The organism is Tabrizicola piscis (genome assembly GCF_003940805.1).
Classification (GTDB): domain Bacteria; phylum Pseudomonadota; class Alphaproteobacteria; order Rhodobacterales; family Rhodobacteraceae; genus Tabrizicola; species Tabrizicola piscis.
This window is the reverse complement of record NZ_CP034328.1, coordinates 1160001-1384179: the sequence shown is the minus strand read 5'-3', so window position 1 is coordinate 1384179 and position 224179 is coordinate 1160001. Positions and strand designations below refer to the sequence as shown.

Annotated in this window: 218 protein-coding genes, 4 tRNA genes, 1 pseudogene and 1 riboswitch (2 of these 224 only partly in view); of the genes and pseudogenes, 132 read left to right on the top strand and 91 right to left on the bottom strand. The window is 64.6% G+C overall.

The window, feature by feature from the left end; all coding sequences use genetic code 11:
• On the top strand, positions 1–693 hold the 3' portion of the coding sequence (gene yjfF / locus EI545_RS06610) for a galactofuranose ABC transporter, permease protein YjfF (RefSeq protein ID WP_125324733.1). 291 nt of this gene lie to the left of the window's left edge; the window shows 693 of its 984 coding nt (coding positions 292–984); the start codon falls outside the window, past its left edge; its stop codon occupies positions 691–693.
• A 22-nt stretch (positions 694–715) separates the two neighbouring features.
• The gene (locus EI545_RS06605) at positions 716–1438 is read left to right on the top strand and encodes a FadR/GntR family transcriptional regulator (protein WP_216842501.1); all 723 of its coding nucleotides are present in this window, start codon (positions 716–718) and stop codon (positions 1436–1438) included.
• Positions 1439–1482: 44 nt separating this feature from the next.
• Here EI545_RS06605 and EI545_RS06600 read toward each other — a convergent pair whose 3' ends face one another.
• The gene (locus EI545_RS06600; protein ID WP_125324731.1) at positions 1483–2436 is read right to left on the bottom strand and encodes a LysR family transcriptional regulator; all 954 of its coding nucleotides are present in this window, start codon (positions 2434–2436) and stop codon (positions 1483–1485) included.
• A gap of 146 nt (positions 2437–2582) precedes the next feature.
• On the opposite strand from EI545_RS06600, the gene chvE reads away from it, so the two are divergent.
• The 7 genes from chvE to EI545_RS06565 are packed head-to-tail and all read left to right on the top strand — an operon-like array spanning position 2583 to position 11648.
• Positions 2583–3659, top strand: coding sequence for a multiple monosaccharide ABC transporter substrate-binding protein (chvE, locus tag EI545_RS06595; RefSeq protein WP_125324730.1), 1077 nt, complete (start codon positions 2583–2585; stop codon positions 3657–3659).
• Between the two features lie 52 nt (positions 3660–3711).
• Entirely contained in the window at positions 3712–5241 is a 1530-nt protein-coding gene (gene mmsA / locus EI545_RS06590) for a multiple monosaccharide ABC transporter ATP-binding protein (RefSeq protein WP_125324729.1), read from the top strand.
• Positions 5238–6416: a multiple monosaccharide ABC transporter permease gene (gene mmsB, locus EI545_RS06585; RefSeq protein ID WP_125324728.1), complete on the top strand. Its 1179-nt coding sequence runs from the start codon at positions 5238–5240 to the stop codon at positions 6414–6416. Before mmsA ends, mmsB begins: the two co-directional genes overlap by 4 nt.
• 12 nt (positions 6417–6428) lie before the next feature.
• A complete protein-coding gene (araD1, locus tag EI545_RS06580) occupies positions 6429–7421 on the top strand; it encodes an AraD1 family protein (RefSeq protein WP_125324727.1) in 993 nt (330 codons plus the stop codon).
• A gap of 7 nt (positions 7422–7428) precedes the next feature.
• A complete protein-coding gene (araD, locus tag EI545_RS06575) occupies positions 7429–9171 on the top strand; it encodes an L-arabinonate dehydratase (protein ID WP_125324726.1) in 1743 nt (580 codons plus the stop codon).
• Entirely contained in the window at positions 9171–10088 is a 918-nt protein-coding gene (locus EI545_RS06570; protein ID WP_125324725.1) for a Gfo/Idh/MocA family protein, read from the top strand. Before araD ends, EI545_RS06570 begins: the two co-directional genes overlap by 1 nt.
• Positions 10089–10139: 51 nt before the next feature.
• Positions 10140–11648, top strand: coding sequence for an aldehyde dehydrogenase (NADP(+)) (locus EI545_RS06565; RefSeq protein ID WP_125324724.1), 1509 nt, complete (start codon positions 10140–10142; stop codon positions 11646–11648).
• A 106-nt stretch (positions 11649–11754) separates the two neighbouring features.
• On the opposite strand, the gene EI545_RS06560 is transcribed toward EI545_RS06565, so the two are convergent.
• On the bottom strand, positions 11755–12873 hold the full coding sequence (locus tag EI545_RS06560; RefSeq protein WP_125324723.1) for an aromatic ring-hydroxylating oxygenase subunit alpha: 1119 nt from the start codon (positions 12871–12873) through the stop codon (positions 11755–11757).
• A gap of 157 nt (positions 12874–13030) precedes the next feature.
• Here EI545_RS06560 and EI545_RS21765 point away from each other — a divergent pair, with 157 nt between their 5' ends.
• Complete coding sequence (locus EI545_RS21765) at positions 13031–13156, top strand: hypothetical protein (protein WP_281275751.1); 126 nt, start codon at positions 13031–13033, stop codon at positions 13154–13156.
• Positions 13157–13188: 32 nt separating this feature from the next.
• Here the strand turns inward: EI545_RS21765 and EI545_RS06555 are convergent, their stop codons facing one another.
• A complete protein-coding gene (locus EI545_RS06555) occupies positions 13189–13650 on the bottom strand; it encodes an Lrp/AsnC ligand binding domain-containing protein (RefSeq protein WP_125324722.1) in 462 nt (153 codons plus the stop codon).
• A 103-nt stretch (positions 13651–13753) separates the two neighbouring features.
• Here EI545_RS06555 and putA point away from each other — a divergent pair, with 103 nt between their 5' ends.
• Together putA and EI545_RS06545 are read left to right on the top strand one after the other, a co-directional pair.
• Positions 13754–17206, top strand: coding sequence for a bifunctional proline dehydrogenase/L-glutamate gamma-semialdehyde dehydrogenase PutA (gene putA, locus EI545_RS06550; protein ID WP_125324721.1), 3453 nt, complete (start codon positions 13754–13756; stop codon positions 17204–17206).
• Between the two features lie 32 nt (positions 17207–17238).
• A complete protein-coding gene (locus EI545_RS06545; RefSeq protein WP_125324720.1) occupies positions 17239–17985 on the top strand; it encodes a rhomboid family intramembrane serine protease in 747 nt (248 codons plus the stop codon).
• Between the two features lie 64 nt (positions 17986–18049).
• On the opposite strand, the gene EI545_RS06540 is transcribed toward EI545_RS06545, so the two are convergent.
• From EI545_RS06540 to EI545_RS06530, 3 genes are all read right to left on the bottom strand, one after another.
• Entirely contained in the window at positions 18050–18835 is a 786-nt protein-coding gene (locus EI545_RS06540; RefSeq protein WP_125327272.1) for an inositol monophosphatase family protein, read from the bottom strand.
• 86 nt (positions 18836–18921) lie between these two features.
• On the bottom strand, positions 18922–19353 hold the full coding sequence (locus EI545_RS06535; protein WP_125324719.1) for a L,D-transpeptidase: 432 nt from the start codon (positions 19351–19353) through the stop codon (positions 18922–18924).
• Positions 19354–19436: 83 nt separating this feature from the next.
• Positions 19437–20180 (bottom strand): DUF1194 domain-containing protein, encoded by a 744-nt coding sequence (locus EI545_RS06530; RefSeq protein WP_245990317.1) that lies wholly within the window; start codon positions 20178–20180, stop codon positions 19437–19439.
• A gap of 63 nt (positions 20181–20243) precedes the next feature.
• Between EI545_RS06530 and EI545_RS06525 the strand changes: the two genes are divergently transcribed.
• A complete protein-coding gene (locus tag EI545_RS06525) occupies positions 20244–22004 on the top strand; it encodes a monovalent cation:proton antiporter-2 (CPA2) family protein (protein WP_125324718.1) in 1761 nt (586 codons plus the stop codon).
• A gap of 135 nt (positions 22005–22139) precedes the next feature.
• Here EI545_RS06525 and EI545_RS06520 read toward each other — a convergent pair whose 3' ends face one another.
• Entirely contained in the window at positions 22140–23048 is a 909-nt protein-coding gene (locus EI545_RS06520) for a LysR family transcriptional regulator (RefSeq protein WP_125324717.1), read from the bottom strand.
• Between the two features lie 86 nt (positions 23049–23134).
• Between EI545_RS06520 and metF the strand changes: the two genes are divergently transcribed.
• From metF to EI545_RS06500, 4 genes are all read left to right on the top strand, one after another.
• Positions 23135–24010 (top strand): methylenetetrahydrofolate reductase [NAD(P)H], encoded by an 876-nt coding sequence (metF, locus tag EI545_RS06515; protein WP_125324716.1) that lies wholly within the window; start codon positions 23135–23137, stop codon positions 24008–24010.
• 144 nt (positions 24011–24154) lie between these two features.
• Entirely contained in the window at positions 24155–24595 is a 441-nt protein-coding gene (aroQ, locus tag EI545_RS06510) for a type II 3-dehydroquinate dehydratase (protein ID WP_125324715.1), read from the top strand.
• Positions 24592–25740 carry an AMP-binding protein gene (locus EI545_RS06505; protein WP_125324714.1) on the top strand — a complete coding sequence of 383 codons (1149 nt, stop codon included), beginning with the start codon at positions 24592–24594 and terminating at the stop codon, positions 25738–25740. The genes aroQ and EI545_RS06505 overlap by 4 nt, the downstream gene beginning before the upstream one ends.
• Positions 25728–26798: a thiolase family protein gene (locus EI545_RS06500; protein ID WP_125324713.1), complete on the top strand. Its 1071-nt coding sequence runs from the start codon at positions 25728–25730 to the stop codon at positions 26796–26798. The genes EI545_RS06505 and EI545_RS06500 overlap by 13 nt, the downstream gene beginning before the upstream one ends.
• Here the strand turns inward: EI545_RS06500 and EI545_RS06495 are convergent.
• From EI545_RS06495 to EI545_RS06475, 5 genes are all read right to left on the bottom strand, one after another.
• On the bottom strand, positions 26787–27329 hold the full coding sequence (locus tag EI545_RS06495; RefSeq protein ID WP_125324712.1) for a biotin transporter BioY: 543 nt from the start codon (positions 27327–27329) through the stop codon (positions 26787–26789). The genes EI545_RS06500 and EI545_RS06495 overlap by 12 nt on opposite strands.
• Positions 27330–27351: 22 nt before the next feature.
• The gene (locus tag EI545_RS06490; RefSeq protein ID WP_125324711.1) at positions 27352–27951 is read right to left on the bottom strand and encodes a CbiQ family ECF transporter T component; all 600 of its coding nucleotides are present in this window, start codon (positions 27949–27951) and stop codon (positions 27352–27354) included.
• Positions 27926–28657, bottom strand: a complete 732-nt coding sequence (locus EI545_RS06485) for an energy-coupling factor ABC transporter ATP-binding protein (RefSeq protein WP_125324710.1) — start codon at positions 28655–28657, stop codon at positions 27926–27928. Before EI545_RS06485 ends, EI545_RS06490 begins: the two co-directional genes overlap by 26 nt.
• A gap of 135 nt (positions 28658–28792) precedes the next feature.
• Positions 28793–29056, bottom strand: a complete 264-nt coding sequence (locus tag EI545_RS06480) for a YMGG-like glycine zipper-containing protein (RefSeq protein WP_125324709.1) — start codon at positions 29054–29056, stop codon at positions 28793–28795.
• Positions 29057–29333: 277 nt separating this feature from the next.
• Positions 29334–30611, bottom strand: a complete 1278-nt coding sequence (locus EI545_RS06475) for a 4-aminobutyrate--2-oxoglutarate transaminase (protein ID WP_125324708.1) — start codon at positions 30609–30611, stop codon at positions 29334–29336.
• Positions 30612–30870: 259 nt separating this feature from the next.
• Between EI545_RS06475 and dprA the strand changes: the two genes are divergently transcribed.
• A complete protein-coding gene (gene dprA / locus EI545_RS06470) occupies positions 30871–31983 on the top strand; it encodes a DNA-processing protein DprA (protein WP_125324707.1) in 1113 nt (370 codons plus the stop codon).
• 116 nt (positions 31984–32099) lie between these two features.
• Entirely contained in the window at positions 32100–34700 is a 2601-nt protein-coding gene (topA, locus tag EI545_RS06465; protein WP_125324706.1) for a type I DNA topoisomerase, read from the top strand.
• 194 nt (positions 34701–34894) lie between these two features.
• Here the strand turns inward: topA and choV are convergent, their stop codons facing one another.
• From choV to choX, 3 genes are read right to left on the bottom strand one after another with little or no spacing between them, the layout of a single operon-like run.
• Entirely contained in the window at positions 34895–35938 is a 1044-nt protein-coding gene (gene choV / locus EI545_RS06460) for a choline ABC transporter ATP-binding protein (RefSeq protein WP_125324705.1), read from the bottom strand.
• Complete coding sequence (gene choW, locus EI545_RS06455; protein WP_125324704.1) at positions 35935–36768, bottom strand: choline ABC transporter permease subunit; 834 nt, start codon at positions 36766–36768, stop codon at positions 35935–35937. Before choW ends, choV begins: the two co-directional genes overlap by 4 nt.
• Before the next feature lie 56 nt (positions 36769–36824).
• On the bottom strand, positions 36825–37754 hold the full coding sequence (gene choX, locus EI545_RS06450) for a choline ABC transporter substrate-binding protein (protein WP_125324703.1): 930 nt from the start codon (positions 37752–37754) through the stop codon (positions 36825–36827).
• A gap of 83 nt (positions 37755–37837) precedes the next feature.
• Between choX and betI the strand changes: the two genes are divergently transcribed.
• From betI to EI545_RS06435, 3 genes are all read left to right on the top strand, one after another.
• Positions 37838–38431, top strand: a complete 594-nt coding sequence (betI, locus tag EI545_RS06445) for a choline-binding transcriptional repressor BetI (RefSeq protein ID WP_125324702.1) — start codon at positions 37838–37840, stop codon at positions 38429–38431.
• Positions 38421–40070, top strand: coding sequence for a choline dehydrogenase (betA, locus tag EI545_RS06440; protein ID WP_125324701.1), 1650 nt, complete (start codon positions 38421–38423; stop codon positions 40068–40070). Before betI ends, betA begins: the two co-directional genes overlap by 11 nt.
• A 109-nt stretch (positions 40071–40179) precedes the next feature.
• A complete protein-coding gene (locus EI545_RS06435; protein WP_125324700.1) occupies positions 40180–40419 on the top strand; it encodes an HP1242/YdcH family protein in 240 nt (79 codons plus the stop codon).
• On the opposite strand, the gene EI545_RS06430 is transcribed toward EI545_RS06435, so the two are convergent.
• From EI545_RS06430 to EI545_RS06420, 3 genes are all read right to left on the bottom strand, one after another.
• A complete protein-coding gene (locus tag EI545_RS06430; RefSeq protein ID WP_125324699.1) occupies positions 40416–41810 on the bottom strand; it encodes a helix-turn-helix domain-containing protein in 1395 nt (464 codons plus the stop codon). The genes EI545_RS06435 and EI545_RS06430 overlap by 4 nt on opposite strands.
• A 60-nt stretch (positions 41811–41870) precedes the next feature.
• Positions 41871–43082 carry a multidrug effflux MFS transporter gene (locus EI545_RS06425; RefSeq protein WP_125324698.1) on the bottom strand — a complete coding sequence of 404 codons (1212 nt, stop codon included), beginning with the start codon at positions 43080–43082 and terminating at the stop codon, positions 41871–41873.
• A 74-nt stretch (positions 43083–43156) separates the two neighbouring features.
• Positions 43157–43510, bottom strand: coding sequence for a DMT family protein (locus tag EI545_RS06420; RefSeq protein WP_125324697.1), 354 nt, complete (start codon positions 43508–43510; stop codon positions 43157–43159).
• A 173-nt stretch (positions 43511–43683) separates the two neighbouring features.
• On the opposite strand from EI545_RS06420, the gene EI545_RS06415 reads away from it, so the two are divergent.
• From EI545_RS06415 to EI545_RS06395, 6 genes are all read left to right on the top strand, one after another.
• Positions 43684–45216 carry an acyl-CoA carboxylase subunit beta gene (locus tag EI545_RS06415; protein ID WP_125324696.1) on the top strand — a complete coding sequence of 511 codons (1533 nt, stop codon included), beginning with the start codon at positions 43684–43686 and terminating at the stop codon, positions 45214–45216.
• Positions 45217–45221: 5 nt separating this feature from the next.
• The gene (locus tag EI545_RS06410) at positions 45222–45635 is read left to right on the top strand and encodes a DUF6497 family protein (RefSeq protein WP_245990316.1); all 414 of its coding nucleotides are present in this window, start codon (positions 45222–45224) and stop codon (positions 45633–45635) included.
• 211 nt (positions 45636–45846) lie between these two features.
• Positions 45847–45978, top strand: coding sequence for a hypothetical protein (locus tag EI545_RS21760; RefSeq protein ID WP_281275750.1), 132 nt, complete (start codon positions 45847–45849; stop codon positions 45976–45978).
• Between the two features lie 186 nt (positions 45979–46164).
• Positions 46165–46560, top strand: a complete 396-nt coding sequence (locus EI545_RS06405) for a hypothetical protein (protein ID WP_125324695.1) — start codon at positions 46165–46167, stop codon at positions 46558–46560.
• A 313-nt stretch (positions 46561–46873) separates the two neighbouring features.
• Positions 46874–47092: a hypothetical protein gene (locus EI545_RS06400; RefSeq protein ID WP_125324694.1), complete on the top strand. Its 219-nt coding sequence runs from the start codon at positions 46874–46876 to the stop codon at positions 47090–47092.
• Positions 47093–47188: 96 nt separating this feature from the next.
• Complete coding sequence (locus tag EI545_RS06395) at positions 47189–49189, top strand: acetyl-CoA carboxylase biotin carboxylase subunit (protein WP_125324693.1); 2001 nt, start codon at positions 47189–47191, stop codon at positions 49187–49189.
• 2 nt (positions 49190–49191) lie between these two features.
• On the opposite strand, the gene EI545_RS06390 is transcribed toward EI545_RS06395, so the two are convergent.
• Positions 49192–49641, bottom strand: coding sequence for a DUF4174 domain-containing protein (locus tag EI545_RS06390; RefSeq protein ID WP_125324692.1), 450 nt, complete (start codon positions 49639–49641; stop codon positions 49192–49194).
• Between the two features lie 80 nt (positions 49642–49721).
• Here EI545_RS06390 and scpA point away from each other — a divergent pair, with 80 nt between their 5' ends.
• On the top strand, positions 49722–51851 hold the full coding sequence (gene scpA / locus EI545_RS06385; protein ID WP_125324691.1) for a methylmalonyl-CoA mutase: 2130 nt from the start codon (positions 49722–49724) through the stop codon (positions 51849–51851).
• Here the strand turns inward: scpA and EI545_RS06380 are convergent.
• The 10 genes from EI545_RS06380 to EI545_RS06335 all read right to left on the bottom strand — a co-directional run bounded on the left by EI545_RS06380 (position 51848) and on the right by EI545_RS06335 (position 62113).
• On the bottom strand, positions 51848–52696 hold the full coding sequence (locus EI545_RS06380) for a class I SAM-dependent methyltransferase (protein ID WP_164517235.1): 849 nt from the start codon (positions 52694–52696) through the stop codon (positions 51848–51850). The two genes, scpA and EI545_RS06380, sit on opposite strands and share 4 nt — an antisense overlap.
• A gap of 317 nt (positions 52697–53013) precedes the next feature.
• Positions 53014–53400, bottom strand: coding sequence for an AAA+ family ATPase (locus tag EI545_RS06375; RefSeq protein WP_245990315.1), 387 nt, complete (start codon positions 53398–53400; stop codon positions 53014–53016).
• Between the two features lie 31 nt (positions 53401–53431).
• Positions 53432–54487, bottom strand: coding sequence for an endonuclease/exonuclease/phosphatase family protein (locus EI545_RS06370; protein ID WP_125324688.1), 1056 nt, complete (start codon positions 54485–54487; stop codon positions 53432–53434).
• Positions 54484–55197, bottom strand: a complete 714-nt coding sequence (locus EI545_RS06365; protein WP_125324687.1) for a molecular chaperone DjiA — start codon at positions 55195–55197, stop codon at positions 54484–54486. Before EI545_RS06365 ends, EI545_RS06370 begins: the two co-directional genes overlap by 4 nt.
• Positions 55198–55231: 34 nt before the next feature.
• Positions 55232–55714 carry a GNAT family N-acetyltransferase gene (locus tag EI545_RS06360; protein WP_125327269.1) on the bottom strand — a complete coding sequence of 161 codons (483 nt, stop codon included), beginning with the start codon at positions 55712–55714 and terminating at the stop codon, positions 55232–55234.
• The gene (locus tag EI545_RS06355) at positions 55711–56325 is read right to left on the bottom strand and encodes a VOC family protein (RefSeq protein WP_125324686.1); all 615 of its coding nucleotides are present in this window, start codon (positions 56323–56325) and stop codon (positions 55711–55713) included. Before EI545_RS06355 ends, EI545_RS06360 begins: the two co-directional genes overlap by 4 nt.
• Positions 56325–57878: a Ppx/GppA family phosphatase gene (locus EI545_RS06350; RefSeq protein ID WP_125324685.1), complete on the bottom strand. Its 1554-nt coding sequence runs from the start codon at positions 57876–57878 to the stop codon at positions 56325–56327. The genes EI545_RS06355 and EI545_RS06350 overlap by 1 nt, the downstream gene beginning before the upstream one ends.
• Before the next feature lie 105 nt (positions 57879–57983).
• Positions 57984–60188 (bottom strand): RNA degradosome polyphosphate kinase, encoded by a 2205-nt coding sequence (locus EI545_RS06345; protein WP_125324684.1) that lies wholly within the window; start codon positions 60186–60188, stop codon positions 57984–57986.
• A 45-nt stretch (positions 60189–60233) separates the two neighbouring features.
• Complete coding sequence (locus EI545_RS06340; RefSeq protein ID WP_125324683.1) at positions 60234–60899, bottom strand: P-loop NTPase family protein; 666 nt, start codon at positions 60897–60899, stop codon at positions 60234–60236.
• Positions 60896–62113, bottom strand: a complete 1218-nt coding sequence (locus EI545_RS06335) for an AI-2E family transporter (protein ID WP_125324682.1) — start codon at positions 62111–62113, stop codon at positions 60896–60898. The genes EI545_RS06340 and EI545_RS06335 overlap by 4 nt, the downstream gene beginning before the upstream one ends.
• A gap of 226 nt (positions 62114–62339) precedes the next feature.
• On the opposite strand from EI545_RS06335, the gene EI545_RS06330 reads away from it, so the two are divergent.
• The 3 genes from EI545_RS06330 to EI545_RS06320 are packed head-to-tail and all read left to right on the top strand — an operon-like array spanning position 62340 to position 63818.
• Positions 62340–62615: a PepSY domain-containing protein gene (locus EI545_RS06330; RefSeq protein WP_216842500.1), complete on the top strand. Its 276-nt coding sequence runs from the start codon at positions 62340–62342 to the stop codon at positions 62613–62615.
• A gap of 1 nt (position 62616) precedes the next feature.
• Entirely contained in the window at positions 62617–63294 is a 678-nt protein-coding gene (locus EI545_RS06325) for a cytochrome b/b6 domain-containing protein (protein ID WP_125324680.1), read from the top strand.
• Positions 63291–63818, top strand: coding sequence for a helix-turn-helix transcriptional regulator (locus EI545_RS06320; RefSeq protein ID WP_125324679.1), 528 nt, complete (start codon positions 63291–63293; stop codon positions 63816–63818). The genes EI545_RS06325 and EI545_RS06320 overlap by 4 nt, the downstream gene beginning before the upstream one ends.
• A gap of 3 nt (positions 63819–63821) precedes the next feature.
• Here the strand turns inward: EI545_RS06320 and EI545_RS06315 are convergent, their stop codons facing one another.
• The 6 genes from EI545_RS06315 to EI545_RS21340 all read right to left on the bottom strand — a co-directional run bounded on the left by EI545_RS06315 (position 63822) and on the right by EI545_RS21340 (position 68242).
• Positions 63822–64232 (bottom strand): arsenate-mycothiol transferase ArsC, encoded by a 411-nt coding sequence (locus EI545_RS06315; protein WP_245990314.1) that lies wholly within the window; start codon positions 64230–64232, stop codon positions 63822–63824.
• 62 nt (positions 64233–64294) lie between these two features.
• Positions 64295–64771, bottom strand: a complete 477-nt coding sequence (locus EI545_RS06310) for a UPF0262 family protein (protein ID WP_125324677.1) — start codon at positions 64769–64771, stop codon at positions 64295–64297.
• A gap of 83 nt (positions 64772–64854) precedes the next feature.
• The gene (hisD, locus tag EI545_RS06305) at positions 64855–66156 is read right to left on the bottom strand and encodes a histidinol dehydrogenase (RefSeq protein WP_125324676.1); all 1302 of its coding nucleotides are present in this window, start codon (positions 66154–66156) and stop codon (positions 64855–64857) included.
• 165 nt (positions 66157–66321) lie between these two features.
• Positions 66322–66795 (bottom strand): DUF2948 family protein, encoded by a 474-nt coding sequence (locus EI545_RS06300; RefSeq protein ID WP_125324675.1) that lies wholly within the window; start codon positions 66793–66795, stop codon positions 66322–66324.
• Complete coding sequence (murA, locus tag EI545_RS06295) at positions 66792–68060, bottom strand: UDP-N-acetylglucosamine 1-carboxyvinyltransferase (protein ID WP_125324674.1); 1269 nt, start codon at positions 68058–68060, stop codon at positions 66792–66794. The genes EI545_RS06300 and murA overlap by 4 nt, the downstream gene beginning before the upstream one ends.
• A 5-nt stretch (positions 68061–68065) precedes the next feature.
• Complete coding sequence (locus EI545_RS21340) at positions 68066–68242, bottom strand: hypothetical protein (protein ID WP_164517234.1); 177 nt, start codon at positions 68240–68242, stop codon at positions 68066–68068.
• Between the two features lie 109 nt (positions 68243–68351).
• On the opposite strand from EI545_RS21340, the gene EI545_RS06290 reads away from it, so the two are divergent.
• Positions 68352–68426, top strand: a tRNA-Thr gene (locus tag EI545_RS06290).
• Between the two features lie 34 nt (positions 68427–68460).
• Here the strand turns inward: EI545_RS06290 and EI545_RS06285 are convergent.
• Entirely contained in the window at positions 68461–69660 is a 1200-nt protein-coding gene (locus tag EI545_RS06285; RefSeq protein WP_125324673.1) for a YcaO-like family protein, read from the bottom strand.
• A 20-nt stretch (positions 69661–69680) separates the two neighbouring features.
• Between EI545_RS06285 and EI545_RS06280 the strand changes: the two genes are divergently transcribed.
• The gene (locus EI545_RS06280; RefSeq protein ID WP_125324672.1) at positions 69681–72227 is read left to right on the top strand and encodes an adenylate/guanylate cyclase domain-containing protein; all 2547 of its coding nucleotides are present in this window, start codon (positions 69681–69683) and stop codon (positions 72225–72227) included.
• Here the strand turns inward: EI545_RS06280 and EI545_RS06275 are convergent, their stop codons facing one another.
• The 4 genes from EI545_RS06275 to EI545_RS06260 form a co-directional block, all read right to left on the bottom strand.
• A complete protein-coding gene (locus EI545_RS06275; protein WP_125324671.1) occupies positions 72228–72704 on the bottom strand; it encodes a hypothetical protein in 477 nt (158 codons plus the stop codon).
• A 12-nt stretch (positions 72705–72716) separates the two neighbouring features.
• Entirely contained in the window at positions 72717–74279 is a 1563-nt protein-coding gene (locus EI545_RS06270; protein WP_125324670.1) for a peroxidase family protein, read from the bottom strand.
• Positions 74280–74497: 218 nt separating this feature from the next.
• Positions 74498–75955 (bottom strand): pyridoxal phosphate-dependent decarboxylase family protein, encoded by a 1458-nt coding sequence (locus EI545_RS06265; RefSeq protein ID WP_245990313.1) that lies wholly within the window; start codon positions 75953–75955, stop codon positions 74498–74500.
• Positions 75956–76008: 53 nt separating this feature from the next.
• On the bottom strand, positions 76009–77088 hold the full coding sequence (locus tag EI545_RS06260; RefSeq protein ID WP_125324669.1) for a PLP-dependent cysteine synthase family protein: 1080 nt from the start codon (positions 77086–77088) through the stop codon (positions 76009–76011).
• A gap of 132 nt (positions 77089–77220) precedes the next feature.
• Here EI545_RS06260 and EI545_RS06255 point away from each other — a divergent pair, with 132 nt between their 5' ends.
• From EI545_RS06255 to EI545_RS06240, 4 genes and pseudogenes are all read left to right on the top strand, one after another.
• The gene (locus tag EI545_RS06255) at positions 77221–78765 is read left to right on the top strand and encodes a winged helix-turn-helix domain-containing protein (RefSeq protein ID WP_125324668.1); all 1545 of its coding nucleotides are present in this window, start codon (positions 77221–77223) and stop codon (positions 78763–78765) included.
• Between the two features lie 18 nt (positions 78766–78783).
• Positions 78784–78942: pseudogene (locus tag EI545_RS06250) on the top strand (ATP-binding cassette domain-containing protein); the annotation flags it as partial.
• An 87-nt stretch (positions 78943–79029) separates the two neighbouring features.
• Entirely contained in the window at positions 79030–79281 is a 252-nt protein-coding gene (locus EI545_RS06245) for a GlsB/YeaQ/YmgE family stress response membrane protein (protein WP_125324667.1), read from the top strand.
• 53 nt (positions 79282–79334) lie between these two features.
• Entirely contained in the window at positions 79335–79850 is a 516-nt protein-coding gene (locus EI545_RS06240; RefSeq protein WP_216842499.1) for a YidB family protein, read from the top strand.
• A 98-nt stretch (positions 79851–79948) separates the two neighbouring features.
• On the opposite strand, the gene EI545_RS06235 is transcribed toward EI545_RS06240, so the two are convergent.
• Positions 79949–80143, bottom strand: coding sequence for a hypothetical protein (locus EI545_RS06235; protein ID WP_125324665.1), 195 nt, complete (start codon positions 80141–80143; stop codon positions 79949–79951).
• 702 nt (positions 80144–80845) lie between these two features.
• Positions 80846–81700: a fatty acid desaturase family protein gene (locus EI545_RS06230; RefSeq protein ID WP_164517233.1), complete on the bottom strand. Its 855-nt coding sequence runs from the start codon at positions 81698–81700 to the stop codon at positions 80846–80848.
• Positions 81701–81960: 260 nt separating this feature from the next.
• On the opposite strand from EI545_RS06230, the gene EI545_RS06225 reads away from it, so the two are divergent.
• Positions 81961–82881 (top strand): LysR family transcriptional regulator ArgP, encoded by a 921-nt coding sequence (locus EI545_RS06225; RefSeq protein WP_125324663.1) that lies wholly within the window; start codon positions 81961–81963, stop codon positions 82879–82881.
• A 652-nt stretch (positions 82882–83533) separates the two neighbouring features.
• A tRNA-Gly gene (locus EI545_RS06220) sits at positions 83534–83607 on the top strand.
• 184 nt (positions 83608–83791) lie between these two features.
• Here the strand turns inward: EI545_RS06220 and EI545_RS06215 are convergent.
• The 4 genes from EI545_RS06215 to fabA all read right to left on the bottom strand — a co-directional run bounded on the left by EI545_RS06215 (position 83792) and on the right by fabA (position 86825).
• On the bottom strand, positions 83792–84580 hold the full coding sequence (locus EI545_RS06215) for an enoyl-ACP reductase FabI (RefSeq protein ID WP_125324662.1): 789 nt from the start codon (positions 84578–84580) through the stop codon (positions 83792–83794).
• Positions 84581–84591: 11 nt separating this feature from the next.
• Positions 84592–85821, bottom strand: coding sequence for a beta-ketoacyl-ACP synthase I (gene fabB, locus EI545_RS06210; protein WP_125324661.1), 1230 nt, complete (start codon positions 85819–85821; stop codon positions 84592–84594).
• A 67-nt stretch (positions 85822–85888) separates the two neighbouring features.
• Positions 85889–86299: a hypothetical protein gene (locus tag EI545_RS06205; protein WP_125324660.1), complete on the bottom strand. Its 411-nt coding sequence runs from the start codon at positions 86297–86299 to the stop codon at positions 85889–85891.
• A 16-nt stretch (positions 86300–86315) separates the two neighbouring features.
• On the bottom strand, positions 86316–86825 hold the full coding sequence (gene fabA / locus EI545_RS06200) for a bifunctional 3-hydroxydecanoyl-ACP dehydratase/trans-2-decenoyl-ACP isomerase (protein WP_125324659.1): 510 nt from the start codon (positions 86823–86825) through the stop codon (positions 86316–86318).
• Between the two features lie 143 nt (positions 86826–86968).
• Here fabA and EI545_RS06195 point away from each other — a divergent pair, with 143 nt between their 5' ends.
• A complete protein-coding gene (locus EI545_RS06195; protein ID WP_125324658.1) occupies positions 86969–88219 on the top strand; it encodes an MFS transporter in 1251 nt (416 codons plus the stop codon).
• 58 nt (positions 88220–88277) lie between these two features.
• A complete protein-coding gene (gene irrA / locus EI545_RS06190) occupies positions 88278–88706 on the top strand; it encodes an iron response transcriptional regulator IrrA (RefSeq protein ID WP_125327267.1) in 429 nt (142 codons plus the stop codon).
• Positions 88707–88765: 59 nt separating this feature from the next.
• Here the strand turns inward: irrA and EI545_RS06185 are convergent, their stop codons facing one another.
• Positions 88766–89308: a fasciclin domain-containing protein gene (locus tag EI545_RS06185; protein ID WP_125324657.1), complete on the bottom strand. Its 543-nt coding sequence runs from the start codon at positions 89306–89308 to the stop codon at positions 88766–88768.
• Between the two features lie 108 nt (positions 89309–89416).
• On the bottom strand, positions 89417–90286 hold the full coding sequence (locus EI545_RS06180; protein ID WP_125327266.1) for a hypothetical protein: 870 nt from the start codon (positions 90284–90286) through the stop codon (positions 89417–89419).
• Between the two features lie 135 nt (positions 90287–90421).
• Between EI545_RS06180 and miaB the strand changes: the two genes are divergently transcribed.
• The 11 genes from miaB (at position 90422) to aroA (ending at position 101437) form a co-directional block, all read left to right on the top strand.
• Positions 90422–91741, top strand: coding sequence for a tRNA (N6-isopentenyl adenosine(37)-C2)-methylthiotransferase MiaB (gene miaB / locus EI545_RS06175; RefSeq protein WP_125324656.1), 1320 nt, complete (start codon positions 90422–90424; stop codon positions 91739–91741).
• A 177-nt stretch (positions 91742–91918) separates the two neighbouring features.
• Positions 91919–92482, top strand: coding sequence for an OmpA family protein (locus EI545_RS06170; protein WP_125324655.1), 564 nt, complete (start codon positions 91919–91921; stop codon positions 92480–92482).
• 5 nt (positions 92483–92487) lie between these two features.
• Positions 92488–92910, top strand: coding sequence for a hypothetical protein (locus EI545_RS06165; RefSeq protein WP_125324654.1), 423 nt, complete (start codon positions 92488–92490; stop codon positions 92908–92910).
• Positions 92911–93160: 250 nt separating this feature from the next.
• Positions 93161–94177 carry a PhoH family protein gene (locus EI545_RS06160; protein WP_125324653.1) on the top strand — a complete coding sequence of 339 codons (1017 nt, stop codon included), beginning with the start codon at positions 93161–93163 and terminating at the stop codon, positions 94175–94177.
• Positions 94178–94508: 331 nt separating this feature from the next.
• Positions 94509–95012 carry an rRNA maturation RNase YbeY gene (gene ybeY / locus EI545_RS06155; protein WP_125324652.1) on the top strand — a complete coding sequence of 168 codons (504 nt, stop codon included), beginning with the start codon at positions 94509–94511 and terminating at the stop codon, positions 95010–95012.
• 41 nt (positions 95013–95053) lie between these two features.
• Entirely contained in the window at positions 95054–95968 is a 915-nt protein-coding gene (locus tag EI545_RS06150) for a transporter associated domain-containing protein (RefSeq protein ID WP_125324651.1), read from the top strand.
• Positions 95969–95971: 3 nt separating this feature from the next.
• Positions 95972–97477: an apolipoprotein N-acyltransferase gene (gene lnt, locus EI545_RS06145; RefSeq protein WP_245990312.1), complete on the top strand. Its 1506-nt coding sequence runs from the start codon at positions 95972–95974 to the stop codon at positions 97475–97477.
• Between the two features lie 35 nt (positions 97478–97512).
• A riboswitch (SAM-SAH riboswitch) is annotated at positions 97513–97561 on the top strand.
• 8 nt (positions 97562–97569) lie between these two features.
• Positions 97570–98748, top strand: coding sequence for a methionine adenosyltransferase (gene metK, locus EI545_RS06140; protein WP_125324650.1), 1179 nt, complete (start codon positions 97570–97572; stop codon positions 98746–98748).
• Positions 98748–99185 (top strand): DMT family transporter, encoded by a 438-nt coding sequence (locus EI545_RS06135; protein ID WP_125324649.1) that lies wholly within the window; start codon positions 98748–98750, stop codon positions 99183–99185. Before metK ends, EI545_RS06135 begins: the two co-directional genes overlap by 1 nt.
• A 33-nt stretch (positions 99186–99218) precedes the next feature.
• Positions 99219–99920: a tRNA (guanine(46)-N(7))-methyltransferase TrmB gene (trmB, locus tag EI545_RS06130; protein WP_125324648.1), complete on the top strand. Its 702-nt coding sequence runs from the start codon at positions 99219–99221 to the stop codon at positions 99918–99920.
• A 161-nt stretch (positions 99921–100081) separates the two neighbouring features.
• Positions 100082–101437 (top strand): 3-phosphoshikimate 1-carboxyvinyltransferase, encoded by a 1356-nt coding sequence (aroA, locus tag EI545_RS06125; protein WP_125324647.1) that lies wholly within the window; start codon positions 100082–100084, stop codon positions 101435–101437.
• 154 nt (positions 101438–101591) lie between these two features.
• On the opposite strand, the gene EI545_RS06120 is transcribed toward aroA, so the two are convergent.
• Complete coding sequence (locus EI545_RS06120) at positions 101592–102068, bottom strand: DUF6647 family protein (RefSeq protein ID WP_125324646.1); 477 nt, start codon at positions 102066–102068, stop codon at positions 101592–101594.
• A 203-nt stretch (positions 102069–102271) separates the two neighbouring features.
• On the opposite strand from EI545_RS06120, the gene EI545_RS06115 reads away from it, so the two are divergent.
• The 5 genes from EI545_RS06115 to EI545_RS06095 all read left to right on the top strand — a co-directional run bounded on the left by EI545_RS06115 (position 102272) and on the right by EI545_RS06095 (position 106428).
• On the top strand, positions 102272–102859 hold the full coding sequence (locus tag EI545_RS06115; protein ID WP_125324645.1) for a (d)CMP kinase: 588 nt from the start codon (positions 102272–102274) through the stop codon (positions 102857–102859).
• A gap of 305 nt (positions 102860–103164) precedes the next feature.
• Entirely contained in the window at positions 103165–104844 is a 1680-nt protein-coding gene (gene rpsA / locus EI545_RS06110) for a 30S ribosomal protein S1 (protein WP_125324644.1), read from the top strand.
• Positions 104845–105033: 189 nt separating this feature from the next.
• On the top strand, positions 105034–105315 hold the full coding sequence (gene ihfB, locus EI545_RS06105; RefSeq protein WP_125324643.1) for an integration host factor subunit beta: 282 nt from the start codon (positions 105034–105036) through the stop codon (positions 105313–105315).
• 82 nt (positions 105316–105397) lie between these two features.
• The gene (locus EI545_RS06100; RefSeq protein WP_125324642.1) at positions 105398–105760 is read left to right on the top strand and encodes a lipopolysaccharide assembly protein LapA domain-containing protein; all 363 of its coding nucleotides are present in this window, start codon (positions 105398–105400) and stop codon (positions 105758–105760) included.
• Entirely contained in the window at positions 105760–106428 is a 669-nt protein-coding gene (locus EI545_RS06095) for a phosphoribosylanthranilate isomerase (RefSeq protein WP_125324641.1), read from the top strand. The genes EI545_RS06100 and EI545_RS06095 overlap by 1 nt, the downstream gene beginning before the upstream one ends.
• 92 nt (positions 106429–106520) lie before the next feature.
• Here EI545_RS06095 and EI545_RS06090 read toward each other — a convergent pair whose 3' ends face one another.
• On the bottom strand, positions 106521–107294 hold the full coding sequence (locus EI545_RS06090; protein WP_125324640.1) for a DUF4394 domain-containing protein: 774 nt from the start codon (positions 107292–107294) through the stop codon (positions 106521–106523).
• A gap of 237 nt (positions 107295–107531) precedes the next feature.
• On the opposite strand from EI545_RS06090, the gene trpB reads away from it, so the two are divergent.
• The 4 genes from trpB to EI545_RS06070 all read left to right on the top strand — a co-directional run bounded on the left by trpB (position 107532) and on the right by EI545_RS06070 (position 110617).
• A complete protein-coding gene (trpB, locus tag EI545_RS06085) occupies positions 107532–108764 on the top strand; it encodes a tryptophan synthase subunit beta (RefSeq protein ID WP_125324639.1) in 1233 nt (410 codons plus the stop codon).
• A 252-nt stretch (positions 108765–109016) separates the two neighbouring features.
• Entirely contained in the window at positions 109017–109517 is a 501-nt protein-coding gene (locus EI545_RS06080) for a PepSY domain-containing protein (protein ID WP_125324638.1), read from the top strand.
• Between the two features lie 89 nt (positions 109518–109606).
• On the top strand, positions 109607–110068 hold the full coding sequence (locus EI545_RS21335; RefSeq protein WP_164517160.1) for a PepSY domain-containing protein: 462 nt from the start codon (positions 109607–109609) through the stop codon (positions 110066–110068).
• 24 nt (positions 110069–110092) lie between these two features.
• The gene (locus EI545_RS06070) at positions 110093–110617 is read left to right on the top strand and encodes a helix-turn-helix transcriptional regulator (protein ID WP_125324636.1); all 525 of its coding nucleotides are present in this window, start codon (positions 110093–110095) and stop codon (positions 110615–110617) included.
• Between the two features lie 6 nt (positions 110618–110623).
• Here the strand turns inward: EI545_RS06070 and EI545_RS06065 are convergent, their stop codons facing one another.
• A complete protein-coding gene (locus EI545_RS06065) occupies positions 110624–110989 on the bottom strand; it encodes a DUF2237 family protein (RefSeq protein ID WP_125324635.1) in 366 nt (121 codons plus the stop codon).
• 85 nt (positions 110990–111074) lie between these two features.
• Here EI545_RS06065 and EI545_RS06060 point away from each other — a divergent pair, with 85 nt between their 5' ends.
• From EI545_RS06060 to EI545_RS06040, 5 genes are all read left to right on the top strand, one after another.
• On the top strand, positions 111075–112697 hold the full coding sequence (locus tag EI545_RS06060; RefSeq protein WP_125324634.1) for an FAD-dependent oxidoreductase: 1623 nt from the start codon (positions 111075–111077) through the stop codon (positions 112695–112697).
• A 399-nt stretch (positions 112698–113096) separates the two neighbouring features.
• Positions 113097–116018: an isoleucine--tRNA ligase gene (ileS, locus tag EI545_RS06055; RefSeq protein ID WP_125324633.1), complete on the top strand. Its 2922-nt coding sequence runs from the start codon at positions 113097–113099 to the stop codon at positions 116016–116018.
• 6 nt (positions 116019–116024) lie between these two features.
• Positions 116025–116477: a methylated-DNA--[protein]-cysteine S-methyltransferase gene (locus EI545_RS06050; RefSeq protein WP_125324632.1), complete on the top strand. Its 453-nt coding sequence runs from the start codon at positions 116025–116027 to the stop codon at positions 116475–116477.
• Positions 116474–116701 (top strand): DUF3253 domain-containing protein, encoded by a 228-nt coding sequence (locus EI545_RS06045; protein ID WP_245990311.1) that lies wholly within the window; start codon positions 116474–116476, stop codon positions 116699–116701. The genes EI545_RS06050 and EI545_RS06045 overlap by 4 nt, the downstream gene beginning before the upstream one ends.
• 102 nt (positions 116702–116803) lie before the next feature.
• Positions 116804–117640 (top strand): DMT family transporter, encoded by an 837-nt coding sequence (locus EI545_RS06040; protein ID WP_125324631.1) that lies wholly within the window; start codon positions 116804–116806, stop codon positions 117638–117640.
• Positions 117641–117724: 84 nt separating this feature from the next.
• On the opposite strand, the gene EI545_RS06035 is transcribed toward EI545_RS06040, so the two are convergent.
• From EI545_RS06035 to fsa, 4 genes are all read right to left on the bottom strand, one after another.
• Positions 117725–118429 carry a CDP-alcohol phosphatidyltransferase family protein gene (locus EI545_RS06035; RefSeq protein WP_125324630.1) on the bottom strand — a complete coding sequence of 235 codons (705 nt, stop codon included), beginning with the start codon at positions 118427–118429 and terminating at the stop codon, positions 117725–117727.
• Between the two features lie 53 nt (positions 118430–118482).
• Entirely contained in the window at positions 118483–119439 is a 957-nt protein-coding gene (locus EI545_RS06030) for a tyrosine recombinase XerC (RefSeq protein ID WP_245990310.1), read from the bottom strand.
• An 8-nt stretch (positions 119440–119447) separates the two neighbouring features.
• Complete coding sequence (locus EI545_RS06025; protein ID WP_125324629.1) at positions 119448–120146, bottom strand: DUF484 family protein; 699 nt, start codon at positions 120144–120146, stop codon at positions 119448–119450.
• Between the two features lie 226 nt (positions 120147–120372).
• Complete coding sequence (fsa, locus tag EI545_RS06020; protein ID WP_125324628.1) at positions 120373–121026, bottom strand: fructose-6-phosphate aldolase; 654 nt, start codon at positions 121024–121026, stop codon at positions 120373–120375.
• Between the two features lie 132 nt (positions 121027–121158).
• On the opposite strand from fsa, the gene EI545_RS06015 reads away from it, so the two are divergent.
• The 5 genes from EI545_RS06015 to EI545_RS05995 all read left to right on the top strand — a co-directional run bounded on the left by EI545_RS06015 (position 121159) and on the right by EI545_RS05995 (position 126791).
• Positions 121159–123318: a primosomal protein N' gene (locus tag EI545_RS06015; RefSeq protein ID WP_125327262.1), complete on the top strand. Its 2160-nt coding sequence runs from the start codon at positions 121159–121161 to the stop codon at positions 123316–123318.
• Between the two features lie 86 nt (positions 123319–123404).
• A complete protein-coding gene (locus tag EI545_RS06010) occupies positions 123405–124637 on the top strand; it encodes an MFS transporter (RefSeq protein WP_125324627.1) in 1233 nt (410 codons plus the stop codon).
• A 93-nt stretch (positions 124638–124730) separates the two neighbouring features.
• Entirely contained in the window at positions 124731–125387 is a 657-nt protein-coding gene (gene msrA / locus EI545_RS06005; protein WP_125324626.1) for a peptide-methionine (S)-S-oxide reductase MsrA, read from the top strand.
• 56 nt (positions 125388–125443) lie between these two features.
• Positions 125444–126322 carry a 50S ribosomal protein L11 methyltransferase gene (locus EI545_RS06000; protein ID WP_125324625.1) on the top strand — a complete coding sequence of 293 codons (879 nt, stop codon included), beginning with the start codon at positions 125444–125446 and terminating at the stop codon, positions 126320–126322.
• Between the two features lie 121 nt (positions 126323–126443).
• The gene (locus tag EI545_RS05995) at positions 126444–126791 is read left to right on the top strand and encodes a hypothetical protein (protein ID WP_125324624.1); all 348 of its coding nucleotides are present in this window, start codon (positions 126444–126446) and stop codon (positions 126789–126791) included.
• Positions 126792–126863: 72 nt separating this feature from the next.
• Here the strand turns inward: EI545_RS05995 and EI545_RS05990 are convergent, their stop codons facing one another.
• Positions 126864–127067, bottom strand: coding sequence for a DUF1127 domain-containing protein (locus tag EI545_RS05990; RefSeq protein WP_125324623.1), 204 nt, complete (start codon positions 127065–127067; stop codon positions 126864–126866).
• Between the two features lie 320 nt (positions 127068–127387).
• On the opposite strand from EI545_RS05990, the gene ruvC reads away from it, so the two are divergent.
• The 18 genes from ruvC (at position 127388) to folD (ending at position 144577) form a co-directional block, all read left to right on the top strand.
• Positions 127388–127897: a crossover junction endodeoxyribonuclease RuvC gene (ruvC, locus tag EI545_RS05985; RefSeq protein WP_125324622.1), complete on the top strand. Its 510-nt coding sequence runs from the start codon at positions 127388–127390 to the stop codon at positions 127895–127897.
• Positions 127894–128565, top strand: coding sequence for a Holliday junction branch migration protein RuvA (gene ruvA, locus EI545_RS05980; protein WP_125324621.1), 672 nt, complete (start codon positions 127894–127896; stop codon positions 128563–128565). Before ruvC ends, ruvA begins: the two co-directional genes overlap by 4 nt.
• A gap of 3 nt (positions 128566–128568) precedes the next feature.
• Positions 128569–129597, top strand: coding sequence for a Holliday junction branch migration DNA helicase RuvB (gene ruvB, locus EI545_RS05975; protein ID WP_125324620.1), 1029 nt, complete (start codon positions 128569–128571; stop codon positions 129595–129597).
• A gap of 186 nt (positions 129598–129783) precedes the next feature.
• Positions 129784–130404, top strand: a complete 621-nt coding sequence (locus tag EI545_RS05970; RefSeq protein ID WP_125324619.1) for a hypothetical protein — start codon at positions 129784–129786, stop codon at positions 130402–130404.
• Positions 130405–130543: 139 nt separating this feature from the next.
• Positions 130544–130948: a tol-pal system-associated acyl-CoA thioesterase gene (gene ybgC, locus EI545_RS05965; protein ID WP_125324618.1), complete on the top strand. Its 405-nt coding sequence runs from the start codon at positions 130544–130546 to the stop codon at positions 130946–130948.
• A 221-nt stretch (positions 130949–131169) separates the two neighbouring features.
• Positions 131170–131865, top strand: coding sequence for a protein TolQ (gene tolQ / locus EI545_RS05960; protein ID WP_125324617.1), 696 nt, complete (start codon positions 131170–131172; stop codon positions 131863–131865).
• 3 nt (positions 131866–131868) lie between these two features.
• Complete coding sequence (tolR, locus tag EI545_RS05955; protein WP_125324616.1) at positions 131869–132360, top strand: protein TolR; 492 nt, start codon at positions 131869–131871, stop codon at positions 132358–132360.
• A 6-nt stretch (positions 132361–132366) separates the two neighbouring features.
• Positions 132367–133545: a cell envelope biogenesis protein TolA gene (locus tag EI545_RS21330; protein WP_164517232.1), complete on the top strand. Its 1179-nt coding sequence runs from the start codon at positions 132367–132369 to the stop codon at positions 133543–133545.
• Positions 133546–133657: 112 nt separating this feature from the next.
• A complete protein-coding gene (gene tolB, locus EI545_RS05940) occupies positions 133658–134989 on the top strand; it encodes a Tol-Pal system beta propeller repeat protein TolB (protein WP_125324614.1) in 1332 nt (443 codons plus the stop codon).
• 81 nt (positions 134990–135070) lie between these two features.
• Positions 135071–135598 (top strand): peptidoglycan-associated lipoprotein Pal, encoded by a 528-nt coding sequence (gene pal, locus EI545_RS05935; protein ID WP_125324613.1) that lies wholly within the window; start codon positions 135071–135073, stop codon positions 135596–135598.
• 4 nt (positions 135599–135602) lie between these two features.
• Positions 135603–136433 carry a tol-pal system protein YbgF gene (gene ybgF, locus EI545_RS05930; protein WP_125324612.1) on the top strand — a complete coding sequence of 277 codons (831 nt, stop codon included), beginning with the start codon at positions 135603–135605 and terminating at the stop codon, positions 136431–136433.
• Positions 136424–137623 (top strand): tRNA lysidine(34) synthetase TilS, encoded by a 1200-nt coding sequence (gene tilS / locus EI545_RS05925; RefSeq protein ID WP_164517231.1) that lies wholly within the window; start codon positions 136424–136426, stop codon positions 137621–137623. Before ybgF ends, tilS begins: the two co-directional genes overlap by 10 nt.
• 77 nt (positions 137624–137700) lie before the next feature.
• Complete coding sequence (gene ftsH, locus EI545_RS05920) at positions 137701–139626, top strand: ATP-dependent zinc metalloprotease FtsH (protein ID WP_125324610.1); 1926 nt, start codon at positions 137701–137703, stop codon at positions 139624–139626.
• A gap of 98 nt (positions 139627–139724) precedes the next feature.
• Positions 139725–140702, top strand: coding sequence for a magnesium transporter CorA family protein (locus tag EI545_RS05915; protein WP_125324609.1), 978 nt, complete (start codon positions 139725–139727; stop codon positions 140700–140702).
• A gap of 62 nt (positions 140703–140764) precedes the next feature.
• A complete protein-coding gene (locus tag EI545_RS05910) occupies positions 140765–141373 on the top strand; it encodes an MOSC domain-containing protein (protein ID WP_125324608.1) in 609 nt (202 codons plus the stop codon).
• A gap of 253 nt (positions 141374–141626) precedes the next feature.
• Positions 141627–143303, top strand: coding sequence for a formate--tetrahydrofolate ligase (locus tag EI545_RS05905; protein ID WP_125324607.1), 1677 nt, complete (start codon positions 141627–141629; stop codon positions 143301–143303).
• Positions 143304–143370: 67 nt separating this feature from the next.
• Positions 143371–143682, top strand: coding sequence for a chorismate mutase (locus EI545_RS05900; protein ID WP_125324606.1), 312 nt, complete (start codon positions 143371–143373; stop codon positions 143680–143682).
• A gap of 4 nt (positions 143683–143686) precedes the next feature.
• Positions 143687–144577, top strand: a complete 891-nt coding sequence (gene folD / locus EI545_RS05895; protein WP_125324605.1) for a bifunctional methylenetetrahydrofolate dehydrogenase/methenyltetrahydrofolate cyclohydrolase FolD — start codon at positions 143687–143689, stop codon at positions 144575–144577.
• 37 nt (positions 144578–144614) lie between these two features.
• Here the strand turns inward: folD and pdeM are convergent, their stop codons facing one another.
• A complete protein-coding gene (pdeM, locus tag EI545_RS05890) occupies positions 144615–145262 on the bottom strand; it encodes a ligase-associated DNA damage response endonuclease PdeM (protein WP_125324604.1) in 648 nt (215 codons plus the stop codon).
• An 83-nt stretch (positions 145263–145345) separates the two neighbouring features.
• Positions 145346–147739 carry a ligase-associated DNA damage response DEXH box helicase gene (locus tag EI545_RS05885; protein ID WP_125324603.1) on the bottom strand — a complete coding sequence of 798 codons (2394 nt, stop codon included), beginning with the start codon at positions 147737–147739 and terminating at the stop codon, positions 145346–145348.
• A 296-nt stretch (positions 147740–148035) separates the two neighbouring features.
• Between EI545_RS05885 and EI545_RS05880 the strand changes: the two genes are divergently transcribed.
• The 5 genes from EI545_RS05880 (at position 148036) to EI545_RS05860 (ending at position 152954) form a co-directional block, all read left to right on the top strand.
• A complete protein-coding gene (locus EI545_RS05880) occupies positions 148036–148848 on the top strand; it encodes a TIGR00282 family metallophosphoesterase (RefSeq protein WP_125324602.1) in 813 nt (270 codons plus the stop codon).
• A 98-nt stretch (positions 148849–148946) separates the two neighbouring features.
• The gene (locus tag EI545_RS05875) at positions 148947–149807 is read left to right on the top strand and encodes a DMT family transporter (protein ID WP_245990309.1); all 861 of its coding nucleotides are present in this window, start codon (positions 148947–148949) and stop codon (positions 149805–149807) included.
• Between the two features lie 13 nt (positions 149808–149820).
• The gene (locus tag EI545_RS05870; RefSeq protein WP_125324601.1) at positions 149821–151599 is read left to right on the top strand and encodes an SLC13 family permease; all 1779 of its coding nucleotides are present in this window, start codon (positions 149821–149823) and stop codon (positions 151597–151599) included.
• A 73-nt stretch (positions 151600–151672) separates the two neighbouring features.
• Complete coding sequence (locus EI545_RS05865) at positions 151673–152413, top strand: YebC/PmpR family DNA-binding transcriptional regulator (protein WP_125324600.1); 741 nt, start codon at positions 151673–151675, stop codon at positions 152411–152413.
• Between the two features lie 127 nt (positions 152414–152540).
• The gene (locus tag EI545_RS05860; RefSeq protein ID WP_125324599.1) at positions 152541–152954 is read left to right on the top strand and encodes a c-type cytochrome; all 414 of its coding nucleotides are present in this window, start codon (positions 152541–152543) and stop codon (positions 152952–152954) included.
• A gap of 13 nt (positions 152955–152967) precedes the next feature.
• Here the strand turns inward: EI545_RS05860 and EI545_RS05855 are convergent, their stop codons facing one another.
• Positions 152968–153855, bottom strand: coding sequence for a LysR family transcriptional regulator ArgP (locus EI545_RS05855; RefSeq protein ID WP_125324598.1), 888 nt, complete (start codon positions 153853–153855; stop codon positions 152968–152970).
• Between the two features lie 254 nt (positions 153856–154109).
• On the opposite strand from EI545_RS05855, the gene EI545_RS05850 reads away from it, so the two are divergent.
• The 6 genes from EI545_RS05850 (at position 154110) to galE (ending at position 164598) form a co-directional block, all read left to right on the top strand.
• Positions 154110–154712 carry a LysE/ArgO family amino acid transporter gene (locus EI545_RS05850; protein WP_125324597.1) on the top strand — a complete coding sequence of 201 codons (603 nt, stop codon included), beginning with the start codon at positions 154110–154112 and terminating at the stop codon, positions 154710–154712.
• A gap of 62 nt (positions 154713–154774) precedes the next feature.
• Entirely contained in the window at positions 154775–155668 is an 894-nt protein-coding gene (locus EI545_RS05845) for a DMT family transporter (RefSeq protein ID WP_245990308.1), read from the top strand.
• A gap of 99 nt (positions 155669–155767) precedes the next feature.
• The gene (locus EI545_RS05840; RefSeq protein WP_125324596.1) at positions 155768–157759 is read left to right on the top strand and encodes a DUF2793 domain-containing protein; all 1992 of its coding nucleotides are present in this window, start codon (positions 155768–155770) and stop codon (positions 157757–157759) included.
• Between the two features lie 102 nt (positions 157760–157861).
• Positions 157862–159166: a UDP-glucose dehydrogenase family protein gene (locus EI545_RS05835; RefSeq protein ID WP_125324595.1), complete on the top strand. Its 1305-nt coding sequence runs from the start codon at positions 157862–157864 to the stop codon at positions 159164–159166.
• A 130-nt stretch (positions 159167–159296) separates the two neighbouring features.
• The gene (locus EI545_RS05830) at positions 159297–163589 is read left to right on the top strand and encodes a calcium-binding protein (protein ID WP_125324594.1); all 4293 of its coding nucleotides are present in this window, start codon (positions 159297–159299) and stop codon (positions 163587–163589) included.
• 22 nt (positions 163590–163611) lie between these two features.
• Positions 163612–164598 (top strand): UDP-glucose 4-epimerase GalE, encoded by a 987-nt coding sequence (gene galE, locus EI545_RS05825; RefSeq protein WP_125324593.1) that lies wholly within the window; start codon positions 163612–163614, stop codon positions 164596–164598.
• Positions 164599–164691: 93 nt separating this feature from the next.
• Here the strand turns inward: galE and EI545_RS05820 are convergent, their stop codons facing one another.
• Complete coding sequence (locus EI545_RS05820) at positions 164692–165792, bottom strand: hypothetical protein (protein ID WP_125324592.1); 1101 nt, start codon at positions 165790–165792, stop codon at positions 164692–164694.
• Between the two features lie 131 nt (positions 165793–165923).
• Between EI545_RS05820 and EI545_RS05815 the strand changes: the two genes are divergently transcribed.
• Positions 165924–166661: an SDR family oxidoreductase gene (locus EI545_RS05815; protein ID WP_125324591.1), complete on the top strand. Its 738-nt coding sequence runs from the start codon at positions 165924–165926 to the stop codon at positions 166659–166661.
• Positions 166662–166699: 38 nt separating this feature from the next.
• Here the strand turns inward: EI545_RS05815 and EI545_RS05810 are convergent, their stop codons facing one another.
• Positions 166700–167665: a LysR family transcriptional regulator gene (locus tag EI545_RS05810; protein WP_164517230.1), complete on the bottom strand. Its 966-nt coding sequence runs from the start codon at positions 167663–167665 to the stop codon at positions 166700–166702.
• Between the two features lie 90 nt (positions 167666–167755).
• On the opposite strand from EI545_RS05810, the gene EI545_RS05805 reads away from it, so the two are divergent.
• The 3 genes from EI545_RS05805 (at position 167756) to proS (ending at position 170181) form a co-directional block, all read left to right on the top strand.
• Entirely contained in the window at positions 167756–168211 is a 456-nt protein-coding gene (locus tag EI545_RS05805; RefSeq protein WP_125324589.1) for a cupin domain-containing protein, read from the top strand.
• The gene (locus EI545_RS05800) at positions 168204–168578 is read left to right on the top strand and encodes a hypothetical protein (RefSeq protein WP_125324588.1); all 375 of its coding nucleotides are present in this window, start codon (positions 168204–168206) and stop codon (positions 168576–168578) included. Before EI545_RS05805 ends, EI545_RS05800 begins: the two co-directional genes overlap by 8 nt.
• Before the next feature lie 265 nt (positions 168579–168843).
• Positions 168844–170181 carry a proline--tRNA ligase gene (gene proS / locus EI545_RS05795; RefSeq protein ID WP_125324587.1) on the top strand — a complete coding sequence of 446 codons (1338 nt, stop codon included), beginning with the start codon at positions 168844–168846 and terminating at the stop codon, positions 170179–170181.
• On the opposite strand, the gene EI545_RS05790 is transcribed toward proS, so the two are convergent.
• A complete protein-coding gene (locus EI545_RS05790) occupies positions 170166–170885 on the bottom strand; it encodes a hypothetical protein (RefSeq protein ID WP_125324586.1) in 720 nt (239 codons plus the stop codon). The genes proS and EI545_RS05790 overlap by 16 nt on opposite strands.
• Positions 170886–171099: 214 nt before the next feature.
• Between EI545_RS05790 and EI545_RS05785 the strand changes: the two genes are divergently transcribed.
• Together EI545_RS05785 and trhA are read left to right on the top strand one after the other, a co-directional pair.
• Positions 171100–171369 (top strand): DksA/TraR family C4-type zinc finger protein, encoded by a 270-nt coding sequence (locus EI545_RS05785; RefSeq protein WP_125324585.1) that lies wholly within the window; start codon positions 171100–171102, stop codon positions 171367–171369.
• A gap of 103 nt (positions 171370–171472) precedes the next feature.
• Positions 171473–172165 (top strand): PAQR family membrane homeostasis protein TrhA, encoded by a 693-nt coding sequence (gene trhA / locus EI545_RS05780; RefSeq protein WP_216842498.1) that lies wholly within the window; start codon positions 171473–171475, stop codon positions 172163–172165.
• Positions 172166–172202: 37 nt separating this feature from the next.
• On the opposite strand, the gene EI545_RS05775 is transcribed toward trhA, so the two are convergent.
• Complete coding sequence (locus EI545_RS05775; protein WP_164517229.1) at positions 172203–173162, bottom strand: NAD(P)-dependent alcohol dehydrogenase; 960 nt, start codon at positions 173160–173162, stop codon at positions 172203–172205.
• A gap of 144 nt (positions 173163–173306) precedes the next feature.
• On the opposite strand from EI545_RS05775, the gene EI545_RS05770 reads away from it, so the two are divergent.
• From EI545_RS05770 to EI545_RS05755, 4 genes are all read left to right on the top strand, one after another.
• Entirely contained in the window at positions 173307–173957 is a 651-nt protein-coding gene (locus EI545_RS05770; protein WP_125324583.1) for a ThuA domain-containing protein, read from the top strand.
• A 129-nt stretch (positions 173958–174086) separates the two neighbouring features.
• On the top strand, positions 174087–175373 hold the full coding sequence (locus EI545_RS05765) for a lipoprotein-releasing ABC transporter permease subunit (protein WP_125324582.1): 1287 nt from the start codon (positions 174087–174089) through the stop codon (positions 175371–175373).
• Positions 175366–176046 (top strand): ABC transporter ATP-binding protein, encoded by a 681-nt coding sequence (locus EI545_RS05760; protein WP_125324581.1) that lies wholly within the window; start codon positions 175366–175368, stop codon positions 176044–176046. The genes EI545_RS05765 and EI545_RS05760 overlap by 8 nt, the downstream gene beginning before the upstream one ends.
• An 11-nt stretch (positions 176047–176057) precedes the next feature.
• Positions 176058–176450 (top strand): c-type cytochrome, encoded by a 393-nt coding sequence (locus EI545_RS05755; protein ID WP_425471635.1) that lies wholly within the window; start codon positions 176058–176060, stop codon positions 176448–176450.
• A gap of 7 nt (positions 176451–176457) precedes the next feature.
• On the opposite strand, the gene EI545_RS05750 is transcribed toward EI545_RS05755, so the two are convergent.
• On the bottom strand, positions 176458–176922 hold the full coding sequence (locus tag EI545_RS05750; protein WP_125324580.1) for a GNAT family N-acetyltransferase: 465 nt from the start codon (positions 176920–176922) through the stop codon (positions 176458–176460).
• 134 nt (positions 176923–177056) lie between these two features.
• On the opposite strand from EI545_RS05750, the gene EI545_RS05745 reads away from it, so the two are divergent.
• From EI545_RS05745 to EI545_RS05735, 3 genes are read left to right on the top strand one after another with little or no spacing between them, the layout of a single operon-like run.
• Positions 177057–178799: a DUF4153 domain-containing protein gene (locus EI545_RS05745; protein WP_125324579.1), complete on the top strand. Its 1743-nt coding sequence runs from the start codon at positions 177057–177059 to the stop codon at positions 178797–178799.
• A 54-nt stretch (positions 178800–178853) separates the two neighbouring features.
• Entirely contained in the window at positions 178854–179465 is a 612-nt protein-coding gene (locus tag EI545_RS05740; RefSeq protein WP_245990307.1) for a heme NO-binding domain-containing protein, read from the top strand.
• Complete coding sequence (locus EI545_RS05735) at positions 179462–180460, top strand: GGDEF domain-containing protein (RefSeq protein WP_125324578.1); 999 nt, start codon at positions 179462–179464, stop codon at positions 180458–180460. Before EI545_RS05740 ends, EI545_RS05735 begins: the two co-directional genes overlap by 4 nt.
• Before the next feature lie 42 nt (positions 180461–180502).
• On the opposite strand, the gene EI545_RS05730 is transcribed toward EI545_RS05735, so the two are convergent.
• The 15 genes from EI545_RS05730 to EI545_RS05660 form a co-directional block, all read right to left on the bottom strand.
• Positions 180503–181573, bottom strand: a complete 1071-nt coding sequence (locus EI545_RS05730; protein ID WP_125324577.1) for an ABC transporter ATP-binding protein — start codon at positions 181571–181573, stop codon at positions 180503–180505.
• On the bottom strand, positions 181570–182376 hold the full coding sequence (locus EI545_RS05725; protein WP_125324576.1) for an ABC transporter permease: 807 nt from the start codon (positions 182374–182376) through the stop codon (positions 181570–181572). The genes EI545_RS05730 and EI545_RS05725 overlap by 4 nt, the downstream gene beginning before the upstream one ends.
• On the bottom strand, positions 182366–183238 hold the full coding sequence (locus tag EI545_RS05720) for an ABC transporter permease (protein ID WP_125324575.1): 873 nt from the start codon (positions 183236–183238) through the stop codon (positions 182366–182368). Before EI545_RS05720 ends, EI545_RS05725 begins: the two co-directional genes overlap by 11 nt.
• 100 nt (positions 183239–183338) lie before the next feature.
• The gene (locus tag EI545_RS05715; RefSeq protein ID WP_125324574.1) at positions 183339–184553 is read right to left on the bottom strand and encodes an ABC transporter substrate-binding protein; all 1215 of its coding nucleotides are present in this window, start codon (positions 184551–184553) and stop codon (positions 183339–183341) included.
• A gap of 98 nt (positions 184554–184651) precedes the next feature.
• Positions 184652–184726, bottom strand: a tRNA-Glu gene (locus EI545_RS05710).
• 45 nt (positions 184727–184771) lie between these two features.
• Positions 184772–185572, bottom strand: coding sequence for a lytic murein transglycosylase (locus EI545_RS05705; protein WP_425471634.1), 801 nt, complete (start codon positions 185570–185572; stop codon positions 184772–184774).
• Between the two features lie 103 nt (positions 185573–185675).
• A tRNA-Glu gene (locus EI545_RS05700) sits at positions 185676–185750 on the bottom strand.
• 70 nt (positions 185751–185820) lie between these two features.
• Positions 185821–187560: a single-stranded-DNA-specific exonuclease RecJ gene (recJ, locus tag EI545_RS05695; protein ID WP_125324573.1), complete on the bottom strand. Its 1740-nt coding sequence runs from the start codon at positions 187558–187560 to the stop codon at positions 185821–185823.
• Between the two features lie 237 nt (positions 187561–187797).
• Positions 187798–189465 carry a CRTAC1 family protein gene (locus EI545_RS05690; RefSeq protein ID WP_125324572.1) on the bottom strand — a complete coding sequence of 556 codons (1668 nt, stop codon included), beginning with the start codon at positions 189463–189465 and terminating at the stop codon, positions 187798–187800.
• A 149-nt stretch (positions 189466–189614) separates the two neighbouring features.
• Positions 189615–190580: a class II fructose-bisphosphatase gene (gene glpX, locus EI545_RS05685; RefSeq protein WP_125327257.1), complete on the bottom strand. Its 966-nt coding sequence runs from the start codon at positions 190578–190580 to the stop codon at positions 189615–189617.
• A 114-nt stretch (positions 190581–190694) separates the two neighbouring features.
• Complete coding sequence (locus tag EI545_RS05680) at positions 190695–191996, bottom strand: homoserine dehydrogenase (RefSeq protein WP_125324571.1); 1302 nt, start codon at positions 191994–191996, stop codon at positions 190695–190697.
• Positions 191997–192072: 76 nt separating this feature from the next.
• Positions 192073–192276 carry a hypothetical protein gene (locus tag EI545_RS05675; RefSeq protein WP_125324570.1) on the bottom strand — a complete coding sequence of 68 codons (204 nt, stop codon included), beginning with the start codon at positions 192274–192276 and terminating at the stop codon, positions 192073–192075.
• Between the two features lie 14 nt (positions 192277–192290).
• Complete coding sequence (locus tag EI545_RS05670; protein ID WP_125324569.1) at positions 192291–192902, bottom strand: TadE/TadG family type IV pilus assembly protein; 612 nt, start codon at positions 192900–192902, stop codon at positions 192291–192293.
• Between the two features lie 8 nt (positions 192903–192910).
• On the bottom strand, positions 192911–193447 hold the full coding sequence (locus EI545_RS05665; RefSeq protein WP_164517228.1) for a TadE/TadG family type IV pilus assembly protein: 537 nt from the start codon (positions 193445–193447) through the stop codon (positions 192911–192913).
• Positions 193448–193452: 5 nt separating this feature from the next.
• Positions 193453–195336 carry a TadE/TadG family type IV pilus assembly protein gene (locus tag EI545_RS05660; RefSeq protein ID WP_164517227.1) on the bottom strand — a complete coding sequence of 628 codons (1884 nt, stop codon included), beginning with the start codon at positions 195334–195336 and terminating at the stop codon, positions 193453–193455.
• Positions 195337–195863: 527 nt separating this feature from the next.
• On the opposite strand from EI545_RS05660, the gene EI545_RS05655 reads away from it, so the two are divergent.
• From EI545_RS05655 to EI545_RS05630, 6 genes are all read left to right on the top strand, one after another.
• Positions 195864–197297, top strand: a complete 1434-nt coding sequence (locus tag EI545_RS05655) for a Glu/Leu/Phe/Val family dehydrogenase (RefSeq protein WP_125324566.1) — start codon at positions 195864–195866, stop codon at positions 197295–197297.
• Positions 197298–197436: 139 nt separating this feature from the next.
• Positions 197437–198687 (top strand): sarcosine oxidase subunit beta family protein, encoded by a 1251-nt coding sequence (locus EI545_RS05650; protein WP_125324565.1) that lies wholly within the window; start codon positions 197437–197439, stop codon positions 198685–198687.
• A 163-nt stretch (positions 198688–198850) separates the two neighbouring features.
• Entirely contained in the window at positions 198851–199114 is a 264-nt protein-coding gene (locus EI545_RS05645; RefSeq protein WP_125324564.1) for a sarcosine oxidase subunit delta, read from the top strand.
• Entirely contained in the window at positions 199111–202020 is a 2910-nt protein-coding gene (locus EI545_RS05640; RefSeq protein ID WP_125324563.1) for a sarcosine oxidase subunit alpha family protein, read from the top strand. The genes EI545_RS05645 and EI545_RS05640 overlap by 4 nt, the downstream gene beginning before the upstream one ends.
• Positions 202013–202561 (top strand): sarcosine oxidase subunit gamma, encoded by a 549-nt coding sequence (locus EI545_RS05635; RefSeq protein ID WP_125324562.1) that lies wholly within the window; start codon positions 202013–202015, stop codon positions 202559–202561. Before EI545_RS05640 ends, EI545_RS05635 begins: the two co-directional genes overlap by 8 nt.
• A 93-nt stretch (positions 202562–202654) precedes the next feature.
• On the top strand, positions 202655–203854 hold the full coding sequence (locus tag EI545_RS05630) for a DegT/DnrJ/EryC1/StrS family aminotransferase (protein ID WP_245990306.1): 1200 nt from the start codon (positions 202655–202657) through the stop codon (positions 203852–203854).
• Here the strand turns inward: EI545_RS05630 and EI545_RS05625 are convergent.
• The 4 genes from EI545_RS05625 to EI545_RS05610 all read right to left on the bottom strand — a co-directional run bounded on the left by EI545_RS05625 (position 203851) and on the right by EI545_RS05610 (position 207899).
• On the bottom strand, positions 203851–204801 hold the full coding sequence (locus EI545_RS05625; RefSeq protein ID WP_125324561.1) for a LysR family transcriptional regulator: 951 nt from the start codon (positions 204799–204801) through the stop codon (positions 203851–203853). The genes EI545_RS05630 and EI545_RS05625 overlap by 4 nt on opposite strands.
• 3 nt (positions 204802–204804) lie before the next feature.
• The gene (phaR, locus tag EI545_RS05620; protein ID WP_125324560.1) at positions 204805–205362 is read right to left on the bottom strand and encodes a polyhydroxyalkanoate synthesis repressor PhaR; all 558 of its coding nucleotides are present in this window, start codon (positions 205360–205362) and stop codon (positions 204805–204807) included.
• Between the two features lie 133 nt (positions 205363–205495).
• Positions 205496–205945, bottom strand: a complete 450-nt coding sequence (locus EI545_RS05615) for a Phasin (RefSeq protein WP_125324559.1) — start codon at positions 205943–205945, stop codon at positions 205496–205498.
• 145 nt (positions 205946–206090) lie between these two features.
• Positions 206091–207899 (bottom strand): PHA/PHB synthase family protein, encoded by a 1809-nt coding sequence (locus EI545_RS05610; RefSeq protein ID WP_125324558.1) that lies wholly within the window; start codon positions 207897–207899, stop codon positions 206091–206093.
• A 98-nt stretch (positions 207900–207997) separates the two neighbouring features.
• Between EI545_RS05610 and phaZ the strand changes: the two genes are divergently transcribed.
• Positions 207998–209269, top strand: a complete 1272-nt coding sequence (gene phaZ / locus EI545_RS05605; protein ID WP_125324557.1) for a polyhydroxyalkanoate depolymerase — start codon at positions 207998–208000, stop codon at positions 209267–209269.
• A 3-nt stretch (positions 209270–209272) separates the two neighbouring features.
• Here the strand turns inward: phaZ and EI545_RS05600 are convergent, their stop codons facing one another.
• Positions 209273–209992, bottom strand: coding sequence for an alpha/beta fold hydrolase (locus tag EI545_RS05600; RefSeq protein WP_125324556.1), 720 nt, complete (start codon positions 209990–209992; stop codon positions 209273–209275).
• A gap of 135 nt (positions 209993–210127) precedes the next feature.
• The gene (locus EI545_RS05595; RefSeq protein ID WP_125324555.1) at positions 210128–210925 is read right to left on the bottom strand and encodes an alpha/beta hydrolase; all 798 of its coding nucleotides are present in this window, start codon (positions 210923–210925) and stop codon (positions 210128–210130) included.
• A 163-nt stretch (positions 210926–211088) separates the two neighbouring features.
• On the opposite strand from EI545_RS05595, the gene thrS reads away from it, so the two are divergent.
• The 6 genes from thrS to EI545_RS05565 all read left to right on the top strand — a co-directional run bounded on the left by thrS (position 211089) and on the right by EI545_RS05565 (position 216036).
• Positions 211089–213035 (top strand): threonine--tRNA ligase, encoded by a 1947-nt coding sequence (thrS, locus tag EI545_RS05590; protein ID WP_125324554.1) that lies wholly within the window; start codon positions 211089–211091, stop codon positions 213033–213035.
• A gap of 185 nt (positions 213036–213220) precedes the next feature.
• On the top strand, positions 213221–213523 hold the full coding sequence (locus tag EI545_RS05585) for a BufA1 family periplasmic bufferin-type metallophore (protein WP_125324553.1): 303 nt from the start codon (positions 213221–213223) through the stop codon (positions 213521–213523).
• A 56-nt stretch (positions 213524–213579) separates the two neighbouring features.
• Positions 213580–214428: an MNIO family bufferin maturase gene (gene bufB, locus EI545_RS05580; RefSeq protein ID WP_125324552.1), complete on the top strand. Its 849-nt coding sequence runs from the start codon at positions 213580–213582 to the stop codon at positions 214426–214428.
• Complete coding sequence (locus EI545_RS05575; RefSeq protein WP_125324551.1) at positions 214425–215156, top strand: HvfC/BufC N-terminal domain-containing protein; 732 nt, start codon at positions 214425–214427, stop codon at positions 215154–215156. The genes bufB and EI545_RS05575 overlap by 4 nt, the downstream gene beginning before the upstream one ends.
• A complete protein-coding gene (locus EI545_RS05570) occupies positions 215153–215692 on the top strand; it encodes a DoxX family membrane protein (protein WP_125324550.1) in 540 nt (179 codons plus the stop codon). Before EI545_RS05575 ends, EI545_RS05570 begins: the two co-directional genes overlap by 4 nt.
• Positions 215693–215829: 137 nt before the next feature.
• On the top strand, positions 215830–216036 hold the full coding sequence (locus EI545_RS05565; RefSeq protein WP_125324549.1) for a cold-shock protein: 207 nt from the start codon (positions 215830–215832) through the stop codon (positions 216034–216036).
• On the opposite strand, the gene EI545_RS05560 is transcribed toward EI545_RS05565, so the two are convergent.
• The 4 genes from EI545_RS05560 to EI545_RS05545 form a co-directional block, all read right to left on the bottom strand.
• Entirely contained in the window at positions 216033–216359 is a 327-nt protein-coding gene (locus tag EI545_RS05560; protein WP_125324548.1) for an arsenate reductase family protein, read from the bottom strand. The genes EI545_RS05565 and EI545_RS05560 overlap by 4 nt on opposite strands.
• Positions 216360–216477: 118 nt before the next feature.
• The gene (locus tag EI545_RS05555) at positions 216478–216873 is read right to left on the bottom strand and encodes a DUF2177 family protein (RefSeq protein WP_125324547.1); all 396 of its coding nucleotides are present in this window, start codon (positions 216871–216873) and stop codon (positions 216478–216480) included.
• Between the two features lie 90 nt (positions 216874–216963).
• Positions 216964–217350, bottom strand: a complete 387-nt coding sequence (locus EI545_RS05550; protein ID WP_125324546.1) for a type II toxin-antitoxin system death-on-curing family toxin — start codon at positions 217348–217350, stop codon at positions 216964–216966.
• The gene (locus tag EI545_RS05545) at positions 217351–217599 is read right to left on the bottom strand and encodes a hypothetical protein (RefSeq protein WP_125324545.1); all 249 of its coding nucleotides are present in this window, start codon (positions 217597–217599) and stop codon (positions 217351–217353) included.
• A gap of 162 nt (positions 217600–217761) precedes the next feature.
• Between EI545_RS05545 and ctaA the strand changes: the two genes are divergently transcribed.
• The 3 genes from ctaA to EI545_RS05530 are packed head-to-tail and all read left to right on the top strand — an operon-like array spanning position 217762 to position 221587.
• Positions 217762–218931 carry a heme A synthase gene (gene ctaA / locus EI545_RS05540; protein ID WP_125324544.1) on the top strand — a complete coding sequence of 390 codons (1170 nt, stop codon included), beginning with the start codon at positions 217762–217764 and terminating at the stop codon, positions 218929–218931.
• Positions 218928–220397, top strand: coding sequence for a carboxypeptidase M32 (locus tag EI545_RS05535; protein ID WP_125324543.1), 1470 nt, complete (start codon positions 218928–218930; stop codon positions 220395–220397). The genes ctaA and EI545_RS05535 overlap by 4 nt, the downstream gene beginning before the upstream one ends.
• A gap of 44 nt (positions 220398–220441) precedes the next feature.
• The gene (locus EI545_RS05530) at positions 220442–221587 is read left to right on the top strand and encodes an MFS transporter (RefSeq protein ID WP_164517226.1); all 1146 of its coding nucleotides are present in this window, start codon (positions 220442–220444) and stop codon (positions 221585–221587) included.
• Here EI545_RS05530 and EI545_RS05525 read toward each other — a convergent pair whose 3' ends face one another.
• Both EI545_RS05525 and EI545_RS05520 read right to left on the bottom strand, forming a co-directional pair.
• On the bottom strand, positions 221588–222283 hold the full coding sequence (locus EI545_RS05525; protein ID WP_125324541.1) for a hypothetical protein: 696 nt from the start codon (positions 222281–222283) through the stop codon (positions 221588–221590).
• Positions 222284–222541: 258 nt separating this feature from the next.
• A complete protein-coding gene (locus EI545_RS05520) occupies positions 222542–222928 on the bottom strand; it encodes a bactofilin family protein (RefSeq protein ID WP_125324540.1) in 387 nt (128 codons plus the stop codon).
• A gap of 168 nt (positions 222929–223096) precedes the next feature.
• Between EI545_RS05520 and EI545_RS05515 the strand changes: the two genes are divergently transcribed.
• Together EI545_RS05515 and EI545_RS05510 are read left to right on the top strand one after the other, a co-directional pair.
• Entirely contained in the window at positions 223097–224062 is a 966-nt protein-coding gene (locus tag EI545_RS05515; protein ID WP_125324539.1) for an agmatinase, read from the top strand.
• A gap of 101 nt (positions 224063–224163) precedes the next feature.
• On the top strand, positions 224164–224179 hold the 5' portion of the coding sequence (locus EI545_RS05510) for an amidohydrolase (protein ID WP_245990305.1). Its footprint extends 1607 nt past the window's final position; only the first 16 of its 1623 coding nucleotides appear in the window; it begins with the start codon at positions 224164–224166; the stop codon falls past the right edge of the window.

Genomic DNA, 224179 nt, shown 5'->3' with positions numbered 1-224179 from the left:
TCGGCCGCCTTCGGCGCGGTCATGGGGGCGGCCATCCACTACCTGAAGGTGCCGTCCTTCATCGTCACCCTTGCCGGAATGTTCCTCGCCCGCGGTGGCGCGTCGGTCTTGTCACCTGACAGCATCGGGATCACGCATGAGGTCTACACCACCATCTCCAAAAGCTACATTCTGCTTCCCGGCGGTGGTCGTCTAACGATCATTGGCTTGGTGATGCTGGCGGTCTTTGCCGTCTGCATGGTTCTGGCGCATCGCACCCGGTTTGGGTCCTACGTCTACGCCCTTGGCGGCAATGAAACCTCGGCCGCGTTGATGGGTGTGCCTGTCGCCCGCACCACGATCCTGATCTATACGCTGTCCTCGACGCTGGCCGGGCTCGCCGGAATTGTATTCTCGCTCTACACATCGGCCGGGTATTCTCTGTCCGCCCTTGGGGTGGAACTTGACGCCATTGCCGCAGTGGTGATCGGTGGCACGCTTCTGACCGGCGGATACGGCTTTATCGCGGGCACCTTCATCGGCGTGATGCTGCAGGGTCTGGTGCAAACCTACATCGTGTTCGATGGCACCTTGTCCAGCTGGTGGACGAAGATTGTCATCGGCGCGCTATTGTTTATGTTCATCCTTCTGCAGCGACTGGTCTTTTCGGCCTCGGCGCGTGCGCCCGGCAGAAAGGCCCTTTGGAAGACGTGACATGAGCGAACCGGGGAGCTTGGTGCGTTTGCTCTCCGGGCGGCAAACTGCGCGGAATTACCACTCATATGTGATTACCGAAGTGGGCCTTGGCATCGCAGGGGGCCGTTTTGCCGTCGGCACCATCCTGCCAAACGACGCTGAGATGATGGACGCCTACGGCGTCTCGCGCACCGTTTTGCGTGAGGCGCTGAAGACGCTGGAGGCGAAGGGGCTGGTCGAAGCGCGCGCCAAGGTGGGCACCCGGGTGCTGCCGCGCAGTCGGTGGAATCTCTATGACCGTCAGGTGCTGGCCTGGATCCTTGAAGCCGGGCCGGACGCCGCCTTTCTGGCAAGCTTTGTCGAACTTCGCGAAACCATCGAGTTGCAGACAGCGGCGCTTGCGGCCGAACGGCGCAGCGCCGAACAGCTGCGGATGCTGGTCTACTGGCTGCACCAGCGCAACGCCACCAGTCGCATGGCCGAACCCTTCGCTTTGGCTGAGTTCGAATTTCACCGCACGCTTTGCGAGGCCACCCAGAACCCCTTCCTGCGCGCGGCCTCAGGGCTGGTCGAGTTCGGGGTCGTTCAGGCCACCGCACCGCGCATCGCCGCCGGGGTCGAAGATCTTGCCGCCCAGAAGGCACCACACTATCAGGCCATGGCCGATGGCGTCGGGTCTGGCGATGGCGCCCTGGTTGCCAAGTCGATGGCGATGGTCCTTGCGATTGACCGGGCTTGGATCTTGAACAGATCACAGGACTGACCCGGCACCGCAGGTTGACGGTCGCCTGACTTCCGACCTCAGGATCATCCCGCAAGGGGCAGGGTCAGGGCCTGAATTTCATGCGCGATCCGGGCTGCGGTCGGGGGCAGGACCGACCTCGCCCGGGTCACCAGCCCGAACGGCTCTACTTCGATCCCCAGATCGACAGCCAACTGGGTGTAGGGGCTGTCAATCGGCTGCGAAAAGCTGTTGGCCACGGCCAGCGCCAGCGGGGCAATGGCATTCGATTGCTGCAGCAAGGCGAAGGTCAGCAGGAACGACGCCGTGGACAGCCGCTGCGGCGGCGCTTCAACCCCATGCGCTTGCAGGCGTCGCAGCACCGTCCGCGTCAGCAGCGACTCGGGCGGAGGCATGATCCAGTCATAGTGCAGCAAGTCCGCAACGGTCGGGTTCGGGTGTTGCGCCAGCGGATGTCCGCGCCTTGTGACCAGCGATACTGGTTCCGGCGCGATCTGTGCGATGGTCAGCAAGTCTCGGCTGGGCCCTTCCGGCAGTCGGCCAATGGCAAAGTCGATCCGCCCGGACAAAAGGTTTTCGCACAGCACATCCGACGGGCCCACGATCACTTCGAAGGTCACTTGCGGGGCGGTCAGCCGGGCGTTGCGCAGCACGGGCAGAACCCGGTCAATCGCGGGGCCGGTGACGGACCCGATCCGCACATGTCCGACCCCGCCTGACGCCGCTTCGGCCATGTCACGGGCGGCATCGCGCAGTTCCAGCTGGATGCGTTGCGCCCGCAACGCAAAGGCCTGCCCCACCGATGTCAGCGACATCCCCCTGCCGGTCCGGTGGTGGACCGGCTCGCCCAGGATACGCTCGATCTCGGCCAGAAGGCGGGATGCGGCGGGTTGGGCGATCCCGATCTGCGCTGCCGCAGCCGAAATCTGCCCGGCTTCGGCCAGCGCCGCCATCAGCCGCAGATGCGTCAGCTTGAGACCACGGTGCGCAAGGGGGATAGCCGATTTGCCCTGTTTCATATCAAATCCGCCATGTTTGTATTCCGCTATATCATTTGACCGATATGCATTTGCCCGGCAAGAGGGGTGACACGGCTGCACCGGGGCTTTGCCTTGGCATCCGCAAGGCTATCGCCGCCACAATGGCGGCCAGGGAGGATACACATATGCAACTTTCAAGAAGGGCGCTTCTGGCGCTTGGCGGTGCTGCGGCTGCGTCATCGACGTTCACCTTGCCCGCCTTCGCGCAAGACAAGGGCACCATCGGCATCGCCATGCCGACGCAATCGTCCGCCCGCTGGATCTCGGACGGGTCTTCGATGGTCGAGCAGTTCACGGCGGCAGGCTACGCCACCGACCTGCAATACGCCGAGGATGACATCCCCAACCAGCTGGCCCAGATCGAGAACATGATCACCAAGGGCGTCAAGGCCCTGGTCATCGCCGCCATCGACGGCACCACCCTGTCCAACGCGCTGGACAACGCCGCCGCCGCCGGGATCAAAGTCATCGCCTATGACCGACTGATCCGTGAAAGCGGCTCGGTCGACTACTACGCCACCTTCGACAACTTCAAGGTTGGCGTGCAGCAGGCGGAAAGCCTTGTGGCCGGCCTGAAAGAGCGCTTTGCAGATGTGAAACCGTGGAACGTCGAACTCTTCGGCGGCAGCCCGGACGACAACAACGCCTTCTTCTTCTACAACGGCGCGATGTCGATCCTTGATCCGCTGATCGCATCGGGCGACATCGTCATCCCGTCGGGCCAGATGGGCATGGACGTGGTCGGCACCCTGCGTTGGGACGGTGCCGTGGCCCAGTCCCGGATGGACAACCTTCTGTCCTCGAACTACGGCGACAAGGCGCTGCATGGCGCGCTGTCACCTTATGACGGGCTGTCCATCGGCATCCTGTCCTCGCTCAAGGGCGTGGGTTATGGTTCGGGCGATCTGGCCATGCCGATCGTCACGGGTCAGGACTGCGAAGTTCCGTCGATCAAGTCGATCATCGCGGGCGAGCAGTATTCCTCGATCTTCAAGGACACCCGCGAACTGGCCAAAGTGACCGTTGCCATGGTCGATGCGGTGCTCTCCGGGGCTGAACCCGAGATCAACGATACCACGACCTACGACAACGGGGTCAAGGTCGTGCCGTCCTACCTGCTGGCCAGCCAGCCTGTTGACGCCTCGAACTACGAGGCGGTTCTTGTCGGTTCCGGCTACTACACCGCCGAGCAACTGCAGTAATCTGATTGCCCGCCCTTGCCATAGCAGGGGCGGGCAACCGCAGGGGGGAACCATGGCACCACTTCTGGAAATGCGGGGGATCAGCAAGGTCTTCCCCGGCGTGCGGGCGTTGGACAACGTCAGCCTGACCGTCGAACCCGGCGAGATTCATGCGATCTGCGGTGAAAACGGCGCAGGCAAATCCACGCTGATGAAGGTGCTGTCGGGCGTTTATCCGCATGGATCCTATGAGGGGGATATCCTCTACGACGGTCTGCCGCTGACCTGCCGGAACATCCGCGACTCCGAAGATCGCGGCATCATCATCATCCATCAGGAACTGGCTCTGGTGCCGCTTCTGTCGATTGCCGAAAACCTGTTTCTGGGCAACGAGGTTGCAAAGCGCGGCGTGATCAACTGGGCCGAGGCGTTCCAGAAAACCGAAACCCTGCTGCGCAAGGTCGGCCTGAGCGAGGCCCCCACGACCAAGGTCGAAAAGCTGGGTGTGGGCAAGCAGCAGCTGATCGAGATCGCCAAGGCATTGGCCAAGGATGTCCGCCTGCTTATCCTTGATGAACCCACCGCCGCCTTGCAGGAAAACGACAGCCAGAAGCTGCTTGACCTGATGCTGGAGCTTAAGGCGCAAGGCGTCACGCAGATCATCATCAGCCACAAGCTGAACGAAATCGGCCGCGTGGCCGACCGGATCACCATCATTCGGGACGGGGCGACCGTATCGACGCTGAACAAGGCGGATATCTCGGAAGACCGCATCATCCGCGACATGGTGGGCCGCGACATGGCGCATCGCTACCCTGACCGCACCCCCAACATCGGCGAAGTGCTGATGGAGGTGAAGGGCTGGAACGTCTGGCACCCGGACCAGAAGGACCGGCAGATGATCCACGACGCCAGCTTCCATGTCCGCAGGGGTGAAATCGTCGGCATTGCCGGGCTGATGGGGGCCGGACGCACCGAACTGGCGATGAGCCTGTTCGGACGCAGCTATGGCCAGACCATCTCGGGTCAGGTCACGCTGGGCGGCAAGGTTGCCGATACCTCGACTGTGGCGCGGGCCATCGACGCCGGGCTGGCCTATGTCACCGAAGACCGCAAGGTCCTTGGGCTGGTGCTGGAAGAACCCATCGTCCGCAACATCACGCTGGCCAACCTGTTTGGCGTATCCAGCAAGGGCGTCCTCAGCCTGCGCCGTGAAACGCAGGTGGCGGAAGAGTACCGCCGCGCGATGAATATCCGCACGCCCGGCGTCATGCAGCGCGTCGTCAACCTGTCGGGCGGCAACCAGCAGAAGGTCGTGCTGTCGAAATGGTTGTTCACCGATCCGCAAGTGCTGATCCTGGATGAGCCCACTCGCGGGATCGACGTCGGTGCCAAGTTCGAAATCTACGGCATCATGAACGACCTTGCCGCACAGGGCCGCGGAGTCGTGATGATCAGCAGCGAAATGCCCGAGCTTCTGGGCATGTGTGACCGGATCTACGTGATGAACGAAGGTCGGATCGTGGGCGAGCTTGCCCGATCCGAGGCGAGCCAGGAAAGGATCATGGCCTTGATCCTGCAAGCAGAAGGGAAAGCCGCATGAGCGAGGCGAGAGGTCTCAGTTCGCATCTGGGCGGGCACTTGCGCGAAAACGGGATGCTGATGGCGCTGGTCGCGATCGTCCTGTTCTTCGTCGTGGTCGTCCGCGTGTTCGAAGATGTCGATTTCCTGTCTGCGCAGAACATCACCAACCTGTTCCTGCAGAACTCCTACGTCATCATCATGGCCCTTGGCATGCTGCTGGTCATCGTGGCTGGCCACATTGACCTTTCGGTCGGTTCGGTTGTCGGCTTTGTCGGCGCGGTTGCCGCCGTGCTGACGGTCAATCTGGATTGGCCCGTCTGGGCGGTGGTTCCCGCGTGCCTGTTCGTCGGCTTGCTGATCGGCGCGGCTCAGGGCTACTGGGTTGCCTACTGGCGGATTCCGTCGTTCATCGTGACCCTTGCCGGGATGCTGGTGTTCCGGGGCCTGACGCTGTGGTTGCTGGCCGGGCAGAACATCGGGCCGTTCCCGAAAACCTTCCAGTCGCTGTCCACCGGCTTTGTCCCCGACGTCTTTGGCGTCGACAAACCCAACGTGACCGCCATCGCGCTGGTCTGCCTTTGTGCGCTGGCAATCGTCATCCTTGGCTGGCAGGCCCGCAAACGCGATGCTGCCTTCGGGATCGAGCCTGAACCGATGGTGGTCTTCGTTATCCGCAACGCGGTCGTGTCAGCAGCGCTGATCTTCGTCGGCTACAAGCTGGCCACCTTCCGCGGACTGCCGAACGTGGTGATCATCCTGACCGCGCTCACCGTCCTTTACGCCTTCTTTACCGAGAACATGACCACCGGGCGCCGCATCTACGCGCTGGGCGGCAACGAAAAGGCGGCCAAGCTGTCGGGCATCAAGACCGAAAGGCTGGTGTTCCTGACCTTCTGCAACATGGGCGTGCTGGCGGCACTTGCGGGAATGATTGTCGCTGCGCGGCTGAACTCCTCCACCCCCAAGGCCGGGGCGGGGTTCGAGCTTGATGTGATCGCGGCGGTCTTCATCGGCGGGGCGTCGATGTCAGGCGGGGTCGGCAAGATCCTTGGCGCGGTCGTGGGCGCTCTGATCATGGGCGTGATGAACAACGGCATGTCGATCATGGGCATCGGCATCGACTATCAACAGGTGATCAAGGGGCTGGTGCTTTTGTCCGCCGTGATCTTCGACGTTTACAACAAATCGAAATAGGGCGGGGCCAAGATGCTGTTGTCACAAATCCTGAAACCCGATGGCAGCCTTGCCGTGGTCGCGCGTGAGGGGACGGAATCCGCCATCGTGCGCGGTGCGACCAGCACCTATGCCCTGGCGACCGAAGCCCTGTCCTTGGGCCAACCGCTTACCGCCGTCATCGCCGCGCATGGTCTGGGCGAAGCGGTTGACCTGGTGTCGCTTGCCGCGAAGGGCCACCTTGCCTTGCCGATCAGCCACCCGGACCCAGCCCATATGCACCTGACCGGCACAGGGTTGACGCATCTTGGCTCGGCCGCCACCCGTGACGCGATGCACGCCAAGCTGGACGGTGCCGAAAACCTGACCGACAGCATGAAGATGTTCCGCATGGGGCTGGAGGGCGGACGCCCCGCACCGGGCCAAGTCGGCGTGCAGCCGGAATGGTTCTACAAGGGCAATGGCCACACCGCCGTTGCCCCCGGTCATCCGCTGACCAGCCCGGGCTTTGCGCTGGATGGCGGCGAAGAGCCGGAACTGGCCGGGATCTACCTGATTGATGCTTACGGCAGTCCGGCTCGCGTTGGCTGGGCCCTTGCGAACGAATTCTCCGACCATGTGACCGAACGGATCAACTATCTGTTCCTTGCCCATTCCAAGCTGCGCGAAGCGTCTTTCGGGCCAGAGATCCTTGTCGGGGACCTGCCGCATGACGTCCGCGGCACCAGCCGCATCTGGCGGGACGGGGCGGTCATCTTCGAAAAGCCCTTCCTGTCGGGCGAAGCGAACATGTCCCACACCCTTGCCAACCTTGAACATCACCACTTCAAGTATCGCCTGTTCCGCCAACCGGGGGACCTGCATGTCCACATGTTCGGCACGGCCACCCTGTCCTTTGCCGATGGACTGGTACCCCAACCCGGCGATACCTTTGAAATCGAGGCCGCCCCGTTCGGGCTGCCGCTACGAAACCCCCTCGCCATCGCGCCTGCTGAAAGCGGCGCCGTGACTGCCAAAGCCCTGTGAGAGTGACATGACCTTCAAACCCGCCGCCTGGCCCCGCAAACTCCGCTCGCAGGAATGGTTCGGAGGCACGTCCAAGGACAACATCTATCACCGCGGCTGGATGCGAAATCAGGGTCTGCCCGCTGACCTGTTCGATGGCCGCCCGGTGATCGGTATCCTGAACACCTGGTCAGAGCTTACCCCGTGCAACGCCCACCTGCGCGATCTGGCCGAAAAGGTGAAGTTCGGCATCTACGAAGCCGGCGGCTTTCCGGTGGAAGTGCCGGTGTTCTCGGCCAGCGAATCCGCCTTCCGGCCCACGGCGATGATGTTCCGCAACCTCGCCGCCATGGCGGTGGAAGAGGCGATGCGCGGTCAGCCGATGGATGGCTGCGTGCTGATGGTCGGCTGTGACAAGACCACGCCGTCCCTTCTGATGGCCGCCGCCAGCACCGACCTGCCCTCGATCGTGGTGACCGGCGGGCCGATGCTGAACGGCCATTTCCGCGGCGAACGGGTCGGGTCCGGCACGCATCTGTGGAAGTTCTCCGAAGCGGTGAAAGCGGGCGAGATGTCCAAGGAAGATTTCCTTGAGGCCGAAGCGTCGATGAGCCGCTCTCCCGGGTCGTGCAATACGATGGGCACCGCGTCTACCATGGCCTCGATGGCCGAAGCGCTGGGGATGGCACTCTCTGGCAACGCCGCCATTCCGGCGGTGGACAGCCGCCGCCGCGTCATGGCGCATCTGACCGGGCGGCGGATCGTGCAGATGGTCAAGGATGACCTGAAACCCTCGGACATTCTGAAGAAGGAAGCGTTCGAAAACGCCATCCGCACCAACGCGGCCATCGGCGGGTCGACAAACGCCGTCATCCACCTGTTGGCCATCGCGGGCCGGGTGGGCATTGACCTGACGCTGGATGATTGGGACCGCTGCGGTCGGGACGTGCCGACCATCGTGAACCTGATGCCGTCCGGCAAGTATTTGATGGAAGAATTCTTCTACGCCGGTGGCCTGCCCGTCGTGATCAAGCGGCTGGGCGAAGCGGGGCTGTTGCACAAGGACGCGCTGACAGTGTCCGGCCAGACCGCGTGGGATCAGGTCAAGGACGTGCAGAACCACAACGAGGATGTGATCCTGCCGAAAGAAAAGGCGCTGACACAGTCCGGCGGCATCGTGGTGTTAAAAGGCAACCTCGCGCCAAAAGGGGCGGTTCTGAAACCGTCGGCGGCGACGCCATCGCTGCTAACCCACCGCGGGCGGGCTGTCGTGTTTGAGGGGATCGACGACTACAAGGCCAAGATCAACGACGAAGCGCTCGACATCGACGAAACCTGCATCATGGTGCTGAAGAACTGCGGCCCCAAAGGCTATCCCGGCATGGCCGAGGTGGGCAACATGGGCCTGCCGCCCAAGATCCTACGCAAGGGCATCACCGACATGGTCCGGATTTCAGATGCGCGCATGTCCGGCACGGCCTATGGCACAGTGGTCCTGCATACCTCGCCCGAAGCGGCGGCGGGCGGACCGCTGGCGGTGGTCCGGAACGGCGACATGATCGAACTGGACGTGCCGAACCGCCGCCTGCATCTCGACATCCCCGAGGCCGAGCTTGCCGCGCGACTGGCAGCGTGGACGCCCAGCGTGGCAGCCCCCGCCGGGGGGTATGCGTGGCTGCACCATGCCCATGTCGAAGGCGCGGATACCGGGGCTGACCTTGATTTCCTCAAGGGTTGCCGGGGTGCCCCGGTGGGCAAGGACAGCCACTGATGGCCCGCAAGATAGCCCTCGTCGGCATCGGCAAGATCGCGCGGGACCAGCATGTGCCCGCGCTTGCGGCCAGCGCTGACTGGGAGCTGGCGGCGACCGTGTCGCGTTCCGGTTCGGTGGACGGAATCGACGCCTACACCGACTTTGCCGAAATGCTCGCCGCCCGGCCGGACATCGACACTGTGTCGCTCTGCATGCCGCCCGTCCCGCGCTATGCCTATGCCGAAGCCGCCCTGCAGGCGGGGCGGCACGTCATGCTGGAAAAACCTCCGGGAGCAACACTGGCCGAAGTGCACACGCTGCAGGCCATGGCCGCTGGCAAGGGCCTGACGCTTTTCGCCACTTGGCACAGTCGCATGGCCCATGCTGTGGCGCCAGCCAAGGCATGGCTGGCCGACAAGACCGTCACCCGCGCCCATATCACCTGGCGCGAGGATGTGCGGAAATGGCATCCCGGTCAGGACTGGGTGTTCGAACCCGGCGGCATGGGCGTGTTCGATCCCGGCATCAATGCCTTGTCGATCCTGACAGAGATTCTCCCTGCTCCGGTCCATCTGACCAGTGCGACCCTGACGTTCCCTGCCAATCGCCAGACCCCCATCGCCGCCGATCTGGCGTTTTCCGGTGGCGTCACCGCCGAATTCGACTGGCGCCAGACCGGTCCGCAGACTTGGAACATCGAGGTTGACACCAACGCCGGCCCGCTTGCCCTGCGGATGGGGGGCAACCGGCTGGAACTTGGCGGGGTCGAAGTTGCGGGCGAAAACTCGATCATGGGGGAATACCCGGCGCTTTATGCCAGAATGGCACAGCTGGTCGCCGACGGGACCTCTGACGTCGATCTGTCGCCAATGGTCCATGTCGCCGATGCGCTGACCCTTGGCCGCCGCCTGTTCACCGATCCCTTCGACTTCTGACCCCACGGTGGGCCGGGCACCCCGGCGCGCCACCGATCCAAGGAAACTGACATGCTGACTGGCAAACACCTCATCGCAGGCTCCTGGCTTGCGGGTCCAGGAACCTTCGCCTCTTCCCCAGCCCATGGGCCAGCGCATGACTTTGCGGTCGGCACCCCTGATCTTGTGGCGCAGGCCTGTGCAGGGGCCGAGGCCGCGTTCCCCTCCTACGCCGCGACCAGCCGGGATCAGCGCGCCGTCTTCCTTGAAACAATCGCTGACCAGATCGACGCCCGTGGCGATGCGATCACCGAAATCGGGACGCAGGAGACCGGCCTTCCCGCCGCGCGTCTGGTCGGCGAGCGCGGGCGCACGACCGGCCAGTTGCGCCTGTTCGCCAGCCACATCCGCGCCGGTGCCTACCTTGACCGCCGCCATGACCCCGCGCTGCCTGATCGCCAGCCGCTGCCACGCCCCGACCTCAAGATGATCCAACGCCCCATCGGGCCGGTCGCCGTGTTCGGCGCGTCGAACTTCCCGCTGGCCTTTTCCGTTGCCGGTGGTGACACCGCCAGCGCGCTTGCCGCTGGGTGCCCGGTGGTCGTGAAGGGCCACTCCGCCCATCCCGGCACGAGCGAACTTGTGGCCCAAGCCATCGACGCCGCCCGGATTGCCTGCGATCTGCACCCCGGTGTCTTCAGTCTGGTGCAGGGTGGGTCCCGCAACGTGGGTGAGGCGCTGGTCACCCACCCCCTGATCCGCGCTGTCGGGTTCACAGGTTCCCTTGGCGGAGGACGGGCGCTGTTTGACCTGTGCGCCCGCCGTCCTGACCCGATCCCCTTCTTCGGCGAACTTGGCAGCGTCAACCCGATGTTTCTGCTTCCCCACGCGCTTGCCGCCCGTGGGGCTGCCATTGCCCAAGGCTGGGCTGGCAGCCTGACCATGGGTGCGGGCCAGTTCTGCACCAACCCCGGCATCGCCATCGTCATGGACGGCCCTGACGCCGACGCCTTTGTTTCGGCAGCGCATGCGGCCGTTGCCAAGGTCGGCCCCCAGACCATGCTGACCGACGGGATCGCCGCTGCATACCGCGCGGGCCGCGACAGGGTGGCAGCCGGGAAGGGGGTGCGCAGCATCCTCACGACTTTGTGCGACGCCCGTGAAGCGACGCCCTACCTGTTCGAAGTCTCGGGCGAAGACTGGCTTGCCGATCAGCTGCTTGCGGAAGAGGTTTTCGGCCCCCTTGGCGTGATCGTCCGGGTGAAGGACGCAGCCCAGATGACCCTGATCGCCCATAGCCTGCAGGGCCAGCTGACCTGCACCCTGCACCTTGATCCAGAAGACACAGCCCTTGGACAGACGCTGATGCCGGTGCTGGAGCGCAAGGCCGGTCGCGTGCTTGCCAATGGCTTCCCGACCGGGGTCGAAGTGGCAGATTCGATGGTCCACGGCGGCCCCTATCCCGCCAGCACCAACTTCGGCGCAACCTCGGTCGGCACGCTGTCGATCCGCCGCTGGCTACGGCCTGTGTGCTATCAGAACATGCCCGACGGGCTGCTTCCAAGCGACCTTGTGAGCTAAGCTTACGGCGCCGTTGCTGTCCCACAGTGTCGGCGCCTTTGGTCGCAATCCTCCGGCCCCGCGTCATGGGGCCGGTTGTTTCATCGTGGCCGTTCGCCTTGCCGCATCAGATCCCCAGCCGGTCCAGCACCCAGACCCCCATGGCCTGAACCATGTCGTCGCGCCACGACAGCGGACCTGGCCGGTAGAGAGCCGACGACAGCGCCCGCTGCTGCTTTTCAAGAATGCCGACATCTTCCCGGGCCACCCGTTCCCACCGGTCATAATAGGGCGCGGCACGGTGGGCGAAGTCGGGCTGCAGCAGGCGGCTTTCCGGGAAACAGCCGCCCACCTCCAGCACGGTGCGGTTGGCACTGACCGGCAAGGTCTTCAGCCACCACAGGCAATCTTGCGCCACGGCGAACTGCACTGTTGGCAGGACGACGGTGAAATAGGTGCCCTGCCGCGCCTCGGCATCAAGGCCGGGGATCGGGTCGAACGGCGGCACCTCATCCGTCAGCGTGGCAATCGACCGGCCCGAGATGACCTGAATGCAGATCCAGTCCCCCACCGTGGCCGGCGTGCGCGACTGCTGCGCGCCCACGGTATTTTTGTGCACGATCCCGGTGTGATACGTCTCCATCGCGTTTTCCAGGATCAGTTTCCAGTTGCAGTCCACCTCAAGGGTCATGCGCCAGGTGCAGCGCATCTTCCCAAGATCGTGGCTGGCCATGCGGTCTGGAAAATCCCCCAGATGGTCGCGCAGGCTTGGCCCGTCCTTGGTGAAACGGGCAAAGACGAACCCCTCCCAGGCGTCCAGATCCAGCGCCACCAGCCCGTTCTCGACCTTGTCGAACCCTTCGGCGTCCTTCATGTCCGGGCAGCCGTAAAGCCTGCCATCGTTCAGGTAGCTCCACGCGTGGTAGGGGCAGGTGATCCGTCCGCCCACATTTCCCGAACCTTCAAGCAGGATCGACCCGCGATGGCGGCAGTAGTTGGCAAAGCAGCGCAACTGCCCGTCATTGCCCCGGATCAGGACAATCGGCCCGCCCGGGCTGTCAAAGGCGCGGTAGTCGCCGGGGTCCGGCAGTTCTTCGGCGCGGCACAGAAAGAACCAGTGCTTCAGGAACACCTGCGCGCGTTCCGCAGCAAAGATCGCAGGGTCAGTGTAGAACCCAGCGGGCATCGACCTTGCCCGGTTCAACGGCTGGATGGCGGCCCCGATCTGGGCAGGGTCAAGAGTCATGATCGACACTCCTTGTTGTCGTCAGACTGCTGCCGGACCCGGCCGGAGGCAAGCCCATCGCACGGCTTGACTGCAAATGCCCGTGCAAAGCCAAGGCCAAGGGGATAGGGTTGGCCTAACGGCCCATCAGGGCCACCATTAAAAGGAGACCACGGCCATGGCCAAGGGCATGAACAAGCGCAAGGAAGTGAAGAAGCCGAAGAAAGAGGCTGCAAAACCAGCTGTCTCCGTGGCGTCGAGCAATGCCAAGGTCACGATCTCGACCGGCAAATCCAAGGACTGACTCGCAGGGGGGCAGGGATGCCCCTCGTGCCGTCAGAACACTTCCTTCACCGCCTCCATCGCCACATAGGTCGAGGTTGAGGCGACATTCGGTAGGGCGGAGATCACTTCGCCCAGCACGCGCCGATAAGCCTGGATGTCAGACGTGCGCACTTTCAGCAGATAGTCGAAGCTTGATGCCATCATGTGGCATTGTTCCACCTCGGGCACCAGCAGAACGGCCCTGTTGAACGCCGTAAGCGCGGCCTCGCGCGTGTCCGACAGCCGCACCTCCACAAAGGCGACATGCGCCTGACCCATGCGGATCGGGTCAAGGATTGCGCGGTAGCCGGTGATCACCCCGGCCTCTTCCAGCCGTTTCATCCGGGCCTGAGTGGGTGATTTCGAAAGCCCGATCCGCCGCGCCAGTTCGACCGCGGAAATCCGCCCTTCGGTCTGCAGCACCCGCAGGATGGAAAGATCGAAACGGTCCAGATCAGCGCGGTCAACTGACATTGGCTTTCCCTTCAGAATCCAGCCTTTCGCCTCCATAACAGGAAAGCTTCGGGAAAACAGCCTGTCCCTTTGGGTATATGCTGGGCGGAAAGCGAGGGTCCCCATGCACACCGATTCTGCCCTGTCGTCCAGGTCCGTCATCCAGACCGAAAGCCTTGCCGATGAAACCGGCCTCGTCCGCCGACTGGTGGCCGAAGCCGCCCTTGACGCCCCCGCGCGCGCAAAAATTACCGCCAGCGGGGCCGACCTTGTCACCCGCATCCGCGCCAGCGCCAAGCCCGGGTTGATGGAGGTGTTTCTGGCCGAATATGGCCTTTCCACCGACGAGGGCATCGCCCTGATGTGTCTGGCCGAGGCGCTGCTCCGCGTCCCCGATGCCGAAACGATGGATGCCCTGATCGAAGACAAGATCGCCCCCTCTGACTGGGGCCGCCATCTGGGCAAATCCGCCTCCAGCCTCGTCAACGCCTCCACCTGGGCGCTGATGCTGACCGGAAAGGTGCTGGACGATGCCGAAGGCGGCATCACCCGCCACCTCCGCGCCGCGGTAAAGCGTCTGGGCGAACCGGTCATCCGCACCGCCGTGTCGCGGGCGATGAAGGAAATGGGACGGAATTTCGTTCTGGGCGAAACTATCGACAAGGCGATGGACCGGGCCCAGGATCTTGAAGCCAAAGGCTATACCTACAGCTACGACATGCTGGGCGAAGCCGCCCGCACCGAAGCCGACGCGCGGCGCTATCACCTGAGTTACTCCCGCGCGATCACCGCCATCGCCCGCGCGGCCAAGGGCAATGACATCCGCACCAATCCCGGCATTTCGGTCAAGCTCTCCGCGCTTCACCCGCGCTACGAGGTCGCCAAACGGGCCCGCGTGATGGAGGAACTGGTACCCCGGGTCCGCGCGCTGGCCTCCCTTGCCAAAGCCGCCGGCCTCGGCTTCAACATCGACGCCGAGGAAGCCGACCGTCTTGCCCTTTCGCTGGAAGTGATCGAAGCCACCCTCTCCGACCCCGCCCTCAAAGGCTGGGACGGCTTTGGCGTCGTCGTGCAAGCCTACGGCCGCAGGGCAGGGGCGGTGATCGACTGGCTCCACGCCCTTGCCACCCGGCTTGATCGCAAGATCATGATCCGCCTCGTGAAAGGCGCCTATTGGGACGCCGAGGTGAAGCGCGCCCAAGTCCTTGGCCTGACCTCGTTCCCGGTCTTCACCCGCAAGCAGGCGACCGATGTCAGCTATATCGCCAACGCCCGCAAACTGCTGACCCTGACGGACAGGATCTATCCCCAGTTCGCCACGCACAACGCCCACACGGTGGCCGCAGTCCTGCACTTGGCGGGCGAAATCGGCGTCACCCCTCTCGACTACGAATTCCAGCGCCTGCACGGCATGGGCGAACGGCTGCATGACATTGTGCTGACCGACCAGTCCACCCGCTGCCGCATCTACGCCCCCGTCGGCGCGCACCGTGACCTGTTGGCCTACCTCGTCCGGCGGCTTCTGGAAAACGGCGCGAACTCCAGCTTCGTCAACCAGATCGTCGATGAGGACGTGCCCCCCGCAACCGTGGCGGCCTGCCCGCTGACCATGGTCGAAGGCCTGACCGCGATCCCCAGCCCCGCACTTGCAACCGGCCCCGGACTTTTCGCCCCGCGCCGCAACAGCAAGGGCTGGGACGTGACCGATGCGTCCGACCTCATGGCGATCGAGGCTGCCCGCTCTGCCCACGCCGAGGTGACCTTCGACGCCGCCCCCCGGCTTGCGGGGCGTTTTGTCGGCGGCCTGCAACAGACGGTCCTGAACCCGGCCACAGGCGCGCTCGTGGGCCATGTCCTGACCGCCGCCCAACCCGACGTAGACACCGCCCTGCGACTGGCCGAGCCATGGTCCGCCGCCGCACCGGACCGCGCCACAGTCCTCAACCGCGCCGCTGACCGGCTTGAGGCCGATCACGGCCGCATCTTCGCCCTTCTGGCGCGCGAGGCGGGGAAGACCTTGGCAGACGCCATCGCCGAACTGCGGGAAGCGGTTGATTTCCTGCGCTATTACGCCGCCGGGGCCACAGCGCTTGCAAACCCGGCCCGTGGCACATTTGCCTGCATCAGCCCGTGGAACTTCCCCTTGGCCATCTTCTGCGGCCAGATCGGTGCTGCCCTTGCCGCTGGCAATGCCGTGCTGGCGAAACCGGCTGAACAGACCCCCCTGATCGCCACGCTGGCGATTGACCATCTTCACGCCGCAGGTGTCCCGAAGACTGCGCTGCAACTTCTTCCCGGGGATGGCAGCATCGGTGCTGCCCTGACGCGTGACAGTCGCGTCAACGGTGTCGCCTTCACCGGATCGACGGCCACGGCGCAGGCCATTCGGCGCAGCATGGCCGACCATCTTGATCCCACAGCCCCCCTTATCGCCGAAACCGGTGGCCTGAACGCCATGCTGGTGGACAGCACCGCCCTGCCGGAACAGGCCGTCCGCGACATCCTTGCCTCCAGCTTCCAATCGGCAGGCCAACGCTGCTCGGCCCTGCGCTGTCTCTATGTTCAAGAGGACGTGGCCGACACGGTCACCGAAATGCTGTTCGGCGCGATGGACGACCTTGCTCTTGGCGATCCGTGGCACCTTGCCACCGACGTGGGCCCGGTGATCGACGCTGAAGCGCAGGCTGGCATCCGGTCATACATCGACGCTGCCCGAAGTGAGGGCCGCATCCTGAAGGAACTGGCCGCGCCGGGGCAGGGCACCTTCATCGCCCCCACCGTCCTGTCCGTTGGCGGCATTGCCGACATGCCCCGCGAAATCTTTGGCCCGGTGCTGCACATCGCCACCTTCAAGGCCCAGCAGATTGATGCGGTGGTCGAGGCGATCAACGCCACCGGCTACGGGCTGACCTTCGGCCTGCACTCCCGCATTGACGATCGGGTGCAACGCATTGTCGACGGGCTCCACATGGGCAACACCTATGTCAACCGCAACCAGATTGGCGCGGTTGTCGGCAGCCAACCCTTTGGCGGTGAGGGGCTGTCCGGAACCGGGCCAAAGGCGGGGGGCCCGCACTACCTTGGCCGCTTCACCATAGCCCCGACGCCGGAAGCCGCCCCCAGCGATGCAACGACGACCGTGAAAGACATTGCCATGGCGCTTGCCGCGCCGCAGCCTGCGCTTGCCCCGGTCGTCTGCGACCTTCCCGGCCCGACCGGCGAATCGAATCGCCTGATGCTGACCCCTCGTGCGCCCCTCCTCTGCCTTGGCCCGGGGCGCGAGGCCGCGCTTGAACAGGCGGCAGAGGTCCGGAGATTGGGTGGTCACGCCGTCGAAGCCCCCGGCCTTGCACCCGAAGCGCTGGCCACACTCCACGGGTTTTCCGGTGCGCTCTGGTGGGGCGATACAGATGCGGGCCGGGCCTATGCGCGGTCGCTGGCAAGCCGCGCGGGCGCGATCCTGCCCCTGATCGGCGCCCCCGACACAGGCCATGTCAGCCTTGAGCGCCACCTTTGCATCGACACCACCGCCTCAGGCGGCAACGCGCAGCTTTTGGCCGCTGTCGCTGATGCTTGACGGCCCCCCGCGGATCGGAAACTCTGCCGCCCATGTTTCCGATCCGCGATCATAATCCTTCGGGAAAAACGCCCTATGTGACGATCGCCCTGATTGCGATCAACATACTGGTTTTCCTTGGCTACTTCGTCGGCAAGAACGACTTCCAGCTGCAGTTCTTCTTTCTGGAATGGGGCCTTGTCCCCGCCCGCATCATGGCGGGCGAGGGGTATGAGACTATTGTCACCTCGATGTTCCTGCACGGCGGCTGGATGCATCTTGCGGGCAACATGCTGTTTTTGTGGATCTATGGCGACAATCTGGAAGAAGAGATGGGGCATCTTCCCTTCCTGTTCTTCTACCTTGCCGCCGGTGTTGCCGCCGCTGGCTTGCAGGCTTTTGCCGACCTGCGTTCCGTCATCCCGATGGTCGGGGCCTCGGGCGCGATTGCCGGGGTGATGGGGGGCTATCTACTGCTGTTTCCCCGGGCAAAGGTGGATGTGCTGTTCATCTTCGTGATCTTTTTCCGGATATTTGCGATCCCGGCGTGGATCGTTCTGGGCCTGTGGTTCGGGATCCAGATCTTCGCCGGCCTGTCCACCCCAAGCGATGCCGGCGGGGTTGCGTATTGGGCGCATGCGGGTGGCTTCATCGCGGGGATGGTGCTGACGGTACCGCTCTGGCTGCGGCGCGGGGCTGAGGGATACTGGAAAGCGACCCAAGGCCATCCGCCGCACCCCGAGACCCAGTTCGAGGCAGCACGCTCATCCGTGCCGATCATTCCCCGCCGCCGGAACTAGGGGCCAAAATCCTTCGAAGGATTTTGCAAAACTTTTCGAAAAGTTTTGCGCACCCGCGTGTCGTTCAGCCCCGGATCACGCCCGCGAAGGCGTCAAACAGACCATCGTTCCCGGCGATCAACGCGCCATCCAGCGGGTCTTGCCCTTTGCGCAGGCCTTCGACCATGCCACCGGCTTCCTTGACCAGCAGGATGCCCGCCGCCACGTCCCAAGCCGAAAGCTCGCGCTCCCAGTACCCATCAAACCGCCCCGCCGCGACATAGGCCAGATCCAGCGCCGCCGCGCCCCAGCGCCGCACACCCGCCGTGGCTGGCATCAACCGGGCCAAGTCCTGCAGCATGGCGGGCAGGGTGCTTTTCGCCCCAAACGGCACGCCGGTCGCAAAGACCGCCTCATGCATCGCGCGGCGGCCGGACACCCGCAGGCGGCGGTTGTCGTTCAGCCAGCAACCCGAACCCTTTTCGGCCCAGAACATCTCATCCTTCGCCGGGTCGTAAACCACAGCCGACACGATCTCGCCCTTGTGCTCCAGCGCGATCGACACGGCCCAATGTGGCATCCCGTGCAGAAAGTTCGTGGTCCCGTCCAAGGGATCAACGATCCAGCGCCGCGTCGGATCAGCCCCCGCCGCGCCCCCGGTTTCCTCGCCCAGCCAGCCGTAGGTCGGCCGCCCGCCCAGCAGTTCTTCCTTGATCAACCGCTCCGCCTCGCGGTCGGCCTTGGACACGAAATCCCCCGGCCCCTTGGTGGACACCTGCAGGTTCTCGACCTCGCGAAAGTCCTTCACCAGGCTACGGCCCGCCTTGCGCGCGGCCTTGATCATCAGGTTGAGGTTGGCCGAGCCTTGCATCATCCGCTCCCAAGCGTGGCACCCCCGGGGCGCCGTTCAAGCCCGGCTCTATAGGGGGTCGCGCGCGGGAAAGAAAGAGGCGCGGGTTATTGGACGATCTCGACCCGCATGTTGTCCATGCCTTCGGCGCGCACCATCTGGAACAGGATCGCCGCATTGTCCGGGTGCAACCGCACGCAGCCAGCCGAGGCAGGCGCCCCAAGCCGTTTGATCTGGTCGGTCCCGTGGATCGCGTAATGCCCATCGTAGAAGATCGCGTAGGGCATCGGGGCGTTGTTATAGCGGCTGGAGCGGTGGTTCTTGGACAAGAACTCGGGCGCGTAAACCCCGGTCGGGGTGATCTTCCCCGACCGCGCCGTCGACACCGACCAAGTGAACAGATGCCGCCCCTCGTGATAGACCTTCATCGTCTGGGACGAGATTGAAACTCGGGCCACAACCCGGTCAGCCAGCGCCGTCCCGGCCTGTGTTGCCCCTACTGCCAGCCCCAAGGCCAAAGCTGCGAAAAACCCGCGCATGCACATCTCCGAATACAGTGTTCAATGATTCGCAGGTTTCCATCAAACATGGGCGAGTCAATGACATTCTCAAGACAGCATGGTCAGGATTTCGCATTCTTTCCAAGGCGGTCTGGGCCTGCATCCCCGATCTTTGGCCCCTCCAGTTCCCGCAACAGCTTGCGGCGGATTGCCGGCGGATAATCCACCTGACGCGGTGCCACTTCGACAAAGGCCCCCGGCCCCCGGATCACCTCATCGCGGAAGTATCGGGTGACGTCCTGTTCATGTTCGCCCACGGCCAGCGCATTCACAACAACACTGCCGAAATCCGCCCGATCATAGGCGGTGCGAACCGAAATCCCTTCGTTGTTGCGCCCATCGCCCGCCACATCCAGCACCCGGCGCGCGCAAGGCGGGGCTTCCGCCATCAGCCCGGCACCAAAGACCAGCGCGGCCCCCAGCGCCGTTGGCAAGCGCACGTCGGGCCGCACAGTGCCGCGCAGTGCCCAGACCACGCGGTCCAGATCCTCGGGGCCCTCAAGCAGCACCCAGTCCTGCACCATCTGCTGATGCCCCGACCCGCTCCAGAAATATACCGCCAGTGCCACCTTACCTTCAGGCGAAAAGATCGCCGCCTGCACCTCGGCGTCCTGCAATGCCGTCGCCATCCCCTCGGTCTGGATCGCGTAGTCCACCGCGTCAATCGACCGTGACACGTCCACGGCAAGCGCCAGCGCCAGCCGACACTCTGCCGAAGCGGCAGTCCCCCACAGCAAAAGTGGCCAGCACAGGCGCAGCATCATCACCTCGTGCACAGAGGATATTCCGAAAGCCACAACACGCATAGCCCGGCGTCCGCTTGCCAAGCGCGCCGCTTCCCGCCACCCTTCACAGGCAAAGGAGTTCCCATGGCCACTGAAAGCGCAGGCGTCGATCTTCCCGCCATCGTCACCCTTCTGGGTGCCGCTGTCGTCGCGGTCCCGCTGTTCAAGCGCGCGGGTCTGGGGTCTGTCCTTGGCTATCTGGCGGCAGGCCTTGCCATCGGCCCCTACGGCGCGGGCCTCTTCTCTGATCCCATGGCCATCCTGCATGTGGCCGAACTTGGCGTGGTGATGTTTCTGTTCATCATCGGGCTGGAAATGCAGCCCTCGCGCTTGTGGTCCATGCGGCGTGATATCTTCGGCCTCGGTCTGGCACAGGTCCTGCTGTCGATGGCCCTTCTGTCCCTTGTCGGGCTCGCCCTTGGCTATCCTTTCGCGCCTGCACTGGTGGCGGGCACGGGGTTTGTCCTGACCTCGACCGCCATCGTCATGCAGATGCTTGAGGAACGCGGCGACATCTCGGCCCCGAAGGGCCAGCGCATCGTCTCGATCCTGCTGCTGGAAGACCTTGCCATCGTCCCCCTCCTCGCCATGGTGGCCTTCCTTGCCCCGGGTGGCGAGACCGTCACCCTTGCCGATCGGGCGCAGGGCATCGCCCTTGGCCTTGGGGCCATCGCCGCGCTGATCCTGGCGGGGCGTTACCTGCTCAACCCGATCTTCTCGCTCCTCGCCGCCGCCCAAGCGCGCGAGGTGATGACCGCCGCTGCCCTGCTGATCGTCCTTGGTGCGGCACTGTGGATGCAGGTGGGCGGGCTTTCTGCCGCGATGGGGGCGTTCCTTGCCGGGGTCCTTCTGTCGGAATCCTCCTACCGCCATCAGCTGGAAGCGGACGTCGAGCCGTTCCGCGGCCTCCTCCTTGGCCTCTTTTTCCTTGCGGTCGGCATGGCGCTGGACCTGTCGGTCGTTGCCCGCAACTGGCAACTGATCCTCACGGCTGTCGTCGCGCTGACGGCGCTGAAGATGTTCGCCATCTACGTCGTGGCGCGCGCCTTCAAGGCCAGCCATCGTGAGGCTGTCGAACGTTTGGTCCTGATGGCCCAAGGGGGTGAGTTTGCCTTCGTCCTCTACGCCGCCGCCCTTTCGGTCGGTCTGATCAACGTTGAGGAAAACGCCATCCTGACCGCCGTCATCATCCTGTCCATGGTGATGACCCCGCTGTTCATCCTGTTGCATGACCGGCTGATGCCGAAACCGCAGGTGTCGGTCGAAGGTCTTCCTGCGCCGGAAGATGACGGTGCTGCGGTCCTGCTCATCGGCTTTGGCCGTTTTGGTCAGGTGGTCACCCAACCCCTGTTGCGGATGGGTCATCGCCTGACAATCATCGACACCGACCCCGAGGCGATCACCACCGCCCGCGACTTTGGTTTCAAGGTCTATTTCGGCGATGGCACCCGGCTGGACATCCTGCATGCCGCCGGGGCCTCCCACGCCCGCGCCGTTGTCATCGCCATCGACAATCCCGGTGCCGCCGTTCGCATTGCCGAGATGCTGCGCCACGAATGTCCCCTGATCCCGGTCTTCGCCCGCAGCTTCGACCGCCGCCATTCCATCGAACTGATCAAGGCGGGGGTGGATGAACCGATGCGCGAAACCTTCGAATCAGCCATCTTGATGGGCGCAAAACTACTGCGCCACCTTGGGGCCGAGGATGACAGGGTCGAGGAAACCCTGAACGAGGTGCGCCTCCGCGACGCGGACCGCTTTGCCCTGCAGCTTGCGGGCGACATTTATGCCGGGCGGAACCTGATGATCGGCAATGCCGGAATGGCGGTGGAAAACTCCGGCTGATGCGCCGGCTACCTGCCTGACATCACCCGCCGCGCACCTCCCTCCCCCGCGTGGGGCAGCGGTGGGGGGCGGAACGGCGCCAAAGAAAGCCCAGTCTTCCCGAACCCAACCCCAAGCTTACTGTGGCGTAACCACCTACGCCCCCCGCTGCAACTTGACCGGTTCGCTGCGCGCCAACCGCAGGAAATGCGCCATGTAGGGTTTGCCCGCATCCTCGGCCCGCGTCGCCGCATACATCCGCTTCGTCACCACGTCCGGCCCCAAGGGCCGGGTGACGTAGTCCGCGTTCGACTTCACCTCGCGCATCACCCAGTCCGGCAAGACCGCCACCCCCCGGTTCGATCCGACCAGCATCAGGATCACCGCCGTCAGTTCCGCCGTGCGCTGGGCGCGGGGCTCCACCTTGGCGGGCGTCAGGATTTCCGTGAAGATATCAAGCTTGTCACGGCTGACGGGGTAGGTGATCAGCACTTGGTCCCTGAAGTCCTCGGCACGGATAAACGCCCTTTCCGCCAAAGGATTCAGCGAGGAGGCGACGAAGGTCGGGTGATAATCAAACAGCGGGTTGAACACGATCCCCGGCGGCGGCTCCCGGTCGGATGAGATCACCAGATCCACATCCTCGCGGTTCAGCGCCGGCAGCGCCTCGAACGCCAACCCGGCGCGGATGTCCACGTCAATCTCGGGCCAGGCGTGGCGGAACATTTCCAGTACCGGGAACAGCCAGTCAAAGCAGGCGTGACACTCAATCGCGATGTGCAGCCGCCCAGTCCGCCCCGCCCGCAAGGCGCGGAACTCCTCCTCCATCGCGTCAATCTCGGGCAGGATCCGTTCCGCCGCCCGCAGCATCCTGTGCCCCGCCGCCGACAACCGCATGGGCTTCGACCGGCGGACAAACAGTTCCATCCCGGCCTGATCCTCCAGCCCCTTGACCTGATGGCTCAAGGCCGACTGGGTCATGTTCAGCACCTCAGCCGCCCGCGCCAGCCCCCCGGCCTGCTGGATGGCCCGGATTGTCCGCAAGTGGCGCAGCTCGACATACATGAACGAATCTCATGAAGAACGTGAAAACTATGAATTGGTCTCACATCAAGAAACCTGAGACAAGAGGGTCAACGAAGGAGACCACCATGGCCCCCCAATCCGCGCCCCGTATCAGCTTTGAATTCTTCCCGCCGCAGTCCCTGGACGCCTCTTTCCGGCTGTGGGAAACCGTGCAGGCGCTGGCGCCCATGAAACCGTCTTTCGTTTCCGTGACTTACGGCGCAGGCGGCACCACCCGTACCCTGACGCATGAGGCGGTTTCGACCATCCATCGCAACTATGGCCTGCCCGTCGCCGCGCATCTGACCTGCGTCGATGCGACCAAGACCGAAACACTGTCCATCGCCGAATCCTATGCCGAGGCGGGCGTGACGGAAATCGTCGCACTGCGCGGTGATGCCCCGAAAGGCGCCCAGCGGTTCGTGCCGCACCCGATGGGCTTTGCCAACTCGGTCGAGCTGGTTGAAAAGCTGGCGAGGACTGGCAAGTTCAAGATCCGCGTCGGTGCCTACCCGGAACCGCACCCCGATGCCGCTGACAGCACCTCGGACGTGACTTGGCTCAAGCGCAAGATTGACGCAGGCGCTTCCTCGGCCATCACCCAGTTCTTCTTCAACGCTGACACCTTCTTCCGCTTCCGCGATGCCTGCGTGAAGGCCGGGATCACCGCCCCGATCATCCCCGGCATCCTGCCGATCACCAGCTGGGCTGGTGCCAAGCGCTTTGCCGCCCGCTGCGGCACGCAAGTGCCCGCCAAGCTGGACGAGGCCTTCGCCACTGCCGCCCGCGATGGGCGGGAAGATCTGCTTGCCCTGACCCATTGCACCGCCCTGTGCGACCGGCTTTTGCAAGACGGGGTGGAGGATTTGCATTTCTACACCCTGAACCGCCCCCACCTGACGCGGGAAGTTGTGCGCGCCCTTGGCATCACACCCGATGTGGTCTTGGAAAAAGTGGCCTGAATTCAGCCTTCTATAGGCAAACGATGTCTCCCTGGGCGGCTTTCCGACCTTGTCCCCAGCAAGGTCGGAAGGCCGTCATTTTTCCTTGGGCTTGCCCCTTGGCGCTGATCGGCTAATGTCGCAGCAACCCTGTGCGGAGGCCCCATGCCAAAGCTTGTCACCCTTCTGAACGGCCCGAACCTGAACCTGCTTGGCCTGCGCCAGCCGGAAATCTACGGCCATGAGACGCTGGACGATGTTGCCTCCAAGGTCTCTGATCTGGCCGAGGATCTGGGTCTTGCCGTCCGCGCGCTGCAGTCGAACCACGAAGGCCAGCTGGTTGATTGGATTCAGGCGGCGCGCGGCACTTCGGCCGGGATCATCATCAATCCGGGGGCATATTCCCACACCTCCATAGCCATTCTGGACGCCCTGAACGCCTATGATGGGCCGGTGCTGGAAGTGCACATTTCCAACATCCACAAGCGTGAGGCGTTCCGCCATCATTCCTACGTCAGCCACCGCGCGGATGGGGTGATCGCAGGTTGCGGGACGGATGGCTATCTTCTGGCGCTGCGCCGGATGGCAAGCCTTCTGAAGGCATGACCGAGGGCTTCCGCTGGCATCCCAAGGCGCGGCTGTTCGATGCGGCGGGCCATGAGGTTGCGCGGCAACCGCCCGCCGGGTCTGTGGTGGCGGATTCGGGTGAGGGATTGGCACAAGCAGTTGGCCTGAAAGCCTTTCGGCTGGGCGCGTTGGACCAGCCCGCGCCGGCTGAAGGCGACCAACCGCTGTTTGAAACCCTGAGCTCCGGCTCCACCGGGCAGCCCCGGCGGATCGTTCGGACCCAAGCCTCATGGACTGCAAGTTTTGCAGTCAACGCAGGGTTCGGCATCGGCCCCGGCGCGCGGGTTGCGGTGCTGGGGCGGCTGGTCCATTCGCTGTCACTATACGGCGCGATCGAGGGGCTGCACCTTGGGGCCGACGTTCACCTGCTTGATCTTTTGCGACCTGATCGCCAGTTGACCGCCCTTGCCGACCGGCGGATCACCCACCTCTACGCCACCCCCGCCCAGCTGCGGCTGCTTGGCCCGGGCCTCTGCCCTGACCTGCGGGTCATTCTGGTCGGCGGGTCCAAACTTGACCCCGTTTTGCGGTCTGCGGTGCGGGCCATGGCCCCTGCGGCACGGGTCCACGAATTCTACGGCGCGGCAGAGGCGAGCTTCATCACCCTTGCCGACGACACAACGCCAGAGGGGGCGGTCGGTCGGCCGTATCCGGGGGTAGAGCTTGCCGTCAGGGCGGGCGAGATCTGGGTAAAAAGCCCCTATCTTTTCACCAGCTACGCTGGGGACCCCGGAACCGCGCGCTGGCAGGACGGCTGGCTGTCTGTCGGCGAGGTCGGGCGGATGGAGGACGGGATCCTCTACCTGCACGGACGGGCCGGGCGCATGGTGACAGTGGCCGATCAGAACGTCTTCCCTGAAGAGATTGAGGGGTTCATGGCAACCTTGCCCGGCCTGACGCAGGCCGCCGTCCTGCCAGTGCCCGATGCGAAACGCGGGACGGTGCTGGTCGCGCTGGTGCAGGGCGACCGAACGGTTGAGACAGGAGTGCTGGCGGCACTGCGGGCGAAGCTTGGGCCGCTAAAGGCGCCCAAGGCGTTGATCTGGGTGGAGGATTGGCCAACCCTGCCATCCGGCAAGACCGACCTTCGCGCGCTGGAGGCGCAGGTAAAATGGCCCGCCTGATCGCCGCGCGCAGAACAGCGGTGGTGCCGCGCGGCGGGGCCTTTGCCCGGCTTTCCATCGAAGATCTGGCCAGCCCGGTTCTGCTGGCCTGTCTGGCCGATGCCGGGATCCGCCCGGATCAGGTGGATGAGGTCATCCTCGCCAACGCGCTGGGTGCGGGGGGCAATCCGGCGCGGCGGGTGGCGCTGGCGGCGGGGCTGGGGCATGTGCCCGGGCTGACCATCGACCGGCAATGCGCGGGCGGGCTAGATGCGATCCTGCTGGCCCGGGCGCTGGTGGACAGCGGCGCGGCGGATGTGGTGGTGGCCGGCGGTGTCGAAAGCACCTCGCGCCGCCCCCTGCGGCTGCGGACAGACCCGGAGGGCGGGCTGCCTGTCGCCTATGACCAGGCCCCCTTCACCCCATGGCCGGACCGCGACCCCGGCATGGCCGACGCAGCCGAGGCTTTGGCGCAGCGTTTGGGGATCAGCCGCGCAGCCCAAGAGGCATGGGCGCTGGAAAGCCATGCCAAGGCCCTGAAATCCAACCATTCCGCCGAGATTGTTCCACTGGCAGGCGTCACGCAGGACGCTTTCCCACGCCGCCTGTCCCCCGGCCTTCTGGCCCGCGCACCCATCGTTGCCGGCAGCATCACGGCGGCCACAGCAGCAGTCGCGGCGGATGCGGCAGCCGTGTGCCTGGTCGTGTCGGACCGCATAGCGCAGGGCAGGGGCCTTGCGATCCTGAACGGGGCCACCGTCGGCGGCAATCCAGAGGAGCCGGGCCTTGCCCCCCTCGCCGCCATTCAGCGACTCTGGCAGGGCGAGCCCCTCGCCATGGCCGAGATCATGGAGGCCTACGCCGTCCAGGCCATCGCGGTGGTAAAGGGCGCGGGGCTGGACCCTGCGCTGGTCAACCCGGGGGGCGGGGCACTGGCCCGGGGGCACCCGATTGGCGCGTCCGGCGCGATTCTGGCAGTGCGGCTGTTCCACGGGCTGCAGAGTGGCCGGGGCCTTGCCGCCATAGCCTCGGCCGGGGGGATCGGGACGGCGCTGCTGGTTGACTCGTCAGGCGCGTGACAACAGCGACGCCGGACGCATCCGTGCCAGGCTTTGCGTGATCAATCCGGCAACCACCGCCTTCAGCACATCCCCCGGCAGGAACGCCATGCCAAGGAAGGACGCCTCGGTCAGCGACAGGCCAAGGTTCAGGGCCATCCCGCTGATGCCGAACAGATAAAGCACCCCGATCCCACCGATGATCGACGCGGCGGTGGCGGCGGTTCCGGGGGAAAGCGTCGTCCGCTCCATGATCCAGCCAGCCGCAAAAGCCGCGATCGGGAAGCCGACAAGAAAGCCCACGGAAGGCCCGGCAAAGACGCCAAGCCCGCCACGCCCGCCCGACAACAGCGGCAGTCCTGCGGCGACAAGGGCCAGAAACAGCAGCACCGCAAGGGCGCCGCGCTTGGCACCCAGCACCGTCCCGCACAGCATGATGCCCAGCGATTGCGCGGTGATCGGCACGCCAGCGGCAAGGTCGATCCTCGGGATCAGTCCCAACACCGCGATCAGGGCGGCAAAAAGCGCGATATGGGTCAGATTGCGTTCCATGGGGTCCCCCGTTTCCCGCCCTTTAACCAGCCCCACCCCGGGCGCGCAAGGCCTCGGCGGCGCGGTCAGCGTCGTCCAGGGCGGCAAGGGTGGTGGGGACCAGCACCCGCCAGCGCGGGCGGCGGGGCGACCGGGCGGCCCAGGATTGGGTGATCTGACCCAAGCGGTCCAGCATGACGGGGATGAAGCGGATGACCAGCGCCATGGCGATGGCAAGGCGGCGGGGCGACAGGCCAAAGGCTTGCAGCGGTCGTGCAAGCGATTGAAAGACGCCGATCATGTCGGAAAGCCGTGTAGTCATGGTCACGAAATTGGCCAGCGCCACAGCGGTCAGCATCCGAAGCAGGATCGCCACACCTTGGGCAGGCTCGCCGGTCCACAGGTGCCACAGGCCGACGATCAGGACAAAGGGCCACAGCGGGCGCAGCAGGCGCAGACCGGTGGTGGCAAAGCTGGCACCGCCCGAAAGATAAAGCGCCCCTGTCGCAGCAGCAAAGACCGCCAGCGGCAGCGGAGAGGTCAGCGCAAAAAGCCCGGTAGTCGCCAGCGCCAACAGGCCCAGCTTAAGCCCGGCCGGCAGCCGATGCGCCCAGATCTCAACGGGTGAGGTCAGCGTCAGCATCGCGCTCTCCGATCCGTGCCATCTCGGCGGTAAAGGCGGGGAGGACGTCGGCGGGCAGGCCGTCGGCTGCGATGCGCCCACCCTCCAGCCACAAAACGCGGTCGGCAGCCGCGACGGCAGCCGGGTCATGGGTAATCGTCACCAGCCGCTGTGGCAGGTCGGCAAAGCGCCGGGCCAACCGCGCTTGGGTCGGCAGGTCAAGACCGGCGAGCGGTTCGTCCAGCAGGATCGTGCGCGGCTGCATCAGAAGCACGGCCTGCAGGCAAAGATAGTGCCGCTGGCCCTGCGAAAGGTTGGACACCGGTTCCTTCGCCCAATGCGCCCGGCCTTCCCTGGCCAAGGCCTGATGCACCCGTGCCAAGGCCTCAGCCTGAGACACTCCGCTCTGGATCAGGCCAAAGGCAAGCTCTTCCTCGACCGTGGGAAACAGGATCTGGTGATCGGGGTTCTGAAACAGGATGCCGATGGCAGCCAGCGCGGCCTTGCGGTCGGAATAGGGGTCAATGCCATCAAGTCGGACACTGCCTTGCTGCGGGGCAATCAGCCCGGCAATCAGGCGCAGAAGCGTGGTCTTGCCAGACCCGTTGCGCCCCAGAATGCCGATGCGCTGTTCGGTCAGGGTCAGGCTGATGCTGTCCAGCACCACGCGATCAGACAGGATCACCGTGGCGGCAGAAAGCGTGATGCCGGGGGTAGGGTCAGGCATGAGCGGCCTTGCAAGAACTGGCCGCCCTTCTAGCCTGCGGGCCCTGCGCTGGAAAGGGCCAGACGCCAAACGGGGCGGCATGGAGCCGCCCCGTCGTTCCGCGCGTGTTGTCCAGTTGGGTCGGCTGTGCCGCCCTCAGCAATCGGCGATGTATTGCTGGCCGTACTGGTCGCGATAGTAGCACTGCCCACGCGTCGGGGCCGGGCCAATCAAAGTGGCACCAGCCACCGCGCCCACGGCCGCGCCAATAAGGGCACCTTTGGTGCGGTCGCTGTCAGACGATACCGCCGCACCGACTGCCGCGCCGCCAAGGGCGCCCAGGGCTGCATTCTGCTCGGTCGTCTGGCAGGCGGCCAATGGCAGGGCGAGCAGGGGAAGGGTCAGGAAGTAACGGGTCATGATATGGCTCCATGCGGGGAATCCGCGAACAGGCGCAGATTACGGCAAAGATTAACCCTTCGCCATCATCTCATGCCTGACAGGCGGTGCCCTGCCATATGACAGTTTCATCGAAAAATGGCGGAACCACCGGCAAGTTTGCGCGTTAAGACAAGCGCGCGCGCTGGGTTCCCGGAGGGTTTTCGGGGCTCAAGGTGGGGTGCGCCACCAGGCCCGGATAACAGCCCGGAGGCCGAAAATTCGGCCCTCCGGGTTTCGTGCTCAGGAAGGTTCGGGATCAGGCCTGACGCGCAGCCGCGACCGAGGCTTCCAGAATCTCCATCGCCTCGGCGAAATGGGCATCGGGGATGGTGATGGGGGCAAGGAAGCGCACGACGTTGCCGTAGACGCCGCAGGTCAACAGGATCAGCCCGCGCTTCTGCGCCTCAAGCCGGACGCGGTTGGTGAAGCCAGCGTCGGGTTCCTTGGTGGACGGGTTGGCGAATTCGACCGCCACCATGAACCCCGGGCCGCGAATGTCGATGATTTCCGGCGCGGTAGCGCGAATCGCTTCCAGCCGCTGCTTGAGGCGGGACCCAAGTTCATTCGCGCGGGCGCAAAGGTCTTCCTCCTCGATCACGTCAAGCACGGCGTTGGCGGCGGCGATCCCAAGGGGGTTGCCGGCATAGGTGCCACCAAGCCCGCCGGGATTGGCCGCATCCATCAGATCGGCACGGCCCGTAACGGCAGCCAGCGGCAGGCCACCGGCAAGGCCCTTGGCCATGGTGGTCAGGTCGGCGGCAACGCCGTGGGCTTCCATCGCAAACAGGGCACCGGTGCGGGCAAAGCCGGTCTGCACCTCATCAGCGATCATCACGATGCCATGCTTGTCGCACAGGGTGCGGATCGCGCGGACAAGGTCGGTCGGCGCGGGGTAAAAGCCGCCTTCGCCCTGTACCGGCTCAAAGATGATCGCGGCGACGCGGGCGGGGTCGAGGTCGGCCTTGAAGAGCTTCTCCATCCCTTTCATCGCATCGGCGGTCGAAATCCCATGCGGGTCCATCGGGAAGGGGACGTGGAACACATCCGGCATCATCGCGCCGAAGCCCTTCTTGTAGGGCTCCACCTTGCCGGTCAGCGACATGCCCATGAAGGTCCGGCCATGAAACCCGCCGCCGAAGGCGATCACGGCATTGCGGCCCGTGGCGATGCGGGCAATCTTGACCGCGTTCTCACAAGCCTCGGCGCCGGTGGTCACGAAGATCGTCTTCTTCTTGAAATCGCCCGGCACCTTGTCGTTCAGCCGCTCCGCCAGCCGGATGTAGTTTTCATACGGCATCACCTGATGGCAGGTGTGGGTGAACTTGGTCATCTGGTTGGCCACCGCCGCCATCACCTTAGGGTGGCAATGCCCGGTGTTCACCACCGCGATCCCGGCGGCAAAGTCGATATAGCGGTTGCCCTCGATGTCCCACACTTCCGCGTTCAGGGCGCGATCTGCATAGATCTGGGTCATCATCCCCACCCCGCGCGAGATGGCATCGTCACGGCGCTTGGCGACTTCGGCGTTCAGCATGGTCTTCGCTCCCCTGGGCGACTCCGGGGCCTCGGAGTCTTTACGGCATTTGATCAAAAATCGAAGCCGGGTTCAATCCTTGATCACGCAGCGCCGGTGGAGAGTGCGGATGCCTCCGGCGGGAGTATTTGGCAAAGAAGCAAGCCCATATTCAGTCTTCATTAACCCTGCCGGGTGCAGGCTGAGAATCGTCAGGACGCAGGGTCAAGACGTGGGGTCGAACATGGCAGACGGTCAGCTGTTGCAATCAGGACATGGAATGTCGCTGGACACCCGGCTGGACGCCCTGCGCCTTGTCCGGTCCCGTCGGGTGGGGGCCGTGACCTATCACCGCCTGATGGCGGAACACGGATCCGCCCGCGCCGCCCTTGCCGCCCTGCCCGCCATCGCCCGCGCCGCGGGGGTGGAGGAGTATGAAGTGTGCCCCCTTGGCGTCGTCGAGGCTGAGATGCGGCAGGGCTCCAAGGCCGGTGCCAGGCTGCTGGTCCATGGCGACGCGGACTACCCCCATGCGCTGCTGTCCCTGGCCGACGCGCCCCCGGTCCTGTGGGCGCTCGGGGATGTCAGCCTGCTGAACCGGCCCGCGATCGGCATGGTGGGGGCGCGCAACGCCTCCTCCCTCGGGATGCGGATGGCGCGGCGGCTGGCGCAGGGGTTGGTGGCGGCGGGGTTTACCGTCGTATCGGGCATGGCGCGCGGCATTGATGGCGAAGCCCACGCCGCCGCCCTTGCGGAAGGCCCGGCCAGCACCGTGGCAGTGATGGCGGGTGGTGTTGATGTCATCTATCCCCCCGAAAACACCGCCCTCGCGGCCGAGATTGCGGCCAAGGGCTGCCGGATCAGCGAACAGCCCCCCGGGCTTGAACCGCAGGCGCGCCACTTTCCGCTGCGCAACCGGCTGGTGGCGGGCCTGGGTCGGGCGGTCATCGTGGTGGAAGCCGCGTCGAAGTCCGGCAGTCTGATCACGGCCCGCATGGCCCTTGACCAGGGGCGTGAGGTGATGGCCGTACCGGGCCACCCCTTTGACGCAAGGGCCGCTGGCTGCAACATGCTGATCCGCGATGGTGCCGTTCTGGTGCGCAGTCCAGCCGATGTGCTTGAGGCATTGGGCGTGTTAGGCCATGCCAGCCCCGAAATCCATGTGCCCATGGCTTCCCTGCCCGGTCCGGTGGCAAAGCAACGCCCGCTCAAGGAAACGGCGCTGTTGCACAACATGATCCTGTCCCGGCTTGGCCCAAGCCCGCTGGCCGAAGATCAGCTTCTGCGCGACCTTGCGATCACACCAGCGGAACTGGCGCCTGAGCTTTTGTCGTTGGAACTTGATGGCCGCATTGCCCGCCAACCCGGTGGTCTTCTGGCGCGGCTGGACTGAAGCACAGCGTCATCCTGACCAGCGAAGGGCTTCCGTCCGTCCCCCGGTTGACAAGACCTGCGCTTGTCCCACATGGTGCGCGGCCATTCGCTGGGCCTCGGGAGAGTTGGGATATCATGCCAGTCGTCGTCGTCGAATCCCCCGCCAAGGCCAAGACAATCAACAAGTATCTTGGTCCCGACTTCACCGTTCTGGCCTCCTACGGCCATGTCCGCGACCTGCCGGCCAAGGATGGCTCGGTCGATACCGAGGACGGCTTTGCCATGTTGTGGGAAGTCTCACCCGAAAGCCGCAAACATGTGAAGGCCATCGCCGAGGCGCTGAAAACCGATGACACCCTGATCCTTGCCACCGACCCTGACCGCGAGGGCGAGGCGATCAGCTGGCACCTGCAAGAGGCGCTCGCCTCCAGCCTGAAGAAGGGCAAGACGGTCGCCCGTGTGACCTTCAACGCCATCACCAAGGACGCGGTGACCGAGGCGATGAAGAACCCCCGCCAGGTCGATCAGCCGCTGGTCGACGCTTACCTCGCCCGCCGCGCGCTGGATTACCTTGTGGGCTTCACCCTGTCGCCGGTCCTTTGGCGCAAGCTGCCGGGGGCAAAATCGGCGGGCAGGGTGCAATCGGTCTGCCTGCGCCTGATCGTCGAGCGCGAGTTGGAGATCGAGGCGTTTCGCCCACAGGAATACTGGACGGTGAAGGCCCTGCTTCTGACCCCCCGCGGGCAGGAATATGAGGCGACCTTGACCATGCTTGGCGGCAAGAAGCTGTCAAAGTTCGATATCCCCACGGCTGAGGCGGCGGAACTGGCGGTCAAGGCCGTGTCCTCCCGCGCGCTGACCGTCTCGGCGGTCGAGGCAAAGCCCGCCACCCGCAACCCCTATCCGCCCTTCATGACCTCGACCCTGCAGCAAGAGGCCAGCCGCAAGCATGGCATGGGCGCAAAGCAATGCATGAACGCAGCACAGCGCCTGTATGAGGCCGGGCTGATCACCTACATGCGAACCGATGGCATCGACATGGCACCCGAAGCGGTGATGGCCGCGCGGGATGAAATCAAGCGCCGGTTTGGGGCGACCTATGTCCCCGACAGCCCACGCATGTACAAGAACAAGGCCAAGAACGCGCAGGAAGCGCATGAATGTATCCGGCCGACCGATATGGCTGCGGCCCCGGACAAGCTGCGTCTGGCCGATACCGACCAGAAGCGGCTTTACGATCTGATCTGGAAACGCACCATCGCCAGCCAGATGGCCGCCGCGCGGTTGGAGCGGACGACGGTTGATGTCGCGTCCGCCGACGGTCAGGTCAGCTTGCGCGCCAATGGCCAGGTGGTGCTGTTTGACGGCTTTCTGAAGATCTACGACGAAGGCCGGGATGAAGAAGGCGATGACGAAGGCCGCCTGCCGCAGATCATGGCCGGTGAGGGTGCCGAGAAACGCAGTGTCACGCCCGACCAGCATTTCACCCAAGCCCCGCCCCGCTATACCGAGGCGACGCTGGTCAAGCGGATGGAAGAACTCGGCATCGGCCGCCCCTCGACCTATGCGTCCGTCCTGACCACGATCCAGGACCGCGAATATGTCCGCAAGGACAAGAACCGCCTGATCCCCGAGGATAAGGGGCGCTTGGTGACGGCGTTCCTGACCAACTACTTCCGCAAGTATGTGGAGTATGATTTCACTGCGGATCTTGAGACGGAGCTTGATGACGTCTCGGCCGGGGATCGTGACTACAAGGATGTTCTCGCCCGGTTCTGGCGGGACTTTTCCGCTGCCGTCGCCGAAACCGCCGATTTGCGGATTGGCGAGGTTCTCACCAAGATCGACGACTTTCTGGCGCCGCACCTGTACCCCTTGCGGGCAGACGGCTCTGACCCGCGGCAATGCCAGGTCTGTGGCACCGGGCGGCTGCATCTGAAGACCTCGCGGTCTGGCGGGGCGTTCATCGGTTGCGGCAACTATCCCGAATGCCGCTATACCAGACCCATCTCTGGGGGTGAGGATGCCGGGGGCGTCGATGGCAAGGTGCTTGGGCAAGATGCCGACGGCAATCCCATCTCGCTGCGGGCGGGGCGGTTCGGGCCTTACGTCCAGCGCGGCGAGGCGACCGAGGCGCAGCCGAAACCCGACCGCGCCAGCCTGCCCAAGGGGTGGAGCGCGGATACGCTGACCCTTGAACGGGCGCTGGACCTGCTGTCGCTGCCCCGGATCATCGGCCCCCACCCCGAAACCGGTGAGCCGGTCGAGGCCGCGATCGGTCGCTATGGGCCCTATGTGAAGCATGGGGCGGTCTACGCCAACATCCCGGATGTCGAAGAGGTGTTCACCATCGGCATGAACCGCGCGATGGAAGTGCTGGCGCAGAAGGCTGCGGGGCGGCGTGGGGCGGCGGCGCCGGCGGGGCCGCTTAGGGTGTTGGGCGACCATCCCGATGGCGGTGAGGTGCAGGTGATGCCCGGCCGCTATGGGCCTTACGTCAAGTGGGGCAAGGTCAACGCCACCTTGCCGAAGGAGCTGACACCCGAGGCGGTGACGCTGGAGGAGGCGTTGGCGCTGGTGGCTGAGAAGGCGGGGAAGGGCGGCGGCAAGAAGAAGGCTGCGCCGAAGAAGGCGGCACCGAAGAAGGCTGTGGCGAAGAAGGCTGTGGCGAAGAAGGCTGCCCCGGCGAAGCCTGCGGCCAAGAAGCCTGCGGCGAAGAAGGTGGCGAAGGGCTAAGGGATGTCCCGGGCAGGGACACTGACCTCACCAAGCAAAATCAATGCCTTGGATGGTGCTGTTTACCAATGGTTAGGTTTTGTCCCAGCGGACGGCAGCAACGCTGCGTCCGTTTGGTAGGGACAATGGACCGGTTGCACAACGCACCGTGCAAAGCCCTGAACGGCCCGTCCCGCGCCTAAGGACCGACTCCGTCAGCCGTTGCGCGGGTTCAGCAAGCGGCCCATCACATCAGCGGCCCGGATCACGCCCAGCCGCTGCCCGCCCGCCGCCACGACCAGCAGGTCGGCGCCGTTGCGCAACGCCTCCATCACATGCTTTACGGGGGTTTCCGGGGTGACTTCGGGGCCGGAGCCTTCCCCGGCGGTCATCACGTCGCGGGCGGTCAGGACGCCGAGCGGGTTCATATGCGCTACGAATTCGGCGACGTAGTCGCTGACGGGATTGGCGATGATCTCGCGCGCGGTGCCGCATTGCACGATCCGCCCGCCTTCCATCAGCGCGATCCGGTTACCGATCTTGAACGCCTCATCAAGGTCATGGCTGACGAAAATGATCGTGCGTTTCAGCTTGGCTTGCAGGTCCAGAAGTTCATCCTGCAGCTTTGCCCGGATCAGGGGGTCCAACGCCGAAAACGGTTCGTCCATCAACAGGATCGGCGCTTCGGTCGCGAAAGCGCGGGCAAGGCCGACACGCTGCTGCATGCCGCCGGAAAGTTCGCCCACCTTGCGTTCGGCCCATTGGGTCAGGTTGACCAAGGTTAGCTGCGCATCGACCCGGGGTGCGCGTTCCGCGGGCGTAAGGCCCGCAAGTTCCAGGCCAAGGCCCACGTTTTCGCGGACTGTCCGCCAGGGCAGAAGGCCGAACTGCTGGAACACCATCGCCACGCGCCGTTGCCGGATGCGGCGCAGGGTGGCCGGATCGGCGTGGGTGACATCAATCAGCTTATTGCCGTCATCGACATGCACGGCGCCACGGCAGACAGGGTTCAGCCCATTCACCGCGCGCAGAAGGGTGGATTTGCCGGACCCGGAAAGGCCCATGAGGACAAGAATCTCGCCCTCGGCCACGTCAAGGGTGCAGTTGTGGACCCCGAGCACCTGACCGGTGGAGGTCTGAATATCGCCTCGGCTTTCGCCCATATCCATCAAGGGCAAGGCCCGGTCGGGGTGGTCGCCAAAGACGATGGAGACGTTGTCGAACCGGACGGCTGGGCCATTGGTCTGCGGATTTGTCATTTGCGCGTCACCCGAAGCATGCGGTCCAGTAGAATGGCGAGGGCGACGATCACGGTCCCAGCCTCAAACCCCTGGTCGGGGCGGACGCGGTTCAACGCCTCAACCACCGGAACACCAAGGCCCGCAGCCCCGACCCAAGCCGAGATCACGACCATGGAGAGCGAAAGCATGATGGTCTGGTTCAGGCCCGCCATGATCTGCGGGAAGGCGTAGGGAAGTTCCACTTTCCACAGCACTTGCCGCGGGGTGGCACCAAAGGCGGTTGCAGCCTCCAACAGCGCGGTGGGGGTGGTGGAGACGCCAAGATGGGTGAGGCGGATGGAGGTCGGGACCACGAAGATGATCGACGCGAACAGGGCGGGCACGACGCCAATGCCGAAGAGGATGACGAAGGGAATCAGATAGACCGGGGCGGGCAGGGTCTGCATCAGGTCAAGCACCGGCTGCATGGTCTGGTAGAGCCGGGGCCGGTGCGCGGCGGCAACGCCGATGGGCACGCCAAGCGTCATGCAGATCAGGCAGACGAAGGCGACGAGGCCCAAAGTCTCGGTCGTTTTTTCCCAGTAGCCTTGGTTGATGATGAAGAGAAAGCCGATCAGGACCACCAGCACCGGTTGCCAGCGCCGCTGGATCGCCCAAGTCAGCGCCATGAACAACGCCACGACGACAAGCGCGGGAGGCCATTGCAGGGCGGTCACCAGGCCTTCGATTGCAGCCTCGGTCGCATCGCCGAAATTGTTGAACGCGGCCCTGAAGTTCGCTTTCAACCAGTCAAAGACGATCTTTGCCGTGGCGCCGACCGGAATCTGCCATGCTGTCAGAAATTCCATGAATCCCTACCGCCCAGAAAGGACAGGGCCCCAGGTTTCCCCGGGGCCCCTTCGCATTACTGCAGAGCTGCCATGACGGCGGCCTTGGCGTCGCCACCGTCCTTGGTGGTCACCCCGTCCAGCCAGCCTTCCCAGGCGGCGGGATTGGCGGCAAGCCAGGTCTTGGCGGCCTCGGCCGGGTCGGTGCCGTCGTTCAGGATGGCGCCCATGATTTCATTCTCCATCGCAAGCGTGAAGGAGAGATTCTGCAGGAACTTGCCGGTGTTCGGGCATTCCGCGACATAGCCGGCGCGGGTGTTGGTTGCGACGATGGCACCGCCAAGGTTCGGGCCGAAGTAGTCGTCGCCGCCGGTCAGGTAGGTCATGTCGAAGTTGGCGTTCATCGGGTGGGGTTCCCAGCCGAGGAAGACAATGGGTTCGCCCGCCGCGTCCTTGTTGGCGACTTCGGCGAGCATCCCCTGTTCGGAGGATTCGACGATTTCAAAGCCATCAAGGCCGAAGGGGCCGCCGGCGATCATGTCCTGAATCAGGCGGTTGCCGTCGTTGCCGGGCTCAATCCCGTAGATCTTGCTGTCCAGCGCTTCGGCATGGGTGGCGATGTCGGCGAAATCCTTGATGCCAAGGGCTGCACCGGCGGCATTGGTGGCCAGCGTGTATTTCGCGCCTTCAAGGTTGGTGCGGACGGTGTCGACGGTGCCAGCCTCACGATAAGGGGCGATGTCGGCCTCCATCGTGGGCATCCAGTTGCCGAGGAAGACGTCGATGTCCCCCTCGGCCAAGCCGGTGTAGGTGACCGGGACGGCAAGAACCTTGGTCTCGGTCTCATACCCCAGGGCCTGAAGGACGAGGGTGGTGGCCGCGGTGGTGGCGGTGATGTCGGTCCAGCCGACATCCGAGAAGATGATGCTGTCGCAGCCTTCGGCAAAGGCAGAACCGGCGAGTGCGAAAGTGACGGCGGTGGTCAGGAGGGTTGTGCGGATGGACATAGGGCTCCCCGTTTTTTGTTGATTGACGAGTCAATAAACTTCGTGCTGATACGGTTTGGCAAGTAGTTTATAGGACCGCACCGATGCCGAAGCTTGGAATGGAGCCTATCCGCAAGGCAGCCTTGGTGAAAGCCACGATTGTCGAGATCGGGCGCATTGGATCGCTGGATGTGACTGTCAGCCAGATTGCCAAGCGGGCGGGGATGTCTTCCGCGCTGGCGCATCACTACTTCGGGTCGAAGGAGGAGATGTTCCTTGCGGCGATGCGGCATATCCTGACGCTTTACGGTGCCGAGGTGCGGGGCGCGCTGGCCGCGGTCAAGGGGGATGAAGGGCGGATCAAGGCGATCCTCTACGCGTCCTTCAGCCCCGGAAACTTTCGGCGCGAGGCGGTCAGCGCCTGGCTGAACTTCTGGGTGCTGGCGCAAAGCGTGCCCGAGGCCAAGCGCCTGCTGGCGATCTATCAGGGGCGGCTGAAATCGAACCTGACATCGGCCTTGCGCCCTTTGGCGGGGGCGCGCGCGCCGGCCATTGCCGAAAGCCTTGGGGCGATGATCGACGGGCTTTACCTGCGCGAGGTTCTGAAATCCGGGCCGCCGGACGGGGCGGCGGCGGTGGAGCTGGCGCTTCGGCTGCTTGAGGCGGAACTGCTGCGGGGGGCAGGGGATGCACGCTGACTATGTGATCGTGGGGGCCGGTTCGGGCGGGTCGGCGCTGGCCTACCGGCTGGCCGAGGCTGGCAAGCGCGTGATGGTGATCGAGCATGGCGGGTCTGATGCCGGGCCGTTCATCCAGATGCCGGGCGCGCTGTCCTACCCGATGAACATGGCGCTTTACGACTGGGGGTTTTCCACCGAACCCGAACCGCATCTGGGCGGCCGCATCCTTGCGACCCCGCGGGGCAAGGTGATTGGCGGGTCGTCCAGCATCAACGGGATGGTCTATGTCCGGGGCCATGCCCGCGACTATGACACCTGGGCCGAGATGGGGGCGGATGGCTGGGCCTATGCCGATGTGCTGCCCTATTTCAAGCGGATGGAACATTCGCATGGCGGGTCGGGGCCAGAGTTCCGGGGCACGGATGGTCCGCTGCACATCACCCGGGGCAGCCGCAGCAACCCGCTGTTTGATGCCTTCATCAAGGCTGGGGAACAGGCAGGTTATCCGGTCACTGCTGACTACAACGGCCAGCAGCAGGAAGGCTTTGGCCCGATGGAGGCGACGATCTGGAAAAGTCGGCGCTGGTCGGCGGCCAATGCCTATCTGAAACCTGCGGTGGCGGGGGGGAATGTGCAGGTCGTGCGCGGCTTTGCCCGCCGCGTCGTGATGGAGGGCAAGCGCGCTGTCGGCGTGGAGATCCAGCGCGGCAGTGACGTGCAGGTCATCCGCGCCGGGCGTGAGGTGATTCTTGCGGCGTCGTCGATCAACACACCGAAGCTGCTGATGCTGTCCGGCATCGGCCCGGCCGAGCATCTGCGCGAGCATGGGGTCGAGGTGATTGCGGATCGGCCCGGCGTGGGCGCGAACCTGCAGGACCATCTGGAAATCTACATGCAGTTTTCGGCCAGCCAGCCGATCACGCTGTTCAAGTACTGGAACCTTTGGGGCAAGGCTTGGGTGGGGGCCCAGTGGCTGTTCACCGGTAAGGGTCCGGGGGCATCGAACCAGTTCGAAGCTTGCGCCTTCATCCGGTCGAAGGCCGGGGTCGACTATCCCGACATCCAGTATCATTTCCTGCCGATTGCCGTGCGCTATGACGGCAAGGCGGTGGCATCGGGCCATGGCTTTCAGGCCCATGTCGGCCCGATGCGGTCAAAATCGCGCGGGTCGGTCACGCTGCGGTCCGGCAACCCAGCCGATTCGCCGGTCATCCGGTTCAACTACATGTCCCACCCCGAGGATTGGGAGGACTTCCGCAGCTGCATCCGCCTCACCCGGGAAGTCTTCGGGCAGGAGGCGTTCAAGCCTTACATCAAGGACGAATTGCAGCCCGGGCCTGCCGTGCAGACGGACGACCAGCTGGATGATTTCCTGCGCGAGCATGTGGAAAGCGCCTATCACCCCTGCGGTACGGCGCGGATGGGGCGGGCATCTGACCCGATGGCGGTGGTTGACCCCGAATGTCGGGTGATCGGCGTTGAAGGCTTGCGGGTGGCGGATTCGTCGGTCTTCCCGCAGGTGACGAATGGCAACCTGAATGCGCCGTCGATCATGGTTGGGGAAAAGGCGGCTGACCACATCCTTGGGCGCACGCCACTGCCGGCATCCAACCTTGAAGCCTGGGTCAATCCGAACTGGCGCACGGCGCAGCGCTAGACGGGTAAGCGTTAGTCGGGCCAGCGATAGCCGTCCAACCTTGATCCCTGTCAAGGTTGGGCGCTGGGCCTTCCGGTAGACTGCACCTGACAGTCAAAGGAGAGGCCCGATGTCCAACACACCGCACACGCTGCATGACGAATTTCCTGCCGATGCGCAGAAGATCAGCGCGTTGAAGGTTGCCAATGCGCATTTCGCCAAGCTTTTGGTGGATTATGACGCGGTGAACGACAAGATTCACCGGGCCGAAACCCGGTTGGATCTGCTGACCGATGCCGAGGAAGAAGTGCTGCGCAAATCCCGCCTTCAGTTGAAGGACCGGATTCAGGCAGCGCTGCAGAAGGGCTAGGCGATTTCGTAGGGCAGGATGTCCCGGGCGTTGGGGTTGATCCGCAGGCGGCCCTCCAGCGGCGGGACAGACCGTTGGTGGCAATTCGTCCGCTCGCAGATCCGGCAGGAAATGCCGATCGGTTCGAACCGGCCTTTCAGGTCCAGCCCGTCGGCATAGACCATCTGCGCGGCGTGCTGGACTTCGCACCCCAGACCAATGGCATAGCGGCGGACGGGGGCAAGGAAGGCCCCCGCCGGTTTCGACACATCACGGGCAAGGCACAGATAGCGCACCCCGTCCGGCGTTTCGGCCAGTTGGCGCAGGAACTGGCCCGGCGCTTCGAACGCGCGGTGGACGTTCCACAGCGGGCAAGCGCCGCCGAAACGGGCGAACTGCAACCGGGTGGAGGAGTGGCGCTTGGTGATCGTTCCGGCCTGATCGACGCGGACAAAGAAGAACGGGATGCCCTTGGCACCCGGGCGCTGCAGGGTGGACAGCCGGTGGCCGACCTGTTCGATGCTGGCACCGAAGATGTCGGCGAGGCGTTCCAGATCGTGCCGCACCTCTTGGGCGGCGGCCAGAAAGGCGCGGTAGGGGAGCAGGGCGGCCCCGGCAAAGTAGTTGGCCAGACCGATCTTGGCGATGTCGCGGGCTTCGGGCGTGGAAAAGCGGGCAAGGTCCAGCGTGGCTTCCAAGAGGTCGTTCTGGGTCAGAAGCGCCACCTGATGCAGCAGCTGGAACCGTTGTGACGGACCTGAGGCGCGGGCGGAGATATCGAGCCGCCGGGCATGGGGATCGTAGTGCCGCAAGGGCGCCTTGTCGGAATAGTGCAAACTGATGCCGGACCGGCGCAGCAAGTCCTGCGCGGCGGATTCGACCGTTTTCCCGTTGATGGCCGAGGCCGCGAAGTGTTCGGCGGCGCGGTCCATCGCATCAAGGTAATTGTCGCAATAGTGAAAGAAGTCCCGCACTTCCTCCCAGGCCGAGGGGCGGAGGCTGGCATCTTCACGCCCCAGCGCCTCATCCAGCGAGGCGAGGCGTTCATGTGTCTGGCGATAGGCGCGGTGGAGGTCAAGGAACGCGCGGGCCAGCGCCGGGGCGTTTGAGGCGGCCAGCCGCAGGTCGGCAACGGCGGGGGTCGGGGTGGTGAACACCGGGTCAGCCAGCGCCTCGCGCATGTCGGTGACAAGGCGCTCGCTTTCGCCCACGGTCAGTTCGGTCACGTCCAGCCCGAACTCTTGCGCCAGCGCCAGCACGACGGCGGCAGAGACCGGGCGGTGGTTGTTTTCCATCTGGTTGAGATAGGGCAGGGACACTGACAGCTTGTCGGCAAAGGCCTTTTGCGTCAGGCCAAGGCGTCCCCGGATCTCGCGCAGCTTCACGCCGGCATACAGTTTCTGCGTGGCCATTCCCGCCCCCCTTTGCAAAGCGAACCGTGGCTTTGCAAAGCCAGCGCGTCAACTATGGATTCAGGAGGCGCCGATCTGGCGGGCCCGGCGGATGACGAAGAGGATCGCGATGACCGAGGCGACAGAGGTGGTCAGCATCAGCAGGATCAGCGGCATCTCGCTGGACCCCGGGCCAAGCAACACGCCCGCGAGGGACGCCAGCGCCGCGCCCCCGCCGATCAGGATCGCCCCGCCAAGGCCCGAGGCGGTGCCGGCAAGCTCCGGCCGGACCGACAGCATCCCGGCATTGGCATTGGGCAGGCAGATGCCGTTGCCCATGCCCATGAACACGGTCAGGCTGAAGAATACCACCGGCCCCGACAGCCCCGCCAGCGTCAACAGGGCCAGCACGGCAAGGCCCACCGTGGTGACCAGTGTGCCGATCAGGATCATCCGGTTCATCCCGACCCGCACCGAGAACCGCCCGGCAAAGAAGTTGCCCGCCGCATAGCCGATGGCGGTCAGGGCAAAGAGCGCGCCAACCTCGGTCGAGGAGAGGCCGTAGACCTTGTCGCCGACATAGGGCGCGCCGCCGAGATAGGCGAAGAAGCAGCCCGACGCGAAGGCCGCCGCCAGCGTATAGCCCCAGAACCGGCGTGAGGTGAGAAGACCCGGATAGGTCCGCACCTGATCCATCAGGCTGACGCGGCGCAGGGTCGCCGTCTCGCCCAGGTCAGCCCAGACGAGCGCAAGGACACCCGCCCCCAGCACCAGAAGCAGGGCAAAGTTGGCGTGCCAGCCGTAAAGATCATCCAGCACCCCGCCGATGACCGGGCCGATCATGGGAACAAGGCTCATCCCCATGGTGACATAACCGATCATGCTGGCGGCTTGTGCATCGGCCACCATGTCCCGCACGATGGCGCGGCTGAGGACCATGCCCGAAGCGATGACCGCCTGTGCCATGCGGAAGATCAGGAAGACCGTTGCATTGGGGGCGAACAGCGTGCCGACCGTGGCGATCAGGAACAGGATCAGCGACACGATCAGCACCTTCCTGCGTCCGTAGCGATCAGAGATCGGGCCGATCACGATCTGCAACGCCGCCGAGAGCGCCAGATAGAGGGCCACCGATTGCTGCATCAACCCGTAGGGCACGCCGAAATAGGTGGCCATCCCGGGCAGAGACGGCAGGAAGATGTTCATGGTCAGGGCGGACAGCCCGGCCAGAAGGATCAGCGTGACGATCTTGGGCGGGGTTGTCCGGTCAAGGAAACGGGGGGTTTTCTGCATGCCTTTGGGCTACGCCTGCAACGCAGGTTTGTCTACCGCGCTGGCGCACAGGGCAGGGTGCGGAAAAGCTGCCCTTAGGCCCATTTGTGAAAGATGAAGAACGCCCCCGCCGCGATGAAGGCAAAGCCGACCAGATGGTTCCACATCAACGGCTCTTTCAGGTAAAACACGGAGAAGATTGCAAAGACGGACAGGGTGATGACCTCTTGAATCGTCTTCAGTTCGGCAGCGGAATAGTAGCCGTGGCCGATCCGGTTGGCGGGGACCATCAGGAGATACTCAAAGAACGCGATACCCCAGCTGATGAAGATCACCGTCACCAGCGCCGTCGTCTTGAATTTCAGATGGCCATACCAGGCGAAGGTCATGAAGACGTTCGACGCAAGCAGCAGGCCGATGGTGACAAGGGGCACGGGCAGGGTGGTCATGGGATCCTCACAGGGTTTTGCCTTGCATAAAGCCCCGGTGAGATCTGCGCCAGATTTTGCAGATTTGCGATTTGACAGCAGTGATGCGCAGAGAGTTTGCAAATTTTCTGTTTCGTGCTTCTCTGACACCCCCGCTTCGCCTAATCTGCCCGCCAAAGCCCTTGGGGGGAACCATGAAAGATATCCTGCACGAGCTTGAGGCTCGCCGCGCCACCGCCCGTGCCGGAGGCGGCGAAAAACGCGTTGCGGCCCAGCATGCCAAGGGCAAGCTGACCGCGCGGGAGCGGATCGAATTGCTGCTGGACGAAGGCAGCTTTGAAGAATTCGACATGTTTGTCGCCCACCGTTGCACCGATTTCGGGATGGAGGCCGAGCGCCCTGCAGGCGACGGCGTCGTCACCGGCTGGGGCACGGTCAACGGCCGGATGGTCTATGTCTTTGCGCAGGATTTCACCGTGTTCGGCGGGTCCGTGTCGGAAACCCATGGCGCGAAGATCTGCAAGATCATGGACATGGCGATCCAGAATGGCGCCCCCGTGATCGGGATCAACGACAGCGGCGGCGCGCGGATTCAGGAAGGCGTGGGGTCGCTTGCCGCCTATGGTGAGGTGTTCCAGCGCAACGTGATGGCCTCGGGCGTGGTCCCCCAGATCAGCCTGATCATGGGGCCCTGCGCCGGGGGGGCGGTCTATTCGCCCGCGATGACCGACTTCATCTTCATGGTGAAGGACAGTTCCTACATGTTCGTCACCGGGCCGGATGTGGTGAAGACGGTCACGAATGAACATGTGACGGCTGAGGAGTTGGGCGGCGCGGCGACCCACACCCGCAAATCCTCGGTGGCGGATGGCGCGTTTGAAAACGATGTCGAGGCGCTGGCCGAAACCCGCCGGCTGATCGACTTTCTGCCGCTCAACAACCGCGAGAAGGCCCCGGTTCGCCCGTTCTTCGACGATCCGGCGCGGGTCGAGCCCAGCCTTGACACGCTGGTGCCGGACAACCCGAACCAGCCCTATGACATGAAGGAACTGATCAGCAAGATCGCGGATGAGGGGGACTTTTTCGAAATCCAGGCGGCCTTTGCCGGGAATATCATCACTGGCTTCATTCGGCTGGAGGGCCAGTCGGTTGGCGTGGTTGCGAACCAGCCGATGGTCTTGGCGGGCTGCCTTGACATTGATGCAAGCCGCAAGGCCGCGCGCTTTGTCCGGTTTTGCGACGCGTTCGAGATCCCGATCCTGACGCTGGTTGACGTCCCAGGGTTCCTGCCGGGGACGGGGCAGGAATATGGTGGTGTCATCAAGCACGGGGCCAAGCTGTTGTTCGCCTATGCCGAGGCGACGGTGCCGAAAGTGACGGTGCTGACCCGCAAGACCTATGGCGGGGCCTATGTCGTGATGTCGTCCAAGCATCTGCGGGGCGATTTCAACTATGCTTGGCCCACGGCCGAAGTGGCGGTGATGGGGGCCAAGGGCGCGGTCGAGATCCTGTATCGCAGCGAGCTTGGCGATGCCGACAAGATCGCCGCCCGGGTGAAGGACTATGAGGACCGTTTTGCCAATCCCTTTGTCGCCGCCGAAAAGGGCTTTATCGACGAGGTGATCATGCCCCATTCCACCCGCCGCCGGGTTGCCCGCGCCTTTGCCTCACTTCGGGGGAAGAAGCTGGCCAACCCTTGGAAAAAACACGATAATATCCCTCTATAGGCCCCATGTCAGTCCTCCATCGCCTTTCCATCGCGACACTGTTCACGGTTCTTGCCGCGGCAGGCGGCTGCGACGAGGCTGAGCCTTCGGCGGATGCGATCCCGGTCCCTTCGGGGCGGGAGGTGCGGTTGATTGAAGTGGTGACAAACGTGCCCGGCCCTGACGGCGCGACGGCGCGGTTTCGGTTTCTGGCACCCGGATTGACCGAGGCGGACATCCCGGCATCAGCCGATGACATGCAGGCCCTGTGCGACACCTATGCGCTGGCCCGGATCGACGGGATGGTGCCGGAGCCGCAGCAGATCATCATCTCGCTTGCCGGGGAGGACGTGCCGTTTGGCGAGGCTGCGCCCGACGTCGTGCAGTTCTTCGAGGCGTTCGAAGTGACCGATGGCACCTGCATTCTGGCGGCGTTCTGATGCGGGGCGCGGGGTCAATTTTTCCGACTGGTCAGGCCATGGGCGCTGATGTAGGAACACAACAGGTCGAGACCTTGGTTCACCGCCTGTGTGCTTCCTTGCCCGGTTCGGGTAATGTTGGCGCAGGCCGAATTCTGGCGGCCAGAAACGCGGATCGGGGGCTGGTGCACGCAGGTGCCGAAAAAGCGCCCCAAGAAAGATGGAGTAGAGGATGTCGAAGAGCGGACGTATCATTCTGGTTCTCGCTATGGGCGCTGCCCTGGCTGCTTGCGCCAAGAAAGAAGAAGAAGTCATGGTCGAGCCGATCACTGTCGAGCCGACCGAAACCGGCAAGTACAAATAATTCGGCGCGGGCCTGTCGGCGTTCGCTGACAGGGCCCGCACCCCACCTGATCCCGGCCAGCGCAAATGGCGCTGAGACGCTCGATCGCCCAAAGATCCCTTTTTTCCGCAGATTTGCAGCCCTATGGGCTATCGCGTTGTTTTCGCTTATCGGTCCGTCCGGTCGACATGGCAAAGGACAGGACAGATGCTGAAGCACCGCGGATTTCCCGGCAGGCTTACCGGAACCGACTTTCAGTTCACCATTCGCCGGGCCAACAAGAAGGATGGCCCGACAAAGCTGATCGCGCGCGAACGGTACAAGGACCGCAAGCATGTGGATCGGCTGGCCGACGCGGCCTTCATGGGCGCGCTTTGGCAGCACTTCGGCGAAGAGCCGTTCGAGCGTGGCAATCTGGATGCCGGCCGGCTGTCCTGGCTGTTCGGGCGCGAGGTTGTGCCCGCCGAAGACCCGTTCAACCCGTCCAGCTATGACGCGCTGTTGCGCATCGATCGCCGCCGCGCCGAGGCCGCCTTCCCGGAGGTTTTCGCCCCCGACGCGCCCCGGATCGAGGCGGACGACTGGGAAGACGAGGACGAATAGGCATGAACGCGCCAACCGCCCATGTCATCTGGCAAGCTTTCGCTCAGGACGCAGCGCTCGTTTCTGATGTGTTTGCAATGCATGGAGCGGCGCGGCATTGTTTCAAGGTCGGCCAAGGTGAGCATAGCTGCAGCCGGCGCAATTACAGTAATACCCCTACCCCTTCCCTGCGGTCCGGCCCGTCCCAGGCCGGACCGTTCCCTTTCGCAGCGCGCGGTGCCGACTGCGTGCGCGGTGTGAAATTCTGCTTTGAAATTGCGGATATTGCGGTAGAATCCGCCGCAATAACAACAAACCATCGAGGCAGTCATCCATGCGCAAGTCGCTTATCCTTTTCGCACTTCTCTCAACGCCGCTGGCCGGCTGCATGCAGGACCCCACGTCGCGCGGGCTTGCGGGTGCCGCTGCGGGCGCCGTCATCGCCGATGCCACCAAGAGTGACATGCTTACCGGCGCCGTCATCGGCGGCCTTGCAGGCGTTGCGTCCTGCGGCATCGAACTTGGCCTGCCGCCCTGTAACTCGGGCTACTGATCTCGCCGCCTTCGGGCGGTTTCTACCAACCGCAAGGACCATCCGGGCCAATCGCCCGGGTGGTCCTTTGCTTTTGCGCGTCTGAAGGGGAAACCGATGTTCAAGAAGATCCTGATCGCCAACCGGGGCGAGATTGCCTGCCGGGTGATCAAGACGGCGCGCAAGATGGGCATCAAGACCGTCGCGGTCTATTCCGACGCGGATCGGCACGCGCTTCACGTCAAGATGGCGGATGAGGCGGTGCATATCGGCCCGTCCCCCGCCGCACAGTCCTATATCGTGATCGACAAGATCATGGCCGCGATCAAGGCGACCGGGGCCGAGGCGGTGCATCCCGGCTATGGGTTCCTGAGCGAAAACATGAACTTCGCCGCAGCGCTGGAGGCGGCGGGCGTGGTCTTCATCGGCCCGCCATCCCCTGCCATCGAAGCCATGGGCGACAAGATCACGTCGAAGAAGCTGGCCATGGAGGCGGGGGTGTCCACCGTGCCCGGCCATATGGGCCTGATCGCCGACGCGGATGAGGCGGTGAAGATTGCCACCCAGATCGGCTATCCGGTGATGATCAAGGCCAGTGCGGGCGGTGGCGGCAAGGGCATGCGCATCGCCTTTGACGATGCCGAGGCGCGCGAGGGTTTCCAGTCGTCAAAGAACGAGGCGGCGGCGAGTTTCGGCGACGACCGCATCTTCATCGAGAAATTCGTGACACAACCCCGCCACATCGAAATTCAGGTGCTGGCCGACAAGCACGGCAACACCGTCTATCTGCACGAACGCGAATGCAGCATCCAGCGCCGGAACCAGAAGGTCATTGAAGAGGCCCCCAGCCCCTTTCTTGACCCCGAAACCCGCAAGGCGATGGGCGAACAGGCTTGCGCCCTTGCCCGGGCCGTGGGCTACACCAGTGCGGGGACGGTGGAATTCATCGTCGACGGCAGCCGGAATTTCTATTTTCTGGAAATGAACACCCGGTTGCAGGTCGAACACCCGGTGACCGAGTTGATTACCGGCGTCGATCTGGTCGAACAGATGATCCGCGTGGCCTATGGCGAGGCTCTGCCGTTCCGTCAGGAAGACCTGAAGATCAACGGCTGGGCGATGGAATCCCGGCTTTACGCCGAAGACCCCTACCGCAACTTCCTGCCATCTATCGGCCGTCTGACTCGCTACCGCCCGCCCGTCGAAGGGGCCACGGCCACCGGCATTGTCCGCAACGATACCGGCGTCTTCGAAGGCGGTGAGATCAGCATGTTCTACGATCCGATGATCGCCAAGCTGTGCACCTGGGCCCCGACCCGCGCCGCCGCGATTGACGAGATGCGTCTGGCCTTGGACACGTTCGAGGTGGAGGGCATCGGCCACAACCTGCCCTTCGTCGGCGCGGTGATGGACCATCCGCGCTTTCAATCCGGCAACATCACGACGGCCTTCATCGCCGAGGAATATCCCGACGGCTTCAAGGGGGCGACGCTGGACGGCGACACGCTGCGCCGTGTGGCAGCGGCCGCCGCCGCGATGAACCGGGTGGCCGAGATCCGGCGCACGCGAATTTCCGGCACGATGGACAACCACGAACGCCGCGTCGGTGACGCCTGGGTGGTCAGCCTGCAAGGCACGGAGCACCCGGTGACGGTCGCCGCCGATCCTGACGGGTCAACGGTGACCTTCGCGGATGGCGCTGCGTTGCGCGTCGCATCAGACTGGACACCGGGCCAACCGCTGGCCCGGCTGACCGTGGACGGCCAGCCCATCGCGATCAAGGTTGCGAAGATCCCCATGGGGTTCCGGATGCGCCTGCGTGGAGCTGACCTTAAGGTCCACGTTCGCACCCCGCGCCAGCACGCCTTGGCCGGCCTGATGCTGGAAAAGGCGGCGCCGGATACGTCGAAGTACCTCTTGTGCCCGATGCCCGGCCTGATCGTGCGGATCAACGTCGAAGCGGGGGACGAAGTGCAGGAAGGTCAGGCGCTGGCCACGGTGGAGGCGATGAAGATGGAGAACATCCTGAAGGCCGAACGCACCGGCGTGGTCAAGGCCGTCCGCGCGAGTGCGGGTGCCAGCCTGCGGGTTGACGACATCATTCTGGAATTTGAGTGATGTCAGCGCCCTGCCGGGTTCCGTTCCAGCACTTCCTGCCGACGCAGGGGCAGCTTGTCGATGGCGGCGGTAATCTCACGCACGGTCCAGGGGTTGGGCTTGCGGATGACGGGGCGCAGGTCCTTGTCCATGATGACCAGCGAAAACCCGCGCGGCCGCAGTTTGTGGCGCCATTCGCTGTCCGCTTCGGGGTGGGTGTCGGTGACAAGGAGGACGTCGCGTTCTTCAAGGTCAGGGTAGGCGCGGGCCAGCAGGTCCATCTGCCGGATGAAACTGGGGTCATTGGGGCTGTCGGCGAAGACGACGACGGGTCGCTTGACGAATTTCTGTTCGTCAAACACGACATCGGCCGCAGAAACCGGTCCGAAGACCGGCGTTTCGACCGGGCTGTCCTGGGCCACTGCGGCCAAGGGCAGAAGGGCTGCGAAAACAAGCGCGTGCAAGGGTCTCATCTGGCCTCTCTTTCCTTTCGATATAGGCGCACGACGGCAATTTCAAAAGGGACGATGCGACGCATCGGTCAGGGAACAGCATGAGCGATGATCTGAAAGCCTGGGAAGCCTTGGCCGCGAAAGACCTGAAGGGGGCCGGGCCGGACAGCCTGACCTGGAACACGCTGGAGGGGATCGCCGTCAAACCGCTGTATACGGCGGCTGACACGGCGGGTCTGGCCCATATGGACAGCCTGCCCGGGCTGGCCCCGTTCACCCGGGGCGTGCGGGCGACGATGTACGCGGGCCGCCCGTGGACCATCCGGCAATACGCGGGGTTCTCGACCGCCGAGGCATCAAACGCCTTCTACCGCAACGCGCTTGCGGGGGGGCAGCAGGGCGTGTCGGTGGCCTTCGATCTGGCCACGCACCGGGGCTATGACAGCGACCACCCGCGCGTGGTGGGCGATGTCGGCAAGGCCGGGGTGGCGATTGACAGCGTGGAGGACATGAAGATCCTGTTCGACGGCATCCCGCTGGACAAGATCAGCGTGTCGATGACGATGAACGGCGCGGTGATCCCGGTTCTGGCCAGTTTCATCGTCGCGGGTGAGGAGCAGGGCGTCCCCCGTGCAGCGCTTTCGGGGACGATCCAGAATGACATCCTGAAAGAGTTCATGGTGCGGAACACCTATATCTATCCGCCGGAACCCAGCATGCGGATCGTCGCGGATATCATCGAATACACCGCCAAGGAGATGCCGAAGTTCAACTCGATCTCGATCTCGGGCTATCACATGCAGGAGGCCGGGGCGAACCTGGTGCAGGAACTGGCCTTCACCCTTGCCGATGGGCGCGAATATGTGAAGACCGCCATCGCACGTGGGATGGATGTGGATGATTTCGCCGGGCGGCTGAGTTTCTTCTTTGCCATCGGGATGAATTTCTTCATGGAAACCGCCAAGCTGCGCGCCGCGCGGATGCTATGGCACCGGATCATGGCCGAGTTTGGGGCGAAGAAGCCGGTATCCTTGATGCTGCGCACGCATTGCCAGACCTCGGGCGTGTCGTTGCAGGAGCAGGACCCCTACAACAACGTTGTCCGCACGGCCTATGAGGCGATGGCGGCGGTGCTGGGTGGCACGCAAAGCCTGCATACCAATGCCCTGGACGAGGCGATTGCGCTGCCGTCCGACTTCGCGGCGCGGATTGCGCGGAACACACAGTTGATCCTGCAGGAAGAAACCGGCGTCACCCGGGTGATCGACCCGCTGGCTGGCAGCTATTACGTCGAAAGCCTGACCGACCAGATGGCACAAGAGGCGTGGAAGATCATCGAAGAGGTCGAGGCGATGGGCGGCATGACCAAGGCCGTCGCCACCGGCATGCCCAAGCTGCGGATCGAAGAGTCAGCGGCCAAGCGGCAGGCGATGATCGACCGGGGGGATGAGGTGATCGTCGGCGTCAACAAGTACCGGCTGGAGAAAGAGGACGCGATCAGCATCCGCGACATCGACAACGTCGCGGTGCGTGAGGCGCAGGTGGCGAAACTGGCCACCATCCGCGCCAGCCGCGACCCTGCACGGGTTGAGGCGGCTTTGGCCGAAGTGACCCGCCGCGCCGGCCACAGCGGCAACCTGCTGGAGGCTGCCGTCGATGCGGCACGGGCGCGCGCAACTGAGGGAGAAATCAGCATGGCTATGGAAAAGGTCTTTGGCCGCCACCGGGCCGAGGTGAAAACGCTCGCCGGGGTCTATGGCGCCGCTTACGAGGGCGACGCGGGGTTTGAGGCGATCCAGAAGGATGTCGAGGCTTTCGCGGAAGAGGAAGGCCGCCGCCCCCGGATGCTGGTGGTGAAGATGGGACAGGACGGCCATGACCGCGGTGCCAAGGTCATTGCCACCGCCTTTGCGGACATCGGGTTTGATGTCGACGTGGGCCCCCTGTTCCAGACCCCGGAAGAGGCCGCGCAGGATGCGATCGACAATGATGTGCATGTGATCGGGATTTCATCGCAGGCCGCCGGCCACAAGACGCTTGCGCCAAAACTGGTCGAGGCGCTGAAGGCGGCGGGTGCCGGGGATATTCTGGTCATCTGTGGCGGGGTCATTCCACAACAGGATTACGAGTTTCTGTATGACGCTGGGGTCAAGGCGATCTTTGGGCCCGGAACCAACATTCCGGCGGCGGCGAAGGACATTCTTGAACTGATCCGGAAGGCCCGAGGCTAACGGCCAGCCGGCGCGCCTTCGGCGTCCAAGGGAACCGCACGGGCGAAGAAGCCGATGCAATCATATTTGCGTTCGGGGGGCGCAAAGGTCGATTGCGCCAAGAGCCGAAGGGAATTGGACCACGTTCGCCGTGGGCGGCGGCCTGCCGCCCCGCGTTCGGTCAACATGTCATGGATCTGGTTTTCCCAGGCCCGCCAGTTGCCGCCGAAGTGTCTGGTATAGCCGTGATAATTCCAGCCGATCACGTCCAGGCCAGTCTGGGCGCAAAGCCGGGCGAGCGAGTCCTTGGTGAAGAAATGCAGGTGTCGCGGCACATCCAGCATTTCCGAAATCGCGGCATGCGTCTGGAAGTAGATCGAACCGCAGTTCGGCACTTCGCAATAGAACAGACCGCTTGGCCCAAGCAGGCTGCGGACATTGCGCAAAGCCGCCTTCGGGTCACGGCAATGTTCAAGCACATGCGACAGGATGACCATGTCAAACTGCCGGTTCTGCACGTCTGCCGGAAGGTCTTCTGCAGTGCCCGCCAGCACCTGCAGCCCCTTGAGGGCGGCTTCCTGACGGGCAAGCGGGTCAGGATCGACGCCAACCAGCGTCCGCTCACCGCCAGAAAATCCGGCAAGAAAGTCGCCGCACCCGCAGCCGATGTCCAGAATGGACGTGGCGTCCGGGTGCCGGGCCAAAAGCCTTTGGGCATTCATCAGCTGGCCCTGATCACGCAGATAGGCAAGTTTGATCAGGACGCGGTCGGCAATGCCGGGTGCTAGGAGGGGGAAATGTGATTTTCCATGGGTGTAATACTCCGGCAGATCATAGCTTGCCAAAAGCTCCTCATCTGTCGGCATTTGCCGCATGGTTCCAACAGAACACGGGGCGCACCACACCAAACTGCCCGTGTCGATCGGCGTGCGCCGCTTGACGTCTATCGGGATTTTCAGCCACGACCGAAGCTGCGACGCGGGCGTAGCGCAGAGAGGACAGCTGCTTTCGTCAATCTGCAAGGACCACCCCTCTTCCTTACTCGACCTGGTGCGACCGGACCTGGTGCAAGACTGCTTGGATAACTTTGCCGTTGCCGCGGTGCGCTAGGATCATCAGGAAAAACCCGAAAGACAACAAGTTTGCACAGCCGGGTGATCGCATGGCGCATCGGCCGATGCGATCAAAGGTCGATCTCGCCGTTCGGACCGGGGGCAAATTCGGGCTTTGGCACCAAGGGCGCGTTGCGACGGATGATGATATCGCCGTTCGGCAACATCACCGGGGCGTCGTAGTTCTTGAAATCGTCGATCAGGGCGATCAGCTGGCGCAGTTTCGGGCCGACCTCTTCCCCAAGCCCTTCCAGAGCGGGGCCGATTTCGGTCAGGGCCTTTTCCATCTCATCTATGGCAGGCTCCATCTCGCTTAGCAGTCCGCGCAGGACCAGCTTGGCGCCTTCTTCCATCAGGCTGAAGCCTTCATCCTCCTCTGCCGGGGGGGCAGGGGTGGGGGCCGTGTCCTGCGCAAAGGCAGGGGCGGCGACGAGGCAAAGGGCAAGGGCGAGTTTCATATCGTCAATATGGGGGCTGGTGCCCTGCATTTCAAATGACAACTGGCAGGTCCAGTGTGACCGGGAAATGATCGGACGCTTGCAACAAGGCTTCGCTCAGTTCCGGGACGGCGGTCACGCGGGGGTCATTGAACGGGTGCCAGATGCGCCAGTCCGGCGATCGTGCTGTCAAGTCAGGCGAGACCATGATGAAATCGAGCAGGGCCTCGAAGAACCGCTTTTGCGGGGCGAGGTAGAAGCGGGCGGTGGTTGGGGCAAGTCCCACCTTGCTTTGCAGGGCCATCGCGGCATGCGGGTCGGTCAGTTGCAGAGCCGGATCGGGCGTGGTGCCAAGCACGATTTCCACCCCGGAATGACCGAAGAGCTTTTCGAATTCGTCGATCCCGGGGCCATCGTTGAAGTCGCCCATCACCACGAGGCTTTCGCCCGCGGCAAGATGCGCCTCGACGCGCTGGCGCAGCCACAGGCATTGCGCAAGCTGCTTGCGGCGGTTCTGGATCGACAGGCGAATCTGCGCCTCGCGTCCCACGGCACCGTAGGGGTTTTTCGATTTGGCATGGACCCCGATCAGGCGCAGTGCGGCCCCTTCTGCGGTCTTGACGGCAAGTTCCAGCGGGGGCTTTGAAAATCGGATGCTTTCGAAAACCATGTCGGCGTCAAGATCATAGCGGAACGTGCCATCAAAGCGCGGCGCGTCGGTGGAACCGTGGGTGGTTGAGGCTGCGCCTTGGGGGTCATGGTGCACTGTCAGCCGGTCCGGGTCGTACAGGCAGGCGATTTCCTGTTCGGTTTCCGAGGGAAACCCGATGATCGCCTTGCGGGCCCGCAGGCCAAACGTCCGGGCAAAATGTTCCAGCGCCTTGACGGTCGAGCGGCGACCGTTGGTGTCTGGTGCCTCGATCACCATCACCAGATCGGCGTCCAGCGCAGAGAAGACGATCCCCAACGCGCCCAGTTGTTCGGCCCGGCTGATCTTGTAGCGGGCGGAGGGGCGGTCATCGGCCAGAAGTCGGCCCCGGTCATCAAAGAGGTTGTTGAACCATTCAACATTGTAGGTCGCCAACCGAAGCGGGCGCGGCGCGGTCACGCGGCTTCCTTGGTCGAGATTTCGCGCCAGGCTTCGTTGATCAACTGCATCCGGCGTTCTGCCAGCTTCATCGCCTCGGGCGGGACGCCGCGGGCCTGCATCACATCAGGGTGGGTGTCGCGCACAAGGTCTTTCCACGCCTTGCGCGCGGCTTCCTTGCTGGCATCGCGCGGCAGGCCGAGGACGTCATAAGGATCGCGCGGTGCGCCTTCGACCAGTCGTGACCGGACGATGCGGAAACAGGCTTCGTCCAGACCGAATTCGTCGGCCACATGGGCAAGGAACGCATCTTCGCCCGCGTGATAGGACCCGTCGGCGATGGCGATCTGAAACAGCGCCTCAAGGATATCGACCAGAACGTGGTGATCGTCGGCGCAGATGCGCTGGCCTTCGGGGTTGAACAGCCGGGCAATCTTGCGGGCGTAGGCGTCAAATCCCGCGATGTCCTGCCGTGCAAGGTCGAAGACATGGGCGGCATGAGCCTCTTCGCCTTCGGGGAAGGTGAAGATGCGGCGGAAGGCGGTCACCTCGTCGCGCGTGACGGTGCCATCGGCCTTGGCCATCTTGGCACCCAGTGCGAGTACGGCGATGGTAAAGCCGACCGACTGTTCGGGGGCAGGCGCGCGCAGCAGCCGGTCAAAGACAACAGACAGCGGTTCACCCTTGGCAAGGGCGGACAAGGCTTCGGCGATGCGGGTCCAGATCGACATGATGCTGCAAGCTTACCTGCGCCGGGGGCAGATGTCAGAGGAATTTCTGCATCAGCACAAGGTCGATGAAGCGGCCGAACTTGAAGCCAGCCTCGGGGATGGTCGCGATATGGGCAAAGCCCATGGCGGCGTGGAAGGCGCGGCCTTCGCTGTTCTCGCCCGAGACGCCGCCGATCATCTGATGCGCCCCTGCCGCCGCTGCATGGGCGCAGACGGCGTTGATCAGCCCGCGCCCGGCCCCCTTGCCCCGCGCATCGGGTGCGAGCAGGATCGAGTGTTCCATGCAGGTGGCATAACCCACCCCGCCGCGAAACTGTGCGTAGCTGGCAAAGCCCAGCAGGTCGCCGTCCGTCGCCACAAAGGTTGCATGGCCAAGCGAGTTTCGATCCTCGATCATCCGCTCGACGTCCAGGGCGGACTTTTCGGCGGCGTTGAAGGTAACGGGCGTGTCGCGGATGTAGGGGTTCCAGAGGGTGGCGATTGCTGCAGCGTCCGCCGCAGTTGCAAGGCGGATCAGCATAGTTCGCGTGGACCTTCCGGTGTATCGATGGTGGCGCGAAGGGCCACGACCGGCCCGTCAAGGATCACGACGCGGGGGTCCTGCAGCCGCCCGGCCAGCGCCTTGCGCAAGGCGGCGGACTGTGGGTGCGCAATCTCCAGCCGCGAAAGCCTTAGCCCGGTGTCGGGCAGGGCGCGGGCTGGATGCGCGGTTCCTTCCCAGCGGATCAGCGCAGGGCAGGCACCGTCAAAGGGCAGTCGCCCATCCTCGGGCACGGCCATCTGCCAGCGATAATCCCCGCGCTGCAGCGCGATGGGAGTGCCGATGCCTTGTGGCCCCTGCGCCACTTCGGCCGCAAGATCATCACAGGCCGCCACCCAATTGGAAAGGCGCGGTGGTCCGCGGAAACTGTCCATGTCGAACCACCGGGGGCGGGTCGGGGCCGGGGCCTCAGGGTCGATCGCGATCACCTCAAGATAGAGGTCGCCAAGCCCCAGCAGCCGGTTGTGGGTGGCCATCAAGGGGTGCTTGCCCCCGCCCGCCATCGGCACGCCAAGCAGGCTTTCCACGGCGGCCACGCCGTCTTCCAGCCGCCCGGCGACGATTGCGAGATGATCAAGCCGCAGCATCAGGTGGCCCGGGTGACGCGGGTTTCGGCCTTCAGCGACAGCGCCAGCGACTGAAACCGCGCTTGCGCCACCTCGCCGAACAGGCCGTCACCGGCGGGGGTCAGCTCCAGCTCCAGCTGGCGTTTCTTTGGATGCCAGATCAGCCGCCCCGCCTTGGCGGGATCGCCGACCGAAAACATCGCCCCGAACCGCATGGCCTTGCCCAGCACCTCAGCGGCCTGAATTTCGTCTTCGCTGAGCAGGCGGAACATCGGTTCCAAGCGCGAGCCGGAGCGGCTGTTCTTGTAGCGGTGCAGTAGGGCCAGCCCAAGGAACACCCGGCCGGGATGGTCCAGCCCGCCAAGGTTGGCCCGGGTGGCATTGTCAAAGCAGGCCTCGGCCCGGAAATCGGGGTGGGCGCGCCATGTCGTGTCGTGCAGCAGGCAGGCGGCCTTCATCAGGCGCAGTTTCGCCTTGTCGGCATCCGGGAACAGGGGCAGCAGGAAATCGTACAGCTTCTTGCCAAAGCCCGGGATGCGGGCCTGCACCACTTCGGCCATCCGCGCCGCTTCGATCAGCGGGTCGCGGGCCCGCAGTTTTTCCGGCATGTGTTCGTAGAGGAGTCCTTCCCGTATCCCATAGGCCGACACATCGATTTCCGACGGCTTGAACTGCTCCAGCAGCTCGCGCAGGACTTCGCAGGCCAGAGGGACCAGTTCCATCCGTTCGGCGCTGGTCCCGGTCCGGCCCCGCAGCACGGCAAGATCGGCCCCTGCCAGCCAGTCCAGCGTGTCATCCAGCCCCTTGGGTGTCATCCGGTATTCGTGTAGCACGGTCAGCGGATAATTCCGTCGCTCCATATCCAGCCGGGCCACGACCCGCCAACTGCCGCCGACCAGATAGATCCGTTCACCGCTGGACTTTAGCACCGCTTGCACGTCGCGCAGCACCTTGCCGATATGGTCGCGGCGTTTCTTCGGGTCGGATGAGATTTGTTGCAAGCGGAACGGGCCCAGTGGGGTGGAAACGCGTTTGCCCACCTTGCCGTCGCCGATCCGGGCCAGTTCCATGGAGTTGCCGCCGATGTCGCAGACAATGCCCTTGGCGTCCGGCCAGCCCAGAAGCACCCCTTGCGCGGACAGCCGGGCTTCTTCATCGCCGTCGATGACATGCAGGCGCAGGCCGGTTTCGCGCAGAACATCGGCCTGGAATTCGGGCCCGTCGGTCGCCTCACGCGTGGCGGCGGTGGCCACGACGGTGAGGGGAGAGATCTTCATCCCCTCGGCCAGCAGGGCGAAGCGGCGCAGCGCGGCCAGCGCCCGGATGCGACCCTGTGGGTGCAGGTGGCCGGTTTCGGCAAGGCCCTTGCCCAGGCCGCACATGATCTTTTCGTTGTAGAAATAGGCCGGGCTGCGCGCAGCCCCGTCAAACACCACCATCCGGACCGAGTTTGATCCGACGTCCACCACCCCCACGCGCGACAGGGCACGGGCCGAGGGGTCATCGAACAGCGGGCGGCCAAAGGGGCCGTCATCGTCGTCCTCGGTCAAGGGCGCGGGTCCATCGGCTGCCATGTCAGAATCCCCTTGGTCTTGCGGCCGCATCGTGACGGTCCCCTTGCGCGTGGTCAACCATAGGGCAAAGGACTGGTTCCTTCGACGCAATTCGGATCGCGTGGTCTAAAGTCCTGCAGGCGCCCCGGCAGCTTCGTCATCCTTGCCGGAAACCAGACGCGGTGCATCCTTCGCGCCCGCCGTTCCCCGGCCCGAAAGCGAGGGGTTTTCCATGAAGAACTGGTGGCAGTTGAACAGATGACCGTCGCTTGGGCCAAGGTCGCGGGTGTAGCTGCCATCCGGGGCAAGGACCCAGCTTTGCGCCTCATCCGCAAGGTTTGCCGCCATGATCTGGCTTAGGATCTGGCTTTTGACGGTGGGGTTATGCGCTTCGACCAGGGTTTCGACCCGGCGGGTCAGGTTGCGGCCCATCCAGTCGGCGCTGGAGAAGAACACCCGCGCCTTGCGGGACGGCAGGCCGTGGCCGCTGCCAAAGCAGACGATGCGGCTGTGTTCCAGAAACCGTCCGACGATCGACTTGACGCGGATATTCTCGGACAGGCCCTTCACGCCGGGCCGCAAGCCGCAGATGCCGCGGATCACAAGGCTGATCTTCACCCCGGCCTGACTTGCCGAATAAAGCGCGTCGATCACATCCGGTTCGATGACCGAGTTCATCTTGGCCCAGATTTCCGCCGGCCGCCCGGCACGGGCATGATCCGCCTCGGCGGCGATCAGTTCCAGCAGGCGGGGCTTCAGCGTGGTGGGCGAGATGGCGAGGTTTTCCAGCCCTTCGGGCTGCACATAGCCGGACAGGTAGTTGAACACCTTGGTCGCGTCGCGGCCCAAGGCCGGATCGCAGGTGAAGAAACTGAGGTCGGTGTAGATGCGCGCGGTGATCGGGTGGTAGTTCCCGGTGCCGTAATGGGTGTAGGTCACCAGATGGTCACCCTCGCGCCGGACCACGGTGCTGATCTTGGCGTGGGTCTTGTAGTTGACGAAGCCGTAGACGACATGCGCCCCGGCGCGTTCCAGCCGGCGGCTTTGCCGGATGTTCGCCGCTTCGTCGAACCGGGCCTTGAGTTCGACCAGTGCCGTCACCGACTTGCCCGCCTCGGCCGCCTCGCAAAGCGCGCTGACCACGGGGCTGTCCCAACTGGTGCGGTACAGCGTCTGCTTGATTGCCAGCACGTTCGGGTCGCGCGCCGCGAGTTCAAGGAAGCGGATCACCATGTCGAAGGTTTCGTAGGGGTGATGCAGCAGCATGTCCTTTTGCCGGATCGCGGCGAAAAGGTCGCCGTCGTGGTCCTGCACCCGTTCCGGCACGCGGGGCGTGAAGGGTGGCCACATCAGGTCCTTGCGGCTGGACAGGATCAGTTCCTTGAGATCGGCCACGCCAAGGAGGCCCTTGACCTCCACCACCTCATCCTCGGTGACGGCGAGTTCTTCCATGATCAGCGCGCGCAGGGTTTCCGGGGCACCCGCCGACAGTTTGAGGCGGATGACTTCACCCCGGCGGCGGCGCTTCAGCGCAGTCTCGAACTCGCGCACCAGATCTTCGGCTTCATCCTCGACCTCAAGGTCGCTGTCGCGCAGGACGCGAAAGCTGCAATGGCCCTTGTCGGAATAGCCGGGGAACAGCATGCCAAGGTGCAGCAGCAGCAGCTCTTCCAAGGCCAGGAACCGATGCTCGCCCGGCTTGCCGGGCAGGGGCACGAAGCGGGCGATCTGCTGGGGAATGGGCAGCAGGGCCTTGAGGCTGCGGTGATCGGTCTTGCGTTCCAGTTCCAGCGCCAGACTGAAGCCCGTGTTCGGGATGAACGGGAACGGGTGTGCCGGGTCGATGGCCAGCGGCGAAAGCACCGGGAACACGTTGTTCAGAAAATGCGCCTCAAGATGCTTGAGGTCGCGTGCCGTAAGCTTGGACCGGGGGACGATGCTGATACCCTCAGCCTCCATCTCACGCCGAAGGCGGTTGAAGGTGGTCTGCTGGGTCTGCATCAGGCGGCGGGCGTCGGCGTTGATCAGGTGGAGCTGTTCTGCCGGGCTGCGGCCATCTTCCGACAGCGTGGCATTGCCGGTGCGCACCAGCGCCCGCAGGCCGGCCACGCGGACGGTGTAGAATTCGTCCAGGTTGGTGGCGCTGATCGACAGGAAGCGCAGGCGTTCCAACAGGGGCACTGCGGGGTTCGCGGCCTCTTCCAGCACACGCCAGTTGAAGGCCAGCCAGCTAAGCTCGCGGTTGAAGTAGCGCGCTGGCCCGGCGGTCTCGGCGAAGGGGAGGTCCACCGGGGCGGGGAAGGGCGATTTAAGGAAATCTGCTTGGGTCATGGCCGGGTTATGCCGCGCGCTTCGTGACAGGATCGTGACACTGTTTCACCCGTTCCCCAACCTGTCCAGAACATCACCGGCAAGGGCACGGGTCACCGGACGGCCAAGCGCCAGCGCCTGCGCATCCAGCGCCGCCACCAGCCCCCGCGCCGCGCCCACGGACCGGGGCATGCGGCTGACCAGATAGGGGATCAGGTTTGGCGCCACCGCAACCTGACGGTCGGCGAAAAGCTTGACGAGCACGGCCGAAAGCAACCCGTCATCGGGGGCCATCAGCTGGGCGACCTGCGCCGCCTGCATCCGGCTGAGAAGATCGGCCAGCCGCAGGCCCCAGTCGCGCGGGGGTGTGGTTGCCGTCAGCAAAAGGGTGCCCCCGGCGGTGACGACATTGTGCAGATGGAAAAGGGCCGCCTCGGCCATGCCGATCTGCTGCGCGTCCTCGACCGCTACGGCCCGACCGGCGAGTGCGGCAATATCCACCTCGGCAAGGTCGCGGGCCTGCAGGATCGCCGCCCCCGACGCCTCGGCCCAGATATGGGTCAGGTGGGTCTTGCCCGATCCTTCCGGGCCGACCAGCACAAGCTTGCCCCCCGGCCAGTCGCGCCACCCTTCGACCGCCTGCAGGGCCAGAGTGTTTGATGGGGACACAAAGAAATCTGCCCGCGAAAGGGCTTCTGTCGGCGGCAGGTCAAAGGCCAGTTGACGGATCAAGCGCCGTCTCCGCCCGTCGCCGTGGATTTGCGGCTGCGCCGGGGCTTGGCGGCGGGTGTCTGGGGTTTGGGTTCGGGTTCTGAGCGCACAACTTCTGCGCCCACACCTTCTGTACCCGCACCTTCAGTACCCGCGTCGGCCTTTGCCTTGGCCTCGGCCTTGGATGCGGTGCCGCGATACAGGAGGCTTGATTGGTACTGCTGCACGCCAAAGCGCGTCAGCACCCCGATCGCGGCGGCCACCGGCACGGCGATCAGCATGCCGACAAAGCCGAAGACCGACCCAAAGGCCGACAGCGCGAACAACAGCCAGACCGGGTGCAGCCCGACCGACTTGCCGACCAGCCGGGGCGTCAGCACATTGCCCTCGATGAACTGGCCGAAGGCAAAGATCGCGGCGATGATCCCGATCTGCACCCAGTCACCCCAGAACTGGAACAGCGCCAAGCCGACGGCCAGCGTGCCGCCGATGATCGACCCGACATAGGGAATGAAGGTGATCGCCCCGGCAATCGCGCCGACGACCAGCCCGAACTGCAGCCCCGCCGCCATCAGCGCCACGGCGTAGAAGGTGCCCAGCGTCAGGCAGACCGAAACCTGCCCCCGCACGAACCCGGCAAGGACAGCGTCAACCTCGCGGCCCAGACGGCGGATCGTGGGGGCGTGGTCCAAGGGCAGCATGGAGTCGATCCGCTGCACCATCTTGTCCCAGTCCAGAAGCAGATAGAAGGCCACCACAGGGACGACGACGATGAAGACGATGGCAGAGATGACGCCAAGCGCCGAGGACAGCAGCCCATTGGCCAGTTCCGCCCCACGCGCCTGAATCGCCGCGCCGATCTCGGCAAGGGTCTGGCGGATGGTCGAGGTGCTGTCGGCCAGATCCGGGAACCGCGCCAGGAGAAATTCCTGCAAGCGTTTGGCAATATCGGGGGCGGCGTTGACCAGCGCGGTCAACTGGTTGACCAGTGTGGGGATCACCGCCAGCACCAGCAGGATCACCAGAACCAGCGCTGCAAGCGAGATTACGGTCGTGGCCGCGACGCGACTTAGGCCTGCGCGCTCCAGCCGGTCGGCCACGGGATCAAGGAAATAGGCGATGGCCCCGCCGACAAGAAACGGCAAGAGCACGTTGCCAAGGAACCAGAGCAGCAGCAGAAACACCACGGCAACGATGCCCCAGTAACGGATCTGGTCACGGATTGGCAGGGCCATGGCGGGTTCCTTGAAGTCTTTTGCACATATCGCCCCTGCCGCGCCTCGGCGCAAGGGGACCGACCAGCGAAGAACCGCTGTCAGCGCTTGCTTAGAGCGGGCCGGATAAACATTCGGCAGATAGACGATGGTCGGCAGTCAGGAGAAGGGAAGGGCAGCCCGGAGCGTGGTGCCCCGGTCGACTGTCCGCCCCTGAGATCGCGGACCGATTATGAAAGGCTACCCCATGAAACCCAGAGTCCTGTCTCTGATCATCCTTGCTGCGCTTCCCGTCCTTGCCCCGATGGCGGCTGTCGCCATGCCCGCCATTGGCGATGTCGTCGGCACTGAACCGGTCGCGGCAACGGCTGCGCTGGAAGCCGCTGGCTGCACGGTTGACGAGTTCGAAGCCGAAGACGGCAAGATCGAGGCCAAGTGCAAGGATAGCGCCACTGGCGCGATGATGGAGGTCTATATCGACCCCGCATCCGGCGCGGTGGTCGACATCAAGGCGGAAGACTGACATGGCAACCCCCCGGACTGTCCGTACGCAGACCGTCAGCACGCCAACCGTCAAGGACCAGCTTGCCAGCCCACCGGCCCTGTGGGACCCGGTGGTGCGCCTGTCGCATTGGGGAATCGCCGTGTCAGTTCTGCTGAATGCGTTGGTGACCGAAGGTGGCAGCCTTGCCCATGTCCTGATCGGCTGGATGGTGATGGCGATGCTGCTGTTGCGGCTGGTCTGGGGGGTGCTTGGTCCAAGGGAAGCGCGCTTTTCCGCCTTTCCCCCGAACCCGGTCCGCGCAGTTGCGCATTTGCGGGGGCTGTTCAGCGGCGATAAGCCGCGCGACTACCCCTCGCACAACCCGGCGGGTGCGCTTATGGTGTATATGTTCTGGCTGGCACTTGCGGCTGTTGTGGCCACAGGTCTTGTCATGACCGGCGGAGCGACGCCGATGCAGGTTGCCGCCGACAAGGCGGCGGTTGCATCAGGCGATTGGGCTGCCTTGGTCCGCGACGGGGACAGTGATCAGGACTCGGTTATGGGTGATGTTGCGGAAGAGGTGCATGAGGTGGCGGCAAACCTGCTTTTGATTCTGGCGGCCCTGCATGTGGCCGGTGTCTTCGTCGAAGGCCGTCTGCTGCGGCGCAACCTTCTGGCCCCCATGCTGTTCGGGGCAAAGGGCGACCGGCGGAAATGACGGTTCTGCGCCGGCCCCCGACCGACCCCAAAAGTGCGGCGCGTCACCAGACGGCCGCGCTTTCGGCGTTCCTCTTGATCCAGACGTTTGGCACCGTGTTCTTCGTCGGCGATGTGATCGGTGACCTGCGCGAGGACCCGACCTCGATCCATTTCATTTTTGAGGCGACCGTGACGGTCGCCCTTGTCCTTGGGATCTTCTTCGGCGCTTACGCCTTGCGCCGCACGATCGAGTTCCTGCGCAGTCAGGAAGCCGCGCTTGACGTGGCCCGCGGGGCCTTGTCCGACGTGATCGAGCGACAGTTCCAGGCCTGGGCCCTGACGCCCGCCGAGCGCGACGTGGCCTTTCTGGCGTTGAAGGGCCTCGACGTTGCCGAAATCGCCGAGATGCGTGGCGCGGCGGCTGGAACGGTCCGCGCGCAACTGACCCGGATCTACGCCAAGGCCGGAGTGTCGGGCCGTGCCCAGTTCGCCGCGTTCTTCGTCGAAGATCTGCTTGGCCAGGGCGTCACCGCCGCGACCTGAGGGTCAGGCTGTGCCTTCACCCCCCTCGGTCGGCGGGCCGAAGCGTGTCAGCATTCTTTCCCTGATCTGGTCGCGGGTCTGGCGATAGGCTGACAGCTTTGCATCCCGCGTTTCGCCAAGGCCGGTGGGATCAAGGATCGGCCAATACTCGATATCCAGATGGTGAAAGCGCGTCAGTTCCAGGGCCATGCGCTGGCTGGCGGGGGACAGTGCGACGATCAGATCGAACTGCGACAGGTCATCGCCCCATTCCTGCATCTCCTCAAAGCTGCGTGAGCGGTGGCGGCTGAGTTCGATCCCCATTTCCTGACAGACGGCGACGGAAAACCCGTCCACCTCCATGTCATTCTTGACGCCGGCGGATTGGACATAGGCGCGCTGGCCGTACATCTGCTTCATCAGTGCCTCGGCCATGGGGGACCGGACGGCGTTGTGATCGCAGCAGAACAGTACCGACTGGGGGAAATCGCCCAAGCTCAGCCCCAGTGCAGGACGCAGATCAGGGTAAACAGGCGGCGCGCGGTGTCGGTGTCGACGTCGGCTTTCCCTTCCAGCCGTTCGCGCAGGATCGAGGCGCCTTCGTTGTGGATGCCACGGCGGGCCATGTCGATCGCCTCGATCTGGCTGGGGGGCAGGCGCTTGACGGCGTCGAAGTAGTTTTCGCAGATTTGGAAGTAGTCCTTCACCACCTGCCGGAACGGGCCCAGCGACAGGTGGAATTCAGCAGCCTTTTCGCCGTCCTCGGTACAGATGTCGAACACGAGGCGGCCGTCGCGGATGGCAAGTTTGACGCGGTAAGGCCCTGCGGGAAGCTCTCGGTCGGGCTTTTTGGGCAGGACGAAGAGATTCTCTTCCAAAAGGTCATAGATCGCCACGCGGCGTTCCTGCTCGATCTCGGGCGTGGGGCGGGCGAGGCCTTTTTCGTCGATCTCGATGTGGCAGATACGGTTCATGTGCAGCCCTTCAGCGCGAACCCTGTTTTGATGCCCGACCGCTGCCCGCTTCGCAAGCGCGAAGGGGGCAATCGTTCAGCCGGTCAATCGTTCAGCCGGTCAAGGCGGGCACGGACGGAAAGGCCGTGCGCCTGCAGGCTTTCGCTGATCGCCAGACGTTCGGCGGCGGGGCCGATGGCCTTGAGCGCGGCTGGGGTCATCTTGGCAAGGGTGGTGCGCTTCATGAAATCAAGCACCGAGAGGCCGGATGAAAACCGGGCCGAGCGTGCCGTAGGCAGCACATGGTTCGGGCCGCCGACATAATCGCCAATCGCCTCTGGCGTCCACTGGCCAAGGAAGATCGCGCCGGCGTGGGTGATCTTCTGGCTCAGCGCATCGGGGTCACTGGTGCAAAGCTCCAGATGCTCGGGCGCGATGCGGTTGGACAAGGCGGCGGCTTCGTCAAGGGTCTGGACGGTGATGACGGCCCCGTTGTCGCGCCAGCTGGCCCCGGCGATGGCACGGCGGTCCAGCATCTCCAGCCGCTTGGCGACGGCGGCGGCGACGGCTTGGCCAAAGGCGGCATCCGTGGTGATCAGGATCGACTGGGCCGAAGCGTCGTGTTCGGCTTGGCTTAGGAGGTCAAGCGCGATCCAGTCGGGGTCGTTGTCGCCATCAGCGATGACGAGGATTTCCGATGGCCCGGCGATCATGTCGATGCCGACGCGGCCAAAGACCCGGCGCTTGGCGGCGGCGACATAGGCATTGCCGGGGCCGGTGATCTTGTCGACCGGGGCGATGGTCTGGGTGCCATAGGCCAGCGCGGCAATCGCCTGCGCGCCACCGATGCGGTAGACCACATCGACCCCTGCAATCTGCGCGGCCAGCAGGACCAGTGGATTGACCACACCCCCCGGGGTGGGGCAGGCGATGACAAGGCGTTCAACCCCCGCCACCTTGGCCGGGATCGCGTTCATCAGCACGCTGGACGGATAGGAGGCGGTCCCCCCCGGCACATAAAGCCCCGCGGCGGAAACCGGCGTCCAACGCCAGCCAAGGGTCGCGCCGCTGGCATCGGTCCAGCTGTCATCCTGCGGCTTCTGGCGGGCGTGGTAGGCGCGGATGCGGTCAGCGGCCAGTTCGAGTGCGGCGCGATCTTCGGGCGAGACCTTGGCAATTTCAGCCGCGATTTCGTCGTCTGAGAAGGCGAGGGTGTCCTGGGTCAGCACCAGCCGGTCGAAACGCGCTGTAAGGTCGATCACCTCGGCATCGCCCCGGGCGCGGACATCGGCGATGATCTGCGCGACGGCGAGGTCCACATCCTCGGCCTCTTCGCGCTTTTGGCCAAGCAGCGCGCCGAAAGCGGTTTCAAAGCCCGGATCGGCAGAGTTCAGGAACACGGGCATGGCTGGGACCTTTCAGCAGTTGGGCCCCAGATAGCGCGGGGGGGCGGGGGCCTCAAGCCGGACCAGTGCGACAGCGTTGGGCCGGGGCCGATTTCTTCGAAGACATCGGGTCGGAGCCTTTGAAGGCTCCGGTCCGGAATTTTTGAAAATTCCGGGGTGAGGCGATCAGTCGTGGGTTGGAACCTTGCCCGAGGGCGCGCGGTAGGGGCGGGTCACGTCTTCCAGCCGCACTTCCAGCGCCTCGACATCCAGCGCAATGGCACCATCGCCTGCTAGGGTCAGCGTCAGGCGGCCCGTGCCATCCGCGCCCGCCGCAAAGTCGACCGAGAGGAGCGACAGCACCAGATCCTTGTCGCTGCGGTCAATGCCGAAGCTTTGCACCTTCAGCACATCCTCGACCACCAGCACCGACCGGACACGCTCATAGGGCCGGCCCACCGCCTCGGCCTGGCTGCGGTCTTCCCAACGGAACCGGTTCAGCATCAGCGCAAAGCGGCGGCGCTTGGGGTCGTGGCTGATCTCGGTCACCGGCAGGACCGCGTCTTGCACAAGGGTCGAGATCACGCGCACATCTTCGGCGTCTTGCGCCACAAGATGCAGCGGCCCCTCACCGCCATCCTGAAAGCGGGCATCGGTCATGCCGAGATCCGCTCGATCTGCGCCCCGCAGGCGCGCAGCTTTTCTTCCACCCGCTCATACCCGCGATCCAGATGGTAAACGCGGCTGACCACGGTTTCACCTTCCGCCGCAAGCCCTGCAAGGATCAGCGAGACTGACGCGCGCAAGTCGGTCGCCATGACCGGCGCGCCGCGCAGGCGTTCCACCCCGGTCACCGTGGCAGTGCCGCCGTGCACGTCGATCCTTGCGCCCATCCGGATCAATTCGGGGGCATGCATGAACCGGTTTTCAAAGATCTTTTCTTCCAGCACAGACACACCGTCAGCCGTGCAAAGCAGCGCCATCATCTGGGCCTGCAGGTCGGTCGGGAAGCCGGGGAAGGGTTCGGTCATCACATCGACGGCCCGGACGCGGCCGTTCTTGCGCGACACTTTCAGCCCCCGGTTGGTCTGGGTCACCGACACGCCCGCCTGATCCAGCTTTTCGGCGAAGGCACCCACCAGTTCCAGCGTGCCGCCAAGGCATTCCACCTCACCGCCGCAGATGGCGGGGACGAGCATGTAGGTGCCAAGTTCGATCCGGTCGGTGACCACCTGATGCGTGGCCCCGCCAAGGCGGTCGGTCCCCTCGATGGTGATGGTGGACGTACCCTCACCCTCAATCTTCGCGCCCATCTTCTTCAGGCAGCGGGCGAGGTCGACAATCTCGGGCTCGCGCGCTGCGTTCTTCAGAACGGTCGTCCCCTTGGCCAGCGTTGCCGCCATCAGCGCGTTTTCGGTCGCCCCGACCGAGACAAAGGGGAAATCCACAACCGCGCCCTTCAGCCGCCCGCCGGGGGCCTTGGCATGGACATAGCCATCGCGCAGGTCAAGATCGGCGCCCATCGCCTCAAGCGCCTTGAGGTGCAGGTCCACCGGCCGGGCCCCAATGGCGCAGCCGCCCGGCAAGGACACGACCGCGTGGCCATAGCGCGCCAGCATCGGCCCAAGCACAAGGATCGAGGCGCGCATCTTGCGGACAATGTCGTAGTCGGCCTTGAAGTTGGTGATCGAATGGCTGGACAGCGCCAGCACAAGGCCGTCCTGCAGACTTGCCACCTCGGCCCCCAGCGATTGCAGCAACTGGGTCATCGTGGCGATGTCCGACAGGCGCGGCGCGTTGGTCAGCGTCAGCGGTTCATCCGACAGAAGCGTCGCGGGCATCAACGTCAAGCAGGCGTTCTTCGCCCCCGCAATCGGGATTGCCCCCGACAAAGCCCCATTGCCGCGCACCAGTATCGAATCCATCTGCCCTATCCGTTATTGTCGGTTTCGCCGGACCCGGTATCCCGGTTGGTCCTGGCCTTCGCCTGAGCCTTCCTGCGCGCCATGTTGGCCTTCAGCGCCGCCTTGAGCCGGTCCTCCCGCGCCGTAGCAGGCTTGGGGTTTCCGGGCCTTTCGCGGTTCGACGGGTCGGATGGGCTGCGCATGGGTCTCCATAGCGCAGGTGGGGATGGCGGTCCAGAGACCGGTGCGAGACCAAGGAAAACCCTCTTGCACCCTTTCCCGATTGCGTCTATCTCCCCCGCCATCAACGGCGCTGCAGTAGCTCAGTGGTAGAGCACTCCCTTGGTAAGGGAGAGGTCGAGAGTTCAATCCTCTCTTGCAGCACCATTTATCTCCTTGATTCTGAAAAAGTATCCTTCGCTCATATGCGCAAGAGCTGAGGGTTGATTGCGCCGTTGCCGGCTGACAGCCTCTTGCGGCCGAAACGTGGTTTCCAGTGGCAAAGGTCAGGTGCGATTGCGCGGATGACCGGAACGGCGAACTCGGGACGTGTGAAATCAAGTATGGCAAACCGACAGCCGGCTGCCTTCAGGCGCGTCATGCAGACATCAAGGTCAATATCGGCTTTTGAATGAGGAACCTGTTCGATGCGCGGTTGATCCAGAAATGGGATCAGCTGCTTGAAGCGGACCTCTTGGAACCATGGCTTCAGCACAGCATCAGACGATAGCCCGGATTGCGCGGCGGCGACCCGGAGTTCCATCTGCATGAGCTCGGTAACTGCCGCGCAAACGGCGGCATTCAGGTTCGCCCGTGTCGCGAAGCCCGCCCCGACGTGGCCACCAGCTGCATCCATGGCCAAAGCTGCAACCGTTGGAACGCCAAGGTCAGACGTGACGTCAAGGAGCAGCAGGCGTCGTCCGCGCCGCTCTAGGTGCATTTGGACAGGTTCGCAGACCTCGTGCGAGGCTTGTTCGATGACAGGCGCGTGTCTTTGGCCATACCACCATAGCCCCACCGCATCGCGCTCGATCAATTCGAAAAGGGCGCGCAGGCACGCGTCTTCTTTCGTTGCGCCTGCGGCACAGCCGTTCGTATCCGCGATGGCACAGGCCGCCACGTCCCCGGGTGCACGCCGTCCGATCAGCACGCAATCCGCCGGAACGAAGATCGCCTCACCGGTGAACAGGCATTTCGCCTGCATCCAGTCGAGCGGCTGAGCCGGGTCTGCCGTTTCAGGAATCCAGTCGAGACCCGTGAGGTGCCGGTTCCACAACTCCCGATCCGCTGTCTGGGCCGTCGAGAAGCCGCATAGTTCAGACGGCCCGAAACTTTGGCCCGGCAAGTCCGCTTGCGCGGCTGTTCTGATGTCCTCGTCGCCCCAGACGCAGCAACTCGCGATCTCCACAAGCTCTCCAACCGCCCGCGTTCGGGCAGTCGCGACGTCTTCCCCGGCGCCGTGCCCGAGGCGGTGCTGCGCAAGCGTCGCGCCTTGCGGAAAACGGGGCCACTGCGCAATGGCGTCTTCCCCGGCAACCGCGGCGATCACATGGCGCGGCCAATCCGGTGGCGACATTCGAATTTGCCGAAAATGGCGCTCTAGTGTATCCAGCGAATACATCAGCGAAATTCCGGATCACGATGCCTGAGCTTGTCGCCAGCACCGATGAACGGTCGGATGTCCGCCACGGACAGCCGAGTACAGCCGTGACGCGACATCACGCCGTGCTGTTCGCCGACATTGTCGGATACAGCGCCCTCATGAGCCGCGACGAGCTTGGAACGCTGGACTTCATGATTGCGTGCAGCGATCTTGTCGAAGAACTTGGCGCTCGCTTTGGAGGGCGGCTCGTTCAGACGACGGGCGATGGCTATCTCGTTCTGTTCGAGCGGGTGATGGATGCTGTCGAATTCGGCATGGAATTGCATCGTCTTGTGTCCAAGCGCCAGGAAGGGCAGGCGACGCGCACCCGGTTCCGCGTGGGAATTCATGCCGGAGACGTGCATGACGTCAATGGAGCGATCTACGGCCACGCTGTCAATGTGGCGGCCCGCATTCAGGCCGAGGCATTGCCGGGCAGCTGTGTCCTGTCGGAACTTGCATATAACGAGGTTCGGCAAGAAAGCGGGTATCGCTTTGAATCCTTTGGCAGCCCTCCCCTTAAAAACATCGCCGAGCAGATACCGCTCTACCTCATCCCCGAAGAAGGTGCCGTATCCCAAACGCCGGACGTTGAGATTCCGCTGGTGACGCTTGTCGGCAAACTGGCGCTGCGGTTTCCGGGGGCAGAGGTCAACTTTCCGGCAAGCAGAAAATCCTCTGCCCTGTTTGGGTTCCTGGTGCTGAGCGAAGGACTACGACAGCGCCATGAAAAGATGGCAAGCCTGCTCTGGCCGGGAGAGCAGAAGGCCGCAGCCCGCGCTTTTGCCGAATGCCGCCGAAAGCTGATGCAATCGCTTTCCGGGGATCTTGCGCGGCTTGTTGTGTCCGCCGACGGCTGCATTGGCCTGAACGAATTGCACTTCGACACCGACCTTGTGGTCGCTGAACGCGAGATCCGGCGGGGCCGGGTGCCGGACCTTCTGCTCAAGACGACCGACTGGCCGGATCTCATTCTGGACGGCTTTGACGGGCTAAGCCCGGTGTTCACGGGATGGCTTCAAGTGATGCGGGCATCGTGGCGGTCGCGGATGCTGGCGGCCTTGTCCGGTCTTCTGGGAAGATCCACGCTGGGGGACGATATCAGCCGCGATGCGGCACAGGCAATCATCGGGATCGACCCGGGCAACGAAGCCGCCTCGGCCGCTCTGATCTGGTATCACGCGCTGAACCGGAATCGGGCAGCGGCGCTTGGAGAATATGCCCGACTGGAAAGCTACCTGCGAAGCCGCTTCGATCTTGCACCCGGCGCTGATGTGACCGAGGCGCTGCGGTCAGCCCGCGAGGGTTCGGTTGCCGAGCCGAGGCCGTCCAAACCGGATACTGTCGCCAGTCAATCCGCGCGCACGCGACTCTTGCGCATTGACGTTCTGTCCTTTGGCGGGAGTGGTTTGGTCGAGGACCATGTCATGGCAGGCTTTCGAAGCGAGCTTCTGGCAAATCTGGCGCGTTTTCGCGAATGGTCGGTGACCGACACGGACGAACCGGGCATCGCCACACAAACGGACCCTGCGCCCGGGCAATATGCAATTTCAGGCACTTACCTTGCAACTGCGTCGGGTCCGCAACTGCGGGTAAGGCTTCGTGACACCGCAAATCGTGTGGTGTGGAGCGACGAATACACCGTCAGTCTTCAGGACTGGGCCAATCTGCAGCGCACCATCATCGGACGGATCGCAGCGCATCTTGAAACCTACATCTCTGCTGACCGCCTTTACCGGGTCACCCGTTCGGGCGGGAATGACGCATTGAGCCATGACGAGTGGCTTCGGGCAGAACAGATCTTCGCACGCTGGGAGCCAGCGGCGGCCGACGAAGCGGAGGCGATCCTGCTGCGCGTCATCGAGCGGGATGAAGGCTTTGCCCCGGCCTATTCCAGCCTTGCCAGTTTCCGCAACGTGCAGCATGTGGTGCGCCCCGGCCTGTCCCGGTCCGTTGCCAGTGCGCGGCAGGCACACGCCTATGCCGAGCGGGCCGTTGAAATTGATCCCCTCGACGCCCGCAACCACCTTGCCGTGGCCTGGACCGCCGCAATGACCAATGCCTTCGACCGTGCGGCGATCCATTTTGATCTGGCGGCGCGCCTGAACCCCAACAGCGCCGCGACGCTGGTATCCTGCGCCATGGGCTACGCCTTTGTCGGTCATCCCGACCGGGCGCAGGCCCTTGTCGCGCATGTCCAGCGCATCTCGCCCCTGCTGAGCGATTACCAGTGGTGCTACATCGCCTCGGTGCATTTTCTGTCCGCGCGGCATGAAGAGGCCGTGGCGGCCGCGCGGCTTTCGGGCGACCGGATCGTGGACAACCCCGGCTGGACCGCCGCATCCTTGGTGCGCCTTGGCCAGATTGACGCGGCACGGCAAGAGTTCGGGCGTCTGATCGACGCGGTGCGCCCGGTCTGGGCCGGCACCACCCCCCCGACCGCCGAGGCGGTGCTGAACTGGTTCACTGACGCTTACCCGATCCGCAACGCTGCGGACCGCGAAAGCCTGCGCGCGGCGCTTGAAACTGCGATGCGCGGGCAATGACTATTTGCAGCGACTGATAAGGGTCGCGGCGGCGAAGAATTCGATCGACCCCGCATTATGGTCCTGCGCCGAAAGGGCGTTGAACAGGTCCAGATAGGTGGTGTGGTCGCCGATCGGCATCGTGATGTTCATCTTTGGATTATTCCCGCCTTCGTCCAGATGAACGTGAATTTTGAAATTGCCGCCTTCAGACTCGGTAAAGTTGATGTTGACCCCAGATCTAGTTGGATTGGTCAGTTTGACAAACCGGGACAGCTTGTTGCTCCAATAATAGACGGTGCAGCCATTTGTAATCGCATGTTGAAACGCGCGCTTCAGGGATTCCGCAGCAGTCTGGGAGGAAGTCTGATCATAGTTGTTGATATGGAAGTTCCCGAAGATCTTCATTCCGGCAAGCAAAGCCTGCTCATGGGAAGGCGGAATGTTGGCCATATCAGTAGCTGGAAGTTCCTGTGTCAGCACAATAATGGACGGCATGGCGCGTCTCTCCTATGATTGCCACCGCGCGGCATGCGCGATCAGCTCCTGCAAATGAAATTCATTTCTGCCCGAAAGTGACTCTTTCGCGGTAAATGTGATCGTCCGCCCGTCGCCCGCGACAATCCCGTCGGGCGCAGCCTCGATGGCGGCATGGATCGTTTCCATCACGATCCGGCTGGTCAGCGGGCCGAAGCACCGACCCCCGCAAAGCGTGCGCGCTTCTGCCAGGCAGTAAAGCCAAAGCGGCGTGTTCGCATGCAGCCCGGATTGGCAAAGGAATTCCGCAAGCGGCGTGTCGGGCGCGCCGCTGTCCGAGAACGCCGCGGCGATCTCTGGCGGGGTCAGCACCGGAACCTGCGGCCCCGGGCCGATTGCACCGTTGACGACATGGGCCGTCTGCTGCCCGGAGCCCAACTCGAAACCTCTTTGCCGCAGCAGGGTTGCCCGGGCGACGCTGGTCAAACCGGTGCCGTCCCCCTTTGGCGTGCTGGGCGGGAAAAGACGGTCCGGCAGCCGGTGCAAGCCCGGCGCAAGGGTTGCGTCAATGCCTGCGGCCATGTTGCGAACGCTGGGCGGGTTGGGCTGTTCCAGCATCGACGCCCAATTGATCCGCCACTCCTCCGACAGGTGCCGCAGCCCGAAGAAACCGCCTCCCTGGCCTGTCATGTGCAGCAAAGTCTTCAGGCGAATGGGCCGCACACCATATTCCCAAGCCTCGTACTTCTCGCGCACCATGCTGTGCCCCACACGGAAGCAGGCGGCGGCGAATTCGATGGGGAGCAGGAACGGCGTGTCGGTCGGCAAGCCGCCGGGGTGGATGACACGCCGACCATGCAGCAGGATGTCATCGTAAACCCCCGGCTCGATCACCCGGCGCAGGTAGTCGTGCAACACCACGGATTGGACGTGGCGGCGCGTGATGCGCTGCGCACCGTCGTCACTGCGGCGGCCTTCGTCCTGGGCGATGCGCTGGTGGAACTTGGACAGCGCCAGATGCAGCTGTGCCAGCGCAAGGTTGCTGTCGTTGCGCGCATCAGCGATCAGCGCCTTGCCGTCCGCCCTGCGCGGCAGATCCTCGTAGTGCACGTCCGGACCAAAGGACCGCGCCTGTCCGATGCCCACCCCGCCTTTCCAGATTTGCGCCTGTGCCGACAGGGGAGTGTCCGGAACCGCGCCAAGCAGGCTGTCAAGGTCAAGTGCCGCCGAGCGGATGGTGACCATGCCCGTCGGATCAAGCACGCGGAGGTCGGATAGTTCATGCGCGATGAACTGCCCCAGATAGGTGTAGGCGGCGGGAATGTCGGTGTCCGGCGCAGCAGCGCTGCGGCCTGACCCGGACGTTTTCAGAAGCTCCGCCAACTGTTCCAGATCAGCCGATTCAGGCTGGTCACCACCCTTCACGCTGGGCGCGATGCGGCAGTAGAACTTCAGCCCTTCCCCGGTGACCAGTTCCGCAACCCGCGCCCCGTTCACAATGGTCAACGTGGTCGATGGCGCGTCCAATTCAGTGACATTGCCGACAAGCTGTGGGGTATTCAGAACCCCCTCGGCCCCATAAACGTTGAAGCTCACCTCTTGCCGGCTTAAGCGTTCAACCCCGACGCAGGGGTCAATCGTCACGGCGGAAAATCCGCCTCCGTGAAGTGAACTGAGGGACATCAAGTGCCTCCGTCTTACGGCACAAAGCAACGTCGATGTGCCATACTCACCGTTTCAGGGTGCGCCAACTCCGGGGCCAAATCAACTCTGATTTCACGTGCAAACGCAGTGGGTCAGGACATCGATTGATCTCACCGCAAGATGTTTCCGATCCGCAAAACCTCGGCCCGCAGGGCGTCCAAATCCGCCAGAGTTGTCCGATGGTTGCAGATGGCGACCCGCAGACTGTGACGGCCGTGGATCGTGGTATCGGACACCGCAGCGATGCCGGTTTCCTGCATCTGCACCATGATCTCGACATTCAGCGCCCGAAGTGCGTCCTCGGCCAGCCCGCCGGGGTTGAAACGGAAACACAGGATATCGACGACCGTCGGTGCCATCCGTTCGATCTGCGGGTCGGCAGCAAACACGCTGTCCAGATAGCGGGCCTGCGTGATGGCCTGATCGATCAACCGGCCGAACTTCGCAACCCCGTGCTCCTTGAGCATCATCCACACTTTCAGCGCCCGGAAGCCGCGTGACGTGTCCAGATTGTAGTCGCTGAGAAGCTCGGCAGAGGCGATCCCGCGCGCGGTTTTCTGCAAGTATTCGGCATCTTCCGCAAAGGTCTGTCGATGCTGACGGCGGTCGCGCAACAGGGCGCATCCCACGTCGAACGGCGCGTGCAGACCCTTGTGCAGATCAAGAGCAAGGGAATCCGCCCGGTCGATCCCTGCCACCAGATGCCGGTTCTGCGGCGCAATCGCGACCAGCGCGCCGACACATCCGTCGACGTGCAGCCACAGCCCCTCCTGCGCGCAAAGATCGGCGATCTCTGGCAGGGGATCAATCGACCCGGTGTTGGTGGTCCCCGCCGTGGCAATCACACAGGCCGGGCGCAGGCCCCGGGCGCGGTCTGCCTGAATTGCCGCCAGCAGTTTGGCTGGATCAAGCCGGAACGCCGCATCCGACGGCGCCCGGGTCAGGCTCTGCCGCCCCAGCCCCAGCAGGTTCATCGCCTTGTCGTGGCAGGCATGCACCTGATCCGAGGCATAGAAGCGGAGCGGTTGCGGCATGGGTGCCACCCCGGTTTGTCGCAGGTCCACCCCCGCCATGTGGTTGCGCGCGGCCATCAGTCCGACGATGTTTGCCATCGACCCGCCGTTGACCAGCGTGCCGCTGGCAGTGGCGGGAAATCCCATCATCTCGCGAATCCAGTCGGTGGTCTGGCGATCCACCAGACTTGCCCCAGTACTGCCCGCGCCAAGGTTCGAACCGTCCATCGCCGCCAGAAAATCGGCCAGCGCACCTGTCAGGTTGCTGGATCCCATATACCACATCCAGAAGCGGGGATGCACATTGCCCATTCGGTAGGGACGAATGTTGGCTTTGACCTCTGCACAGATATTGTCCAAAGGCTGCGGTTCGTGCGGCACCGGCGTGCCAAATGCCGCACGAACCGGGTCGGGCATCGCCTGCCACACGGGACGATCCCGAATATCGCGCAGATCGTCGATGGCATCATCCACCATCCGATGCGCCAGTTGCCTTGCGTGCTCCCAATCGACGGGGTCGAGCGTTTCGCTGGTGCAGGTCACATCGCGTGCCATCAGGCACTCCTTTCATCAGGGACTATGGCCGCCAAAGGCGCGGGCGCGGTGGGTCAGCCCAGCTGATACCCCGGCGTGGACAGTGACAGCTCCAACTCGGCCGCATCCATGTCCTCGGGAATGTCTGAGAACAGCGGCGTCGACAGATAGCGTTCACCCGTATCGGGCAGCATCGCCAGAATGACCGTGCCGGGTGCCGCCGTTTCGGCAATTCCCATCGCCACGGCAAAGCTGGCTCCACCGGAAATGCCCGTCAGGATCCCCTCGCGCTGGGCAAGCTTTTTGGCCCAAGCAACCCCGTCCGTCCCCGCCACCGGAATCAGCTCATCATAGCCGCCCGCATCAATCGCCTCTTGCAACACCTGCGGGATGAAATCTGGCGTCCAGCCTTGGATCGGGTGCGGCTGAAAGCTGGGGTGGCTGACAGCTGGCCCACCGCCCGTCATCCGTTCCTGCGCCACACCGCTGCCGACCAAAGGGGCATTGGCGGGTTCCGACAAGATGATCTTCGTCTCGGGCCGCTCGCGACGCAGCACCCGCGCGATCCCGGTGACCGTGCCGCCAGTGCCATAGCCGGTCACCACATAGTCCAACCTGTCGCCTGCAAAGTCGGCAATGATTTCCCGCGCAGTCGTCGCCTCGTGAATATCGGCATTGGCCGACGTTTCAAACTGCCGCGCCAGAAACCAGCCGTGCTTTTCGGCCAGTTCCACGGCCTTCATATACATGCCCGTCCCCTTTTGCGCGCGCGGCGTCAGGATCACCTTGGCCCCCAGCATCCGCATCAGCCGCCGCCGCTCGACCGAAAAGCTGTCGGCCATGGTCACGACCAGAGGATAGCCCTTCTGCGCACAGACCATCGCCAACCCGATGCCAGTGTTGCCGCTGGTCGCCTCGACCACGGTTTGCCCCGGCAACAAGGTGCCCGCCCGTTCAGCCGCCTCGATGATGTTCAGCGCCAGCCGATCCTTGACCGACGCAGCCGGATTGAAGAACTCGGCCTTGACGTAAACCCTGACACCCGGCGGGGCGAGGTGATTGATCCGCACCACAGGCGTGTCGCCTACAGTGTCCAGAATGCTGTCATAAAGCCGCCCCCGGCCCTTTGTCGTGCGAATGGTCTGCGCGTCCATGCGGATGATCCTTCTGCGATTTGGCCGACCAAAGGGTCCGCCGCGTCGTCAGATTGCGCTCTCCGTCAGGAATAGCTTGATCCAATCCTGAAGATTTCATGCAGAGGGCCACATTTTTTGGTAGTCTGCGACATGGCGTGGATGTTCGGCAATTTTCGCGTTGACCCTGAACGGTTCGAACTGCTCCGCAACGGCCAGCCCGTCAGGCTAGAGCCGCAGGTGCTGTTGGTGCTGGTGCATCTGATCCGCCACCGCGACCGCATGGTGACCAAGGACGAGCTTGCCGATACGATCTGGCAGGGTCGGTCGGTGTCAGACGCCAGCATCGCCAGCCGCATCCGCTCTGCCCGGCAGGCGGTTGGTGATGACGGCAAAGCACAGACCGTGATCCAGACCGTGCATGGCCGAGGGTTCCGGTTTGTCGCCAAGGTGCAGGAAACCTGCCCTGCAACCGCAAGCCTTGCCGCAATCGACGCGACCACCCCGCTTCCCACCAGGCCGTCCATCGCCATCCTGCCCTTCCGCGCCCTTGTGATCCCGGCAGAGTTTACCATCCTCGCCGATGCGATACCGCACGAGATCATTCAGGCGCTCTCGCGGCTGCGCTGGCTTGCGGTGATCGCGCGGGGCTCATCCTTCCGGTTCCGCCAGACCGAGCCGGACCTGGGTCTGGTCGCCACTGCCCTTGGCGCGCGCTATGTCCTGTCCGGCGATCTGGAACTGCGGGGCACGGGTCTGTCGGTCACGCTGGCGCTTGTCGATACCAGCACCGATGCGGTGCTGTGGGGTGACCGCCTTGCAGGCGCACTTGACGCAATCGACGATCTGCGTGCCCGGATTGTGACGCATCTGATTTCAGCCCTCGAAGTCTACATACCGCTGAACGAAGCGCAGTTGGCGATGCAGGGCGGGACCGAGCCGCTGGATGCCTGGGCCAACTATCATCTGGGGTTGCACCACCTCTATCGCTTTACCGCCCTTGATACCGAACGGGCCAAGGTGCATTTCGGGCGGGCCGTCAGCATGGACCCGCGCTTTGCCCGCGCCCATGCAGGTCTGTCATTCACCAGCTTTCTTGAGGCGTTTCTGCACCTTGACCCCGATGTCACCTCTGCGGCGCGGGCCGCGCGCCGCCACGCCGAACGCGGGATCGAACTGGACCCGTTGGACCCGTTTGCCAACTTTACCATGGGGCGGTCCTATTGGCTGACGAACGAGCCTGACACGGCACTCGACTGGCTGACTCGGGCCACCACGCTGAACCCCAACTACGCACAGGGGTTCTATGCCTCGGCCTTCACGTCGATGCTGCTTGGCAACGGTGGCGCGACGGACAGCGGGCTGGAAACCGCGCTGCAACTCAGCCCACTGGACCCGCTGCTGTATGGCATCCACGGGGTACGGTCGCAGATGCTGATGCAGACTGGCGACTATCAGGCCGCGGCCCGCTGGGGCGACAAGGCCGCAGCCACCCCCGGTGCGCATTACCTGATCGCCATGATTGCTCTGATCGCCAACAGTCTTGCGGGGCGTCACACCCAAGCTGCCCGCTGGAAACAGGAAGTGCTTCGTCGCAAGTCCGATGCCACGTCCGCTCAATACTTTGCCGCATTCCCAACCCGTGACCAAGGGTCACGGGCGCTCATCGAGGCCGAACTGCACCGCCACGGGTTCTGACAAGGCTGGATTCGGTGCGAAACCGGGTTGGCGGACAAGGCGGGATCCTACCCCGCCGCGCTGTCCGGCGGCCAAGCGCAACGCGTCGGCATCGGCCGCGCGATGGCTTTGGACGCAGCGCTTATGTCGCTGGATGAGCCGACCTTGGCCCTTGACCCAGAATGGGTGGCGAGGATCGCAAACTACGCCGACATGCCCGGAACGGAATCGCGCGTTCGGCGTTAGGAACTCATCGGACATGAAGTCCGGAAGGGGAGTTCGGCCATGGGCATCATCTGGACAATTGTGATCGGCTTTGTCGCAGGGATCATCGCAAAGTTCGTGATGCCTGGCGACAATGAACCGTCAGGGTTCGTCATGACCACAATCCTTGGCATCGTCGGTGCCTTCGTCGCGTCGTTCCTGGGCCGAGGACTTGGCTGGTACGGGCCCGAGGATGGCGCAGGTCTGATCGGCGCCGTGATTGGCGCCGTCATCGTGCTTGCCATCTACGGGGCGATGCGCCGCCGCACCTGATCTCTTGCAACCTAAAAGGAAAGGACCATCCCATGGCCAAAGGCAGTCCATCCATGATCGCGCTTCTGGGCCTGCTGGCCGTCGCCGGCTACCAGAACCGCGATAGACTGGGCGCGATGCTGAACTCCGGTTCAGGCGATGATCCCAACCGCAATCCGACTGACGGCCGCAGCGGTCACGAGGGGGGTCTTCTCGACACGCTGCGTGACGTGGCAGACAACCTGACCGGCGGTCACTCCGACGGCGGCCTGACCGGAGCCGGTGCAGGCGGACTTGCTTCTGGCGGCCTGATGGCTGGCCTGTCCGAGTTCATGGAACGCTTCACCAACGCTGGTCAACAGACCAAGGCGCAAAGCTGGGTTGGCTCGGGTCGCAACGAGAGTATCGGTACCGACGAACTGGAGCAGACGCTGGACGACGAAACCATTGCCGAGCTGGTTGAAAAGACCGGCCTTTCCCGCAGCGAGCTTTTGGCGCGCCTCAGCCAGGCTTTGCCCGACGCAGTCGACCAGGCGACGCCGGACGGGCAGTTCCCGCCGCTGGCCATGCAAGAGCCCCGGTCCGTCTGAGCCAGAATACCTTGAATGTGAACTTCGCCGCCATGGATCAGGCGGCCGGCCCATTGTGCTTGCTAATCAACAGCACAGCCGATCATTCGCTTTCGCGCTTAGCTTGCCAGCCTCAGCTGAACCGGGCGGGCCTCCGCAACAGCGACCTTCTGTCTTAGATAGCGGACACGCCGTTCGTGTTCCACGAACGCGATCTCCGAGTTCTGTCCGGCACGAACCGAAGCAATAGACTGCAGAAAATCCTCGTAGATCTGGATCTTGAGCATGTCGATTTCTTGGAGCGAGATCTTCATCTTAGACAAACCTTCGAAGTTGGGACTTCTCTGGTTTTGCGGTAAAAGATGGCAAAATCTGGGTATCGCAAACGGTGCCCGATGCCAAAAATCGGCCTTGGGATCACCGTTCAGTCAACATCACCGCGTTGATCGTCAGTCACCGTGGCGCGTCGTCGCTCAAAGTTTGGATGCGGCGACCGCGTCAGGACACGGAAGCCTCTAAAGGGTTTGCCTGCTGCCGTTCGGAAGCACTGTTGCCGAACGGCAGCTAGACGAAGTTGCAAGGTCTGGTCGAGTTACCGTGCAACCACATGCAAATAAATCATTTTCTTCACGAACTGCCCAGCGCAACACTGCGCTAAACTCACTCTTGAACACGCAGATCTTGACCGTGGAAGGGGATTAACACGGCTAGAACCCGCTTGAAGACCAGATGAACACTACACAAAACCACTCGCTACAAGAATCAAATTACTCAACTAATGCATGATTAGCAATACTTATATTGCTCATTTTCGGAAACGGTCTGTTCACATTTCGGAATAGATGACAATTCCGACATTCGCTCTCTACGGGTGCGTCGGCCGCGTATTGTTGCCGTTTCGGCATCACAACTGCCGTGCAGGCGCCAGGAATCGTCCTTCTGCTACCGTGCGAAAGTCGCTCGCCGCCGGACGCAAGCCGATGGAAAAATGGCGATTCGAGGCGCCAGCCAGATCCCTAAAGGGATGCATCCATCGGCTGATCGACGGCCCTGTGATCGACCCGACCCACGGCAGCGGGCAAGCGGCGGTAGCTCGGGTCACTGCTCAGCTCGTGATGGGCCTTATGCAGGTGCCGTGCCGGAATCTGCGGGAAAAGATGGTGTACAAGGTGATAGGAGTCGTTGCGCGGAAAGAAGATGAGCCGCACCAGCGTTGGTGCCAGCACATTGCGCGAGGCTTCGATCTCGTCGTTCGCGCCTACCAGCCCGGCATGATCCAGGCAATCTGTCCAGAAGTTGATCGTCGGATAGATGTAGAACAGCGGCAGGATGACGAAGGCGATCGCGGCCACCGGTTCAAGCAGCAGGAAGATCGCCATCGCACCGATGAGCGCAAGCTTGAGACCATAGAACAGTCGGCCATCCTCAGCCGAGAGGTTTACGCTGGTGTAGAGCGGCAAGTGCTGCCCGGTCAGTGGCACGAAGAAATGGCGCAGGATCGTCCGCGGGGTGATCGGGTCATGCAGTCCGAACTTCTTAATCAGGCCAAATTCCGCGTCATGTTCGTAATCGCCGTTGTGGGCATGGTGCGACAGATGGTCGTCACGGTACTTGCGGAAGGATTTCAGCAGGAGTGCTGCGCAAAACCGCCCGATCGTCACATTGTCCGACCGGTCTTCGGCGAAGGTCGCGTGGCTGCATTCATGCACGATGTTATTGATGCCCCGCAGACGGGTGCCGATGAAGGTCGCCGTGGCGACCGCGCCTGCCACCGTCCAAGCGGAAAGCGGAAGCGACAGCAGGTAGCTACCCAAGATGATTGATGCGAGGATGAGGCCGACGTATCCGCCAACAATCAGCCATGCGTCCATCCTGCGATAGCGTTCCAGACCCAGGAACGGCCGAATATATTTTCTTCTCAAGACACGACCGGACATGTTTCCCCCTCATTGCTGCCTTAACTTTAGCCAAATTGTTGAACAAACTAAAGGCTTTCGGCTCATTGTGTACCTCTACGCTACCGAACATGAGCGCAGCTTATGCAAGATCAGCGCTCGCCTTTGCGTTTCTTGCACTTCTGCGTTAAAGTGAATTGTGCAACATAAGCGTTTCTTATGTTTTAGGGGCAACAATGTCACGCTTTGACTATGATTCACTGACGATCCTCGCGGCTGTCATCCGCGAAGGAAGCTTCGAAGCGGCGGCAAAATCGATGAAAGTGACGCAATCTGCGGTCAGTCAGAGAATCAAGCAGTTAGAGGAAAAGGTTGGTGTGGTGCTTGTCGCGCGTGGCAGGCCATGCGTCCCGACTGAGGCCGGCTTGCAGTTCTTCCGTCATGTCGAACAGGTGGGTCTTCTGCAGCAGGAACTGGCCGAGCGGATGCGCGCGCTGGTCGGCGGCGAAGAGGGCATTGCCGCCACGGTCCGCATCGGGGTGAACAACGATAGTCTGGCAACCTGGTTTCCAAAACTGATCAAGTTGGCAACGAAGGAGCTTGGCATCCTCTTCGACATTCTTCCCGACGATCAGGAGCACACGGAATCCAGCCTAAGATCCGGGGACGCCCTCGCCGTCATCACCACGATGGAGACCCCGGTTCAAGGGTGCAAGATCATCTCGCTGGGGTCGATGGAGTACGTCGCCGTTGCGTCGCCGGAACTCTACCAGGCCCATTTTGCAGACGGCGTTTCCCTTGAGGCCCTGCGGACCTGCATCTCTGTGGCGTTCAATCGCAAGGACACGATCCAGGATCAGTGGATGACGACGTGCTTTGGGGCAACGGTTCCGCTCTCCATCCACTATGTTCCTTCGTATGAGGGATACCTTTCATGCTGTCTGAACGGCGCCGGTTGGGGCCTGGTGCCAAGCATTGCCGGCAACCCCTACATCAAGCGAGGTGAGCTGGTAGAGCTTAGCCCCGGCAAGAAGGTCAGCATCGCGTTGCACTGGCAGGCCGCCATGCAGTCGAGCGAAATCCTCAGGCGCCTTGGCAATATGGTGCTGGAAGTCGCACGCGAGCATCTCGTCCCCGACCGTTTCCGTCCGAACTGATCTGACTGGGCCGTTGGTCGAAAAGCTTCGCACTCTGTCGAAGTCGGGGCAGGGTGTCGCTGTACCGCCTTATGACCCCATCGCCGACGCATTGAAGCCATATTGATCCTCAAAATCAAACCCGACCGGGCATGCTTCCGTTGGTTGGATCGGTTGTGAGGAGAGAACGCACGTGACTTCCGCAAGGGCAAATCAAGGTAGCGGCTTTCGCCCGCAGTCTGTCGATCCCACACCATGGCGTCCGGCTTTGCGCGCCGCGATGGATGCGGATGGGGTTGTCGCGCCGCTCAGCTTTGAGGCCCAAGAACAACTCGTGCTGAGGGTTCTGGTCGAGCGATTTGGCGGCGAGGTGACGGGGGCTGCATTGACCCGGCTCCTGACGCAAAAGTCGGGCAGGACGCAATCCGTCCTCGGACCAAGATTGATCGATGTTCTGCAGACCCTTCACCGGTCTGGAGCCCTAAGTCTTGAGGCCAACGGCGAAAGCGACTTCATCGTCAGGCTCTTGCCGGATGGGGCAAAGCTATACTCTTGACCTTTCGGAGAGGGCTTTCCGGCCGCTTGAAGAAAGGCTCGACAGCGCACCGCGGGGGCTTGATCCGCTGCCCCTCCTTGACGAACCGATCAGGTCCGAATACCTACGGAAGTGAGCGCGGGCGTTGTGTAATGGTAAGACCTTAGCCTTCCAAGCTAAAGACGCGGGTTCGATTCCCGCCGCCCGCTCCAATCCCTTTTTCCCTTGGCGCTGTGCTGATGTCCCGGGCAGGGACATGTTCGGGCGCAAGCATAATCAATGGCTTGCCAGGCCGTAGTCATCTTTTGTTAAGAATTCGCCGAGACCCGCTGCCGCAGCGAGGGCCGGGTGAGCTGGGGCAGCGATGCTGACCAGACAAGCCCCGAAGGACCGCCTTTACAGGTTTTCGGCCTGCGGGAAGCCCAGAACGTGGTAGCCGCCATCGACGTGGATCACCTCGCCCGTGGTCGCGGCCCCATAGGGCGAGCAGAGCCAGACCGCGGTGCCGCCGATCGTTTCAAGCGTGGCGTTGGCGCGCAGGGGGGCATTCGCCTCGGTATGGCGGAAGGTGGCGCGGGCGCCGCCGATTGCCGCACCGGCGAGGGTCTTCATCGGGCCGGGCGAAATGGCGTTGACGCGGATGCCCTGCGGCCCAAGGTCGTTTGCCAGATAGCGGGTGGCGCTTTCCAGCGCGGCTTTGGCCACGCCCATTACGTTGTAATTCGGCGAGACGCGGTTTGACCCCTGGAAGGTCAGGGTGATGAGTGACCCGCCTTCGGTCATCAGGTTCGCCGCGCGGGCGGCCACGTCGATGAAGCTGAAGCAGGAGATGTTCAGCGAGTTCTGGAAGTTCCCGCGCGTAGTGTTGATGAAACGGCCAGTCAGTTCGTTCTTGTCGGAAAAGGCGATGGCGTGGATCAGGAAATCCATCTGCCCCCAGCGCGATTTCAGCGCGGCAAAGCAGGCGTCAAGGCTGTCGTCATTCGTGACATCGACATCGACAAGGAAGTCGGACCCGACGCTTGCGGCCAAGGGTTCCACCCGTTTGCCAAACGCCTCGCCCTGATAGCTGAAGGCCAGTTCCGCACCTTCGGCGGCCAGGGCCGAGGCGATGCCCCAGGCGATGGAGCGTTCATTGGCAACACCCATGACAAGCCCGCGCTTGCCCTTCATCAGATCTGCCATGCTGGACTTCCTTAACCGAGGTACTTGGACATCACGAGGGTGGCGTTGGTGCCACCAAAACCGAAGGAGTTCGACAGGACGGAGTCGAGTTCGACGTTCTCACGCAGTTCCGTCGCGATTTCGCCGGGGTCGAGGGCGGGGTCAAGAGTGACCACGTTGGCCGAGGCGGTGATGAAGCTGCCCTGCAGCATCAGCAGCGAATAGATCGCCTCTTGCGCGCCGGTGGCGCCCAGCGAGTGGCCGGTCAGCGACTTGGTGGACGAGATCGGCGGGGTCTTGCCGCGCCCGAACACGCGGCGGATCGCCTCAACCTCGGTGATGTCACCAACCGGGGTGCTGGTGCCGTGGCTGTTGATGTAATCGACCTTGCGGTCTTTCGGCAGGGTGGACAGGGCAAGACGCATGGACCGTTCGCCACCTTCACCGCTGGGAGCCACCATGTCATGCCCGTCAGAGGTGGCACCGTAGCCAGTCACCTCGGCATAGATCTTGGCACCACGGGCGAGGGCGTGTTCCAGTTCTTCCAGCACGACGACGCCACCGCCCCCGGCGATGACGAACCCGTCGCGCGTTGCGTCATAGGCGCGGGCGGCGGTTTCGGGGGTGTCGTTGTACTTGGAGGACATGGCCCCCATCGCGTCGAACAGGCAGGACAGGGTCCAGTCCAGTTCTTCGCCCCCGCCGGCAAAGACGATGTCCTGCTTGCCGAACTGGATCAGCTCGGTGCCGTTGCCGATGCAATGCGCGCTGGTGGAGCAGGCGGAGGTGATGGAGTAGTTGACGCCCTTGATCTTGAACGGCGTGGCAAGGCAGGCCGAGTTGGTCGAGGACATGCCCTTGGTCACCATGAACGGACCCATCCGCTTGGGTGAACCGGTTTCGCGCACGATGTTGTGGGCGCGGAAGAAGGATTTGGTCGAGGGCCCGCCAGACCCCATGATGAGGCCGGTGCGTTCGTTCGAGATATCGCCGGGTTCAAGGCCCGAATCCTTGATCGCCTGATCCATGGCGATGAAGTTGTAGGCCGCGCCGTCCCCCATGAAGCGCAGGTCGCGCTTGTCGATGTGGTCTTCCAGCACGATGTTCGGCTGGCCGTGGACGCGGCAGCGGAAGCCGTGTTCGGCATAGTCGGGGGCGAAGACGATGCCAGACTTGCCGGCGCGGAGGGATGCCTCAACCTCGGCGGCGGAATTGCCGATGGACGAGACGATGCCGATCCCGGTGATGACGACGCGGCGCATGGTTTGCCTCCCTTAGTGGCTTAGCGCCTGTTTAGGGCAGAGGGGGGGAGGGGGCAAGGTGGTTGGGTCACGCCGACCGGATCGTTGCTTCGACTAAGGCGATTGCAGTGATGAGTTCGGCCTCTTTGCTGTTGGCCTCAGCCGGAAGGCCCACAACTAACTTAGCGGCAATGAAAAACCAACGGAGGACCCAGGGCAGGACAGTGACGAGGAGGATGACGGAGTAGAGTGTCGCAACAGCAAACAGCCCGTTACCGACCATAGCTCCCATTCCGTTGCTACTGTCATTAACTCGGTCGTAGCCGACTATGACTAGGTAGATCGGAGAAAGCGCTGCAAAGAACCAAAGTCCGACTACGAGGAAAATTTGGAAAGCTGCCCAACGTGGACCAACCTTTGCGCGCCGCAACGCCGCTAGTTCGCTGCGCAGTCGGAAGAAAGTAATCTGGTGCCAAGCCCTTAGGATGCGAGTCTTCACGCCGCCTCTGCTATCTTCACGCCTCGCTCAGCGCCACCTTCATGTCCTTGACCAGATAGATCACCTCACCATCCGCCTCCACCCGCCCGTCCGCCACGCCCATCGTCAGGCGGCGGGTGGTCAGGGCCTTGGTGAAATCGACGTAGTAGGTAAGCTTCTTGCGGTCGGGGCGGACCATGCCGGTCAGCTTTACCTCACCCACGCCCAGCGCGTAGCCGCGCCCTTGCCAGCCGCGCCAGCCAAGGTTGAAGCCGGTCAGCTGCCACAGCCCGTCCAGGCCAAGGCAGCCGGGCATGATCGGGTTGCCGGGGAAGTGGCATTCGAAGAACCACAGGTCGGGGGTGATGTCGAACTCGGCCACGACATGGCCCTTGCCGTGTTCGCCGCGGTCTTCCGAGATGTCGGTGATGCGGTCCATCATCAGCATCGGCGGGGCAGGAAGCTGGGCGTTGCCGGGGCCGAACAATTCACCGCGTGAGCAGGCCAAGAGGGCCTCTTTGTCGAAACTGGTTGGATAAGACGCCATCCCTTGTGGTCCCCCGATGTATCTCTCACCCTCCGTAGCATTCGGCGGGGAAGAGTGGCAAGTCCGGGGGCGTTTTCCGGACCTTGACGGCACCCTTGCCCCAGCCAAGGGTGCGGGCTTGCGCGCAGAGGGCGGGGACAGAGATGACGGCGCTTCAGCGGTTCATCGCGGCCAGCGCGGTGACGAATCTGGCGGACGGGGTGGCGGTGGTGGCCTGGGCCTGGGTAGCGTCGCTGCTGACAAGGGATGCGCTGCTCGTGGCGCTGGTGCCGGTGGCGCTGCGGCTGCCGTGGTTTCTGCTGGCGCTTCCGGCGGGCGTGATCACTGACCGGGTGGACCGGCGGTGGCTGATCCTGCGGATGGATGCGCTGCGGGGGGTGGCCTTCGCGGGGGCGGCGCTTGCGATCTGGGCCGCCTTGCCCTTGGCGCCGGCACCGGCCGAATGGGTGTCCGCGCCGTGGCTTTACGCGTCGCTGGTGCTGGCGGCCTTTGTCGTGGGCGGGGCGGAGGTCTTTCGCGACAACGCGGCGCAGACCATGCTGCCGGCCTTTGTGCCGCCTGACCGTCTGGAGCGGGCGAACGGGCAGCTTTGGAGCGCGGAGTTGTTGACCAACGCGCTGATCGGCCCGGCGCTGGGGGCGGTGCTGATTGCGGCGTGGTTGCCGCTGGCTTTTGGGGTGAATGCGGTGGCCTATGGGTTGGCGCTGCTGCTGGTCGCGGGGGTCGCTGGCCAGTTCCGGCCAGAGCGCACGGACCCGCGCAACTGGCGGGTGGAGCTGGGCGAGGGGTTGGGGTTCCTGCGCGGCAAGCCTTTGCTTAGGACGCTGGCGTGGACCACAGGGTTCTGGAACCTGTTTCACCAGATGATCGTCATCGGGGTTGTCCTGCACGCGCAGGAAAACCTCGGGCTGTCTGCCACGGCCTATGGGTTGACCCTTGCGGGCGGGGCCCTGGGCGGCATCGCGGGCAGCCTGATGGGCGAGCGGATTTCGCGGGCGCTGGGGCCGGCGCGGACGATGCAGTGGATGGTGCTGGCATCCGGGCCCTGCTTTGCCGCGATGGCGCTGGCGCCGAATGCGGTGACGCTGGCCCTGTGCTTTGCCGCGATGGAGTTTTCGGGGTTTGTCTGGAATGTCGTGTCGGTCAGTACGCGGCAACGCATGATCCCGGATGCCTTGCGCGGCCGGGTCAACAGCCTTTACCGGCTGCTGGCCTGGGGGATGATGCCGCTGGGGCTGCTGTTGTCGGGTGTCACGGTCACTTTGGCCGAGGCGATGCTGCCGCGCGATCTGGCGCTGACCTTGCCGTTCTGGGTGGCAGGGCTGGGGTCAATCCTGCTGTCCTTGGTGGTGTGGAGGGCGATTCAACGCGGTTTTGCGCCGCATCAGGGCTGATTTCGACGGATTGTGATTGAAAGCCCGGGGGCCTGCGCCCTATATCCAGAGCATGGACATGCACTTGACGGCCTCTGACACCGGCACTGAACGTGGGGCAACCTGGCTGAAGGCCGGGGGATTGCGCCCGACGCGGCAGCGTCTGGCACTTGCGGCGCTGCTGGTTGGCGATGGCCAGAACCGCCATGTGACCGCTGAAAGCCTGTACGCGCTGTCGTCCTCTGCGGGCGAGAAGGTCAGCCTTGCCACAGTCTACAACACCCTGCGCGCCTTTTGTGATGCCGGGCTGATGAACGAAGTCGTGGTGGACGGATCGAAAAGCTATTTCGACACGCGCACGGATGACCATCCGCATTTTTACTGGGAAGACAGCCATCGGCTGACCGACGCCTCGGCCGAAGAGCTGGAGATTGCGTCGCTGCCGCAGGCCCCGGAAGGCATGGCCATTTCGCGCGTTGATGTGGTGATCCGCCTGCGGAAGGCCTGAGGCTGGCGCAAAAAAGGGCGGGGTTGCCCCCGCCCGAACCTGTCAAAAAAGCCGGCAGATCACTTCGGCACGAGAACCGTGTCGATGACGTGGATGACGCCGTTCGACTGGTCGACATCGCCAATCGTGATCGTGCCGATATTGCGCGATTCCGAATAGACCATCGCCTTGTCGCCCCGGAACCGGACCGAAAGCGCGTCACCCGACAGGGTTTGCAGGTTGGCGTAACCGTCCGAACCGACCTTGCGGCGCAGATCGGCAAGCTTGAGGTCGCCCGCCACGACATGGGCCGTCAGGACTTTGGTCAGCATATCCTTGTTTTCAGGTTTCAGGAGCGTGTCGACAGTGCCGGCGGGCAGGGCGGCAAAGGCGTCGTTCACCGGCGCGAACACGGTGAAGGGGCCTTCGCCCATCAGCGCATCGGCCAGACCTGCGGCTGTGACGGCGGCGACCAGCGTGGTGTGGTCGGCCGAGTTCACGGCGTTTTCCACGATGTTCTTGGTTTCGAACATCGGCGCACCGCCGACATCGGGGTTGGCGGCAAAGGTGGCTTGGGCAATGCCGGTCAGTGCCACGGCGCCAAGGATCAATCGCAGGGACATGGGTCGCTCCTTCAAAAGGTCAGCCGGACCGTCCGGCTGTCACGGTCGAAGCAACGGAGGCTTTGGTTGGGAAGTTTCCCGCCTGCGTTCACGGCTGCGTGAAAAGGATCAGAACCACTGCCCCGGTTCCATCAGCCCAAGATCCATCAGCTGTTGGCTATGCCACTGGAAGGGCGTGGAGTTGCGCCAGCGGAAACTGGAAATCGCCTGCCGCGAGCCGGGATTGGTGCGCAGCGCCTTCGCGGTGCGGAAGGAACAGACGGCCGCCGTCAGGTTGTGGTGCCATTGGCAGGCATAGGTGTTCAACTCGGGGTCGTTCAGGGTGAAATCCGGGGCCATGCGCAGGCCTTCCCGCGCCCGGAACAGCGAGATGCGGTCGATCTTGCGGCGGGTCCAGGGAATGTGCTCCTCAAACCGCCAGCGCAGGCCGCCGAAGAAATCCATCTGTCGATCCAGCGGCTCCCAGTTGCGGGCGGGGTCCTTGCGGGCAAGGGCATAGTAGCCGGTCCGGTCCAGCCAGGCATCGTCCAGCGCCACGGCGTTGGGATGGGTGGCAAGGTCGCCTGCGTAAAGGTCGATCACATAGGTCAGCATCGCGCTGCGGCGTTCCTCGGTGTGGAAGGTCAGCATTTCGCGGATGCGGCGCGTTTCGCAAAAGGGGAAGAACAGGTATTCGGCGTTGTAGCAGACGTGAATCCAGGTGCCTGCAAGCGAATCCATCATCGTGTTGATGGCACTGGGCAGGGCGGCGTCGGCAAAGACGTCATAGGTGACCAGGTGGATGCGCTGTTCCAGATCCGGGGCGACCGCGATGTCGCCGGGCGCAAGCAGGACGACATCGCGAAAGCCGCACTTCAGCAGGTGGGTCAGGGTGCTGTCCACCTCAACCTCGTCCTCGGCCATGACGATGGCGAGGGGGCCTGTGGAAAGGCTGGCGGCCTTGCGGGCCAGAAGGTCGGCGATGGAGGCGTGGCGCATGTCAGGTCCGCTGCGGGCAAGCGCAAAGTCGGGCATCCGGGCCGCCGATGCAAGGGTGTGCCAGCGCACCGGGTGGTGCAGTTGCGGGGGGGACGCGTTTCAGGGTAAACCCGCCACAGCCCGGAGAGCCCGAAAATGTCTGACCCCAAGAAGCTGTTCATCAAGACGTACGGCTGCCAGATGAACGTCTATGACAGCGAGCGCATGGCCGAAGCCATGGGCGCCGAGGGCTATGTCACGACCGAGGTGCAGGAAGAGGCGGACATGGTGCTGCTCAACACCTGCCACATCCGCGAGAAGGCGAGCGAGAAGCTCTATTCCGACCTTGGCCGCCTGCGCGCGCTGAAGCTGGAAAAGCCGAATCTGAAGGTGGGCGTCGCGGGCTGCGTGGCCCAGGCCGAGGGGGCCGAGATCCTGCGCCGGTCGTCGGTTGTCGATCTGGTGGTGGGGCCGCAGGCCTATCACCGGCTGCCGCAGATGGTGGCGGCGGGAGGGCGGTTGGTGGACACCGATTTCCCGGTCGAGGACAAGTTTTCCGTGCTGCCGGCGCGCAAGGTCACGCGCGGGCCGGCGGCGTTTCTGACCGTGCAGGAAGGCTGCGACAAGTTCTGCGCATTCTGCGTGGTGCCCTACACAAGGGGGGCCGAGGTCAGCCGCCCTGTCGCCCGCCTGCTGGACGAGGCGCGCGGACTGGTCGCGCAAGGGGTGCGCGAGATCACGCTTCTGGGCCAGAACGTCAACGCCTACCACGGCGAGGGGCCGGATGGCGCATGGGGGCTCGCGCGGCTGGTGCGGGAACTCGCACTGGTCGAGGGGCTGGAGCGGTTGCGTTACACGACCAGCCACCCCAATGACATGGAAGACGACCTGATCGCCGCGCATGGCGATCTGCCGCAGCTGATGCCCTATCTGCATTTGCCGGTGCAATCCGGCAGTGACCGCATCCTGAAAGCGATGAACCGCAAGCATACGGCGGACGCCTATCTGCGGCTGGTGGACCGGATCCGCGCCGCGCGGCCCGACATCCTTCTGTCGTCCGATTTCATCGTGGGTTTCCCCGGCGAGACGGATGCGGATTTCGCCGCGACGATGGACCTGATCCGAACCGTCGGCTTCGGCATGGCCTTCAGCTTCAAGTATTCCGCCCGCCCCGGCACGCCTGCCGCGGAAAAGGACCCGGTCCCTGCCGAAGTGGCGGATGCCCGGCTTCAGGAACTGCAATCGCTGGTCACCGCCCAGCAGCGCGCCGCGCAAGAGGCGATGGTCGGGCGCGAGGTGTCCGTGCTTTACGAAAAGCCCGGAAGGCTGCCCGGACAGATGGTCGGAAAGTCCGATCACCTGCACGCCGTGCATGTCCAAGATGAGGCGGGGCGAATCGGACAACTCGTACGTGTGCGGGTGTCAGGGTCGTCTTCGAACTCGCTTGCGGCCGTGCCGGTTTCGGCCGCGCATTGACCGATTTCGACTGTTGCAGATTGGCATAACGGGCCACGATTTCCGCTTGGGATCGACCGAAAACGCGTCTTCCGCGCAGGAAAGCCGTCGCGTTGCGAAGGTTCCTCTGCTTTACCTCGGTGCTGACGGAGGCGGCAAGCTTGGGCCGCGTCCTGAGGTATGGGGAGACTGTCACAAATGAAGATGGGCAACATGCTGCGACATGGCGTCGTGGCGGCCATCGCATGCGCGGGACTGATGGCTGGAACCATGGCCGCGGCACAGGATGCGTCGGTGGCCGGCAAGATCGAATGGGGCGTCTGGATTGATGCGGACGGCTGCCAGCACTGGTGGGCCGACGGTGGCACCGAAGGCTACATGGTGCCGCGCCGCGATCCCAAGACTGGCAAGCCGGTCTGCCTGAAGCAGACCAGCTGCCTGACGGAAAGCGCGGATACCTTCTTTGCCACGGCCAGCGCCGATCTGACGGCCTCGGGGCGTGAGGCGCTTGAGACCTTCTTCCGTCAGTCCGACGCCTTCTCGTACGCCATCGCCGGGCATACCGACAGCCGCGGATCGGACGCCGACAATCAGGCTTTGTCCGAGGCACGGGCCGCGACAGTGGCCGCCGTCGCCCGGTCGGTTGGCGCTGTGGTCGACAGCGAGGCAGGGTTTGGGGAAAGCCAGCCGGTCGCGTCGAATGGTACGGCATCCGGCATGGCGAAGAACCGCCGTGTCGAAGTTCTCTGCAAGAAGGGCTGAATGCGATGACGCTTGCAGATGAAACACTCATGTCTTCCACGGCCCCCCGGCGGGGCCTGAACATCGGGTTGGCGCTGGTTCTGGCAACCGGCCTGTCGGGCTGTGGCGGCCTGATCGAAGGGTTTGAGGGCACGGTTCCCTATTCCGGCCCGGATTCCATCATCGCCACGTCCGAGGATTATGGCCGCGACGATGTGGGCCTTGTCGATGGCGAGGCGGCCATCGCCTATGACCCCGACGGATGCCAGGTCTGGATCATCGACGACGGGATCGAGGGCTATTCCTCGCCACGTTTCGACCCCAAGACCGGATTGCCGATTTGCGACGGCAAATATCCCCCGGGCACGGTCCTTGGGGTTTATGAAACGTCGGATGCAGGTGTCAGGGATCGGGTTTCAGGCCCGGCCTCGGGACATTCCGCCGACTGACGGGCTTTCAGGCTGACAGGATCGGAAGGGGGGCAGCACAGCCGAGCCCCCCTTTTTTCAGCGCCGAAATCCGGTTGCCCGCGCATCCCGCCCTGTGCTGGCATCCCGTCAGCAGGCCCAACGGATGGGCTTTCGTCACAAAATCTGCACCAATCCGCACAAGACTTGGTGTAGGCAGCGGGTTTCGCTTGCCAGATGACGTGGCCGGCGGCAGTCTTGGTGCCAAGGCCCTTAACATAAGGAGCGCCCGTTGGGCATCAGCGCGCTGACCCCCCCGCCAAACCGGACTGCCGCCGAGGATATTGTGGAAACTCTCCTCGAATTCCCGGACAACCGATTGCTGATCGATCTTTGCGGCGAATTTGACCGCAATCTCGCGCAGATCGAACACCAGATGGGGGTGCACATCCTGCGACGCGGCAACCGTCTGGCCGTAATCGGCGACAAGGCGTCACGCGAACAGGCGGCGGCAGTTCTTCGGTCGCTTTACGCACGGCTCGAATCGGGGCGCGGCGTGGTGGCCGGCGATATCGACGGGGCGCTCCGCATGGGTCGCCCGGTGGGCGATGCCGAGGGCGCCGAACAGATCGAGCTGTTCTCCACCGGGATGGAATTGCGCACCCGGAAGAAACCGATCGAGCCGCGGACCGAGGCGCAGAAGGCCTATGTCGCCAATCTGTTCGCCAATGAACTGGGCTTCGGGATCGGCCCGGCCGGCACGGGCAAGACCTATCTCGCGGTGGCGGTCGGGGTGACGATGTTCATCTCGGGCGCGGTGGAAAAGATCATCCTGTCGCGCCCTGCGGTCGAAGCGGGCGAACGGCTTGGCTTCCTTCCCGGCGACATGAAGGAGAAGGTCGATCCCTACATGCAGCCGCTTTATGACGCGCTGAACGATTTCCTGCCGTCGAAACAGGTGCAGAAGCTGCTTGAGGAAAAGCGGATCGAGATTGCGCCGCTGGCCTTCATGCGCGGGCGGACGCTGTCCAACGCTTTCGTGGTGCTGGACGAAGCCCAGAACGCGACAGCGATGCAGATGAAGATGTTCCTGACCCGTCTGGGCGAAGGCAGCCGGATGGTGGTGACTGGCGACCGCACCCAGGTTGACCTGCCGCGCGGTACCCCCTCCGGTCTGGCCGAGGCCGAGCGGATCCTGCGGGGCGTCAAGGGGGTCAGCTTCAACTATTTCACGGCGAAAGACGTCGTGCGCCACCCGCTTGTCGCCCGCATCATCGGCGCCTACGAAGCGGACGAAAGCACCGGCTGATCCGGCGGTTTTCTCGCGGAGCGGCGTGCCGCCGCAAGCCTTCTCTCTCACAACCGCGCGAAGATGCGCGGTTGTGAGGCTGACGAGGGGCGCCGCCCCTCGAGCTCCCCGGAGTATTTGGAAATGAGCAAATGCGCTTGCTCTTTGCCAAATACTCTCAGGGGGTTTGGGGGCAGAATGCCCCCATCGGCCGCAGCCGGTTGGCGCGCGTCTTCGCGCGCCAGAGGCAAGGTGAAAGGCTTGCGCGCATGCGCCCTACTGGAAAACCGACCGTCTGGAAAACCGCCCGACGGGGTTGAGCGGGCGGTGACCGCAGGGTATGGCCTGCTGCATGGGCAATCTGGTCGACACGGTCATTGAGGAGGCGCGCTGGGACGGCTTTGGCCTTGACGCGCTGGCGGAGCGTGCCGGGCGCGCGGCCCTTGTCGGGCTTGGGTTGGTGCCCGATGGGTACGCCCTTTCCGTCATGGGCTGCGATGACGCGCGCATTGCCGGGTTGAATGCCGATTTCCGGGGCAAGCCCCAGCCCACCAATGTGCTGAGCTGGCCGTCCGAGGAACGGGGGGCGGAAGTCATCGGCGGTGCCCCCGATCTTCCCGAACCCGGTCCGGTGGAGGACCCCTGTTTTCTGGGGGATATCGCCATCGCCTGGGAAACCTGCGCCAGCGAGGCCGAGGCGCAAGGCAAGACCATGCCGGATCATGTGACGCATCTTCTGGTGCATGCGGTGTTGCATCTTCTGGGTCATGACCATGTCGAAGAGCCGGATGCCGCGCTAATGGAGGCGCTTGAAGTGCGGATACTTGCCAGCCTTGGGGTTTCTGACCCATATTAGCGCGGCACCCGCCGGACGGGTGTTTTCAGGACAAAGGAACCATGGGCAGTAGCATCGACGGGTCAGCCGCGGCGCAGGGCGCGCAAGACGGCTTGACTGATGAACCTCCGCCAGAAACCCCCCAGCGTGGGTTTTTCGGGCGACTCCTCTCCGCCTTCACCACATCTTCGGACGATTCCGACGCGTCAGCCCCCGATTCGGCTGGGGCGGCCTCGGCCGTTGCGGGGTCTGGGAGCCTGGCACCCGGCCTTGGCGCGCTGCGCCGAATGCGGGTGGACGATGTGGCGATGCCCAAGGCCGAGATCGTGGCTGTGCCCCTGGACATCGGCAAGGAGGAACTGGTCGAGGTTTTCCGCGAACATGGTTTCAGCCGGGTTCCGGTCTACAAGGGCACGTTGGACCATCCGCAGGGCCTGGTCCTGCTCAAGGACCTTGCGCTGCAGCATGGGTTCGGGGCCAGCGGCCGGTTCAGTCTGAAGCGGCTCTTGCGCCCGATCCTGTATGCGCCGCCCTCGATGCCGACCGGGGTTCTATTGCAGAAGATGCAAAAGGAACGCGTCCACATGGCGCTGGTGATCGACGAATATGGCGGGGTCGATGGGCTGGTCACCATCGAGGACCTGATCGAAACCGTGATCGGCGAGATCGAAGATGAGCATGACGAGGATGAAGGCGCGCTGTGGAAGGAAGAAAAGCCGGGGGTGATTCTGGCGCAATCGACCGCGCCGCTGGAAGAGATCGAGGCCGCCCTTGGCATCGCCCTGCGCACCGGCGAAGAGGATGAGGAAATCGACACGCTGGGCGGTCTGGTCTTTCTGCGGTCGGGCCGGGTTCCTGCGCGGGGGGAAGTTGTGGACCACGAAAGTGGTGTGCAGTTTGAAATCGTCGATGCCGACCCGCGCCGGATCAAGCGGCTGCGCGTGCGTCTGCCGGTGATCGGGGCAAGCGCGGCATGAGCCTTGGCTGACAGCTTGCAAGGCAGTCCGGGTCGTGCCGGGCTGCGGCTTTACGGATGGCGTCGGTTGCTTCTGGCGTTCGGCCTTGGGGCGGTCATCGCGCTTGGGCAGGCCCCGATAGGGTTCTGGTGGGCGAGCTTGGCCGGTTTGGCCGGTCTGGTCTGGCTGGTCTGTCTTGCCGAAGGAAGCCGCGCTGCCTTCTGGCTGGGCCTTGCCGCCGGGACCGGGCATTTTGGGCTGGCGCTGTCCTGGATTGTCGAGCCGTTCCTGATCGACATCGCCCGGCATGGCTGGATGGCACCCTTTGCGGTGGTGATCCTGTCCGCCGGGCTTGGCCTGTTCTGGGCGGTGGCGGCGGCTGTCGCGTGGCGGATGCCGGTCCCTGCGCTGGGATTTGTCGCCACCTTCACCGCGCTTGAAGGTCTGCGAGGGGTAGTGCTGACCGGCTTCCCTTGGTCGATGGTCGGGCATGTCTGGATCGGCACGCCGGTGGACCAACTGGCCGCAGCACTTGGGCCGTCCGGATTGACGCTGGTCACGGTCCTTGCCGCGGCCCTGCCGGTTCTGTGGCGGGGCAGGGGCTTGGTCGGGGCGGCCCTGCTGCTGGCAGTGGTGGCTGCGGCGGGGCACTGGCGTCTGTCCGCGCCCTTGCCCGAGGGGCCTGCGGGGACCGTCCGCCTTGTTCAGCCGAATGCCGAGCAGGCGCTCAAGTGGGATCAGGCATTGGCGGATGAGCATCTTGGCCGCCTCCTCGCCCTGACCGCCGAGGGGCAGGTGGCCGATCTGACGATCTGGCCCGAAACCGCGGTGCCCTATATGCTGGAATACGCCCCCTCCGTGGCCGGCATGGTGGCCCGGGCCAGCCAGGGCCGCCCGGTCGCGCTTGGCATCCAGCGTGAGGAGGCGGGGCGCAATTACAACAGCCTGCGCGTGCTGGAGGGGACGGGGGACGAACTGACCCGGTATGACAAGCACCATCTGGTGCCATTCGGCGAATATTTTCCCTTCGGCGATCTGGCCTATCGCTGGTTCGGGATCACGGCCTTTGCCGCCCAGTCCGGGGCCACCTATTCGGCCGGGCCGGGGCCGATGGTCCTTGATCTTGGCCCGCTTGGCCGCGTCCTGCCGCTGATCTGCTATGAGGCGGTCTTCCCCCGTCTGGTGAACGCAGCCCCCGAACGTGCGGACTGGATGCTGCAGATCACCAATGACGCGTGGTTCGGGGTCTGGACCGGGCCGTTCCAGCACTTCGCCCAGGCCCGGCTGCGGGCGGTGGAGCAGGGTCTGCCGCTTTTGCGCGTGGCCAATACCGGAGTCACGGCGGTGATTGATGCCCGGGGCCGCGTGCTGGACCAGTTGCCCTTCGGCACGATGGGGGTGCTGGACACCGCCATTCCCGGCGCACTGCCGCCCACGCCCTATGCGCGGTTCGGTGACGGGCCGGTCCTGCTGTTGCTGGCGGGCCTCGCCCTGCTGGCCTTGCGCCGGACGCGCGCTGGCGGGCATTGACGGCCTGCGCCCTGCCGTCTAGGGGATGGCATCTTGATCCCCCACAACGGCTTCCTGGCGTGGCGGGTTTGCACCAACGGAGCACTTTCCCAATGAACACCGCGACTGGCCGCCAAGATTATGTCTTCACTTCCGAGTCCGTCTCGGAAGGCCACCCCGACAAGGTTTGCGACCGCATCTCGGATGCCGTCCTTGACGCCTTCCTGACGGAAGAACCCAACGCCCGCGTTGCCTGCGAGACCTTCGCCACCACGAACCGCGTGGTCGTGGGCGGCGAGGTGGGCCTGTCCTCGAAAGAGGCGACCCATGGCATGATGTCCCGGATCGACGGGATCGTGCGCGACTGCGTGCGCGACATCGGCTATGAGCAGAAGAAGTTTCACTGGGAAAAGATCAAGGTCCACAACTACCTGCACGAACAATCGGCGCATATCGCGCAGGGCGTCGACAAGGATGGCGCGGGCGATCAGGGGATCATGTTCGGCTATGCCACGCTGGAAACGGCCGAGTATATGCCAGCCCCGATCCACTATGCCCACGCGATCCTGCGCCGCCTGACCGAGGCGCGGAAATCCGGCGCCGAACCCACCCTTGGGCCGGATGCGAAAAGCCAGCTGACGCTGCGCTATGCCAATGGCAAGCCGGTCGAAGTCACCTCGATCGTGCTGTCGACCCAGCACACGTCCAAGCGCCAGACCTCCAAGGTGATCCGCAAGATCGTGGAGCCCTATATCCGTGAAATCCTGCCCGAAGGCTGGATCACCCGGAAAACCGAATGGCATGTGAACCCGACCGGTACTTTCGTGATCGGCGGCCCGGATGGTGACGCGGGCCTGACCGGGCGCAAGATCATCGTGGACACCTATGGCGGGGCCGCCCCCCATGGTGGCGGCGCGTTTTCCGGCAAGGACCCGACCAAGGTCGACCGCTCCGCCGCTTACGCCGCGCGCTACCTGGCCAAGAACGTGGTCGCGGCGGGGCTGGCAGAACGTTGCACTCTGCAGGTTTCCTATGCGATCGGCGTGGCCAAGCCGCTGTCGATCTATGTGGATACCCACGGCACCGGCAAGGTGCCCGACTCAGTGATCGAAAAGGCCGTCGCCGAGGTGATGGACCTGACTCCGCGCGGCATCCGCACGCATCTTGACCTGAACCGCCCGATCTATTCCCGCACCTCGGCCTACGGCCACTTTGGCCGCGCGCCTGAGGCGGATGGCGGGTTCTCGTGGGAACGGACGGACCTTGTCGAGGCGTTGAAGAAAGCGGTCTGATGCTGCGCGATGCGGGCATCATGCTGGCGGCGGGGGTGGGAATTCCGATCCTCGCCGCGCTGAACGCCCAGCTTGGCGGCCGGATCGGCGCACCAATGGCAGCGGGCGTGGTTGCCATGTCGGTAGCGCTGGTGGTGGCGGTCGTCGCCGTGGCCGCGACCGGTCAGGCCCGTGCGCTGGCACTGGTGTCGGCGCAGCCGCTGTGGCTGCTCTTGGCCGGGGTGCTGATGGCCTTTTACCTCCTGTCGATCACCTGGATCGCCCCGCGCTTTGGCGTCGGGAATGCGATATTCTGTGTCCTCCTCGGCCAGATGGTCGCGGCGGCGGTGATCGACCATTTCGGCCTGTTCGGCGCGCGGGTTGTGTCGATGAACCTGCAGCGGCTGGCCGGGATCCTCGCGATGGCCGGCGGGTTGGTCCTGATCCAGCGGGCTTGACCGGAGCGCGGGCCTGGCTTACCCCGCCAGCCCATGACCGACCCCCTCCCCACCCAACGCAATTTCTATGGCCGTATCCGGGGCAAGACCCTGCGCGCCAGCCAGAAGGACTATCTGGCCGAAGACCTTGGCCCCCTGACCCTGCGCGGGGTCACGCGGGAGGATAACCCGTCGCGCTCCCCGCTGGACCTTGGCTTTGCCAAGGGTCCGCTCTGGTTGGAGGTCGGATTTGGCGGCGGCGAGCATCTGGTGCATATGGCCGCCGCGAATCCCGGCGTCACGCTGATCGGGGCCGAGCCCTTCGTGAACGGCATCGCGATGCTGCTTGGCAAGATCCGGGGCGCGGGGGTTGCGAACCTCTGGCTCCACCCCGGCGACGTGCGGGATCTGTTTGACGTGCTGCCGGATGGCTGCCTGTCAAAGGTGTTCCTGAACTACCCCGACCCATGGCCCAAGGCTCGCCACCACCGCCGCCGCTTCGTGACGCCGGAATACCTTTTGCCGCTGGCACTCAAGATGGCCCCCGGGGCGGAATTCCGGGTGGCGACCGACATTCCCGACTATGTCCGCCAGACCCTGGAGGAAGTGCCACCCGCCGGCTTCGATCTTGTCCATCAGGCCGGCGAGGGCGGCGCGTGGGATGACTGGCTTTCCACCCGCTACGAACAAAAGGCCCTGCGCGAAGGCCGGGCGCCCCATTACCTGACCTTCCGCAGGTGTGACCAAAAGGGTTGAGTATTTTCCAAGGAGCAATCCCAAGCCTTCTGCCCAGTGATTGCTCTTTACGAAATACTCCCCCCGGAGGGTCCGCCAGTGCGGCCCGAGCAGGCAGTGCAGGTGATGGACCGCGCCTGAAGCTTGCGCTATCAGGCGGGCGCAATGTGAAGGAGAGACGGATGTCCGGCCATGGTGAAGCGCAACCGATGAAAGCCCGCAAGTCGGGTCCCCTGCGCGGTGTGGCCGAGGTGCCGGGCGACAAGTCGATCAGCCACCGGTCCCTGATCTTTGGCGCGATGGCCGTGGGCGAGACGCGGATTTCGGGCCTTCTGGAAGGGCAGGACGTGCTGGACACTGCCAAGGCCATGCGGGCCTTCGGGGCGACTGTCACCCGGCATGGCGAGGGTGCCTGGACGGTCAACGGCGTCGGCGTCGGCGGGTTCCGGGAACCTGCGGATGTGATCGACTGCGGCAACTCGGGCACCGGGGTGCGGTTGATCATGGGGACGATGGCGACAACACCGATCACGGCGACCTTCACGGGCGATGCGTCGTTGCGGAAGCGGCCGATGGGGCGGGTGACCGACCCCTTGGCGCTGTTCGGCGCGCAGGCCTATGGGCGGCAGGGCGGACGGTTGCCGATGACTTTGGTCGGGGCGGCGAACCCGGTGCCGGTGCGTTATGCGCTGCCGGTGGCCAGTGCTCAGGTGAAGTCGGCGGTGCTGCTGGCCGGGCTGAATGCCCCCGGCGAGACGGTGGTGATCGAACGCGAGCCGACGCGGGACCATTCGGAGCGGATGCTGCTGGGGTTCGGGGCAAAGCTGTCGGTTGAAAAGACCAGCGAGGGGCATGTCATCACCCTGACCGGCCAGCCGGAGTTGCGGCCACAGGTCGTGGCGGTGCCGCGCGATCCGTCCAGCGCGGCGTTTCCGGTCTGCGCGGCGCTGATTGTTGAGGGGTCGGACATCCTCGTCCCCGGGGTCAGCCAGAACCTGACGCGGAACGGGCTGTATCTGACATTGGTCGAGATGGGGGCTGAGATCGAGTTTCAGAACCCCCGCGAGGAGGGCGGAGAGCCGGTTGCCGACCTGCGTGTGCGGTTCAGTGGGAACATGAAGGGAATCGAGGTGCCGCCAGAGCGGGCGCCATCGATGATCGACGAGTATCCCGTCCTGTCGGTCGTGGCGGCCTTTGCGACCGGCAAGACGGTCATGCGAGGTGTCAAGGAGTTGCGCGTCAAGGAGAGCGACCGGATCGACGCGATGGCGCGGGGGCTGGAGGCTTGTGGCGTGCGGATCGAGGAGGATGAGGATACGTTGATCGTCCATGGCATGGGGCCGGGCGGCGTGCCGGGGGGGGCCACCTGTGCCACCCACATTGACCACCGCATCGCGATGAGCTTTCTGGTCTGCGGGTTGGCCGCGAAGCAGCCGGTTTCGGTTGATGATGCCTCCCCCATCGCCACGTCCTTTCCGGTGTTCGAGGGGTTGATGCAGGGGCTGGGCGCCATGATCCAGCGGTCGAACCGGGCCTGAGGCAAGGCACCGGAGCCCAGACCGGGCGGGGTGTCCCGGGCCGGGACAGGCGGAGGAAGCGTTTCAGGTCAAAGGCTTGGCGGTGGCGTTCAAGAACCGTTAACCGTGGTGACGCAGGCACTGGATCAGGGTTGCCCTGCCGCAGCGGGCGGGATCAGTAGTCCATCGCCATTTTGTCGCCCGGGCAGCGGCCAAGCGCGTCGGCGGCCCAGTCGAGCAACATCGCCTCGCGAAACTCACCCTTCTGGCGCAACCAGCTGGTCTGGAGACGGTAGGCTTCCCGCTCCAACTCGCCCTCACACCTGACGTGCAACTGCGCGCCGGACCGGTACTGCGCGGCATGGACCAGTTCGTGCAAAAGATAGCTGCGGCCAAGAGTGCTATCGGTATCCAGATCGTGGGCGAGCAGGATGTGCCCGGTTGCGGGGATAAAGGCCCCGACCTGAGACCGCAGCGCTGGCACGGATGCAAGGAGGTCAGACCTGTCAACCGTCGGGCAGTCCGATGGCACCGAATAACCGCCCTCGGCTTCGATGAAGGTCAGAAGGTCGCCCATGCCAGCACAGGACCCTGCCAAGGCGGGCGGGGCAAGGCAAAGGGACAGGGCGAGAGCGGCTGCAGAGGATCTCATACAGATCAGGATGGCCGTCACAAAAGTTTTGTAAAGAAATGCATCACCCACGGCGGCGCTTTTTGCGATTCGGGGTGCCGAGTGATGCAGACTTGGGCCGAGGCCGCCGCTTTGCGTCAGCCAAGGGGAAGTCCTTCCCCTCTTTTCCTGCGGCGCGTTTCCACATACCTCCATCAGGCACATGATGGCGGCAGGGCGGGCGGATGATCTTCACGGTGGCGATTGACGGGCCGGCAGCGGCGGGCAAAGGCACGATCAGCCGCGCGGTGGCCGAACGCTTCGGGTTCCGGCATCTGGACACGGGGCTGTTGTACCGGGCCGTCGGGGTCAAGGGCGGTGATCCGGTGGCTGCCGCGCGGGGGCTGACCGCGGATGACATGAACCGGCCGGGGCTGCGCACGCTTGAGGCGGGGCAGGCGGCGTCCCGCGTGGCGGCGATCCCCGAAGTCAGGGCCGCCTTGGTGGAGTTTCAGCGCCGGTTCGCCCGCAGTGAAGGCGGCGCGGTGCTGGACGGGCGCGACATCGGCACAGTGATCTGCCCGGAGGCCGAGGTAAAGCTGTACGTCACCGCCAGCGCGCAGGTTCGCGCGCACCGGCGCTGGCTGGAGGTGGGCGGCGATGAGGCGCAGGTTCTGGCCGAAGTGCGCGAGCGGGACGCGCGCGACATGGGGCGGGCGGATGCCCCCCTGAAGGCGGCGGAAGATGCGGTGGTGATCGACACCAGCGACCTTGGGATTGATGCAGCGGTGGACGCGGCCTGTGCCATTGTCGCGGCACGGCTGCGGGGCTGATCCGACCGGCTGTGGGTCTTTTCCCGGACCGCTCGCCGGTCCGCTCGTCGATGACTTCGTCACTCCTCGCGGGCGGGGCGACGTGCTGTCCGACGAGAAGACGAAGTCGCGCGAGGAGGGGGCGCCGGGCAGCCCCGCTTTTCCTTGCCTCACCTGCGCAATGGGGCTATAGGCCCCGCATCCGATGGGAGTCGCCGCATGGTCCGGTTTGCCGGGTCATGGGCTTTTTCGTTCGGAACCCAACCGAAAGACCGGCGGAGCCAACCGCATGGCCAGTGACAACCAAGCAAAGGAAACTGATCTATATGTGCGCTAAAGCAACCATGGAAGACTTCGAAGCCCTGTTGAAGGAAAGCTTCGAAATGGACACGCCCGAAGAGGGCACTGTCGTCAAAGGCCGCGTCATTGCCATCGAGGCAGGCCAGGCGATCATCGATGTCGGCTACAAGATGGAAGGCCGCATCGACCTGAAAGAATTCGCAAACCCCGGCGAGGCCCCGACGATCAACGTCGGCGATACGGTCGAGGTTTATCTGGACCGCGTGGAAAACGCCCGTGGGGAAGCCCAGATCAGCCGTGAAAAGGCCCGCCGCGAGGAAGCCTGGGATCGTCTGGAAAAAGCCTATGCCAGCGAACTGCGCGTCGATGGCGCGATCTTTGGCCGGGTCAAGGGTGGCTTCACGGTCGACCTTGGTGGCGCTGTGGCGTTCCTGCCGGGTTCTCAAGTTGACGTCCGCCCTGTGCGTGACGCTGGCCCGCTGATGGGCATGAAGCAGCCGTTCCAGATCCTGAAAATGGACCGTCGCCGTGGCAACATCGTTGTCTCGCGCCGTGCGATCCTGGAAGAATCGCGTGCCGAACAGCGCGCCGAAGTCATCGGCAACCTGACCGAAGGTCAGACGGTCGACGGCGTGGTCAAGAACATCACCGAATACGGTGCGTTCGTGGACCTTGGCGGTGTTGACGGCCTGCTGCACGTGACCGACATGGCTTGGCGTCGCGTCAACCACCCGTCGGAAATCCTTGCCATTGGTGAGACTGTCAAAGTGCAGGTCATCAAGATCAACAAGGAAACCCACCGCATCAGCCTGGGCATGAAGCAGCTGCAGTCCGATCCGTGGGATGCCGTTGAAAAGATGTATGCCTTGGGAACGGTCCACAAAGGCCGCGTGACCAACATCACCGATTACGGCGCCTTCGTGGAGCTGGAAGCCGGTGTCGAAGGTCTGGTCCACGTTTCGGAAATGTCCTGGACCAAGAAGAACGTGCACCCCGGCAAGATCGTCTCCACCTCGCAGGAAGTGGACGTCATGGTGCTGGAGATCGATTCTGCCAAGCGTCGGGTCAGCCTTGGCCTGAAGCAGACGCAGCGCAACCCGTGGGAAGTCTTTGCGGAAACGCATCCCGTGGGCAGCCAGATCGAAGGCGAAGTCAAGAACATCACCGAATTCGGTCTGTTCGTCGGCCTCGACAACGACATCGACGGCATGGTCCACCTTTCGGACCTGTCGTGGGACCAGCGTGGCGAAGACGCGATCCAGAACTACCGCAAGGGCGACACGGTGCATGCCGCTGTCACCGAAGTGGACGTCGAGAAGGAGCGTATCTCGCTCTCCATCAAGGCGCTGGGCGAGGACAACTTCTCGGACGCGGTTGATGGCGTGAAGCGGGGCGGGATCATCACCGTCACCGTGACCGCGATCGAAGAGGGTGGCATCGAGGTGGAATACAACGGCGCCAAGTCGTTCATCCGCCGCAGCGACCTGAGCCGTGACCGTGCAGACCAGCGCCCGGAGCGGTTCCAGATCGGCGACCACATCGACGTGCGCGTGACCAACATCGACCCGAAGACCCGCAAGCTGGGCCTGTCGATCAAGGCGCGCGAGATCGCGGAAGAGAAGGAAGCGGTCGAACAGTATGGCTCGTCCGATTCGGGTGCGTCGCTGGGCGATATCCTTGGCGCCGCGCTCAAGGACCGCAGCTAAGCCCTGACGCCGGGTTGAGAATGGAAAGGCCTCGCATCAGTGCGGGGCCTTTTTGTTGGCGGCAACCGGCCAAGTCCCGGTTTTTGTTTGTCACGGGCCAAGACCTGTCGCTATAGTCCTGTGAGAACAAGAGCGTGGCGGCCGCTGCCGGTTTGAACACCATGGCCGAACCACTAGGGGGACATAGGGATGATCCGGTCTGAACTGATCCAGAAGATCGCGGATGAGAACCCGCATTTGACCCAGCGCCACGTCGAGCGGATCGTGAACACGGTCTTCGAAGAGATCATCGATGCGCTGGCGAAAGGCGACCGGGTGGAACTGCGCGGGTTCGGCGCGTTCTCGGTCAAGGCGCGGGATGCCCGGCTGGGGCGCAATCCGCGGACTGGAGAGGCGGTCAAGGTCGATGACAAGAAGGTCCCCTTCTTCAAGACCGGCAAATTGCTGCGCGACCGGCTGAACAGCAAGTAACCGCTGGCGCGGTGGGTGGCGTCGGCTTGCGTCCGGGCGGGATCGGAATGATACTGCGGGACCAGCCCGGAGGCCCTGTCGGATGATCCGTTACCTGAGACTTGTCGTGATCGGCCTGCTTGGCCTTTCCCTTTTGACTGTTGCCCTTGCGAACCGTGCTCCGGTCGAGGTGCGGCTGTTGCCGGGTGATCTGGCGGCGTTGACCGGGCTGACCTGGGCCATGGAACTGCCGCTGTTTCTGGTGATCTTTGCAGGCATCCTTGCGGGCGTGCTGATCGGCTTTGTCTGGGAATGGCTGCGTGAGACGGGCATTCGCAGCACGGCAAGCGCCAAGGCCCGCGAAGTGGCGCGGCTGGAGCGGGAGCTGGCGGCCCTGCGGGGGCGGAATGACCAAGGCGAACAGGACGACGTGCTCGCGCTGCTGGACCGGCCTTCGGGCAAGTGATGCAGGACGTGCGGGTCAAGATCTGCGGTCTGCGGACTGAAGCCGACGTGGCGGCCGTTGCACGGGCCGGGGCTGCCTATGCGGGCTTTGTGTTCTTTCCCAAAAGCCCGCGCCACCTGACGCTGGAGGTTGCACGAACGCTTGCGCTGGGCGCGCCGGATGGCTTGTGCAAGGTGGCGCTGGTGGTCGATACCGATGACGCGGCGCTGGATGCGCTGGTCGAGGCGGTGCCGCTGGACATGTTGCAGCTGCATGGCCACGAAAGCCCGGAGCGGGTCGCCGCTGTCAAGGCGCGCTACGGGTTGCCGGTGATGAAGGCGATGGGCGTGGCGGATGAGGGTGATCTGGCCGGGCTGCTGGAGATGAGCCTGGTCGCCGACCAGCTTTTGATCGACGCCAAGCCGCCGAAGGGCGCGGACTTGCCGGGGGGCAACGGGCTGGCCTTCGACTGGCGGTTGCTGGTCGGGCGCAAGTGGCTGCGGCCATGGATGCTGGCTGGTGGGCTGACGCCGGACAACGTGGCGCAGGCGGTGCGGCTGACCGGGGCGCGGCAGGTGGATGTGTCTTCGGGTGTGGAGCTGTCGCCGGGGGTCAAGGACCCCGCCAAAATCGCCGCCTTTGTCGAGGCCGCTCAAGGCGTGCGCGGCGGCGTGCCGATCCTGCGTTAATCAAATGGAGCGGCCGCCCGAAAGGGGGCGGCCGCAAGTCTTTGCCTCGCCCTTGGCGCGCCGGGCGCGCCAGGGGCTTGGGTTTCCCAGCTTTACATTGCTGGCAGGATGGTCAGGTCACGGATCGGCGCGTCGGCACCAGTAACCATCCAGGACGCGGTGACAGCGCCGGTGGCCAGATCGACGGTGTGAATCCCGCCGTTCGCGGCCAACCATGCGGTGTTTGTGCCGTCCGCCGTGGTGGCGACGTCAAAGCCGACCGGGCCTTCCAGCGCCACGCCAAGCTTGCCGATGGCGGCCAGGGTGCCGTCATTCGGCGCGGTTTGCTGGATCAGGCCGGAAATCGTGGCGTCGATGTTGAACATCGCGGTCTTTTCCGGCTTGCCATAGCTGTTGGTATAGGCGGCGGCGACGATGTTCGGCGCTTCGCCGGCATGCATATCCTCGGCCACAAAAGCCAGCGCGCCATCAACGGTGACTTCGCCGGTATCGACGTTCACGCGGTGGTTGGTAGTGCCGGTCATGTAGCGCAGACGGTCCGCCGCCGGGTTGAAATCGACCACCACCGGAGTGTCGGCCAGCGGCAGGGGGGTGGCCATGGTGGCAATCTCGGTCACGGCACCGGTGGCGGGATCGATCTCGACGATGGCTTGCGCGTCGGTCACGCCGTAAAGCTTGCCGTTGCCGGGGCGCAGGTCGATGCCAAGCAGGCTGGTGACGCCCTGAACCTCGACCGTGGCGGTGACTGTGGCTGTGGCGGTGTCGATCGTCAGAAGCGTGCGATCACCGGTCAGCGCGATGGCGGTTTCGGCGGCGGCGGGCAGGGCGGTGCCTGCAAGCAGGGCAGCAGTGGCAAGAATGCGCATCGTAATCTCCTTGATAGGATGGTTGCGATGGCAGGTACGGAGCGCGGAGCGGGTAAGTTGCAGCAGGTCTGATCACGAAACCGTCAGGCGTGGGACACGATTTCTTGGAAGAAATCGTGCCGGAGCCTTTGAAGGCTCCGGTCCGGAGTTTTCGAAAACTCCGGTGCGACGCAGGGGGACCTTTCCCCACGGCTGCAATGGCGCTACATCCTTGCGCAACACCAAGGGGGATGCGCGATGGCCGAAGACGGGTTGAACAGCTTCATGACGGGACCGGACGAACAGGGCCGGTTCGGGCTTTTTGGCGGGCGGTTCGTTTCCGAAACGCTGATGCCGCTGATCCTTGAACTGGAAGAGCGGTATGAGCATGCCAAGACCGACCCGAGTTTCTGGGCCGAGATGGAGGATCTCTGGAAGCATTACGTCGGCCGCCCGTCGCCCCTGTATTTCGCGCCGCGGCTGACCGAGCATCTGGGCGGTGCCAAGGTCTACATGAAGCGCGATGAGCTGAACCATACGGGTGCCCATAAGATCAACAACGTGCTGGGCCAGATCATTCTGGCGCGGCGGATGGGCAAGACCCGGATCATCGCCGAAACCGGCGCGGGGCAGCACGGGGTGGCGACGGCGACGGTCTGCGCCAAGTTCGGACTGCAATGCGTGGTCTACATGGGTGCCCATGACGTGGAGCGGCAGGCGCCGAACGTGTTCCGGATGAAGCTGCTGGGGGCGGAGGTCATTCCGGTGACCAGCGGCCGGGGTACGCTCAAGGACGCGATGAACGATGCGCTGCGCGACTGGGTGACCAATGTGCGCGACACGTTCTACTGCATCGGCACGGTGGCGGGGCCGCATCCCTACCCGGCGATGGTGCGGGACTTCCAAAGCATCATCGGCAAGGAAGTGCGCTGGCAATTGGCGGAACAGGAAGGCGAGGGGCGTCTGCCCGACACGCTGGTCGCGGCCATCGGTGGCGGATCGAACGCCATGGGGCTGTTTTACCCGTTCCTTGACGACCCGTCGGTGAACATTCTTGGGGTCGAAGCGGGCGGCAAGGGCGTCGATGACCGGATGGAACATTGCGCCAGCCTGACCGGGGGGCGTCCCGGCGTGCTGCACGGGAACCGCACCTATCTGTTGCAGGACGCGGACGGGCAGATCCTTGAGGGGTTCTCGATCTCGGCCGGGCTGGATTATCCCGGGATCGGGCCGGAGCATTCCTGGCTGCATGACATCGGCCGGGCGAAATACGTCAGCATCACCGATGCCGAGGCGCTGGAGGCGTTCCAGATGTGCTGCAAGCTGGAGGGAATCATCCCGGCGCTGGAGCCTTCGCATGCGCTGGCGCAGGTGATGAAGATCGCGCCCACCCTGCCGCGCGACCATATCATCGTGATGAACATGTGCGGCCGGGGCGACAAGGACATCTTCACGGTGGCCAAACACCTTGGCCAGGACATGAAGGTCTGAGGTTTGGCACGGTCCGGGCGGCAGAACTGCCGTCCGGGGGGCTGGCCGCCCATCTTTGGCCGAATCCATCATAAACTTCGGTTTAGGCGTGCTGGCGGAAGGTTTATTTCCCCGGCCCTAAACCCATGGCGAATGGAATGGTCCGCCATTTCTTGCGTTTCCTGATTGCACTTGATGCATCCCGGCGGGCTTTGCCGGGCAACCATGGACAGGGCTGCCGCACAGGGCACCCCCTACGGAAAGGAAACGAAGATGAAGGCAAGAACCCGGCTGATGATGTTCACCGCGGTGGCGGCGGTGTCGGCCAACATGGCCCTGGCGGCGATTGACCCACAGGGGCTGGCGGACGCCTATGTGGCCGAAGGCTACAGCTATGTCGAGGTCAAGACCGGCCCGACCCAGACCAAGCTTGAGGCGGTCAAGGGCGACCGGAAGGTCGAAGTGACCTATGACAACGCCAGCGGCGAGGTGATCAAATCGGAATTCGAGAGTGCCGACTCTGAATACATCGGCCGGACCGGGGTCGAGATCGACACGTCGGACGACGACTTCGAAGACGATGACAGCGACGACGACAGTGACGACGACAACGATGACAGTGATGACGACAGCGATGATGACAGCGATCATGGCCCCGACCATGACGACGACGACGATGATGACGATGATGATGACGACGATGACGACGACGACGATGATGACGACGACGATGACGATGATGATGACGATGATGGCGGCAGCAGCGACGACTAAGCTCCGGGGCTAGACCCGGCTGGGGCCCCGGCTTGCCGGGGCCCCTTGGCTGGCGCATAGTCTGCAGCAAGCGGAAGGTGGGACATGAGATGAAACGCCGGGACTTCCTGGCCGGGGGGATTGCAGGTCTGGCGGCGGCGACGTCGGCTGATGCGAAGGATTTTGTGTCCGGCATCATCGACCAGTTGCGCGGCCAGGGCTTTCAGACCGTGCTGGAAGAACGCACTCTGCTTGGCCGGGTGCGGATCACCGCTGCCCGCAACGATGGCCAGCGCGAGATCATCGTCAACCCGCGCACGGGCGAGATCCTGCGTGACTTGTGGACGCCGGGGTCGGGCGGGGTCGCGCGGATCGACATCATCGATGACAAGTCTGGCAAGCGTCGTGACGACGACGACGACCAAGACGATGATGATGATGACGACGACGACGATGATGACGACGACGATGGCGGCAACAGCGGCAGTGGCGGCGGCGACGGCGACGATGACGACGATGATGATGATGACGACGATGATGACGACGATGACGATGACGACGACGATGATTGATCCCGCCGGTCATCGGGTCCCTGATTGAAACGCGCGGCGCCCTTTCTGGCGATCTTCGTCATTCAGGCGATCTGTGCCTTTTTCTTTGTCTCTGACATCCTGTCATCGGTGCTGGGCATCCGAACCACCCCGATCAGCTGGGAAATGCGCGAGTTTCTGGAGATCGGCGCCGCCATCGGGTTGGTGCTGGGGGTGATCGTCGGCGGCCTGATGCTGCGCCGGGCGTTGCGCGACCGCAACCGCGCCGAAGAACGTCTGCGCCGCGCCTCGGGGGCGTTCATGGTGCTGCTGGAGGAGCGGTTTGCCGAATGGGGGCTGACCCCGTCGGAACGCGACGTGGCGCTGTTTTCGATCAAGGGCATGTCTACGGCGGAAATCGCAGCGCTGCGCACGACCAGCGAAGGCACTGTCAAGGCGCAGACCAACGCGATCTATCGCAAGGCGGGTGTCACCGGGCGGCCGCAGCTTCTTAGCCTGTTCATCGATGACCTGATGCGCGATGACGGGACGATTCGGGCGGCGGCCAACGGTGGGCGGACCGCAGCCTGACGGCGGTCAGACCGCGTGGAGCTGCAAGACCTCAAGCGGGACCACGTCCAGCGTTGACTGATGCGTCGCGGCAAGGCGGATCTTTGGCGCGGCACCTTCGTCATGCGCTTGCAGGAAACGGTTGGCGCACAGGCACCACTGGTCGCCGGGCTTCAGCCCCGGAAAGCCGTATTCGGGCCTTGGGGTGGACAGGTCATTGCCAAGGTATTTCGACAGGGCCAGAAATTCGGCCGTCATCGTGGCGCAGACGGTGTGGCGGCCCCGGTCCATCGGGCCGGTGTCGCAGCAGCCATTGCGGAAAAAGCCGGTCATCGGGTCGGTGGAACAGGGCTGAAGTGCCTCTCCCAGAACATTCACCGAGGGTTCTTTCATTCCTGCTCTCCCACGCCTGCGGTGGCCTTGCCTTTCCGGGGAGGCATGACCAATCTTTCCTGCAGGATTGCTGAAAGGGCCGCGAATGGAAAGCCTTGCCGAAGACCTTGCGACAATGGTGCGCAGGCCGCTGAGCGCGGATCACGTTGCCGCCCTGCGCCGGATCGGGGTTGAGCGCGAGGTGCCCGAGGGCAAGATTTTCCTGCGGGCGGGCGACCCGTCGGACATGTTCATCTATGTGCTGGAAGGCGGGTTCCAGCTGTGGGACGAGGCGAAGGACCAAGCGCTGAACGAGAACATTCTGGGGGCGGGCCAGTTTATTGGCGAGATTGCCTTTCTGGTCGGTGGGCGGATGCTTTACACCATGCGCGCGATCAGCCCGGCCCGTGTGATCGAGGTCCCGCGGGACGCGATGCTGCGGCTGATGGCGGCGGAACCCGAGATGTCGGATATCGTGGTATCGGTCTTCGCCGCCCGCCGCCGCGCCATGCTGGAACGCAACGCCACCGCCATCACGGTCGTAGGCCCAGCCGAAGACCGCCGGGTGCGCGCGGTTGCAGCCTTCTGCGCAAGAAACAAGCTGCCGGTGACGGTGGTCGATCCCGCCTCGGACGCGGCGGCGGAATGGGGTGAGGCTTGCTCGTTTGAGCCAGGGCAAGGGCCAAAGGTCATCTTTGGCGCGGGTGAGGTCTTGGACTGCACGTCGCAGGCGATTGCCGAACGGATCGGGATTGCCTTTACCCCCACCGATGCGACCTTTGACGTGGTGATTGTCGGCGGTGGCCCTTCGGGCGTTTCGGCGGCGGTCTATGCCGGGGCCGAGGGGCTTAGCGCGCTGGTGGTCGAGGATCTGGCGATTGGCGGGCAGGCGGGCACCTCCAGCCGGATCGAGAACTACATGGGGTTTCCCACCGGCATCTCTGGCGCGGACCTGTGTTTTCGGGGCGAAGTGCAGGCGATGAAGTTCGGCACCCGCTTTGCCATCCCGCACCGGGTGACCGGGATCGACCGGGTGGAGCCGGACTGGTGCCTGACGCTGGACAACGGCCTCAAGGTGCTGGCGCGGTCGGTCGTGGTGGCGACGGGGGTAGAGTATCGGCGGATGCCGCTGGACCGGCTGGAAGAGTTTGAAGGCGCCGGCATTTACTATGCCGCGACCGAGGTCGAGGCGCGCTGGTGCCGCGAGACCGAAGTGGTGGTGATCGGCGGCGGCAACTCGGCCGGGCAGGCGGCGATGTTCCTGTCGCGCACGGCCAGGCATGTGCATGTGCTGGTAAGGGGCGGCAGTCTGGCGGCCAGCATGTCGGCCTATCTGGTGGACCGGCTGCAGCGCACGCCGAACATCACCATCCACTACCGCGCGCAGGTCGTGGCGCTGGAGGGGGAGCGGGTGCTGCAATCCGTGGTCATCCACAGCGCCGAGGACGGGCAGGACTGGACCCTGAACGCCCGGGCGGTGTTCGTGATGGTCGGGGCCGCGCCCAACACCGGCTGGCTGCAGGGCCGGGTGGCGGTGGACGGCAACGGGTTCGTCCTGACCGGAGCCGATGCGGGCGATGGCACGGCCGGGCGGGGGCGCTATGCGACCAGTTGCCCGGGGATCTATGCCGTGGGCGATGTGCGGGCCGGATCGGTCAAGCGCGTCGCCAGCGGGGTGGGCGAAGGGTCGGTGGTGATTTCGGACGTGTGGAAGTACCTGAACCCCTGAGGCCTTGCCCTGCCGGGAGCCCCCCACCCCCATCCCCTCCCCACGAGGGGGAGGGGAGGCTAAGGATGAACCTTCGTGCCAGAAACGATCGGGGGGACATTTTTGCCGAGGGTTGGGGAGGACACCTCCCCTCCCCCTCGTGGGGAGGGGATGGGGGTGGGGGCACCCGGCCTGCGCCAAGACTGGGCGTTCCTGCATCTGCCAAGGCTGAGCGCCCGGGCCGCAGCCACGCAAACGTCCTGTCCGACCCTTTACCGCACCGCTGCTGCCGCCTATAACGCGCGGCATGGACTACGGGCTGATCTCGCGTCGAATTAGCTGCCCGGCGGGCTGACCCCCAGCCCCCGGGTTCTTTGCGCTTGGCCGATCCTTCCCCCCTTTGACCGCGAGTTTCCCCTCATGTCGTCTGACAGCCCTTCCGACACCGTTCCCGACTACCGTGACACCGTGTTCCTGCCTGAAACCGCCTTCCCGATGCGGGCGGGCCTGCCACAGCGCGAACCCGACTGGCTGGCGCGGTGGGAGCGGATTGGCGTCTATGACCGCCTGCGCGCGCAGAAGGGCCGGGTGCCCTTCGTGCTGCATGATGGCCCCCCCTATGCCAACGGCCACCTGCACATCGGCCATGCGCTGAACAAGGTGTTGAAGGACATGGTGGTGCGGTCGCAGCAGATGATGGGCCGCGACGCCCGCTATGTGCCGGGCTGGGACTGCCACGGTCTGCCGATCGAGTGGAAGATCGAGGAACAGTACCGCGCCAAGGGCCTGAACAAGGACGACGTGGACATCGTCGACTTCCGCCAGGAATGCCGCCGCTTTGCCGAGGGCTGGATCGACGTCCAGCGTGAGGAGTTCAAGCGGCTGGGCGTCACCGGCGCCTGGGACCGGCCGTACCTGACGATGGATTACCACGCCGAGGCGGTGATCGCCGGGGAGTTCATGAAGTTTGTCATGAACGGCTCGCTTTATCAGGGGTCGAAGCCGGTGATGTGGTCGCCGGTGGAAAAGACCGCTTTGGCCGAGGCGGAGGTGGAGTATCACGACCATACCAGCCATCAGGTTTGGGTGCGGTTCCGGGTGATCGCGGCCGATGCGGTGTTCACCAAGACGCCGACGGACGTGGTGATCTGGACGACCACCCCCTGGACCATCCCGCAGAACCGGGCGGTCGCTTTCGGGCCCGAAATCTCTTACGGGCTTTATGAGGTGATCGGGCGGCCAGAGGAAAGTTCTGCCACCATCGGCCACCGGGTCGTTCTGGCGGACAAGCTGGCTGAAGCCGTTTTGGCACAAGGCAAACTCCTTGGGCCAGACATGGTGCGGCGGCTGTGCGACGTGTCGTCGGCGGACCTGCAAGCCATGGTCCTGGCGCATCCATTCCGCGGCGTCGAGGGTGGGGCGGGCGAGTGGGACTATGACGTCCCGATGCTCCCCGGCGACCATGTCACCGATGACGCTGGCACCGGGTTCGTTCATACCGCCCCCAGCCACGGGGATGACGACTATATCCTTGGCCAGAAGTTCGGCCTGCCGATGACCTACAACGTTGAGGCGGATGGGTCCTATCGCCCTGACCTGCCCCTGTTCGGCGGGCAGCACATCATCCTGCCGGATGGCAAGGAAGGTCCTGCCAACGTCTCGGTCATCAAGCAACTGGCCTATTCCGGTGCCCTCTTCGCCAAGGCGAAGCTCAAGCACAGCTATCCGCATTCGTGGCGCTCCAAGGCGCCGGTCATCTACCGCAACACGCCGCAGTGGTTTGTCGCCATCGACAAGCCGCTGGACGACGGGATGACCACCTATGGTGACACGATCCGCACGCGGGCGCTGAACTCGATCAATCAGCTGGTCACATGGACCCCGGCGACGGGGCGCAACCGGCTGCACTCGATGATCGAGGCGCGGCCGGATTGGGTGCTTTCCCGCCAGCGCGCATGGGGTGTGCCGCTGACGGCCTTCATCAAGAAGGGCGCGAAGCCGACCGATCCCGACTTCCTGCTGCGCAATTCCGAGGTGAACGCCCGGATCATCGCGGCGTTTGAGGCGGAAAGTGCGGATGTTTGGTTTGTGCAAGGATTCAAGGAACGCGTGCTGGATGGCATCGTGAATCCGTCCGATTATGTCAAAGTCGATGACGTGCTGGACGTGTGGTTTGACTCAGGCTCCACCCATGCATTCGTCCTGCGTGACCGGGAGGATGGCAGCGCGGATGGGATCGCTGACCTTTACCTTGAAGGCACCGACCAGCATCGCGGCTGGTTCCATTCGTCCATGCTGCAGGCCTGCGGCACCAAGGGGCGGGCGCCCTATCGGGGCGTGCTGACCCACGGTTTCACGCTGGACGAGAAGGGCATGAAGATGTCCAAATCGCTTGGCAACACGACCTCCCCGCAGGAAGTGATCGGCGAATACGGCGCGGATATCTTGCGGCTTTGGGTGGCGCAGTCGGACTATACGGTTGACCTGCGCATCGGGAAGGAAATCCTGAAAGGGGTGGCCGACAGCTACCGCCGCCTGCGCAATACCATGCGCTACATGCTCGGCGCGCTGAAGGGCTTCACCGAGGCCGAGCGGGTGGAGCCTGCCGACATGCCGGAACTGGAACGCTGGGTGCTGCACCGGCTGGCCGAACTGGACGGCGAAGTGCGCGAGGGCTATGCCAAGTACGACTTCCAGGGCGTGTTCCAGAAGCTGTTCACCTTCTGCACCACGGACCTGTCGGCGATCTATTTCGACATTCGGAAGGACACGCTGTACTGCGACGCGCCCACCAGCCTGCGCCGCCGGGCCTGCCGGACCGTGCTGGACATCCTGTTCCACCGGCTGACCACCTGGCTTGCGCCGGTGCTGGTTTTCACCATGGAAGAAGTGTGGCTGGAGCGGTTCCCGGGGGACGACTCCTCGGTTCATCTGCTGGATTTCCCGGAAACGCCAAAGGCATGGCTTGATACTGCACTGGCGCGGAAGTGGGACGCCTTGCGCGACGCGCGGCGGGTCGTGACGGGTGCGCTGGAACTGCAGCGGACGGCGAAGGTGATCGGCTCCAGCCTTGAGGCGGCGCCGGAGGTGTTCGTCACCCCGACCCTTGCAGCCGTGCTGGGCAGCGTGGACTTTGCCGAACTCTGCATCACCTCGGGCCTGAACCTGCGCGAGGGGCAAGCGCCAGAGGGGGCCTTTGCGCTGGCGGATGTGCCGGACGTGGCGGTGCTGTTCCACCCGGCCCATGGGGCCAAGTGCGAACGCTGCTGGAGGGTCCTGCCCGATGTCGGCACGCATAAGCATCCGGGCACCTGCCAGCGCTGCTCGGACGCGTTGGGGTAGGGCAGGGTGGCCCAGCCAGCCCGGGCGGTCGTGCTGACGCCCTTCGGCCCGGTGACCCTGGTCGAGGTGGCGGGCGTGTTGGTCAGGCTGGACTGGTGGGCCGATCCCGGCGAAACCTCAGCCCTGCTGGAGGAGGCGTCGCGGCAGATGGCGGCGTATTTCGACGGGCGGTTGCAGCGGTTTGACCTGCCCCTGAACTGGGGTGAGGGGCTGCATGCCGCTGTGCGCCACGCGATGGCTGAAATCCCGAAGGGCGAGACGCGGACCTATGGCCAGATCGCCAAGGCCGTGGGCGCGCCTGCGCAGGCGGTGGGGCAAGCCTGCGGGGCGAACCCGCTGCCGATCCTGATCCCCTGCCACCGTGTGACTGGGACGGACTGGTTCGGGGGCTTTTCCGCGCCGGGCGGGGTTGAGACGAAGGCGGCGCTCCTGCGCCATGAGGGGGCGCTTCTGCTGTGAGCGAGGCTTTGCGCGTGGCGATCCTTGATCTGGCGCTGCAACGGGGGCGGGGGAAGTCGTTCTGCCCTTCTGACGTGGCCCGAGCGCTGGCTGCGGATTGGCGACCGCTGATGCCCGAGGTGCGTGCGGTTGCGGCCGCAATGCCGGATATCATGGCAACGCAAGGCGGCGTCGAAGTTGACCCGCTGGCAGCGAAGGGGCCGATCCGGCTGCGGCTGCGGTAGGCCTGAGCTTATCGAAACCCCCGTGCTGGACTTAAAGCGCAGCTTGTGCCCGCCCGCGCCGGGGCCTACGCCTTTGTGTAACGGTTTCATGACGGGTGCGCTTTGACGCTTGGCGTTTTTCTGGCTGTCCTTGGTGCGGCCTTTCTGCATGCGCTGTGGAATGCGCTGATCAAGCTTGGGACCTCGAAGGTGGGCGGGATGGTGATCCTGTCGATTGTCGAAATGCCGATCGGGCTGGCGGTGATCGCCGTCGCGGCCCCCATTGATCCCGCGGCGATACCGTGGGTGATCGCGGCAGGCTGTACGCATTTCGCCTACAAGTTCTTCCTGACCTATGCCTATGACCGGGGCGATCTGTCCCGGGTCTACCCCATCGCCCGGGGGGCGGCGCCGATGGTAGTGGCACTGGTGGGGGCGTTCTTTCTGGCGGATGCGGTCAGCGGGCAGGAGTATCTGGCGATTGCGGTGCTCGCGGCGGGGATCCTGCTGATGGCACGCGGCGTCTTCACCAGTGGAGAGGATCGCAAGCTGTTGCCCTTCGCCCTCGGCTCGGCGCTGGCGACGGCGACCTATACGCTGATCGACGGGATGGGCGCGCGGGTGTCTGGCGCGCCTGCCGCCTATGTGGCTTGGGTCTTTGTTGCGGATGGGATGTTCTTCACGCTGGGGATGCTGGCCCTGCGCGGCTGGGATGTGATCCCGCGCAACTGGCACGCCTGGCGGATGGGAAGTGTCGCCTCGGCGGCAAGCTATGGGGCCTATGCCGTGTCGATCTGGGCGATGACGTTGGCACCGATTGCGGTGGTGGCGGCGCTGCGCGAAACCTCGATCCTGTTTGCGGTGCTGATCGGCTGGCTGGTCTTTGGCGAGAAGATGACGGGGGAAAAGGCGGTGGCGTCGGTTGTCATCGTCGCGGGGGTGATGCTGACGCGGCTTTGAGGGGGGCGCTCATCGTTCGACTGCGTCTCCTCCTCGCCAGGGGACGCTCGCGAGGAGTGTCGAAGACATCGACGAGCAGGCCCGTCAGCGCACCCGGCGGATGCCTTCGGGCACGATCTGCTGCACGATCCCGGCCAGCGCCAGATAGAGTGACGTGAGCACCAGCAGCCACTTGGCAATTGCGCCTTCCTGGAAATCCCACCATGCGGCCCAACCGGCCAAGAGGATCCAAAACACGCAGATGGCGAGGGACAGGTTGGCCCACCGCGGCGTGCGCGTTGGGTGGATGAACTTGAGGTTGGTGAACATCGCGACCGTCAGGAGGATGACGGTCAGCAGGATCACCATTTCGCCCGGGCGGGTCGCGAAGAGGACAAGGACCACCATGTTCCAGCAGGCGGGAAATCCGGCAAAGGACTTGTCCTTGGTCTTCATCCGCGTGTCGGCGAAGTAGACGACCGACCCGTAGCAGATGACGATGATCGCAAGCCAGCCGGTCCAACCGGTCAAGAGGCCGGATTTGAACAGCGCGAAGGCGGGGATGAAGACATAGGTCAGGTAATCGACGATCAGGTCCATCAGAACGCCATCGTAGGTTGGCCAGTTCTTCTGCACGTCATATTTGCGGGCCAAGGGGCCATCGATCCCGTCAACGATCAGCGCAAAGACCAGCCAGAGGAACATCAGGCTCCATTCCCCGTTCACGGCGGCAAGCATGGCAAACATGGCCAGAACCGCGCCAGAGGCGGTGAGAAGATGTACTGAAAGGGCTTGAATACGAGGGCTCATTTGGCCTTGATGGCGGATTCCGGGGCAGCGTGCAACAGGGTGGTCGTGCCAAATCAGGCGCGAGGGTGGGCTTTTTCGTAGACTTCCATCAGCCGCGCCGCATCGACGGCGGTGTAGGCCTGGGTGGTGGAAAGCGAGGCATGGCCCAGCAACTCCTGTATGGCGCGAAGGTCACCGCCCGCCGACAACAGGTGCGTGGCAAAGCTGTGGCGCAAGGCGTGGGGCGTGGCGGTGGCGGGCAGGCCGAGGCGCAGGCGCGCACGTTCCATCGCCGATTGGATAAGGCGTGGGTTGACCGGGCCGCCGCGTGCGCCGCGAAACAGCGGGGCGTCGGGGGTAAGGTCGAAGGGGCAAAGGGCCACATAGGTGGCCACGGCCTGCGCGGCGGCAGGCAGGGCGGGGACGATCCGGGTCTTGCCGCCCTTGCCGGTGATGCGCAGGACTTGTGGCAAGGGGTGGCTGGCGCCGGTCAGCGACAGCGCCTCGGAGATCCGCAGGCCAAGGCCGTAAAGCAGGGTCACGATGGCGGTGTCGCGGGCAGCAATCCAGTCTTCGCGGGCATCGTCGCCGATCGTGTCCAGAACGGCGGCGGCGCCATCCTCGGACAGGGGGCGGGGCAGTTTGCGGCGGAACTTGGGGCTGCGGGCGGACAGGACCGTGGTCGCATCTGCCCCGGTCCGGTCTGCGGCCCAGGCGGTGAAGCCCTTCACCGCCGACAGCGCCCGGGCCAGCGACCGGGGCGACAGTCCGCGCCCCCGTTCATCCGCCAGCCAGGCGCGCAAGTCGGTCTGGCTGGTGCCGGCGACGCGGGCCAACCCGTCCGCCCCGCCGTGATGCTGGGCAAGGAAGTGCAGATAGCGCGCGACGTCGCGGCAGTAGGCATCCACAGTGCGAGGGGCAGCGCCGTTCAGCGCGCGCAGATGGGCCAGCCATTCGGCCAGCGCGGATTGCAGGGCCGGGGCAAGAAAGGCCATTCGTCCAGCACCGCTTTGGTCAGCGCTGGTCATCATGGTCCCGCTCATCCAAGCCAATGGCGCATCTTGCGCTCGAACACCCCGGCGAAGAAGGCGAGAAGGTCGGTTCCGTGGATCGGCTTGAATTGGTGGGGGTCTTCCGACCCGAAGACCAGCATGGCGGGCAGGCGGCCTTTGCCAAAGTCCAGCTTCATCAGCGCCTCGGACCGGATGTCGTCGGCGCGGTCGCCATAGACGGTTGCGGCCAGCGTGGTTGTCTGGCGCAGCACGACAGGGCGGGCCGGGCCGTTGCGACCGTTGGTCAGATAGCTGCCGACAAAGGCGCGGGGGGCGACATGCAGCACATCGCCAAGCCGGCGCAGGGCGGGATCGGTCAGCCCGTCTTCTTGCACGGTTTCCAGAACCAGCCTGACGATATCCACCCGCAGGGTCTGGGCGACCTCGGTCGAAAGGGCCTGCATGAAGCCTTCGAAGGTCGGCGGATCAAGCAGTTGCAAAATCGCCCGGTGGACCTGATTGGTGCCGGCCAGGTTTTCATAGGCGGCGGCGATGACCGACCGGTGGGTGTCTTCCAGCCGGTCCAGACGGGTTTCAAGCCGCTGCATGGCAATGCCGCGCAAGTCGACGATGTTTTCGCCCATGGCACGTTCATTCGCGCCGACAAGCGCGCTCATCACGTCACGGTCTTCCAGCAAACGTTCGGGCTGAGCGAGGATGATGGTCCGCAGGTCTGGTTCGATCATGGGTATTCGTCAACCGGATTCAGGTATGAATTCCGGTGACTATAGGCCGAAGCTCATGCAGTTGGCGACAGTTTTGTGCCACAGAGCCGACGAACCAGTGCAGAGTTGCCACAGCCGCGGGAAAGGCCCTAGCGCTGGTAGGGTGGGGGGAAACTGGTACTAGAACCGGCCTGTCCTCCCACCGGGGCGAGGAGGAGAACAGGCGGCGGCGTTCTTCTTTGCCGGATCAGAGGATCTTTTGGCCGGTCTTGGCCCAATCCTTCATGAACTGCTCCAGCCCCTTGTCGGTCAGGACATGGGACGCCAGCCCCTTGATGACGGCCGGGGGGGCGGTGACCACATCGGCCCCGATCAGGGCGCAGTCCTTGACGTGGTTGGCGGTGCGGATCGACGCGGCAAGGATCTGGGTCTTGAAGTCGTAATTGTCATAGATCGTGCGGATGTCGCCGATCAGGTCAAGGCCATCAAGGTTGATGTCATCCAGACGCCCGATGAAGGGCGAGATGAAGGTCGCCCCCGCCTTGGCCGCCAGCAGCGCCTGATTGGCGGAAAAGCACAGGGTGACGTTGACCATGAAGCCTTCACCGCTCAGCACCTTGCAGGTTTTCAGGCCGTCCCAGGTCAGCGGCACCTTGACGGCGATGTTCGGCGCGATGGCGGCGAGTTTCCGCCCCTCGGCAATCATCTCGTCTGCGGTCAGCGCCACGACTTCGGCCGAAACCGGGCCAGAGACGATGGAGCAGATTTCCTTGGTCACCTCGATGATGTCCCGCCCGGATTTCAGGATCAGGGACGGGTTGGTGGTGACACCATCGACCATGCCAAGGTCATGCAGCTCGCGGATCGCGTCCACGTCGGCGGTGTCGATGAAGAATTTCATGGGGTTTCCTCCAGCACGGTTGCGGGGGCCGCAACTCAGGGGTTGTATGCTCTCGGAGCCGGGTTTACCCCAAACGGCTTGGCAGGGAAAGGTGGCGGGTTGGCGGACCGGGTCTATCAGGCGGGCGATCTGGTGGGGGTCCTTACGACCGAGCCTTTGGGCCGGGTGCTGGACTACCGCGCGCCCGAAGGCGGGTGTGGGGACGGTGATTTCGTCGAGGTGCCGCTGGGGCCACGCCGGGTGCTGGGCGTGGTCTGGGGCCCGGGCGAGGGGAAGTTCGATCCAGCCAAGATCAGGCCGGTGAACCGGGTGCTGGACGCGCGGCCGATGCGGGCGGAACTGCGCAGCTTTCTGGCACGGGCGGCGGATTACACGCTGACCCCCTTGCCCGCCATGCTGCGGCTGGCGACCCGCGCCCCGGGCTTGGGCGACCCACCGTCGATGCGCAAGGTGTTCCGGCTGACGGGGGCGGTGCCCAACAGCCTGACCGATGCGCGGCACCGGGTGGTCGAGGCGTTGCGGGATTTCGGCGCGGCCCCCGTGACGCTGGCCGAACTGGCCGAGGCGGCGGGCTGTGGCGCGTCGGTCGTCAAGGGGCTGGTCAAGCTGGGGGTGATCTCGGAAGAGGAAGCCCCGCGCGATCAACCCTATCCGCCCCTGAAGCCGGGCGGCGCCGTAAGGCTTGAGGGCGATCAGGTGGCCGCGGGCGATGCGCTGGTCGCCGCCGTGGCGCTGGGCGGGTATTCGGCCACGCTTTTGAAGGGCGTCACCGGGTCTGGCAAGACCGAGGTCTATCTTGAGGCGGTCGCCGAAACTTTGCGCACGGGGCGGCAAGCGTTGGTGCTGTTGCCGGAAATCGCGCTTACGTCCGAGTTTCTGACCCGCGTCGAAGCCCGTTTTGGCGCGCGGCCCGCCGAATGGCATTCGGGTGTCACCATGACCGAACGCCGCCGCCTGTGGCGCATGGTCGGCACGGGCGATGCGGGGCTGGTTGTCGGCGCGCGCTCAGCGCTTTTCCTGCCCTTTCAAGACCTTGGCCTGATCGTGGTGGATGAGGAACATGACACCTCCTACAAGCAGGAGGATGGTGTTCTTTACCACGCCCGCGACATGGCGGTCTTGCGGGCGGCGATTGCGGGCTGTGCGGTCGTTCTCGCCTCGGCCACGCCGAGCCTTGAAAGCTGGGCCAATGTCGAGGCGGGCAAGTATCAGCGCCTGGACCTTGGGTCGCGGTTCGGGGCGGCTGACCTGCCCGAAATGCGGGCCATCGACATGCGGGCCGAACGGCTGCCGGGGGATCGCTGGATATCGGAAACGCTTGCCGCCGGGGTGCGCACGGTGATCGGGCGGGGGGAGCAGGCGCTCTTGTTCCTCAACCGCCGCGGCTATGCGCCGGTGACCCTGTGCCGGGCCTGCGGGCATCAGGTCGGCTGCGATGACTGCGATGCGCGGATGGTCGAACACCGGTTCCAGAAGCGGCTGGTCTGCCACCAGTGCGGGGCGACCAAGCCCGTGCCGCTGGCCTGCCCGGCCTGCGGGGTAGAGGGCCGGATGGCCGCCGTCGGCCCGGGGGTTGAGCGTCTGGCCGAGGAGGTGACGGCGCGGTTCCCCGAGGCGCGGCTGTCGGTGCTGTCGTCAGACCTGTTCGGATCGGCCCGCGCGCTGAAAGAGGCGATAGGCACCATCGCCGCGGGCGGGGCGGACATCATCATCGGCACGCAGATCGTGGCCAAGGGGCACAACTTTCCGCTGTTGACGCTGGTCGGCGTGATCGACGCCGATCTTGGCCTGCAAGGGTCAGACCTGCGGGCGGCGGAACGCACGTTTCAACTGATGCGGCAGGTTTCGGGCCGGGCGGGGCGGACGGCTGACCGCAAGGGGCAGGCCTGGCTGCAGACACACCAGCCCGACCACCCGGTGATCCGCGCGATCCTTGGCGGGGACGAGGAGGCGTTCTGGGCCGCCGAGGCCGCCGAACGCCGTCTGGCCGGTGTCCCGCCCTATGGGCGCATGGCGGGGATCATCCTGTCCTCGCCCGATGTGGCCCAGGTCTTCGACTTCGCCGGTGAACTCGCCCGCCGTGACGGGCCCCTGCGCCGGATCGGCGCGCAGGTCTATGGGCCGGCACCTGCCCCCATCGCCCGGGTGCGCGGCCGGCATCGGGTACGGCTTCTGGTCAAGGCCGAGAAGTCTGCCCCCCTGCAGGCCGCCTTGGCCGAGTGGCTGGCGCAACTGAAACCGCCCACAAACCTGCGGCTGGCGGTGGACATCGATCCGCAAAGCTTTCTCTGACGGACCAGCCTCCTGACGCCGCAAGGATTGTGTCTGGCACAAGCTTTCGCTTTGCCTTGGTCGCGTTGCCGGGTAAGCCCATGCGCATGGCCGATCCATTCCCCCTGTCGCGCGCCGCAGAACTGCCCGTTTGGCGGCGGCCCGAGGCGCTGCTCTATCTGATGGCGGCGGCCATGCCGCTGAGCTTTGCGACATGGTCGGCCCTGTTGAACAACTTCGTCATCGAGGTGGCCGCCTTTACCGGCAAGGAAATCGGCTGGCTGCATACCGTGCGGGAGATTCCCGGCTTTCTGGCCATCGGGGTGATCCTGATCCTTCTGGTGATGCGCGAACAGGTACTGGCGCTGGTGGCTCTGGCGCTGTTGGGTGCGGCCACCGGCCTGACGGCGTGGTTCCCGTCCTTCACCGGCCTTCTGGTGATGACGCTGCTGTCCTCCATCGGGTTTCACTACTTCGAGACGGTCAACCAGTCGCTGCAACTGCAATGGATCGACAAGGCCCGCGCGCCCGTCGTGCTGGGCCGGATCGTTGCCGTCGGGGCGGGGGCATCGCTGGCGGCCTATGCCGCGATCGTGGCGCTGTGGGACAGTCTGGGGCTGGATTACAACACGGTCTATCTCGCCTCGGGCGGGCTGACGATTGCGATCACCCTCTTTGCCGCCATCGCCTATCCGCAGTTCGAAAACCCGCATCCGCAGCACAAGCATATGGTGCTGCGCAGCCGGTACTGGCTTTACTACGCGCTGCAGTTCATGGCCGGGGCGCGGCGGCAGATTTTCGTGGTCTTCGCCGGTTTCATGATGGTCGAACGGTTCGGCATGAAGGTCAGCGAGATGACGCTGCTTTTGATGCTGAATTACCTGATCAACATGGCCGTGGCCCCCGCAATGGGCCGCGCGCTGGGCAAATATGGCGAGCGGAACGTGATGGGGTTCGAGTACATCGGCCTGACGCTGGTGTTTCTGGCCTATGGCGGGCTTTACTGGTTTGGCTGGGGGCTGGTGATCGCCTCGGGGCTGTTCATTCTGGACCAGTTGTTCTTTGCGCTTTCGTTCAGCCTGAAGACCTATTTCCAGAAGATCGCCGATCCGCGGGACATTGCCCCCACCGCCGCCGTGGCCTTCACCATCAATCACATCGCGGCAGTGTTCCTGCCAGCGGCGCTTGGCTACCTGTGGGCCTCCTCGCCGGACTATGTGTTTGTCCTTGGCGCAGGCATGGCGCTGTTTGCCTTTGGCCTGATCTGCCTGATCCCGCGCCACCCCGAACCGGGGAACGAGACGGTGTTTTCGCGAGGCCTGCCGCAACCGGCTGAATAGGGCGGCAGAGTAAAGCCACGGTGATGCGACTGAAACGCCCGTTGGGTTTTTCCGGCGCGGCACCTATATCCAGCCTCAGAAACGGAGGTCCCCATGTTCTTCGCTAGCCGCTCCAAGATGGAAATGGTCGCGCCCGACAAGGCCTTGCCCGGTCGACCCGATCCGCTACCGACTGCTGACACGCATTTTCTGACCGGTATCCCGCTGAAATCCCCGGTGCCCGAAGGGATGGCCGAGGCGATGTTCGGCATGGGCTGCTTCTGGGGGGTCGAACGCAAGTTCTGGCAAGTGCCGGGCGTCTGGCTGACCATGGTCGGCTATGCGGGCGGTTACACGCCGAACCCGACCTACAAGGAAACCTGCACTCAGCTGACCGGGCATAACGAGGTTGTGCGGGTGATCTTCGATCCGGCACAGGTCAGCTATGACCAGCTGCTGAAGCTGTTCTGGGAAGGCCATGATCCGACCCAAGGTATGCGGCAGGGCAATGACATCGGGTCCACCTACCGGTCCGGCATCTATGCCTATACCGCCGAACAGGAGGCCGCCGCCAAGGCCACGAAGGCGGTCTATCAGGACGCGCTGACCAATGCCGGGCGTGGCGCGATCACGACCGAAATCCTGCCCGCGCCCGAGTTCTTCTTTGCCGAGGATTACCACCAGCAGTACCTCGCGAAGAACCCGAACGGCTATTGCGGCATCGGCGGCACGGGCGTGACCTGCCCGATCGGCACCGGCGTGACGGCCTGATGGCTTGACCAGGGTGGGGCCGGGGTCTATCCGGCCCCTGACCCTGGAGAGCGACCATGCCCACCTATTCCGCCCTGACCACCCTTCCCGGCGAAGATGCCGCCCGCGCCCTTGCCTCGGCGATGGAGCGGATGACCCCGGAACCCATCGGCGTCGGCGTCTTCGAGATCGAGGACGGCTCGGGCCTGTGGGAAGTCGGCGCCTATTTCATGGAACCGCCTGAACAGGTGATGCTGGACGTGTTCGCCATGGCCTTCGACGCAAGGCCCTTTGCGTTTTCCGAACTGCCGGACATCGACTGGGTCGCCAAGGTCCGCCGCGAACTTGCCCCGGTCGAGGCTGGCCGCTTTTTCGTCTATGGCAGCCATGACGCCGACAAGGTCCCGCAAGAGGCTGGTCGGGTGCCCCTGCAGATCGAGGCGACGGTTGCCTTCGGCACCGGCCACCACGGCACGACGCTGGGCTGCCTGAAGGCCTTTGACCGGCTGCTGACGGCCGGCGAATGCCCCGCGCGGGTGGCCGACATCGGCTGCGGCACGGCAGTGCTTGCGATGGCGGCAGCGGCGACCTTGCCCGACGCGCTGGTCATCGCCAGCGACATTGACCGGGTCGCGGTGGACGTGGCCGAGGCGAATGTGGCCATCAACGGGCTTGAAGGCCGCGTGGAATGTCTGGAGGCCGCAGGTCTGGACCACAACCGCCTGAAGGCCGCCGCTCCCTATGATCTTATTTTTGCGAATATCCTCAAAGGCCCATTGATCGAACTTGCCCCCGCGATCGCCCAAAGCCTTGCAACCGGCGGAAGATCGATTCTATCGGGTCTACTCGCTGTGCAGGCAGAGGCGGTGACTGCAGCCTACGTGGCCGAAGGTCTTTGTCTGCAGGACAGGGACGATATCGGGGAATGGTCCACGTTAGTGCTTAAGAAGCGCTGAATTCGTGGACAATCATTGACTCGCGGTGCGCTTGCCCATGATGCTAGTGCAGTGCCGCATTTTAGCCATAAAACTGCAGCACCTTTGACTGATTACAGAGCTGCTACTCTGGGTGGGCATCATGTGGGTTGATCCGAATCTTAACGAATTTTACAGCCGCGTTTCGCGGATTGAGAAAACGCATGCCAAAGGCTACGGCTTTGAAGCGGCAGGCACGCTGGGGCGCAAGGTGCCGTCGCGGACCGGGTCTCGCCTCTTCAAGCTGGTCAAGCCGCTGGCCTTCGCGCTTTTGGTCGGGGTCGCGCTGAAAGGCACGATCCACTATTACATCGGCGCGCAAACCTACGAAAGCCGGGTCAGCGCCCTTGCCGTGGGTGAGGGGATTGATCCTGTGGGTGCCTGGCTGATGCATGCCGATCCGGTAACGCTTTACGTTTCCAGCCAGTTGCAGGCTCTCCTGCCGCGCTAAAGCGCAGATCTTGGCAAACCAAAAAGGCCGCATCCTGCGATGCGGCCTTTCGTCATTCGGGTCTGGTGCTAATTAGCGACCAAGAAACTCGATATCACCACGGCACAGGCCGATATCATCAAGCTCGCGGTCCGAAAGCTTGTTCAGCGCCTTGCGGGTGACGCGCGCATCATTCCAAGCCGACAGAACGGCAAATACGTTCGACAGGCCAGAGATGGCACGGTAGGTGGTGATGGCGCCAAAGGGCGCCGGGCGGGTCGTCTCGACAGCGGCCATGGCTTGCATCCTTGTTTTCATTCTGCACAATTCGAAGGCTTATTCCTTCGATGATTGCCAGATAGTCGTGCTGCATGTGCAAAGCAAGCCAAACAAAGGCATGGCCGTGTTGCAGCCTTTGCATGACTCCGGTCGCAATTCTGTCATTTTTATCAGCGCGTTCCCGGCATGGCAGCGGCGCGCGTCGTATTTCTGCGACAGGCAGTCGTATTCTGCAAGTGCAAAATGCGGCCGCCCCAGGCGGCGCGCCCATGGAAAGCCATTGGCGGATGTTCGCTTTTCGTGCTAATCCGGTGCCAAGACCAAGAAACGGGGGCAGGATGCGTGTCATCGGCATTGATCCGGGGTTGCGAAACCTTGGATGGGGCGTGATCGACGTCGCGGGCTCGCGGCTGACGCATGTCGCCAATGGCATCTGCCATTCCAATGGCGATGATGGGGATCTTGCCACGCGCCTGCTGTCGCTCCACCTGCAACTGACCGCCGTCCTGCAAACCCATGCCCCCGATGCGGCGGCGGTGGAACATACCTTTGTCAACAAGGACGCGGTGGCGACACTGAAGCTGGGTCAGGCGCGGGGGATTGCGCTGCTGGTCCCGGCGCAGTTTGGTCTGGCGGTCGGGGAATATGCGCCGAACGCGGTGAAGAAAACCGTGGTCGGCGTGGGCCATGCGGCCAAGGTGCAGATCGACCACATGGTCAGGCTGCAATTGCCGGGTGTCGTGATCGCGGGGCCGGATGCGGCGGACGCCTTGGCCATCGCTATCTGCCACGCACATCACCTGCAGTCGGCGGGAAGGCTGCAAGCGGCTTTGAGGGCGACAGGATGATCGGCAGGATTTCCGGGCGGCTGGACTGGCGCGGGCCGGATCATGTGCTGATCGACGTGCGCGGCGTGGGCTATATCGTCCATGTCAACGACCGCACGCTTGCCGCGATGCCCGCCTTGGGTGAGGCGGTCAGTCTGTATACCGATCTTCTGGTGCGCGAGGACCTGCTCCAGCTCTTCGGCTTTCCGACGATGCTGGAAAAGGAATGGCACAAGCTGCTGACCACCGTGCAGGGCGTGGGTGCGAAGGCCGCGATGGCGATCCTTGGCACGCTGGGGCCGGAAGGCGTGGGCCGGGCGATCACGCTGGGGGATGCGCGGGCGGTGCAAGCGGCACCGGGCGTGGGGCCAAAGCTTGCGCAGCGGATCATCCTGGAACTGAAGGCCAAGGCCCCAGGCGTGATGGCGGCAGGTGTGGGGCTGAGTGCGAAGGCTGAGGCTGAGGATCTGGTGATCGAACCCGCCCCGGCACCGACAAGGACCGTAAAGCCGGATGGCGGGGCCACCCGGCGCGCGGCCTTCAGCGCCGATGCCTTGTCGGCTCTGATCAACCTTGGCTATGGGCAGGGCGATGCGGCACAGGCGGTGGCGACAGCCATGGGCGACCAGCCCGAAGCGGACACAGCAGCGCTGATCCGCGCCAGTCTGAAACTGCTGGCGCCGAGGTAAGGCATGGAACCCGACCCCGCCCTTCGCCCCGAAAAGCTGCCCGAGGATTTGGACCGCGCGCTGCGCCCGCAGATGCTGACCGAATTCATCGGCCAGGCCGAAGCGCGGGCAAACCTTACAGTCTTCATCGCCAGCGCCCGGATGCGGGGCGAGGCGATGGATCACACGCTGTTCCACGGGCCTCCGGGCCTTGGGAAAACTACGCTGGCTCAGATCATGGCGCGGGAATTGGGGGTGGGGTTCCGGATGACCTCGGGTCCCGTGCTGGCCAAACCGGGCGATCTGGCGGCGATCCTGACCAATCTGGAACCACGGGATGTCCTGTTCATCGACGAAATTCACCGGCTGTCCCCCGTGGTGGAGGAGGTGCTGTATCCGGCGCTGGAGGATTTCGCGCTGGATCTGGTGATCGGCGAGGGGCCTGCGGCGCGGACAGTGCGGATCGATCTGCAGCCCTTCACGCTGGTGGGGGCGACGACGCGGCTGGGGTTGCTGACAACGCCTTTGCGCGACCGGTTCGGAATTCCGACGCGCCTGGAGTTCTATTCCGAGGCCGAGCTGTTCGAGATCGTGTCGCGCGGCGCGCGACTGATGGGCGTAGAGGCCGAAGCGGAAGGCTGTCTTGAAATCGCCCGCCGCGCGCGGGGGACGCCCCGGATCGCCGGACGCCTGCTGCGCCGCGTGGTGGACTTCGCGCTGGTCGAGGAGGGCGGACGGATCAGCCGGACGCTCGCCGACCGGGCGCTGACCCGGCTGGGGGTCGACAAGCTGGGCCTGGACGGCGCGGATCGGCGGTATCTGACGCTGCTGGCCGAGAATTATGGCGGCGGTCCCGTGGGGGTGGAAACCATCGCGGCGGCCCTGAGCGAGCCGAGGGACGCGATCGAAGAGGTGATCGAGCCCTACCTGCTGCAACAGGGGCTGATCCTGCGAACCCCGCGTGGCCGGATGCTTGGGTCCAAGGCCTGGCGGCATCTGGGGCTGGAGGCGCCAAAGTCGCCCGGCCAGTCGGACCTGTTCGAAGCGAAGTGAGCGGAGCGCGTTCCGCGCAAGCCTTTGTCGCGCCTCTGGCGCGCGAAGGGCGCGCCAACCGGCTCGGGTTCATGGGGGCATTCTGCCCCCAGACCCCCTGAGAGTATTTTCGTAAAGAGCAAATGGAGGGGGCTTGTTGCGGGGCGGCAGGGGATGGTAGCGCGGGCCGGGTCAAAGGGGGCTGGCATGGGACCTGCAGAGGTTGAAGCGTTGTTCACGAGGTCTGATGGAGCCTATCTTTTTGCGCGCTGGGGGCGGCCGATTGTGCCGGTTGTCTTCGGGGCGGCTGATGAGAGCCTGCCGGTGATCAAGGGGGCGTTCGAGGCGGTGGTGGCGCTTGCGGGGCACCGGATGGCGGAGACCGACCCGGAACTGGGGGCGAACCTCATGGTGTTCTTCGTCCGCGACTGGGCGGAGTTGCTGGCGGTGCCCGATCTGGACCGGCTGGTGCCGGAGCTGGCGGGGTTGGTGGCGCGGCTGGAGGGGGCGGGGGCGAACCAGTATCGGATCTTCCGGTTTGAGGCGTCGGGGGCGATCAAGGCCTGTTTCGTGTTCCTGCGGATGGATGCGGCTTTGGCGGAGATGGAGGCGGAGACGCTGGCGCTGGCGCAGGCGGTGCAGACGATCGTGCTGTGGTCGGATCGGGCGTTTGACGGGGCCTCGCCGCTTGTGCGGGTGGGGGAGCGGGTGATGCTGCGACCCGAGATCGGCGGGGTGATCCGGGCGGGGTATGATCCGGTCTTGCCGGTGATGGCGCGGGACCCGGCCCATGCCTTGCGGCTGGTGGCACGGGTAAGGCTGGGGTGAGCTGTCCCGGGCAGGGACAAGCGGTGTGGCACAGGATTTCAACGGGTTGCGCGGCCGGATTTACCGATTGGTAACGTCTGCGGCGGGTTTCCCGGGGCGGCCTATCCGCCTATGCTGGACCTGACAGCCCGGAGAGCCCATGACCCCGCACCGCTTTGCCACCCGCGTCTACTATGAAGACACCGATCTGGCGGGGATCGTCTATTACGCCAATTACCTGAAGTTCATCGAGCGGGCCCGGACCGAATGGGTCGCAAGCCTTGGCATTGACCAGATGGCGTTGCGGGCGGCGGAGGGGATTGTCTTTGCGGTCCGGCGGGTTGAAGCGGACTTTCTGCGCCCCGCACGCTTTGGCGACGATCTGGTGGTGGAGACCACGCTGCAGGGGCTGACCGGCGCGCGGCTGGTGCTGGAGCAGGTGGTGCTGCGGAGCGGTGAGCGGCTGTTCGTCAGCACCGTCACGCTGGTCTGCCTGACTGATGCGGGCCATGCGGCGCGGATTCCGGCGGCGCTGCGGGCACGGCTGGCGGGGCCGGTGCATTAGTCGAGGCTAGGGGAAGGGCGCGTCGATGACTTCGTCACGCCTCGCGCCCTGTGCCGATGAGGAGACGAAGTCGAACGAGGAGGGGGGTGCGGATGACATCTTCCGTCACCTTGCGGCAAAACCCCGCCGCCCACGCCATTGTGTTGGCATTCCCCCTGCAATCTTGGTAGAATCACCGCTAACGGAGCCGATCAACGGCCCGATCAACAAGAGCAGGCGGAATGGACACGGACACACTTGCGGTTGCGCAGGAGATTGATTTCTCCATGCTCGCGCTGTTTGCGCGCGCCACGCTGACGGTGAAGATCGTCATGATCATGTTGTTGATCATGTCGTTCTGGAGCTGGGCGATCATCATCCAGAAACATCTGATGTACCGCCGCGCGCGGGCTGAGGCGTCGATTTTTGACCGGGCCTTCTGGTCGGGCGAACCTTTGGACGAGCTGTTCGAAAAGATCGGACCGGACCCGCAGGGCCAGTCGGAAAAGATCTTTGCGGCGGGCATGCTGGAATGGCGGCGCAGTCACAAGCAGGATGGTGGGTTGATCGCGGGCGCACAGGCGCGGATCGACCGGGCGATGGATGTGGCGATCAACCGCGAGAGCGAGACGCTGAACAACGGGTTGTCGTTTCTGGCGACCACCGGGTCCACCGCGCCGTTCATCGGGCTGTTCGGCACGGTCTGGGGGATCAAGCACAGCTTCGAGCAGATCGCGATTTCGCAGAACACCAACCTTGCAGTCGTGGCACCGGGGATCGCCGAGGCGCTGCTGGCCACGGGTGTCGGCCTGATCGCGGCGATTCCAGCGGTGGTGTTCTACAACAAGCTGAACGCCGACAGCGAGCGGATCGTGGGCGGCTATGAAGGCTTTGCCGACGAATTCGCGACGATCCTGTCGCGCCAGCTGGACGCCTGAGCCGTGGGCGCGGGCGTTGTCAAATCCGGCGGGGGTGGCGGTCGGCGCGGGCGGCGCAAGGGTCGCGCGGCGGCGATGAGCGAGATCAACGTCACGCCGTTTGTCGACGTCATGCTGGTCCTGCTGATCATCTTCATGGTGGCGGCACCGATGTTGACTGTGGGTGTTCCCGTAGAACTGCCGAAGACGGCGGCGGCGGCCTTGCCGATGGAGCAGGAGGAACCCCTGACCATCACCGTCACGGCGGATGGGCGGATCGCGATCCAGACGACGGAAATCAGCGATGCCGAGATGATCCCCCGGCTGACCGCGATTGCGGCAGAGCGGACGTCGAAGAAAGTGTTCCTGCGGGCGGACGGGTCGGTGCCCTATGCGCGGGTTGCGCAGGTGATGGGGGCCTTGAACGCGGGCGGGTTCAACGAGATCGGTCTGGTGACCGACGCCGAGGGGCCGACTTTCGGGGCAGGCGGGGCCGAGCCCGAAACGGGCGGCTGAGGCGGGATGCAGACGGGCACGATCTTTTCCGGGGTCGGGCACGCGGGGTTGATCCTGTGGGTGCTCGTTGGTGACTTGCTGTTTCCGGTCCGGCGGCCGGAAGAGGTTGTGGTCACGACGACGACGATCCTGACAAGCGCGGAATTTGCCGAGTTGCAGGCGGCCTCGACCCCGACCCCGTCGGAAGAGGCGGCGCCGGTGCGGCCACAGGCGCGGCCTGAGCCGGAACCGGAGCCTGCGCCGGAGCCGGAACCGGTACCTGAACCCCAGCCCGAGCCAGAACCCGAGCCTTTGCCGGAACCTGAGCCAGAACCCGAACCTGAGCAGGAGCCTTTGCCTGAGCCGGAACCGGAGCCTGTGGCACCTGCGGCGGAGGAGGAGCAGGCGCTGCCCTCGCCTTCGACCGAAGAGCAGCCCTTGCCGGAAGCAGCCGAGATCGTGGCGCCAAGCCCGGTGGAGGTCGAGACCGAGCTTGAGACGTCGGACACACCGACACCAGCGGTGAGCGATGAGCCGTCCGAGGCGGAAGTCGTGCAGGAAACGCCGACCGAAGAGACCGTGCCGGAAGATACCGGCGATGTGCTGCAGACCGAGGCGAACGAGGACCAGACCGAGGCGACGGGGATGACAACCTCGATCCGCCCGCGCACGCGGCCTGACCGGCCCGAGCCGGTGGCGGAGCCGGAGCCGGAGGTTGAAGTCGCCAGCGCCGATCCGGTGGAGGAGCCGCCGGAGGAGCCTGAGGATCAGCCGGTCGACGATCAGGCGACGGAAGACGCGATTGCGGCGCTGCTGGAAGAAGCGGCGGAGGAACCTGCAGCGGAAGAACCCGCCAGCACCGGCGGGCAGGACCTGCCGCAGGGGCCGCCGCTGACGGGGGGCGAGATGGGCAACATCTCCTCCGCCATTGCGCGGAAGTGGAACCTGGGCGCGTCCTCGACCGACACGTTGAGCACGATGGTGGTGATCCGGGTCAGCTTTGCGCCGGATGGGCGGCCGACGGGGTTTGAGCTGATCGAATCGGCCGGGCCAACGCAGACGGCGGTGGACCAGTTGTTCCAGACGGCGCAGCGGGCGGTGAACCGGGCCTATGCCGATGGCGGGCTGCCTCTGCCGGCGGAGAAATACGCGCAATGGCAGGTGCTCGACCTGGTGTTCGACGCCAACGGGATGAGAGCCAGATGAGATCTGCGATTCCTGTGCAACCTTTTGCCGATGGGGCCGTTGTCCCTGAGGTTCTGCTATCCACCCGGCCCGTCGCCGGGCAAAGACACAAATGAAACGGAGCTTGAACCCGATGAGAGCAGCCTTCCGAACCCTTCTTATGCTGATGCTGGGCCTGTCCATGGCCGGTATCGCGCCTGTGGCAGCGCAGAACGCGCCACCGCGGATCGTCATCGGTCCCGGGGTGATCGAGCCGATGCCGATTGCCGTCCCGACCTTCATCGATGAAGGCGGCGCGGGGGATTATGCGCGCGAGATCAGCCGCGTGGTCACGGCGAACTTGGAAGGCACGGGCTTTTTCCGCAACATCGGGGAAGAGGCTTACATCAGCCGGGTCACCGGGTTTGACGCGCCGGTTGCGTTCGAGGACTGGAAGGCGATCAACGCTCAGGTTCTTGTGACCGGGGCGGTCAGCGTCAGCGGGGACCGGATCACGGTGAAGTTCCGGGCCTATGACGTGTTCAACGGGCAGGTGCTGGAAGGGGCCGCGCTGCAGTTTGCGGGCACCACTCAGGGCTGGCGGCGGATGGCGCACAAGGTGTCGGACGTGGTCTATTCCAAGATCACCGGCGAGGGCGGGTATTTCGACAGCCGGGTGGTCTTTGTCAGCGAGAGCGGGCCGAAGAACGCGCGGCTGAAGCGGCTGGCGATCATGGATTATGACGGGGCCAATGTGGCCTATCTGACCGACAGTTCGTCCATCGTCCTTGCGCCGCGCTTTTCGCCGACCGGGGACCGCATCCTGTATACCAGCTATGAATCGGGCTTTCCCCGGATCACGCTGATGGACGTGGGCAGCCTTGAGCGGCGCAGTCTGGATGAACAGCCGGGCATCATGACCTTTGCCCCCCGGTTCAGCCCGGATGGCGGGACGGTGGTCTTCAGTCTGGAACGCGGCGGGAATTCGGACATCTACGCGCTGTCGGTGGCGTCGGGCGGGTTGACGCAGCTGACCAACGCGCCGTCGATTGAAACTGCGCCCAGCTTCAGCCCGGATGGCAGCCAGATCGTGTTCGAGTCCGACCGCACCGGCACGCCGCAGATCTATGTCATGCCCGCGAGCGGGGGTGAGGGCACGCGCATCTCGGGTGGGGCGGGGCGTTATGGCACTCCGGTCTGGAGCCCGCGTGGCGACTACATCGCCTTTACCAAGCAGAACGAGGGGCGGTTCCACATCGGCGTCATGCGCACCGATGGCAGCGAAGAGCGTCTGTTGACCGCCAGCTTCCTGGATGAGGGCCCGACCTGGGCGCCGAATGGCCGTGTGCTGATGTTCACCCGCGAAACCAGCGGGGCGGGCGGGCAGGCGACGCTGTGGTCGGTCGACATCACCGGGCGGAACCTGAAACAGATCCCGACGGAAGGCCCGGCATCTGACCCCGCGTGGTCGCCGCTTTTGCCATAAAACGTGACGCGCCGCCGATTCCCACGGCGGCGCAACTCTGTTACTCTGGCCGCAATCGAGCCAATAAGAAGGAAGAAACCCATGACTCTTGCCGCGAAGTCGCTTCTGCTGATTGCAACGCTTGCGCTTGCCGCCTGTAACAATCCTGATCGCTACGGTGCTGGTGGCCCGGGCGGCGCGGGTGGACCCGGGGGCGCGGGCGGCATTGACACCACGGGTCTGGGCGACCCGAACAACCCGACCTCCATCGCCTATTTCAACCAGCGCGTCGGGGACCGGGTGCTGTTTGCGGTGGACCAGTCCACCCTGACCCCCGAGGGCCGCGCGGTGCTGACGGCGCAGGCGCAATGGCTGATGACGAACGCTGGTTACGCCGCGATCATCGAAGGCCATGCGGATGAGCAGGGCACGCGGGAGTACAACCTTGCGCTGGGCGCACGGCGTGCGGCAGCGGTGCAGAACTTCCTGATCAGCCAGGGCGTTCCGGCGAACCGGCTGCGCACCATCAGCTACGGCAAGGAGCGCCCGATCGAGGTCTGCTCGACCGAGGAATGCTATTCCAAGAACCGCCGCGCCGTGACGGTGCTTTCGGCCGGTGCCGGGGTCTGATGCCATGCGGCTGATCCGCCTTGGTCTTTTGCTTGTGCTGCTGCCGGTCGCGGCAGTGGCACAGGACCGGACCCAAACGCTGGCCGACATCCGGGGCGAGCTTGCCGCCCTTGCGGCCGAGTTCAACGCCCTGAAGGCGGAACTGGTGTCCAGCGGCGCTGCCGCGACCGGTGCGGCGGGCGGTGACGCCCTGCAGCGGATGGACACGATCGAGGCGGAACTGTCGAGGCTAACCGCGCGGACCGAAGCGGTGGAGTTGAAGCTGAACCGGGTGGTGTCGGATGGCACCAACCGGATCGGCGACATCGAATACCGGCTGTGCGAAGTGACGGAGGGCTGCGACCCGACGACGCTTGGCGCGACATCGGTGCTGGGGGGCGACACGGGCGGCGAGGTCATCGCCGCACCGGTGGTGACTGACACGCCCCCCGCGACGGGCGGGGCGGAACTGGCGATCAGTGAACAGGCGGATTTTGACCGGGCCAAGGAGGTGCTCGGTCAAGGTGACTTTCGCGGTGCTGAACAGCTCTTTGCGACCTTTGCCCAATCCTATCCTGGCGGGCCGCTGACGCAGGAGGCGCTGTATCTGCGCGGTGAGGCGTTGACATCCCTGGGTGAGACGTCGAACGCGGCGCGGGCCTATCTGGATGCGTTCTCGGCCGCGCCGGACGGGACTTTTGCGCCGGATGCCTTGTTGAAGCTGGGTGAGGGGTTGGCGGCGCTGGGTCAGGTGCCCGAGGCTTGCGTGACCTTGGGCGAGGTTGGCGTGCGCTATCCGGGCAGCATGGCGTCGACCCAGGCCGGGGTGGCGATGCAGGGGCTGGGGTGCCAGTAGACAGCACTCGGCTGGTCGGGCTGATCCGCGACAGCCTGCCTGCGGGCGAAACCATCGGGATTGCGGTATCGGGCGGTGGGGATTCCACCGCCCTTTTGCATCTGGCCTTGCAGGCCGGGCTGCGGGTTGAGGCGGCGACGGTGGATCACCGTCTGCGCGACGACAGCGCGGCAGAGGCTTTGGCGGTGGCGCGGGTCTGTGCAGGCTTGGGGGTGCCGCATGTGGTGCGGGTCTGGGACCATGGGCCAGAGGTGCCGGGCAACCTGATGGATGCCGCACGGCAGGCGCGGATGGCGCTGATCGGGGATTGGGCGCGCGGGCGCGGTATCGGGCATGTGGCCTTGGGGCACACCCGGGACGATCAGGCCGAGACGGTGCTGATGGGGCTGGCGCGGGCGGCCGGGCTGGCCGGGCTGTCGGGCATGCGCCGGGCCTGGGTTGATGGTGGCGTGACGTTTCACCGCCCCTTGATCGACGCGGGCCGGGAGGAGTTGCGCGACTGGCTGCGGGCGCAGGGCCTGACTTGGGTGGACGATCCGACCAACGACAACCCGCGCTTTACCCGGGTCAGGGCGCGGCAGGTGTTGGCGGCGCTGGCCCCGCTGGGGATCACCGCCGAGGGGTTGGCCGGGGTGGCCGGGCATCTGGCCCTTGCGCAGGAGGTGGTGTCCGCGGCGGTGCAGGCTGCGGCGGGGCGGCATGTGGCCGAAGTGGCGGGGGCCTTGCGCCTTGCCGGTGGGCTTTGGGCGGAACCTCTGGATGTGCGGCGGCAAGTGGTGGGCGCGGCGGTTGGCTGGCTTGCCGGGGCGCGGTACGCCCCCCGGGCCGATGATCTGGCGCGGTTCACGCGGGCCTTGGCGGAAGGGCGCGATGCCACGCTGCGCGGCTGCCGGGCGCGGCAGGGCTGGATCCTGCGCGAGGCGCGGGCGCTGGGCGGGCCGGTTCCGGTGGGGCGGGTCTGGGACGGGCGCTGGACCGTGATGGGCGCCGCGGGTGAGGTGCGGGCGCTGGGGGTGGACGGCTTGCGCCAGTGCCCGGAGTGGCGGGCGCTGGGGGTGCCGCGGCAGGTGCTGGAGGTGACCCCGGGCGTCTGGCAGAGCGACAGGCTGGTGGCCGCCCCCTGCGCGGGATTTGGCCCGGCAACTGCGACATGCACGCCCGGGTTCCACGATGTCCTGTTATCGCATTGAACCGGGCGACAAACTGACTATCTTGTTTCACAAGGCCGCCCCCGACGCCGGGGCGCGGCATTTACGGGAGATGCCTTGTGGGCAATGCGCGCAATATCGCTTTCTGGGTCGTGCTGCTGATCCTTGTCATGGCTCTGTTCCAGCTGTTTTCCGGCGGACAGACCACGACTTCGTCACGGTCGCTCAGCTATTCGGAATTCATCGAGCGGGTCGATGCCGGACAGGTGTCCGGGGTTACCCTGGACGGGGAACGGATCGTCGTCCGGGCCAGTGACGGTAATACTTATGTGGCGATCAAGCCGCAGGGCGAAGTGGTGACCGAGGCGCTGACCCGCGACCTGATCGCCAAGGGGGTTGACGTTCAGGCCGAACCGCAGGCGCAGTCGGGCTTCATGTCGCTGCTGTCGCTGTGGCTGCCCTTCATCGTGCTGATCGGCATCTGGCTGTTCTTCATGAACCGGATGCAGGGCGGCGGGCGTGGCGGGGCCATGGGCTTTGGCAAATCACGCGCGAAACTGCTGACGGAAAAGCAGGGGCGCGTGACGTTTGACGACGTGGCCGGGATCGACGAGGCCAAGGAAGAGCTGGAAGAGATCGTGGAATTCCTGCGCAATCCGCAGAAGTTCAGCCGTCTTGGCGGCAAGATTCCGAAGGGCGCGCTGCTGGTTGGCCCGCCCGGTACGGGTAAGACGCTGCTGGCGCGCGCGATTGCGGGTGAGGCGGGGGTGCCGTTCTTCACCATCTCGGGCTCTGACTTCGTGGAAATGTTCGTCGGTGTCGGTGCAAGCCGTGTCCGCGACATGTTCGAGCAGGCCAAGAAGAATGCGCCTTGCATCGTCTTCATCGACGAGATTGACGCCGTGGGCCGGGCGCGTGGCGTCGGCATGGGCGGCGGCAATGACGAACGTGAGCAGACGCTGAACCAGTTGCTTGTGGAAATGGACGGGTTTGAGGCGAACGAGGGTGTGATCATCGTCGCCGCGACCAACCGCAAGGACGTGCTGGACCCGGCACTCCTGCGTCCCGGCCGCTTTGACCGTCAGATCCATGTGCCGAACCCCGACATCAAGGGGCGGGAGAAGATCCTGTCGGTCCACGCCCGCAAGGTGCCTTTGGGGCCGGACGTTGACCTGCGCACGATTGCGCGTGGTTCGCCCGGGTTCAGCGGTGCTGACCTGATGAACCTGGTGAACGAGGCCGCGCTGATGGCAGCCCGTGTTGGCCGCCGGTTCGTGACGATGACTGACTTTGAACAGGCCAAGGACAAGGTCATGATGGGCGCGGAACGCCGCAGCATGGTCCTGACCGACGACCAGAAGGAAAAGACCGCCTATCACGAAGCGGGCCATGCCATCGTGGGCATGAACCTGCCGAAGTGTGACCCGGTCTACAAGGCGACGATCATCCCGCGCGGCGGTGCCTTGGGGATGGTGGTCAGCTTGCCTGAAATGGACCGGTTGCAGATGCACAAGGACGAAGCCAAGCAGCGCATCGCGATGACGATGGCGGGCAAGGCGGCTGAGATCATCAAGTATGGTGAGGAAGGCGTGTCCTCAGGCCCCGTCGGCGACATTCAGCAGGCGTCGGGTCTGGCCCGGGCCATGGTGATGCGCTGGGGGATGTCGGACAAGATCGGCAACATCGACTATTCCGAGGCGCATGAGGGTTATCAGGGCAACACGGCGGGCTTCTCGGTTTCCGCTGAGACGAAGCAGGCGATCGAGGGCGAAGTGAAATCGCTGATCGACGAAGGCTATGAAACCGCGCGGCGTATCCTGCTGGAAAAGGCCGATGACTTTGAGCGTCTGGCCAAGGGCCTGCTGGAATACGAGACGCTGACTGGCGACGAGATTCGCAAGGTGATTGCGGGCGAGGCGCTGGGTGGCAGCGATGACGGGGACAAGCCGGCATCGGGCGGGGGGACGACGTCGATTGCCGCGATCCCGAAGACCCGGGCGCGGGCACCGAAGCCGGGGTCTGATCCGGAACCGGCCCCTCTCTGACGGCGACCATGACTGGTTGGAAGGCCCCGCCCCTGCGGGGCCTTCCGCTTTTCTGGGTGGGGCGATAGGCTTTGCTGTGACCGGAACGGGGATGCAGCATGATCACGGCCTATCGATCACTGGGCAATCGGCTGGAACGGCTGGACCTTTCGCGGGATCGGCTGAAGGACGCGCTGTGGATCGACCTTGAGGCGCCCACGCAAGCCGAAGAGCAGGCTGTCGAAGCGGCGCTTGGCATCGGCATTCCCACCCGCGAGGACATGCAGGAGATCGAGATTTCCTCCCGGATCTACCGCGAAGACGGGACGCTGTTTCTGACGGCCCAGATCGTGGCAACCGTCGAGATCTTGGGGACCGAGATTGGCCCGGTGACCTTTGTCGTCCTGCCGGACCGGCTGGTCACCGTGCATTACCACCACCCCGGGTCGTTCGGCCACTTCGCCGAATGGGCCGCCCGGCATGACACACCGCTGGCCACCGGGGTGGACGCCTTGCTTGGGCTGCTGGAGGCGGCGGTGGACCGGCTGGCCGACATTCTGGAAGGCGAGGCGCGGCGGCTGGACAGCCTTTCCAAGGCGATCTTCGCGGCGCACCGACCTTCGGGCAAGGATCAGGCGCTGGCGGTGGTGTTGCAACGGATCGGGCGGGCCGAAGACCTGAACGGCAAGGTGGGCGAAAGTCTGGGCACGATCCAGCGGCTGGTCGGGCATCTGGCCGTGACCAACACGCCACCAGAGGGTCTGGCGTTGAACACGGGTGAGCGGTCGGTGGTGCGGACTTTGCTTGAGGACCTGCGGTCGCTGCGCGAAGTTGCGAAAACCCAGACCGAGAAGATCCGCTTTCTGCTGGATGCGACGCTGGGGGTCATCAACATCCGGCAATCGGACATCATCAAGATCTTCTCGGTGGTGGCCTTTGTCTTTCTGCCGCCAACGCTGATCGCCAGCATCTACGGAATGAACTTTGACCACATGCCGGAACTGGCCTGGGAATGGGGCTATCCGGCGGCGCTGGCGGGGATGGTCCTGTCGGCCGTCGTGCCCTGGGCGATCTTCCGCTGGAAGAAGTGGCTTTAGGCCGAGGCCGTTTTCCCCCGTTCACCAAAGACCGCTGCGGCGGCGCTATCCAAGAGGATCCGATGCAAGCCCTGATGCCTACACCCTATTCCGCCCGTGTCGTCTGGCTGGGCACGCAAGCCGTGCCCGTGGAAAAGCTGGTCATCCGGTCGGGTCCGGTGACCGAGATGCCGCTGACATTTGCGGGCTATGCGGGGGAGGTTCACGCCGGGCTGACGCGCCCGTCCTGCAGCCGGGTGCTGAAGCAGCATCCCCGGAACACCGAGATCCGCAACGTGCGCCAGTTGGCTGTGGTCAGCGCCGAGGAGATGGCCGAGGTGGCCGCCACGATGGGGCTTGAGGCGATGGATTACGCCTGGGTCGGTGCGTCCTTGGTGGTGGAGGGGATCCCGGATTTCACCCATCTGCCCCCCTCCAGCCGGTTGCAGGGGCCTGATGGGGTGACGCTGGTGATCGATATGGAGAACCTGCCCTGTCAGGAGCCTGCGGTGACCATCGACAAGGTGCTGCCCGGGATGGGCAAGGGGTTCAAGCGCGCGGCGGCGGGCAAGCGCGGGGTGACGGCCTGGGTAGAGCGGGAGGGCGTGCTGCGGCTGGGGGATGTGCTGGTGCTGCATGTCCCGCAGCAGCGGGGCTGGGCGCATCTGGACACGGCGCGCGCCGGGGCCTGAGGACGGGCACACCCTTGCGCGCTGGTCTGTCCACGGGCCGGGCGTTCTTTGCGCTCACCCTATCGGGATATTCTTGCCGAAAGGATGACGGTTTTAGTCCAAGTGTCTTGATGGCGCATTCGGTGCGGCTTGTTTCCGATCGGAAACGGGCGCTGGCGAATTTCGCGGTGTTTAGGTCGGAATCCGGCCTCGTCAACCCGCGATAGCCCGGTATCACGTCGCAAACGGGATAGTTGCCCAAAGGGAGATGCACATGGCCTTCAAGACCGACATCGAGATTGCGCGCGAGGCGACAAAGAAGCCGATCATGGAGATCGGGGCCAAGCTGGGCATTCCGTCGGAGCATCTGCTGCCCTACGGCCATGACAAGGCCAAGGTCGGGCAGGAGTTCATCAAGTCGCTGGCCGGGCGGCCCGATGGCAAGCTGGTGCTGGTCACGGCGATCAACCCGACGCCTGCGGGCGAAGGCAAGACCACGACGACGGTGGGTCTGGGCGACGGGCTGAACCGGATTGGCAAGAAAGCGGTGATCTGCATCCGCGAGGCTTCGCTGGGCCCGAACTTCGGGATGAAGGGCGGGGCGGCTGGCGGCGGGATGGCGCAGGTCGTGCCGATGGAGGAGATGAACCTTCACTTCACCGGCGACTTCCATGCCATCACCAGTGCCCACAACCTTTTGTCGGCGATGATCGACAACCACATCTACTGGGGCAATGAGCTGCAGATCGACGCGCGCCGCATCGTCTGGCGCCGGGTGATGGACATGAACGACCGCGCGCTGCGCGATATCGTGGTGAACCTGGGCGGCGTGTCGAACGGTTTCCCGCGGCAGACCGGGTTTGACATCACGGTGGCGTCCGAGGTCATGGCGATCCTGTGCCTGTCGAACGATCTGGAAGATCTGGAAAAGCGGCTGGGTGACATTGTTGTCGCCTATACCCGCGAGAAGAAGCCGATCTATGCCCGTGACATCAAGGCAGATGGCGCGATGACCGTCCTGCTCAAGGACGCGATGCAGCCGAACCTGGTGCAGACGCTGGAGAACAACCCGGCCTTCGTGCATGGCGGGCCGTTTGCCAACATCGCCCACGGCTGCAACTCGGTCATCGCGACGAAGACCGCGCTCAAGCTGGGCGAATATGTCGTGACCGAAGCCGGTTTCGGCGCCGACCTTGGGGCGGAAAAGTTCTTTGACATCAAGTGCCGGAAAGCGGGGCTGAAGCCTTCGGCCGCTGTCATCGTGGCCACGGTGCGGGCGATGAAGATGAACGGCGGGGTGGCGAAGGCTGATCTTGGGGCCGAGAATGTCGAGGCTGTCAAGAAGGGATGCCCGAACCTGGGCCGCCACATTGCCAACGTCAAATCCTTCGGCGTACCGGTGGTGGTGGCGATCAACCACTTCTACAGCGACACCGATGCCGAAGTGGAAGCCGTGAAGGCCTATGTCGCCGAGCAGGGCGCCGAGGCGATCCTGTGCAAGCACTGGGCGCAAGGATCGGCCGGGATCGAGGATCTGGCGAAGAAGGTCGTGCAGATGGCGGAATCGGGGTCTGCGAACTTTGCACCCCTGTACCCGGATGAGATGCCGCTGTTCCAGAAGATCGAAACCATCGCCAAGCGGATCTATCACGCCGATGAGGTGATTGCCGACAAGTCGATCCGCGACCAGCTGAAGGCGTGGGAGGCGGCGGGCTATGGCCATCTGCCGATCTGCGTGGCCAAGACCCAGTACAGCTTTACTACCGACCCGACCGTCCGCGGCGCGCCGACTGGCCACTCGGTCCCGGTTCGGGAAGTGCGGCTGTCCGCGGGTGCTGGCTTCATCGTCGCGATCTGCGGCGAGATCATGACGATGCCGGGCCTGCCCAAGGTGCCGTCCGCCGAGGTGATCCGGCTGAACGATCTGGGTCAGGTCGAAGGGTTGTTCTAACCGGTCGCATTGCCCTTTGCGGGCTGTCCCCTTATCTGACGGGACAGCCTGCGATGGGAGAATTTTGATGCTGAAGCCCGCTGACTGCACCTCGATGGCCCAGATCCGGACCGAGATTGACCGGCTGGATGAAGAGCTGGTCCGCCTGTTTGCCGAACGTGCGGGCTATATCGACCGGGCCGCCGAGATCAAGGCGGGGGTCGATCTTCCCGCGCGGATCGAGGCGCGAGTCGAGGAAGTGGTGCAGAACGTGCGCCGCCACGCCGACACCTACGGGCTGCCGCCCGAGCTGGTGGAAAAGCTGTGGCGGCGGCTGATCGACTGGTCCATCGCGCGCGAGGAAAGCAAGCTTGGGCCGGACAGTTTGAGGAAGGGATGAACGGATGACGGCCACGGTGATCGACGGCAAGGCCTTTGCGGCCAAGGTGCGGGGGCAAGTGGCCGCGCATGTGCTGCGGCTGAAGGAAGAAAACGGCATTCAGCCGGGCCTTGCGGTGGTGCTGGTGGGCGAAGACCCGGCGTCACAGGTCTATGTGCGCAACAAGCACGCCTCAACCATTGAAGTCGGAATGGCATCTTTCGAACATCGGCTGGATACGGGCACGGGTGAGGCCGAGCTTCTGGCGCTGATCGACCAGCTGAACGCCGATCCGAAAGTTCACGGGATTTTGGTGCAGTTGCCGTTGCCGGCTCATCTGAACTCGGAACTTGTGATCAACCGGATTGATCCGGCGAAGGATGTGGACGGTTTCCACATATCGAACGTCGGGCTGCTTGGGACCGGGCAGAAGAGCATGGTGCCCTGCACGCCGCTGGGTTGCCTGATGATGCTGCGGGATCATCATGGGTCTTTGGCCGGGCTGGACGCGGTGGTGGTCGGGCGGTCCAACATCGTGGGCAAGCCGATGGCGCAGCTTTTGCTGGGCGACAGCTGCACGGTGACGATTGCGCATAGCCGGACCAAGAACCTGACCGAGGTTTGCAAGCGCGCCGACATTCTGGTGGCGGCAGTTGGCCGGCCCGAGATGATTACCGGCGAGATGGTGAAACCCGGGGCGACGGTGATTGATGTGGGCATCAACCGGATCGAGCGGGACGGCAAGACCAAGCTGGTGGGCGACGTCCATTACGCCAGCGCCGCCGCTGTGGCCGGGGCAATCACGCCGGTGCCGGGCGGGGTGGGGCCGATGACGATTGCCTGCCTTCTGGCCAATACGCTGACCGCCTGCTGCCGGGCGAACGGGCTGGCGGAACCGAAGGGCCTTACGGCCTGAGGGCAACGAATTTTCTGCGAAAATTCGTGCGGGGTTGTCAGCGCGGCATCGGAATGACGAGGGCACGGGTCCCGGTAAGGATGGCCAGCGCGTCAGGGGCCATAAGGCTTGTCAGCGCGGCATGGCGGGCGGGCAGCCCGCCGGTATAAACCCCGAAGGCAGGCAGAATCAGCCGCGCGGCATCGGCCAGAAAGCAGGGCCGGGCTTGCCCGGCAAGGCGGGCCTTGGGGTGGTAATGGCCTGAAACTTCGGCCCTTTCCGCCGGATCGGCAATGTGGCGGAAGGTGAAGGGGAGCAGTTTCACCTCATCCCGGTGGGTTCCGCCGATGTCGATCGGCCCGGGATCGTGGTTGCCGGTGATCCAGGTCCAGTCGCGCCCTGCCATCAACCGGACCAGCCAGAGGCGGCTGACGTCCTCGATACCCTCGGCCGAGGCGGTGTCGTCGAAGCTGTCGCCAAGGCAGATCACCGCTGTGGCGCGGGTGGCTTCAAGTTCACGGTCCAGCTTTTCAAGGGTGGCTTGCGTCTCATATGGCGGCAGGAGCGTGCCACCACGGCGGGCGAGGCGTTCGGATTTCCCGAGGTGCAGGTCGGAGACGACGAGTAGCCCTTGCGCGGGCCAGAACAGCGCGCCGGTGGGCCGCAGGTGCAGCGTCTCGCCATGGAAGAAAAGCGCGTGGTGCATGGGCGACTGAATGCCCTGACCACACCCTTGCGGCAAGGGCGGTTGTCGCCTCCGGCGGGGATATTTGGGCAATGATGGAGGGCTCAGGCGAGCCCTGCCGCCTCCATCAGCGCCTGGGCCTGGGCGGAGGCGAGGCGGTCGCGGCCTTCGCCGTGGACGGGGATGCGGCCGGGTTCGAAAAACAGCGGCGCGGCGAGGGGGGTGACGCGGGGGCGGCGGATCAGGGTGATGCGGTCTTGCACGCGGGCGAGGAGGGATTCGATGCGGGAGAAGTCGATCAGGCCGCGGAGGGCTTCTTCCCGGGTGATCTGCAGAAGGAGGTGGTCGGGGTCGTATTTCCTGAGCGTGTCGTAGAGGATGTCGGTGGAGAAGGTAGCTTGACGGCCGGTCTTGCGGCGGCCCTGGTGCGAGCGTTCGATCAGGCCCGCAATGATGGCGGTTGCGCGAAAGGTGCGCTTCATCACGGCGTTGCCGGACAGCCAGATGTCAAGGCCATCGCGCAGGGTGTCGACGTCGAAGAGGGGGGCAGGATCGGTCACCGGATCAAGGCCCCAGATCAAGGTTGCATAGTCGGTGGCGACAAAGCCCAGCGGGGCAAGGCCTTGGGATTCCATCTGTTTCGTGACGAGGAGGCCAAGGGTCTGCTGGGCGTTGCGGCCGGCAAAGCCATAGACCACGAGGTGTTCGCGCCCGTCGTGGGGGAAAGATTCGAGAAGGAGGGACGCAGGGTCGGGGAGGCGGGAAACCTGACGTTGCAGGGACAGCCAGTGCGCGGTGTGGGCGGGGAGGTCGGGCCAGCTTTCGGCCTGGAAGATTTCGAGAATCCGGTCGGCGAGGAGGGTGGAGGTCGCGAATTTGGTGCCGTTGAAGACGGCAACCTTGGGGTCGCGGCCGGGGGTTTTCGAGACTTCAACGGTCATTTCGCGCAAGCCTTCATAGCGGACGATCTGGCCGCCGATCAGGAACGTGTCCCCGGGGGTAAGGGTGGCGGCGAAGGATTCTTCCACCTCGCCCAGCGGGGTGCCGCCGAACTGGTTTCTGAGGCGGACCTTGAGGGTTTCGATGTCGATGATCGTGCCAAGGTTCTGGCGGATCAGGGCGGCGGCGCGGGGGTCGCGGAGGTGCCATTTGCCGCCGGTCTGCTTCAGGCGCTGCCAGCGGTCATAGGCCCTGAGCGCATAGCCCCCGGTGGCGACGAAATCGAGGCAGGCGTCGAATTCTGGTCTGGTAAGGGCTGCATAGGGGCCGGCGGTGAGGATTTCATCGTAAAGCGCGTCGGCGTCGAACGGGCCGGCGCAGGCGGTTGCAAGAATGTGCTGGCACAAGACATCGCGGGGGCCGGGGCCGCGCGGTTCGCCGTCAAGGGTGTGAGCGGCGACGGCGTCGAGGGCGGCCTGACATTCCACCACCTCGAACCGGTTGGCGGGGACGAGCAGCGCCTTGGAGGGCGCGTTGTAGCGGTGATTGGCCCGGCCGATCCGCTGGACGAGGCGTTTGACGTTCTTTGGCGCGCCGACCTGAATGACAAGGTCGACATCGCCCCAGTCGATGCCGAGGTCGAGCGAGCCGGTACAGACGACAGCCCGTAGCGCGCCTGCGGTCATGGCCTGTTCCACACGCTCGCGCTGTTCGCGGGACAGGGAGCCGTGGTGGATGCCGATGGGCAGGTCTTCGGTGTTGGCAAGCCAGAGGTCGTGGAAGAAAAGCTCGGCCTGGGCGCGGGTGTTGTGGAAGATCAGGGTAGTGCGGTGGCGGGTCACTTCGTTCAGGATCGCCGGGATGGCATAGCGCCCGCCGCCACCGGACCATGGCGGTGGGGCGTCGGTGTCCAGCATCGAGATGTCGGGGTCAGGGCCCGGGTCGGCCTGCAGGATCCGGGTTGAGGCGGCGAGGAAGCTGGCAAGGGCGGGCGGATTCTCGACGGTCGCGGAAAGGCCGATGCGGCGAAGGTTCGGGTTCAGCGCTTGCAGGCGGGCGAGTTGCAGGGTGAACTGGTCGCCACGTTTGGATTCGGCCAGCGCGTGGATTTCGTCAACGATAACCCGTTGCAGGCCCTGGAAAATCCGTGGGGCGTCTTCATAGCTGAGCAGAAGGGCGAGGGATTCCGGCGTTGTCAGAAGGATATGCGGCGGGTCGGCGCGCTGGCGGCGGCGCTGGGTATAGGTGGTGTCGCCGGTGCGATCCTCCACCCGGATCTGCAGGCCCGCGCCTTCAATGGGGGTGCGCAGGTTGCGGCGGATGTCGGCGGTGAGGGCCTTGAGGGGCGAGACATAAAGGGTGTGCAGGCCGGGGGGCGGGGTGGCCCCAAGCTCGGCCAGGGTGGGGAGGAAGCCCGCGAGGGTCTTGCCGCCGCCGGTTGGGGCGATGAGCAGGGTCGAGGGATCGGCGGCACGGGCCAGCATGTCAAGCTGGTGGGGGTGAAGGGTCCAGCCCTTGGCGGCGAACCAGTCGGAAAGGGCGGGGGGAAGCGTGGTCATGGGGTAGAGATAGAGCGCGGGCCGCGCGCAGGGAACGGGGAATGCGATTTTTCGGAAGGAACCTTCTGGCTGGGCACTTGGGGTGGGCCGGGTAGCGGGGGTTTCACACCCCCGCGCCCCCGTGGGATATTTGGCCAATGTGAAAGGCGTGGCGGGGCGATGCTTTGGGATGGGAGCGACGGAGCGTTCGGCCAAGTGGCGGCGGGTCAGGGTTCCGGTTCTTTCGGGCTGGAATTTGGGGCTACATCGCTTAAAGCCCCTTGCCGGGGCCAAGCCCCGCGCCTAATCCCTTGCGCATGAAACTTCTATTCCTTGGCGATGTGATGGGCCGGTCGGGCCGGGCTGCGGTGACCGAGCGGTTGCCGGGCTTGCGGACGGCGTGGGGGCTGGATTTCGTTGTGGTCAACGGCGAGAACGCCAGTCAGGGCGCGGGGATCACCGGCGATCACGCCAAGGAGCTGCTGGCGGCGGGGGCGGATTGCCTGACGCTGGGCGACCATGCCTTTGACCAGAAGGACATGCTGAGCTTCATCGAGCAGGAGCCGCGGATCATCCGGCCGCTCAACTTTTCCAAGGTCGCGCCGGGCAAGGGGTTCCGCGTGTTCGAGGCGACACAGGGCCGCCGGGTGCTGGTGACGCAGGCGCTGGGGCAGGTGTTCATGAAACGGCCGTTTGACGACCCGTTTTCAGCGCTGGAGTCGGTTCTGAAGGCCCATACGCTGGGCGGTGTGGTGCAGGCGGCGATTGTCGATATCCACGCCGAGGCGACGTCGGAAAAGATGGCGACCGGGCATTGGTGCGACGGGATGGCATCGCTGGTGGTGGGGACACATACCCATGTGCCGACGGGCGATGCGATGATCCTGACCAAGGGCACGGCCTATCAGACCGATGCGGGCATGTGCGGCGACTATGACAGCGTCATCGGGATGGAAAAGCTGGAGCCGTTACGCCGCTTCATCACCGGGATGGCGAAATCGCGGTTCGAACCTGCGGCGGGGCCTGCAACCCTGTCTGGCGTATATGTCGAGACGGATGACCGCACGGGGCTGGCAACCAAGGTGCGGATGGTACGGGTCGGCGGACGGCTGGAGGCTGCCCAACCGTGAGCGACCTTGGCGCGGGTGACCTTGCGGCGGGCCCCCCACCCTCTCCCACGCCCACGAGGGGGGAGGGGAGCGCCTGGGCTACTAGCCGGTGGTTCTTTGTGGCCGTCCTGATCACGCTGGGCGTGGGTTGGGGATCGACGCAATCCTTGGGCAAGATGGCGACGGCGACGGGGCATCAGCCGTTCGGGCTGATCTTCTGGCAACTGGTGGTCGGAGCGCTTGTCCTTGGCGCGGTGTCGCTGGTGCGGGGCAAGGGGATGGTCTTCAGCCGTCCGGCGATGACGTTTTATGTGGTCGTGGCCGTGATCGGCACGCTGATCCCGAACGCGACGTTCTATGCGTCCGTCGTGCATCTGCCGGCGGGGATCATGTCGATCCTGATCTCCACTGTGCCCTTCCTGGCCTTTCCGATGGCGCTGGGGTTGGACCGGTTTTCGGCGGGGCGGCTGGCCGGGTTGGCGCTGGGGCTGGTCGGCGTGGCGCTGATCGCGTCGCCAGCGGGGGGCGGGGCGGTCAGCCTCGGCTGGCTGCTGGTGGCCCTGGTCGGACCGCTGTTCTACGCGATCGAGGCGAATTTTGTGGCGCGCGGCGGCACGGCCGGGATGGACGCGGTGCAGGCGATGTTCGGGGTGTCGGTCGTGGGAAGCCTGCTGGCCGCGCCGATTGCCCTTGGAACCGGGCAGTGGGTTGATCCGTTTCCGATGGGGCAGGCGGAGTGGGCACTTGTCACGTCATCGGTCGTGCATGCCGTGGTCTATGCAAGTTATGTCTGGCTGGCGTCCAAAGCGGGATCGGTCTTCGCCTCGCAAACTGCCTATCTGGTGACCGGGTCGGGCGTTATCTGGGCTATGCTGCTTTTGGATGAGCGGTTTTCACCAATGGTCTGGGTCGCGCTTGTGGTGATGCTTGCGGGTGTGGCATTGGTGCAGCCACGCGGCAAGGCAGACGCCGCAGCCTGACAGCGGAGGGCGGATGTTCGGACTGGCGATCCCGGCAGAGGTGCAGCCCTTTGTGGCGCTGGCGATCCTTGTGGTCATGTTCGCGCTGTTCGTGCTGGAGCGGACGCCGGTCGAAGTGACGGCCATCGGTGGTGCGGCGGTGATGCTGGTGCTTGGCATCCTGCCGATTGGCGAGGCCGCAAGCATCCTGTCGAACCCGGCACCCTGGACGATTGCCATGATGTTTCTGGTGATGGGCGGGATGGTGCGCACCGGGGCGATCGAGATGATCATTGCCGCTGCCGAGCGGCATGTGGGCAACCGGCCCAAGACCACGATTGCGGTCCTGTTCGGCGGGGTGGGCCTTGCTTCGGCCTTCATGAACAACACGCCGCTGGTGGCGGTGATGATCCCGGTGGTGATCCAGCTGGCTGTGAAGATCGGGACGGCTCCGTCCAAGCTGTTGATCCCGCTAAGCTATATGACGGTGCTGGGGGGCATGATCACCCTGATCGGCACCTCGACCAACCTGTTGGTGGACGGGGTGGCGGTGGCGCAGGGGATGGAGCATTTCAGCATGTTCGAGATCGCCCCCCTTGGCATCGCCGTCATGCTGGCGGGGGGGGCGTTTCTGGCGTTGTTCGGCAACCGGCTGTTGCCGGTTCGGCAGTCCATGGGCGTGCTGCTGAACGACCGGCGGAAGATGAAGTTCTTCACCGAAGTCGCGGTGCCCGAGGACAGCCCCCTGATTGGCCAGCCGGTGCTGAGCGTGGACCTGTTCAAGCGCGACGGGGTGCGGGTGATCGACGTGCTGCGGGGCGATGCCAGTCTGCGGCGCGATCTGCAGCCAGTCACTCTGGCCGCCGGGGACCGGGTGGTTCTGCGTACCGAGATGTCGGAACTGCTGGGCCTGCAGGGGCGAACCGACCTGCATCTGGTGGACAAGCTGTCATCGGTGAAGACGGAAACGGTGGAGGTGCTGATCGGCCCCGGCTGCCGGATGGAAGGACGGTCACTGGGCGAGTTGCGCATCCGGCGGCGGTATGGCGTCTATGTGCTGGCGGTGCACCGGCGGAACCAGAACATCGGGCGGCAGCTGGATGATCTGATCGTGCGGGTGGGCGACACGCTGCTTTTGGAAGGGTCCATCGAGGATATCCAGCGGCTGGCGGCGGACATGGATCTGGTGGACATCAGCCGCCCGAAGGTGGCGGCGTTCCGGCGCCAGAAGGCGCCGATCGCCATTGCCGCGCTGGGGCTGATCGTCATCCTGTCGGCCCTGGATCTGGCGCCAATCCTGCCGCTGGCGGTTCTGGCCGTCGCGGTGATCCTGATCACCCACTGCGTCGACAGTGACGAAGCCTTCAGCTTTGTCGATGGCCGGTTGCTGGCCATGATCTTTGCCATGCTGGCCGTGGGCGAAGGGCTGGAGCAATCGGGCGCGGTGACGCTGATCGTTGGCGGTGTGGCGCCATGGCTGGAGGGGTTGGGGCCATTCCTGATCATCCTTGCGGTCTATGCCATCGGGCTGATCATGACCGAGTTTCTGTCGAACAACGCGGTCGCGGTGATCTACACGCCCATCGCCATCGAACTGGCCCAGTCGTTGGGTCATGACCCGCGCCCCTTTGTCGTGGCGGTGATGTTTTCGGCCACGCTCGCCTTCGCCACCCCGGTGGGCTACCAGACCAACATGATGGTCTACGGGCCGGGCGGCTACCGGTTTTCCGACTTTACCAAGGTGGGTCTGCCGCTGAACATCATCGTCATGCTGGTGTCGGCGCTGCTGATCCCGCTGATCTGGCCGCTTTAGGCGCGGGGTTGCGGTCGCGCCGGGGGCTGGTGTAGAGGACGCCATCATCTGAAGGCGATCGGAGACCGGGGTCATGGCAGGCCATTCGAAATGGGCGAACATCCAGCACCGCAAGGGCAAGCAGGACAAGCTGCGGTCCAAGATGTTTTCCAAGCTGGCGAAGGAAATCACCGTCGCCGCAAAGATGGGGATGCCGGACCCTGACATGAACCCGCGTCTGCGGCTGGCGGTGAAGGCCGCGAAGGCCGTGTCGATGCCGAAGGACGTGATCGACCGGGCCATCAAGAAATCGCAGATGGGCGACGGGGCGGATTACACGGAAATCCGCTATGAAGGCTACGGCGTCAACGGGATCGCGATCATCGTCGAGGCGATGACCGACAATGTGAACCGTACGGCGTCGAACGTGCGGTCCTACTTCTCGAAAGCCGGGGGCAACCTTGGCACGACGGGGTCGGTCGCGCACAGCTTTGACCGGATGGGCGAGATCACCTATCCCGCCTCGGCCGGGTCGGCCGATGACGTGATGATGGCAGCGCTTGAGGCCGGGGCGGATGACGTCGAATCCGATGAGGATGGCCACTGGATCTATTGCCAGGTGGAAGCCCTGTCGGAAGTGTCGGATGCCTTGGAAAAGGCTTTGGGCGAATCGACGGAGTCAAAGCTGGTCTGGCGGCCGCAGACCCGGACCGAGGTTGATCTGGACACCGCGCAGAAGCTGATGAAGCTGATCGATCTTCTGGAAGAAGATGACGACGTGCAGACGGTGACGCATAACTTTGACGTGCCCGAGCATGTCGCGGCGCAGCTTTAAGCGCCGTCTGCTGCTTGCTGAAAGGCCCCCGCTGTCGGGGGCCTTTTGCGTTTTGCGGGTATGACCTGCATCAAGGACGGGGCCGCCGCCGTGCCGCATCCTGCGCAAAGGCAGGGAGGGTACTGTGATGCGGTGCACTTGGGTAGCAGCGGTTCTGATCGGTCTGGGCAGCATGGCCGCGGCCGAGGGTGAGATCACCGTGGGCGACGCGATGGCGGGCGAGGCGCTTTACCGGGAACATTGCGCAGTCTGTCATGGGGCCGAAGCGACGGGCGACGGGCCGATGGCGCCGGTCCTTCTGATCCAGCCTGCCGATCTGACAACGCTGATTGACCGCCATGGCGGGGTCTTCCCGCTGGAGCGGGTGGCGGCGCGGATCGACGGGCGCGACCCCCTTGTGTCGCATGGCAGCCAGATGCCGGTGTACGGCCTGTTCTTTCAGGGCAAGGACGTGGCGCTGCGCACGGATGCAGGCCAGCCGATGCTGACCAGCCAGCCGATTGCGGATGTTGTGGCCTGGTTGAGGACAATCCAGCAGTAGCAGGTCTTTTGCGTCAGGATTGACGCAGAATGGCGCGGGCCGTGGCGCGGATGGCCGTCGTCACCGGCTGAAGGGTCGGGGCGGCAAGGCGGGTGAACTGCCAGTGCAGGGCGACGTCAAGCGGCATGTCGGCCACCAGTTCGACCAATGCGCCCGAGGCGAGGTGCCTTTCGACCAGAGGTTCAGGGTTCAGGCTCCACCCAAGGCCGGTGAGGCAGGCATCAACGAAAGCTTGCGAGGATGCCATGCGATGGCTGGGCACGCTGGCGCGACGCGACTTGGTGCCGGTCTGGCCGGCGACCCAAAGGTCTTGCAGGCGGTCGTGGTCGGAAAAGGTCAGCGCGGGGGCCTGCGCCAGCGCCTGCGGTGTGACGCCGGTTGGAAACCAGCGGGCAATGTAGGCGGGTGACGCCGTGGCGCGGTAACGCAGGGCGCCAAGCGGGATCGTGTCGCAGCCTTGCAGCGGTCCTGGGTGGGCGGTGATGGCGGCCACCACCTCGCCGCGCTTCAGCCAGGCCTGGCTGACGTCCTGATCGTCAATCACAAGGTCAAAGAGAAAGCCTTCGGTTGCGGCGAGGGCCGGGATCACCCAAGTGGCCAGACTGTCGGCATTGACCGCAATGCGCAGGGTGGCGGGGCCGGGGGCAAGGCCGGGCAGGTCAGCCGCAACGGTGTGTTCAAGAAGGGCGATTTCGTCGTGGTGGCGGATGAGGCGCAGGCCTGCGGCAGTGGCGGTGCAAGGCTGGCCACGGCGGATGAGAAGCGTGCCCGCCACATCCTCCAGCGCCTTGATGCGCTGGCTGACGGCCGAGGGGGTGACGCGCAGGTCCGCTGCGGCAAGGTCGAACGACCCACGCCGATGGACGGCGGCAAGGGCGGCAAGCTGGGCAGGGTCTAGCATGAGTTGCGCTAATCCAACGACAAAAAGATTAACTAGACTGAGGCTGGTCGGGGCCGTAGGTCAAGCGGGATATGCGGTGCGGGGGGAGGGTGCGGAAGCCCTCGGCTGGGATATTTTGCAGAAAGAAAGTCCAGGGTGGGGATTTCGAGGGGGGGCGATGGCGGAACGCGATCTGGCAGCGCTGTTGCGGGGGATGGAGCCAGTAGGCGGGGATCAGCGGCACGCGGCACTGGACGCCTTGCGGGAGTTGTCGCGTGCTTGAAGCCGCAGTGCAGGGCTATCTGGTGGCGGTCAGCCTGATCCTGGCGATCGGGGCGCAGAATGCGTTTGTGCTGCGGCAAGGGCTGCGGCGTGAGCATGTGGCGGCGGTTGTCGCGGTTTGTGCCACGTCGGATGCGGTGCTTATCGCGGCGGGTGTCGCTGGGTTCGGGGCATTGTCGGGCGCGGTGCCATGGTTCGGCGAGGCGATGCGCTGGCTGGGGGTGGGGTTCCTGCTGGTCTATGGCGCGCTTCGGTTTCGGGCGGCTGCCAAGGGGGGCGAGGCGCTGAAGCCGTCCCAGGCGACGGCAGCGCCCCTGCGGCAGGTGCTGGCGACTTGTCTCTTGCTGACCTGGGCCAATCCGCATGTCTATCTGGATACGGTCGTGCTGCTGGGGTCGATCTCGGCCCAGTACGCCCCCTATCAGGTCAGCTTTGCGATTGCGGCGATGTTCGGGTCTTTCAGCTTTTTCGCGGCACTTGGCTTTGGCGCGCGGCTGCTGGCCCCGATCTTCGCCAGACCAGCGGCCTGGGTCTGGCTGGAGATCGGGGTGGGCTGCACGATGTGGGCGATTGCGGCGGCGCTTGCCTTGGGCTGAAGCCACCCCAGTCTTTGGAAGCCCCCTTGTCTTTGGCGGAGGCTTCCGGTTCTGTGCCCCCCATGCGCGACGCGACCGATCCGGGCCGCCCCCTAGAAGGGGTCTTGTGGATGCTGGCCACCACGATTGCCTTCGTGGCGGTCAATGGCGTGGTACGGCATCTGGGAACAGAGCTTCCTGCCGCGCAATCGGCCTTTATCCGCTTTGCCTTCGGTCTTTTGTTCCTCGCCCCGGCGATCTGGCAGGCGCGGGCGACGCGGTTTCCGCTGCCGGTCCTGCGGCTGTTCGGCTTGCGCGGGGCGTTGCATGTCGTGGCGGTGGTGTTCTGGTTCTACGCCATGGCGCGGGTCCCGGTGGCAGAGATGGCGGCGATCGGGTTTCTGAACCCGGTGGCGGTGCTGGTGATTGCTGGGCTGATCTTGGGCGAGGGCTTGGGGCGCGGGCGCGTGATCTCGATCCTGGTGGCGGTGGTGGGGGCGTTGGTTGTGCTTCGGCCGGGCTTGCGGGAGGTGTCCTTGGGGCATCTGTCGCAGCTGGCGGCGACCTTGTGCTTTGCCACAAGCTATATCATCGCCAAGCGGCTGAGCGGTCTGGCCCCGGCCTCGGTCGTGGTGGCGGTCTTGTCGGTGACGGTGGCCGTGGGACTGGCACCGCTGGCCTGGTGGGTGTGGCAGCCGGTGACGGGGATGCAACTGGCATGGCTGGCGCTGGTGGCGGCGCTGGCGACCGTTGGGCACTACACCATGACGCGGGCGTTCAGCGCGGCGCCCTTGGCCGTCACGCAGCCGGTGACATTCCTGCAGATCGTCTGGGCGGCGCTGCTGGGCGCGTTGGTCTTTGGTGAGGCGGTGGATGCCTTTGTTCTGCTGGGCGGCGCGATGATCGTGGGCGCGGTCAGCCTGAACACCTGGGCCGAGGCGCGGCGCGGGCGCATCCCGCCACAGCCGGTGCCATAGGGTGTTGCGCGCGGGGGCTTGACGCCGCACCCCCCGGTGAGGGGTCATGAACGGTCTTTCCCTAGGTTCGCCCGCCAAGGCGATCCTGCGGAGGTATCCATGCCCGACGAAACCACGATCCTGTCGCTGCCCCTGATCCTTCCGGCACAGGCGCAAAAACATGTCACCCATAACGAGGCGATCCTTGCGCTGGACTTGATTGTCCAGCTGACGGTGATCAACCGCACGCTGACCACGCCACCGGCCCTGCCCACGCTGGGTGACCGGCACATCGTGGCGGCTGGGGCGACGGGGCCTTGGGCCGGGCAGTCCGGGCGGATCGCCCTGTTCTCCGAAACCGGCTGGCAGTTCACCCAACCCCTTTCCGGCTGGCGCGCGCATGTGCTGAGCGAATCCCAGACGGCGGTGTTCGACGGGCTGGCGTGGAAGGCGCTTGCAGATGGGCCGCTGTCGGTGACGCAACTGGGCGTCTCTGCCACGGCGGATGCTATGAACCGGCTGACGGTCTCGGCGCCCGCGACGCTGTTGAACCATGCCGGGTCCGGCCACCAGCTGAAGCTGAACAAGGCAGCGGCGGGCGATACGGCCAGCCTTTTGTTCCAGACCGGCTTTTCAGGCCGGGCCGAGATGGGGACGGCGGGGTCGGATGATTTCTCGGTCAAGGTCAGTGCCGATGGCGCCAGCTTTGCCACCGCGCTGGAGGCGGATGCGGCGACGGGCGAGGTGACGCTGCCGCAGCCGGTGCATCTGGGCGGGCAGGCAGCCGATCCGACCAGCCCGGTCAATGGGACGCTGTGGCTGAACACCTCCAGCGGCGAGGTGAAGGTCCGCAGCGCGGGGGTCACCCTGCCGGTCGGTGGTGGCGGTGGGGGCGTGACGGATGGTGACAAGGGCGACATCACGGTGTCAGGTGGCGGCGCAAGCTGGGCGATTGACGCGGGCGTGGTGACGCTGGGCAAGCTGGCCAGCATCGCGACCGACAGCTTCCTTGGCCGTGACACGGCGGGAACCGGCAGCCCGGAAGTGCTGACACCGGCACAGGCGACCGCGCTTCTGTCCACCTTCACCAGCGGGGCAAAGGGCCTTGCCCCGGCATCGGGCGGGGGGACGGCAAACTTTCTGCGGGCGGATGGCACTTGGGCGGCCCCAGCGGGCGGCAGTCCGGGTGGGGCGGCGGGCGAGATCCAGTGGAACAACGCGGGTGCCTTTGCCGGAGCCGCAGATGTCGAGATTGAGGGCGGGCAGCTGCGTCTGGCCGCAATCGCAACGCCCCCGGCCCCTGCGCCGGGCGGGGTCAAGCTGTTTGGGCACACTGTCGGCGGGCGTATCCTGCCGGCGATCGTCGGACCAAGCGGTCTGGATACCGCCCTGCAGCCGATGCTTGCGCGCAACAAGGTTTCGTTCTGGACAGCGCAGGGCAATGCGGGTGTCGGGTCCGAATGGGGCATCAACCTGTCCACGACCGGGACGGCAACCAACGCGAACGTGGCGACGACCAACCTCTACGCCTACATGCAAAGGCGCGAATGGCTGGTCACCTCAGCAGCAACCACGGCAGTCGCCGGGTTTCGCGGCAGCGCGCAGATCAAGACCATTGGCGGGCCCTCGGACGCGCTGGGCGGGTTTCATCTGGTCTGGCGTTGGGCCCCGGCAACCGGCCTTGCCAATGCCAGCCACCGCGCCTTTGCCGGGATGCGCGCGACAACTGCCGTACCGACGGATGTCGACCCCTCGACCCTGACCAACATCTGCGGCATGGGCTATGACGCGACGGACACGACCATCCAGCTTATGCACAATGACGGCTCCGGTACGGCCACGAAGATCAACCTTGGCGCGGCCTTCCCGAAGCCAAATGTCGACCGGACCGCAGTCTATGAACTCGCGCTGTTCTGCCCGCCCGGAACGACACAGGTCCTGTCCTATCAGGTGATTGACCTTGTGACCGGCACTGCGGCGACCGGGACCGTCACGACCAATCTGCCGACCGCGACCACCCTTTTGGCACCGTGGTCCTATGTGTCGGTGGGCGGGGTATCCTCGGTGGTCGGCATCATGGTCAACAGTCTTTACCTTGAAAGCGACTACTAGCGCAGGGAACAGCCTGTGGCAGAGGCGGTCGCGCCTCTGCCATTTGACAGCCACGATCGTCCTGCATAGACAGGCCTCTGGTCGAATGAAGGGACATGGATCATGCGGATTGCAATGATCGGGACGGGGTATGTGGGGCTGGTTTCGGGCACCTGCTTTTCCGACTTCGGACATGATGTCGTCTGCGTCGACCGTGACGCGGCCAAGATTGCCCGGCTGACGGCCGGCGAAGTGCCGATCTTCGAACCGGGGCTTGAGGCGCTTTTGGCCAAGAACGTCGCGGCGGGGCGGCTGACCTTCACCACCGATCTTGCCCAAGCGGTCGACGGGGCCGAGGCAGTGTTCATCGCCGTCGGCACCCCCACCCGGCGCGGCGATGGCCATGCCGACCTGACCTATGTCATGGATGCCGCAGCGGAAATCGGCCGGGCGCTGACGGGTTACGCGGTGGTGGTCACGAAATCGACCGTCCCTGTCGGCACCAACCGCAAGGTTGCCGAGGCGATCATCGCCGCCAATCCGCAGGCACAGTTCGACGTGGCGTCGAACCCGGAATTCCTGCGCGAAGGTGCTGCAATCGACGATTTCATGCATCCCGACCGCGTGGTCGTCGGGGTTGAATCGGACCGGGCGAAGAAGGTGATGGCCGAGCTTTACCGCCCCCTGTCCCTGCGCGAATTCCCGATGGTCTATACCGGGCTCGAAAGCGCCGAGATGATCAAATATGCCGCCAACGCCTTTCTGGCCACCAAGATCACCTTCATCAACGAAATCGCCGCCCTCTGCGAACGGGTGGGGGCAGATGTCAAGGCCGTGTCCAAGGGCATCGGCATGGACGGGCGGATCGGCGACAAGTTCCTTCATGCAGGCCCAGGCTACGGGGGAAGCTGTTTTCCGAAGGATACCAAGGCCTTGGCGCGTATCGGCCAGGAACATGCCATGCCGATGCAGATCGTCGAGACGGTCATCAAGGTCAATGAGGAAATGAAGCGCCGGATGATCGACAAGATCGTCGATCTCTGTGACGGATCGGTCCGCGACAAGACCATCGCCATCCTTGGCGTGACCTTCAAGCCCAACACCGATGACATGCGCGACGCCCCTTCGCTGACCATCATCCCGGCCCTTGTCGGCGCAGGCGCAAGGGTGCGCGTCACCGACCCGCAAGGACGGCATGAAGGCGAGGCGCTGCTGCCCGGCGTCAAATGGATGGAAAACCCCTATCAGGCGGCGTCTGGTGCCGACCTGCTGGTCTTGCTGACGGAATGGAACGAATTCCGCGGTCTCGACCTGACCAAGCTGGCGCGCAAGATGGCAACGCCGCAAATGGCCGACCTGCGCAACATCTACGACCGCGGCGAGGTGCTTGAGGCGGGCTTCACCCGCTATGGCGGTGTTGGGCGCTGATCTGCCCAGTTCGCGAAGCTTTGCTGTAAATCCCGGGCAAACGCCGCAGTAGCGCCCGAAACCCATCCGCCTGCCGCACCCCCGCTGCCCCACTCTCCGCCCATGGGCAAGTGGGTTGGCGGGGCATCGCATGTATACCTTCCAGGTTGTGGAAACGTTCGCGGCTGCGCCGCTGAATCTGGTGTCGGGAATTACTGATCTTGAATTGGTCGCGCGGGACGGCGCGGTCAAACTCTATACCGCCACGCGCGCGGGTGGCGGGGTCATGGCGCTGGACGTCGGCCAGTCGATGACGTTGGTCGATCAGGAACAGACGGCACCCGGCAGCACGCTATCTGCGGCGGCGCAGCTTGGCGTCGTGGCGGTAAATGGTGCGGCGCATCTTGTCGTGACCGGTGCCAATCTGGGCGGGGTTCAGGCCTATGCGATGGGGCAAAACGGCGCGTTGTCAGCGGGGCTGCAATTGCCGGGCAGCCTGTCGGGAACGCTATCGGCACAGACCTTGGTCGAGGTTGATGGGGCCACCTATTTCTACGCGGCGCGCATGGGCGAAAGCACCATCCACGCCTATTCCGTCAGCGCCACTGGCACGATGACCCCGGTCGGAACCCGGGTGCTTGATACCCCGCGCCCGGGCGTCGACATCCCGGCCCTGACCACCGTCCGCGTCGGGGCTGAGGATTTTGTGGTCAGCCTGTCCCTGAACGGCGATGTGATCCGCGTCCTGCCGATCGGTCCCGGTGGCAGCCTTGGACAGCCGCAGGTCATGGGCGTGCCGCAGGGGCTCGGGATCGCCAACCCCTCGGCCGTCAGTGCGGTTGAGGTGGGGGGGCTGACCTACCTGATCGTCGCCGCCTCCGGGTCCTCGTCGCTCAGCGTGATCGAGATTGCGCCCGGCGGGGTGATGCGGGTGGCCGACCATGTGATCGACACGCTGGATACCCGGTTTCAGGGCACGCAGACCTTGGCCACGGTCAGCCTTGAGGATCGGGTGTTTGTCGTCACCGGCGGCAGCGATGGCGGGCTGGCCCTGATGACGCTGATGCCCGACGGGCGGCTGGTCCTGGTGGCCAGCCAACTGCAGCTGCCGGGCCTTGCGCTGGACAACATCACCGCAATCGCCGCCCATCCCGTCGATGGCAAGATCGAGGTCTTTGTCGCCGGCGAAGGCACCGGCATCACCCGCCTGCTGGTGGACCCCGGCCCCCTGTCGCCGATCCTGACGGGCGGCGAGGAAGCGGCCACCCTGACCGGCACCTCCGGCGGCGACATGATCCTTGGCGGTGACGCGGCCGAGGTGATCTTCGGCGGTGCCGGTGCCGATATCCTGGCGGATGGGGCGGGGGCCGATACGCTGTCTGGCGGGTCGGGCGCTGACCTTTTCGTGCTGGCCAAGGATGGCGAGCCGGACGTGATCACCGATTTCCAGCTTGGCACCGACCGGATTGACCTGTCCGCCCTTGGCACAATCCACTCACTTGCCGCGCTGACGATTACCCCAACGGCCACCGGGGCCCGGATCACCTATGGCGATGAGGTGCTGGACATCATCGCTGCGAACGGCCTGCCGATCCCGGCAAGCGCCTTCCGCCTGACGGATTTCATCGGCCTGTGGCACGCCCCACCCCCGGCCCCTGACACCAGCGGCTATCTTTCCGGGACGGTCAACTCGGACCTTGTGCAGGGGACCGATGCCAACGAGACCTTCTTCTACACCACCGGCGCAGATACCATCCTTGGCGGCGGCGGCTTCGACATGCTTGATTTCATCAACGCCAATGCCGCCGTGACGCTGGACCTGCAGCGCACGACCCAATCAAGGGGGCCAGCAGCGGGGCAGCAATACCAGTCGATCGAAGGCGCCTACGGCTCGCGCTTCGGCGACATGATGACCGGTGACAGCGCCGCCAACCGCCTTGACGGGATGGAGGGTAATGACCGCCTCTATGGTGTGGCCGGGAATGACAGCCTCTACGGCGGTCTGGGCAACGATACGCTGGATGGCGGGGCCGGTGCCGATATCCTGGATGGCGGCGCAGGTCGCGACCGCGTCAGCTACCGCGATGCCTCCGCCGTGCTTGTCGATCTGCTGCAGCCCTGGCGCAACACCGGCGATGCGGCGGGCGACCGCTTTGTCGGCATCGAAGACGTGGAAGGCTCGCGCTTCGGCGACATCCTTGGCGGTGACGGGCAGTCCGCTGTGCTCTGGGGGCTGGAAGGCAATGACCTGCTAGAAGGCCGCGGCGGCAACGATTCCCTCAACGGCGGCGATGGCGATGACACGCTGGTCGGGGGCTCTGGCGGCGACCGGCTGAATGGCGACGACGGGTTTGACATCGCCAGCTACATCGACAGCACCGCTGGCGTGACGGTGGATCTTCTCGACACTGACCTTTCCACCGGCGATGCCGCCGGGGACCGGTACAACTTGATCGAAAGCTTCCATCTGTCCACGCTGAATGACCGCTTCTTTGGTAGCGACCAAAATGATCTGGTGTCGGGCCTTGCGGGCAACGACTTTCTTGACGGTCGGCTGGGACATGACTGGCTGTCGGGCGGTTCGGGGAATGACACGCTGGTCGGCGGCGACGGGAATGACACGCTGCTGGGCGGGGCGGGGGTGGACCGGCTGGAGGGTGGGCTTGGCCGCGACCGGGTCAGCCACGCCGATGCGGCGGCGGGGGTGGTTGCGGACCTGACGACCCCCAGCGCAAACATGGGCGAGGCGCGGGGGGACAGCTACCTTGCCATCGAGGATCTTGAAGGGTCAGTCTTTGCCGACCGGCTGGCTGGTGACGCGCTTGCCAACCAGCTTCTGGGCCTTGCGGGCAATGACCGGCTGGACGGGCGGGCCGGCAATGACACGCTGGACGGCGGCGAGGGCAATGACACGCTGATCGGCGGTACCGGGGCGGATCTGCTGACCGGCGGCACGGGGCTGGACTTCGCCAGCTATGAGACGGCAACGGCAGCGGTGCGGGTCGATCTTGCGGGCCTGACCGCGAACAGTGGCGACGCGCTTGGCGACCGGTTCAGCGGGGTCGAAGGCCTGATCGGCTCGACCTGGGCCGATACGCTTGCGGGCGATGTGGGCGGCAATTGGCTGCAAGGGCTTGCCGGCAATGACCGGCTGGAGGGGCGGGGCGGCGATGACTCGCTGGATGGCGGCGCGGGCAACGACACGCTGGACGGTGGCGACGGCAATGACCGGCTGGACGGGGGGGCGGGCAACGACACGCTCACGGGCGGGGCGGGGGCGGACACGCTGCTGGGCGGCGATGGCAACGACCTTCTGCTATGGACCCTTGGCGGCGACCGGCTGGAGGGCGGGGCCGGGTCCGACACGGTCAGCTACGCGGGTGCCAGCCTTGGCGCGGTGGTCAACCTGGCCCAAGCCAGGCTGAACGCGGGGGCGGCGGCGGGGGATGTGCTGATCGGGGTGGAAGTGGTGATCGGCACGGCCCATGCCGACCGGCTGACGGGTGACGGGCTGGCCAACAGCCTGCGGGGCGAGGCGGGGCATGACTGGCTGTCGGGCGGTTCGGGGAATGACACGCTGCTCGGGGGCGACGGGAATGACACGCTGCTGGGCGGGGCCGGAGTGGACCGGCTGGAGGGTGGGCTTGGCCGCGACCGGGTCAGCCACGCCGACGCGGCGGCGGGGGTGGTTGCGGACCTGACAACCCCCAGCGCGAACACGGGCGAGGCGCGGGGGGACAGCTACCTTGCCATCGAAGATATTGAAGGGTCGGGCTTTGCCGACCGGCTGGCTGGTGACGCGCTTGCCAACCAGCTTCTGGGCCTTGCGGGCAATGACCGGCTGGACGGGCGGGCCGGCAATGACACGCTGGACGGCGGCGAGGGCAATGACACGCTGATCGGCGGTACCGGGGCGGATCTGCTGACCGGCGGCACGGGGCTGGACTTCGCCAGCTATGAGACGGCAACGGCAGCGGTGCGGGTCGATCTTGCGGGCCTGACCGCGAACAGCGGCGACGCGCTTGGCGACCGGTTCAACGGGGTTGAAGGGCTGATCGGCTCGACCCGGGCCGATACGCTTGCGGGCGATGCGGGCGGCAATTGGCTGCAGGGGCTTGCCGGCAATGACCGGCTGGACGGGCGGGCTGGCAATGACACGCTGGATGGTGGGGCTGGCAACGACACGCTGATTGGCGGGGCGGGGGCGGATACGTTCATCTTCAACGGCGGGCGCGACGTGATCAATGATTTCGCCAACGACGTCGATACCATCGGGCTCAGCAGGTCGCTGTGGACGGGGGCACAGCCCGGGCTTTCGGCGGTCCTTGCAGGGGCGCAGGTCACGGCGTCAGGCGTTTTCCTGACCCTGCCCAATGGTCATGTGCTGGACATCCGGGGGGTTTTCGATCCTTCTCTGCTTCTGGACGACATCGTGTTTCTTTAGGAACACTGGTTTGGGAGGCCCCATGGTGGAAAAGGTACTGGTCACAGGTGGCGCTGGCTATATCGGGGCGCATGCGTGCAAAGCGCTGGCGCGCGCGGGTTTTCTGCCGGTGACTTTTGACAATCTGGCCACCGGCTGGGCTGACGCGGTGAAATGGGGCCCTTTGGTTCGGGGCGACCTGATGGACCGCGCCAGCGTCGACGCGGCCATTGCTGAACACTGCCCCGTGGCCGTGCTGCATTTCGCGGCGCTGTCGCTGGTTGGCGAGTCCATGCAGGACCCGGCGCGGTATTGGCGTGTCAATGTGGGCGGCGCGTTGAACCTGCTGGAGGCTTGCGCCAAGGCGGGGGTGCGGAACTTCGTCTTTTCCTCAACCTGTGCGACCTATGGCGATCAGGACGGTGTCCTGCTGACCGAGGAAACCCCGCAGCGCCCGATCAACGCCTATGGCGGATCAAAGCTGGCGATTGAACTCATGCTGCGCGATTTCGGCGCGGCGCATGGGATCAACCATGTGATCTTCCGTTACTTCAACGTGGCAGGCGCTGACCCGGAAGGTGAGATTGGCGAACAGCACCACCCCGAAACCCATCTGATCCCGCTGATGCTGGATGCGGTCGCGGGCAAGCGCCCGGCGCTGACCGTTTTCGGCACGGATTATCCCACGCCGGACGGCACTTGCGTGCGCGACTATGTCCATGTGACCGACCTTGCGCAGGCGCATGTCCTTGGGCTGCAAGGGTTGCTGGCGGGGCGCGGCAACGGGGTCTTCTGTCTGGGCACCGGCCGTGGGTTTTCCGTGCGCGAGGTGATCGAGGCCAGCCGCATGGTCACCAACCGCGAAGTGCCGGTCGTGATCGGCGACCGGCGGGCCGGGGATGCGGCAGCGCTGGTCTGCTCCACCACCCGCGCCCTGACCGACCTTGGCTGGGATCCGCAGCACTCCACCCTGCGCCAGATGATCGGCGATGCCTGGGCTTGGGCGCAGAAGCCGGGGTTCACAAGCTGACCGCACGGCAAGGCGATGTCTTCAAAGACATCGCAGCGCAGCCTTCAAAGGCTCCGGTCCGGAGCTTTTGAAAACTCCGTGGGCCCGGCAGTGTCAGAACAGGTCCATGTCCTTCGGTCGTGGCACGGCAACCGGTGCCGCCAGCCCCAGCCAACCACCCCGGATCGGCAGCTTGCGTTCCGCCCCCCAGTCGCCGGTCACGGTCAGCACGTCGCCCTCCAGCATCACCCCCGCAACCGACTGGCCCGTCGGCCAGCGGACCGCGCCCAGAATGTGGCGCACCTCCACCGTCCCCATCGGGTCCAGCGCCAGCAGCGCAGGCTGGCCGGCAGCAGTCAGAGGGTCAGGCTCCTCCTCAGCGGACAGGCCCAGCATCTGCAGCGCAGCCCCATCCTCAACCCCCAGACACGCCTTGTGCCGCCCGTTCCAGGGCGCATAGTCCCGACCGCCGTTCGAATGCCACAGCATCGTCATCGGCAGCGCGCGCGCGTTCTTCAGGGACAGGATCAGATCCCCCTCCTCGGGCCGCACCACCGCCGTCCAGCCAAGGCTTGACCCGGGGTCTTCCACCCCCACCACGAAATCCTCATGCGCCGGACCCCATGGGTAGCGGTGCAGGTTCACCGTCCCGCCCTCCGCCCCCGGAAACTCCACCGCGTCCTCGTGCCGCCTTGGATAGGCCAGACACGACCGCCCGCGAGTCGTTTCAACCGGGGTGGAGGGCGTCTCCCACCAGCGCTTGCGCGAAAAGCTCAGCTTTGCGCCATTGGGCAGCGACACCATCGCATGGTTGGCCACCGGCAACCGGCCACTGCCGCCGATGAACAGGTGGCGCTGGTAGACAAAGGGCTGGTCATCGGTGACCGACAGTTCCTTGACCACCGTCGCCCCGGACACCGCGCCCTCCAGCGCCGCGCGCAACGTGCCGGGCTCCGACGGCATCACCCGCCAGTCGCCGTTTGCCGTCAGCCCGTGCAACCCCTCGGGGCTCGCCCCCATCGGGGCGGCCAGGAAATCGCCCCCCAGCCAGCGCTGGTGCGGTGGCGCGTCGGGCGGCACCTCATCCTCGGCCCAGGGGGCGCGGTGCAGCGGGGTGATCGTGGCACCCTCATCGCTGACGCTGAACCCGTCCAGCACGCCACCCCTTGGCGCAAAGCGAAAGCTGATCCCACGGGCACGGATGGTCACGGTCATGGAGCGGTCCCCTTCTGGTCCAAGGGGCAGGCTAGCGCCCCGCACCGCCCCGCTGCAAGGCCCACCAAGACAACTGGCATGTCAGTTTGCTTGCCGCTAGTCTGGCCCCAAATCGAAACGGAGGGACGGATATGGGACGGCTGGACGGCAAGACGGTCTTTGTGACAGCGGCAGGGCAGGGGATCGGCCGGGCCTCGGCCCTTGCCATGGCGCGTGAGGGCGCGCGGGTCATCGCGACGGATGTGAACGGCGATACACTGGCCGACCTTGCCGCCGCAGGCTGTGCCACCCGCGTCCTGAACGTGCGCGACGCCGCAGCGATCACCGCCACCTTCGCCGAGGTTGGCACCCCGGATGTCCTGTTCAACTGCGCGGGCTTTGTCGCCAACGGCACGATCCTTGATTGTGACGAGGACGCCTGGGCCTTCAGCCTCGACCTGAACCTGACCGCGATGTACCGCATGTGCCGGGCCGTGCTGCCTGGGATGGTGGACCGGGGCCATGGCAACATCGTCAACATGGCCTCGGCCGTGGGGTCGATCATCGCGGCGCCAAACCGTTTCGTCTACGGTGTGACCAAGGCCGGCGTGATCGGCCTGACCAAGGCCATCGCGGCGGATTTCGTCACGAAGGGCATCCGCTGCAACTGCGTCTGCCCCGGCACGGTCGACAGCCCGTCGCTGAACCAGCGGATGCGCGACACTGGCGATTACGACGCCGCCCGCAAGGCCTTTGTCGCCCGCCAGCCGATGGGCCGGATCGCCACGGCGGATGAGATTGCGGCACTGGTCGTCTATCTGGCGTCGGACGAATCGTCCTTCACCACGGGTGTCCCGCATGTGATCGACGGCGGCTGGTCCAACGTCTGACACTCTTGGCCTGGGGGCAGGACGACCCCCGCGCAACATCAGCTTGGGCAGCACCCCGCGCCCAAGCTGTCGTCGCCATCGTCGAGCGGGGTCAGCACCTCGGCAATCTCGCGTCGCAGCCATGCCAGCCCCGGCGCGGCGGCGTTCCGGCGGTGCCATGCCTGACAAAGCGTGACCTTGGGCAGGCTGAAGGGCAGGGCATGCACCCGCAGCCCGGCAACCATCGCCGCCCGTTCCGCCTGACGCCGGGGAACGATGCCGACCAGATCGCTGGCGGACACGGCCCGCCAGACGGCGGTAAAGCTGGGCACGGTCAGCACCAATGTGCGGTCGCAGCCAAGGTCGGCCAGCACGCGGTCCTCCATCTCGGGCACCCCCTCGGTCACGCGAAAGGCGACGTGGCGCAGCTTGGCATAGACGTCCATCGGAATTGCGGCACCCTCCGGCAGCCGCAACCGGGTCAGGATCGGATGTCCCCGGCGCGCAACGATCCGGTAGTCCGTCCGCAGCACCACCTCATTCTCCAGCCAGTCCGGGCAGATCGCCTGTGGCATAAGCATCAGGTCCAGCCGCCCCTCGCGCAGGTCATCCCACAAGGCAGTGGAGAGCGCATCGCTATAGCGCAGCGTGATGCCGGGGGCGGTCCGCTCCAGCCGCCCCATCAGGTCAGGCAGCAGCATTTCCGTAAAGAAATCCGGCCCGGCAAAGCGAAAGGTCGCCGTCGCCGTCGCCGGGTCAAAGGCGGGGCGGGACAGCAGCCGTTCCGCTTCTTCAAGCAGCGCGCGCAGGGGCTGGGCCAAGCCAAGCGCGAACTCCGTCGGCTGCAAGGATTGGCCATCCCGCACCATCAAGGGATCGCCCAAGGCCGCACGCAACCGCCCAAGCGCGGCTGAAACGGCAGGCTGCGACAGCCCGATCCGCTGGCCCGCCCGCACGGTTGACCGCTCGCGCAAGATCGCGTCCAGCACCCGCAACAGGTTCAGATCGAAACTGGCTAAATTCATGGGGTGGATTGATACAATACAAACAATCAATTTCACAGATTTATCTGCCTCGGTCATAGGGCACCCGTCACGCAACTGAACGAGGCCCCGATGACCCCCCAAACCCCCCGTACCCACCACTGGAACGGCGCAAGCTACCAGACCCTGCTCGCCGCCGAAGACACCGGCGGGTCGCTTTCCATCCTGCTGGTCGCCGCCCCGGCCCATTCCGGCCCGCCGAGCCATATTCACGCGGCAGAGGATGAGGTGTTCTTCATTCTGGACGGAAGCATCGACTTTCAGGTCGGTCAGGACCGCTTCACCTGCGGTCCGATGCAGACGGCCTTCGTGCCGCGCGGTGTCGTCCATTCCTTTCGTACCGGACCGGAGGGCGCACGGGGGCTTGGCGTGATGACCCCCGGCGGGTTTGAAGGCTTCTTTGCTGAAATGGCGCGATCGGGCCTGCAACTGCCGCAAGACCTTGCCGCCGTGCGGGCCATCGCCGCGCGCTATGGCTCGCACTTCACCGGCCCCGGCCTTGCCCAGATGGGGCGTCAGGATGCGTGACCCGGCCTTTGTCCTGCTGCTTGCCGCCGCGCTCTGCGTCTTGGGTGGCATGCTTTGGGGGATCCAGATGGCGGTCAGCGGTGACCATCTGCTGGCCTCAGCCCATGCGCATCTGAACCTAGTCGGCTGGGTCACGCTGGCGCTGTTCGGCATCTACTACCGGCTGACCCCGGCGGCCTGTGCCAGCCGTCTGGCATGGGTCCACGCCGTCGTGGCGATTGCCGGGGTGCTTGTGATGGTTCCCGGCATCGTGCTGGTCATCCAAGGCGGATCGCCGGTGATGGCCAGCGCCGGAGCAATCCTTGGCCTACTGTCGATGGTCCTGTTCCTGACCACGCTGCTGCGGCACGGCTTTGGCCACCGCTGAAGGTGGTGGCCCGCCCCCCCGCCTGCACCCCTGCCTACCCCCGCGCCGTCGAACATTGGCGCGGGGGCCGGGTCCAACCTGCCCGGTCCAGGACGTCAAATCCTAAGGATTCCTTAACGCCAGCGCCAACTCATTGAATTTGCTTGCCCGGCGTGCCTGTCCCTGCCCGGGACACCTCCATCCCTAACCCGACCCTGCCTGCCACCTTGCCTGCCCGCCTCTGACCCGCTAGGAAACCCGGAACCCTTCGTTCCATGAGGCTTCCATGCGTCTGTCCCGCTACTTCCTCCCCGTCCTCAAGGAAAACCCCGCCGAGGCGCAGATCGTCAGCCACCGCTACATGCTGCGGGCCGGCATGATCAAGCAGCAGGCGGCGGGCATCTATTCCTGGCTGCCGCTGGGCTACCGCGTGCTGAAGCGGATCGAAGAGATCGTCCATCAGGAACAGATCCGCGCCGGGCACATCCCGCTTCTGATGCCCACGATCCAGCCCGCCGACCTGTGGCGCGAGTCGGGCCGGTATGACGACTACGGGCAAGAGATGCTGCGCATCAAGGACCGTCAGGACCGCGAAATGCTGTTCGGCCCCACGAACGAAGAGATGATCACCGACATCTTCCGCGCCCATGTGAACAGCTACAAGGACCTGCCCCTCACGCTTTACCACATCCAGTGGAAGTTCCGTGACGAGATGCGGCCCCGCTTCGGGATCATGCGGGGGCGCGAGTTCCTGATGAAGGACGGCTACAACTTCGACGTCGACAAGGACGCCGCCCTGCACGCCTACAACCGCCATATGGTCAGCTACCTGCGGACCTACGAACGGATGGGCCTGACGGCAATCCCGATGCGCGCGGCAAGCGGCCCCATCGGCGGGGACAACACGCATGAGTTTCTGGTGCTCGCCCAGACGGGCGAAAGCGAGGTCTTCTATGACGACCGCGTGACCGGGCTGAAGCTGGGTCAGCGGGACATCGACTATGACGACCGCGCGCAGGTCGCCAAGGTCTGTGAGGAGTTCACCACCCTTTACGCCCGCACCGACGAGACCCACGATCAGGCGGTCTTTGACAAGGTGCCGGAGGCACATCGCAAGGTTGGCCGGGGGATTGAAGTAGGGCAGATTTTCTACTTCGGCACCAAGTATTCCGCCGCGATGGGGGCCGAGGTTTCGACAGCGGATGGCGGCAAGGTTCCGGTCGAGATGGGATCGCACGGGATTGGCGTCAGCCGTCTGCTGGGCGCGATCATCGAGGCCAGCCACGATGACAAGGGCATCATCTGGCCCGAGGGTGTGACCCCGTTCCCCGTGGGGATCGTCAACCTGAAGCAGGGCGATGCGGCGGCGGATGCGGCCTGCGCGGGGCTGGAGAAAGCCCTGCTGGCCAAGGGGCTGGAGCCCCTGTACGACGACCGCGACGAACGGGCCGGGGCAAAGTTCGCGACGATGGACCTGATCGGCCTGCCATGGCGGATCACGGTAGGCCCTCGCGGGTTGGAGAAGGGCGTGGTTGAACTGACCAGCCGCCGCACCGGCCAGTCCGAGGAAATGAGCCCCGAGGCCGCCGTGGACCGCGTGGCGCAGATCTACCCCGGCATCTGATCCGGCGCGGCCGGACCCTTTCCAAAGTGGGGGTCCGGCCGCGTCTTGCGATACATCTCGCACAAGACGGCAACCGCGATGATCGTGGTCAGAAAGCCCATCGTCCGCAGGGCGATATAGTAGGCCAGCATGAGATTGCTGTCCTCGGTCACGCCAAGCGACACCAGTGCATTGCCGGAAAGAGCTGTCGCCGTGAGCAATGCAAAGCCGATGACGCCCGGTCCCAGCACCAGCCGCCACATGGTCTGAAAGCCCGAGCGAAGGCCTTGCGAAAGCCGGTAGCTGCCATCCCGCGCCACCGAAGCCGGAAGTGCGAGGCCGAAAAAGCTGAGCGTCACGAGGTAGATCAGCAGGAAGATCAGCAGCATGGCGGCGGGAGAGGGCCGGGCGAACGTACTGACGGCCAAGCCAAGCCCGATCCCGAGGGAAACCAGAAGCAGCCCGCCGCTCAACAGCGCGAACCAGCCGAACTTGAACGCGGGGGCGCCCGGGATGGACTTTGGCTTGCCAAGGGACAGCGTCTCATCGAACAGGAAATGCCGGTGGATCATGTAGGCCACGATTGTCAGGGCGACGAAGGAAACGGTCGATTCCGTTTTCGGCTGAAGGACCCACAGCATGACTTCGATGATGGCCGCGAAAACGATCAGGACGGGTAGCGATGCGAGAAAGAAGCGAAAGGACTCGCGGTAGATCCTGACCATGCGCGACTCCGTGCCTGCACCCGTTGATGCGCCAAGTCTGGCGCTCCTTGCAGGGGCCGGCAAGGGGCTTGCGCGCCGGACAGGGCGAAGCCGGGTCATCGGGGCGGATGCAGCATATCTGGCGTGGGGCCGCCTGTGTCTGACAGGCGTGTGTTGCTCCGGTTGACCAATGAGCCGGATGGCCGCATCCTTGGCCGCGAAAAGGGAGGCGGGAATGGCGGGCGGCTGGGCGCAGGACGGGGCGGTGAGTGAACAGATCGAAGCCTCGATCAACGATGAGTTGGCGCGGATGAAAGCGAAGGCGCGGCCCACGGGGACAAGCCTGACGCATTGCGCCGAATGCGAGGAGCCGATCCCCGAGGCGCGGCGGCAGGCGCTGCCCGGCGTCAAGCTGTGCATCGATTGCCAGCGGGCGCGCGACGGGCGGCCCGAAGCGCGGGGCGGCATCAACCGGCGCGGGTCCAAGGACAGCCAGATGAAGTGACACGGGCCCGGGGCTGACCCTGCGTCACATCGCGGGAAGGTGGCTTGATTTGTGCCCGGTCCGGGTCATCCTTTTGCAATAATTTCCTGCCACACCTGAGCCTATGACCCTGCCTGTCGATCACTACCGGATGAACAAGCGCGACCTGTCGCTGCATGAATTGCTTGCTGATGGGATTGTCCATGTGCTGGCGCTGCTGGCAGGGCTGATCGCCTTTCCCATTCTGCTGTACCATGCATTGCAGAATGCCGGGCTTGGCACCTTTGCCGCTTTGGCGGTCTATGCGGCTGGGTTCTTCCTGATGTGGGGCTTTTCGCTGGCCTATAACATGACGCCGCCAAGCGCGCTGAAGTGGCTGTTGCGGCGGTTCGACCATTCGATGATCTATGTCATGATTGCTGGAACCTACACCGCCCTGATCCCGCATCTGGAAAGCCCGGCATGGGCCTGGGGTCTGGGGCTGGTGGTCTGGACCGGGGCGGCCTTGGGCATCCTGGTCAAGGTGGTCCTGCCCGGGCGCTATGACCGGCTGTCGATCCTGGCCTACATCCTGCTGGGATGGGTCGGCGTGATCGCCATCGGGCCGGTGTCGGCGGCGCTGCCGTCGGTATCGCTTTGGCTGATCGTGGCCGGGGGGCGACCTATGTGGCAGGCGTGGCCTTCTATGTGTGGGAACGGCTGCAGTTCCAGAATGCGATATGGCATGGCTTTGTGGCGGTCGCGGCGGGGCTGCATTTCGCCGCTGTGGCACTGGCGATTGCCTGAAGCCGCCGTGCAGGTCACCTTGCGCCGCTGATCGGTGATCTGGCAGGGGAGTCGGGGTGAACCCCGACCTACATCACCACGACAAGATTGCCGGGTTTGTGGAAGCTTTCGGCGATGGCATGCGCCTTTTGCAGGTCTGCAAAGGGCAGGATCGGCCCCAGCACAGGGGTGTAACCGCCAGCCTGATGCAGCGCCAGAAGGCGGCGCATGGACGGCAGGTCATCCTTGTTCGTTCCGGTCAGAACCTTCCGCTTCCCGGGCCGGGGAAGGACAGCCGCGCCCAGCATCTGCGCCAGATCCGCGGTGATCAGGGCCAGTCTGCCCCCGGGCGCAAGGTGGGCACTTGCACCAGCCCAGCCCAGCGACCCCATCACATCGACGATCACATCGAAGGGGCCAGAGGGCAGGCCCTTGCGATAGTCGGTCACCTCGACCGCGCCAAGCTGGCGGGCGAGCGGGTTATTGGCGGGTGAGGCGGTCGCCGCCACATGCGCGCCAAGGTGACGGGCGATCTGAACCACAGCGCCACCGACTGCCCCGGTCGCGCCTGCGACAAGCAATCGCTCACCCGCAGCCAGCTTTGCGCGGTCAATCAGAAAGTCGGCGGCGGTCAGGCCACCGAAGAAGAAGGCGGCACCCTGTTCGAAGGTGAGCGTATCGGGCAGGGGCAGCACTGTGCCAGTGGCCTTGATGACAAGGTATTCGCGATGCGCGCCACCCTTGAAGCCGGTCAGACCAAAGACGCGCTGGCCCTTGGTGAAACTGGCGACCCCGCTGCCGACAGCCGCAACCTCGCCCGAGAAGGCCCAGCCGGGGGCAACGCGCGGACGACGGAGGCCGATGGCCAAGCGCATCAGCAGGCCAAGGCCGCGGGGCACCTTGCCGGACCGCATGCGGGCATCCCCTGCGGTCACCGGGGCTGCGCGGACGCGGATCAGCACCTCATCCGCGGCGGGGGTGGGGATCGGGCGTTCGGTGAAGGCGATGGTTTCAGGGCCGCCATAGGCCGTGTAGCTTGCAACTTTCATCTGTGGCCCCCGGGGTTTGGCGGGGTCAGTCGCCGTGGAAGCTGGGGTCAGGTCAAGCGTCTTTGACATAAGGTATTCCAAACCATACCCGATTGACCCGCGTGGCCGGGGTTCCTAGCGTGGCCTCAACATGGGAGGCGCGCGATGGCCAAGGCACTTGTCACCTGGGGCGGATGGGACGGGCATGAGCCTGACAAGGTCGCGGCGCTGTTTGCGGGTTGGCTGGGCGAGGCGGGGTTTTCGGTGACGGTGACCGATACGCTGGCCTGTTTCGATGACCCGGGGGCGCTGGCAGAGCTGTCGTTGATCGTGCCGGTCTGGACGATGGCCAAGATCGGGAAGGAACAGGCGCAGCACGCCTGCGCGGCGGTCGCATCCGGCGTGGGGATCGCGGGCTGCCATGGCGGGATGTGCGATGCCTTCCGTGAGGCTGTGGACTGGCAGTTCATGACCGGCGCGCAATGGGTGGCGCATCCGGGCAATGACGGGGTGGAGTATGGGGTGCGGATCACCTCGGACCACGCGCTGGTGGCGGGGGTGGGCGATTTCACGGTCAGGACGGAACAGTATTATCTGCACGTCGATCCGGTGGTGAAGGTGCACGCCGTCTGCGACTTTCCGGTGGTTGACGGGCCGCATGCGGCGAACGGGCCGGTGGCAATGCCGGTGGTATTCTCCAAGTTCTGGGGGCAGGGGCGGGTGTACTATAACGCGCTGGGGCATCAGGCGAATGTGATCAACCATGGGCCGGCGGCGGAATTGATGCGGCGCGGGCTTTTGTGGGCGGCACGGTAGGCCTTCGGCCATGATCGGCGCCCAAGCCGGGGCGGGGCGTTCCCGCCTGCGCCTGCCGCTGCAAGGGCCCGCACCTTGACCTTTCGGCCCCGGTCCCGCAGGTTGCGCGCAACAAAAAGGGCCGGGCAGATGGCAGGAAGAACAGCACCGTTCTCGGGCTTCGAGTTCATGATCGCGTGGCGCTACTTGCGGGCGCGGCGGGCGGAAGGCGGGGTCAGCATCATGACCTGGATCAGCCTGATCGGGATCACGCTGGCAGTCTTCGCGCTGATCCTGACGCTGGCGGTGCGGGCGGGCTTCCGGGCCGAGTTTGTCGACACGATCCTTGGGGCAAACGCCCATGTCACCGTCTATTCGGCGGGTGAGGTCGGCACCGACGGCCAATTCGTCCGCGGCTTCACGGCGGCGGATGCGATGGCCGCTGCATTGATGGAGGTGCCCGGGGTGACCCGTGCGGCCCCCTTGATCCGGGGCAAGCTGATGGTCACGGATGGTGAGCGGACCACGGGGGCCGAAGTCTTTGGCCTGTCGCCCGAGGCGCTCGCCTCGATCCCACGGGTGGGCGAGGGGGCTGAGGCGATTGGCGACCTTGCCCGGTTCCCTGACGGGGTTGCGCTTGGGTCCGGTGTCGCGCGCGAACTGGGCGTCACGGTGGGTGACCGGGTCCGGCTGATTGCACCCGGTGGCGTCAAGACGGCGATGGGCACCAGCCCCCGCGTTAAGGCCTATGAGGTGGTCTACATCTTCACCGCCGGGCGCTATGACATCGACACGACCCGCATCTACATGCCCTTTGTCGAGGCGCAGAGCTTTTTCAACAAGGAAGGTCTGGCCGACGAGATCGAGGTGATGGTCGAGAAGCCGGATGCGATCGAAGGCTATGCCCTGCCGATCCTGAATGCGGCCGGGCCATCGGCGATGCTGTGGACGTGGAAGGACAGTTCCGGCGCGTTCCTGCGGGCGCTGGATATCGAGGACAACGTGATGTTCGTCATCCTGTCCGTGCTGGTGCTGATCGCGGCGATGAACATCGTCTCTGGCCTGATCATGCTGGTGAAGAACAAGGGGCGGGATATCGGCATCCTGCGGACGATGGGTCTGACCGAAGGGTCTGTCCTGCGGGTGTTCTTCATCTGCGGCGCGTTCACCGGGGTTCTGGGCACCATTGCCGGGGTGATCCTTGGCTGCCTGACCGCGCTGAACATCGACGCGATCATGAGCGCGATCAACTGGCTGAACGGGGCTGAGGTCTGGGACCCGTCGATCCGGGGGATATACTCGCTTCCGGCGCAGTTGCAGATGGAAGACGTGCTTTCGGCGGTGGCCCTGTCGCTGGGGCTGTCGTTCATCGTCACCATCTTCCCGGCCCGGCGCGCGGCGCGGATGAACCCGGTCGAGGCGCTGCGCTATGAGTGACGCGATGCTGGAGCTTTCGGGGATCACCAAGGGTTACAACCGCGGCAAGCCGGCTGAGGTTGTGGTCCTGCGCGGGGCTACGGTGACCGTGGCCAAGGGCGAGGTCGTGGCGCTGGTGGCACCCTCAGGGGCGGGGAAATCCACCTTGCTGCATATCGCGGGGTTACTGGATGTAGCGGATGAGGGCACGGTCAGGCTGGACGGGCGCGAGATGAGCGGCCTTTCCGACCGCGCCCGGACCGAGGCGCGGCGGGCCGAGGTTGGCTTCATCTACCAGTTCCACCACCTGCTGCCCGAGTTTTCGGCGCTGGAGAATGTGGTGATCCCGCAACTCGCCAATGGCGTGCCGAAAGCGCAGGCCGAGGCGCGGGCGCGCGATCTGCTGGACCGTGTCGGGGTTGCCGCACGGGCTGATCACCGCCCGGCGGCGCTGTCGGGGGGCGAACAGCAACGGGTGGCGTTCTGCCGGGCGCTGGCCAATGGACCGAAACTTCTGCTCGCGGATGAGCCGACGGGCAACCTTGATCCGGCAACCTCGGACCAGGTGTTCGGCGTGTTGATGGCTCTGGTCCGCGAAACGGGGCTTTCGGCGCTGATCGCCACGCATAACATGGAGCTTGCGGGACGGATGGACCGCGTGGTCCGGTTGGCGCAAGGTCGGGTTGAGGGATGAGGAGGGGACGGATGATGCGCTTTGGATGGATGGTGCTGCCACTGGCCCTTGCGGCCTGCACGCAAGACGAGATGCCGACCGGGGCCGAGGACTTTGCCAGCTACTGCGCCGCCTGTCATGGAACGTCAGGCAAGGGGGACGGACCCGCTGCCGCAGGGCTGGCCAAGCGCCCGGCAGACCTGACGCAACTGTCTGCGCGCAATGGCGGGGCGTTTCCGGGGACGGCGGTCATGGCCAAGATCTGGGGCTATACCGGTAAGGACGGTGGATCGCCGATGCCGCAGTTCGGGCCGCTGTTGCAGGGTGAACTTGTGCCCTTTGACGGCGGCGACGGGATCGCCACCCCCACGCCCGTGCGGCTGGTCGGATTGGCCGAGCATGTCAGGCTGCTGCAGGCGAAGTGATCGCCGGTCAGAGGGCCCGGTTATAGCGGATGAAGGGGGTCACCTTGGCCACCCGGTCATAAAGCTGGCGGGCCTCATGGTTGAAGTCCTGCGTCAGCCAGTAGACCGAGGGTGCGTTCGCCGCATCGGCCGCCGCATAGACCGCCTGGATCAGCGCACGGCCAACGCCGGTGCCCCTCGCCACAGGGTCGACGTAAAGGTCCTGCAGATAGCAGGTATCCTCGATCTTCCAGCCGTGCCGGTGAAACAGGTAATGCGCCAGTCCCACGGCCTTGCCATCCACGGTGGCTATCAGCCCGTTGAAGTCACGCGGGTCCGACCCCAACAGCCGAGCGAAGGTGGAAGCAAAGACCGCTTCGGGCACGGTGGTCTGGTAGAAGTCCAGATAGGCCGACCAAAGCCGCCGCCAGTCCGCTTCGTCCCCCGCGGCGAGGGGGCGAATGATCGGGGTCGCGTGCGGGGATGGCGGCATGGGGGATCCTTCTGGCAGGTCCGTTCAGCATCGCTGCCTTTGCAGGCCTGCGCAACTGGCGGAGAACCTGACTATGGCCCTGCCGCGCAGGCAGGCATAAGCTGCGGCCAATTCCTAGGATCGGGGCAAATCGCATGAACGGGCAATTGGCAGAGCGGTGGCGCATGGCCCTGACTGGCGCGGCGGGGGCTGCATTTCTGTGGGCTCTGGTCGAGGCGGTAGAGCGGGACATGCTGGGCGACCGCCTCGCGCTGATCCTGCTGACACTGGTGGCCACCGGATTTGCAGCCCTTCTGGCGATGGCGGGGCCGATCGGTCTGGGCCGGGCCGTGCCCCGGGCGCTGGGCCTTGGGGTGGTCGTGGCGGCGCTGGTCTGGCTGGCCGGTCTGCGCCATGCCGAAGTTGATGGCCTTTTCGCCTCGCCCCTGCCACCCTTGGCGGGGCTGGCGGTGGCAAGCCTGCCGGTGCCGTTCCTGATTGCGGGTGCCCGCAATGGCTGGCGCGACTACCCGGCGCTGTTCCTTGAGGCCTGGTCAATCGTCGTGCGCTATGCCGCCGCCTGGGCCTTTGTCGGGCTGCTGTGGCTGGTGATCTTCCTGTCGGATCAGGTGCTGCTCATTGTGGGCGTCACCGTGATTGGTGATCTGCTGGACCATTGGATCGTGCCCGCCGTCATCACCGGCGCTGCCTTGGGTCTGGGCATGGCGGTGGTCTATGAATTGGCGGACCTGCTGTCGCCCTATCTGGTGCTGCGGCTGTTCCGGATCCTGCTGCCGATTGTTTTGGCAGTCATGCTGGTGTTTCTGGCGGCCTTGCCGTTCCGGGGGCTGGAAGGGCTGTTCAATGGTTTGTCGCCCGCGCTGCTGCTGCTGACGATGGTTGCGGCGGGGGTGTCGCTGGTGTCGGTGACCGTGGACCAAAGCGATGCCGATGCGACGCAAAGCCCGGTTCTGCGCCGTGCCGCACAGGGCATGGCGCTGATCCTGCCCGTGCTGGGCGGGCTTGCGGCCTATGCGATCTGGCTGCGGGTGGACCAGCATGGCTGGACGCCGGAGCGTCTGTTCGTGGCGCTGGTGGCGGTGTTGGGGCTGGTCTATGGCGCGGTCTATGCGCTGGCCGTTTTGCGGGGCGAAGGCTGGATGGCGCGCATCCGGCAGGGCAACATCGGCATGGCCTTGCTGGTGATCGTCGTTGCCGGTCTTTGGCTGACCCCGATCCTGAACGCCGAACGCATCTCGGCCAACAACCAGCTGACGCGGTTTGAGGCTGGGAAAACGGCGGTGGCCGATCTGGACATCCGCGCGATGGAGGGTTGGGGGCTGCCCGGGGAACGGGCGCTGGCCCTTTTGACCGAACGCGCGCAAGAGCCGGGGCAAGAGGCATTGGCCGCGCGATTGGCCGGGGTGGACGATCCTGCGACGGCGGGCCTTGACGCCGACGCCCGCGCAGAAGCGGCCCGGGTGCTGTCTGCCGCGATGCCGGTGCAGCCAACCTCGGCAACCGGCACGCGGGACATGCTGCTGTCAGCGGCGGAAACCTACATGCTGGCCGATTGGCAGGTCGTTTGCGACCGCAGGCTTGAGGATGGGGCGCCTGCCTGCCTGATGGTGGTGGCCGATCTGCTGCCAACCCAGCCGGGCGAAGAAGCGGTCCTGATCCTCGAACGCGAGCCCAGCTATGTCGAGGTTCTGGGCCTGTTCATGGCAGACGACGGGATGCTTCTGTCCAGATCGGTGATGCTGCCGGATGGCAGTTATCTGGCGACCGAGGATGCGGCGGCCCTGCTGCGCGATTGGGCAAAGGCCCCCCCGCCGCTGACCCCGGCGCTGTTGAACCAGCTTGGTACCGGTGAAACGGGGTTGATGATCCGGCCATGATGGCCAGTCGGATCCCGGGGAATGGTTGGAGTTTGTTAACCGTTGCCGGGTAGCATGACCGCAGAAACTACCATGGGAACTGACATGGATGCACTGCTGCTGCGGTCCCTACAGGGCTATGTCCGTGATACGTTCGGCCCTCAGGTCTGGCAGGCCATTTGTCGCCGCTCTGCGCTGCCGGTCGAAATTTTCGAACCGATGCTGCGCTATGATCGCGGCCTTGCCGACCGCGTGGCGCAGAACGCGGCAGACGTTCTGGGGCGGCCCGTCGAAACGATATGGGAAGACATGGGGACCTATCTGGTCACCAACCCCAGCCATGAAGGCGTGCGCCGGCTGCTGCGGTTCGGCGGCGTCAGCTTTGCCGATTTCCTCCATTCGCTGGAAGAAATGCCCGGCCGTGCCCGTCTGGCGATGTCGGACATCACGCTGCCCGAGATCCAGTTGCTTGAGGCCGGACCCGAGCAGTTCAGGATCGTCTGCCGGTCGCGTCTGCAAGGTATGGGGCGGGTTCTGGTCGGCATGCTGACCGCCATGGCCGATGACTATGGCGCGCTGTGCCTCATCGAGGCTGAGGGGCAGGACCGCATCACCGTGCGCGTGCTGGACACCGCCCATGCCAAAGCCCGCCACTTTGACCTTGCCATGCCCGAGCGTCAGGGATGACCGACAAAACATCAGCCCGGCAGATTGCCATTGGCCCTGACGGCCTGGCGCGCTTCATGCCGATGCATGTGCTGCTGGACAGCAATGAACAGGTGGTCAGTGCGGGGCCAACGTTGCTGCGGATTCTCGAAGGCGTCGCGGTAATCGGTGCCCGGTTCCAGGACCTGTTCGACGTGCGCGCCCCCGGCGGCGCTGTTACGGCAGCCGAGGTGCTGGAGCGTGCCGGGCACCGGTTCCGGCTGGTGCCGCGCAGCCGGGCGCGGGTGGGTCTGCGCGGCCTTGGGATGCGGCTGCCGGGGGACATGGTCCTTCTGAACCTGTCTTTCGGGATCGACCTGATTTCAGCCGTGCGCGAATTTGCCCTGACCGACAGCGATTTTGCCGCCACCGATCTGGCGATGGAACTGCTTTATCTGGCCGAAGCGAATGCCGCCGTCACCCGCGAACTGCGCGGTCTTAACCTGCGGCTGGAAGGCGCCCGCATCGCCGCCGAGGAAGAGGCGATGACCGATCCCCTGACCGGCTTGCGCAACCGACGCGCGGCCGATCTGTTTCTGGAACGGATGTGTCTGGCATCTGCCCCGTTCGGGTTGCTGCATCTTGACCTTGATTTCTTCAAGGCCGTGAACGACACGCTGGGCCATGCCGCGGGCGACCATGTGCTGGAAAGCGTCGGCCGCGTCCTGCGCGATCAAGTCCGGGCTGAGGATTGCGCCGCCCGCATCGGGGGGGATGAGTTTGTCGTTGTCCTGCCCGGCCGGACGGACCCGCAGACGCTGCAGTCCATCGCCAATCGCATCATCGGGCGGCTGTCCGAACCGATGGAGTTTGGGGGCAAGCCGTGCCTGATTTCGGCCAGTGTCGGGATCGTGCGGTCGAATGACTTTGCCAAGCCAGAGGCCGCACAGGTTCTGGCGGCCGCTGACCGTGCGCTCTACGCGGCAAAACATGCCGGACGGGCGCAGGCAGTGCTTTTGTGTGACGAGGCGGAGTGAACCCGCAGACAAGGACGGGTTCAGGGCCACCATCGTTCAGTGTCAACCGGCCTCGGTGCCGAGTGGTATGATCCACAATGCCTCAGGCGGCAGGGCGATCAGGGTTGTCTGGCCCGGCGTCAGGGTGCGGGCAACCTCGGGCGCCACCAGCGCCTGCAGGGGGGTGGTGCCGACCATCAGGTCAACCCGGCTTTGGCTGCCCAGAAAGGCGCAACCCTCAACCCTCGCGGTGCGTGGGTTTGCGTCAGTCGGGCCAGGCCCAAGCACAACCGCCTCGGGGCGGATGGTCAGGGTGCCGGGGCCGTTGGCCAGCGTGGCAGGCAGGCTGTCCGGCAAGGTGAGTGGGCCGATGGCGGACTGTAACACCCCTGCAGCAGCCGTTCCTGGCAGGAAGTTCACCCCGCCGAAGAACCGCGCAACGGCCAGCGATGCAGGTCTGCGGTAGATCGTGTCCGGCGGGGCATGCTGGGCAAGCTGCCCGTCCAGAAGCAGTGCGATCTGGTCCGCCAGCACGACCGCTTCGGTCTGGTCATGGGTCACGACAACGGTGGTCACGGCCATGTCGCGCTGCAGGGTCAGGATCAGGCTGCGCATTTCGTCCCGAAGGGCGGGATCAAGGCTGGAAAGGGGTTCGTCCAGCAGCAGCAGGTCCGGCTCCAGCACCAGTGCCCGGGCCAGCGCAGCCCGCTGGGCCTGACCACCCGAGAGTTCGTCCGGGCGACGCTGGCCAAGCCCGCCTAGGCGGACCCGGCCCAGCATCGCGTCAACCTGGGTAGCGATCCGGGCGGCGGGCAGGCCGCGCATGCGCAGGCCGAAGCCCACGTTCTGGGCCACCGTCAGATGCGGGAACAACAGCGGGTTCTGGAACACCATCACGACGCCACGCCGTTCGGGCGGCAGGGTCAGGATCGACCGACCGCCCAAGGCGATGTCGCCCGCATCGGGCGCGAAAAGCCCGGCGACCAGCTTCATGACCGTGGTCTTGCCCGCGCCCGATGGGCCAAGAAGCGCCGTGATCGTCCCGCTTGCAACCGTCAGGTCCAGCCCCCGGATCGTGGCAAGGTTGCCCCCGGGATGGGTCTTGGTCAGGCCGGTCAACTGCAGCGCCGTCATCGGCCGACCTGCAGGCCAAGGGCCGGGTTGCGCCCAGTCAGGCGGCGGGCGATCAGGGCCAGCGCCAGAAGACCGGGCAGGATGTAGATCAGGCTGACCGCTCCGGTCACATCATTGCGCCCCGAGGTGGCAAAGGTGAACAGCACCAGCGGCAGGGTCTGCACCTTGCCGCCCCCGATGCTGAGGGTCAGCAGGTATTGCGACCATGACACCAGAAAGGCAAACAGCGCCCCGGTCATCAAACCCGGCAGGATGGCGGGCAGGGTGACATGGAGGAAGACCTGCGCAGGCCGCGCGCCAAGCGATCGGGCCTGATCCTCAACATCGGTGTCGAAGCCCGCGAAGACGGCGGCCATGACCAGCGTCATGTAGGGCAGGACCGGGACCAGATGGGCAAGGATCACGCCCCAGACCGTGCCCGTCAGCCCCAGCCGCAGGAAGATGCCATGCAATCCTAACGCCACAGCGATCCCTGGCAGGATGGCCGGGGCGATCAGCAGCAGGATCACCAATCCCCTGCCGCGAAAGCGGTAAAGCCCCAGCGCCCGTCCAGCCGGGACACCGACCAGTGCCGCCAGAGCCGTCGCCGACGCCGCGATAGAGACCGTGACCCCAAGGCTTTGCAGCACGCCCGAGGTTGGCGACAGCGCATAGGCCCAGGCCTGTGTCGAAAGGTCGGGCGGAAGGAGGGCCGGAAAGCGCCAGCCATAGGCCACGGACCAGATCGCCAGCGGCACCAGCGGCAGGATCAGCCAAAGCGCCAGGGCAAACCCGGCAAGGGTGCGAAGGCCGTCACCGCGCATGGCGCCCCCGTTCGGCCAGCGGGCGGGCAAGCCGGGCATAGGCCAGCAGCATCAGGACCCCGAGCAGCGCGATGATGACGGCCATGGCCATCGCCTCGGGCCGGGCGGCAAGATCGACGTCGGTATAGCTTTGCCACGCCAGCACGGGCAGCGCCTTGGGGGAACTGGCGCCGAGCAGCAGCGGGATCTCATAGGCACCGAAGGCGAAAGCGAAGACCAGCACCGACGCGGCCAGAAGGCCCGGCATCAGCATCGGCAGGGTGACATGGCGGAACGCCTGCCAGCGGGTGGCGCCAAGGCTGCGGGCGGTCGCCTCATGGTCGACGCCGATGGATTGCAGGTTGGCCAACAGGATCAGGGTGATGAAGGGCACCTCTTTCCAGACGTAAAGCAGGATGACCCCGATTGCGAAGGGGTCGTGGGTCAGGGCCGGAAACTGCGCCGGCGCGGTGATCAGCCCGCCCGCATAGGCCAGCCGCGCAAAGGCGCCGGACTGCGACACAAGGTACAGCATCCCCACCGCCCCCACGACATGCGGCACGGTCAGGTTCATCTGGAACAGAAACCCGATCAGCTGCCGCCCGGGAAAGGTCTGCCGCAACAAGAGCGCGGCCCCAAGCGCCAGCACCGCCGAAAGCAGCGTCGACGCCAGCGCAATCCACAGCGACAGGCCAAGCGAGGCAAGGAAACCGGGCGAGGACAGGACGGCAGCATAGGCGGCAAGGTCAGGTTCGGTCAGCCCAAGCACCGGCATATAGCGGAAGGACCGGATCAGCGTCAGGCCAAGGGCTGCAAGAAACAGCCCGCCAAGGACCAAGAGGACGGGCAGAAGCAGCCAGACCGGGTTGGTCCGGCCAGTCATGCGGCGGGCCTTGGGTCTTTCATCCCTTCCTCGCGGTCGGTTTGCGCAATACTGCGGTCAGCGAAGCCAGCCTGCAAGGGCCACAGACGCTGCCCGAAGGTCAATTCCCGACCTGCGCCTGCCAGCCCGCCTCGATTGCCGTCAGCCAGTCGGCCTGCAGTTCCGGCAGGGCGGCTTTGGCCAGCTCTTCCGCCGACACCACCGAAGGATGCCCTTCAATCGCGGCGAAACCGGACTGAACCTCGGCCGAAGTGCGCGAAATCTCGATGGCGGGTGAGGCACCCCAGACCTCCGGCTTTGCCTTTTCCAGCTGCTCCTCGCCCGACAGAAGCAGGTTCTGCAGCACCATTGCCGCGGCCTTGTTCGGCGAATTGAACGGGATCAGCGTGTAGTTGGTGTTGCCGATGGTGCCATCAGCCAGCCCGAAGGACCGCGTGGTTTCGGGATAGGTTCCGGCCTGAACGGCAAGGCCGAACTGCGAGGGGTCGTAGTTGAAGGTGAAGGCCACTTCGCCATTGGCGAACAGCTCGTTCAGCTGGGCAATGGTGTTGGGATAAGTCTGGCCTTCGCGCCACAGGAAGGGCTCGATCTCATTCAGGATGGCCCAGGTCTTGGCGGCGGCGGCATCGAACTTGGCCTGATCGAAGGGGCCAAGCAGCGCATCCGCCCCACCCGCGGCATGATAGAAGACGTGGCGCACGAAGACCGACCCGGTGAAATCGGGCGGGGCGGGATAGGTGAAGCGGCCGGGGTTGGCCTTGATCCAGTCCAGCAGCGCGGCCATGTCGCGGGGCGGTTCGGGCACGTCGGCGCTGTCATGGGCAAAGGCGAACTGGACGGTGTTCCACGGCACTTCGCAGCCATCGACCGGCACGCCGAAATCATTCGCGATGGCCGGGTTGTCCCAGTTCACCAGCGCGTTGTTGGGCAGAAGGTCGGTATAGCCGCAAAACGCCAGATCGCCCTGCTTCATCGACCGGAAGTTTTCGCCGTTGATCCAGATCAGGTCCACGGTCCCGGCATCGGTCACGCCGGCCTCTTTCTCGGTCAGGACGATGTTCACCACTTCCACGGCGTCGGCCACGCCCACGCGGTTCAGGGTGATGTCATAATCCCGCTTCAGGATCGCGCCGACATGGTCCGACACATAGCGGTTGATCGTGTCAGCCCCACCCCACATGAACCAGTTGACCGTGCCACCCCGCGCCTGTTCCACGATCTGATCCCAGGACATGCCCTTCAGCGCATCGCCATCTGCGGTGTCGGCAAGGGCCGAGGTGGACAACAGCAAAAGCGCGGCAAGGGTGCGAAGCATGGGGGATTTCCGATTCAGGGCAAGACTATCCCCATCAAGCCGATCCCGGCCCGGAATGCCAGTCACATGCCTGTTGGGCAATTGTAACGAAGGGAAGGTGGCAGCCCGTAGGGGAGTCGAACCCCTCTTCCCAGGTTGAAAACCTGGTGTCCTAACCGATAGACGAACGGGCCACTCTGCGCGTCCTAGCGGGCGCTGCAGGCGGGTGCAAGGGGCAATCAGCCGTCGATCTGGGCACCCATCAGTGCGATGGCCTGCTGATAGACCTTGGCCGCGTTCCACTGCTTGATGACTTCGAAATTCGGCTCGCCCTCCTGATAGCCCTTGCCGGGTTTCCAGCCCTTTTGGCGCAGGAAGTTGGCGGTCGAGGCAAGGGCGTCGGTCATGTTGTAGAAATCCACCGTCCCGTCGCCATTGCCGTCGACCCCATAGGTCAGCGCGTTGCCGGGCAGGAATTGGGTGTGCCCAAGCTCGCCATGCTTGGCCCCGACGGTCTTCATCGAGATCGACCCCTGATCGACCAGCTTCAGCGCGCCGATAAGGTGGGGCTTGAAGAAGTCGGACCGGCGGCAGTCATAGGTCAGCGTGGCGATGGCCGACACCACATTGGTATCGCCCATGAAGCCGCCAAAGGCGGTTTCCATCCCATGGATGGCAATCAGCACCCCGGCGGGCACGCCATACTGTGCCTCAAGCGCTGCATAAAACTCGGTGTTCTTGGCCTTGCGGCTGCGGCCTTGCGCGATGATCGTGTCGGCGCCGCGCACCTGCAGGAACTTGTCCAAGGTGTACTTGAAGCTTTTCTGATTGCGGTCCGCCGAAATGGTGGCCTTGGAGTAGGACGTCGCCATCAACGCCTCGACCCCGCGCTTGCCTACGCCCGAGGCCTTGGCGTCGGCGGCCATCTCGGCCTTCCAGTCTTCATACCTGCCGCCGGTGTCACTGCAGCTGGTGGCATGGGCGGCCAAAGGCAAAAGCGCCAGAATGGCGGGGGCGGCAAAGCGAAAAGTCAGAGTCACGGGACGCACCTATGCAATTGTTTCCAGCGCCGGAATAGACGGCGCGACAGCATCAGACACACTGTGCAAAGGCTATGTGTCAAGTCACGATGTGTGGAAACCGTGGCAGCCCGTAGGGGAGTCGAACCCCTCTTCCCAGGTTGAAAACCTGGTGTCCTAACCGATAGACGAACGGGCCACGCTTTCGGTGGCGGGTGTCTAGAACGGGTGCCGCGGTTCTGCAAGCGGAATCTTGCGCTTCATGCCCCTCAGACCGGTGCGGCGTCTTCGACACGAAGCTGCACCTTTGTGCGGCCGTTCCAGTGGTTCAGCTCCAGCCGTCCGGCAAGGTGAAAGCGGCGATGGCCAGCGTTTTCCAGCGCCGGGCCAAGCGGGCCATCGAAGGCCCCGAAAAGGATGGCGTCCAGCCCCGGGCCTGTGCCGTCAGACAGCGTCAGCTTCAGATGTGCCGCGCCCATCCGTCTGGTGCTGACGGCGACATTGGCAAAGGCAAAGCGCGGGGCGGGGGCGGCTGCGCCAAAGGGGCCGGCATCCTCGATCTGTTCGACCAGCGCGACGGTGGCGGCGCTGGTGGTCAGGAGGCTGTCGATCCGCAGGTCCGAAGGTCCGCCGTCGCCTGCGCCCTGCCGGGCCAGAAGCTCGGCAAGGCGGGCCATCGCCGGTTCCAGCTGCGCGCGGGTCAGCGACAGGCCGGCGGCCATCTTGTGGCCACCGCCCTTGACGATCAGACCTTCCGCCGCGATGCGCTGGATCGCAGCACCAAGATCGACCCCCGGGACCGACCGGGCCGAGCCTTTGCCGTCGTCCCCGTCAAAGCCGATCACGACCGACGGCCGCTGCGCCGCCTCTTTCAGCCGCGCCGCGACGATGCCGACAACACCGGGGTGCCAGCCTTCACCCGCTGCCCAGACCAGTGGACCATCCAACCCGCGCGCTTCGGCCTGGGCCAAGGCCTCTTCGCGGACGGCTTCGGTGATCTCGCGTCGGTCGGTGTTCAGTTGGTCCAGCTTTGCCGCCATCGCCGCCGCCTCGGTGGGGTTGTCGGTCGCCAGCAGCCGCGCGCCAAGATCGGCCTGCCCGATGCGCCCGCCCGCGTTGACCCGGGGCCCAAGGAGGAAGCCAAGGGCGTAAGAGGTCGGGGCCTGATCCATCCGCGCGACATCCGCCAGCGCCCGCAGACCGGGGCGGTCGCGGCGGGCCATCACCTTGAGGCCCTGCCGCACGAAGGCCCGGTTGACGCCGACCAGGGGGGCCACATCCGCGACGGTCGCCAGCGCCACAAGGTCCAGCATCGCCATCAGATCGGGGCCTTGCTGGCCACTGGCGCGAAGCTGGCGGTTCGCTTCGACCAGCAGCAGGAAGACCACCCCGGCGGCGCAAAGATGGGCAAGCGTGCCGTCTTCGTCCTGCCGGTTGGGGTTCACGACCGCCAGCGCGGCGGGCAGGGTTTCAAGGGCGAGGTGGTGGTCCAGGATGACCACATCCGCCCCCTTGGCCGCCGCGATGGGATCGTGGGACAGGGTGCCACAGTCGACGCAGAGGATAAGGCTGTGATTGGCAGCAAGGGCGGACATCGCGGGGACATTCGGGCCATAGCCTTCGTCGATCCGGTCGGGGATATAAAGCGTCGCCCCACACCCCATCGCGCGAAGCCAGACGATGAGGAGCGCCGCCGAGGAGCCGCCGTCGACGTCGTAATCGGCGAAGATGGCGATCCGTTCCCTGGCCGTCACCGCGCGGATCAGACGGGCCGCGGCGGGGGCCATGTCCTTGAGGGTGAGGGGATCGGGCAGCAGGTCACGCAGGGCGGGGGCAAGGAAGGCGGGCGCCTCCTCCGGTGCCACCCCGCGGGCTGCGAGGATCCGGCAGAGCGGCAGGGGCAGGCGGGTCTGCTGGGCCATGCCTTCGGCCAGCCGATCCTGAGCGGCATCGGGGCCGGTCCAGCGGCGGCCGGTGAGGGAGGTTGTGACGTCAAGGAAGGCGGTCATGCGACAGGGGTGCCGTAAAGGCCATGGCCTTGCAAGGGGGGTATGGGGTGTCCCGGGCAGGGACAGGGGGCGGGTTGTTTTAAATCAAGGGGTTGGTTGTGGGCGTTAAGGAAATGGTAAGGGTTGGGGGCTGTGGAAAGACCGACGGACGGGCATTCAAGGGTCGAAAAACGGGGTGGATCGGGAGTGTGAGCAACTGAGAGGTGGCTGCTCCGGGCCCTTGGCTGCCGTTCAAGTCTACTGCGCAACGGAAATGATCTGATTGGCCTTGACCCTATCCACGACCGTCTCGGTCCCGTCTGCCCATTTGACGAGAACCGTAACTTCCGTGGAGTCGCCCAATCCGAAATGGAGTCTCTTGAAGTCCTGTACTTCTGAGTGGACGCCAGAGTATTGACCCCGTAGCATTCTAGTCCCATCGCTTGTTGTGACCGTCACGCGTGCGCCAAGTCCGCGCAGCATTTGCGGATCCACCAAATCCACTTGTAGCCAATTGTTCTTGGTCATCCCCTTCAGAAGGGTGTAGCCGCCATATGCTTTGGCTTCTTCGACATCACCCCGCCCATCCGAAAAAATGAGATCGAGAGCACCATCCAGGTCATAATCAGCAATTGAAACATTTCTGGCATCTCCCGTGTTCTTCTCATCTACGAACTCACTTTCGGAGAATCCTCCACTTCCATCATTCATCAGAACTGAGACATTAAACGGTCCATCATTTGCAGCTCTGTAGTATACCACAATATCCAAATATTTGTCGTTGTTGAGATCGCCCGTGACAAGTCCAACTGGGATCCGTTTCTCACTTGGTATCATTCCGCCAAGAACATTGTCGCCATTAAAGCTCACAAAGTTGATGCCATTACTGTTTGCATAAATCAGTTCGAAATTTCCATCGTTGTTGAAGTCAGAAACAGAGATATCGTTACTGTCTACTATGAAGCCACCAGAATTTCTGTAGGAATGGTTTCCTTCTGCATCTACCGACGCAAGGAAGAGGCGGCCGGGATTCGTGCTTCCCCGTCCATAGAAAAACAGATCGACAAGGTTATCATCATTGGCATGAAATGCTTTAGCTTCACCATAGCTGCCAATATTGAACTCAACATCCTTGCAGAGCCCCGGCAAAGTACATTCGGTTGTGGTAAAAACACTTTCGTCGCGAACAAATGTTCCTGACACGGTACGACGAAAAAGTGCGGTGCCCGCCAAACCATCCTTTCGCGGTGCGTTGATCAGCAGCAAACTCAGTTCGCCATTGCGGACTATGGGTAGGGCATACCGCCCTCGGGCCCCAGGATAGGCTAATCCAGTTTCAATAGCCCCTTCTACCGATTCTGAATCCGAAACTGGATCCCTGTCAAGTTTGTGGATCACGCTCATCGAATTCCTATCGCCGAACGCTGCCGTTCCCGACATGCCGCCGATCAGTTCAAAGATTTCCTCGTTTCCATCCATATCGAGATCAATGAACAAGGCTGAGTGCTGGTCCCCATTCCCAAGTTCAAGAAATTCCCACGTTTCCGGGTTCTTGCCGAGATCGTATATCAGGTGGGATGTTGGGAAACGATTATTCGTGCTTCTTTCCGTATGGTGGTTCAAGTACAAGTCTGGCCAAAGGTTTCCGTTTGCGTCACCCCAGGAAATAGACCAAGTCTGACCCTTGTACTCAATTCTTTCGCCGGTCAGGTCGGGAAGGTGGAGGATATTGGACACGTCTTCAAAGCAAACCGATTCATCTATTGCGCAAAACTTTGATCCACCTGCGGACAGCGTATACGCAGCTGCCGGAGCAGCCATCAAGGCGGCAATTGCCAGATATGAAGCAAGAACGAACAGTCTGCCAAGCATGGTGCGATATTCCGTTAATGACAATCCCCAAGTGGCCTTGTCATTAAGGGTCAATTTCCCCTCAAAATGCCGTCAGATCAAGGGCCTTGCGTGGTGAGCGGTTTCGGTCGTTGTGAAGCCGCCCCAAGTTGGGCGAACCAAGCCGCGTATTTCTGCCTCACCGGCTCCGTTTTTCAGCGGATTGGATGGCAGGTTGGTCCCAGCTATTTGACCGGGCTGCGGTAGGTCATCCGGCGGATGGAGCCGCTTTTGGACCGCATCAGGATGGTTTCCAGTGTGATCCAGCCCGGTTCCCGTTTGATCCCGGCAAGCAGAGACCCGCTGGTGACGCCCGTCGCGGCGAAGATCACGTCGGAGCGGACAAGGTCGTCACGGGTGTAGACGCGGTCGAAATTGGTGATGCCGGCTTTTCTGGCCCGGGCTTTTTCATCTTCGTTGCGGAACAGAAGTTTGCCGTAGAACTGCCCGCCCATGCATTTCAGCGCGGCGGCGGCCAACACCCCTTCGGGTGCGCCACCGGAGCCCATATACATGTCGATGCCGGTAATCTCGGGCTCGGCGCAGTGCATGACGCCCGCGACATCGCCGTCGGTGATGAGGCGGATCGCAGCACCGGTGGAGCGAAGTTCCGCGATCATGTCTTCGTGGCGCGGACGGTCAAGGACGCAGACGGTAATGTCTTCGGTCGAGCAGCCCTTGGCGGCGGCGAGGGCGGAGACCCGTTCGGACGGGGTCATGGACAGGGTCACGGTGCCGGGCTTCATGCCGGGCCCGATGGCAAGCTTGTCCATGTAGACGTCGGGGGCGTGGAGGAGCGTGCCGCGGGGGGCCATCGCGATGACGGTCAAGGCGTTCGGCATGTCCTTGGCAGTCAGGGTGGTGCCTTCCAGCGGATCAAGCGCGATGTCGACGGCGGGGCCGTTGCCGGTGCCGACTTCCTCGCCGATATACAGCATCGGGGCTTCGTCCCGCTCCCCCTCGCCGATGACGACGACGCCCTTGATGTCGAGCAGGTTCAACTGGTCGCGCATGGCGTTGACGGCGGCCTGATCGGCGGCCTTTTCATCGCCGCGCCCGATGAGGCTGGCAGAGGCGAGGGCGGCGGCCTCGGACACCCGGCCGAGGCCGAGGCTGAGAAGCCGGTCCTGGAATTGCGACTTTTCGGACATGTGGTTCCCCCCGTTTGGCACGGTGTAGCGGGGGGCCTGCGGCGGAGCAAGCGTGGTGACGCTAACAGGGCGCATCGGCTTGTCGTCCCGACCGAATGAGGCGATGGCGCGCGGTCAGACCTCTTCGATCCGGATCGCGACGGGTGTGCCGACAAGAACGCCGGTCGGCCCGAACTGGGACAGGGCGTGGGCCACGTCGGCCGGGGCGGCCTTGTGGGTGACGATCAGGACGATGGCGTTCTGTGCGGCGTCATCCGGGCGGTGCAACTGGCGCATCTGGTCGATCGAAATGCCCGCCTCACCCAGGCAGGTGGCGATCTTCGCCAGCGCGCCGGGTTTGTCGAGCAGCGTCATCCGCAGGTAGTAGGGTGCGGGGGTGGCAGAGCTTGCGGCGGTGGGCTGGGCCAGCTGTGTGGCCGGGATGCCGAAGGTCGGCAGGCGCAGGCCACGGGCGATGTCGATCACGTCGGCCATGACGGCGCTGGCCGTGGGGCCCATGCCCGCACCGGGGCCGCGCAGGACGATCTGGCCGACGCTGTCACCTTCCAGCACGACCATGTTGGTGCCGCCCTGCAGCTGACCCAAGGGCGAGGCGGAGGGGACAAGGCACGGGGTCATCCGCTGTTCCAGCCCCCGTCCGGTCATCTGCGCCACGCCGAGAAGCTTGATGCGGTAGCCCATATCCTCGGCCAGGCGGATGTCGTCGATCGAGACGTTGCCGATGCCTTCCAGTTCCACGGCGTCAAAGCTGACGCGGGTGCCAAAGGCGATGGCGGCAAGGAGCGACAGCTTGTGCCCGGCGTCGATGCCGCCGACGTCGAGGTTGGGGTCCGCCTCAAGATAGCCCAGCTGGCGCGCCTCTTCGAACACGGTGTCATAGGGCAGGCCTGCGGATTGCATCCGGGTCAGGATATAGTTGCAGGTGCCGTTCATCACGCCCATCACACGCTTCATCCGGTTGCCGGCAAGGCCTTCGGTCAGGGCCTTGATGACGGGAATGCCCCCGGCGACGGCGGCCTCGAACCGGATGACGCGGCCCTGCGCCTCGGCCGCTTCGGCAAGGGCCTGGCCGTGGTGTGCGAGCAGCGCCTTGTTGGCGGTGACCACATCCTTGCCCGCTGCAAGGGCCGCTTCGGTGGCGGCCTTGGCCGGTCCATCGTGGCCGCCCATCACCTCGACGAAGACGTCGATGTCGGGACGCCGGGCCAGCGCCACGGGGTCGGTTTCCCAAGCATAGGCCGACAGATCGGCGTCACGATTCTTTTGCGGGTCCCGGGCCGAAACGGCCGAGATGGTCACGGCGCGGCCGGTGCGGGCGGTGATCAGGTCGGCCTGGGCCTGGACGATCTTGACCACACCGATGCCCACGGTTCCAAGACCGGCAAGGCCAAGACGCAAGGGAGCAGCGGCTGACATGGGACGACCTTCGGGCTGGTTACGGGCAGTCGTCTGTTAGCCGGAAGCCGGGCGGGGTGCAACGCCATCAGGCATCCTAGTCAGGGATCGGACCGGAGAAGGCGCCATCGGCCTCGGCCAGCAGCTTGTCCAAGGGCTCAAGACTGGGGTAACCCTGCGCCGATGTCTCGGCCCGGTCACAGCCAGCAAGGCCTAGAGCCGCGACCAGCAGCACAAGCGCGGTTGCAGGGGGTGCCAGACGAAAGCCCCGCAAAGACTGCGGCGGTTGACTCAGGGGCATGGTGGCCGCCGGCGTCAGACGCAGGTGTCCGTGTCTTCAAGACAGACCCGGCGACGGCGTGGATAGGTCACGATGAACTGGGTGAAGGTCTGGTCGGAAATGCCGGGCGCGAAGTTCAGCACGCCGATATCGAAGCGGGGAACATAGTCGACCCAGGTTTCGACGATCAGCGCGGACTGCCCGTTGTCCAAGAGCGGGATGAAATCGCGCAGATCCTGAATCTCGTCTTCGGTGTAGGGAGCAATGCCGCCTCCACCCGAGGCGCGCGACCACAGCAGGACATATTCATCATCGCCCCAGCCGGTCGGAGTGCCTTCCGGCGCATTCTCAAGAAACTCGAAGCTGGTGATCCGCATCCGCGATTGCGGCGCGCCGGGGGTCAGGAAATCCAGCACGTTCTGCAGCCCCGCGACGAAATCTTCGGTCACCAGTTCCTGCCGGGACAGAAGGTCCGAAATCGAATAGGCGGCTTTCTGGGTCACGTTGATCGTGCGGAACACATCCCAGTACACGACAAGCGCGATGAACCCCCAGACGAGAAGCGGAAACAGCATGAGGAACTCAGCCAGCATGACGCCGCTTTCGTCCCGGGCAAAGTCACGCAGGCTTGTACGGAGGCGGTTCATCTTTTCCCTCACCCGGGTTCGTTAACAAAGACAGAAGTGACCACGATGGCATAGCTGCCGTCGTCTTCGCCGCCTTCCATCAGACCTGCGCCGATGATCGTTGTGGGGAACATCGGTTCCTCTTTCAGGCAGATCCGCAGAAGCATGATGTCGTTGTCCGACCCATAGGCGAATTCCCCCGGCGTCGGTTCCAGAATGATATCTTCATCGCGGTCGACGCAATAGCGTGGCGGCGCAACCATGGCGAAGGTCGCGGTATTGATTGGCTGCATCCAGACGGCCATGGCGTCAACGCAATCGGCGATATTTGCCACCAGCGCGGAGGTTTCGCAAAACAGCTCCTTCAGGTCGCTGTGGTCAATATTGTCCAGGTTGCCAAGACGGATGTCGCGCACCACGATGTCGACGCTGCGTTCCAGCATCACCGACCGGATCATGTAGAAGCTGCTTTCGAACGACGCGAAGAAGATCGTCAGGATGATCGGCACCAGCAACACGAATTCGATCGTGGCCGTGCCCCGTTCGTCGGCAAGGAAAGTCCGCATTGCCATCATTGGGTCAGCCTCAGATCCGAGATGTCGGTCGCGATCTCGTTGAAGGCAGCGGTCAGGGCGGCGCTGTCGGCGGCGTTATAGTAGTAGGTGATCTTCGGTTCAGAGGCGCAACCGTTGATCTGGGCCTGGCCCCCAGCCGGAGCAGCGAAGGCGATGCCGTAAATCTCGATCCCGGCGACGCGGGCTGCGGCACAGTTCTGTTGCAGCAGGCTGTTCAGGTTGTTCACACTGGACATGTAGGTGCCGCGCATCAGGTCCATGACGGTGTTGTAGTTTGAGGTGCCCGATACGCCGGACCGCATGTAAAGCTGCCGGGTGACATAGCTGACCGTCAGGTAGCGCCAGACCTCGCTCCAGTCGAGCTGGGTGGCCGTGATCATGACGGGCTGGCCGGAGGAGTTGAGGACAATGTCCCGTTCATCGTCCGGATCCGACCCGTCCGCCTGGGTATGCGGCCAGCGCACCACACCGCCCGGGCCTGCCGCGATCCACGAGTTCGGGTCGCAGTTGTATGACCCGGTGTTTGCAAGGGTTCTCAGCGTCCCGGTCCCAAGACCTTCGTTCGTTGCTGTCGCAGTGCCCCGGTCCCGTTCCTGCGTGTCTTTCATGTGCGGCAGGAAAAACTCACGGCCAGCACTGGCCGGAATGGTCCAGCCCATGCAGCTGGTCGGACGGGCGTTGTCGTTCAGATCGGTGCCGCCGGACCAGAAACGGATGGCATAGTTGCCATCAGTCCCGCGCCAGATTGGCGATGCGCCAGACTTGTAGTTGTCCTTGATGTGGGTGTTCGTGACGTGCGTACCATCCGTCATCAGGATGATGATCTTGCGGGTTTGGGTCGAATTGTTGTCAGCCGGGCGGCCAAGAACCGAAGGGTCGCCAATGGCCGTGTAGATTGGGCGGGCAGCTTGGTCGATCAGCCCCACACCCCAACGCATGCCAATCGCGATGTTCGTGTTGCCGGCGGCGACAAGGCCAGCAATCCGTTGCTTCAGAATTTCACCGTCCTTCGTGGGCATGACGATCTGGTTGGCGGTCGCTTCGTTCCGCGCTGTGGCGGTGTTGTCGGGGACGGTCGTGCAGGCGCGCGTTCCGGCATTCGGCACGCCCACGCTGGGCGCGATGAAGGCGTCACTGGTTGTCGTTCCGGTGTTGGAATCGGCCACCGCTGACATGCGGATGGGCGATGTCTGCGACAGAGCCGTGTCGCCATAGGACGTGGTCGGAAGCTCCATGCAGTCGATGTTCGGCACGCCTGCGTTGGCGACGCCGTCCCAGGTAGAAATGTTCCAGGCCGTGAACTGATTGCGCAGATTGACCGGAATGTTGACTTGGGCCGCATAGGGCACCATGCCGATCGACACGCCATTCTTGGTGTCATTCGCCTTCACGATATTGACGAAGTCGGTCGCAGCCTCGCGCAGGGCCTGGATCTTCGATTTGCCACCGCCGATGGGGTCGCCCATCGAGCCGGTGATGTCGAGGACCAGCATAACCTCAATCTGGGAAACGCCCTGGGCAGCAGCGGCCGTGGTCGGGCCTTCAAGATAGTCGTTCTTCGAATAGATGCCCATGAAGAAGTTGTAGGACCGCACGCTGGCCGACATCGTCACCCGGCGCTGACCTGCGTCTGCAAGGCTGGTGACGGAAGGGGCGCTGAAATCGACCATGGCAAGGTCTTCGCCGATGCCGGCTTTGTTAAACCAGTCCGCGGCGATCTGCTCGGGCGTGCGGGTCTGGTCAAGGCTGGCAGAGGCGAGGGCCGCGCGGTCCAGCGTCTGCTGCATGGTGACACGGCGGGTTTCAAAGCGCATCACGTCGACCGCGATGCCGCCAAACATGATCATGGCAAGGAACGTGAAGACGATGATCAAGGCCATCGACCCACCTTCATCGTCCCGGAAACGTCTCAATGAAGCGCTTGCACGTCCTAGGACCAACATAACTGTCGGTGTACGCATTATCGCAACCTTCCCAAATGGCAGCCAAGCCCGCAGCACGGCAGGATTTCCCGGAATTGATTAAGCCATAACTTCTGGCGGAAGTGTGGCATTTGCTGTGGAACAGCGGAAAAACCAGCGTTTCAGGAAACAATTGGGCGGGCTTTGCCGTCGGTTTGACACGGGATGTGGCAAATCCTCTGACTTTTGGGGTCCCAAAGCCGGGTTTGGCGACCCGTACAGGGTTAACCGATTCGCCATGTCAGCTTGCTATAGCCGAGGGGCCGGTGCGCGCCGATTCGGCCTTCGGCAAGTGCGCGGCCGGTCCCTGGCCACTCTGGTTTCGGCCAGTGTTTGCGCAAGCATCCGGCTTTGGGGTGCAGGCTGTGGGTTCACAGCCGGGATTTGCGCGCTAGGGTGCCACCCAAGGCGTCGGGAGGACGCTGTGTCGGAGAGGGAGAGACGCCATGCATGTGACCGGAGAGCCCAGCTTTCGCGAGTCGGTTGATCTGATGTTCAACCGGGCGGCAAAGCTGATGGATATGAGTCCAGGCCTGGAACAGAAGATCCGGGTCTGCAACTCGACCTATACGGTGCGCTTCGGCGTGCGGCTGCGCGGCAAGATCGAGACCTTCACCGGCTATCGGTCGGTGCATTCGGAACATATGGAGCCGGTAAAGGGCGGCATCCGCTATGCGCTGTCGGTCAACCAGGACGAGGTTGAGGCGCTGGCGGCGCTGATGACCTACAAATGCGCCTTGGTCGAGACGCCGTTCGGCGGATCGAAGGGCGGGCTGTGCATCGACCCGCGCCAATGGGACGACCATGAGCTGGAACAGATCACCCGGCGCTTCGCCTATGAGCTGATCAAGCGCGACCTGATCCACCCGGCGCAGAACGTGCCCGCCCCCGACATGGGCACGGGCGAGCGTGAGATGGCCTGGATCGCTGACCAATATGCGCGGATGAACACCACCGACATCAACGCGCGGGCCTGCGTGACCGGGAAGCCCCCGCACGCGGGCGGCATCCAAGGCCGGGTCGAGGCGACCGGGCGCGGGGTGCAATACGCCTTGCGGGAATTCTTCCGCCACAAGGAGGATGTGGCGCGGGCGGGCCTTACGGGCGACCTTGAGGGCAAGCGGGTGATCGTCCAAGGCCTTGGGAACGTGGGCTATCACGCGGCCAAGTTCCTGAGCGAGGAGGACGGCTGCAAGGTCATCGCGGTGATCGAACGCGACGGTGCGCTGCTGAACCCCAAGGGGCTGGACATCGAGGATGTTCGGCAATGGATGAACGGCCATGGCGGGTTGCTGGCGGGCTATCCCGGCGCTGAGCATGTCACCGATGGGGCGGCGGTGCTGGAGGCGGAGTGTGACCTCTTGATCCCGGCCGCGCTGGAAGGCGTGATCCATCTGGGCAATGCCGCGCGGATCAAGGCGCCCTTGATCATCGAGGCGGCGAACGGCCCGATCACCTTTGGCGCGGACGAGATCCTGCGGCAAAAGGGCTGCGTGATCGTGCCGGACATGTACGCCAACGCGGGGGGCGTCACGGTCAGCTATTTTGAATGGGTGAAGAACCTGTCCCACATCCGCTTTGGCCGGATGCAGCGCCGGGCGGAAGAGGCGCGCAGCCGTCTGATCGTCGAAGAACTTGAGCGTCTGAGCGCCGACCAGCACCTTGGCTGGACGCTGTCGCCCGATTTCAAGGAACGGTTCCTGACCGGGTCGGACGAACTGGCGCTGGTACGCTCGGGCCTCGATGACACGATGCGCACGGCCTATCAGGCGATGCGCGAAGTCTGGCACGGGCGCGAGGGGGTCGAGGACCTGCGGGTGGCGGCCTATATCGTGTCGATCAGCCGGGTGGCGTCCGCCTATCGGTCGAAGGGCCTGTAACGGTTTCTTTCCAGCAGCCGAAGGGTGCCGAGAGCCTGCCTGCGACACCAAGTGTCGCAGGCAGGGCAGGAAATCGCTCGCCGGTCTTGAATAACCGTGGGTGTCGCGGTCTGATGCCTGCGACAGAAGAGGATTTTCCATGCGCTACTCCGGGCTGAAGGTCATCACCCAAGGGCTGTTCGGCAACGCGGGCTGGACTCCGGCCTGGCGCGACCCGGCGCCCAAGGCCGAATATGATGCGATCATCATCGGTGGCGGCGGGCATGGGCTGGCAACGGCCTATTATCTGGCCAAGAACCACGGGCTGACCAATGTCGCGGTGCTGGAAAAGAGCCATATCGGGTCGGGCAACATCGGGCGGAACACGACGATCGTGCGCGCCAATTACTTCCTGCCGGGCAACAGCGAGTTCTACTCGCATAGTCTGAAGCTGTGGGAGGGGATGGAGGCCGACCTCAACTACAACGTGATGCATTCGCAGCGCGGGCTGATCAACCTGTTCCATTCGGACGGGCAGCGCGATGCCTTTGTGCGGCGCGGCAATGCGATGATAAATCAGGGGGATGATGCGATCCTGCTGGACCGCGAAGGGGTGCGGGAGCATCTGCCCTATCTGGATTTCGAACAGACGCGGTTCCCGATCTATGGCGGGCTGTTGCATCCCCGGGGCGGGTCAGCGCGGCACGATGCGGTGGCTTGGGGCTATGCGCGTGGGGCGGACCAGCGTGGGGTGGACCTGATCCAGAACTGCGAGGTGACGGGGATCGACATTGCCAATGGCAAGGTCGTGGGTGTCCAGACCACGCGCGGGGCGATCCGGGCGAAAAAGGTGGGGATCATCGTGGCGGGGCGGTCCTCACAAGTCGCGGCGATGGCGGGGATGCGGTTGCCGATTGAAAGCCACATCCTGCAGGCCTTTGTCACCGAGGGGCTTAAGCCGGTCATCAACCATGTGGTCAGCTTCGGGATGGGGCATTTCTACATCAGCCAGTCCGACAAGGGGGGCCTCGTGTTCGGGGGCGACCTGGATTTCTATGCCTCCTATGCGTCGCGGGGCAACCTGCCGATGGTGGAACATGTGATGGAGGCCGGGATGACCCTGATGCCGATGATCGGCCGGGCCAAGGTCTTGCGCAGTTGGGGCGGGATCATGGACATGTCGCCGGATGGCTCGCCCATCATCGACAAGACGCATATCGACGGGCTGTTCATCGACTGCGGTTGGAACTACGGGGGCTTCAAGGCGGTGCCTGCCAGCGGCTGGTGCATGGCGCATCTGATGGCGACCGGGGAAAGCCACGAGGTGGCGCGCAAGTTCCGGCTGGACCGCTTTGCGACGGGGCATCTTCTGGACGAAGAAGGCACCGGCAGCCAGCATAACCTGCATTGAGGGATGGAATGAGACTGACCCCGGCAAACCTTTCGGCGGCCCCCCACCCCCATCAACTCCCCACAAAGGGGAGGGGAGGCGCTTGCGCCGGACATGGCCTTGTGGGTGCACCCGTGGGAGCCTCCGGCGGGGATATTTGGGGACAGAAAATGCGGGAAGTGACATGCGCCTGAAATGCCCCCTTTGCGGTGACCGGGATCGGCGGGAGTTCTACTATTATGGGGCGGAGGATTATCTGCACCGCCCCGCGGAGGGCGCGCCCTTGGCGGACTGGGACAACTACCTGCATCTGCGGGACAATCCGGCGGGGATGACCCGGGACCTTTGGTACCATGAGGCGGGGTGTGCGCAGTGGCTGTGCGTCACGCGGAATACCGTGACGCATGAGATTTCCGGCGTGAAGCTGGTGGCGGAGAGGACGAAATGAGGGTTGACGGCAAGGGGCTGATCGACCGGACGAAACCGGTCCGTTTTCGCTTCGACGGCAAGGATTACGCGGGCTACAAAGGGGATACGGTCGCCTCGGCGCTGCTGGCCAACGATGTGCGGCTGGTCGGGCGGTCGTTCAAGTATCACCGGCCAAGGGGCATTCTGACCGCCGGGTCGGAAGAGCCGAATGCGCTGGTCGAGGTGCTGGGTCCGAAGAACCAGACTCCGAACGTGCGCGCCACGGTGCAGGAAGTCTTCGAGGGGCTGGAGTGCCGGAGCCAGAACCGCCTCGGGTCGCTGAAGTATGATCTGCTGGCGGTGAATGACTACCTCTCGCCCTTTCTGAGCGCGGGGTTCTACTACAAGACCTTCATGTGGCCGCGGGCGTTCTGGGAAGGATTGTATGAGCCGCTGATCCGGCGGGCGGCGGGGCTGGGAAGCCTGTCTGGCAAGCATGACGAGGGGGTTTATGAAAAGGCCTTCGCGTTTTGTGATGTGCTGGTCATCGGCTCGGGTCCGGCTGGGCTGATGGCGGCGCTGACGGCGGGGCGGGCCGGGGCCGATGTGATCCTGTGTGAGGAAAGCCATGCCCTCGGCGGGCGTCTGCTGGCGGATGGCGGGACCATTGACGGCATGCCCGCAGGCGACTGGGTCGCGCAGGTCGTGGCGGAACTGACGGCGCTGCCGAATGTGCGGATCATGGCGCGGACGACGGTGACCGGGGCCTATGACCACGGCACCTATGGCGCGCTGGAGCGGGTGGGGCTGCACAAATCGGCGCGCCCCAACCTGCCGCGCGAATGTTTCTGGCGGATCGTGGCGGGGCATGCAGTGCTCGCATCGGGCGCGCTGGAGCGGGCGGTGGCGTTTGAAGACAACGATCGGCCGGGGATCATGATGGCATCCGCGGTCCGGACCTACCTTAACCGCTACGGCGTCAGCCCGGGCAAGCGGGTGACCCTGTTCGCCAACACCGATCAGGCGCGGGCCACGGCGCGCGATCTGATGGCGGCGGGCGTCCAGGTGGCGGCGATCATTGACCCGCGCGCTGATGCCAGCGCGGTCGAGGATTGCCCCGTGCATCTGGGGGCCGAGGTTGTGGGCTCTCGCGGACGGCTGGGGCTTTCGGCGATTCAGGTGCGCAAGGGGTCGGAGACGTTCGAGATCGAGACGGATTGTCTGGCGATGTCGGGCGGCTGGAACCCGACGATCCATCTGACCTGCCACATGAACGGTCGGCCAAGGTGGAACGAGGATCTGGCGGCTTTCGTGCCGATGGAAGGCGCGGTGCCGGGTCTGGTGGCGGTGGGGGCGGCGAACGGGTCATTCTCGACCCATGGTGCGCTGGCAACCGGCCATGCGGCAGCGCTGCGCGCGGTTGAGGCGCTGGGGCGTAAGGTCAGTGTCGATCTGCCGGCGGCGGAGGATGCGCCCTACCGGATCAAGTCGATCTGGGCGGTCGAAGGGAAGGGGCGCGCCTGGCTGGACTTTGCCAATGACGTGACAACGAAAGACGTGAAGCAGGCGGCGCAGGAGGGGTTCCGCAGCGTCGAGCACATGAAGCGCTATACCACCCAAGGTATGGCGCCGGATCAGGGCAAGAACTCCAATGTCGCGGCGTTGGCTGTGCTGGCCGATGCGACGGGGCGGGGGATTCCGGAGACGGGGGTCACGACCTTCCGCCCGCCTTTTGTGCCAGTGTCCATCGCCGCTATGGGGGCCGGGGGCCGTGCCGAGGGGTTCGCGCCGCAACGGTTTCTGACCAGCGATCAGGCCAGCCGCGACCGGGGCGCGCCGATGATCGAGGCGGGGCTGTGGTACCGGCCCTCATACTTCCCGAAGCCGGGCGAGACGACCTGGCGTGAGGCTTGTGACCGGGAAGTGATGATGGTCCGGCAGGCCGTGGGGGTGGCGGATGTGTCAACCCTGGGCAAGATCGACATTCAGGGCAAGGATGCGGGGCGCTTCCTGGATTTCGTCTATACCAACACCTTCAGCACCTTGCCTGTTGGTCGGGTCCGCTATGGCCTGATGCTGCGCGAGGATGGGCTGGTGCTGGATGACGGCACCAGCGCCCGCCTCGGGGAAGATCAGTACCTGATGACCACCACCACGGCAGCGGCGGGGTTGGTGATGCGGCATCTGGATTTCGTGCATCAGGCCTTCTGCGCCGACTGGCAGGTGCGGTTCATCAGCGTCACCGAAAGCTGGGCGCAGTTTGCGGTGGCAGGGCCGAAGGCCCGGGCGCTGGTGAATTCATTCCTTGAGGCACCGGTTGAGCTGCCCTTCATGGGGGTCGCCCCGGTGCGGATTGGCGGGGTGGATGGCCGCCTGTTCCGGATCAGCTTCTCCGGCGAGGAGGGCTATGAACTTGCTGTTCCCACCCGCTATGGCGAGGCGCTGTTCCGCGATCTGGTGGCGCGGGCCGAAACGATGGGCGGTGGACCCTACGGGATGGAGGCGTTGAACGTCCTGCGGATCGAGAAGGGCTTCATCACCCATGCCGAGATCCACGGTCGGGTTACCGCGCATGATATCGGCATGGAAAAGATGGTCAGCGCCAAGAAGGACTGCATCGGCAAGGCCGCCGCCACGCGACCGGGGATGTGGGGGCCGGAGCGGGAACAGCTTGTCGGGCTGAAAGCCACGGAGGCGATCAGCGCCGGCGCGCATCTGTTTGTCCCGGGGGCCGAAGTCCACCGTGAGACGGATCAGGGCTATGTCACCAGCGTTGGCTGGTCGCCGACAGTGGGGGCCTGGCTGGGCCTTGGGTTCCTCAAGGACGGGCGGGCGCGGATTGGGGAACGCGTGCGTCTGGTGGACCACCTGCGGGGCCTCGACGTGATCTGTGAGGTGTGCAACCCGGTCTTCCACGACCCGGAGGGGGAGAAACTGCGTGCCTGAACTGATTGCAAAATCCGCTCTTGAAGGGCAGTCGCCCCTGACACTTGGCGGGGTCACCCTGGCCGAGGTGTCGGTGGGACCGATCACGTCCATCTCGATCCTGCCGGGTGGGGCGAAGGCGGTGGCGAAGGGGCTGAAGGGCCTTGGGCTGACCTTCCCGGCACCCAATGCGTTCGTCGAAAAGGCTGGCGTGCGGATCATCTGGACCGGGCGGGATCAGGCGTTTCTTGTGGGGGGAGAGGCCCCTGCGCTGGAAGGTGCCGCGATCACCGACCAAAGCGATGGCTGGGCTGTGCTGGCCCTGTCAGGTGTTGGCGCGGTCGACGTTCTGGCGCGGCTTGTGCCCTTGGACCTGCGGCTTTCGGCCTGCCCGGTGGGCCGGGCTTTTCGCGCGCCGGTGAACCACATGAACGCCGTGATCGTGCGAAGCGGCGATTATGCGTTCGAGATCATGGTTTTCCGTTCGATGGCGCGGACGGCATGGCACGAACTTGCCGCGGCGATGGAGGCGATGGCGGCCCGCGCGGCGCTGAAGCCCTAGGCGAAAACACGCAAGGAGAAGAAATTGTCACTGGCGCGTCACCAAGCGCGTGTTTAAACCTTTTCTGAACCCAAGTTTAAGAAAAGGTGCAGCATGGCCCCCGACGGTCAGACCCTCATGCCGACAGGCGCGCCCAATGTCTACGACGCCGAACCGATCCCCGAGGCCGCGCGGGCCGAGATTGAAAGGCTGCTGAGTTCGGGCGATCTGTTCCGTTATACCGCTGCTGCAGATGCCCCGGTCGCTCTGCTGGAGGCCGAATTTGCGGCCTTGATGGGCACACGCTATGCGCTGGCCGTGTCGTCCTGTTCCGCGGCGCTGTTTCTGGCGCTGAAGGCGCTGGACCTGCCGAAAGGCGCCAAGGTTCTGATCCCGGCCTTCACCTTCGCCGCCGTGCCGTCATCGGTGGTGCATGCCGAATGTGAGCCGGTTCTGGTGGAAGTGGGCGAAAACTACCGGGTGAACATGGCGGATTTCGCGGCAAAACTGCCGGGGGCCGGCGCGGTCATGATCAGCCATATGCGCGGCCATACCAGTGACATGGATGCCATCATGGCGCTGTGCGACGCGGCCGGGATTCCGGTGATCGAGGACGCGGCGCATTCGCTGGGCACGGTCTGGGGCGGGCGGAACATCGGCACGATCGGCAAGGTCGGTTGCTTCAGTTTTCAGTCCTACAAGATGTTGAACGCGGGCGAAGGCGGCATCATGATCACCGACGACCCGGAAATCGCCGCGCGGGCGATCATCATGTCGGGCGCTTATGAGACGAACTGGAAGAAGCATCCGGGGTTGTCCAACAGCTGTGCGCATTGGCAGAACAAGCTGCCGCTTTATAACCTGCGGATGCAGAACCTTTCCGCCGCGGTGATCCGGCCGCAACTGCCGCTGGTGGCAGAGCGGGTGGAAAAGGGCCGGGCGAACCATGACCATGTGGCGGCGCGCCTGAACACCTCGGCCCATCTTGAGGTGCCCGAGCCGCTGGGCCCGGAAGTGCGGGCGCCGGATTCCATCCAGTTCAATCTGGTGGGCGGCTGGACGGACGAACAGGCGCTGGGCTTTCAGGCCGGGACCAAGGCGCGCGGTGTGGCGGTGCAGGTCTTCGGGCTAAGCGACGGCAACGCGCGGGCATTCTGGAACTGGCAGTTCCTTGGCGACCAGCCGGACTTGCCGCAGACCCGCGCCATGCTGATGCGCGCCTGTGACGTGCGCCTGCCAACGCGCCTGACCGAGGCCGAGCTGGCCTATATCGCCGATGCGATCATCGATGCGGCGACCGAGGTGCGCGGCTAAAGCACCCGCAGCGCCGGGGCCAGCCAAGGGCAGTCGGCCAGGGCCGGGGCGATGACATCCTGCGCGATCAGGGGCTTCAGCCGGGCTGCGATCTGGGCGGGCATATCGCGAAAGATGCCCGCGCGCGCGGTCAGCGACAAGGTCCGCCCCAGCGGTGCGAAGGGCAGGGGGCGGACCTCAACGGCCGATCGGAAGGCCCGGGCCTGATGCAAGGCAAGCGGGGTCAGGATCGTCCAGCCTTCACCGCCCGCGACCATGGCGAGGATCGCGGCATAGCTGTCCAGTTCAAACCGATGCGCCGGGCGCAGCCCCTGCCGTGACAGGTGGGTGGCGATCTGGCGGCCCATCAGGTGGCGGGCGGTGTAAAGGATCAGCGGCAGGTCCTCGATCCGCGCGCCGGGGGGCGTGACGGCGACGAAAGGTTCCGACATCAGCGGATGCACTTCGCGCCATGTGGCATCGGCATCGCTGCCGGTTTCGGAATCGGCCGCCACGACAATATCCAGCGCCCGGGCCTCCAACTGGTCCAGCAGGCGGTGACTGGCGCCGGTTTCCAGAAGGAAACGGCAGCCCTTCAGGTCCTGCGCCAGAAGCGACAGCAGGCGGGGGGTCACGTCGCTGTCGAAATCCTCGATCACGCCAAGGCGCAGCGTGGTCATCCCGGCAAGATCCGCCATCGCCAGTTCGGCCCGCGCCTCGCTGGCGGCGTTCAGGATCGTCTGGGCATGCCGGCGGAACATGACCCCAGCAGGCGTCACCGGCATCGGCCGACCGGAGCGGTCAAGCAGGATCGCGCCAAGGGCGGTTTCAAGCCCGGAAAGCTGCTGGCTGATGGCCGATGGGCTGACGCCAAGCCGCCGTGCTGCGGCAGAGATCGAGCCTTCCTCGGCGGCGGCGACGAAGACCTCGATCCCCCAAAGCGTGACGCGGCCTTCGGCTTCGGCCATCGGTCAAAGCTTTGACAGTTTCTTCTGCAACTCGGCCAGTTGCTTCTTGATGTCGGCAATGTCGTCCGGGGCGGCGGCGGGGGTGTCATCCTCACGCGCGGGGCCCGAGGCGTTCCAGCCCGGCATGCCGCCCATCATCGTTTTCAGGAAAGCCTCTTGCTGCTTGCGGATCGCCTCGAACCCCGGAACGGCGGCCATCGGGTTCGGGAAAGCGGTCAGGTTTTCCATCATCTTCGACTGGCTTTCGCGCAGCATTTCAAAGGATGAGGCAAGGAATTGCGGCACGATCGACTGCACGCCGCTGGTGTAGCTGCGGACCAGATCGGTCAGCACGTCCACCGGCAGGACGCTTTCACCCTTGGATTCATGTTCGGCCACGATCTGCAGCAGGTATTGCCGGGTCAGGTCATCGCCGGATTTCAGATCGACGATCTGCACTTCACGCCCCTGGCGGATGAAACCGGCGATATCCTCCAGCGTGACGTAGTCAGAGGTTTCGGTGTTGTAGAGCCTACGGCTGGCATAGCGCTTGATCAGCAGCGGTTTTTCGGTTTCGGCCATGGTGCCCCCCGGGGACTTTGTGCAGGTGCAGAGAAGCTTACGGGAGGGATTTGCAAAAAGAAAGGGCAGGCTCGGGGATGTCCCCGGCCTGCCCAGCGCCCCCGGGGGGACGCACACTCGTTAAGGCTGTAGCTTACTTCGCAGCCGCAGCGGCTTTCTTGGCAGCGGTGGTCACTTCGGCAGTGGCTTTCTTGACGGCGGCGGTCGCGTCTTCCGACATGTCCTTGCCAGCGGCAAGCATCAGCTCGACGGTTTCCATCTGCACTTTCTTCGCAACTTCAGCGAAGGCAGCCATGTTTTCAGCAGCCATTTCAGCAGCGGCCGAAGCGAAATCGGTCACCGACTTGGAATAGTCGGTCGGCTCGGCCTTGGCTTTGGAGACGTCCGACAGCTTGGCGATCGAATCTTTGGCCCATTTCGAGGTGATCTCGGTGGACTTTTCAGCGGCTTCAAGAGCGACTTTCGAGAATTTCTCGGCGAAAGCTGCCTGGGTCTTGAACGCGTTCTGGAAGGCCGAGGCGTCAACCGGGAAGGAAGCCATCATGTCCTGCATGGTCTTGGCGAAATCTGGGGTCTTGGTCATCTGGGATACTCCGCTATGTGCGGGCACCCGCCCGCTTTCCGATGAGCAAGATATAGATGCTGCACTGCAGCATTTCAAGTCTTTTCTGCAATGCAGCAAAACTTGGGGGTGCTGCAAGCTAACCCTGCGTAAAGCGGCTGAAATGTCAGGCAGCCGTAGCGGCATCCGGCGTGGCGACCACATAGGTGCCCGGTGCCGCCGCCAGCGAATCGACCGGAACCCGCGCCTTGATCATCGGGCCTGACCGTTCCGCCAGCCAGTCGCGCCAGCGCGGCCACCAGCTGGTCTTGTGGAAGGTGGCGGCCTTCAGCCAGGCCTCCGGGTCACCCGACACCGGGGCGTCGCTGGTGTAGTGGCCGTACTTGTCCTTTGCGGGCGGGTTGATGATCCCGGCGATATGGCCGGACTGCGACAGGATGAAGGTTTTGTCGGCCGACCCCATCTGCTTGATGCTGTTGAAGCTGCCGCGCCAGTGGGCGATGTGATCCGTCTCGCAGGCGATGGCGCAGAGCGGCAGTTTGATGTCGGCAAGGCTGACAGGGTGGCCGAAGACCGGGAATTCGCCCTTGGCAAACCCATCGCCCTGGCAAAGGCCGCGCAGGTATTCGACGGCCATGGTCGCGGGCAGGTTGGTGCCGTCACCGTTCCAATACAGCAGGTCAAACGCAGGCGGCGCTTCGCCCAGCATGTAGGACTTGATGGCGGGCGTGTAGATCAGGTCGTTTGACCGCAGAAAGCTGAAGGTCCGGCTCATGAACTTGCGCGACAGGATTCCGTCCACCGCGGTCTGGCGTTCGATGCCATCGACGAAATCGTCGTTCAGGAACACGCCCACTTCGCCCGGGTCGGAAAAATCGGCCAGCGTGGTGAAGAAGGTCGCGGATTTGACGCTGTCATCCCCGGCCTTCTGCAGATGCGCCAGCGTCAGGCCCAGCGTGGTGCCGGCGATGCAATAGCCGACGGCGTTGATCTGCGCCTCACCCGTGATGCGGCGCACCTCGGCCATCGCGCGCAGGAACCCGTCGCGCATGTAATCATCCATGCTGGTCCCGGCGTAGGACGCATCGGGGTTGACCCAAGAGACGACAAACAGCGTGAAGCCCTGATCCACGATCCACTTGATCAGCGAATTCGCGGGCTTCAGGTCCATGATGTAGAACTTGTTGATCCACGGCGGGAAGATCAGCAGTGGCGTCTTGTGAACCTTTTCGGTGGTGGGTTCATACTGGATCAGCTCCAGCATCTTGTTGCGGTAGACAACCGCGCCCGGGGTGGTGGCAAGGTTTTCGCCGACCTTGAACGCCTCACGGTCGGCAAGGGTGACCAGAAGATCGCCCTGATTGCTTTCGATGTCGCGGACAAGGTTTTCCAGCCCCTGAACCAGACTCATCCCGTCGGTCTCGACCGCGCGTTCCAGCGCGTCGGGGTTGGTGCCAAGGAAGTTGGTCGGGCTGAACATGTCGACGATCTGGCGGGTAAAGTAGTCCACCCGGCGGCGGTCGGCGGCGTCCAGCGTCTCCATGTCGCCGACTGCGGTGGTGATTGCATCCGCGTTCATCTGGTATTGCTGCTTGAGGTAGTTGAAGAACGGATGCGTGTCCCACAGCGGGTTGGAAAAACGCCGGTCCTTCGGCCCCGGATCGGGTGGCGCCTTGAACTCCCCCTTGGCAAGCGTCGCCTGCGCCTCGACATAGTGCTTCAGCGTCTTGCCCCAGTAGTTGACCTGATGTTCAACCACCTTGGCGGGGTTCTGCATCATCTCGGCCAGATAGGCGGCGGCGGCTTTCATGTAGACGTCGGGGGCAGGGCCGTGCAGCGACGGGTCGGTCTGCTGGCGATGCGACAGCGCGGCGGTCAGGCGCTTTGACAGCTCGTCAACCTTGGCGAGGTTAGCATTCAGACGCGCGGCCCTGGCCTCGGCTTCCGGACCAAGTGCATTCTCTTCTGTTGTCATGCTAACGTTTCCCCCCTATCGTCGCCGCTGTGCAGCATTGCGTCGCCACGCCCTGGTCGGCCTTGCCACATCGGCCCCCCCGCGGGCAAGGAGATGCGATGAAGTATATGTTCACCTATGACCTGATGGAAAGTGCGCGCAACACGAATGAGTGGTTGGGTGCAACTGCGCGGGCCATGGCGTCTTACCCGGCCTTTGCCCTTTCGATGAACCCGATGCTGCCGATGATGGCCGCCTGGGGCGAAGTGACCGAACGTACGTTCAGCCGCATGATCGCCAAACCCGACTGGGGCATCCGGTCGATCGTCGGGCCGGACGGGCAGGACCATCTGGTGGATGTGACCAAGGTCGTCGAAAAACCCTTCGGTGATCTGGTGCAGTTCTACGTCCGCCGCCGGGCACCGATGGCGCGCAAGGTGCTGCTGGTGGCACCGATGTCGGGCCACTACGCCACGCTGCTGCGGTCGACGGTCGCCAGCCTGCTGCCCGATGCTGACGTCTATGTCACCGACTGGCACAATGCCCGCGACATTCCGGTCAGCTCCGGCAAGTTCGATGTTGAGGATTACACGCTCTACCTCGCCGAATTCATGAAGGCGCTGGGACCCGACATTCATGTCATCGCCGTCTGCCAGCCGGTGCCGCTGGCACTGGCGGCCACGGCCTATCTGGCCGCCGAAGACCCGGACGCGCAGCCCCGCAGCCTTGTGCTGATCGGCGGGCCGGTCGATCCCGATGCCGCCGCGACTGAGGTGACCGATTTTGGCCGCCGCGTCACCATGGGCCAGCTTGAACACCTTGCCATCCAGCGCGTCGGCTTCAAGCACAAGGGCGCGGGGCGGCTGGTCTATCCGGGGCTTTTGCAGCTGCAAAGCTTTATCACCATGAACGCCGAACGCCATGGCAAGGCGTTTTCCGAACAGGTCTTCCGCGTCTCGCGCGGGGAAGCGTCGGATCACGATGCCCACAACCGGTTCTACGACGAATACCTTGCCGTGATGGACATGACGGCGGAATTCTACCTGTCGACGGTGGAGCGGATCTTCAAGAACCGTGAGATTGCGACGAATTCCTTCGTCGTGGCGGGCCGTCAGGTCGACATGGGCGCGATCAACAAAGTGTCGGTCATGACGGTCGAGGGCGCGAATGACGACATCTCGGCCCCCGGGCAATGTGTTGCGGCGCTGAACCTGTTGACCGGGCTGTCGGATGACAAGAAGGCCCAGCATCTGGAACCGGGCGCCGGCCATTACGGCATCTTTGCCGGGAAAAGCTGGCGGTTGAACATCCGTCCGCTGGTGCTGAACTTCATCGACAAGGCGTCAGGCACCGGCCGCAAGGCGAAGATTTCGCTGGCCGCCGGGCAGTAGCCCTTAGGCCAGAAGCAGGGTTGGCAGACGTCCCGAAAGGAACGTCTCCAGCGCCTTTGTAACGGCCTCGGGCTGTTCCAGCTGTGGCAGATGGCCAGCCCCGGCAATGATCTCCAGGCAGCCCTGCGGCATCATGCCCGCCAGAAACTCCGTCCGGCGGCGGGGAACGATGGTATCCGCTTCGCCCGCAAGGATAAGCGTCGGGACATTGGCCTTGCGCAGGGTCTTTTGCTGGTCGGGGCGGCGCTGCATGGCACGCAATTGCCGGGTGAACTGGTCCGGGCCAAGCATGGCCGCCATATCCTGCACCAATGCCATCACCTCATCCCGCCAGGGTGCAGCATGAAGCGCGGTTTCCGGCAGCATCTGGGCGATGCAATCGGCCATGTGGCCAGTCTTGGCGGCGACGATCAGCGCCTCTTGCGCGGCGGCAAGTTGGGGCGGTTCGGGTAGGGGATCGGTCGCGATCAGGGCAATCCGGCTGATCGCTTCGGGGCGACGGCGCAACAGCTCGATCGCGATATTGCCACCAAGACCGTGACCGATGACGGCAAAGCGGCCGGGCAGGTTTGGTGCTGCATCGGTGGCGACTTTCTCTACCGTGTCGGCCATGCCGGGTGCCAGCAGGATCACCTGCCGCGTCGCGCCAAGCTGGGCGATCTGCGGCATGAACACCCGGGCATCGGCCATGAAACCGGGGATCAGGACAAGGGGTTCGGTCATCCCCGGCACCTACGGGCTGAATTGCAGGAAAATGGAACATACGCCGATAACATCACGGCGTTACCATAGCCCACAAGCCAATGGATTCAAAACAATATCAGGAAATGAAAAAGGATTCGGGCGGTCTGTGTCCGGTCAGCCGATATTCGATTTCTGCAAAAGACCCGTGTCGTCGGAGACGACCGCGTCGCAATTGTGCAGCACGTCATCCACGCTGTTGGTGATCAGTTCCAGACAGGCAGGCGTGGAAAAGCGGTGATCGGCGCCCTTGACCAGCGTCAGCCGCAGGTCGGGGCTTTCGATGTGATCAAACAGGCCAAATGCCACCGAGGGCGGCACATCCGTGTCAGCCGTCCCCTGCAGTAGGCGCACTGGCATGGGCACCGGCAAGGGTTGGTCCAGCACCAGATTGCGCCGCCCATCATCAATCAGGCGGCGGGTTATCGGGTAGGGTTCGTCCGAATAGTCCGACGGGCGCAGAACGACGCCTTCTTCCAGAAGCGTCGTCCGGTCGGCCAGCGAAAATTCGCTTTCCCACATGCGTTCGGTAAAATCCGGGGCGGCGGCGATGCCGATCAGGCCGGCAACGCGCTCCGGCATGTATCGGGCCAGCAGAAGCGCAATCCAGCCGCCCATCGACGACCCGACCAGCACTTGTGGCCCTTCGGTCAGCACCTCGATCACCGCCGCCGCATCTTCGCGCCAGTCACCGACACACCCGTCGACAAAGGCCCCGCGGGACGCGCCGTGGCCCGAATAGTCAAACCGCAGGAAGGCCCGCCCGGTCGCCTCTGCCCAGGCTTGCAGATGCAGGGCCTTCGACCCGGTCATGTCCGAGCGAAAGCCGCCCAGAAAGACGACGCCGGGCTCACGCCCGGGGGTCTTGTGATAGGCGATGTGGCGGCCTTGCGGCGTGGTGAGATAGGTTGTCATGCCGTCAATATAGGCCTCCATCCGGGCAAGGGTGAGGCCCTACCGAATCGACGCGCGAAGAACCGCCCATGGCTTGACTTCCCGCCTGTGCCTTGGCACATCAGCGCGCGACATAACCCGCAACCGGGCGTTTCGTAGGCGCCAAACTGACGAGGAGCCGGCCATGAGCCAGATTTCCCTGACATTTCCTGATGGCAACATCCGCCAATACCCGGCGGGCGTGACCCCGGCCGAAGTGGCCGCAAGCATTGCGCCGTCGCTGGCCAAGGCGTCGATTTCGGCGCAGGTCGATGGCCAGCACTGGGATCTGGCCTGGCCGATCCATTCCGATGCCAAGATCAGCCTGAACACGCTGAAGGATGAAGCGCCGGCGCTGGAACTGATCCGGCACGACCTTGCCCACATCATGGCCCGCGCGGTGCAGGAGATCTGGCCCGACGTGAAGGTCACCATCGGCCCGGTCCGCGACTACGGCTGGTTCTACGATTTTGACCGTGAGGAGACCTTCACGCCCGAAGACCTTGGCGCGATCGAAGCCAAGATGAAGCAGATCATCAACGCGCGCGAACCGGTGCGGACGGAAGTCTGGCCGCGCGAAAAGGCCGTCGAATACTACCGGGGCCGCCAGGAACCCTTCAAGCTGGAGCTGATCGACCGCATCCCCGAGGGCGAGGACCTGCGGATGTACTGGCACGGGTCCTGGCAGGACCTCTGCCGTGGCCCGCATCTGCAGCACACGGGGCAGGTGCCTGCCGATGCCTTCAAGCTCACGCATGTCGCGGGGGCCTACTGGCTGGGCGATGCCAGCCGCCCGATGCTCCAGCGCATCTACGGCGTGGCCTTCCGCAACCGCGACGACCTGAAGGCCCACCTGACGATGCTGGAGGAGGCCGCGAAACGCGACCACCGCAAGCTTGGCCGGGAAATGGAGCTGTTCCATCTGCAGGAAGAAGCCCCCGGCATGGTTTTCTGGCACCCGAACGGCTGGACGATCTATCGCCAGCTGGAAGATTACATGCGCGGGCGGCTGCGGTCAGCGGGCTACAAAGAGATCAAGACGCCACAAGTGGTGGACCGGGTTCTCTGGGAGAAGTCCGGCCATTGGGAGGCCTACCGCGAGAACATGTTCATCGTCGAGGTCGACGAAGAGGGCGCCAAGGAAAAGCGCATCAACGCGCTGAAGCCGATGAACTGCCCCTGCCATGTGCAGGTCTACAACCAAGGCCTGAAATCCTACCGCGACCTGCCGCTCAGACTGGCGGAATTCGGGTCGTGCCACCGCTACGAATCCTCCGGCTCCATGCACGGGCTGATGCGGGTGCGTGGCTTCACGCAGGACGACGCGCATATCTTCTGCACCGAGGACCAGATCGAGGCGGAATGTGCCGATTTCCTTGGCCTTCTCTCCTCGGTCTACCGCGACCTTGGGTTTGAAAAGTTCGACATCAAGCTTTCCACCCGCCCGGACGTGCGTGTCGGCTCGGACGAGGTGTGGGACAAGGCCGAAACGGCGCTGGCCCGTGCGATCGAAAAGGCGGGCTACGCCTATACGATCAACCCGGGAGACGGGGCGTTCTACGGCCCGAAACTCGATTTCAAACTGACCGATGCCATTGGCCGCGAATGGCAGTGCGGCACGTTCCAGGCTGACTTCAACCTGCCGGTTCGGCTGGGCGCGGAGTATGTGGGCGAGGACGGGGCGAAGCATCATCCGGTGATGATGCACCGTGCGATCCTGGGGTCGTTTGAACGCTTCATCGGCATCCTTCTGGAAAACTACGCCGGCAAACTGCCGTTCTGGCTGGCCCCGCGGCAGGTCGTCGTCGCCTCGATCGTGTCGGATGCCGACCCCTTCGTGCATGAAGTCGTGGCCGCGCTGAAGAAGGCTGGCGTCAGGGCCGAGGCAGATGTTCGCAACGAAAAGATCAACTACAAGGTCCGCGAACATTCGGTGGGCAAGGTTCCTGTAATACTTGCCATCGGGATGCAGGAGGTTGAGGCCCGGACTGTTTCAGTTCGCCGTCTGGGTGAGACGCGGACTGAAACGATCAGCCTGGATTCTGCGATTGCAACCTTCGGGTTTGAGGCTTTGCCGCCAACAGGAAACTGACCCAAGCCCATGATAATAATGGCAAAGCCTCGCCCATCGGCGGGGCTTTGCTGTTTCTGCCCTGCGGCAATCTGCCTCACAAATCCGTGGCTCACGCGTCCGTGCCTGTCCTGTGAGCGTAGCGCCAGCCTACTCCTTTGGGTGTCGCAGACGGTGCGACCACCAAACTCAAGGGATGTATTCAGATGTCGTATCAATCGAAAACACTGGTCATTGCCGGCGCCTTTGCGGCCGCACTTGCAGGTGCTGCCACCACCGCTTCGGCACAGGAAAACGAAAAGTGCTTTGGCGTGGCACTGGCTGGCCAGAATGACTGCGCCGCCGGGGAAGGCACCACCTGCGCCGGCACCTCGAAGGTCGATTATCAGGGCAACGCCTGGAAGCTGGTTCCGGCTGGCACCTGCCTGACCATGGAACTGCCCGCAGCCGAAGACGGCATGGCCCGCATGGGCAGCCTTGAAGCGCTTGACCGCGACATGGCCAGCTGACGACATTCGCCCCCCGGTCCTGCCGACCGGGGGGTGACCTTTACGGGGGATATCTCATGCTTGACCAAACGGGGGGCGGCCTGCCCGCAAAGCCCGGCACCGGCTACAAACCACAGCACTTTGCGTCGATCATGGCTGACCCCGGCCCCGTGGGCTGGCTGGAAATTCATGCTGAGAATTACATGGGCGACGGTGGCCGCCCCTTGGCACAACTGCGCTGCCTTGCCGAACGCTTTCCGATCTCGGTCCATGGGGTTGGTCTGTCGATTGGCGGCGAAGGGCGGCTGGACAAAGATCACCTTGACCGCCTGCGCAGCCTTTGCGGCTGGCTGAACCCGGCGAGCTTTTCCGAACACCTTGCCTGGTCAACGCATGACGGGGCCTTTCTGAACGACCTGCTGCCCTTGCCCTACACGGCTGCAACGCTGGCCCGGGTCTGCGACCACATTGACGAGGTCCAAGAGGTGCTGGGTCGGCGGATGCTGTTGGAAAACCCCTCGACCTATGTCGCCTTTGCCGAGACCACGATGGATGAGGTCGCGTTCCTGACCCAGATCGCGCAGCGCACGGGATGCGGGCTCCTGTTGGATGTGAACAACGTCTATGTCTCTGGGACAAATCAGAATTATGACCCCGAAGCCTATCTGGATGCCTTCCCGCTGACGCTGGTCGGTGAAATCCATCTGGGCGGGCATAGCGAGGACCGCGATGACCATGGCAACCGCCTGTTGATCGACAGCCACGGGGCCGAGGTGGTTGATCCCGTCTGGGCGCTTTACGCCCGGGTGATCGCGCGGGGTGGCCCCCGTCCGACCTTGATCGAATGGGACAATGACGTGCCCGACTGGTCAGTCTTGCAGGCCGAAGCCGCCCGCGCCGCGCGGATGCTGGAGCCTGTGGCATGACCCAAGCCGCCTTTGCACAAGCGCTTCTGGACCCAGAGGCAGCCCTTCCCGCCGGCATCGTTGATCCGCAGGGCCGCCCGGCCCCGAAGCGTTTTTCGGTCTATCGCAACAACATGGCGTCATCCCTGACCCGCGCTTTGGAGGCGGCGTTTCCGACAGTGCGCAAGCTGGTCGGGGATGACTTCTTTGCCGCCATGGCCGGGCTGTTCCTGCGGGCCCATCCGCCCCAGTCGCGGATGCTGATGCTGTATGGCGCGGTACTTCCGGGCTGGCTGGAAAGCTTTCCGCCGGTGGCGCATCTGGCCTATCTGCCGGACGTTGCGCGGCTGGATCAGGCGATGCGCGAAAGCTATCATGCCGCCGATAGCGCGCCCTTGGCCGAGGCAGATTTCCAGCGTCTGCTTGCAGCCGATATCGCCGGGTTGCGGTTGCGACTTGCGCCATCGGTCTGGCTGGTCCGCTCCCGTTGGCCGGTGCTGTCGATCTGGGTCGCCAATACCGAAGGCGGGCCGCAGCCAACCCCGGGACCCGAAGACGTCCTGATCCTGCGGCCCGGGTTTGACCCCCGGCCGCACCGGTTGCCTGCCGGGGGCGGGGCCTTTGTGCAAGGTCTGCTTCAGGGGCAAACTCTGGGTCAATGCCTTGATCTGGCAGGGGCTGGTCTGGACCTTCCCGCCGTCCTGTCACTCCTCGTCGCGGGCGGCGCCATCGTCGGAGTAGATCAATGACCGGGCTTCTGACCCTTTACGACCGAGCCACCGGGCAGATGGATCGCGCGGGTGACTGGCTGTTGCCAACCGCGGCGCGGCTGGTGTTTGCAGGTGTCCTGTTCGGCTATTTCTGGGCCTCGGCCGGGACCAAGCTGGAGGGGGTGTTTTCCCCCTCAATCGGGGCCTATGCGCAGATCTTCCCGCGGGCGTTCGAGGCGGCGGGGTATGACGTTGGCCAGATGGGGCTGTGGCAGCGGCTGGTGGTTCTCGCGGGGGCATGGGCGGAATTTGCGCTGCCGGTGCTGATCGTGCTGGGCCTGCTCACCCGGTTGGCGGCGCTTGGGATGGTGGGGTTTGTCGTGGTGCAAAGCCTGACCGATGTCATCGGCCATGGCGCGGCGACCGGGGCGTGGTTCGACCGGGCATCCGACGCGCTGATCCTGGACCAGCGGGCGTTCTGGCTGCTGCTGTTTCTTGTGCTGATCCTGAAAGGCGCGGGCCCGGTTTCGGCGGATCGGTTGCTTGCCGGAGCGGTTCCACGCCTTGTAGCTTGATTTTCAGCGAATCCTTGGCATCATCGCGAAAGTGACGACAGAATTCCTGACCGCCTCTCTGATCGAAGGCCCTGGAAGACCTGATGGCACGGCCCGCGGCAATGGCGCCTCGGGGGGGTTCTGAGAGGAGAAGCGGCATGCCGACAGGCACCGTGAAGTGGTTCAATTCGACCAAAGGCTACGGCTTCATTGCCCCTGACGACGGCGGCAAGGACGTGTTCGTGCATATCTCGGCTGTCGAACGGGCCGGGCTGAAGGGACTGAACGACAATCAGAAGATCGGCTACGAACTGCAGTCGGGCCGTGACGGCAAGCAGTCGGCCGGGGATCTGCGGCTGCTTTAAGACGTCAGCGCGGCTTCGGTCGCGCTGTCCCATCCCAGATACCAGCGGGTGCCGTCGTGGATGATCGGCCGTTTCATGACGGTCGGCTGGGCTGCGATCTGCGCCTCGGGGTCAGAGGCTTTCAGGAAATCGTTGAAGGCGCGGTAGGTGGTGGACTGCTTGTTCACCGCGAGATCCCCGAATTCGTGCACGATCGTTGCGATCTCGGCCTCGGTCAGGGGGGTGGCGCGGATGTCGCGGAAGGTGACGTCCTTGCCGGCCGCTTGCAGGGACTTGAGGGCGCGCTTGCAGGTGTCGCAGGTGGAGATGCCGTAGAGGATCATCGGGGGCCTATCGGTTGGTGTCCCGGGCAGGGACAGGTTTTGAGACTTGCGATTTCAAGGGCTTAGCCTTACGCGTTCACCCTTTGGTAACACATCGACACGGTGACCGCAAAGGCCCTTAGCCATGGATCAGCCGGGTCAGCATCACCCCGGCCCAAGCGGAAAAGGCGGTCAGCGCGCCGCCCCAGAGCGTATCGGTCACCACCATGTGCCAATGCCAGTCGCGCATCACGCTCCACGAGGTGAATTCATAGGTGCCGTAGGCCATCAGCCCGACAAGGAGCGCGGGCAGGACCAAGGGCGCACCCGTTTTCAGCGCGGGCAAGGACACGAGGTAGACCAGCCCAGCGACATAGGCGAGGTAGAACAGGGCTGCCGGCGCAATGCGGATCGGCTCGGCCAGTAGCGGGCCGATGTGGCGGGTGAAAAGGGGCTTCATCACCAGCGTCAGCATGATCGCATCAAGGATCAGAAAGACGGCGGCTGTGGTGCCGTAGAGGGTAAGGGTTTGCATGGCTGACCTTCCGTTTCCAATCAGATAGGGCAGATCGCGCCAAGGGCGAGGCTTTTGAGTCTGCCGACGGCGCTGTGCAGCCGCAATAGCCTAGCCGCCCGCCGAGCCTTTGGCCTTGTCGCGCAGCCAGTCGGCAAGATCGCCATCCTCGACCAGACCTTGGGCGCAGCGGACGATGATCTGGCCCACTTCCTCAGCACTCCAGGTGATCTGGATTCCGTTGAGGTCGAGACAGGTATCCATCGACTGGTGAGCGGTCCGCTTGTTGCCATCGTTGAAGCAGTGCCCCCGAGCAATTGCCATCGCATAGGCGGCGGCCAGATCAAAGGCATCCGCGACCATGCCATAGGCAAGGCGGTTGTCGACGCGGGCAAGGGCGGCCTCAAGCGATTTGTCCCGCGCCCGGCCGGGAAGTTCGCCGGGGTTCAGGATGGCATCGTGCAGCGCCTCGACCAGTTCGGGCGAGAGCAGTTGCATTTACTTGTCCTTGAGGTAGTCCAAAACGGGTTGGTTGATCGCGCGGCGCCGGTTGAGGCTTTCCATCACCTCTTCCAGCGTGGCGACGCGGTGGTCGCCCTTGTCCACGGCGGCCTCTGGCACAAGATAGGCCACGACGGCGGAGTTCTTCAGGATCGCCACCGGCTTGCCGCCCGAGCGTTCCAGCACCTTATGCGGTTCGCGCAGTTCGGTCATCGTGGCAATGTGCGGGGTCAAGAGGCGGGTCATGATGTATGTCCTGAAAGGGTCTTTGGAATATACATTGAAATGCACATTTTGCAAGGCGCGACCGAACGGCGGTTCGTCGCTGCGGCATTACCGCTTTGCCGCAGGGCCTTGAAGGCCGCAAAGGCGGGGCCTAGTGTCCGGGCACAAGACAAGAGGCAAGGCATGGCCGGCAAGCGCAGTATTTTCGAAGAGGTCGGGGCGGGGCAATCTGTTCCGACGCCGCCGAAGGGCGGGGGCATTGATGCACGTCCCAAGGGCGCGCGGCGGGGCATCCGGCTATGGCTGGTGGCGCTGTTCCTGCTGGTTGTCACCATGATAGCCGTTGGCGGGTTGACGCGGCTGACTGACTCGGGGCTTTCGATCACCGAGTGGCGGCCGGTCACCGGTGCCTTGCCACCGATGAGCGCCGAGGCTTGGGACGCAGAGTTCCAGAAATACCGCGAAATTCCGGAATACCAGTTGCAGAACAAAGGGATGAGCCTTGAGGACTTCAAGGTCATCTACTGGTGGGAATGGGGGCACCGCCAGCTTGGCCGGGTGATTGGGCTGGTCTGGGCGGTTGGGTTCATTGGCTTTGCCCTTGCCAAGCAGATCCCGCCGGGATGGACCGGGCGTCTGTTGCTGCTTGGGGCGCTGGGGGGCGCACAAGGGGCGATTGGCTGGTGGATGGTGTCGTCCGGTCTTGGGGGCGAGCGGGTGGATGTCGCGTCCTACCGGCTGGCGACGCATCTGGGGCTGGCTTTTGTCATCCTGGGCTTCCTTGCGTGGTATGTGCTGCTTCTTGGGCGGAGCGAGGCCGAGTTGATGACGGCACGGCGTGGGCGCGAGGCGAAGCTGTTCGGGCTGTCCACCGGTCTGCTGCATTTCACCTTTCTGCAGATCGTGCTGGGGGCGTTGGTCGCCGGAATCGACGCGGGGCGGGCCTTTCCGACCTGGCCGCTGATGAACGGCAGCTTCTTTCCGGCGGATGCGTTCTATGTCCCGGACGGGGCGGGGGGCAGTCTGCCGGTGTGGCATGCGTTCTTTGAAAACCCCGGGCTCGTGCAATTCCTGCACCGGATGTCGGGGTATCTGCTGTTTGCCTTCGGCGTGGTCGTCTGGCTGCGCGGGCGGCGGTCGGCCTATCGTGCAACGCAAGGCGCATTCAACGCGGTGATGGCTATGCTGGTGGCGCAGATGGTGCTGGGCATCGTCACGGTGCTGACCGTCGCGCATCTGCATGTGGCGATCACCCATCAGATTGGCGCGGTGATCCTTTGGGTGTTGATCCTGCGGGCGCGGCATCTGTCTCAATACCCCGTGGCGGGGTCGATCCGGGAAGGCACGGCATGAGCGTGTATGATGATCTGATGGCGTTCCAGCGCCAGACCGAGGCTTTGGCGCAGGTGGCGGGCCGGCTGGGCTGGGACCAGGAAACGATGATGCCCGAGGGCGCCGCGGACCAGCGGGCCGAGGAGATCGGGGCGCTGGAATCGGTGCTGCATGCCCGGCGGACGGATGGGCGGCTGGCCGTCTGGCTGGACCGGGCGAAGGCGCCGGATGCGGTGGGAGAGGCGCAGTTGCGGCAGATGCGGCGGTCTTATGCGCGGGCGGTGAAGATCCCGGCGCGGTTGGCCGAGGAACTGGCGCGGGTCACCTCGCTGGCGCAGGGCGTCTGGGCCGGGTGCCGCGCGCGGGAGGATGTAGCGGGCTTCCTGCCAACGCTGGCCCGGGTTGTGGCGTTGAAGCGCGAGGAGGGGGCGGCGCTGGCAGAAGGCGGCGATCCCTATGACGCGCTGGTCGATGACTATGAACCGGGGATGACCGGAGCGGCGATCGCGGCGATGTTTGACGCGATGCGGCCACGGCTGGTGGCCTTGCGGGCAAAGGTTCTGGCGGCAGGGGCGCCGAAAGGTGTGGTCGGCACCTTTGACACGCAGGCGCAGTTGGCGCTGACGCGGGAACTGGCGACGGTGTTCGGCTATGACTGGACCCGGGGGCGGGTGGATCTGGCGGTGCATCCGTTTTCGTCCGGGTCGGGCCATGATGTGCGGATCACCACGCGGGTGAATGAGGTCGATCCGTTCAACTGCTTTTACTCCACTATCCATGAGGTGGGGCATGCCGCCTATGAGCAGGGGGTGGATGCGGCGTATCTGCTGACTCCGATCGGGCAGGGGGCGTCGATGGGCGTACATGAAAGCCAGAGCCGGAGCTATGAGAACCAGCTTGGGCGGTCACGCGCGTTCACGGGGTGGCTGTTCGGCCGGATGCGCGAGGTGTTCGGCGACTTCGGGATTGCGGATGCGGAGGGGTTCTACCGCGCGGTGAACCGGGTGCATGCGGGCTACATCCGGACCGAGGCGGATGAGGTGCATTACAACCTGCATGTGATGATGCGCTTTGATCTGGAACGGGCGCTGATCCGGGGCGAGCTGGATGTGGCGGATCTGGAGACGGCGTGGAACGACCGGTTCCGGTCGGATTTCGGGGTGGCGGTGGACAAGCCGTCGAACGGGATGCTGCAGGATGTGCATTGGTCTTGTGGGCTGTTCGGGTATTTCCCGACCTACACGCTGGGCAATGTCTATGCCGGCTGTCTGGTCAAGGCGCTGCGGGCGGACGTTCCGGGCCTCGACAGCATGATGGCCAAGGGCGACGTCAGTGCGGCGACGGCGTGGATGCGAGAGCGGCTGCAACGGCATGGGTCGCGCTATCTGCCGCGTGAGGTGGTGACGCAGGCTTGCGGGTTCGAGCCGTCGGAAGGGCCGCTGCTGGAGTATCTGGAGGCGAAGTTCGGGGATATCTACGGGCTGTGACAGTCGCTTTGCACCCTGACGGCGGCAGCCCTGCGGTCTGGGTGTTGGCGCTGGGTCAGACGGTCCTTTACGCGGGCAGCTACTATGCCTTTCCCGCCTTGCTGCCGGACCTGGTGACGGCGACCGGCTGGTCCAAGGGCACGTTGGCGCTGGGGCCGACGCTGGCTTTCCTGATCATGGCGAGCCTGACGATCTGGACCGGGCGGCTGGTGGATCGGGGGCTTGGCGGCGAGATGTTGGTTTGGGGGCCAACCCTTGCCGCCTTGGGCGTGCTGGGGCTGGGGTTTGCGCCGACGCCTGCGGTCTGGCTGCTGGCCTGGGCGCTGATCGGCGTGGCGCAGGCAGGGTGCCTTTACGAGACTTGCTTTGCCTTCCTGACCCGGCGGCTGGGCGACGGCGCGCGGGCGGCGATCACGCGGGTAACGCTGGTCGCCGGGTTTGCGGGGACGCTCGCCTTTCCCTTGGGTCACTGGGTTGGTGAGCAGTTCGGCGGGCAGGGGGGCATGCTGGTCTTTGCAGCCGTCACCGCGCTGGCCGTGCCCTGCAACCTTTGGGCCGTCAGGTCCCTGCGCAAACGAGCGCGGGCAGGAAGTGAACCTGCACCCACCCCCCCCGGCCTGCTGCAAGCGGCGCTGCGGCGGCCAGCGTTCTGGGCGATTGCGGTGTCCTTTGGGCTGATCTGGCTGAACCACGGTATCCTGATCACCTATGTCCTGATCCTGTTCGAGGATCGGGGCGCTGCGTCCGGGATGGCTGCACTGGCTGCGGCCTGCATTGGCCCGGCGCAGGTGGCGGGGCGGCTGATGCTGTTGATGGCGGGGGCGCGGGTCACAACCGGGCAGGCGACGACCGCCGCCTTGGGTGGGGTGGTCGCGGCAAGCGCGCTGTTGTGGCTGGCAGGTGCGGCACCGCTGCTGATCTTTGCCTTCGCGCTGGCGCAGGGGGCGGGGGCAGGGCTGATGTCGATCCTGCGGCCCGTGCTGATTGCCGAGGTGCTGGGGCGCAGTGGTTTTGGGGCGATATCCGGCGCTGTTGCCGTGGCACCGATCCTGGCATCCGCCGCCGCGCCGTCGGTGGGGGCGGGGCTGCTGGCCCTGGGCGGGCCGCAACTGGTGTATGCGGCCTGCCTTGTGCTTGCGGTGCTTGGAATGGCTTTGGCCGCAGCACTGCTGGTGCGGCGGCCGGGATGATCAGTTCAGGGGTTGGTACGAAAACAACCGTTCGCCATCGCCGCCAAGGTCGAAGCGCACGCCAAGGCTGATGACATTGCCGCTGTCGGTGCTGGTGCCATCGTCGGTGCGGTGGTGTCCGATATCGGCATAAACTTGGCCCGCGTCGCTGAAGGCGTAGCCCGCGCCAAGGCTGAACACCCGGTAGGACCCGGCGTCGCCGAAATCGGTGCGGTGCAGGCCAGCGCGGGCGCTGATGGCACCAAAGGCGTAGTCACCCTTCACCTCGGTCAGCGTGAAGGGTTGATCGTCTTCCAGACTGTCACCGATCCGGCCTTCGACCCGCAGCGGGCCGCCAAGATAAAGCGCCTCAAGCGCGTAGACGTAGATTTCGTCGGCGCGGTTGTCGACGGCCATCATCGCGCCAAGGCGCAGGCTGTCCGAGACATCGGCCGTCGCGTGGAGGGCTACGCCGTTGTACTGGTCAAAGTCGATGTCGCTGGAACTGTCGACCTCTTTGCCTATGGCAAGACCGACTTGTGCACCGAAGGTTCCAAAGGACCAGGCGGCATCAAGGTTGCCTTCAAGGCTGTCCAGTTCGGACGAGGAGCCGGAGTCGTATTTCTGGTATTGCAGGTCGACGACCGCACCTTCAAAGCCCTGCGCCATTGCGGCGACAGGAAAGGTGGAAAGGATCAGGATCAGGGGGTAACGCATTGCTCGGCCTCATGTTGTTGTTTTCTCCACTATATCTGGTGAAGGTGAGGCTGTCATCTGCCAACTGTTGCTGTGGCGAAGTGTTGCTTGGCGAAGGGCGCGCTTCAGGCCTTTGAGGGCCAGACTTGCGCCGGTCCAGACGGTCTGGCCACCTGCGGCGGCGTTTGGAACAGGGGCGTCGGCCACCAGCCATGGGCTGTCTGCCGCATAGGGATGGTCTGCACGAGCCGGAAGATCAGCCCCGGCGATTGCGCCAGATCAGCCCTTGGGTTTCAGGAACCGGCCGTCCATGACTGCGCCGCTTTCGATGACGATGCCGGCGGTGGTGACATCGGCCTTCACCTCGGCCGAGGCGCGCAGGGTCAGGCTTTCGCAGGTGACGCTGCCGTCAAGTTTGCCCTTCACCTCAACCGTCGTGGCGTTGACCGAGCCTTTCAGGCGACCCTCGGCGCCGATGATCAGGCCGTGGGCCGTAAGGTTGCCGTCAATTTCGCCCAACACCTCAACCGAGCCGGTGGTGCTGATTTCGCCGGTGATGCGCAGGTCGGCCCCAAGGACAGAGCGACCGGCATTGGCCCCGGGGCCAGAGGGGCGCGGAACCGGCGGGGTTGGGGCTGCGGAGGCGTCGGCGGTCTTGGAAAACATCGTGGGCTATCCTTGCAAGGGTTGTCTGATAAGGCGGGATCAGGGCGGGTCGGTCAAGGGGCGCTGTCGCGGGCTGGCGGGTTTCCCGCCGATGTGATGTCGTATCCGGGCCAGCAGGGGGCTGTCCCGGGTGGTCAGATGGACGCGGGAATCATGGGGAGTGGCGGAATGGCGGATGGGTTTTTTGCGCCGGTGTCGGGGTTCGACCTGCCACGTTTTGCGGGCGTGCCGACGTTCATGCGGCTACCGCATGTGCCGTTTGATCACCCCCGGTTCGGCGAGGTGCAGATCGGCCTGATCGGCGCGCCCTGGGACGGGGGGACGACGAACCGCCCCGGCCCCCGGCATGGGCCACGGCAGTTGCGGGATCTGTCGACGATGATCCGGGCGCAGAACGGGGCGACATGGGTCGCGCCGTTCGAGCTTGCGCGCTGCGCCGACCTTGGGGATGTGGCGCCGAACCCGGGCGATCTGATGGATTCGATGGCGCGGATGGAGGCGTTCTATGACCGGGTGGTTGCGGCAGGGGTGCTGCCGCTGACCGGGGGCGGGGATCATCTGTGCACGCTGCCGATCCTGCGGGCGGTGGCGAAGTCGCGTCCGGTGGGGATGATCCAGTTCGACAGCCATACCGACCTGAATGACGTCTATTTCGGGACGTCACGCTACAACCATGGCACGCCCTTCCGCCGCGCGGTGGAGGAGGGGCTGATCGAGCCCAAGCGCTATGTCCTGATCGGGATCCGGGGCACGGCCTATGGGCGCGAGGACTGGGATTTCGCGGCGGCCAATGGAATCCGCATCATCCCGATTGCCGAGTTCCACGCGCGGGGGGCCGAGGACGTGATGGCCGAAGCGCGGGAGATTGTGGGCGCGGGGCCGGTCTATGTGACCTATGACATCGATTTCGTCGACCCGACCTTTGCCCCCGGAACGGGGACGCCGGAGGTTGGGGGGCCGAACTCCTGGCAGGCCTTGCAGGTGGCGCGGGGGTTGCGGGGGCTGGATGTGGTGGGGGCGGACCTTGTGGAGGTCTCGCCGCCGTTTGATCAGACGGGCGGGACGGCGTGGCTGGGGGTGTCGTTGATGTTCGAGATGCTGTGCGTGATGGCCGAGCGGGTCGCCCGAGGCTAGGCGCCGGGGCGCTGCCCCGGACCCCGGGATACTTGAGCCAGAATGAAAGGAATTAGACTGTGCGGGCTGAAATGATCATAACGAATGCGAAGGTCCTGACGATGGACCCAGCACAGC

Excerpts from the sequence above, each read along its gene's own strand:
- EI545_RS06275 (WP_125324671.1), bottom strand. The coding sequence starts at position 72,704 with ATGCCGTCCATTATTGTGCTGACACAGGAACTTCCAGCTACTGATATG.
- EI545_RS05610 (WP_125324558.1), bottom strand. The coding sequence starts at position 207,899 with ATGACAACAGAAGAGAATGCACTTGGTCCGGAAGCCGAGGCCAGGGCC.
- EI545_RS06090 (WP_125324640.1), bottom strand. The coding sequence starts at position 107,294 with ATGCGCATTCTTGCCACTGCTGCCCTGCTTGCAGGCACCGCCCTGCCC.
- EI545_RS05625 (WP_125324561.1), bottom strand. The coding sequence starts at position 204,801 with ATGGCCGAAGCCGAAGGCCGCGTCACGCTTTGGGGGATCGAGGTCTTC.
- EI545_RS05675 (WP_125324570.1), bottom strand. The coding sequence starts at position 192,276 with ATGCCCCTGAGTCAACCGCCGCAGTCTTTGCGGGGCTTTCGTCTGGCA.
- EI545_RS06350 (WP_125324685.1), bottom strand. The coding sequence starts at position 57,878 with ATGGCAGCCGATGGACCCGCGCCCTTGACCGAGGACGACGATGACGGC.
- EI545_RS06180 (WP_125327266.1), bottom strand. The coding sequence starts at position 90,286 with ATGCGCCACGCCTCCATCGCCGACCTTCTGGCCCGCAAGGCCGCCAGC.
- ybgF (WP_125324612.1), top strand. The coding sequence starts at position 135,603 with ATGCGGCTGATCCGCCTTGGTCTTTTGCTTGTGCTGCTGCCGGTCGCG.
- EI545_RS06025 (WP_125324629.1), bottom strand. The coding sequence starts at position 120,146 with ATGATCGAACCAGACCTGCGGACCATCATCCTCGCTCAGCCCGAACGT.
- EI545_RS05725 (WP_125324576.1), bottom strand. The coding sequence starts at position 182,376 with ATGCGCGGTGACGGCCTTCGCACCCTTGCCGGGTTTGCCCTGGCGCTT.
- EI545_RS05860 (WP_125324599.1), top strand. The coding sequence starts at position 152,541 with ATGCGGTGCACTTGGGTAGCAGCGGTTCTGATCGGTCTGGGCAGCATG.
- choW (WP_125324704.1), bottom strand. The coding sequence starts at position 36,768 with ATGGAATTTCTGACAGCATGGCAGATTCCGGTCGGCGCCACGGCAAAG.
- EI545_RS06335 (WP_125324682.1), bottom strand. The coding sequence starts at position 62,113 with ATGGCCCTGCCAATCCGTGACCAGATCCGTTACTGGGGCATCGTTGCC.
- trpB (WP_125324639.1), top strand. The coding sequence starts at position 107,532 with ATGGCCGAAGACGGGTTGAACAGCTTCATGACGGGACCGGACGAACAG.
- EI545_RS06525 (WP_125324718.1), top strand. The coding sequence starts at position 20,244 with ATGGCCACTGAAAGCGCAGGCGTCGATCTTCCCGCCATCGTCACCCTT.
- aroA (WP_125324647.1), top strand. The coding sequence starts at position 100,082 with ATGTCCGGCCATGGTGAAGCGCAACCGATGAAAGCCCGCAAGTCGGGT.
- EI545_RS05585 (WP_125324553.1), top strand. The coding sequence starts at position 213,221 with ATGTCGTATCAATCGAAAACACTGGTCATTGCCGGCGCCTTTGCGGCC.
- EI545_RS05750 (WP_125324580.1), bottom strand. The coding sequence starts at position 176,922 with ATGCCGCCATCCCCGCACGCGACCCCGATCATTCGCCCCCTCGCCGCG.
- galE (WP_125324593.1), top strand. The coding sequence starts at position 163,612 with ATGGTGGAAAAGGTACTGGTCACAGGTGGCGCTGGCTATATCGGGGCG.
- EI545_RS06410 (WP_245990316.1), top strand. The coding sequence starts at position 45,222 with ATGTCAGTCCTCCATCGCCTTTCCATCGCGACACTGTTCACGGTTCTT.
- EI545_RS06505 (WP_125324714.1), top strand. The coding sequence starts at position 24,592 with ATGACCGAGGGCTTCCGCTGGCATCCCAAGGCGCGGCTGTTCGATGCG.
- EI545_RS06555 (WP_125324722.1), bottom strand. The coding sequence starts at position 13,650 with ATGTCAGTTGACCGCGCTGATCTGGACCGTTTCGATCTTTCCATCCTG.
- EI545_RS06215 (WP_125324662.1), bottom strand. The coding sequence starts at position 84,580 with ATGGCAGATCTGATGAAGGGCAAGCGCGGGCTTGTCATGGGTGTTGCC.
- EI545_RS06280 (WP_125324672.1), top strand. The coding sequence starts at position 69,681 with ATGCCTGAGCTTGTCGCCAGCACCGATGAACGGTCGGATGTCCGCCAC.
- araD1 (WP_125324727.1), top strand. The coding sequence starts at position 6,429 with ATGCTGTTGTCACAAATCCTGAAACCCGATGGCAGCCTTGCCGTGGTC.
- recJ (WP_125324573.1), bottom strand. The coding sequence starts at position 187,560 with ATGACCGCCTTCCTTGACGTCACAACCTCCCTCACCGGCCGCCGCTGG.
- phaZ (WP_125324557.1), top strand. The coding sequence starts at position 207,998 with ATGAAGTATATGTTCACCTATGACCTGATGGAAAGTGCGCGCAACACG.
- EI545_RS06170 (WP_125324655.1), top strand. The coding sequence starts at position 91,919 with ATGAAGATGGGCAACATGCTGCGACATGGCGTCGTGGCGGCCATCGCA.
- EI545_RS05790 (WP_125324586.1), bottom strand. The coding sequence starts at position 170,885 with ATGGTCAGGATCTACCGCGAGTCCTTTCGCTTCTTTCTCGCATCGCTA.
- EI545_RS06425 (WP_125324698.1), bottom strand. The coding sequence starts at position 43,082 with ATGCAGAAAACCCCCCGTTTCCTTGACCGGACAACCCCGCCCAAGATC.
- EI545_RS06165 (WP_125324654.1), top strand. The coding sequence starts at position 92,488 with ATGACGCTTGCAGATGAAACACTCATGTCTTCCACGGCCCCCCGGCGG.
- EI545_RS06320 (WP_125324679.1), top strand. The coding sequence starts at position 63,291 with ATGACGGTTCTGCGCCGGCCCCCGACCGACCCCAAAAGTGCGGCGCGT.
- EI545_RS06420 (WP_125324697.1), bottom strand. The coding sequence starts at position 43,510 with ATGACCACCCTGCCCGTGCCCCTTGTCACCATCGGCCTGCTGCTTGCG.
- EI545_RS06485 (WP_125324710.1), bottom strand. The coding sequence starts at position 28,657 with ATGCCTGACCCTACCCCCGGCATCACGCTTTCTGCCGCCACGGTGATC.
- ruvB (WP_125324620.1), top strand. The coding sequence starts at position 128,569 with ATGGAACCCGACCCCGCCCTTCGCCCCGAAAAGCTGCCCGAGGATTTG.
- EI545_RS06570 (WP_125324725.1), top strand. The coding sequence starts at position 9,171 with ATGGCCCGCAAGATAGCCCTCGTCGGCATCGGCAAGATCGCGCGGGAC.
- EI545_RS06255 (WP_125324668.1), top strand. The coding sequence starts at position 77,221 with ATGGCGTGGATGTTCGGCAATTTTCGCGTTGACCCTGAACGGTTCGAA.
- EI545_RS06355 (WP_125324686.1), bottom strand. The coding sequence starts at position 56,325 with ATGCTGCGGCTTGATCATCTCGCAATCGTCGCCGGGCGGCTGGAAGAC.
- EI545_RS05845 (WP_245990308.1), top strand. The coding sequence starts at position 154,775 with ATGCGCGACGCGACCGATCCGGGCCGCCCCCTAGAAGGGGTCTTGTGG.
- EI545_RS05650 (WP_125324565.1), top strand. The coding sequence starts at position 197,437 with ATGCGCTACTCCGGGCTGAAGGTCATCACCCAAGGGCTGTTCGGCAAC.
- proS (WP_125324587.1), top strand. The coding sequence starts at position 168,844 with ATGCGTCTGTCCCGCTACTTCCTCCCCGTCCTCAAGGAAAACCCCGCC.
- EI545_RS06520 (WP_125324717.1), bottom strand. The coding sequence starts at position 23,048 with ATGTATGTCGAGCTGCGCCACTTGCGGACAATCCGGGCCATCCAGCAG.
- EI545_RS06565 (WP_125324724.1), top strand. The coding sequence starts at position 10,140 with ATGCTGACTGGCAAACACCTCATCGCAGGCTCCTGGCTTGCGGGTCCA.
- EI545_RS06395 (WP_125324693.1), top strand. The coding sequence starts at position 47,189 with ATGTTCAAGAAGATCCTGATCGCCAACCGGGGCGAGATTGCCTGCCGG.
- EI545_RS21330 (WP_164517232.1), top strand. The coding sequence starts at position 132,367 with ATGCAGACGGGCACGATCTTTTCCGGGGTCGGGCACGCGGGGTTGATC.
- EI545_RS06225 (WP_125324663.1), top strand. The coding sequence starts at position 81,961 with ATGTCACGCTTTGACTATGATTCACTGACGATCCTCGCGGCTGTCATC.
- EI545_RS05715 (WP_125324574.1), bottom strand. The coding sequence starts at position 184,553 with ATGCTTCGCACCCTTGCCGCGCTTTTGCTGTTGTCCACCTCGGCCCTT.
- EI545_RS06405 (WP_125324695.1), top strand. The coding sequence starts at position 46,165 with ATGCTGAAGCACCGCGGATTTCCCGGCAGGCTTACCGGAACCGACTTT.
- EI545_RS05600 (WP_125324556.1), bottom strand. The coding sequence starts at position 209,992 with ATGACCGAACCCCTTGTCCTGATCCCCGGTTTCATGGCCGATGCCCGG.
- tolB (WP_125324614.1), top strand. The coding sequence starts at position 133,658 with ATGAGAGCAGCCTTCCGAACCCTTCTTATGCTGATGCTGGGCCTGTCC.
- EI545_RS06000 (WP_125324625.1), top strand. The coding sequence starts at position 125,444 with ATGCCCACCTATTCCGCCCTGACCACCCTTCCCGGCGAAGATGCCGCC.
- EI545_RS05865 (WP_125324600.1), top strand. The coding sequence starts at position 151,673 with ATGGCAGGCCATTCGAAATGGGCGAACATCCAGCACCGCAAGGGCAAG.
- EI545_RS06435 (WP_125324700.1), top strand. The coding sequence starts at position 40,180 with ATGTCCAACACACCGCACACGCTGCATGACGAATTTCCTGCCGATGCG.
- ybeY (WP_125324652.1), top strand. The coding sequence starts at position 94,509 with ATGGGCAATCTGGTCGACACGGTCATTGAGGAGGCGCGCTGGGACGGC.
- EI545_RS06010 (WP_125324627.1), top strand. The coding sequence starts at position 123,405 with ATGGCCGATCCATTCCCCCTGTCGCGCGCCGCAGAACTGCCCGTTTGG.
- EI545_RS05830 (WP_125324594.1), top strand. The coding sequence starts at position 159,297 with ATGTATACCTTCCAGGTTGTGGAAACGTTCGCGGCTGCGCCGCTGAAT.
- trmB (WP_125324648.1), top strand. The coding sequence starts at position 99,219 with ATGACCGACCCCCTCCCCACCCAACGCAATTTCTATGGCCGTATCCGG.
- EI545_RS05800 (WP_125324588.1), top strand. The coding sequence starts at position 168,204 with ATGCGTGACCCGGCCTTTGTCCTGCTGCTTGCCGCCGCGCTCTGCGTC.
- EI545_RS06330 (WP_216842500.1), top strand. The coding sequence starts at position 62,340 with ATGAAACCCAGAGTCCTGTCTCTGATCATCCTTGCTGCGCTTCCCGTC.
- EI545_RS05835 (WP_125324595.1), top strand. The coding sequence starts at position 157,862 with ATGCGGATTGCAATGATCGGGACGGGGTATGTGGGGCTGGTTTCGGGC.
- EI545_RS05545 (WP_125324545.1), bottom strand. The coding sequence starts at position 217,599 with ATGACCCGCCTCTTGACCCCGCACATTGCCACGATGACCGAACTGCGC.
- dprA (WP_125324707.1), top strand. The coding sequence starts at position 30,871 with ATGTCGCTGGACACCCGGCTGGACGCCCTGCGCCTTGTCCGGTCCCGT.
- ctaA (WP_125324544.1), top strand. The coding sequence starts at position 217,762 with ATGGCCGGCAAGCGCAGTATTTTCGAAGAGGTCGGGGCGGGGCAATCT.
- metF (WP_125324716.1), top strand. The coding sequence starts at position 23,135 with ATGGCCCCCCAATCCGCGCCCCGTATCAGCTTTGAATTCTTCCCGCCG.
- EI545_RS06325 (WP_125324680.1), top strand. The coding sequence starts at position 62,617 with ATGGCAACCCCCCGGACTGTCCGTACGCAGACCGTCAGCACGCCAACC.
- EI545_RS05645 (WP_125324564.1), top strand. The coding sequence starts at position 198,851 with ATGCGCCTGAAATGCCCCCTTTGCGGTGACCGGGATCGGCGGGAGTTC.
- EI545_RS06260 (WP_125324669.1), bottom strand. The coding sequence starts at position 77,088 with ATGGACGCGCAGACCATTCGCACGACAAAGGGCCGGGGGCGGCTTTAT.
- hisD (WP_125324676.1), bottom strand. The coding sequence starts at position 66,156 with ATGCCCGTGTTCCTGAACTCTGCCGATCCGGGCTTTGAAACCGCTTTC.
- EI545_RS05525 (WP_125324541.1), bottom strand. The coding sequence starts at position 222,283 with ATGCGTTACCCCCTGATCCTGATCCTTTCCACCTTTCCTGTCGCCGCA.
- EI545_RS21340 (WP_164517234.1), bottom strand. The coding sequence starts at position 68,242 with ATGCGCAGCCCATCCGACCCGTCGAACCGCGAAAGGCCCGGAAACCCC.
- metK (WP_125324650.1), top strand. The coding sequence starts at position 97,570 with ATGAACACCGCGACTGGCCGCCAAGATTATGTCTTCACTTCCGAGTCC.
- EI545_RS06475 (WP_125324708.1), bottom strand. The coding sequence starts at position 30,611 with ATGCTGAACGCCGAAGTCGCCAAGCGCCGTGACGATGCCATCTCGCGC.
- EI545_RS05595 (WP_125324555.1), bottom strand. The coding sequence starts at position 210,925 with ATGACAACCTATCTCACCACGCCGCAAGGCCGCCACATCGCCTATCAC.
- EI545_RS05885 (WP_125324603.1), bottom strand. The coding sequence starts at position 147,739 with ATGACCACGCTTCCCCCCGCCCTTTCCGACTGGTTCGCCGCCAAGGGC.
- EI545_RS06560 (WP_125324723.1), bottom strand. The coding sequence starts at position 12,873 with ATGACTCTTGACCCTGCCCAGATCGGGGCCGCCATCCAGCCGTTGAAC.
- EI545_RS05660 (WP_164517227.1), bottom strand. The coding sequence starts at position 195,336 with ATGGCCTTGATCATCGTCTTCACGTTCCTTGCCATGATCATGTTTGGC.
- phaR (WP_125324560.1), bottom strand. The coding sequence starts at position 205,362 with ATGGCCGAAACCGAAAAACCGCTGCTGATCAAGCGCTATGCCAGCCGT.
- pdeM (WP_125324604.1), bottom strand. The coding sequence starts at position 145,262 with ATGCACCACGCGCTTTTCTTCCATGGCGAGACGCTGCACCTGCGGCCC.
- irrA (WP_125327267.1), top strand. The coding sequence starts at position 88,278 with ATGCACTTGACGGCCTCTGACACCGGCACTGAACGTGGGGCAACCTGG.
- EI545_RS06495 (WP_125324712.1), bottom strand. The coding sequence starts at position 27,329 with ATGGAACGCAATCTGACCCATATCGCGCTTTTTGCCGCCCTGATCGCG.
- EI545_RS06300 (WP_125324675.1), bottom strand. The coding sequence starts at position 66,795 with ATGACCGATGCCCGCTTTCAGGATGGCGGTGAGGGGCCGCTGCATCTT.
- EI545_RS05855 (WP_125324598.1), bottom strand. The coding sequence starts at position 153,855 with ATGCTAGACCCTGCCCAGCTTGCCGCCCTTGCCGCCGTCCATCGGCGT.
- EI545_RS05630 (WP_245990306.1), top strand. The coding sequence starts at position 202,655 with ATGGCCCCCGACGGTCAGACCCTCATGCCGACAGGCGCGCCCAATGTC.
- EI545_RS06400 (WP_125324694.1), top strand. The coding sequence starts at position 46,874 with ATGCGCAAGTCGCTTATCCTTTTCGCACTTCTCTCAACGCCGCTGGCC.
- choX (WP_125324703.1), bottom strand. The coding sequence starts at position 37,754 with ATGTCCATCCGCACAACCCTCCTGACCACCGCCGTCACTTTCGCACTC.
- ileS (WP_125324633.1), top strand. The coding sequence starts at position 113,097 with ATGTCGTCTGACAGCCCTTCCGACACCGTTCCCGACTACCGTGACACC.
- EI545_RS06480 (WP_125324709.1), bottom strand. The coding sequence starts at position 29,056 with ATGACCCGTTACTTCCTGACCCTTCCCCTGCTCGCCCTGCCATTGGCC.
- fabB (WP_125324661.1), bottom strand. The coding sequence starts at position 85,821 with ATGCGCCGCGTCGTCATCACCGGGATCGGCATCGTCTCGTCCATCGGC.
- EI545_RS21335 (WP_164517160.1), top strand. The coding sequence starts at position 109,607 with ATGAAACGCCGGGACTTCCTGGCCGGGGGGATTGCAGGTCTGGCGGCG.
- EI545_RS05815 (WP_125324591.1), top strand. The coding sequence starts at position 165,924 with ATGGGACGGCTGGACGGCAAGACGGTCTTTGTGACAGCGGCAGGGCAG.
- EI545_RS05880 (WP_125324602.1), top strand. The coding sequence starts at position 148,036 with ATGAAACTTCTATTCCTTGGCGATGTGATGGGCCGGTCGGGCCGGGCT.
- EI545_RS05910 (WP_125324608.1), top strand. The coding sequence starts at position 140,765 with ATGCAAGCCCTGATGCCTACACCCTATTCCGCCCGTGTCGTCTGGCTG.
- betA (WP_125324701.1), top strand. The coding sequence starts at position 38,421 with ATGCACGCTGACTATGTGATCGTGGGGGCCGGTTCGGGCGGGTCGGCG.
- EI545_RS06530 (WP_245990317.1), bottom strand. The coding sequence starts at position 20,180 with ATGCGTGTTGTGGCTTTCGGAATATCCTCTGTGCACGAGGTGATGATG.
- EI545_RS06540 (WP_125327272.1), bottom strand. The coding sequence starts at position 18,835 with ATGCAAGGCTCGGCCAACCTCAACCTGATGATCAAGGCCGCGCGCAAG.
- EI545_RS06240 (WP_216842499.1), top strand. The coding sequence starts at position 79,335 with ATGATCGCGCTTCTGGGCCTGCTGGCCGTCGCCGGCTACCAGAACCGC.
- EI545_RS06600 (WP_125324731.1), bottom strand. The coding sequence starts at position 2,436 with ATGAAACAGGGCAAATCGGCTATCCCCCTTGCGCACCGTGGTCTCAAG.
- fsa (WP_125324628.1), bottom strand. The coding sequence starts at position 121,026 with ATGAAATTCTTCATCGACACCGCCGACGTGGACGCGATCCGCGAGCTG.
- EI545_RS06415 (WP_125324696.1), top strand. The coding sequence starts at position 43,684 with ATGAAAGATATCCTGCACGAGCTTGAGGCTCGCCGCGCCACCGCCCGT.
- miaB (WP_125324656.1), top strand. The coding sequence starts at position 90,422 with ATGTCTGACCCCAAGAAGCTGTTCATCAAGACGTACGGCTGCCAGATG.
- EI545_RS05550 (WP_125324546.1), bottom strand. The coding sequence starts at position 217,350 with ATGCAACTGCTCTCGCCCGAACTGGTCGAGGCGCTGCACGATGCCATC.
- EI545_RS05785 (WP_125324585.1), top strand. The coding sequence starts at position 171,100 with ATGGCGGGCGGCTGGGCGCAGGACGGGGCGGTGAGTGAACAGATCGAA.
- EI545_RS06285 (WP_125324673.1), bottom strand. The coding sequence starts at position 69,660 with ATGTATTCGCTGGATACACTAGAGCGCCATTTTCGGCAAATTCGAATG.
- EI545_RS06115 (WP_125324645.1), top strand. The coding sequence starts at position 102,272 with ATGATCTTCACGGTGGCGATTGACGGGCCGGCAGCGGCGGGCAAAGGC.
- bufB (WP_125324552.1), top strand. The coding sequence starts at position 213,580 with ATGCTTGACCAAACGGGGGGCGGCCTGCCCGCAAAGCCCGGCACCGGC.
- EI545_RS06030 (WP_245990310.1), bottom strand. The coding sequence starts at position 119,439 with ATGATGACCAGCGCTGACCAAAGCGGTGCTGGACGAATGGCCTTTCTT.
- EI545_RS06195 (WP_125324658.1), top strand. The coding sequence starts at position 86,969 with ATGACGGCGCTTCAGCGGTTCATCGCGGCCAGCGCGGTGACGAATCTG.
- mmsB (WP_125324728.1), top strand. The coding sequence starts at position 5,238 with ATGAGCGAGGCGAGAGGTCTCAGTTCGCATCTGGGCGGGCACTTGCGC.
- EI545_RS05680 (WP_125324571.1), bottom strand. The coding sequence starts at position 191,996 with ATGTCAGCCGCTGCTCCCTTGCGTCTTGGCCTTGCCGGTCTTGGAACC.
- EI545_RS05570 (WP_125324550.1), top strand. The coding sequence starts at position 215,153 with ATGACCGGGCTTCTGACCCTTTACGACCGAGCCACCGGGCAGATGGAT.
- EI545_RS05615 (WP_125324559.1), bottom strand. The coding sequence starts at position 205,945 with ATGACCAAGACCCCAGATTTCGCCAAGACCATGCAGGACATGATGGCT.
- aroQ (WP_125324715.1), top strand. The coding sequence starts at position 24,155 with ATGCCAAAGCTTGTCACCCTTCTGAACGGCCCGAACCTGAACCTGCTT.
- betI (WP_125324702.1), top strand. The coding sequence starts at position 37,838 with ATGCCGAAGCTTGGAATGGAGCCTATCCGCAAGGCAGCCTTGGTGAAA.
- EI545_RS05820 (WP_125324592.1), bottom strand. The coding sequence starts at position 165,792 with ATGACCGTGACCATCCGTGCCCGTGGGATCAGCTTTCGCTTTGCGCCA.
- EI545_RS06060 (WP_125324634.1), top strand. The coding sequence starts at position 111,075 with ATGGAAAGCCTTGCCGAAGACCTTGCGACAATGGTGCGCAGGCCGCTG.
- mmsA (WP_125324729.1), top strand. The coding sequence starts at position 3,712 with ATGGCACCACTTCTGGAAATGCGGGGGATCAGCAAGGTCTTCCCCGGC.
- EI545_RS05870 (WP_125324601.1), top strand. The coding sequence starts at position 149,821 with ATGTTCGGACTGGCGATCCCGGCAGAGGTGCAGCCCTTTGTGGCGCTG.
- murA (WP_125324674.1), bottom strand. The coding sequence starts at position 68,060 with ATGGATTCGATACTGGTGCGCGGCAATGGGGCTTTGTCGGGGGCAATC.
- EI545_RS06315 (WP_245990314.1), bottom strand. The coding sequence starts at position 64,232 with ATGGCCGAGGCACTGATGAAGCAGATGTACGGCCAGCGCGCCTATGTC.
- ihfB (WP_125324643.1), top strand. The coding sequence starts at position 105,034 with ATGATCCGGTCTGAACTGATCCAGAAGATCGCGGATGAGAACCCGCAT.
- tolQ (WP_125324617.1), top strand. The coding sequence starts at position 131,170 with ATGGACACGGACACACTTGCGGTTGCGCAGGAGATTGATTTCTCCATG.
- EI545_RS05640 (WP_125324563.1), top strand. The coding sequence starts at position 199,111 with ATGAGGGTTGACGGCAAGGGGCTGATCGACCGGACGAAACCGGTCCGT.
- EI545_RS05915 (WP_125324609.1), top strand. The coding sequence starts at position 139,725 with ATGATCACGGCCTATCGATCACTGGGCAATCGGCTGGAACGGCTGGAC.
- EI545_RS21765 (WP_281275751.1), top strand. The coding sequence starts at position 13,031 with ATGGCCAAGGGCATGAACAAGCGCAAGGAAGTGAAGAAGCCGAAGAAA.
- EI545_RS05670 (WP_125324569.1), bottom strand. The coding sequence starts at position 192,902 with ATGAACCGCCTCCGTACAAGCCTGCGTGACTTTGCCCGGGACGAAAGC.
- EI545_RS05655 (WP_125324566.1), top strand. The coding sequence starts at position 195,864 with ATGCATGTGACCGGAGAGCCCAGCTTTCGCGAGTCGGTTGATCTGATG.
- thrS (WP_125324554.1), top strand. The coding sequence starts at position 211,089 with ATGAGCCAGATTTCCCTGACATTTCCTGATGGCAACATCCGCCAATAC.
- choV (WP_125324705.1), bottom strand. The coding sequence starts at position 35,938 with ATGACAAATCCGCAGACCAATGGCCCAGCCGTCCGGTTCGACAACGTC.
- msrA (WP_125324626.1), top strand. The coding sequence starts at position 124,731 with ATGTTCTTCGCTAGCCGCTCCAAGATGGAAATGGTCGCGCCCGACAAG.
- EI545_RS05665 (WP_164517228.1), bottom strand. The coding sequence starts at position 193,447 with ATGCGGACTTTCCTTGCCGACGAACGGGGCACGGCCACGATCGAATTC.
- glpX (WP_125327257.1), bottom strand. The coding sequence starts at position 190,580 with ATGTCCGAAAAGTCGCAATTCCAGGACCGGCTTCTCAGCCTCGGCCTC.
- EI545_RS05555 (WP_125324547.1), bottom strand. The coding sequence starts at position 216,873 with ATGCAAACCCTTACCCTCTACGGCACCACAGCCGCCGTCTTTCTGATC.
- EI545_RS06150 (WP_125324651.1), top strand. The coding sequence starts at position 95,054 with ATGGGCAGTAGCATCGACGGGTCAGCCGCGGCGCAGGGCGCGCAAGAC.
- EI545_RS06545 (WP_125324720.1), top strand. The coding sequence starts at position 17,239 with ATGTTTCCGATCCGCGATCATAATCCTTCGGGAAAAACGCCCTATGTG.
- EI545_RS05905 (WP_125324607.1), top strand. The coding sequence starts at position 141,627 with ATGGCCTTCAAGACCGACATCGAGATTGCGCGCGAGGCGACAAAGAAG.
- EI545_RS05810 (WP_164517230.1), bottom strand. The coding sequence starts at position 167,665 with ATGAATTTAGCCAGTTTCGATCTGAACCTGTTGCGGGTGCTGGACGCG.
- EI545_RS06345 (WP_125324684.1), bottom strand. The coding sequence starts at position 60,188 with ATGACCCAAGCAGATTTCCTTAAATCGCCCTTCCCCGCCCCGGTGGAC.
- EI545_RS05760 (WP_125324581.1), top strand. The coding sequence starts at position 175,366 with ATGAGTGACGCGATGCTGGAGCTTTCGGGGATCACCAAGGGTTACAAC.
- EI545_RS05535 (WP_125324543.1), top strand. The coding sequence starts at position 218,928 with ATGAGCGTGTATGATGATCTGATGGCGTTCCAGCGCCAGACCGAGGCT.
- EI545_RS05565 (WP_125324549.1), top strand. The coding sequence starts at position 215,830 with ATGCCGACAGGCACCGTGAAGTGGTTCAATTCGACCAAAGGCTACGGC.
- EI545_RS05730 (WP_125324577.1), bottom strand. The coding sequence starts at position 181,573 with ATGACGGCGCTGCAGTTGACCGGCCTGACCAAGACCCATCCCGGGGGC.
- pal (WP_125324613.1), top strand. The coding sequence starts at position 135,071 with ATGACTCTTGCCGCGAAGTCGCTTCTGCTGATTGCAACGCTTGCGCTT.
- EI545_RS05990 (WP_125324623.1), bottom strand. The coding sequence starts at position 127,067 with ATGGCCGCTGTCGAGACGACCCGCCCGGCGCCCTTTGGCGCCATCACC.
- EI545_RS06185 (WP_125324657.1), bottom strand. The coding sequence starts at position 89,308 with ATGTCCCTGCGATTGATCCTTGGCGCCGTGGCACTGACCGGCATTGCC.
- ruvC (WP_125324622.1), top strand. The coding sequence starts at position 127,388 with ATGCGTGTCATCGGCATTGATCCGGGGTTGCGAAACCTTGGATGGGGC.
- EI545_RS05515 (WP_125324539.1), top strand. The coding sequence starts at position 223,097 with ATGGCGGATGGGTTTTTTGCGCCGGTGTCGGGGTTCGACCTGCCACGT.
- araD (WP_125324726.1), top strand. The coding sequence starts at position 7,429 with ATGACCTTCAAACCCGCCGCCTGGCCCCGCAAACTCCGCTCGCAGGAA.
- EI545_RS05740 (WP_245990307.1), top strand. The coding sequence starts at position 178,854 with ATGACCGCAGAAACTACCATGGGAACTGACATGGATGCACTGCTGCTG.
- topA (WP_125324706.1), top strand. The coding sequence starts at position 32,100 with ATGCCAGTCGTCGTCGTCGAATCCCCCGCCAAGGCCAAGACAATCAAC.
- ybgC (WP_125324618.1), top strand. The coding sequence starts at position 130,544 with ATGACCCCGCACCGCTTTGCCACCCGCGTCTACTATGAAGACACCGAT.
- EI545_RS05720 (WP_125324575.1), bottom strand. The coding sequence starts at position 183,238 with ATGACTGGCCGGACCAACCCGGTCTGGCTGCTTCTGCCCGTCCTCTTG.
- EI545_RS06230 (WP_164517233.1), bottom strand. The coding sequence starts at position 81,700 with ATGGACGCATGGCTGATTGTTGGCGGATACGTCGGCCTCATCCTCGCA.
- EI545_RS06500 (WP_125324713.1), top strand. The coding sequence starts at position 25,728 with ATGGCCCGCCTGATCGCCGCGCGCAGAACAGCGGTGGTGCCGCGCGGC.
- EI545_RS05840 (WP_125324596.1), top strand. The coding sequence starts at position 155,768 with ATGCCCGACGAAACCACGATCCTGTCGCTGCCCCTGATCCTTCCGGCA.
- rpsA (WP_125324644.1), top strand. The coding sequence starts at position 103,165 with ATGTGCGCTAAAGCAACCATGGAAGACTTCGAAGCCCTGTTGAAGGAA.
- EI545_RS06365 (WP_125324687.1), bottom strand. The coding sequence starts at position 55,197 with ATGTCGATCTGGACCCGCATCGCCGAAGCCTTGTCCGCCCTTGCCAAG.
- EI545_RS05520 (WP_125324540.1), bottom strand. The coding sequence starts at position 222,928 with ATGTTTTCCAAGACCGCCGACGCCTCCGCAGCCCCAACCCCGCCGGTT.
- EI545_RS05970 (WP_125324619.1), top strand. The coding sequence starts at position 129,784 with ATGGGACCTGCAGAGGTTGAAGCGTTGTTCACGAGGTCTGATGGAGCC.
- EI545_RS06135 (WP_125324649.1), top strand. The coding sequence starts at position 98,748 with ATGCTGCGCGATGCGGGCATCATGCTGGCGGCGGGGGTGGGAATTCCG.
- EI545_RS06095 (WP_125324641.1), top strand. The coding sequence starts at position 105,760 with ATGCAGGACGTGCGGGTCAAGATCTGCGGTCTGCGGACTGAAGCCGAC.
- EI545_RS06490 (WP_125324711.1), bottom strand. The coding sequence starts at position 27,951 with ATGCTGACGCTGACCTCACCCGTTGAGATCTGGGCGCATCGGCTGCCG.
- EI545_RS05765 (WP_125324582.1), top strand. The coding sequence starts at position 174,087 with ATGGCAGGAAGAACAGCACCGTTCTCGGGCTTCGAGTTCATGATCGCG.
- EI545_RS05735 (WP_125324578.1), top strand. The coding sequence starts at position 179,462 with ATGACCGACAAAACATCAGCCCGGCAGATTGCCATTGGCCCTGACGGC.
- chvE (WP_125324730.1), top strand. The coding sequence starts at position 2,583 with ATGCAACTTTCAAGAAGGGCGCTTCTGGCGCTTGGCGGTGCTGCGGCT.
- putA (WP_125324721.1), top strand. The coding sequence starts at position 13,754 with ATGCACACCGATTCTGCCCTGTCGTCCAGGTCCGTCATCCAGACCGAA.
- EI545_RS05560 (WP_125324548.1), bottom strand. The coding sequence starts at position 216,359 with ATGATCCTCTACGGCATCTCCACCTGCGACACCTGCAAGCGCGCCCTC.
- EI545_RS06535 (WP_125324719.1), bottom strand. The coding sequence starts at position 19,353 with ATGCGCGGGTTTTTCGCAGCTTTGGCCTTGGGGCTGGCAGTAGGGGCA.
- EI545_RS05995 (WP_125324624.1), top strand. The coding sequence starts at position 126,444 with ATGTGGGTTGATCCGAATCTTAACGAATTTTACAGCCGCGTTTCGCGG.
- EI545_RS05900 (WP_125324606.1), top strand. The coding sequence starts at position 143,371 with ATGCTGAAGCCCGCTGACTGCACCTCGATGGCCCAGATCCGGACCGAG.
- trhA (WP_216842498.1), top strand. The coding sequence starts at position 171,473 with ATGACCCTGCCTGTCGATCACTACCGGATGAACAAGCGCGACCTGTCG.
- EI545_RS06235 (WP_125324665.1), bottom strand. The coding sequence starts at position 80,143 with ATGAAGATCTCGCTCCAAGAAATCGACATGCTCAAGATCCAGATCTAC.
- EI545_RS06080 (WP_125324638.1), top strand. The coding sequence starts at position 109,017 with ATGAAGGCAAGAACCCGGCTGATGATGTTCACCGCGGTGGCGGCGGTG.
- EI545_RS06380 (WP_164517235.1), bottom strand. The coding sequence starts at position 52,696 with ATGCCGACAGATGAGGAGCTTTTGGCAAGCTATGATCTGCCGGAGTAT.
- EI545_RS06065 (WP_125324635.1), bottom strand. The coding sequence starts at position 110,989 with ATGAAAGAACCCTCGGTGAATGTTCTGGGAGAGGCACTTCAGCCCTGT.
- EI545_RS06310 (WP_125324677.1), bottom strand. The coding sequence starts at position 64,771 with ATGAACCGTATCTGCCACATCGAGATCGACGAAAAAGGCCTCGCCCGC.
- EI545_RS06100 (WP_125324642.1), top strand. The coding sequence starts at position 105,398 with ATGATCCGTTACCTGAGACTTGTCGTGATCGGCCTGCTTGGCCTTTCC.
- ruvA (WP_125324621.1), top strand. The coding sequence starts at position 127,894 with ATGATCGGCAGGATTTCCGGGCGGCTGGACTGGCGCGGGCCGGATCAT.
- EI545_RS05775 (WP_164517229.1), bottom strand. The coding sequence starts at position 173,162 with ATGAAAGTTGCAAGCTACACGGCCTATGGCGGCCCTGAAACCATCGCC.
- EI545_RS05805 (WP_125324589.1), top strand. The coding sequence starts at position 167,756 with ATGACCCCCCAAACCCCCCGTACCCACCACTGGAACGGCGCAAGCTAC.
- EI545_RS06035 (WP_125324630.1), bottom strand. The coding sequence starts at position 118,429 with ATGAGCCCTCGTATTCAAGCCCTTTCAGTACATCTTCTCACCGCCTCT.
- EI545_RS05575 (WP_125324551.1), top strand. The coding sequence starts at position 214,425 with ATGACCCAAGCCGCCTTTGCACAAGCGCTTCTGGACCCAGAGGCAGCC.
- fabA (WP_125324659.1), bottom strand. The coding sequence starts at position 86,825 with ATGGCGTCTTATCCAACCAGTTTCGACAAAGAGGCCCTCTTGGCCTGC.
- folD (WP_125324605.1), top strand. The coding sequence starts at position 143,687 with ATGACGGCCACGGTGATCGACGGCAAGGCCTTTGCGGCCAAGGTGCGG.
- EI545_RS06390 (WP_125324692.1), bottom strand. The coding sequence starts at position 49,641 with ATGAGACCCTTGCACGCGCTTGTTTTCGCAGCCCTTCTGCCCTTGGCC.
- EI545_RS06120 (WP_125324646.1), bottom strand. The coding sequence starts at position 102,068 with ATGAGATCCTCTGCAGCCGCTCTCGCCCTGTCCCTTTGCCTTGCCCCG.
- EI545_RS21760 (WP_281275750.1), top strand. The coding sequence starts at position 45,847 with ATGTCGAAGAGCGGACGTATCATTCTGGTTCTCGCTATGGGCGCTGCC.
- EI545_RS06245 (WP_125324667.1), top strand. The coding sequence starts at position 79,030 with ATGGGCATCATCTGGACAATTGTGATCGGCTTTGTCGCAGGGATCATC.
- scpA (WP_125324691.1), top strand. The coding sequence starts at position 49,722 with ATGAGCGATGATCTGAAAGCCTGGGAAGCCTTGGCCGCGAAAGACCTG.
- EI545_RS05745 (WP_125324579.1), top strand. The coding sequence starts at position 177,057 with ATGAACGGGCAATTGGCAGAGCGGTGGCGCATGGCCCTGACTGGCGCG.
- EI545_RS06430 (WP_125324699.1), bottom strand. The coding sequence starts at position 41,810 with ATGGCCACGCAGAAACTGTATGCCGGCGTGAAGCTGCGCGAGATCCGG.
- EI545_RS05770 (WP_125324583.1), top strand. The coding sequence starts at position 173,307 with ATGGCCAAGGCACTTGTCACCTGGGGCGGATGGGACGGGCATGAGCCT.
- EI545_RS06265 (WP_245990313.1), bottom strand. The coding sequence starts at position 75,955 with ATGGCACGCGATGTGACCTGCACCAGCGAAACGCTCGACCCCGTCGAT.
- EI545_RS06375 (WP_245990315.1), bottom strand. The coding sequence starts at position 53,400 with ATGAAACTCGCCCTTGCCCTTTGCCTCGTCGCCGCCCCTGCCTTTGCG.
- EI545_RS05755 (WP_425471635.1), top strand. The coding sequence starts at position 176,058 with ATGATGCGCTTTGGATGGATGGTGCTGCCACTGGCCCTTGCGGCCTGC.